214 protein-coding genes, 2 tRNA genes, 4 pseudogenes and 1 riboswitch (2 of these 221 running past the window's edge) are annotated in these 228,689 nt (G+C 66.1%); of the genes and pseudogenes, 74 read left to right on the forward strand and 146 right to left on the reverse strand.

Annotated elements, in window-relative coordinates; genetic code table 11:
- A protein-coding gene (locus tag LFT45_RS11980) for a serine hydrolase domain-containing protein (protein WP_236803410.1) crosses the window boundary here: on the forward strand, positions 1–975 show its 3' portion. The gene continues 189 nt to the left of window position 1, outside the view; the window shows 975 of its 1,164 coding nt (coding positions 190–1,164); its start codon lies off the left edge, out of view; it ends in the stop codon at positions 973–975.
- A gap of 46 nt (positions 976–1,021) precedes the next feature.
- On the opposite strand, the gene LFT45_RS11985 is transcribed toward LFT45_RS11980, so the two are convergent.
- A complete protein-coding gene (locus LFT45_RS11985; protein WP_236803411.1) occupies positions 1,022–1,756 on the reverse strand; it encodes an alpha/beta fold hydrolase in 735 nt (244 codons plus the stop codon).
- A gap of 286 nt (positions 1,757–2,042) precedes the next feature.
- Between LFT45_RS11985 and LFT45_RS11990 the strand changes: the two genes are divergently transcribed.
- On the forward strand, positions 2,043–2,708 hold the full coding sequence (locus LFT45_RS11990; protein ID WP_236803412.1) for an MBL fold metallo-hydrolase: 666 nt from the start codon (positions 2,043–2,045) through the stop codon (positions 2,706–2,708).
- 135 nt (positions 2,709–2,843) lie between these two features.
- The gene (locus LFT45_RS11995; protein WP_236803413.1) at positions 2,844–3,092 is read left to right on the forward strand and encodes a hypothetical protein; all 249 of its coding nucleotides are present in this window, start codon (positions 2,844–2,846) and stop codon (positions 3,090–3,092) included.
- 20 nt (positions 3,093–3,112) lie between these two features.
- Here LFT45_RS11995 and LFT45_RS12000 read toward each other — a convergent pair whose 3' ends face one another.
- Positions 3,113–3,769, reverse strand: a complete 657-nt coding sequence (locus LFT45_RS12000; protein ID WP_236803414.1) for a cyclodeaminase/cyclohydrolase family protein — start codon at positions 3,767–3,769, stop codon at positions 3,113–3,115.
- Between the two features lie 188 nt (positions 3,770–3,957).
- On the opposite strand from LFT45_RS12000, the gene LFT45_RS12005 reads away from it, so the two are divergent.
- From LFT45_RS12005 to LFT45_RS12025, 5 genes are all read left to right on the forward strand, one after another.
- Positions 3,958–5,556 (forward strand): PucR family transcriptional regulator, encoded by a 1,599-nt coding sequence (locus tag LFT45_RS12005; RefSeq protein WP_236803415.1) that lies wholly within the window; start codon positions 3,958–3,960, stop codon positions 5,554–5,556.
- Positions 5,553–6,485 carry a glutaminase gene (locus LFT45_RS12010; RefSeq protein WP_236803416.1) on the forward strand — a complete coding sequence of 311 codons (933 nt, stop codon included), beginning with the start codon at positions 5,553–5,555 and terminating at the stop codon, positions 6,483–6,485. Before LFT45_RS12005 ends, LFT45_RS12010 begins: the two co-directional genes overlap by 4 nt.
- A 100-nt stretch (positions 6,486–6,585) precedes the next feature.
- Positions 6,586–8,103, forward strand: coding sequence for an amino acid permease (locus tag LFT45_RS12015; protein WP_236803417.1), 1,518 nt, complete (start codon positions 6,586–6,588; stop codon positions 8,101–8,103).
- 49 nt (positions 8,104–8,152) lie between these two features.
- Positions 8,153–9,916, forward strand: a complete 1,764-nt coding sequence (locus LFT45_RS12020) for a thiamine pyrophosphate-dependent enzyme (protein ID WP_236803418.1) — start codon at positions 8,153–8,155, stop codon at positions 9,914–9,916.
- Positions 9,917–10,043: 127 nt separating this feature from the next.
- On the forward strand, positions 10,044–10,673 hold the full coding sequence (locus LFT45_RS12025; protein WP_236803419.1) for a LysE family translocator: 630 nt from the start codon (positions 10,044–10,046) through the stop codon (positions 10,671–10,673).
- 4 nt (positions 10,674–10,677) lie between these two features.
- Here the strand turns inward: LFT45_RS12025 and LFT45_RS12030 are convergent, their stop codons facing one another.
- Entirely contained in the window at positions 10,678–11,064 is a 387-nt protein-coding gene (locus tag LFT45_RS12030) for a VOC family protein (RefSeq protein ID WP_236803420.1), read from the reverse strand.
- A gap of 97 nt (positions 11,065–11,161) precedes the next feature.
- Between LFT45_RS12030 and LFT45_RS12035 the strand changes: the two genes are divergently transcribed.
- Together LFT45_RS12035 and LFT45_RS12040 are read left to right on the forward strand one after the other, a co-directional pair.
- The gene (locus LFT45_RS12035; protein WP_236803421.1) at positions 11,162–11,572 is read left to right on the forward strand and encodes a DUF3054 domain-containing protein; all 411 of its coding nucleotides are present in this window, start codon (positions 11,162–11,164) and stop codon (positions 11,570–11,572) included.
- A gap of 109 nt (positions 11,573–11,681) precedes the next feature.
- Complete coding sequence (locus LFT45_RS12040; protein WP_111903442.1) at positions 11,682–11,963, forward strand: Lrp/AsnC family transcriptional regulator; 282 nt, start codon at positions 11,682–11,684, stop codon at positions 11,961–11,963.
- 82 nt (positions 11,964–12,045) lie between these two features.
- On the opposite strand, the gene trpD is transcribed toward LFT45_RS12040, so the two are convergent.
- A complete protein-coding gene (trpD, locus tag LFT45_RS12045; RefSeq protein WP_236803422.1) occupies positions 12,046–13,104 on the reverse strand; it encodes an anthranilate phosphoribosyltransferase in 1,059 nt (352 codons plus the stop codon).
- A gap of 112 nt (positions 13,105–13,216) precedes the next feature.
- Between trpD and ctaE the strand changes: the two genes are divergently transcribed.
- The 4 genes from ctaE (at position 13,217) to qcrB (ending at position 17,587) form a co-directional block, all read left to right on the forward strand.
- A complete protein-coding gene (ctaE, locus tag LFT45_RS12050) occupies positions 13,217–13,891 on the forward strand; it encodes an aa3-type cytochrome oxidase subunit III (protein ID WP_236803423.1) in 675 nt (224 codons plus the stop codon).
- Between the two features lie 88 nt (positions 13,892–13,979).
- Positions 13,980–14,768 (forward strand): cytochrome bc1 complex diheme cytochrome c subunit, encoded by a 789-nt coding sequence (gene qcrC, locus LFT45_RS12055; RefSeq protein ID WP_236803424.1) that lies wholly within the window; start codon positions 13,980–13,982, stop codon positions 14,766–14,768.
- Between the two features lie 100 nt (positions 14,769–14,868).
- Positions 14,869–15,939: a cytochrome bc1 complex Rieske iron-sulfur subunit gene (gene qcrA, locus LFT45_RS12060; protein ID WP_236803425.1), complete on the forward strand. Its 1,071-nt coding sequence runs from the start codon at positions 14,869–14,871 to the stop codon at positions 15,937–15,939.
- A complete protein-coding gene (gene qcrB, locus LFT45_RS12065; RefSeq protein WP_236803426.1) occupies positions 15,917–17,587 on the forward strand; it encodes a cytochrome bc1 complex cytochrome b subunit in 1,671 nt (556 codons plus the stop codon). Before qcrA ends, qcrB begins: the two co-directional genes overlap by 23 nt.
- Positions 17,588–17,762: 175 nt before the next feature.
- Here the strand turns inward: qcrB and LFT45_RS12070 are convergent, their stop codons facing one another.
- The gene (locus LFT45_RS12070; protein WP_102974542.1) at positions 17,763–18,554 is read right to left on the reverse strand and encodes a GntR family transcriptional regulator; all 792 of its coding nucleotides are present in this window, start codon (positions 18,552–18,554) and stop codon (positions 17,763–17,765) included.
- A gap of 183 nt (positions 18,555–18,737) precedes the next feature.
- Between LFT45_RS12070 and LFT45_RS12075 the strand changes: the two genes are divergently transcribed.
- Entirely contained in the window at positions 18,738–19,031 is a 294-nt protein-coding gene (locus tag LFT45_RS12075; RefSeq protein ID WP_236803427.1) for an HPr family phosphocarrier protein, read from the forward strand.
- Between the two features lie 80 nt (positions 19,032–19,111).
- On the opposite strand, the gene LFT45_RS12080 is transcribed toward LFT45_RS12075, so the two are convergent.
- From LFT45_RS12080 to LFT45_RS12100, 5 genes are all read right to left on the reverse strand, one after another.
- Positions 19,112–19,513 carry a cytochrome c oxidase subunit 4 gene (locus LFT45_RS12080; RefSeq protein WP_102974540.1) on the reverse strand — a complete coding sequence of 134 codons (402 nt, stop codon included), beginning with the start codon at positions 19,511–19,513 and terminating at the stop codon, positions 19,112–19,114.
- Positions 19,510–21,231 carry an aa3-type cytochrome oxidase subunit I gene (gene ctaD / locus LFT45_RS12085; protein WP_236803428.1) on the reverse strand — a complete coding sequence of 574 codons (1,722 nt, stop codon included), beginning with the start codon at positions 21,229–21,231 and terminating at the stop codon, positions 19,510–19,512. The genes LFT45_RS12080 and ctaD overlap by 4 nt, the downstream gene beginning before the upstream one ends.
- A gap of 10 nt (positions 21,232–21,241) precedes the next feature.
- Complete coding sequence (gene ctaC, locus LFT45_RS12090) at positions 21,242–22,114, reverse strand: aa3-type cytochrome oxidase subunit II (RefSeq protein ID WP_236803429.1); 873 nt, start codon at positions 22,112–22,114, stop codon at positions 21,242–21,244.
- A 183-nt stretch (positions 22,115–22,297) separates the two neighbouring features.
- Positions 22,298–22,687: a HesB/IscA family protein gene (locus LFT45_RS12095; protein WP_104138470.1), complete on the reverse strand. Its 390-nt coding sequence runs from the start codon at positions 22,685–22,687 to the stop codon at positions 22,298–22,300.
- 162 nt (positions 22,688–22,849) lie between these two features.
- A complete protein-coding gene (locus tag LFT45_RS12100; RefSeq protein WP_236803430.1) occupies positions 22,850–24,292 on the reverse strand; it encodes a dipeptidase in 1,443 nt (480 codons plus the stop codon).
- A 129-nt stretch (positions 24,293–24,421) separates the two neighbouring features.
- On the opposite strand from LFT45_RS12100, the gene LFT45_RS12105 reads away from it, so the two are divergent.
- Positions 24,422–25,012, forward strand: a complete 591-nt coding sequence (locus LFT45_RS12105) for a DUF3043 domain-containing protein (protein ID WP_236809324.1) — start codon at positions 24,422–24,424, stop codon at positions 25,010–25,012.
- A gap of 122 nt (positions 25,013–25,134) precedes the next feature.
- Here LFT45_RS12105 and LFT45_RS12110 read toward each other — a convergent pair whose 3' ends face one another.
- Positions 25,135–26,199, reverse strand: coding sequence for a quinone-dependent dihydroorotate dehydrogenase (locus LFT45_RS12110; protein WP_236803431.1), 1,065 nt, complete (start codon positions 26,197–26,199; stop codon positions 25,135–25,137).
- 147 nt (positions 26,200–26,346) lie between these two features.
- Between LFT45_RS12110 and LFT45_RS12115 the strand changes: the two genes are divergently transcribed.
- A complete protein-coding gene (locus tag LFT45_RS12115; protein ID WP_236803432.1) occupies positions 26,347–27,318 on the forward strand; it encodes an alpha/beta hydrolase in 972 nt (323 codons plus the stop codon).
- 45 nt (positions 27,319–27,363) lie between these two features.
- Here the strand turns inward: LFT45_RS12115 and LFT45_RS12120 are convergent, their stop codons facing one another.
- Genes LFT45_RS12120 through leuA form a run of 3 tightly spaced genes read right to left on the reverse strand, consistent with a single transcriptional unit; the run spans position 27,364 to position 30,750 of the window.
- Positions 27,364–28,185, reverse strand: coding sequence for an isoprenyl transferase (locus LFT45_RS12120; protein ID WP_236803433.1), 822 nt, complete (start codon positions 28,183–28,185; stop codon positions 27,364–27,366).
- Positions 28,186–28,187: 2 nt separating this feature from the next.
- Positions 28,188–28,952, reverse strand: coding sequence for a DNA repair protein RecO (recO, locus tag LFT45_RS12125; protein WP_236803434.1), 765 nt, complete (start codon positions 28,950–28,952; stop codon positions 28,188–28,190).
- Between the two features lie 58 nt (positions 28,953–29,010).
- Entirely contained in the window at positions 29,011–30,750 is a 1,740-nt protein-coding gene (leuA, locus tag LFT45_RS12130; protein ID WP_236803435.1) for a 2-isopropylmalate synthase, read from the reverse strand.
- A 251-nt stretch (positions 30,751–31,001) separates the two neighbouring features.
- Between leuA and LFT45_RS12135 the strand changes: the two genes are divergently transcribed.
- Entirely contained in the window at positions 31,002–32,954 is a 1,953-nt protein-coding gene (locus tag LFT45_RS12135; RefSeq protein ID WP_236803436.1) for a M13 family metallopeptidase, read from the forward strand.
- A 99-nt stretch (positions 32,955–33,053) separates the two neighbouring features.
- Here the strand turns inward: LFT45_RS12135 and LFT45_RS12140 are convergent, their stop codons facing one another.
- The 5 genes from LFT45_RS12140 to LFT45_RS12160 all read right to left on the reverse strand — a co-directional run bounded on the left by LFT45_RS12140 (position 33,054) and on the right by LFT45_RS12160 (position 38,602).
- Complete coding sequence (locus tag LFT45_RS12140; RefSeq protein ID WP_236803437.1) at positions 33,054–34,634, reverse strand: LCP family protein; 1,581 nt, start codon at positions 34,632–34,634, stop codon at positions 33,054–33,056.
- A gap of 127 nt (positions 34,635–34,761) precedes the next feature.
- A complete protein-coding gene (era, locus tag LFT45_RS12145; RefSeq protein WP_236803438.1) occupies positions 34,762–35,721 on the reverse strand; it encodes a GTPase Era in 960 nt (319 codons plus the stop codon).
- Positions 35,705–37,048 (reverse strand): hemolysin family protein, encoded by a 1,344-nt coding sequence (locus LFT45_RS12150; RefSeq protein WP_236803439.1) that lies wholly within the window; start codon positions 37,046–37,048, stop codon positions 35,705–35,707. The genes era and LFT45_RS12150 overlap by 17 nt, the downstream gene beginning before the upstream one ends.
- The gene (gene ybeY / locus LFT45_RS12155) at positions 37,045–37,518 is read right to left on the reverse strand and encodes an rRNA maturation RNase YbeY (protein ID WP_214856870.1); all 474 of its coding nucleotides are present in this window, start codon (positions 37,516–37,518) and stop codon (positions 37,045–37,047) included. The genes LFT45_RS12150 and ybeY overlap by 4 nt, the downstream gene beginning before the upstream one ends.
- Positions 37,502–38,602, reverse strand: coding sequence for a PhoH family protein (locus LFT45_RS12160; protein ID WP_236803440.1), 1,101 nt, complete (start codon positions 38,600–38,602; stop codon positions 37,502–37,504). Before LFT45_RS12160 ends, ybeY begins: the two co-directional genes overlap by 17 nt.
- Before the next feature lie 344 nt (positions 38,603–38,946).
- Here LFT45_RS12160 and LFT45_RS12165 point away from each other — a divergent pair, with 344 nt between their 5' ends.
- Positions 38,947–39,864: a GerMN domain-containing protein gene (locus tag LFT45_RS12165; RefSeq protein ID WP_236809326.1), complete on the forward strand. Its 918-nt coding sequence runs from the start codon at positions 38,947–38,949 to the stop codon at positions 39,862–39,864.
- 97 nt (positions 39,865–39,961) lie between these two features.
- Here the strand turns inward: LFT45_RS12165 and LFT45_RS12170 are convergent, their stop codons facing one another.
- The 3 genes from LFT45_RS12170 to hrcA are packed head-to-tail and all read right to left on the reverse strand — an operon-like array spanning position 39,962 to position 42,934.
- The gene (locus LFT45_RS12170) at positions 39,962–40,732 is read right to left on the reverse strand and encodes a 16S rRNA (uracil(1498)-N(3))-methyltransferase (RefSeq protein WP_236803441.1); all 771 of its coding nucleotides are present in this window, start codon (positions 40,730–40,732) and stop codon (positions 39,962–39,964) included.
- A 2-nt stretch (positions 40,733–40,734) separates the two neighbouring features.
- Positions 40,735–41,862, reverse strand: a complete 1,128-nt coding sequence (dnaJ, locus tag LFT45_RS12175) for a molecular chaperone DnaJ (protein WP_236803442.1) — start codon at positions 41,860–41,862, stop codon at positions 40,735–40,737.
- A gap of 58 nt (positions 41,863–41,920) precedes the next feature.
- A complete protein-coding gene (hrcA, locus tag LFT45_RS12180; protein WP_236803443.1) occupies positions 41,921–42,934 on the reverse strand; it encodes a heat-inducible transcriptional repressor HrcA in 1,014 nt (337 codons plus the stop codon).
- A 212-nt stretch (positions 42,935–43,146) separates the two neighbouring features.
- Between hrcA and LFT45_RS12185 the strand changes: the two genes are divergently transcribed.
- Together LFT45_RS12185 and LFT45_RS12190 are read left to right on the forward strand one after the other, a co-directional pair.
- A complete protein-coding gene (locus LFT45_RS12185) occupies positions 43,147–44,001 on the forward strand; it encodes a DUF3097 domain-containing protein (protein WP_236803444.1) in 855 nt (284 codons plus the stop codon).
- A 138-nt stretch (positions 44,002–44,139) separates the two neighbouring features.
- A complete protein-coding gene (locus tag LFT45_RS12190; RefSeq protein WP_236803445.1) occupies positions 44,140–44,559 on the forward strand; it encodes a DUF4870 domain-containing protein in 420 nt (139 codons plus the stop codon).
- A gap of 96 nt (positions 44,560–44,655) precedes the next feature.
- Here LFT45_RS12190 and hemW read toward each other — a convergent pair whose 3' ends face one another.
- Together hemW and lepA are read right to left on the reverse strand one after the other, a co-directional pair.
- A complete protein-coding gene (gene hemW / locus LFT45_RS12195; RefSeq protein ID WP_236803446.1) occupies positions 44,656–45,885 on the reverse strand; it encodes a radical SAM family heme chaperone HemW in 1,230 nt (409 codons plus the stop codon).
- Between the two features lie 36 nt (positions 45,886–45,921).
- A complete protein-coding gene (lepA, locus tag LFT45_RS12200) occupies positions 45,922–47,775 on the reverse strand; it encodes a translation elongation factor 4 (RefSeq protein ID WP_236803447.1) in 1,854 nt (617 codons plus the stop codon).
- A 179-nt stretch (positions 47,776–47,954) separates the two neighbouring features.
- On the opposite strand from lepA, the gene LFT45_RS12205 reads away from it, so the two are divergent.
- Positions 47,955–48,500 (forward strand): type II toxin-antitoxin system PemK/MazF family toxin, encoded by a 546-nt coding sequence (locus tag LFT45_RS12205; protein ID WP_236803448.1) that lies wholly within the window; start codon positions 47,955–47,957, stop codon positions 48,498–48,500.
- A gap of 185 nt (positions 48,501–48,685) precedes the next feature.
- Positions 48,686–48,946, forward strand: a complete 261-nt coding sequence (gene rpsT, locus LFT45_RS12210) for a 30S ribosomal protein S20 (protein ID WP_111903413.1) — start codon at positions 48,686–48,688, stop codon at positions 48,944–48,946.
- A 207-nt stretch (positions 48,947–49,153) separates the two neighbouring features.
- On the opposite strand, the gene LFT45_RS12215 is transcribed toward rpsT, so the two are convergent.
- From LFT45_RS12215 to LFT45_RS12265, 11 genes and pseudogenes are all read right to left on the reverse strand, one after another.
- Entirely contained in the window at positions 49,154–50,200 is a 1,047-nt protein-coding gene (locus tag LFT45_RS12215; protein WP_236803449.1) for a hypothetical protein, read from the reverse strand.
- Positions 50,201–50,278: 78 nt separating this feature from the next.
- Entirely contained in the window at positions 50,279–51,292 is a 1,014-nt protein-coding gene (holA, locus tag LFT45_RS12220) for a DNA polymerase III subunit delta (RefSeq protein WP_236803450.1), read from the reverse strand.
- Positions 51,229–52,950: a ComEC/Rec2 family competence protein gene (locus LFT45_RS12225; protein ID WP_236803451.1), complete on the reverse strand. Its 1,722-nt coding sequence runs from the start codon at positions 52,948–52,950 to the stop codon at positions 51,229–51,231. The genes holA and LFT45_RS12225 overlap by 64 nt, the downstream gene beginning before the upstream one ends.
- A 226-nt stretch (positions 52,951–53,176) precedes the next feature.
- Positions 53,177–54,214 (reverse strand): ComEA family DNA-binding protein, encoded by a 1,038-nt coding sequence (locus LFT45_RS12230; RefSeq protein ID WP_236803452.1) that lies wholly within the window; start codon positions 54,212–54,214, stop codon positions 53,177–53,179.
- A 173-nt stretch (positions 54,215–54,387) separates the two neighbouring features.
- Positions 54,388–54,573, reverse strand: a complete 186-nt coding sequence (locus LFT45_RS12235; protein WP_102972397.1) for a hypothetical protein — start codon at positions 54,571–54,573, stop codon at positions 54,388–54,390.
- A gap of 117 nt (positions 54,574–54,690) precedes the next feature.
- Positions 54,691–56,363 (reverse strand): annotated as a pseudogene (locus LFT45_RS12240) (DUF222 domain-containing protein).
- A 95-nt stretch (positions 56,364–56,458) separates the two neighbouring features.
- Complete coding sequence (locus tag LFT45_RS12245) at positions 56,459–57,502, reverse strand: DegV family protein (RefSeq protein WP_236803453.1); 1,044 nt, start codon at positions 57,500–57,502, stop codon at positions 56,459–56,461.
- An 89-nt stretch (positions 57,503–57,591) separates the two neighbouring features.
- Positions 57,592–60,117 carry a leucine--tRNA ligase gene (gene leuS / locus LFT45_RS12250; RefSeq protein WP_236809327.1) on the reverse strand — a complete coding sequence of 842 codons (2,526 nt, stop codon included), beginning with the start codon at positions 60,115–60,117 and terminating at the stop codon, positions 57,592–57,594.
- Positions 60,118–60,467: 350 nt separating this feature from the next.
- A complete protein-coding gene (gene glpK / locus LFT45_RS12255) occupies positions 60,468–61,982 on the reverse strand; it encodes a glycerol kinase GlpK (protein WP_236803454.1) in 1,515 nt (504 codons plus the stop codon).
- 86 nt (positions 61,983–62,068) lie between these two features.
- A complete protein-coding gene (locus tag LFT45_RS12260; protein ID WP_236803455.1) occupies positions 62,069–62,815 on the reverse strand; it encodes an MIP/aquaporin family protein in 747 nt (248 codons plus the stop codon).
- A 58-nt stretch (positions 62,816–62,873) separates the two neighbouring features.
- Entirely contained in the window at positions 62,874–64,661 is a 1,788-nt protein-coding gene (locus LFT45_RS12265; protein ID WP_236803456.1) for a glycerol-3-phosphate dehydrogenase/oxidase, read from the reverse strand.
- Positions 64,662–64,802: 141 nt separating this feature from the next.
- Between LFT45_RS12265 and LFT45_RS12270 the strand changes: the two genes are divergently transcribed.
- The 5 genes from LFT45_RS12270 to LFT45_RS12290 all read left to right on the forward strand — a co-directional run bounded on the left by LFT45_RS12270 (position 64,803) and on the right by LFT45_RS12290 (position 69,185).
- A complete protein-coding gene (locus LFT45_RS12270; protein WP_236803457.1) occupies positions 64,803–65,765 on the forward strand; it encodes a sugar-binding transcriptional regulator in 963 nt (320 codons plus the stop codon).
- An 84-nt stretch (positions 65,766–65,849) separates the two neighbouring features.
- Positions 65,850–66,212: a VOC family protein gene (locus LFT45_RS12275; protein WP_236803458.1), complete on the forward strand. Its 363-nt coding sequence runs from the start codon at positions 65,850–65,852 to the stop codon at positions 66,210–66,212.
- Positions 66,213–66,301: 89 nt separating this feature from the next.
- Complete coding sequence (locus LFT45_RS12280; RefSeq protein ID WP_236803459.1) at positions 66,302–67,168, forward strand: aldo/keto reductase; 867 nt, start codon at positions 66,302–66,304, stop codon at positions 67,166–67,168.
- Positions 67,169–67,182: 14 nt separating this feature from the next.
- Entirely contained in the window at positions 67,183–68,112 is a 930-nt protein-coding gene (locus LFT45_RS12285) for an alpha/beta fold hydrolase (RefSeq protein ID WP_236803460.1), read from the forward strand.
- Positions 68,109–69,185, forward strand: a complete 1,077-nt coding sequence (locus LFT45_RS12290) for a glycosyltransferase family 4 protein (RefSeq protein ID WP_236803461.1) — start codon at positions 68,109–68,111, stop codon at positions 69,183–69,185. Before LFT45_RS12285 ends, LFT45_RS12290 begins: the two co-directional genes overlap by 4 nt.
- Before the next feature lie 62 nt (positions 69,186–69,247).
- Here the strand turns inward: LFT45_RS12290 and LFT45_RS12295 are convergent, their stop codons facing one another.
- The 13 genes from LFT45_RS12295 to pyrR all read right to left on the reverse strand — a co-directional run bounded on the left by LFT45_RS12295 (position 69,248) and on the right by pyrR (position 84,471).
- Entirely contained in the window at positions 69,248–71,383 is a 2,136-nt protein-coding gene (locus LFT45_RS12295; protein ID WP_236809328.1) for a primosomal protein N', read from the reverse strand.
- Positions 71,384–71,511: 128 nt separating this feature from the next.
- Positions 71,512–72,747, reverse strand: coding sequence for a methionine adenosyltransferase (gene metK, locus LFT45_RS12300; protein WP_236803462.1), 1,236 nt, complete (start codon positions 72,745–72,747; stop codon positions 71,512–71,514).
- Between the two features lie 76 nt (positions 72,748–72,823).
- Positions 72,824–74,116 (reverse strand): bifunctional phosphopantothenoylcysteine decarboxylase/phosphopantothenate synthase, encoded by a 1,293-nt coding sequence (locus LFT45_RS12305; RefSeq protein WP_236803463.1) that lies wholly within the window; start codon positions 74,114–74,116, stop codon positions 72,824–72,826.
- A 40-nt stretch (positions 74,117–74,156) separates the two neighbouring features.
- Positions 74,157–74,417, reverse strand: coding sequence for a DNA-directed RNA polymerase subunit omega (rpoZ, locus tag LFT45_RS12310; protein ID WP_003800778.1), 261 nt, complete (start codon positions 74,415–74,417; stop codon positions 74,157–74,159).
- Between the two features lie 15 nt (positions 74,418–74,432).
- Complete coding sequence (gmk, locus tag LFT45_RS12315) at positions 74,433–75,029, reverse strand: guanylate kinase (RefSeq protein ID WP_236803464.1); 597 nt, start codon at positions 75,027–75,029, stop codon at positions 74,433–74,435.
- 43 nt (positions 75,030–75,072) lie between these two features.
- Positions 75,073–75,396: an integration host factor, actinobacterial type gene (gene mihF, locus LFT45_RS12320; RefSeq protein WP_043418338.1), complete on the reverse strand. Its 324-nt coding sequence runs from the start codon at positions 75,394–75,396 to the stop codon at positions 75,073–75,075.
- A gap of 98 nt (positions 75,397–75,494) precedes the next feature.
- Positions 75,495–76,355, reverse strand: coding sequence for an orotidine-5'-phosphate decarboxylase (pyrF, locus tag LFT45_RS12325; RefSeq protein WP_236803465.1), 861 nt, complete (start codon positions 76,353–76,355; stop codon positions 75,495–75,497).
- Positions 76,348–79,692, reverse strand: coding sequence for a carbamoyl-phosphate synthase large subunit (gene carB / locus LFT45_RS12330; protein ID WP_236803466.1), 3,345 nt, complete (start codon positions 79,690–79,692; stop codon positions 76,348–76,350). The genes pyrF and carB overlap by 8 nt, the downstream gene beginning before the upstream one ends.
- Positions 79,692–81,023 (reverse strand): glutamine-hydrolyzing carbamoyl-phosphate synthase small subunit, encoded by a 1,332-nt coding sequence (gene carA / locus LFT45_RS12335; protein WP_440156141.1) that lies wholly within the window; start codon positions 81,021–81,023, stop codon positions 79,692–79,694. Before carA ends, carB begins: the two co-directional genes overlap by 1 nt.
- The gene (locus LFT45_RS12340; protein WP_236803468.1) at positions 81,004–81,522 is read right to left on the reverse strand and encodes a PH-like domain-containing protein; all 519 of its coding nucleotides are present in this window, start codon (positions 81,520–81,522) and stop codon (positions 81,004–81,006) included. Before LFT45_RS12340 ends, carA begins: the two co-directional genes overlap by 20 nt.
- Positions 81,522–82,895: a dihydroorotase gene (locus LFT45_RS12345; protein ID WP_236803469.1), complete on the reverse strand. Its 1,374-nt coding sequence runs from the start codon at positions 82,893–82,895 to the stop codon at positions 81,522–81,524. Before LFT45_RS12345 ends, LFT45_RS12340 begins: the two co-directional genes overlap by 1 nt.
- Complete coding sequence (locus LFT45_RS12350) at positions 82,895–83,890, reverse strand: aspartate carbamoyltransferase catalytic subunit (protein ID WP_236803470.1); 996 nt, start codon at positions 83,888–83,890, stop codon at positions 82,895–82,897. Before LFT45_RS12350 ends, LFT45_RS12345 begins: the two co-directional genes overlap by 1 nt.
- The gene (gene pyrR, locus LFT45_RS12355; RefSeq protein WP_236803471.1) at positions 83,887–84,471 is read right to left on the reverse strand and encodes a bifunctional pyr operon transcriptional regulator/uracil phosphoribosyltransferase PyrR; all 585 of its coding nucleotides are present in this window, start codon (positions 84,469–84,471) and stop codon (positions 83,887–83,889) included. The genes LFT45_RS12350 and pyrR overlap by 4 nt, the downstream gene beginning before the upstream one ends.
- A gap of 178 nt (positions 84,472–84,649) precedes the next feature.
- Between pyrR and LFT45_RS12360 the strand changes: the two genes are divergently transcribed.
- Positions 84,650–85,894 carry a PrsW family intramembrane metalloprotease gene (locus LFT45_RS12360; RefSeq protein WP_236803472.1) on the forward strand — a complete coding sequence of 415 codons (1,245 nt, stop codon included), beginning with the start codon at positions 84,650–84,652 and terminating at the stop codon, positions 85,892–85,894.
- A gap of 87 nt (positions 85,895–85,981) precedes the next feature.
- Here the strand turns inward: LFT45_RS12360 and nusB are convergent, their stop codons facing one another.
- From nusB to LFT45_RS12430, 14 genes are all read right to left on the reverse strand, one after another.
- Positions 85,982–86,392: a transcription antitermination factor NusB gene (gene nusB, locus LFT45_RS12365; protein ID WP_236803473.1), complete on the reverse strand. Its 411-nt coding sequence runs from the start codon at positions 86,390–86,392 to the stop codon at positions 85,982–85,984.
- A complete protein-coding gene (efp, locus tag LFT45_RS12370; protein ID WP_102972375.1) occupies positions 86,392–86,955 on the reverse strand; it encodes an elongation factor P in 564 nt (187 codons plus the stop codon). Before efp ends, nusB begins: the two co-directional genes overlap by 1 nt.
- Before the next feature lie 188 nt (positions 86,956–87,143).
- Positions 87,144–87,662 carry a tetratricopeptide repeat protein gene (locus LFT45_RS12375; RefSeq protein WP_236803474.1) on the reverse strand — a complete coding sequence of 173 codons (519 nt, stop codon included), beginning with the start codon at positions 87,660–87,662 and terminating at the stop codon, positions 87,144–87,146.
- Positions 87,662–88,750: a 3-dehydroquinate synthase gene (gene aroB, locus LFT45_RS12380; protein WP_111905429.1), complete on the reverse strand. Its 1,089-nt coding sequence runs from the start codon at positions 88,748–88,750 to the stop codon at positions 87,662–87,664. The genes LFT45_RS12375 and aroB overlap by 1 nt, the downstream gene beginning before the upstream one ends.
- A complete protein-coding gene (locus LFT45_RS12385) occupies positions 88,747–89,328 on the reverse strand; it encodes a shikimate kinase (RefSeq protein WP_236803475.1) in 582 nt (193 codons plus the stop codon). The genes aroB and LFT45_RS12385 overlap by 4 nt, the downstream gene beginning before the upstream one ends.
- A 59-nt stretch (positions 89,329–89,387) precedes the next feature.
- Positions 89,388–90,587: a chorismate synthase gene (aroC, locus tag LFT45_RS12390; RefSeq protein WP_236803476.1), complete on the reverse strand. Its 1,200-nt coding sequence runs from the start codon at positions 90,585–90,587 to the stop codon at positions 89,388–89,390.
- A gap of 26 nt (positions 90,588–90,613) precedes the next feature.
- Complete coding sequence (locus tag LFT45_RS12395) at positions 90,614–91,474, reverse strand: shikimate dehydrogenase (protein WP_236803477.1); 861 nt, start codon at positions 91,472–91,474, stop codon at positions 90,614–90,616.
- The gene (gene mltG, locus LFT45_RS12400; protein ID WP_236803478.1) at positions 91,471–93,168 is read right to left on the reverse strand and encodes an endolytic transglycosylase MltG; all 1,698 of its coding nucleotides are present in this window, start codon (positions 93,166–93,168) and stop codon (positions 91,471–91,473) included. Before mltG ends, LFT45_RS12395 begins: the two co-directional genes overlap by 4 nt.
- On the reverse strand, positions 93,165–93,767 hold the full coding sequence (ruvX, locus tag LFT45_RS12405; RefSeq protein ID WP_236803479.1) for a Holliday junction resolvase RuvX: 603 nt from the start codon (positions 93,765–93,767) through the stop codon (positions 93,165–93,167). Before ruvX ends, mltG begins: the two co-directional genes overlap by 4 nt.
- Before the next feature lie 6 nt (positions 93,768–93,773).
- Positions 93,774–96,452, reverse strand: a complete 2,679-nt coding sequence (alaS, locus tag LFT45_RS12410) for an alanine--tRNA ligase (protein WP_236803480.1) — start codon at positions 96,450–96,452, stop codon at positions 93,774–93,776.
- A gap of 106 nt (positions 96,453–96,558) precedes the next feature.
- Positions 96,559–96,789, reverse strand: a complete 231-nt coding sequence (locus LFT45_RS12415) for a DUF6167 family protein (RefSeq protein ID WP_236803481.1) — start codon at positions 96,787–96,789, stop codon at positions 96,559–96,561.
- A 19-nt stretch (positions 96,790–96,808) separates the two neighbouring features.
- Positions 96,809–97,183, reverse strand: coding sequence for a DUF948 domain-containing protein (locus tag LFT45_RS12420; RefSeq protein ID WP_111905421.1), 375 nt, complete (start codon positions 97,181–97,183; stop codon positions 96,809–96,811).
- Between the two features lie 145 nt (positions 97,184–97,328).
- On the reverse strand, positions 97,329–97,955 hold the full coding sequence (gene rpsD / locus LFT45_RS12425; RefSeq protein WP_190602692.1) for a 30S ribosomal protein S4: 627 nt from the start codon (positions 97,953–97,955) through the stop codon (positions 97,329–97,331).
- A gap of 169 nt (positions 97,956–98,124) precedes the next feature.
- Positions 98,125–99,603, reverse strand: coding sequence for a replication-associated recombination protein A (locus tag LFT45_RS12430; RefSeq protein ID WP_236803482.1), 1,479 nt, complete (start codon positions 99,601–99,603; stop codon positions 98,125–98,127).
- Positions 99,604–99,664: 61 nt separating this feature from the next.
- On the opposite strand from LFT45_RS12430, the gene LFT45_RS12435 reads away from it, so the two are divergent.
- Entirely contained in the window at positions 99,665–100,351 is a 687-nt protein-coding gene (locus LFT45_RS12435) for an acVLRF1 family peptidyl-tRNA hydrolase (RefSeq protein ID WP_236803483.1), read from the forward strand.
- Positions 100,352–100,445: 94 nt separating this feature from the next.
- Here LFT45_RS12435 and LFT45_RS12440 read toward each other — a convergent pair whose 3' ends face one another.
- Genes LFT45_RS12440 through LFT45_RS12450 form a run of 3 tightly spaced genes read right to left on the reverse strand, consistent with a single transcriptional unit; the run spans position 100,446 to position 102,586 of the window.
- Positions 100,446–100,784: a 2Fe-2S iron-sulfur cluster-binding protein gene (locus tag LFT45_RS12440; protein WP_236803484.1), complete on the reverse strand. Its 339-nt coding sequence runs from the start codon at positions 100,782–100,784 to the stop codon at positions 100,446–100,448.
- 10 nt (positions 100,785–100,794) lie between these two features.
- Entirely contained in the window at positions 100,795–102,093 is a 1,299-nt protein-coding gene (locus LFT45_RS12445; protein ID WP_236803485.1) for an NAD(P)/FAD-dependent oxidoreductase, read from the reverse strand.
- Positions 102,086–102,586 (reverse strand): cytochrome P450, encoded by a 501-nt coding sequence (locus tag LFT45_RS12450; protein WP_336885615.1) that lies wholly within the window; start codon positions 102,584–102,586, stop codon positions 102,086–102,088. The genes LFT45_RS12445 and LFT45_RS12450 overlap by 8 nt, the downstream gene beginning before the upstream one ends.
- A gap of 284 nt (positions 102,587–102,870) precedes the next feature.
- On the opposite strand from LFT45_RS12450, the gene LFT45_RS23365 reads away from it, so the two are divergent.
- Complete coding sequence (locus tag LFT45_RS23365) at positions 102,871–103,212, forward strand: hypothetical protein (RefSeq protein WP_336885574.1); 342 nt, start codon at positions 102,871–102,873, stop codon at positions 103,210–103,212.
- Between the two features lie 380 nt (positions 103,213–103,592).
- Here the strand turns inward: LFT45_RS23365 and LFT45_RS12455 are convergent.
- The 3 genes and pseudogenes from LFT45_RS12455 to LFT45_RS12460 all read right to left on the reverse strand — a co-directional run.
- A pseudogene (locus LFT45_RS12455) lies at positions 103,593–104,108 on the reverse strand (IclR family transcriptional regulator); the annotation flags it as partial.
- Positions 104,109–104,192: 84 nt separating this feature from the next.
- Positions 104,193–104,312: pseudogene (locus LFT45_RS23525) on the reverse strand (IclR family transcriptional regulator); the annotation flags it as partial.
- A 20-nt stretch (positions 104,313–104,332) separates the two neighbouring features.
- On the reverse strand, positions 104,333–106,093 hold the full coding sequence (locus tag LFT45_RS12460) for an FAD-dependent oxidoreductase (RefSeq protein WP_236803488.1): 1,761 nt from the start codon (positions 106,091–106,093) through the stop codon (positions 104,333–104,335).
- A 135-nt stretch (positions 106,094–106,228) separates the two neighbouring features.
- Between LFT45_RS12460 and LFT45_RS12465 the strand changes: the two genes are divergently transcribed.
- The 6 genes from LFT45_RS12465 (at position 106,229) to LFT45_RS12490 (ending at position 111,541) form a co-directional block, all read left to right on the forward strand.
- The gene (locus LFT45_RS12465) at positions 106,229–107,014 is read left to right on the forward strand and encodes an IclR family transcriptional regulator (RefSeq protein ID WP_236803489.1); all 786 of its coding nucleotides are present in this window, start codon (positions 106,229–106,231) and stop codon (positions 107,012–107,014) included.
- A gap of 106 nt (positions 107,015–107,120) precedes the next feature.
- Complete coding sequence (locus tag LFT45_RS12470; RefSeq protein WP_236803490.1) at positions 107,121–107,888, forward strand: SDR family NAD(P)-dependent oxidoreductase; 768 nt, start codon at positions 107,121–107,123, stop codon at positions 107,886–107,888.
- Positions 107,889–107,956: 68 nt separating this feature from the next.
- Complete coding sequence (locus LFT45_RS12475) at positions 107,957–109,639, forward strand: FAD-dependent oxidoreductase (RefSeq protein WP_236803491.1); 1,683 nt, start codon at positions 107,957–107,959, stop codon at positions 109,637–109,639.
- A gap of 1 nt (position 109,640) precedes the next feature.
- Positions 109,641–109,970: a Dabb family protein gene (locus tag LFT45_RS12480; protein ID WP_236803492.1), complete on the forward strand. Its 330-nt coding sequence runs from the start codon at positions 109,641–109,643 to the stop codon at positions 109,968–109,970.
- A 10-nt stretch (positions 109,971–109,980) separates the two neighbouring features.
- Positions 109,981–111,393, forward strand: a complete 1,413-nt coding sequence (locus tag LFT45_RS12485) for an MFS transporter (protein WP_236803493.1) — start codon at positions 109,981–109,983, stop codon at positions 111,391–111,393.
- A 10-nt stretch (positions 111,394–111,403) separates the two neighbouring features.
- The gene (locus tag LFT45_RS12490) at positions 111,404–111,541 is read left to right on the forward strand and encodes a hypothetical protein (RefSeq protein WP_236803494.1); all 138 of its coding nucleotides are present in this window, start codon (positions 111,404–111,406) and stop codon (positions 111,539–111,541) included.
- A gap of 102 nt (positions 111,542–111,643) precedes the next feature.
- Here LFT45_RS12490 and LFT45_RS12495 read toward each other — a convergent pair whose 3' ends face one another.
- Positions 111,644–112,426, reverse strand: coding sequence for a GNAT family N-acetyltransferase (locus LFT45_RS12495; RefSeq protein ID WP_442863626.1), 783 nt, complete (start codon positions 112,424–112,426; stop codon positions 111,644–111,646).
- A gap of 145 nt (positions 112,427–112,571) precedes the next feature.
- Positions 112,572–114,359: an aspartate--tRNA ligase gene (aspS, locus tag LFT45_RS12500; protein ID WP_102972354.1), complete on the reverse strand. Its 1,788-nt coding sequence runs from the start codon at positions 114,357–114,359 to the stop codon at positions 112,572–112,574.
- A gap of 99 nt (positions 114,360–114,458) precedes the next feature.
- Here aspS and LFT45_RS12505 point away from each other — a divergent pair, with 99 nt between their 5' ends.
- Complete coding sequence (locus LFT45_RS12505) at positions 114,459–115,757, forward strand: APC family permease (protein ID WP_236803496.1); 1,299 nt, start codon at positions 114,459–114,461, stop codon at positions 115,755–115,757.
- A 39-nt stretch (positions 115,758–115,796) separates the two neighbouring features.
- Here LFT45_RS12505 and hisS read toward each other — a convergent pair whose 3' ends face one another.
- Positions 115,797–117,152, reverse strand: a complete 1,356-nt coding sequence (hisS, locus tag LFT45_RS12510) for a histidine--tRNA ligase (protein WP_236803497.1) — start codon at positions 117,150–117,152, stop codon at positions 115,797–115,799.
- 261 nt (positions 117,153–117,413) lie between these two features.
- Between hisS and LFT45_RS12515 the strand changes: the two genes are divergently transcribed.
- The 3 genes from LFT45_RS12515 to LFT45_RS12525 all read left to right on the forward strand — a co-directional run bounded on the left by LFT45_RS12515 (position 117,414) and on the right by LFT45_RS12525 (position 120,826).
- Positions 117,414–118,232, forward strand: coding sequence for a peptidylprolyl isomerase (locus LFT45_RS12515; protein WP_236803498.1), 819 nt, complete (start codon positions 117,414–117,416; stop codon positions 118,230–118,232).
- Positions 118,233–118,304: 72 nt separating this feature from the next.
- The gene (locus LFT45_RS12520; protein WP_236803499.1) at positions 118,305–120,005 is read left to right on the forward strand and encodes a DUF349 domain-containing protein; all 1,701 of its coding nucleotides are present in this window, start codon (positions 118,305–118,307) and stop codon (positions 120,003–120,005) included.
- An 86-nt stretch (positions 120,006–120,091) separates the two neighbouring features.
- Positions 120,092–120,826, forward strand: coding sequence for a type IV toxin-antitoxin system AbiEi family antitoxin (locus LFT45_RS12525; RefSeq protein ID WP_236803500.1), 735 nt, complete (start codon positions 120,092–120,094; stop codon positions 120,824–120,826).
- Here the strand turns inward: LFT45_RS12525 and LFT45_RS12530 are convergent.
- The 9 genes from LFT45_RS12530 to pdxT form a co-directional block, all read right to left on the reverse strand.
- Entirely contained in the window at positions 120,707–123,100 is a 2,394-nt protein-coding gene (locus LFT45_RS12530; protein WP_272912707.1) for a RelA/SpoT family protein, read from the reverse strand. The genes LFT45_RS12525 and LFT45_RS12530 overlap by 120 nt on opposite strands.
- Before the next feature lie 230 nt (positions 123,101–123,330).
- Entirely contained in the window at positions 123,331–124,347 is a 1,017-nt protein-coding gene (secF, locus tag LFT45_RS12535) for a protein translocase subunit SecF (RefSeq protein ID WP_236803501.1), read from the reverse strand.
- On the reverse strand, positions 124,347–126,104 hold the full coding sequence (gene secD / locus LFT45_RS12540; RefSeq protein ID WP_236803502.1) for a protein translocase subunit SecD: 1,758 nt from the start codon (positions 126,102–126,104) through the stop codon (positions 124,347–124,349). The genes secF and secD overlap by 1 nt, the downstream gene beginning before the upstream one ends.
- A 101-nt stretch (positions 126,105–126,205) precedes the next feature.
- On the reverse strand, positions 126,206–126,601 hold the full coding sequence (gene yajC / locus LFT45_RS12545) for a preprotein translocase subunit YajC (RefSeq protein ID WP_236803503.1): 396 nt from the start codon (positions 126,599–126,601) through the stop codon (positions 126,206–126,208).
- A gap of 187 nt (positions 126,602–126,788) precedes the next feature.
- Positions 126,789–127,877: a Holliday junction branch migration DNA helicase RuvB gene (gene ruvB / locus LFT45_RS12550; protein ID WP_190602651.1), complete on the reverse strand. Its 1,089-nt coding sequence runs from the start codon at positions 127,875–127,877 to the stop codon at positions 126,789–126,791.
- Positions 127,870–128,517, reverse strand: a complete 648-nt coding sequence (gene ruvA, locus LFT45_RS12555) for a Holliday junction branch migration protein RuvA (RefSeq protein WP_190602650.1) — start codon at positions 128,515–128,517, stop codon at positions 127,870–127,872. Before ruvA ends, ruvB begins: the two co-directional genes overlap by 8 nt.
- A gap of 81 nt (positions 128,518–128,598) precedes the next feature.
- Entirely contained in the window at positions 128,599–129,177 is a 579-nt protein-coding gene (gene ruvC, locus LFT45_RS12560; RefSeq protein ID WP_236803505.1) for a crossover junction endodeoxyribonuclease RuvC, read from the reverse strand.
- A 31-nt stretch (positions 129,178–129,208) separates the two neighbouring features.
- The gene (locus LFT45_RS12565) at positions 129,209–129,964 is read right to left on the reverse strand and encodes a YebC/PmpR family DNA-binding transcriptional regulator (protein ID WP_236803508.1); all 756 of its coding nucleotides are present in this window, start codon (positions 129,962–129,964) and stop codon (positions 129,209–129,211) included.
- A gap of 3 nt (positions 129,965–129,967) precedes the next feature.
- Complete coding sequence (gene pdxT, locus LFT45_RS12570; RefSeq protein WP_236803510.1) at positions 129,968–130,699, reverse strand: pyridoxal 5'-phosphate synthase glutaminase subunit PdxT; 732 nt, start codon at positions 130,697–130,699, stop codon at positions 129,968–129,970.
- A 91-nt stretch (positions 130,700–130,790) separates the two neighbouring features.
- On the opposite strand from pdxT, the gene LFT45_RS12575 reads away from it, so the two are divergent.
- Both LFT45_RS12575 and LFT45_RS12580 read left to right on the forward strand, forming a co-directional pair.
- Entirely contained in the window at positions 130,791–132,080 is a 1,290-nt protein-coding gene (locus LFT45_RS12575; RefSeq protein ID WP_236803512.1) for a Mur ligase family protein, read from the forward strand.
- A gap of 71 nt (positions 132,081–132,151) precedes the next feature.
- Positions 132,152–132,829 (forward strand): type 1 glutamine amidotransferase, encoded by a 678-nt coding sequence (locus tag LFT45_RS12580; protein WP_236809330.1) that lies wholly within the window; start codon positions 132,152–132,154, stop codon positions 132,827–132,829.
- A 31-nt stretch (positions 132,830–132,860) separates the two neighbouring features.
- Here the strand turns inward: LFT45_RS12580 and LFT45_RS12585 are convergent, their stop codons facing one another.
- A complete protein-coding gene (locus LFT45_RS12585) occupies positions 132,861–134,177 on the reverse strand; it encodes a CapA family protein (protein ID WP_236803514.1) in 1,317 nt (438 codons plus the stop codon).
- A gap of 100 nt (positions 134,178–134,277) precedes the next feature.
- On the opposite strand from LFT45_RS12585, the gene LFT45_RS12590 reads away from it, so the two are divergent.
- Entirely contained in the window at positions 134,278–136,290 is a 2,013-nt protein-coding gene (locus LFT45_RS12590) for a M3 family metallopeptidase (protein ID WP_236803516.1), read from the forward strand.
- Positions 136,291–136,434: 144 nt separating this feature from the next.
- On the opposite strand, the gene pdxS is transcribed toward LFT45_RS12590, so the two are convergent.
- The 6 genes from pdxS to LFT45_RS12620 all read right to left on the reverse strand — a co-directional run bounded on the left by pdxS (position 136,435) and on the right by LFT45_RS12620 (position 144,862).
- Positions 136,435–137,361 (reverse strand): pyridoxal 5'-phosphate synthase lyase subunit PdxS, encoded by a 927-nt coding sequence (gene pdxS / locus LFT45_RS12595; protein WP_272912708.1) that lies wholly within the window; start codon positions 137,359–137,361, stop codon positions 136,435–136,437.
- A gap of 141 nt (positions 137,362–137,502) precedes the next feature.
- Positions 137,503–138,123, reverse strand: coding sequence for a phosphatidylinositol phosphate synthase (gene pgsA, locus LFT45_RS12600; RefSeq protein ID WP_236803518.1), 621 nt, complete (start codon positions 138,121–138,123; stop codon positions 137,503–137,505).
- A complete protein-coding gene (locus tag LFT45_RS12605) occupies positions 138,113–138,700 on the reverse strand; it encodes an HIT family protein (RefSeq protein WP_236803520.1) in 588 nt (195 codons plus the stop codon). Before LFT45_RS12605 ends, pgsA begins: the two co-directional genes overlap by 11 nt.
- Before the next feature lie 20 nt (positions 138,701–138,720).
- Positions 138,721–140,685 (reverse strand): threonine--tRNA ligase, encoded by a 1,965-nt coding sequence (gene thrS, locus LFT45_RS12610; protein ID WP_442863627.1) that lies wholly within the window; start codon positions 140,683–140,685, stop codon positions 138,721–138,723.
- 203 nt (positions 140,686–140,888) lie between these two features.
- Positions 140,889–144,500, reverse strand: coding sequence for a DNA polymerase III subunit alpha (locus LFT45_RS12615; RefSeq protein WP_236803523.1), 3,612 nt, complete (start codon positions 144,498–144,500; stop codon positions 140,889–140,891).
- Positions 144,497–144,862: a DUF6504 family protein gene (locus LFT45_RS12620; RefSeq protein ID WP_236803525.1), complete on the reverse strand. Its 366-nt coding sequence runs from the start codon at positions 144,860–144,862 to the stop codon at positions 144,497–144,499. Before LFT45_RS12620 ends, LFT45_RS12615 begins: the two co-directional genes overlap by 4 nt.
- A gap of 156 nt (positions 144,863–145,018) precedes the next feature.
- Between LFT45_RS12620 and LFT45_RS12625 the strand changes: the two genes are divergently transcribed.
- Positions 145,019–145,405, forward strand: coding sequence for a hypothetical protein (locus LFT45_RS12625; RefSeq protein WP_102972335.1), 387 nt, complete (start codon positions 145,019–145,021; stop codon positions 145,403–145,405).
- A 110-nt stretch (positions 145,406–145,515) separates the two neighbouring features.
- Here the strand turns inward: LFT45_RS12625 and LFT45_RS12630 are convergent, their stop codons facing one another.
- A complete protein-coding gene (locus LFT45_RS12630) occupies positions 145,516–145,842 on the reverse strand; it encodes a chorismate mutase (RefSeq protein WP_102972334.1) in 327 nt (108 codons plus the stop codon).
- Positions 145,843–145,856: 14 nt separating this feature from the next.
- On the opposite strand from LFT45_RS12630, the gene LFT45_RS12635 reads away from it, so the two are divergent.
- Complete coding sequence (locus tag LFT45_RS12635; RefSeq protein ID WP_236803527.1) at positions 145,857–146,279, forward strand: VOC family protein; 423 nt, start codon at positions 145,857–145,859, stop codon at positions 146,277–146,279.
- Positions 146,280–146,340: 61 nt separating this feature from the next.
- Here LFT45_RS12635 and LFT45_RS12640 read toward each other — a convergent pair whose 3' ends face one another.
- Positions 146,341–147,072, reverse strand: coding sequence for an SOS response-associated peptidase (locus LFT45_RS12640; protein WP_236809333.1), 732 nt, complete (start codon positions 147,070–147,072; stop codon positions 146,341–146,343).
- A 120-nt stretch (positions 147,073–147,192) separates the two neighbouring features.
- Here LFT45_RS12640 and LFT45_RS12645 point away from each other — a divergent pair, with 120 nt between their 5' ends.
- Complete coding sequence (locus LFT45_RS12645) at positions 147,193–147,450, forward strand: mycoredoxin (protein WP_078028863.1); 258 nt, start codon at positions 147,193–147,195, stop codon at positions 147,448–147,450.
- A gap of 64 nt (positions 147,451–147,514) precedes the next feature.
- On the opposite strand, the gene LFT45_RS12650 is transcribed toward LFT45_RS12645, so the two are convergent.
- Positions 147,515–147,760, reverse strand: a complete 246-nt coding sequence (locus LFT45_RS12650) for a hypothetical protein (protein WP_236803529.1) — start codon at positions 147,758–147,760, stop codon at positions 147,515–147,517.
- A gap of 157 nt (positions 147,761–147,917) precedes the next feature.
- On the opposite strand from LFT45_RS12650, the gene LFT45_RS12655 reads away from it, so the two are divergent.
- Positions 147,918–148,280 (forward strand): VOC family protein, encoded by a 363-nt coding sequence (locus LFT45_RS12655; protein WP_236803531.1) that lies wholly within the window; start codon positions 147,918–147,920, stop codon positions 148,278–148,280.
- 41 nt (positions 148,281–148,321) lie between these two features.
- On the opposite strand, the gene LFT45_RS12660 is transcribed toward LFT45_RS12655, so the two are convergent.
- Entirely contained in the window at positions 148,322–149,071 is a 750-nt protein-coding gene (locus LFT45_RS12660) for a lipoate--protein ligase family protein (protein WP_236803533.1), read from the reverse strand.
- 149 nt (positions 149,072–149,220) lie between these two features.
- Here LFT45_RS12660 and LFT45_RS12665 point away from each other — a divergent pair, with 149 nt between their 5' ends.
- Positions 149,221–149,469, forward strand: a complete 249-nt coding sequence (locus LFT45_RS12665) for a DUF2177 family protein (RefSeq protein WP_236803535.1) — start codon at positions 149,221–149,223, stop codon at positions 149,467–149,469.
- An 11-nt stretch (positions 149,470–149,480) separates the two neighbouring features.
- On the opposite strand, the gene LFT45_RS12670 is transcribed toward LFT45_RS12665, so the two are convergent.
- Together LFT45_RS12670 and LFT45_RS12675 are read right to left on the reverse strand one after the other, a co-directional pair.
- On the reverse strand, positions 149,481–150,284 hold the full coding sequence (locus LFT45_RS12670) for a thioesterase family protein (protein WP_236803537.1): 804 nt from the start codon (positions 150,282–150,284) through the stop codon (positions 149,481–149,483).
- A 69-nt stretch (positions 150,285–150,353) separates the two neighbouring features.
- Entirely contained in the window at positions 150,354–150,638 is a 285-nt protein-coding gene (locus LFT45_RS12675; protein ID WP_236803539.1) for a DUF427 domain-containing protein, read from the reverse strand.
- A gap of 156 nt (positions 150,639–150,794) precedes the next feature.
- On the opposite strand from LFT45_RS12675, the gene LFT45_RS12680 reads away from it, so the two are divergent.
- The 6 genes from LFT45_RS12680 (at position 150,795) to LFT45_RS12705 (ending at position 157,002) form a co-directional block, all read left to right on the forward strand.
- Positions 150,795–151,847: a phosphodiester glycosidase family protein gene (locus LFT45_RS12680; RefSeq protein ID WP_236803541.1), complete on the forward strand. Its 1,053-nt coding sequence runs from the start codon at positions 150,795–150,797 to the stop codon at positions 151,845–151,847.
- 9 nt (positions 151,848–151,856) lie between these two features.
- Positions 151,857–152,936: a GtrA family protein gene (locus LFT45_RS12685; protein ID WP_236803542.1), complete on the forward strand. Its 1,080-nt coding sequence runs from the start codon at positions 151,857–151,859 to the stop codon at positions 152,934–152,936.
- Between the two features lie 25 nt (positions 152,937–152,961).
- Positions 152,962–153,702: a DUF4956 domain-containing protein gene (locus tag LFT45_RS12690; RefSeq protein ID WP_236803545.1), complete on the forward strand. Its 741-nt coding sequence runs from the start codon at positions 152,962–152,964 to the stop codon at positions 153,700–153,702.
- Positions 153,699–154,493: a polyphosphate polymerase domain-containing protein gene (locus LFT45_RS12695; RefSeq protein ID WP_236803547.1), complete on the forward strand. Its 795-nt coding sequence runs from the start codon at positions 153,699–153,701 to the stop codon at positions 154,491–154,493. Before LFT45_RS12690 ends, LFT45_RS12695 begins: the two co-directional genes overlap by 4 nt.
- Positions 154,494–154,575: 82 nt before the next feature.
- Positions 154,576–156,141 carry a carbohydrate-binding domain-containing protein gene (locus LFT45_RS12700; protein WP_236803549.1) on the forward strand — a complete coding sequence of 522 codons (1,566 nt, stop codon included), beginning with the start codon at positions 154,576–154,578 and terminating at the stop codon, positions 156,139–156,141.
- Between the two features lie 156 nt (positions 156,142–156,297).
- Positions 156,298–157,002: an endonuclease/exonuclease/phosphatase family protein gene (locus tag LFT45_RS12705; RefSeq protein ID WP_236803551.1), complete on the forward strand. Its 705-nt coding sequence runs from the start codon at positions 156,298–156,300 to the stop codon at positions 157,000–157,002.
- Positions 157,003–157,024: 22 nt separating this feature from the next.
- On the opposite strand, the gene LFT45_RS12710 is transcribed toward LFT45_RS12705, so the two are convergent.
- The 5 genes from LFT45_RS12710 to LFT45_RS12730 all read right to left on the reverse strand — a co-directional run bounded on the left by LFT45_RS12710 (position 157,025) and on the right by LFT45_RS12730 (position 160,463).
- Complete coding sequence (locus LFT45_RS12710) at positions 157,025–158,848, reverse strand: DUF5671 domain-containing protein (protein WP_236803553.1); 1,824 nt, start codon at positions 158,846–158,848, stop codon at positions 157,025–157,027.
- Positions 158,845–159,324 (reverse strand): hypothetical protein, encoded by a 480-nt coding sequence (locus tag LFT45_RS12715; RefSeq protein ID WP_236803555.1) that lies wholly within the window; start codon positions 159,322–159,324, stop codon positions 158,845–158,847. Before LFT45_RS12715 ends, LFT45_RS12710 begins: the two co-directional genes overlap by 4 nt.
- Before the next feature lie 8 nt (positions 159,325–159,332).
- On the reverse strand, positions 159,333–159,521 hold the full coding sequence (locus LFT45_RS12720) for a DUF1918 domain-containing protein (protein WP_102972420.1): 189 nt from the start codon (positions 159,519–159,521) through the stop codon (positions 159,333–159,335).
- An 83-nt stretch (positions 159,522–159,604) separates the two neighbouring features.
- Entirely contained in the window at positions 159,605–159,955 is a 351-nt protein-coding gene (locus tag LFT45_RS12725; protein WP_442863557.1) for a TraR/DksA family transcriptional regulator, read from the reverse strand.
- Entirely contained in the window at positions 159,945–160,463 is a 519-nt protein-coding gene (locus LFT45_RS12730; RefSeq protein WP_102972324.1) for an NUDIX domain-containing protein, read from the reverse strand. Before LFT45_RS12730 ends, LFT45_RS12725 begins: the two co-directional genes overlap by 11 nt.
- A 32-nt stretch (positions 160,464–160,495) precedes the next feature.
- On the opposite strand from LFT45_RS12730, the gene LFT45_RS12735 reads away from it, so the two are divergent.
- Positions 160,496–161,005, forward strand: a complete 510-nt coding sequence (locus tag LFT45_RS12735) for a metallophosphoesterase family protein (protein ID WP_236803559.1) — start codon at positions 160,496–160,498, stop codon at positions 161,003–161,005.
- A 98-nt stretch (positions 161,006–161,103) separates the two neighbouring features.
- Here LFT45_RS12735 and LFT45_RS12740 read toward each other — a convergent pair whose 3' ends face one another.
- The 3 genes from LFT45_RS12740 to LFT45_RS12750 all read right to left on the reverse strand — a co-directional run bounded on the left by LFT45_RS12740 (position 161,104) and on the right by LFT45_RS12750 (position 162,098).
- Entirely contained in the window at positions 161,104–161,280 is a 177-nt protein-coding gene (locus LFT45_RS12740) for a CsbD family protein (RefSeq protein ID WP_102972322.1), read from the reverse strand.
- A gap of 96 nt (positions 161,281–161,376) precedes the next feature.
- Entirely contained in the window at positions 161,377–161,817 is a 441-nt protein-coding gene (locus LFT45_RS12745; RefSeq protein WP_236803561.1) for a DUF1810 domain-containing protein, read from the reverse strand.
- A gap of 8 nt (positions 161,818–161,825) precedes the next feature.
- Positions 161,826–162,098, reverse strand: a complete 273-nt coding sequence (locus LFT45_RS12750) for a hypothetical protein (protein ID WP_236803563.1) — start codon at positions 162,096–162,098, stop codon at positions 161,826–161,828.
- 393 nt (positions 162,099–162,491) lie between these two features.
- Here LFT45_RS12750 and LFT45_RS12755 point away from each other — a divergent pair, with 393 nt between their 5' ends.
- Positions 162,492–163,862, forward strand: a complete 1,371-nt coding sequence (locus LFT45_RS12755) for an ammonium transporter (protein ID WP_236803565.1) — start codon at positions 162,492–162,494, stop codon at positions 163,860–163,862.
- A 39-nt stretch (positions 163,863–163,901) separates the two neighbouring features.
- On the opposite strand, the gene LFT45_RS12760 is transcribed toward LFT45_RS12755, so the two are convergent.
- Positions 163,902–164,555 (reverse strand): DNA alkylation repair protein, encoded by a 654-nt coding sequence (locus LFT45_RS12760; protein WP_236803567.1) that lies wholly within the window; start codon positions 164,553–164,555, stop codon positions 163,902–163,904.
- 194 nt (positions 164,556–164,749) lie between these two features.
- On the opposite strand from LFT45_RS12760, the gene LFT45_RS12765 reads away from it, so the two are divergent.
- Positions 164,750–165,313, forward strand: a complete 564-nt coding sequence (locus LFT45_RS12765) for a dihydrofolate reductase family protein (protein ID WP_236803569.1) — start codon at positions 164,750–164,752, stop codon at positions 165,311–165,313.
- Between the two features lie 349 nt (positions 165,314–165,662).
- On the opposite strand, the gene LFT45_RS12770 is transcribed toward LFT45_RS12765, so the two are convergent.
- On the reverse strand, positions 165,663–166,208 hold the full coding sequence (locus tag LFT45_RS12770) for a hypothetical protein (RefSeq protein ID WP_236803570.1): 546 nt from the start codon (positions 166,206–166,208) through the stop codon (positions 165,663–165,665).
- Between the two features lie 690 nt (positions 166,209–166,898).
- Here LFT45_RS12770 and LFT45_RS12775 point away from each other — a divergent pair.
- From LFT45_RS12775 to LFT45_RS12795, 5 genes are all read left to right on the forward strand, one after another.
- Positions 166,899–168,503, forward strand: a complete 1,605-nt coding sequence (locus LFT45_RS12775; RefSeq protein WP_236803572.1) for an HNH endonuclease — start codon at positions 166,899–166,901, stop codon at positions 168,501–168,503.
- A 117-nt stretch (positions 168,504–168,620) separates the two neighbouring features.
- Positions 168,621–169,514 carry a ribonuclease Z gene (locus LFT45_RS12780; RefSeq protein WP_236803574.1) on the forward strand — a complete coding sequence of 298 codons (894 nt, stop codon included), beginning with the start codon at positions 168,621–168,623 and terminating at the stop codon, positions 169,512–169,514.
- A gap of 45 nt (positions 169,515–169,559) precedes the next feature.
- Positions 169,560–170,684, forward strand: coding sequence for a 23S rRNA (uracil(747)-C(5))-methyltransferase RlmC (rlmC, locus tag LFT45_RS12785; protein ID WP_236803576.1), 1,125 nt, complete (start codon positions 169,560–169,562; stop codon positions 170,682–170,684).
- A gap of 142 nt (positions 170,685–170,826) precedes the next feature.
- Positions 170,827–171,195, forward strand: a complete 369-nt coding sequence (locus tag LFT45_RS12790; protein ID WP_236803578.1) for an Hpt domain-containing protein — start codon at positions 170,827–170,829, stop codon at positions 171,193–171,195.
- 63 nt (positions 171,196–171,258) lie between these two features.
- Complete coding sequence (locus tag LFT45_RS12795) at positions 171,259–171,846, forward strand: DoxX family protein (RefSeq protein WP_236803580.1); 588 nt, start codon at positions 171,259–171,261, stop codon at positions 171,844–171,846.
- Positions 171,847–171,853: 7 nt separating this feature from the next.
- On the opposite strand, the gene LFT45_RS12800 is transcribed toward LFT45_RS12795, so the two are convergent.
- The 3 genes from LFT45_RS12800 to LFT45_RS12810 form a co-directional block, all read right to left on the reverse strand.
- On the reverse strand, positions 171,854–172,825 hold the full coding sequence (locus LFT45_RS12800) for a dienelactone hydrolase family protein (RefSeq protein WP_236803582.1): 972 nt from the start codon (positions 172,823–172,825) through the stop codon (positions 171,854–171,856).
- 80 nt (positions 172,826–172,905) lie between these two features.
- Positions 172,906–173,418 (reverse strand): mycothiol transferase, encoded by a 513-nt coding sequence (locus LFT45_RS12805; RefSeq protein ID WP_236803584.1) that lies wholly within the window; start codon positions 173,416–173,418, stop codon positions 172,906–172,908.
- Between the two features lie 9 nt (positions 173,419–173,427).
- Positions 173,428–174,267: an aldo/keto reductase gene (locus tag LFT45_RS12810; protein WP_236803586.1), complete on the reverse strand. Its 840-nt coding sequence runs from the start codon at positions 174,265–174,267 to the stop codon at positions 173,428–173,430.
- 432 nt (positions 174,268–174,699) lie between these two features.
- Here LFT45_RS12810 and LFT45_RS12815 point away from each other — a divergent pair, with 432 nt between their 5' ends.
- Entirely contained in the window at positions 174,700–175,179 is a 480-nt protein-coding gene (locus tag LFT45_RS12815; RefSeq protein ID WP_236803588.1) for a DUF2087 domain-containing protein, read from the forward strand.
- Positions 175,180–175,181: 2 nt separating this feature from the next.
- On the opposite strand, the gene LFT45_RS12820 is transcribed toward LFT45_RS12815, so the two are convergent.
- The gene (locus LFT45_RS12820; protein ID WP_236803590.1) at positions 175,182–175,607 is read right to left on the reverse strand and encodes a ChaB family protein; all 426 of its coding nucleotides are present in this window, start codon (positions 175,605–175,607) and stop codon (positions 175,182–175,184) included.
- A 188-nt stretch (positions 175,608–175,795) separates the two neighbouring features.
- Here LFT45_RS12820 and LFT45_RS12825 point away from each other — a divergent pair, with 188 nt between their 5' ends.
- Positions 175,796–176,821 carry a GTP pyrophosphokinase gene (locus LFT45_RS12825; RefSeq protein WP_236803592.1) on the forward strand — a complete coding sequence of 342 codons (1,026 nt, stop codon included), beginning with the start codon at positions 175,796–175,798 and terminating at the stop codon, positions 176,819–176,821.
- Here LFT45_RS12825 and LFT45_RS12830 read toward each other — a convergent pair.
- The 6 genes from LFT45_RS12830 to pnuC form a co-directional block, all read right to left on the reverse strand.
- Positions 176,818–178,068 carry a hypothetical protein gene (locus LFT45_RS12830; protein ID WP_236803594.1) on the reverse strand — a complete coding sequence of 417 codons (1,251 nt, stop codon included), beginning with the start codon at positions 178,066–178,068 and terminating at the stop codon, positions 176,818–176,820. The two genes, LFT45_RS12825 and LFT45_RS12830, sit on opposite strands and share 4 nt — an antisense overlap.
- 244 nt (positions 178,069–178,312) lie before the next feature.
- Complete coding sequence (locus tag LFT45_RS23280) at positions 178,313–178,444, reverse strand: hypothetical protein (RefSeq protein WP_272912710.1); 132 nt, start codon at positions 178,442–178,444, stop codon at positions 178,313–178,315.
- Between the two features lie 706 nt (positions 178,445–179,150).
- Entirely contained in the window at positions 179,151–179,615 is a 465-nt protein-coding gene (locus LFT45_RS12835; RefSeq protein WP_236803596.1) for a DUF5956 family protein, read from the reverse strand.
- 42 nt (positions 179,616–179,657) lie between these two features.
- A complete protein-coding gene (locus LFT45_RS12840) occupies positions 179,658–180,404 on the reverse strand; it encodes an NUDIX hydrolase (protein ID WP_236803598.1) in 747 nt (248 codons plus the stop codon).
- Positions 180,401–181,510, reverse strand: a complete 1,110-nt coding sequence (locus tag LFT45_RS12845) for an AAA family ATPase (RefSeq protein WP_236803601.1) — start codon at positions 181,508–181,510, stop codon at positions 180,401–180,403. Before LFT45_RS12845 ends, LFT45_RS12840 begins: the two co-directional genes overlap by 4 nt.
- Before the next feature lies 1 nt (position 181,511).
- On the reverse strand, positions 181,512–182,180 hold the full coding sequence (gene pnuC / locus LFT45_RS12850) for a nicotinamide riboside transporter PnuC (protein WP_236803604.1): 669 nt from the start codon (positions 182,178–182,180) through the stop codon (positions 181,512–181,514).
- A gap of 590 nt (positions 182,181–182,770) precedes the next feature.
- Between pnuC and LFT45_RS12855 the strand changes: the two genes are divergently transcribed.
- A complete protein-coding gene (locus tag LFT45_RS12855) occupies positions 182,771–183,400 on the forward strand; it encodes a DUF1345 domain-containing protein (protein WP_236803606.1) in 630 nt (209 codons plus the stop codon).
- 261 nt (positions 183,401–183,661) lie between these two features.
- On the opposite strand, the gene nrdF is transcribed toward LFT45_RS12855, so the two are convergent.
- The 7 genes from nrdF to LFT45_RS12890 all read right to left on the reverse strand — a co-directional run bounded on the left by nrdF (position 183,662) and on the right by LFT45_RS12890 (position 191,648).
- Entirely contained in the window at positions 183,662–184,636 is a 975-nt protein-coding gene (gene nrdF / locus LFT45_RS12860) for a class 1b ribonucleoside-diphosphate reductase subunit beta (protein ID WP_111905624.1), read from the reverse strand.
- Positions 184,637–184,728: 92 nt separating this feature from the next.
- Entirely contained in the window at positions 184,729–186,885 is a 2,157-nt protein-coding gene (gene nrdE, locus LFT45_RS12865) for a class 1b ribonucleoside-diphosphate reductase subunit alpha (RefSeq protein ID WP_236803608.1), read from the reverse strand.
- 26 nt (positions 186,886–186,911) lie between these two features.
- On the reverse strand, positions 186,912–187,418 hold the full coding sequence (gene nrdI / locus LFT45_RS12870) for a class Ib ribonucleoside-diphosphate reductase assembly flavoprotein NrdI (RefSeq protein WP_236803610.1): 507 nt from the start codon (positions 187,416–187,418) through the stop codon (positions 186,912–186,914).
- A gap of 55 nt (positions 187,419–187,473) precedes the next feature.
- Positions 187,474–187,719 carry a glutaredoxin-like protein NrdH gene (gene nrdH, locus LFT45_RS12875; protein WP_076802586.1) on the reverse strand — a complete coding sequence of 82 codons (246 nt, stop codon included), beginning with the start codon at positions 187,717–187,719 and terminating at the stop codon, positions 187,474–187,476.
- Between the two features lie 475 nt (positions 187,720–188,194).
- The gene (locus LFT45_RS12880) at positions 188,195–189,469 is read right to left on the reverse strand and encodes a class I SAM-dependent methyltransferase (protein ID WP_236809335.1); all 1,275 of its coding nucleotides are present in this window, start codon (positions 189,467–189,469) and stop codon (positions 188,195–188,197) included.
- An 89-nt stretch (positions 189,470–189,558) separates the two neighbouring features.
- Entirely contained in the window at positions 189,559–190,284 is a 726-nt protein-coding gene (locus LFT45_RS12885; RefSeq protein WP_236803612.1) for a DUF1365 domain-containing protein, read from the reverse strand.
- The gene (locus tag LFT45_RS12890) at positions 190,281–191,648 is read right to left on the reverse strand and encodes an NAD(P)/FAD-dependent oxidoreductase (protein WP_236803614.1); all 1,368 of its coding nucleotides are present in this window, start codon (positions 191,646–191,648) and stop codon (positions 190,281–190,283) included. The genes LFT45_RS12885 and LFT45_RS12890 overlap by 4 nt, the downstream gene beginning before the upstream one ends.
- 130 nt (positions 191,649–191,778) lie before the next feature.
- Here LFT45_RS12890 and LFT45_RS12895 point away from each other — a divergent pair, with 130 nt between their 5' ends.
- Positions 191,779–192,696 (forward strand): LysR family transcriptional regulator, encoded by a 918-nt coding sequence (locus LFT45_RS12895; RefSeq protein WP_236803616.1) that lies wholly within the window; start codon positions 191,779–191,781, stop codon positions 192,694–192,696.
- 45 nt (positions 192,697–192,741) lie between these two features.
- Entirely contained in the window at positions 192,742–193,251 is a 510-nt protein-coding gene (locus tag LFT45_RS12900) for a DUF2004 domain-containing protein (protein WP_236803619.1), read from the forward strand.
- Between the two features lie 67 nt (positions 193,252–193,318).
- Here LFT45_RS12900 and metE read toward each other — a convergent pair whose 3' ends face one another.
- Together metE and LFT45_RS12910 are read right to left on the reverse strand one after the other, a co-directional pair.
- Positions 193,319–195,652 (reverse strand): 5-methyltetrahydropteroyltriglutamate--homocysteine S-methyltransferase, encoded by a 2,334-nt coding sequence (gene metE / locus LFT45_RS12905; protein WP_236803621.1) that lies wholly within the window; start codon positions 195,650–195,652, stop codon positions 193,319–193,321.
- Positions 195,653–195,769: 117 nt separating this feature from the next.
- Positions 195,770–196,735 carry a methylenetetrahydrofolate reductase gene (locus LFT45_RS12910; RefSeq protein WP_236803623.1) on the reverse strand — a complete coding sequence of 322 codons (966 nt, stop codon included), beginning with the start codon at positions 196,733–196,735 and terminating at the stop codon, positions 195,770–195,772.
- A 685-nt stretch (positions 196,736–197,420) separates the two neighbouring features.
- Between LFT45_RS12910 and LFT45_RS12915 the strand changes: the two genes are divergently transcribed.
- A complete protein-coding gene (locus tag LFT45_RS12915; protein WP_236803625.1) occupies positions 197,421–198,503 on the forward strand; it encodes a hypothetical protein in 1,083 nt (360 codons plus the stop codon).
- Positions 198,504–198,594: 91 nt separating this feature from the next.
- Entirely contained in the window at positions 198,595–198,792 is a 198-nt protein-coding gene (locus LFT45_RS12920) for a hypothetical protein (RefSeq protein WP_102972413.1), read from the forward strand.
- A 3-nt stretch (positions 198,793–198,795) separates the two neighbouring features.
- Here LFT45_RS12920 and LFT45_RS12925 read toward each other — a convergent pair whose 3' ends face one another.
- The 3 genes and pseudogenes from LFT45_RS12925 to LFT45_RS12935 form a co-directional block, all read right to left on the reverse strand.
- Positions 198,796–200,049, reverse strand: coding sequence for an ROK family protein (locus LFT45_RS12925; RefSeq protein ID WP_236803627.1), 1,254 nt, complete (start codon positions 200,047–200,049; stop codon positions 198,796–198,798).
- 122 nt (positions 200,050–200,171) lie between these two features.
- Positions 200,172–201,320, reverse strand: a complete 1,149-nt coding sequence (locus LFT45_RS12930; RefSeq protein ID WP_236803629.1) for a class I SAM-dependent methyltransferase — start codon at positions 201,318–201,320, stop codon at positions 200,172–200,174.
- 70 nt (positions 201,321–201,390) lie between these two features.
- Positions 201,391–202,472, reverse strand: a pseudogene (locus LFT45_RS12935) (NAD(P)-binding domain-containing protein).
- 77 nt (positions 202,473–202,549) lie between these two features.
- On the opposite strand from LFT45_RS12935, the gene LFT45_RS23285 reads away from it, so the two are divergent.
- Complete coding sequence (locus LFT45_RS23285; protein WP_272912713.1) at positions 202,550–202,678, forward strand: hypothetical protein; 129 nt, start codon at positions 202,550–202,552, stop codon at positions 202,676–202,678.
- A 26-nt stretch (positions 202,679–202,704) separates the two neighbouring features.
- Here LFT45_RS23285 and LFT45_RS12940 read toward each other — a convergent pair whose 3' ends face one another.
- The 15 genes from LFT45_RS12940 to LFT45_RS13010 form a co-directional block, all read right to left on the reverse strand.
- A complete protein-coding gene (locus LFT45_RS12940) occupies positions 202,705–203,307 on the reverse strand; it encodes a hypothetical protein (protein ID WP_236803631.1) in 603 nt (200 codons plus the stop codon).
- Positions 203,308–203,576: 269 nt separating this feature from the next.
- Positions 203,577–204,104, reverse strand: coding sequence for a hypothetical protein (locus tag LFT45_RS12945; protein ID WP_236803633.1), 528 nt, complete (start codon positions 204,102–204,104; stop codon positions 203,577–203,579).
- A gap of 134 nt (positions 204,105–204,238) precedes the next feature.
- A tRNA-Ala gene (locus LFT45_RS12950) sits at positions 204,239–204,314 on the reverse strand.
- Between the two features lie 191 nt (positions 204,315–204,505).
- Positions 204,506–204,578 (reverse strand) — tRNA-Ala (locus LFT45_RS12955).
- Positions 204,579–204,678: 100 nt separating this feature from the next.
- Positions 204,679–205,080: a ribosome silencing factor gene (gene rsfS, locus LFT45_RS12960; protein ID WP_236803635.1), complete on the reverse strand. Its 402-nt coding sequence runs from the start codon at positions 205,078–205,080 to the stop codon at positions 204,679–204,681.
- A gap of 48 nt (positions 205,081–205,128) precedes the next feature.
- The gene (locus LFT45_RS12965; RefSeq protein ID WP_236803638.1) at positions 205,129–206,496 is read right to left on the reverse strand and encodes a hypothetical protein; all 1,368 of its coding nucleotides are present in this window, start codon (positions 206,494–206,496) and stop codon (positions 205,129–205,131) included.
- 7 nt (positions 206,497–206,503) lie between these two features.
- Positions 206,504–207,118, reverse strand: a complete 615-nt coding sequence (gene nadD, locus LFT45_RS12970) for a nicotinate-nucleotide adenylyltransferase (protein WP_236803640.1) — start codon at positions 207,116–207,118, stop codon at positions 206,504–206,506.
- 55 nt (positions 207,119–207,173) lie between these two features.
- Entirely contained in the window at positions 207,174–207,398 is a 225-nt protein-coding gene (locus LFT45_RS12975) for a hypothetical protein (protein ID WP_236803642.1), read from the reverse strand.
- 100 nt (positions 207,399–207,498) lie between these two features.
- A complete protein-coding gene (locus LFT45_RS12980) occupies positions 207,499–208,848 on the reverse strand; it encodes a glutamate-5-semialdehyde dehydrogenase (protein ID WP_236803644.1) in 1,350 nt (449 codons plus the stop codon).
- A gap of 26 nt (positions 208,849–208,874) precedes the next feature.
- A complete protein-coding gene (gene proB, locus LFT45_RS12985; protein ID WP_236809336.1) occupies positions 208,875–209,972 on the reverse strand; it encodes a glutamate 5-kinase in 1,098 nt (365 codons plus the stop codon).
- 64 nt (positions 209,973–210,036) lie between these two features.
- On the reverse strand, positions 210,037–211,626 hold the full coding sequence (gene obgE / locus LFT45_RS12990) for a GTPase ObgE (protein WP_236803645.1): 1,590 nt from the start codon (positions 211,624–211,626) through the stop codon (positions 210,037–210,039).
- A 117-nt stretch (positions 211,627–211,743) separates the two neighbouring features.
- The gene (gene rpmA, locus LFT45_RS12995) at positions 211,744–212,007 is read right to left on the reverse strand and encodes a 50S ribosomal protein L27 (protein WP_003803426.1); all 264 of its coding nucleotides are present in this window, start codon (positions 212,005–212,007) and stop codon (positions 211,744–211,746) included.
- Between the two features lie 57 nt (positions 212,008–212,064).
- The gene (gene rplU, locus LFT45_RS13000) at positions 212,065–212,373 is read right to left on the reverse strand and encodes a 50S ribosomal protein L21 (RefSeq protein ID WP_079596325.1); all 309 of its coding nucleotides are present in this window, start codon (positions 212,371–212,373) and stop codon (positions 212,065–212,067) included.
- A gap of 328 nt (positions 212,374–212,701) precedes the next feature.
- Positions 212,702–214,225: a bifunctional hydroxymethylpyrimidine kinase/phosphomethylpyrimidine kinase gene (locus LFT45_RS13005; RefSeq protein ID WP_236809337.1), complete on the reverse strand. Its 1,524-nt coding sequence runs from the start codon at positions 214,223–214,225 to the stop codon at positions 212,702–212,704.
- A gap of 54 nt (positions 214,226–214,279) precedes the next feature.
- A riboswitch (TPP riboswitch) is annotated at positions 214,280–214,376 on the reverse strand.
- A gap of 188 nt (positions 214,377–214,564) precedes the next feature.
- Positions 214,565–217,984, reverse strand: a complete 3,420-nt coding sequence (locus LFT45_RS13010) for an Rne/Rng family ribonuclease (RefSeq protein WP_236803647.1) — start codon at positions 217,982–217,984, stop codon at positions 214,565–214,567.
- A 458-nt stretch (positions 217,985–218,442) separates the two neighbouring features.
- On the opposite strand from LFT45_RS13010, the gene LFT45_RS13015 reads away from it, so the two are divergent.
- The gene (locus tag LFT45_RS13015) at positions 218,443–219,126 is read left to right on the forward strand and encodes a vitamin K epoxide reductase family protein (RefSeq protein WP_236803649.1); all 684 of its coding nucleotides are present in this window, start codon (positions 218,443–218,445) and stop codon (positions 219,124–219,126) included.
- Between the two features lie 104 nt (positions 219,127–219,230).
- Here LFT45_RS13015 and ndk read toward each other — a convergent pair whose 3' ends face one another.
- The 4 genes from ndk to ileS form a co-directional block, all read right to left on the reverse strand.
- Positions 219,231–219,650, reverse strand: a complete 420-nt coding sequence (gene ndk, locus LFT45_RS13020) for a nucleoside-diphosphate kinase (protein ID WP_003803412.1) — start codon at positions 219,648–219,650, stop codon at positions 219,231–219,233.
- Positions 219,651–219,729: 79 nt separating this feature from the next.
- A complete protein-coding gene (locus tag LFT45_RS13025) occupies positions 219,730–220,188 on the reverse strand; it encodes a DUF4233 domain-containing protein (RefSeq protein WP_236803650.1) in 459 nt (152 codons plus the stop codon).
- On the reverse strand, positions 220,188–221,549 hold the full coding sequence (locus LFT45_RS13030) for a bifunctional folylpolyglutamate synthase/dihydrofolate synthase (RefSeq protein ID WP_236803652.1): 1,362 nt from the start codon (positions 221,547–221,549) through the stop codon (positions 220,188–220,190). Before LFT45_RS13030 ends, LFT45_RS13025 begins: the two co-directional genes overlap by 1 nt.
- 3 nt (positions 221,550–221,552) lie before the next feature.
- Positions 221,553–224,876 (reverse strand): isoleucine--tRNA ligase, encoded by a 3,324-nt coding sequence (gene ileS, locus LFT45_RS13035; protein WP_236803654.1) that lies wholly within the window; start codon positions 224,874–224,876, stop codon positions 221,553–221,555.
- A gap of 327 nt (positions 224,877–225,203) precedes the next feature.
- On the opposite strand from ileS, the gene LFT45_RS13040 reads away from it, so the two are divergent.
- On the forward strand, positions 225,204–226,316 hold the full coding sequence (locus tag LFT45_RS13040) for an endonuclease/exonuclease/phosphatase family protein (protein WP_236803656.1): 1,113 nt from the start codon (positions 225,204–225,206) through the stop codon (positions 226,314–226,316).
- 10 nt (positions 226,317–226,326) lie between these two features.
- On the opposite strand, the gene LFT45_RS13045 is transcribed toward LFT45_RS13040, so the two are convergent.
- A complete protein-coding gene (locus LFT45_RS13045) occupies positions 226,327–227,118 on the reverse strand; it encodes an SDR family oxidoreductase (RefSeq protein ID WP_236803658.1) in 792 nt (263 codons plus the stop codon).
- A 60-nt stretch (positions 227,119–227,178) separates the two neighbouring features.
- Complete coding sequence (locus LFT45_RS13050; protein WP_236803660.1) at positions 227,179–227,553, reverse strand: DUF488 domain-containing protein; 375 nt, start codon at positions 227,551–227,553, stop codon at positions 227,179–227,181.
- A gap of 83 nt (positions 227,554–227,636) precedes the next feature.
- Here LFT45_RS13050 and valS point away from each other — a divergent pair, with 83 nt between their 5' ends.
- Positions 227,637–228,689 carry the start of a valine--tRNA ligase gene (valS, locus tag LFT45_RS13055; RefSeq protein ID WP_236803662.1) on the forward strand. It continues 1,569 nt past the right edge of the window, so only the first 1,053 of its 2,622 coding nucleotides appear in the window; it begins with the start codon at positions 227,637–227,639; its stop codon lies beyond the right edge, outside the window.

Genomic DNA, 228,689 nt, shown 5'->3' on the forward strand with positions numbered 1-228,689 from the left:
CCGGAGGGCGACTGGTCCAAGGCATACGGCGTGCGGGACCTCGAGTCCAGGACGCCAGCCCAGCCGACGGACCGGGTACAGATCGCCAGCGTCACTAAGACCATGACAGCCGTGGCGGTGCTCAAGCTTGTGGACGACCACCTGATCGGCCTCGACGACCCCGTCAATGACGTCATCCCCGGGTTCACGGCCTCGCTAAAGCCTCCGGGTCCGATCACCGTGAGGCAACTGCTCAGCCACACGTCAGGGATGCCCGAGGTCAACGACGCGCTGCCGCACGATGTTGACTTCCGCCCTGTTCTCTCGCAGCGGATGACGATGGAGCGGGGCATTAGGCTGGCCGGAACGCTCCCCTGGCCCGTGTCCAGTGTGGGCTCCTTCAAGTACTCGAACACGAATTACCTCGCTCTCGGTCTCCTGATCCAGGCACTGCGACACAAGCCATTCGTCCAAGTCATGCGTGAGGACGTCTTTGACCCGCTCGGCATGAAGAACACCAGCCTCGACCGTGTCGACCTGCACGAGACCGGCCTTTTGCACGGTTACGTCACCCTGCGAGGTGAACGCGTCGACACAACAGACAACAGCTTCTCCGCCGGTTCTCCGGCAGGCGGGGCCGTGTCGACAGTGAAAGATATGAACCTCTTCATGGCAGGCCTCTTCCAGGGGCGTGCCCTCTCGCCGGGATCGCTGCGGGAGATGAAGACAAGTCCCGGATTCGTGCCGTATGGGCTGGGACTGTGGCAGCACGCGGACGGATGCTCGATCGAGTCACGGCACCAGGGCCGGGGCAGCTTCTGGGACTACCAGACGGTCGCGGTCAGCAGCGACGACGGGCGATACCAGGCCGCGATGACCGTCACCACGCCACCATTGCCCACTGAGTTAGAGGACGAGGCCAGCCAGAATAAGCGTGACCTCCTGAATGGCCAGATCGAGTCCACCCTCAACGAAACCTTGGACAGACTCTGCTAGTCGGCTGGCAGTGGGAGTGGCAGTAACAGGTCGATGGCCGCGAAACTCACAGGTCAGTGCCAAAGCGACGTTCGCGCACGCGGTCGAGCCACTCGGTGATGAGCGCCTTGGTGAGGCCGGGCTGTTCGTGCGGCAACGCATGACCGGCTCCGTCGAGCACGGCGAATGTAGCCCGCGGATAGTGCTCGAGCAGATCCCATGGCGCGGCGTACCCCACCACGGAGTCCTGGCGTCCGGTGACTATGAGGACGGGCCCGGAATACGGCGTGCCCCCTTCGGGACCGGCGCTGAACAGCCAGTGTTGGCCGATCCGCTCGAGACCGTCTTCGTCCACCAGGCCAAGGGCGGGCAGGACGTACTCCTTGTATCGCGCCAGCGTGGCCTGCGTCTGCACGACAAAGTAATCACGGAACACGCTCTCCTCGTCCGGGCCGAGCGTCTCGCGCGGATTGACCAGCGCGCGCAGGACTTGGTGCGTGGGAAGATTCCGGGCGTTCTCGACCAACGGACAGATCAGCGCCAGCCCCGTCACCTGCCCCGGGCGTCTGCCGGCGATGGCTCGGGCGTAGTACGCCCCTGCCGAATAGCCGATAAGCCGGAACTGCCCGTCGCCAATCACCCCATCGATAAACGCGAGCAGGAGGTCAAGAACGTCGTCGGCACTTTCCAGCGCGCCCGCGGGTGTGTGCCCCATGCCCGGCAAGTCAGGGTAAACGCGCCGACAATCAGCTAGCTCGCTGAATATCGGCTCCATGGCACCGACCATCTCGCGGTGGTCCACGCCGGCACCATGTAGTACCAGGATCGGGGCCCCGTTACCGTGCTCGACATAATGTACGGGTATCCCGCGGACTCTGTACTCCACAGCGTCAGCCTAATCTGCGCGCGTGGGTTCGTGCCCGGATTAAATGGTGCCGGGCCCCGCGGCCGATGTCTAGGATGTGCATGTGAAGCAGCAGAACACCAGATGGCAGCCCTCCTCCAGCACATCGGAACTGTGTCCCGGCGTCTTTCTTGTCCAGGGGCCCGCGTCAAACTGGATCGTAGTCCGCGACGACAGCGGATTCATGATTATCGACAGCGGTTATCCCTCCGACCGCCCACTGGTCCTGGAATCCATCCGCCGTATAGGTCTGCGGCCCGCCGACGCCCGGGCCCTGCTCATCACGCACGGCCACGTCGACCACACCGGTTCAGCTGCCTACTTCTCCGAAACCTACGGAACCCCCATCCTGTGTGCGCCGGAAGAGTTGGCTCATGTCCAAGGGAAGGAAAAGCACCAGGTCACGTTCGGCCGAGTCGTCCTGCGCGCCTGGCGTCCCCGCGTATTCCGCTGGATGGCCCACGCCATCAGGGCGGGAGCCCTCAAGGCGAAACCGGCAACCGGCGCCCAAGCCTGGAGCGCCGATACGCTCAGTAGCCTTCCCGGGAAGCCTGAGGCCGTTCTTCTGCCAGGGCATACACCGGGCAATGTCGCGATCCTTCTTTCCGCAACAGGAGCGATAGCGGTGGGCGACTCGTTCGTCAGCGGCCATCCGCTGAGCCGGCAAGAGGGACCGCAGATGCTACACCCCATGTTCCATACAGACGCCGCACAGGCGCTGGCGGCAACACACCGCCTCGACGGAATCGAGGCCGCGGTGGTGCTGCCGGGCCATGGCCCTGCCCTCCGGATGCCTCTGGCGCACGCGCTGGCAGCGTTGCGGAGCCAGGGGCCGGCCTCGAGGCACTGAAGGCAACGGCGCAACCCGGAGCATGCCGTTATGTAAAAGGGCCCAGACCGCATAAAATGAATATCATTCATTTATTGCGTCCGCCCCGGGACAGAGTCGGGCCGACGCCGATCAAAGCCGAAGGAGCCACCGACAATGACGCCGGCGACAGTTGCAGGAACCACACATGATGCGCGAGACCTCGTAGGGACAAAGGTCAGGGTGGAACAGGCGGGAAGCGTCATCCGCGTGGGCTACGTGGACACCGTCGTGCCCTCCGGGGAACTGTTTTGGATCCGGGCATCCGGCTGCGAACCCCGGGAACTCTTCGGCACGGCGCTGGGCCACAGTGTTTTCCCCTTACCGGAAGCCCATGAGGACGAATTCCCACCGCCAGCCGAGTAACGCCTGGGGAGGATGATGCCCTAGCCGGCGGATGGGGCACGGTGGTTGATCTTTGCCGTCAGCCGGTCGATCCGGTCAACCGCGGCGTCAAGGCTTTCAACTGTCGACCACAGGGCGGGCTGCTCTTCCCGAATCTGCTCCAGCGTGCGGCCCGCGGAGGTGAGCGCAGCGAGATCGAAACTCACGTTGGTACGGGCCCCGGTCACCGCTGCCCTCAGGGCCCCGCACGCGACCACGACGTCGGCAACAAGCGCCGGGTTCCCGTTGGACGCCAGCCACTCCAGGTCCCCAATGGCATCGATGGCGCGCTCGCCGAGCACGGCAGAGGCTTTGGCGGCGTCCACGGATGCCCGGCGTATGGCATCCTCCCGTTCCGGCCCCGGATCCAGCCGGAAGGCGGCACCGAAAGACTGGGATGCTGAAGCATCCTCATCGGCCAGCCGAAGGGCGGCTTCCCTGAGCGAGCGGACCCGCGCGTGCACATCGGCCAGGTCCTGCCGCTGGTCCCCGTCAGCTTCCGTGTATCCGGCGACCATCGAAGCTAGTGACGCGGCGATCGCAAGCATCACGCCCGCCCCCGCGCCGCCGCCAGGGGAACCAACGGACTCCGCCAACGCCTGCGTCCAGTCCTCAACTGTCGAACGCTGGGTCGTAACAGCCTTCGCATCATCATTCATGGCACCAGTCTGCCTTAAGCCGGAGCACGATCAGGGCTAGCCGCGTGAACCGGAATCCAAGCGCATTGGGCTGGAACCCTAAAAGCCGCAAACCCGTTTGGATTCCGTCACATATTTCGGGGGAAATCCAGTCGATACCATGAGGTGACCGGACAGAGCCGTCCGGACGGACGACGCAGAAGGAAACCATGGCCGCGGTTACGGTGGACGATATCCTCTCGGACTTCCCCCTGGGTTTCGCCACCCTCATCATGCGGCCCGCCCCCGAGCGTTCGGCAGTCGAAAGGTTCCTGATCGTCGATGCCGACGACGAAACGTCCGACGCCGGTGCAGCCTTTGTCCTGCTGATCGGCGTCCGTGGCCGCTCGGCTTTGCCGGTGCTGCGCCGGCTCCTGAAGAACCCGCCGTCGGTTGTTGCGGTCAAGGGAAGCCGGGAAGAGCTGACTGACGCCGAGGAACTGCTGGGCGCTGCGGGCACGGGGCTGCTGCTGGTGGACCCGGCTGCCGATTGGGACCGGCTCTTGTCGATCGCCAAGGACCGGATCCAGCCGCGCAGTTACCAGAGTGAAGTGCTGACGCTGCTGGAAGAAGACCTGTTTGCCATCGCCCAGACCACCGCACGCCTGACCTCGAGCCATGTGGTTATTGAGGATGCCGCCAACAAGGTCCTGGCCTACTCCACGGTCTCGAACGACATCGACGAACTGCGGACGGCGTCCATCCTGGCCCGGCGCGGCCCGCGGAAATACGAACTGCTGCTTAAGGACCTCGGTGCCTACCGGGAACTGCACAGAACCCGGCTCCCTGTGCGTGTGCCGGCCAGGCCGCAGGACGGCCTGAGGGAACGTGTAGCCATCACGCTGTTCGCCGGTGACCGGATCATGGGCTATATCTGGCTTCAGGAAACCGGGGACGGCTTCACCGCCGATGTTGACTATGTGCTCACGGGATCCGCGGCCCGGGCCTCCGCCGAGCTAATCCGTTACCGCAATCAGCAGTCCGTGCACATGCGCGAGGACCGCATTGCCCGGATTCTGTCCGGCGCCGCCGAGGCCGCTGCGAGTGCCCGGAGCGGGAAAATCCCGGTGGAGCGTCCCGCGGCGCTGATCCTGATAGGAATGTCCCGCGCGGACACCCAGGCCGACGATGCCGCATTGAAGCACGGCGAGCTCGCCAGCCTGGCGTCCATCCACGCGGCCGCTTACAAGGCGTCCGCCGTCGTCGGGCAATACAAGGGCGACACTGCCGTCATCGTTCCAGGTCTGCTGTCCGCTGCGGCGGAACCTGGGCTCCGGAGCCTGGCCGAATCCATCGTCCGGGACGCAACCAGGCACCTGGGCATCAGCCCCTTCGCCGCCGTCGGCCCGGTGGCACCGGATCTGTTGGCTCTCCACTCGGTCACCCCCATCACCGAGGCCCTGCTGGACTGCATCGGCGCCTCCCCTGACACCCCCGTAGCCACGGTGACTGACTTCGAGCCCGAAATTTTATTCCAGGACGCCGTCCGGAGGTTCGGGTCCTCCTCTTTCCGCCACCGGAGCCTGTCCGCTCTTTTGCAGGACGACGTCGAACTCGCGGAAACCCTGCGCGCATATTTCGACTCCTCCCTCGACGTCGCTGAGTGTGCAAAACGCATGGCACTGCATAAGAACACCGTCTACTACCGGATAAGCAAGGCCGCCCGGGTCACGGGCCTGGATTTCGGCAAGCCCCGCGATGCGCTGGTGGCACTGCTGCATGTCCAGGAGTGGGCCTGCACGCACAACGAACTTCAAGGCAGGAAATGACCACAACACTTGACGCTCCGCCCTTGGGCCCGATGCTCGATGACATCGTCCGCTGCCACAGGCCACAGAGGGAAGCCGGCTCTGTCCCGGCAAGTATCCCATCCCTGGCGGAGGTTCCCTTCAACCGGTTCGGAATAGCTGTGGCCACCGCAGCCGGGGAGGTCTTTTTCTCGGGTGACGCGGATGTCCCCTTTTCCATCCAAAGCATTTCCAAGGTGTTCACACTGGCCATGGCGCTCCGCCGGGACAGCCTAGGAACACTGTGGTCCCGGGTATTGCGCGAACCTTCGGGCACCGCCTTCAATTCCCTGGTCCAGCTGGAGGTGGAACACGGCATTCCGCGGAACCCATTCATCAACGCCGGCGCCCTGGTGGTCACCGACCACCTGATGGAGGAGACCCCCGACGCCGCGGGCGCGCTCCTGAGCTTTCTCACCGGACTGACCGGACAGGCAGGGCCCTTCATCGATGCAGCGGCCGCCGCCAGTGAACTCTCCAACAGCAGCCGCAACCTGGCCCTAGCCCACTTCCTCAAGAATTTCGGCAACCTCAGGCAGTCCGCCGAATCCGTGGTGGAAAACTACGTCCGCCAGTGCTCCATCATGATGACCTGTGTGGAACTGGCCAAGGCCGGCCTGTTCCTCGCCCATGACGGACGCGGAGCCTTGGGAACTGTGGTGTCCCAAAGCGAGGCGAAACGCATCGGCTCGATCATGTTGACCTGCGGCATGTACGACGCCGCCGGCGAATTCGCCTACCGCGTGGGATTGCCCGGAAAGAGCGGCGTGGGCGGAGGCATCCTGGTCATCGTTCCCGGTCACTGCGCCATCTGCGTCTGGAGTCCCCGGCTGGACGCCAAAGGCAATTCCCTTGCTGGCAGCGCTGCGCTCGCCGATCTCTCCGACCGCACAGGTTGGTCGGTCTTCTAACGGGCTGCCCAGCCGTCCCCCCGCCGGCCCCAGACCGACAAACATTCCTCCACCTCATTCCCCCTAACCGGCCAGATCTTTCCGGATCGAAAGGAACAACATGCCTCAGGACAACTTCAAGGACGAGGTTGCTTTGCATCAGGCTGTCCCGCACCATTTGCATGCCACCGAGAACCTTCTCCACGCGGAGGACAAGGGCTACCACAAGAGCCTCAAACCGCGGCAGATCCAGATGATCGCCATCGGCGGCGCGATCGGCACCGGCCTGTTCCTCGGCGCCGGCGGCCGGCTCAACGCTGCCGGGCCATCCCTGGTCATCGCCTACGCCGTCTGCGGCTTCTTCGCCTTCCTGATCCTGCGCGCCCTCGGTGAACTGGTGCTGCACCGGCCCTCCTCGGGCTCGTTCGTCTCCTACGCCCGTGAATTCTTCGGCGAGAAGGCAGCCTTCGTCTCGGGCTGGTTCTACTGGATCAACTGGGCCACCACCACCATCGTGGACATCACCGCCGCCGCCCTCTACATGAACTTCTTCGGCAACTACATCCCCTGGATGGCCGACGTCCCCCAGTGGGTCTGGGCACTGACCGCCCTCGTCGTCGTCCTCTGCCTGAACCTCGTTTCCGTCAAGGTCTTCGGCGAAATGGAATTCTGGTTCGCCATCATCAAGGTCGCCGCCCTCGTGGCGTTCCTCCTCATCGGCACCTACTTCGTCATCTTCGGCACCCCCGTCCCCGGCCAGGAAACCGGCTTCAGCCTCATCACCGACAACGGCGGCATCTTCCCCAACGGCCTGCTGCCCATGATCATCCTCATGCAGGGCGTCCTGTTCGCCTACGCCTCCATCGAACTCGTCGGCACCGCAGCCGGCGAAACCGAAAACCCCGAAAAGATCATGCCCAAGGCCATCAACTCCGTGGTGTTCCGCATTGCGGTGTTCTACGTCGGCTCGGTCATCCTGCTGGCCCTGCTGCTGCCCTTCACCTCCTACCAGAAGGGCGTCAGCCCCTTCGTGACGTTCTTCGGCTCGATCGGCATCCAGGGCGTGGACGTCATCATGAACCTCGTGGTCCTCACCGCAGCCCTGTCCTCCCTCAACGCCGGCCTCTACTCCACCGGCCGGATCCTGCGCTCCATGTCCGTAGCGGGCTCCGCCCCCAAGTTCGCCCAGCGCATGAACAAAGCCGGTGTCCCCTACGGCGGCATCGCCATCACCGCCGGCGTCTCCCTGCTCGGCGTCCCGCTGAACTACCTCGTCCCGTCGCAGGCCTTCGAGATCGTCCTGAACATCGCCTCCGTAGGCATCATCGTCACCTGGGCCACCATCGTCCTGTGCCAGATCCAGCTCAAGCGCTGGGCGGACAAGGGCTGGCTCAAACGCCCCTCGTTCCGGATGTTCGGCGCGCCCTACACCGGCTACCTGTCCCTGCTGTTCCTCATCGGCGTACTGGTCATGGTCTTCATCGACTCACCCCTCACGCTCCTGGTCACCCTCACCGCCATCGCCCTCATGGTCGCCGGCTGGTACGCCTGCCGCAAACGGATCCACGAGATCGCCGAAGCCCGCGAAGGCTTCACCGGCATGTCCCCCGTCATCGCCAACCCGATGCCCCTCAGATAGATATCCCCACTTTCACAAACACCCGCCCACCAATAACCAAAGAAAGCTCATGACAACAGAGTCTCAGTCCCCCTTGACCGCAAACGATGTCCCTTCCGATCTTGGGCAGTTCGACGACCATACGCTGCAGCAGACTGGCCGCGAGAGCAGCACCGCACCATCCCGCGCGGCCCTGAAATCCGCCGGGCATGTGATTGTTGATTCGCTCGCAGCCCATGGCGTGAAACGCACCTACGTGGTTCCCGGCGAAAGCTTCCTTGACGTATTGGACGGCCTGCACACCTCGGAGATCGAAACCGTCGTGTGCCGGCACGAGGGCGGGGCAGCGTACATGGCCGAGGCCGGCGGAAAAATGAACCAGGTGCCCGGTGTGGCGATGGTTACCCGGGGACCCGGCGCAGCGAACGCGCACGTGGGACTGCATACTGCCTGGCAGGACTCGACGCCGATGCTCCTGTTCGTGGGCCTGATTCCGTTCGCGCACCGGGACCGTGAGGCGTTCCAGGAGTTCGACATCAAAGCCTGGTTCGATACCGGCGCCAAGCGCGTCATGGTCCTTGACCACGCTGAACGGGCGTCCGAGATCGTGGCCGAGGCCATATTTGCCGCGATGAGCGGCCGACCCGGGCCGGTGGTGGTGGGCCTGCCGGAGGACATCCTCCGGCAATTGGTCGATCCGGCGCTGCACCCGGCGATCCCGGTGGCGGCCGGCGGCATGAGCAGCAGCGACGCCGCGGCCCTGAAGGCTGCGCTGGCCTCGTCCAACAAACCGCTTTTCGTAACGGGCGGCAACGACTGGACCCAGGCGGCAGCTGACCAACTGACCGCGTGGCTGGAACGTCACCAGATTCCAGCAGCAGCGGAATGGCGCACCCAGGGAACCATCTCCTTTGACTCCCCGTCCTATGTGGGCCCCATCGGGTACGGCCGCCCGCGCCCCACCTTCGACCTGCTCGAGGAGACCGACCTCCTGGTGTTTGTGGGCACTGTCCCGGGAGACGTGATTACGGACGGATTTGTCTGCCGCCAGGACTGGAGCAAGAAGAACTTTCTGGTCACCATCGACCCCTCGCTGCGCGGCCGTTCCGGTCCTGTCTCGCGGCAGATCCTGGCGAAACCGGGGGCCTTTGTCCGGGATCTGGCAGACATCGACCTGGAAGTGAAGGAGGAATGGAAGGCGTGGACAGGCCGGATGAGGGCCGAACAGGAGTCCTTTGCCGCGCTGCCCGCTTCCACTCCCACTGCCGGACCGGCAAGGATGGACACCTTGATGGCGAACCTGGTCCCCAGACTGCCGGAGGACGCCCTGGTGACGTTCGGAGCGGGCGAGCACACCAACTGGGCCCACCGGTACTTCCCCACCCGCCGCTACGCTTCCATGGTCAGCGCCAGGAACGGCTCCATGGGCTACTCCATCCCCTCGGCCATCGCGGCGTCGCTGGCGGAGCCACGGAGGCGGGTGGTCACCATCGCCGGAGACGGGGAGTTCCTCATGAACGGCCAGGAACTAGCCACCGCCGCCCAGTACGGCGCCACCCCGCTGGTTATCGTCATGGACAACCAGGAGTACGGCACCATCCGCACCCACCAGGAGCGGCACTATCCCGAACGCGTATCCGGCACCCAGTTGAAGAATCCCGACTTCGGCATGATGGCCACGGCCTTTGGCGGTTTCGGCATCACTGTCACCGAGGACAAGGGCATTCCGGCCGCCTTGGACGCGGCCCTGGCAGCCATCGATGATGCCCAAGTCTTCGCCCTCATCCATCTCGTGGTGGAACAGCGCGTCAAGGCCTACAACTCCGCGCCCTGACAGAAAACGGACGACGGCGGGTCCTCCCGCCGTCGTCCGTCGGAGGCCCTTTCTGATCCGGTGCTGCCTGTAAACGCGCTGCCTGTCGACAGTCACCTGTGAGCCCGGGAACTGCTTATCATCGACCATGAGCATTTCCGATTCCCTCCTTCAGTTCGCCCTCGTGGCCGCCCTGCTTACGGTGATCCCGGGAATGGATACCGTGCTCGTGCTGCGCACGGCCATCAGCGGAGGCCGCGGGTCCGCCTTCGCCACGGCGGCGGGAATCTGTACAGGTACCGTCTTCTGGGGAGTGGCCGCCGCCGTCGGGGCATCGGCCTTGCTGGCCGCCTCGGAAGCAGCCTTTACCGTCCTGAAGGTTGCGGGCGCCTGCTATATGGCGTGGCTGGCTGTGAGCATGATTATCCGAAGCTTCCGGCCGGGGGCGGCTGCTGAGGCCGGCCCCGCGGGCCCGGCCAGCTCCCGCGCCGCGTGGCTTTCGGGCACCACGACCAGCCTGCTGAATCCCAAGGTCGGGGTTTTCTACATGGCCATGATCCCGCAGTTCCTTCCGCCGGAGGCGCCGCCGCTGCTGATGGGCGTGCTGTTGCCGCTGGTCCACAACGTCGAGGGCATGGCGTGGTTTGCGGTCATCATTTTGGCAACCCACCATGCGCGCCGCTGGCTCCAGTCGCCTGCCGTGGCCAAAACCACCGACCGCGTCGCCGGCGTTGTCCTCCTGGGTTTCGCGGCAAAGATCGCCACCAGCAAATCCTGACGCCCTAACCGGCGGGCGCCCCGCCGTCGAACGCGTGGCTCACCAGTCCCACGGTGTTCCCCTCGCTGTCCCTGATGAAAGCCATCCATTCGTCCGCACCCGCAGGGCCGAGCCGTGCATCATCGTGATGGAAGATCACGTGCGGGGCACCAACCACCTCCACTCCCCCAGCCTCAAGCTCAGCAGCGCGCAACCTCACGTCCGGAACGCCAAGGTAAATCACCGCCGAGGGTGCTCCCCGTTCCAGCAGCAGCCGGACGCCGTCGAGGTCGAAGAACAGCAGTCCCGGCGGGTCGAAGACAGCTGCCGGCGCGGTGCCCAGCAGCCTCGAGTAGAACTTTGCCGCCCGGTCAAGATCCTCGGCGTGCTGCGCGATCTGGGTGAGCTTCACTGGGCCTCCTTCAGGAGTGCGTATGCTTCCTGCCTGACATCGTCACGGGATATTCCCGCACGGGCAAGACCTGCCAAAAACGGATAGGCTCGGAAGCATGCCTTCCACAACAGACCGCCCCGGAACGCGGGCGGTTCCGGCCCTCACGGCCGCCGCAGCTGCGGCAGATTTCATCCTCATCCTGACGTTCGCTGCCATCGGCCGGGACGCACACGCACGGGGAGAAACAGTCATTGGAGTCCTGTCCACCGCCTGGCCGTTCCTGGCCGGCGCAGCCGTCACCTGGCTGCTGCTGCGGCTCTGGCGGCGGCCGCTCGCGCTGTGGCCGGCCGGGGTGGCCGTGTGGCTGGGCACCGTGGCCATCGGAATGGCGCTGCGGGCGCTCACCGGACAGACGGTTGTCCTCCCGTTTGTGATCGTGGCGCTGCTGAGCCTGGCGGTGTTCCTCCTCGGCTACCGCCTCATCGTTGCCATAGTTCTCCGCCTGCGCGCACGCCGCCGCGCCTGACCCCTGGGGGCGGCGCCGCCACGGGAACCACCACCGGCGCCCGCCCATGTACTGGACCGCCCATGTAATAGGCTGGCAGCACAGCTCATCAGATCCGGAAGGGTTCACAGTGATCACCGCATTCGTCCTGATCAAGACAGACGCCTCGCGTATCCCCGAAACGGCCGAGGAGATATCCTCCATCGACGGCATCAGCGAGGTCTACTCAGTGACCGGGGAATGGGACCTGATCGCCGTCGCACGCGTGTCCCAGCACGAAGATCTGGCGGACGTCATCGCCGACAAGCTGTCCAAGGTCCCCGCCGTCGTGCACACCACCACCCACATCGCCTTCCGGGCCTACTCGCAGCACGACCTCGATGCCGCCTTCGCGCTGGGGTTCGAGGAGTAGCAGCACGCCAGAACACAACAGAGGGGCCAGGCACCCGCAGGTGCCTGGCCCCTCTGCTGCTGAATTTGGACTGTTCGGAGCTCTAGGCCCGGGAGAGGCTGACCCACTTCTCAAGCACGGCAGCGGCTGCGCCGGAGCCGATGGATTCCGCGGCACGGTCAAGGGCAAGCTTCATGCGGTCAGCGAGCGGACCGTTAGCCTGAAGGTCGTACGCCACCAGGCCCGCCGCCGCGTTCAACAGGACAGCGTCCCGGACCGGCCCGGTTTCCCCGGCCAGGACATTGCGGACGACGGCGGCATTCGCCTGTGCGTCACCGCCGCGCAGCTGATCGACAGTGGCCTGACGGATCCCCAGGTCCCCGGGCGAGAAAGTCTGCTCCGTCACTTCGCCGCCCCGGATCTCCCACACGGTAGACGGCCCGGTGGTGGTCAGTTCGTCCAGGCCGTCGCTGCCCCGGAACACCAGGCCCCGGCTGCCGCGCCGCGCCAGGACGCCGGCCACGAGCGGCGCCATGCGGGCGTTCGCCACGCCTACTGCGGAGGCCTGCACCCGGGCGGGGTTGGTAAGGGGGCCCAGGAAGTTGAAGGCTGTGGGGATCGCGAGTTCGCGCCTGGGAACCGCGGTGTGGCGGAAGGACGGGTGGAAGACCTGTGCGAAGCAGAAGGTGATGCCCGCTTCCTCCGCGTTCCGGGCGACGTCAGCTATGGGAAGGTCGAGCCGTACCCCCAGCGCTTCCAGAACGTCCGCTGACCCCGATGACGACGACGCCGCACGGTTTCCGTGCTTAACCACCTTGGCGCCCGCTCCGGCACAGACCAGCGCGGCCATGGTGGAGATGTTGACAGTGTTGAGTTGATCACCACCAGTGCCCACGATGTCCAGCTTTTCGCCGCTGATGGAGATCGGATTGGCGTGGGACACCATGGCGTCGACCAGGCCGGCGATCTCCTCAACCGTCTCGCCCTTGGCGCGCAGCGCCACCAGGAAACCGGCGATCTGGACGGGCGTGGCGGCCCCCGACATGATGGTGTCCATGGCCCATGCCGTACTGTCCGCGCTCAGGTGTTCGCCGTTCAACAGTGCCGAGATGAGGCGCGGCCAGGTGTTGCCTGCCGCCGGTGCCGATACCTGTGAAGTCACCTCCTGATGCTATCGAGGTGCCCGTCGCAAAGACCAATATGAACGTGTCCGGGAACTTTTCCGCGCGATTTCGCGTCTTTGTAGAAAAAGTCTCCGCAAAAGGCGGTTTGCGTTGGGCAAGCCGAAGTTTTACAGACATAATGTCTATGTGACATCTGCGACCCATGCCCCCAGTACCCCTGCGCACCCCACGCTGAACCGCCCGAATATGGTCTCTGTCGGGACCGTTGTCTGGCTCTCCAGCGAGTTGATGTTCTTCGCCGGTCTCTTCGCCATGTACTTCACACTCCGGTCCACCTCTGGCCAGATGTGGGCGGAAGAGACGGCCAAGCTCAACTTCCCCTTTGCGCTCGTTAACACCATCGTCCTCGTGGCAAGTTCCTTCACTTGCCAGATGGGCGTATTCGCTGCCGAAAGGCTCCAGCCGCGACGCAGCGGCGGGGCCCTCCAGTTCACCCGCTGGGGCATGAACGAATGGTTCACCCTGACCTTCCTCATGGGCGCCTTCTTCGTTGCCGGCCAGACCACGGAATACGCCATGCTGGTCTCGGAGCACGTGTCGCTGTCCTCCAACGCCTACGGCTCTGCCTTCTACATGACCACGGGCTTCCACGGCCTGCACGTCATCGGCGGTCTGGTCGCCTTCCTGCTCATCATGGGCCGCTCCTTCGCCGCGAAGAAGTTTGGTCACTTCGAGGCGACCTCGGCGATTGTCACCTCCTACTACTGGCACTTCGTGGACGTCGTGTGGATTGGCCTCTTCCTGGTCATCTACGTCCTCCAGTAGCCCAGACTTTTCTCCCTCTTTCCCAAGAGAACGAATTCTAAGAAGCGGCTCACGGAGCCGACGCACGATCGAATAAAGGAACCACCACGTGAAGGCACTCTCGCAGAAGCGACGTCACCCACTGGCAGCAATAGCCCTGCTGTTGATGGGCCTCCTCCTCACTGGTGGGCTGTACGCCGTTGCCACCACCGTCAACGAGGCCAAAGCCAGCACTGCAGAGTTCACCGCCACCGATACGCAGGAAGGCGAGAAGCTCTTCGAAGCCAACTGCGCCACCTGTCACGGCATGGGTGCCAGCGGAACGCAGGACGGTCCCTCACTGGTTGGCGTCGGCGCCGCCGCTGTTGACTTCCAGGTCGGCACCGGCCGCATGCCCATGCAGATGAACGGCCCCCAGGCCTACAAGAAGCCTGCCCAGTTCAACGACACCCAGACCCACCAGCTGTCCGCGTACGTCGCGTCGCTGGGTGCGGGTCCGGCCATCCCGGCCGAGGAACTGCTGGATGAGAAGGGCAACGCCGCCGAAGGTGGCGAGCTGTTCCGCGTGAACTGCGCCATGTGCCACAACGCTGCGGCGGCCGGCGGTGCACTCACCCGCGGCAAGTTCGCTCCGGCCCTGGCCGACGTCACGGGCAAGCACATTTACGAAGCAATGGCGACCGGACCGCAGAACATGCCGGTGTTCAACGACTCGAACATCTCCCCCGAAGGCAAGCGCGACATCATCACCTTCCTGAAGCAGATTGAAGCCAACGGCTCGCCGGGCGGCGCAGACCTGGGCGCACTTGGTCCTGTTTCTGAAGGCCTGTTCGTATGGATCGCCGGCCTCGGCGTCATCATCGCTTTCACCATCTGGCTGACGTCCCGCACGTCGTAGCCAAACCAGGCACAACAAGAACGTCCTGCTGATTGCACAGCAGGTTTGGAACTGAACATAACTCGGCAAAGGCCGAGACGAGAGAAGGATGAGGCGAATCATGGGCAACCATAGTGACGGCAGTCCGAACCACTCGGGCACCGTAGCTACGGCTGGTCAGCATGAGGTGGAGAAATTCCAGGATCCTGGACTTCCCCCGCACCGCTTGCGCCTGGCTGACACGGACCCGAAGGCCGCCAAGCGGGCAGAACGGCAGGTTGCCGCTCTCTTCGCAACCTCAGTTGTTGGCACCGTGATCTTCCTGGTGGCGTACTTCGCCATCGATCTGGGAGACGACTCAAGCATTGCCACCATCCGGCTGCAGAATGCGCTGCTTGGCATTGGCACAGCGTTCGCCATGCTCGGCATCGGCACCGGTATCGTGCACTGGGCCAAGGCCCTGATGCCGGACCACGAAGTCTCCGAGGAACGCCACGCGATCCGCACCGAGGATGACCGCCAGGCTGCGGTCCGCATCGTTGACGACATCGTCGAGGAAACGGGCATTAAGCGCCGCCCCCTCATCCGGAACACCCTGCTGGGCGCCGTGGCACTGGCACCACTGCCTGCCCTGGCCGTCTTCGGCGACCTGGGACCGCGCCCGGACGACAAGCTGGCACACACCATGTGGGCCCCGCAGGAGGGCAAGCTTAAGCGCCTCACCCGTGACCCCGATGGAACCCCCATCAAGGCCTCGGACGTCACCATCGGTTCCGCCTTCCACGTCATTCCGGAAGGCCTCAACGAACTCCACGAAGGCAAGCTCAACGAGAAGGCCAAGGCCGTCGTTCTGCTGATGCGCCTCGACCCGGCTTCGCTGAACCCCTCCGCGGGACGCGAAAACTGGGGCTACAACGGCATCGTTGCCTACTCCAAGATCTGCACCCACGTTGGTTGCCCTGTTGCCCTCTACGAGCAGCAGACGCACCACCTGCTGTGCCCGTGCCACCAGTCAACCTTCGACCTGACCCAGGAATGCAAGGTTATCTTCGGCCCGGCCAGCCGCCCGCTCCCCCAGCTGCCCATCGCAGTTGACGATGAGGGCTACCTGGTCGCCACCAGCGACTTCAAAGAACCTGTAGGACCAAGTTACTGGGAGCGTGATGAGCATGAGCGCAGCATCAACAGCTGAAGCCCCCGCCTACGTAGCCAACACCAAAGTCGGACGCTTTACTGACTTCGTCGACGAGCGCGTCGGCGGATCGGGAATCCTCCGCGAATTCGGCCGCAAGGTATTCCCGGACCACTGGTCCTTCATGTTTGGCGAGGTGGCGCTGTATTCCTTCGTCATCCTGCTCATGTCGGGAACGTTCCTGACGTTCTTCTTCGATCCGTCCATGGCTGAGACGCACTACGCCGGCTCCTACACGCCACTGAAGAACGTCGAAATGTCTGTCGCCTACAGCTCCTCGCTGGACATCTCCTTCGACGTCCGCGGCGGTCTGTTCATGCGCCAGGTCCACCACTGGGCAGCGCTGCTGTTCGTGGCCTCCGTGGCCGTGCACATGCTCCGGGTGTTCTTCACCGGCGCGTTCCGCAAGCCCCGTGAAATGAACTGGGTGGTGGGCGGTGTCCTGCTGATCCTGGCCATGGCCGCCGGCTTCACCGGTTACTCCCTTCCCGATGACCTGCTGTCCGGCAACGGCCTGCGCATCATCGACGGCGTGATCAAGTCGATTCCCGTGATCGGCACGTACATCTCCTTCTTCCTGTTCGGTGGCGAGTTCCCCGGCACGGTCATCATCAGCCGCCTCTACACGCTGCACATCCTGCTCGTGCCGGCACTGATCCTGCTGATGATCGTCGTGCACCTCTTCATGGTGGTTGTCCACAAGCACACGCAGTACCCCGGCCCGGGCCGCAACGACCGCAACGTCGTGGGCTACCCGCTGGGCCCGGTCTACGCTGCGAAGGCCGGCGGCTTCTTCTTCATCGTGTTCGGTGTCATCGCCCTCATGGCCGCGTTCTTCACCATCAACCCGATCTGGAACTACGGCCCGTACGATCCCTCCCCCGTGTCCGCAGGCACCCAGCCTGACTGGTACATCGGCTGGGTTGACGGTGCCCTGCGCCTGATGCCCGGTGTGATCAGCGGCTTCCACTTCGAATACATCATCTTCGGTCACGTCCTGACGCTGAACGTCCTGCTCCCGGCACTTGTTCCGGCTGGCCTGGTGTTCACCGTGCTGTTCACCTACCCGTGGATCGAACGCTGGATCACCAAGGACAACCGTGAGCACCACGTCCTGGACCGCCCGCGCAACGCTCCCACGCGGACCGCGATCGGCATGGCCGGCTTCATGTTCTACTGCGTCATGTGGGCAGCTGCCAGCTCCGACCTCATTGCAACGCACTTCCACGTGGCGCTGAACGACGTTACCTATTGGCTGCGCGCACTGTTCTTTATCGGACCGGTCATCGCGTTCGTCGTCACCAAGCGTGTAGCTCTGGCCCTGCAGCGCAAGGACCGCGAAATCGCCCTCCACGGCCGCGAGACCGGACGTATTGTCCGCCTCCCGCACGGTGAGTTCATTGAGGTCCACGCTCCGCTCGACGAGTACAAGCGCTACAAGCTTGTTGGCTTCGAGTCGCCCGGACCGCTTCCGGCCCAGCCGAACGAGCACGGTGTGGTCACCCGCAAGGAAAACCGCCGCGCCAAGCTGTCCCGCTGGTTCTTCGAGGACAGGGTTGCCCCGGCGACCCCCGCAGAGCTGGAAGCAGGCCACGGCCACCACGAAGCTGTTGAAGCCGGCGAGGGACAGAAGACCCTCAGCCACTAAGAAGCCAGGCCACTAGGTAGCAAGGCTTCTCAGCAACAGCGCTTCACCCAAGCAACAGACAGAAAGGGCCCGGTCCATCAGGACCGGGCCCTTTCTGTATGCATGTTCTGCTTGCCAACCGGGCTGCTGTGACAAATGGGCTGCTGTGCGTGAAGCCAGCGGCAACCAGCCGGGTCTACTGCTGCCTGTAACCCGACGCGTAGTTCCGGGTGGGCCGGACGCCGGGCCGCTGCAGCGGCACCCACAGCTTGTACCGGTCGGCGCGGTAGTAGGACACCGAGTAGTCCACCATCGACCTGGCGACGAAGGCGTGCCGCTGGATCTTCAGCAAGGGCGCACCGATTTCCACGTTAAGCAGCCGAGCGGTGGAGGGCGAAGCGGCGGTGGCCTCGATCATGTCCTCGCCCCATTCCATGACCAGCCCGAACTGTTCGCTCAGGACGTTGTACAGCGATGTCGGTGGCTCGCCGTCAAGAAGCCCCGGAACCCGGTGGGCCGGGATAAAGTTCTCATCCACGCTCATTGGCTCGTTATCGGCCAGCAGGAGGCGGCGGAAGCGCACCAGGGGTGTTCCCTCCTCCAGCTGAAGTTCGCGCGCCAGGAAGGCGCTGGCGGCGATCTGCTCAAAGCTCAGCACCTTGGCGGCCGGCACCATGCCTCGGCGCTGCATCTCCTCGCTGTAGGAGGTCAGCTTGACCTGGAGGTCGAGCTTCGGTTTCCGGACGAACGTGCCCAGGCCGACCACCCGCTCGATGACTTCCTCCCCCACCAGGGCGTCGATGGCCTGGCGGACGGTCATTCTGGCCAGGCTGAAACGTTCGGCCAGGTCACGCTCGGAAGGCAGCGCCGAGCCTGGCGGGCAGGACGTTGCGATGTAGGTCCTGAGGATCTCACGGAGCTGGACGTAAATCGGCGTCCCGCTGGTCCTGTCAATTTCACCGGCAATGCCGGCCACGTTAGCAGCCACGGCGGCCGCTCCTGTAGTGCATGCTCACAGTTCAAGGGTAAGCCAAGCTGGCCACAGGTCTAGACCAGGGCCGGCGCCCGGAAGATTGACGGCGCAGGGGCCGATATTCTTAGAGGCGAACCAAATGGAAAGACGGCGGAGGCTTCCCCAATGTGCCATCCCGTCCAAAACGAAGGAGTCCAGTTGCCCGTTCGTAAGGCAATAGTTTCTGCGGCCGTCGGCCTGCATGCCAGGCCCGCAGCGGTGTTCGTCCGCGCGGTCACGGAGACAGGCTTACCCGTGACCATCCGCAAGGCCGGCATTGACGCCGTTGACGCCCGCTCCCTGCTTGAAGTTATGACGGCCGACTTTGACTACGGCTGCGAAGTCGAACTCGCAGTCAAGGAATCAGCCCTGCCAGCCGGCAAAAGCGTGGGTGAAGCGGAGGCGGCCCTGTCGGGTCTGGTCGAGCTGCTGGCGTCGCAGAAGGCCAGCTAGGGCGGGATTAAACACAAGAAGAACGACGGCGGGCCCCACCGAAAAGGTGGGGCCCGCCGTCGTTCTTGGTACTGAAACGCTTAGTGTGCGTGGTCTCCGCGGCTGTACTCGTAGACCCAGCCCACGAGGGCCACCAGCGCCATACCACCGGCGATGAAGACGATCCAGAAGCCTACGGCCAGGCCGAGGAATCCTGCCGCGCAGGACAGGCCCAGGACCAGTGGCCACCAGCTCCAGGGGCTGAAGTGGCCCTGCTCGCCGGCGCCTTCGTGGATTTCCGCGTCAGCACGGTCCTCGGGCCGCATGCCCACGCGCTTGCCGGTGAAGCCGAGGTAGGCGCCGATCATGCCCGCCAGACCGCCAACCAGGAGGATGCCCAGGATGCCGACCCACTCAGACCAGTTGGTGAGGAAGCCGTAGATGATGGAAACCGGAACGAAGAAGAAAACTCCTGCTCCAAAAATCCATGACTCGATTCTCATTGCGCGGTGTCCTTCTGATCGGCGTTACCGAGCACGCTTGCTGCAGGTGCCGGCGACTCAATGGTGTGTGACTGGGAGAGCTCAGGGTGGTGCAGGTCCAGCGCCGGGCGTTCGGAGCGGATGCGCGGCAGGGACGTGAAGTTGTGCCGCGGCGGCGGGCAGGACGTGGCCCACTCCAGTGAGGCGCCGAAGCCCCAGGGATCGTCGACTTCCACCTTTTCCGCGCTGCGTGCGGTGATGTACACGTTCCAGAAGAACGGGATCAGGGACGCACCCAGGACGAACGAGGCAATGGTGGAGAACTGGTTCATCCAGGTGAAGTTGTCCTCCACCAGGTAGTCGGCGTAGCGGCGGGGCATGCCCTCGACGCCGAGCCAGTGCTGGATGAGGAAGGTGCCGTGGAAGCCCAGGAACAGGAGCCAGAAGTGGATCTTGCCGAGGCGTTCGTTGAGCATCTTGCCCGTCCACTTCGGCCACCAGAAGTAGAAGCCGGCGAACATCGCGAACACCACGGTGCCGAAGACCACGTAGTGGAAGTGTGCCACCACGAAGTAGGAGTCGGAGACGTGGAAGTCCAGCGGCGGGGAGGCCAGGATGATGCCGGTCAGGCCGCCGAAGAGGAACGTGATGAGGAAGCCGATGCTCCACAGCATAGGGGTCTCAAAGGTGATGGAACCGCGCCACATGGTGCCGATCCAGTTGAAGAACTTCACACCGGTGGGGACTGCGATGAGCATGGTCATGAAGGAGAAGAACGGCAGCAGCACGGAGCCGGTGACGTACATGTGGTGTGCCCACACGGTTACGGACAGGGCGGCGATGGCGATGGTCGCGTAGACCAGGCCCTTGTAGCCGAAGATCGGCTTGCGGCTGAAGACCGGGAAAATCTCGGACACGATGCCGAAGAACGGCAGCGCGATGATGTAAACCTCGGGGTGGCCGAAGAACCAGAACAGGTGCTGCCACAGGACGGCGCCGCCGTTCTCCGGGTCGAAGATGTGCGCACCGAAGCGGCGGTCCGCGCCGAGGGCGAAGAGTGCTGCGGCAAGCGGCGGGAACGCCATCAGGACCAGGATGGCCGTCACAAGGGTGTTCCAGGTGAAGATCGGCATGCGCCACATGGTCATGCCGGGGGCACGCATGCAGATGATGGTGGTGATGAAGTTGACCGCGCCCAGGATGGTCCCGAAGCCGGAGAGTGCCAGGCCGAAGACCCAGAGGTCACCGCCAACGCCGGGGCTGAAGGTGGTGTTGGAGAGCGGTGCGTAGGCGAACCAGCCGAAGGATGCAGCACCCTGCGGGGTGATGAAGCCGGAAACGGCAATGGTAGAGCCAAACAGGAAGAACCAGAAGGCCAGCGCGTTCAGCCGCGGGAACGCGACATCCGGTGCACCGATCTGCAGGGGCATGATCACGTTCGCAAAGCCGGCAAAGAGCGGGGTGGCGAACATGAGCAGCATGACCGTGCCGTGCATGGTGAACAGCTGGTTGTACTGTTCCTTGGTCTGCAGGATCTGCATGCCGGGTTCGAAGAGCTCGGCGCGGATGAGCAGGGCCATCACGCCGCCGAAGCAGAAGAACACGAAGGACGCGATCAGGTACATGTACCCGATGGTCTTGTGGTCCGTGGAGGTAATCCAGTTGACGACGATGCGACCCTTGGATTTGGGAACTACGGGAGCCTCAAGGATCCCGGGGGTCTGGGTGTAAGTAGCCACTTCGCTTCCCTTACTTCGTAACGTTCAGGTTCGGGTTGCGGTCATACTCTTGGCCGAGCAGGCCCGTGTTGCCGTCCTGGCGCAGCTGGTTCATGTGAGCCTGGAATTCCGACTCGGAAACAACCTTGACGCGGAACAGCATTTCGGAGTGGTACTCACCGCAGAGCTCGGCGCACTTGCCGTCGTAGGTGCCCTCTTTGGTGGGGGTGAACCGGATGTAGTTGGTCTTACCCGGGATCATGTCCCTCTTCTGCAGGAATGCAGGAACCCAGAAGGAGTGGATGACGTCGCGCGAGTTCAGTTCCAGGTCAACAGACTTGTTGACGGGCAGGTAGAGCGTCGGGAGCTTCTCCTTGTCGATCGCTTCACCTGTCAGGTGCGCCTGGACGCCGGCCTCGTGGAGGTCCTCGGTGACGACGTCGCCCTTTTTGTAGTTGAAGTCCCAAGCCCACTGCTTGCCCCGGACGTCCACTACGACGTCGGCGGGCTGCGAGCGGTCATCGATCGCCTGCTGGTCACGGTCGGTGAAGTAGAAGAACACCAGGACCATGAAGAGCGGGATCGTCAGGTAGAAGACCTCAAGGGGCAGGTTGAAGCTGGTCTGCCGAGGGAAACCCACGGTGCCCTTGCGGCGGCGGTAGGCCACGAGGCACCAGACGATCAGGCCCCACGTGATGATGCCCACCACGAGGGCGGCAATCCATGAGTTGACCCAGAGGTCCATGATGCGGTCAGTGTGATTGGTGGTGCCACGCTCGGTGGGCAGCCACCCCTTCTCTACCTCTGGCGAACATCCAGTCAAAACCAACGCGCCGGCAGTTGCCAAGCCAGTGATCGTAGAGATCGTTTTGCGTCGGCTGCCGGTTCGGTTCTGCGAACTCACAGACGGCCCTTCCTACTTGTTGCTGTTGCCAGGGCGGCGAAAGCTTCCCGGGCACACTAAAAGTTTTACTACTCGGTGTAGAGCTTACCGCTCCCCGCAGGTTTTCGCCCACATGTCCCCACCGTGTGGCGGCGCCGGTTTTCACCGGCGCCGCCAAGAGGTTCAGGAAGGGCCACTGACCCTTTAGTGGAACGAATCACCGCAGGCGCATGAGCCGCCCGCATTCGGGTTGTCGATGGTGAAGCCCTGCTTGGAGATGGTGTCCTCAAAGTCGATGCTGGCACCGCTGAGGTACGGGACGCTCATCTTGTCGACGACGACCTCGACACCGTCGTAATCGCGTACGGCGTCGCCTTCAAGGAGGCGCTCGTCAAAGTACAGCTGGTAAATGAGGCCGGAGCAGCCGCCCGGCTGCACGGCTACGCGGAGGCGAAGATCGGTGCGGCCTTCCTGCTCCAGGAGGCTGCGGACCTTGCCTGCTGCAACGTCCGTCAGCTGAACCTCGTGGCTCGCCAGTTCGTCACTGGCAGTGCCGGTGGGTTCGGTGCTGTTTTCATTGGTCGTAGTGCTCATTGGCCTACCTTACTAACGACGGTTGTGGCTGCCCCGCTTGCACGGTGCCTGCCCCTACGGAAACGGTACGGGCTATAGCTACATGCTACGTCGATCCGGCGCGGAGCTCTAACTTCAGGCGTAACCCTGACAGGCCCCGCATTGTTCCCTGCCAGCCGCCTACTAAAGGCCTTCCGCGTTCAGCCGCGCCAGCAGCAGGGCCTCGGCGACCACCGCGTTGCGGAAGTCCCCCAGGTGCAGCGACTCGTTGGCTGAGTGGGCACGGGAATCAGGGTCCTCCACACCCGTCACCAGGATCTGGACTTCGGGGTACAGCTCGGTCAGGTCACTGATGAACGGAATGGAGCCCCCGATGCCCATTTCCACCGCCGGAACGCCCCAGGCTTCGCCGAGTGCCCACATAGCGAGGCCGGCAGCTGAGGACGCTGTGTCCGTTTGGAAGGCGTTGCCGCTCTCCCCCGGCGTGAAGGTCACCCTGGCGCCGAACGGTGCGTGGGTTTCCACGTGCCGGCGCACGGCCTCCATGGCTTCGGCCGGGTCCTGGCCGGGGGCCAGCCGCAGGCTGAACTTGGCCCGGGCGCGGGGCAGCAGGGTGTTGGAGGCAACGCTGACGGCTGGAGCGTCGAAGCCGATGATTGACAGGGCAGGCTTGGTCCACAGCCGTGACGCGATGGTTCCCGTGCCGGCCAGCTGGACGCCGTCGAGCACTGAGGCGTCTGCCCGGTACTCCTCTTCGGTCAAGTCCACGCCGGTTTCATCCCTGCTCACCAGGCCCTCAATGGCGACGCTGCCCTGGTCGTCGTGCAGCGTCGCGATCAGGCGCGAGAGCACCGTAGGGGCATCCAGCACGGCACCGCCGAACATGCCCGAATGCACGGCGTGGTCAAGGACCTGCACCTCGATGGTTCCGTCGACGAGCCCGCGCAGGCTCGTGGTCAGCGCCGGCACGCCCACCTTCCAGTTGCTGGAGTCGGCCACCACAATGACATCGGCGCGGAGCAGTTCGCGGTGGGCTTCCAGGAACGTCCTGAAGGTCGGCGAGCCGGCCTCTTCCTCCCCTTCGAAGAACAGTGTCACGCCAAGCCCGAATTCGTCGCCGAGCACCTTGGTGACGGCGCCATAGGCGGCGATGTGGGCCATGATGCCGGCCTTGTCGTCGGCCGCGCCGCGCCCGTAGAGGCGGCCATTGCGTTCGACGGCGGTAAACGGCTCGGACTCCCACAGTGCCGGATCACCGGGCGGCTGGACGTCGTGGTGGGCGTAGAGAAGAATGGTCGGCTTGCCGGGCGCGGCCTCGCGGCGTGCCACGACGGCGGGCCCGCCGGGGGTGCCGTCTTCCTTGTCGCACCGCAGGATCCGGACATCCCCGATGCCCGCCGCGCGCACCAGGCCGGCGACGGCCTCGGCACTGGCGTCCAGCGGTGCGGGATCAAAGCTGGGCCAGGCAATGCCGGGTATGGCCACCAGCTCCTTCAGCTGTGCAACTGTGGTGTCGAAGTCCGCCTCAACGGCGGTCCGCAGGGCATCGGTGTCGATGCCGGCCGCTGTCCCTTCATAATGCCGGGCGTCGTACTGTTGCGGGGTCGCCGCGGAGAATGTAGTCATGGCCAAACACTACCTGTGTCACACGACACAACATACATCGCCGTCAGCAGGCGCCGGACTCCGCGCCATGGCGTTCAGCGGGCGGCCGGGCATGACCGGGGGCACGGCCCGCCAAGGTATTCTGTTGTGGTGTTCGGACGTAAAAAGGAAGCGCCAGCGGCGCAGGATGTAGTTGACCAGCAGGCTGCCGAGGCAGCCGCGATAGCGGGCAAGGGCGCGCCCACGCCCAAGCGCAAGGCACAGGAAGCGGCCCGCAAGCGCCCCCTCGTCCCGGAGGACCGGAAGGCCTCCAAGGAAGCGGAGCGTGCTGCCGCCCAGGAGCAGCGCCTGAAGATGCGCCGGGCAATGGACACCGGCGACGAAAGGTTCCTGCCGATCCGCGACAAGGGCCCGCAGAAGCGGTTTGCCCGGGACTACGTGGACGCCCGCTTCAATCTTGGCGAGTACCTGATGTTCGGTGCCCTGGTGTTCGTTGTGGTCTCCCTCGTCGTGCCGTCCACCAGTGAGATGATGATTTACGTGCTGGGGGGCTTCTGGGTGATGTTCCTGGCGGTCTTCGTGGACGCGTTCATCCTGTCCCGCAAACTCCGCAAGCGTCTGGCTGAAAAATTCGGCGAAGTTGAGCGCGGCACCGTTTGGTACGGCACCATGCGTTCGCTGCAGTTCCGGAAGCTTCGCCTGCCCAAGCCTTTGGTCAGCCGCGGGCAGTACCCGTCCTGATTCCTCGCTTTCCTCCCGCGGCACAGGCCGCCCGAGGGTCCCGGACCTAAAAACACAGCAGCCCGGCGGTAAAACCGCCGGGCTGCTGTGTTTAAGCCTCAGATCAGCACTTAAGGCACGGATCAGCGGTTCCTGGCCAGTTCCTTGTTGATCCGGGCTGCCCAGAACGGCCCCTCGTACAGGAAGGCGGTGTAGCCCTGAACCAGGGTGGCGCCGGCGTCCAGGCGGTCCTGGACGTCCGCGGCGCTCTCCACCCCACCCACGGAAATCAGCGTCAGCCGGTCCTGGGTGACCGACTTCAGCCGGCGCAGCACCTCCAGCGAACGGCTTTTCAGCGGAGCACCCGACAGGCCGCCGGCACCGCAGGCCTCCACCGTGTCCGCTGAGGAGCTGAGCCCATCGCGGCCGATGGTGGTGTTCGTGGCGATGATGCCGTCGAGCCCCAGGTCCATCGCCAGCCGGGCGACGTCGTCGATATCCTCATCGGTGAGGTCAGGGGCGATCTTGACCAGGAGCGGGACATGCCGGCCTGCGGACTTGTCCGCCTCCTCCCCCACTGCCTTCAGCAGCGGCCGGAGCGTCTCCACGTTCTGCAGGAGCCGGAGCCCCGGCGTGTTCGGCGAGCTGACGTTCACCACGAGATAGTCGGCCGCCGGGGCCAGGCTGCGGGCACTGACAAGGTAGTCCTCCACGGCGTCCTCGAGCTCCACCACCTTGGTCTTGCCGATGTTGACGCCGATCACGGGCCGCACCTTGGCATGGCGCCGCTGCAGCGCAGCCCGGGCGGACTTCAGCCGCGGAGCCACGGCAGAGGCGCCGTCGTTGTTGAATCCCATCCGGTTGATGACGGCCCTGTCCTCGATCAGCCGGAACAGGCGGGGCTTTTCGTTGCCGGGCTGGGCCTGGCCGGTGATGGTACCCACCTCGACGTGGCCGAATCCGAGCTCCATCAGTGCCTCGATTCCGTGGCCCTCCTTGTCAAAGCCGGCGGCCAGCCCGAACGGGGATGGGAAGGTCAGGCCGAGCGCATTCGTCTGCAGGGACGCCGGCGGTGCCGTGAACCTTTCCAGCAGCCGTCCTGCTCCCACGGTATGGACCAGCCGGATTCCCTTGAAACCGATTTTGTGGGCGCGTTCGGCGTCCATCCATGAAAAAGCCAGCCTGAAAAAAGTGGGATATACGCGCATGCCTCTAGTTTTCCGTCTTCGCGGGTGCAGACCAAATTCCCCAGTGCAGACCAAATTCGCGGGTGCAGACCAAATCCCAGGGTGCGAGCCAAACCGGGCTGGCACAACACCGCCCGGGCGGGGACTCGAAAGTCCTACGCTGGTGCCATGAAGTGGCAGAGCGACATTCTGGGGCCGGGCTTCGAGTCCTGCGCCTTCGAAGCCGCGGGCGTGGACGGCGTCCGCCGCCGTGCCACGCTGGTTCGCTTCGCTCCACAGGATGGTCCGGAGGTCCGCATCGCCGGGCCCCGCCGGGCGGTACTCTTCCTGCACGGCTGGAGCGACTACTTCTTCAACATTGAGCTGGCGCGGTTCTGGGACGCACAGGGCTTCGAATTCTTTGCCCTGGACATGCACAACCACGGCCGCAGCCTGCAGCCGGGCACCCATGGCGGCTACGTCGCAGATCTGGGAAACTACGACGCCGAGATCGGCACCGCGGCCGGCATGATTACCGAGTCCGGCGGTGCAGGACCGGTTCAGCTCGCGCTCATGGGGCACTCCACGGGCGGCCTCGTGGCGGCCCTGTGGGCCAGCCGCAACCCCGGCGCCGTCTCGCAGCTGGTCCTGAACAGTCCCTGGCTCGAAATGCACGGCAGCGCCCTGGTCCGGCGGGCGGCCTGGACCATGGTGGAGCCGATCGCCCGCCTGCGGCCGGAGGCGGTGCTCAGGCTGCCGGAGCGCGGCTTCTACTGGCGGAGCATCAGCAGTACTGCTGAAGGCGAGTGGACCCTGGACGCTGCCTACCGTCCGCCCCTGGCCTTTCCGGTGCGTGCAGCCTGGCTCAGTGCCATCCTGGCAGGGCAGGCCAAGGTGGCGCGCGGCCTGGGCATCGACGTTCCCGTTCTGGTGCTGCTGTCGGCCGCGAGCGAGAACGGCATGGTGTGGAACGAGGCAATGCGGCGCACGGACGCGGTGCTGGACGTCAACACGATTGCCGCCCGTGCCATGTCGCTGGGCCGGAGCGTCACCGTGGAGCGCATCGACGGCGCCCTTCACGACGTGTTCCTGTCCCGCGCCGAGGTGCGGGCCGACGCCTACCTGCGCTTGGCCAAATGGATCAGGGGTTACGCCGCCTGATTCGGGTACAGGGTGTCCGGTACCGCGACCCCAGCGCCGCGCAGCCTAAAGGGCCTGGGCGGCGTCCACTGCGCCGCCGTACCGGCGGTCCCGCTGGGCATAGATCTCCACTGCGTCCCAGAGGGTCCGGCGGTCGACGTCGGGCCACAGGGTGTCCAGAAAGACGAACTCCGCGTACGCAGACTGCCACAGCATGAAGTTGGACAGCCGCTGTTCACCGGAACTGCGGAGGAAGAGGTCGACGTCGGGAAGGTCCGGCTCGTCGAGGTACTTTTGGATCGTCTTCTCGGTGATCGCCCCGGGCTTGAGCCTGCCGTCGGCCACGTCACGGGCAATGGCGGACACCGCGTCCGCGATTTCCGCCCGGCCGCCGTAGTTCACGCACATGGTCAGCGTGCAGGTGCTGTTTCCGGCGGTGTACTCCTCCGCCTCCTCCAGTTCGCGGATCACCGAACCCCAGAGCCGGGGACGCCTGCCGGACCAGCGGATCCGCACGCCCCACTCGTCCAGCTGGTTGCGCTGCCTGCGCAGCACCTCCTTGTTGAATCCCATCAGGAAGCGGACTTCCTCGGGAGACCGGCGCCAGTTCTCCGTGGAGAAGGCGTACACACTGACGTACTCGATGCCGAGTTCAATGGCGCCGGCCACGACGTCCAGCAGTGCGGGCTCCCCCGCCTTGTGGCCCTCGATGCGCGGCAGGCCGCGCTGGTTGGCCCACCTGCCGTTGCCGTCCATCACGATGGCCACGTGCCGGGGCACGAACTCGGCCGGAATCGATGGCGGGACCGCGCCCGAGTGGTGCGGGTACGGGGGCACCACCGGGGCGGTGCGGCGCCGGGCAGGGCTGGTCTTCTTTCCCAAGGACACTGTTAGGTACGCTCCACATGTTTGAGGGATTTCAGGACACGCTCAAGGTGCCACTGCAAATAGCTTGCCACCAGCCCCGCCGATTCCCGGCGGTGGACCGGAAGGGAGGCGTCCGCCGTCGTCCAGTTCCCGGTGAGCAGCGCACCCAGCAGGGAGACCGTCTCAGGCGCCGGGGCCGGCGACCCGGGCGGGCGGCATTCGGCGCAGACCATTCCGCCCAGGGGTGCGGAGAAGGCGGTGTGCGGCCCGGGCGCGCCGCAGCGCGCGCAGTCCGTGAAGCTGGGCGCCCAACCGCCGGTTGACAGGGCCCGCAGCAGGTAGGAATCCAGGATCAGCTCCGGCGCGTGGTCCCCGCGGCTTAGCGAGGCCAGGGCGCCGACCAGCAGGTTGTACTGGGCCGTCCCGGCTTCGCCGTCGACGTCGGTCAGTTTCTCGGCGGTTTCGGTCATGGCCGCAGCCACCGTGTAGCGCCCATAGTCGGCGGCGATGTTGCCCCCGTACGCCCCTTTCGCGACGGCCTGCGTCACGATGTCGAGGGTCTTGCCGGACACGAGCTGCAGGTCCGCCACCATGAAGGGCTCCAGGCGGGCACCGAAGCGGCTGGTGGTCCGCCGGATCCCCCTGGCCACCGCCCTGACCTGGCCGTGGTGCTTGGTCAGCAGGGTGATGATGCGGTCCGCCTCGCCCAGCTTGTGGGTGCGCAGCACCACGGCGTCGTCGCGGTAGCTGCGCGCTGCAAATGATTGGACCACGCTTAATCTTCCCATTGACTCAATGAAGCAGCTGAGCCGCCGGTGTGGACCGGCGGCGCAGCTGTCAGGAAGCTCAGGCCTGGGCGTCCCGGATGGCCCGGTTCACGGCAGAGATCACTGCCTTCAGCGCTGACGTGCTGGTGTTGGCGTCGATGCCGACGCCCCACAGGACACGCTCCCCCACGGCGCATTCGACGTAGGCCGCGGCGAGGGCGCTGCCGCCTTCCGACAGGGCGTGCTCGCTGTAGTCCAGGACCCGCACGTCCACGCCGTCCTGGCTGAGGATGTCCAGCAGCGCAGCGATGGGGCCGTTGCCCGTGCCGGTGCGGTTGACGTGGGTGCCGTCCACACCCAGCGAGGCGTGCAGGGTCATGGAGCCGTCCTCATCGGTTTCGGTTTTCACCGAGCCGAGGGAGTACCGGCCCCACTGGCTTTCCGCCTTCGCGGAGGGCAGGTACTCGTCCTGGAACAGCTGCCACAGCTGGGCACCGCTGACCTCGCCGCCTACGGTGTCCGTGCGCTTCTGAATGACGCCGGAGAACTCGATCTGCGCCCGCCGCGGCAAATCCAGGCTGTGCTCGCTCTTCAGCAGGTAAGCCACGCCGCCCTTGCCGGACTGGGAGTTGACGCGGATCACGGCCTCGTAGCTGCGGCCAAGGTCCTTCGGGTCCACCGGCAGGTAGGGCACCTGCCAGGTGACGTCGCTGACGTCCTTGCCCGCGGCTGCCGCATCCTTCTCCAGGGCTTCGAGGCCCTTCTTGATGGCGTCCTGGTGGGACCCGGAGAAGGCGGTGAAGACGAGGTCGCCGCCGTAGGGTGCACGCTCCGCCACAGGCAGCTGGTTACAGTACTCCACGGTGCGCCGGACGTCGTCGATGTCGGAGAAGTCGATCATCGGGTCAACGCCCTGCACGAACATGTTCAGGCCGAGGGTCACCAGGTCCACGTTGCCGGTCCGCTCGCCGTTGCCAAACAGGCAGCCCTCGATGCGGTCGGCGCCGGCCTGGTAGCCCAGCTCGGCCGCGGCCACACCGGTGCCGCGGTCATTGTGCGGGTGCAGGGAGAGAATGATGCCCTCGCGCGGGTGCAGGTGGCGGCTCATCCACTCGATGGAGTCCGCGTAGACGTTCGGGGTGGCCATCTCGACCGTGGCGGGCAGGTTGATGATCACCTGGCGGTCGGCGGACGCCTCAAAGACGTCGGCGACGGCGTTGCAGACGCGGACCGCGTACTCCAGCTCGGTGCCGGTGAAGGACTCCGGCGAGTACTCGTAGGTGATGTGGGTGTCGCCCAGCGTTTCTTCGTACTTCTTGCAGAGGCGGGCGCCCTGCAGGGCGATGTCCATGATGCCGTCCTCGTCCTGGTTGAACACCACGCGGCGCTGCAGGACGGACGTGGAGTTGTACAGGTGCACGATGGCCTGCTTGGCGCCCACCAGAGACTCGTAGGTCCGCTCGATGAGGTGTTCGCGGGCCTGGGTCAGCACCTGGATGGTGACGTCATCAGGGATGTGGTTGCCCTCGATCAGCTGGCGGACGAAGTCGAAGTCGGTCTGGGACGCTGAGGGGAAGCCGACCTCGATCTCCTTGTAGCCCATCCGGACCAGCAGGTCGAACATCTTCATCTTGCGGGCCGGGCTCATGGGGTCGATCAGTGCCTGGTTGCCGTCCCGCAGATCAACTGCGCACCAGCGCGGGGCCGTGGTGATGATCTTGTCCGGCCAGGTGCGGTCCGGCAGATCGACCTTGATCTGGTCCTGGAAGGGGACGTAGCGGTGGATCGGCATTCCCGAGGGCTTCTGTGCGTTTCGCATTAATCTGGCCTTTTCTGTGATTCCTGAGTGAAAGGGTGGCCGGGCAACACAGACTCCGCGACGAGGGTGGGCCTTGCGCTAGATAGCGTCTGAGGCCTCGCCGCGGCAGCTAAGAAGAAGGAGCTCTGCACGCACCATTTCACAGTAACACGGGTGCGTAAGATGAAGGAGCAACACCTCCAGCAACGTCCACCATGCAGACGCTGCACCGGTGAAAGTGCCGGCCGCAGCCCGTCATCGAAGGAGCTCCTGTGCCAATTTCGGGGATCGCCCTGTCAAACATCGACCACAGCGTGAGGCCACAGGACGACCTCTACCAGCATGTGAACGGTGCCTGGCTGAAGGACACCACCATCCCTGACGACCGCGCGCTGGAAGGCACATTCACAGCCCTGCGCGACGGCTCCGAGCTGGCAGTCCGGGAAATCATCGAGGAAGCCGCGGCCAAGGGGTCCGGAGCCAGCGGCATCGAGCAGAAAATCGGCGACCTCTACAGCAGCTTCATGGATGAGGCAGCCGTCGAGGCCAGGGGCCTGGACCCCATCCGCGGACGCCTGGCCGAGGTCTTCGACACTGCGAGCATTTCCGAGCTGCTGGCACTGGCCGGCCGGCTCTTCCGCGCCGACGTGTCCGGACTCTTCTACATCTACCCGGCACCCGACGCCGGCAACCCCGACCGCGTTCTGCTCTACACGGGGCAGGGCGGCCTCGGGCTCCCCGACGAGTCCTATTACCGCGAGGAGAAATTCGCCCCCGTGGTGCAGTCCTACCGGGAGTACGTGGGCACCATGTTCGGCCTCGCCGGCGTCGCCGATCCCGAAGAGGCCGCGGCCCGGGTGGTGACACTGGAGACCGCCCTCGCCTCGCACCACTGGGACAACGTCACGCTCCGTGACCCGCAGAAGACCTACAACCTAAAGTCTGCCGACGACGCACGCGAGCTGTTCCCCCTGCTGGACACGTGGTTTGAGGCCGCGGACATCGCCCCGGAGAAGCGGCAGGAGATCGTGGTCAGCACCCCTGACTTCTTTGCCGGCGCCGCCGCACTGCTGGCCTCGGAATCACTGCCGGTGTGGCAGGAATGGCTTGCCCTGCGCGTCATCAATTCGGCGGCCCCCTACCTGTCGTCCGCCTTCGTGGACACGAACTTCGCCTTCTACGGCACCACCATCAGCGGCACCCCGCGGAACAAGGACCGCTGGAAACGGGGCGTCGCCGTCGTCGAGGCGGCACTGGGCGAGGCCGTTGGCCAGATCTATGTGGCGCGGCACTTTCCGGAGGGCCACAAGGCCCGCATGCAGACACTCGTGGCGAACCTGATCGAGGCCTACCGGCAGAGCATCAGCGGGCTGGAATGGATGGGCGAGGACACCAAGGCCGAGGCGCTCCGGAAACTGGGGGCGTTCCGCGCGAAGATCGGCTTCCCCGACGAGTGGATCGACTACACGGCAGTGGTGATCGACCCCGCCGACCTGCTGGGGAACGTCGAACGGGCCCACAACGCCGACGTCGACCGCCACCTTGATGAGGTGGGCAAGCCGGTGGACCTCAACAAGTGGCTCATGACGCCGCAGACCGTCAACGCGTACTACCACCCGATGCTGAATGAGGTCGTCTTCCCGGCGGCCATCCTCCAGCCGCCGTTCTTCACCGCCGACGCCGACGATGCGGTGAACTACGGCGGCATCGGGGCCGTGATCGGGCACGAGATCGGCCACGGCTTCGATGACCAGGGCTCGCAGTTCGACGGCAAGGGCGAGCTGCGCAACTGGTGGACCGAGGACGACCGGAAGGCCTTCGAAGCCCTGACCGGCCGCCTCGTGGACCAGTTCGACGCGCTGTCCCCGTACGCCGCGCCCGGCCACAACGTTAACGGCAAGCTCACGCTCGGGGAAAACATCGGCGACCTGGGCGGGCTCACCATTGCCCACAAGGCCTACCGCCTCAGCCTTGACGGCCAGGAACCTGAGGTGCTCGACGGGCTGACGGGTGAACAGCGCTTCTTCGCTTCCTGGGCGGCCGGCTGGCGCCAGGTGATCCGCACCGAGGAGGCCGTCCGGCGGCTGGCCACTGACCCGCACTCCCCCAACGAGTTCCGCACCAACGCCATCGCCAAGAACCTGGACTCCTTCCACACCGCGTTCGGCGTCACGGAGGAGGACGGGATGTGGATGCCCCCGGCGGAGCGCGTCAGCATCTGGTGATTACAGAAATGCCGGGCCGCCCCCGTTCGGGGCGGCCCGGCATTTTTTTTGGAGCTAAACCGCAGGCAGCTACGGCACAGTCATCTGGAGCACGATCAGCTACTGCACGATCAGGTCGGGGTTTGCCTGCTGGCAGACGGTGTCGCCGGCTGTCTGGTTGACGATGTCCTTGGGAACAGTGGTCTTGCCGAACTTCGTTCCGGACGGGAAGTCGGAACCGAGGTATAGCTGCACGCCTGCGACGCCGGACGACGGCGCCACCTGGGCGGCCGGAATACCGAACAGGGCAGCAACATCGGCGGCGACGTCCGCGAACTCGGGTCCGTAGTACACCATGGTCTTTGCCGTGGTGTCGGCCTCCAGCTGCCCCACCTGGGTGAAGCCGCCAGCCACCACGGCCTCAACGATTTCCTGGGTCCGGGTGGGCGAACCGGTTCCGTTTGCCACGGTGATGGGCTGCAGCGTCTTGTCATACGGCGCCGCCGTCGCTGTGGGCTTGGGCGTGGCCGACGGCGTGGAGCTCGCCGAAGGCTTGGGCGTGGCCGACGGCGACGGGGTTTCCTTCCCGTCCGGGTCCGTCAGGTCGACGTCCTTCCGCAGGGCGGCGAACAGCTGCGAGGCGGCCGGCTGCGCAGCCTCGAGCCGGTTGGGATCGCTGGCCGCAGGGACGGTCGGTGTCGCCACAAAGGCGACCTTGCCGACGTCGATCGTCTTCAGCCGGTTGCCGATGGTAACCATTGCCGGTACCGAGGCGAGCCCGTCGTCGACGGTGAGGTTCTTGGTGATGACGTCGGCGATATTCAGGAGCTGAGCCGGGTTGGAGAGGGTGCCGTCATCCTTGATCTTGCGGGTCAGGGAGGACAGGAAGCCCTGCTGGGCCTTGATGCGGCCGAGGTCACCGCCGTCGGCGAACGCGTGGCGGGTGCGGAGGAAGGCGAGGGCCTGTTCGCCCTGCACCTGGGAGGTGCCCTTGGGCAGCTTCAGCCGCGAGTCGGGGTCGTAAACGGCGTCGCTGATGCACACCTCGACGCCGCCCACGGCGTTCGACAGTTCCTTGACGGCGTTGAAGTCAGCCATCATGAAGTGGTCAATCTCCATGCCGGTCAGCTTGTTGACGGTGTCCACGGCGCAGCCGATGCCAGCCTCTTTCATGGCTTCGTTGATCATGATGCCGCTGCGGGCCGGGTACTGCTTGCCGGTCTTCTGGTCGGTGCACTTGGGGATGTCCACCAACAGGTCGCGGGGGAAGCTGATCACGTTGACCCGCTTGTTGTCCTCCGAGATGTCCATGAGCATCATGACGTCGGAGTTGCCGTAGCCGGTGGAATCCTCGGTGGTGCCGTAATTCGAGTTCTTGCCGTCGCGGGTGTCGGACCCCAGGATCAGGATCTGCAGCCTCCCGGTGGCATCGTCCGTGGCGTCGGTGCGGCTGCTTCCGGCGCCGAGCGCGGCGGTGGAGATGTTGGACTGCAGCCTGAAGTACCAGTAGCCGGCAAAGGCCAGGCCGCCGACGAGGACCACAGCGACGACGGCGGTGGTCACCTTGAGCCACGTGGGCATGTGGCGCACATTCAGGTGCCGGGCAGCGCCCAGCCGGGCGTCCTCGGCATGCCGGGCAGCTGGCTCGGAACGGGCGGGTGTGCCCGGTCCTTGGGCGCGGTTGTCGCGGCGTCGCACCACAGGGTGTACCTTCCTCGAAAAAATGGGATCCGGCCTATTTTAGTTGCCGTTTCTGGGAAAACGCCGGACATCCGGCGTTCGCGGCCCGGCGCGCAGGCGTTAGCCTTGGCGCGTCGGCGTCAGCGGGTCAGAACCCGAGCTTCACCAGCTGCTTGGGGTCGCGCTGCCAGTCCTTGGCCACTTTGACGTGGAGGTCCAGGTAGACGCGGGTGCCCAGGAGCGCCTCAATGCCCTTCCGGGCGTTGGTGCCCACCTCCCGCAGGCGGCTTCCGCCCTTGCCGATAATGATGGCCTTCTGGGACGGGCGCTCCACGTAGAGGTTGACGCGAACGTCGAGGAGCGGGTTGTCCTCGGTCCGGCCCTCGCGGGGAACGATCTCCTCCACCACCACGGCCAGTGAGTGCGGCAGCTCGTCGCGCACGCCCTCCAGCGCAGCCTCGCGGATGAGTTCGGCCACCATCACGGCCTCCGGCTCATCCGTCAGCTCGCCGTCCGGATAGAGCGGCGGCGACGGCGGCATGTGGCTGATCAGGACGTCCGCCACCGTACCCACCTGGAACCCGTCCGCGGCCGAGACCGGAACGATGTCCTTCCAGCCGTCCTCACCCAGCACTTCCCTGCCGAGCTCGGCGACGGCCAGCAGCTGCTCCGTCAGGGCCTGCCGGTCCACCAGGTCGGCCTTGGTGACGAGGGCAATCACCGGCTTGCGCCCCACGGCGGCGAGCTGGGCCGCAATGAACTTGTCACCGGGGCCGATCTTCTCGTTGGCAGGGATGCAGAACCCGATCGCGTCCACCTCTGAAAGCGTGTCGGCGACGAGGTCGTTCAGGCGCTTGCCCAGCAGAGTGCGGGGCCGGTGCAGGCCGGGGGTGTCCACAAGGATCAGCTGGGCGTCCTCGCGGTGGACGATTCCGCGGATGGTGTGCCGCGTGGTCTGCGGCTTGGCGGACGTGATGGCCACCTTCTTGCCCACCAGCGCGTTGGTGAGGGTGGATTTTCCGGCGTTGGGCCGGCCCACCAGCACCGAGAATCCGGCATGGTACCCGCCGAACGGTTCGCCGCCGTCGGCCTTATTCTGCTTGCTCACGTGGAACTCCCTGTTGCATTGATTCGGCCTCGTCGAGAAGTTCTTCAAGGTCAGTATTTTGTGGAACGGGGCCTTTCGGCGCGGCGCCCGCAATGATGTGGCTGACGCGGTTCCGGCGGCCCTCGAGCCGCTCGGCGCGCAGCGAAACGCCGTCGACATCCACGGCGCTGCCCACGATCGGGACCCGGCCCAGGGCCTTGGCCAGCAGGCCGCCCACGGTATCCACCTCGTCGTCGTCCAGTTCGATGCCGAACAGCTCACCGAGGTCGTCGATCCCCATCCGGGCGCTAACCCGGTACGTGCCGTCGCCGAGGTCAACGACGGCGGCGCTCTCCGAATCGTATTCATCCACGATTTCGCCGACGAGCTCTTCGATAAGGTCCTCCAGCGTCACTAGCCCGGCCGTCCCGCCGTACTCGTCGATGACGATGGCCACGTGCGTGGATTCCTTCTGGAGTTCCCGGAGGAGGTCGCTCACCGGCTTGGAATCCGGCACGTAGCGGACCTCGCGGGCCAGCACATCCACCACGGGCGGTTCGGCCTCCGGATCCATGCCATGGATAGCGGCGGCCACATCCTTGAGGTAGATGATGCCCAGGATCTGGTCGGTGCTCTCGCCGATGACGGGGATCCTGGAATACCCCGACCGCAGGAACAGTGCCATCGCGCTGTGCAGGCTTGAGCCGGCGTCGATGGTCAGGATGTCAGTCCGCGGCACCATGACGGCGCGGACCAGGGTGTCGCCGAACTCGAAGACGGACTGGATGAGTTCCGCCTCATTGTCCTCGATCATGTCCGACTCGGTGGCCCGGTCAACCAGTTCGCGGAACTCCTCCTCGCTGAAGTAGGAGTCGTCGCCGTTGGGCGAACCCGGGGCCACGGCACTGCCCAGCCGGACCAGCCACGCCGGGATCGGGCCGAGTATCCAGGCCAGGAACCGGACCATCGACGCCGAATACTGCGCCACGGCGGCCGGATGCGAGCGGCCCAGCTGGCGCGGCGAGACGCCCACCAGCACAAAACCCAGGACCGCCATGATGCCCGTCGCGGCCAGGCCGGCCAGCCAGACGTTGGCCAGCACGCTGTAGAGGAGCACAGCCACGGCCACCGCGGAGGCCGTCTCGAACCAGATCCGCCAGAAACGCAGGGCACGCATGTGCGTCATCGGCTGATCCAGGATCCTCCGCAACGCCGGCCCCCGGCTCCCCTGCACCGCCTGCTCGGCGTCGTGGCGCGGAAGAAAGCTGAACGCCGCCTCGGCAGCAGTCAGCAGCGCTGCGGCACCGAGAAACGCAAGCGCCATGCAGACAAGGAGCAGGGAGGTCACTGGGTGGTCTCGGCCGGTGCTTCTTTGCCGGTGAATGCCGTCAGCAGTTCGCGCTGCAGGCCGAACATTTCTGCCTTCTCCTCGGGTTCGGCATGGTCATAGCCGAGCAGGTGGAGGATTCCATGCGTGGTCAGCAGCAGCATCTCGTCCTGCGTGGAATGCCCGGCGCTGCGGGCCTGGACCTCGGCCACTTGGGGGCAGATCGCGATGTCGCCAAGCATCCCCTGCGGGGTGGGCTTGTCCGGGGTCCCCGGGGTCAGCTCATCCATGGGGACCGAGAGCACGTCGGTGGCTCCCGGCTCATCCATCAGCTCGATGTGCAGCTTCTCCATGGCCGGCTCGTCCACCAGCAGGATGGACAGTTCCGCCTGCGGATGGATGTACAGCTGCTCGAAGATGAAGCGTGCCAATGCCACCAGCCGGGGTTCGTCCACCTGAATGCCGGATTCGTTGTTAACTTCGATGCTCATGCGTGTTCTCCCGTCGTTCCCGGGGAACTGAATGCTTGACCCGGTTGCGTTGTGCTTCGTCCCAGATGCTGTAGGCGTTGACGATGTCCCCCACCAGCCGGTGGCGGACAACGTCGGCGGCGTCCAGAACGGAGAAGCTGACGTCGTTGATTCCGGTGAGGATCTCCTCGACGATGCGCAGGCCGGAGCGGGTTCCGAACGGAAGGTCCACCTGCGTGACGTCGCCGGTGACCACCATCTTGGAGCCGAAGCCAAGGCGGGTCAGGAACATTTTCATCTGTTCCGGCGTGGTGTTCTGTGCCTCGTCAAGGATGATGAAGGCGTCGTTCAGCGTCCGGCCCCTCATATAGGCCAGCGGAGCGACTTCAATGGTTCCGGCCGCCATCAGCCGGGGAATGGACTCGGGGTCCATCATGTCGTGCAGCGCGTCGTACAGCGGCCGCAGATACGGGTCGATCTTGTCGCTGAGCGTGCCGGGGAGGAAACCCAGCCGTTCGCCAGCTTCGACGGCGGGACGGGTGAGGATGATGCGGCTGACTTCCTTCTGCTGCAGCGCCTGCACCGCCTTGGCCACCGCCAGGTAGGTCTTGCCGGTACCGGCGGGGCCGATCCCGAAGATCACCGTGTTCGCGTCGATGGCGTCCACGTAGTTCTTCTGGTTCAGTGTCTTGGGCCGGATGGTCTTGCCGCGGCTGGACAGGATGTCGTGGGTCAGCACCTCGACCGGGTTCTGCAGGGACTGGCTGCGGAGCAGCAACACCAGTTGCTGGAGGACTGCCGGCGTAATCACCGTGCCGCGGGCCACGAGCCCCCGGACCTCGTGGAGAAGTCGCATGATCCGCGGAACATCGGCCGCGGGTCCGTTGATGGAGAGTTCGTTGCCGCGGACGTGGAAACTGACCGCCGGGAACTGGTCCTCGATGAAGCGGAGGGCCTCGTCGTGGCTGCCCAGCGACTGCACCATCTGATCAGAGTTATCGAAGATGACCACCTCCGTCCGGACGCCGGGGAGAGTATGGGGGAATTCGCCCGTGGTGCGGTCCCCCGTATTGAGGCGGCGCTTTCCGTTTGCTGATTCAGTCATGGTGACGGCCTGGGGCCTTAAGTTCCCTCCAGTTCGGAAAAATAACTCATTTGTGTCTTTACATCTTACGCCAGCGCACGCCCTGGCCTGCCGTCCGGGAAGGTCACGGCAGACCCCATTTCTGTAACGCGTTCCCGCAATTAGATATCAACTTTGTATCGGCCTCATATCGTTCCCGTTGCAGTTCGGCCGCCTGCCCTGAAAGGCACGGTGTGCCCCAAAGTCTCGTGTAATGCTGGAAAAGGAGCCCGCCGGCAACGGTCCGGCGTGCCCGCAAGCACTGCTCATTTGAAGGGACCGTCAGCATCAGTCAGCCAGGAACTCCGGGCCGGAAAGTACCGCGGATTCGCTCCGTGCTGCTGTCCGCGCTGCTTCCGGCTGCCCTGCTGCTGTCCGGATGCATTGCCGATCCCGATCCTGCGGTGACATCCGCCAACTCTCCGACCTCCTCGTCCCGCCGGGCCGCCGGCACGGACGGCGTTCCCACTACCAGCGCTCCGCTGGAAACAACGCAGTCCTCGAACAAGGCGCCCGTTTACTGGATCGGGCGAAGCAACAGCAACGTCTTCCTGTACCGCGAGTTCCGCGACGTTCCTGACGATGAGAACCCGATCACACGGGCCCTGCGGGCCATGATGTCGGAGACGCCGCTGGATCCGGACTTCTTCACGCCGTGGCAGAACCCCAAGAACCTGGCGACGTCGATCTCGGGCACGAATGTCATTACCGTGGACGTCTCCGCGGATGCCTTCAACAGCAACCTCGACGCCGACATGGCCCAGCGGGCCATCCAGCAACTGGTCTACACCGCAACGGCCGCCGGGGCCAGCTCGGGCCTGATCGACTCAGGCCAGCAGATCGAGGTGGTCATCCTGGTGGACGGGCACACCGATTACCTGGCGTTCAAGCACGTGAAGCTCGGTGCGCCCACGTCCCGCAGCGCCGGAATGGTGGCACCGGTGTGGATCATCGATCCGCAGCAGGGCACCGAAGTCAGCGACGGACGGGTCAAGATCGCCGGACGAAGCACCGTCCCCAACGGCAAACTGCACTGGCGAATCCTCAAGGTCCAGGACAACGGCGACAAGGAAAGCTATCTGACCGGGGAAGCCGTGGCCGCAGCGGATCCCGCCAGCTCCGGGGTTTTCGGCATCACGGTCAACCTCGCGCCCGGCAACTACGAGGTTCGCGTCTCCCAGACCGGCCCAGGCAAGCCTGAGGACGAACTCAACGTGGACTCACGGGGTTTCACGGTTCGCTAAGTTCACAGTTCGCTAGCGGTCCCGTCAGCGAAGCGTTCGGCTGAAGTTACCAGCGGTCCGGACTTACCAGCGGTCTGGGCTTACCAGCGGTCTGGACTTACCAGCGGCCGAGGACGTCGCTGGCAACCACGACGCCGGCGGGTCCCGCCGTCGATGACCGCAGGACGTGCGGTCCCAGCAGCGCCGTTACCGCCCCGGCGCTGCACAGCCTGGTGACCTCACGGGGGCTGATGCCCCCTTCGGGACCAACGATGAGGAGGACCTCGCCCGGGTCCGACGCCTCCCGGCGCTCCTCCGACCACTTGCCCAGGACCCGCCGCAGCGGCGTCACCGCGTCCTCGTGCAGAATCACGGCAAGGCCGGCTTCCGCCACTTCCCTGGCCAGCGCCTGGGTGTCGACGGCGGGCCTTACCTCGGGGATCCAGGCGCGGCGTGCCTGCTTGGCGGCGGCCGTGACGGCCGACTGCCACTTGCCGTGCGCCTTGGCCGCCCGCTCACCCTTCCAGCGGACGATGGAGCGTTCCGACTGCCACGGAATCACCGCGTCGATGCCCAGTTCGGTGGCGGTTTCGATCGCCAACTCGTCCCGGTCGCCCTTGGCGAGGGCCTGCACCAGAACGAGGCGGATGCCCGGCCGCGGTTCCACATTGACGGAGGTGCATTCGACCGTCAGCTCGGCGGGGGCGGCTTCCGTCACGGTTCCGGTGATGCGTTTGCCGGCGCCGTCGGCAATGTCAACCTGCTCCCCCACCGCCAGGCGCTTCACGGTGACTGCGTGCCGGGCCTCGGCACCGTCCAGGACGAACACCGAACCGGGAACAGTGCTGTCCAGCGCGCCGGCCGGGGTGAAGAATACGGGGTTGCTCACCGCTACAGGTTACCGAGGCGGTCCCGCAGCTTGGCGAAGACGCCGCCGCCGGCTGCGAGCTTGCCCTCGGAGAACTGCTCGCCGCGGAGCTTGGCCAGCTGCCGCAGCAGGTCCTCCTGGGCGGGGTCGAGCTTGGACGGCGTTTCCACCTGCAGGTGAACCCTGAGGTCACCGCGGCCGTAGCCGCGCAGGTGGGTGACGCCGAGGCCGCGGAGGGTGATGATCTCGCCGGACTGTGTGCCCGCCTTGACGTCGATCTCCTGCTTGCCGTCGAAGGTTTCCAGGCTCAGTTCCGTGCCGAGGGCGGCGGCGGTCATGGGAATGTTGAGCGTCGCGTGGAGATCGTCGCCCTCACGGACATACGTGGGGTCGTTGTTGACGCGGATTTCCACGTAGAGGTCGCCGGACGGCCCGCCCGCCGGGCCGGCCTCGCCCTGGCCGGAGAGCTGGATCCGCGTTCCGGTGGCCACACCGGCCGGGACCTTGATGGTCAGGGAGCGGCGGCTGCGGATGCGGCCCTGGCCGCTGCACTCGTTGCAGGGGTCCTTGATGACCGTGCCGAAGCCCTCGCACGAGCCGCAGGGGGCGGCGGTCATGACCTGGCCGAGGATGGAACGGACCGCCCGCTGCACCTGGCCGCTGCCGCCGCAGATGTCGCAGCGTTCCGGGTGGCTGCCCTCGCGGCAGCAGGACCCTTCGCAGGTGGGACAGGTGACGGCCGTGTCCACTTCCAGCTTCTTGTTGACGCCGAAGACGGCATCACGCAAGTCGATCCGCACGCTGATGAGCGCGTCCTGTCCGCGGCGGACGCGGGACGCGGGGCCGGAGGTGCCACCGGCGCCGAAGAAGGTGTCGAAGATGTCCTGGAACGCGAATCCCTGGCCGGCATAACCGCCGCCGCCAAAGCCATTGTCCGTGCCGTTCTCGTTGCCGGTGGTGTCGTAGACCCTGCGCTTCTGCGGATCGGACAGCACCTCATAGGCGTGGGTGACGGCCTTGAACCGTTCGGCGGCGTCTTCCCCGGGGTTGACGTCCGGGTGAAGCGAACGGGCCAGCTTGCGGTAGGCCTTTTTGATCTCCTCGCCGGTGGCTTCCGCGGAGACTCCAAGAACGTCGTAGTGGCTGCTCAAAGTTCGTATCTCTTCCTCGTTGTACTGCCTGTTGTCAGGGGATGTCCGGGGCGTGCGGTCACGGGCCCAGAATCCTCGAAAGATAGCGGGCCACCGCGCGCACGGCGGCCATGGTGGTGGGATAGTCCATCCGGGTAGGGCCCAGTATGCCCACCTTGGCGGTGGCGTCGGGGCCGTAGCCCGTGGCCACCACTGAGGCCTCGGCCAGCCCGTCGTAGGGGTTTTCGCGGCCAATGCTGACGGCCACGCCGCGCGGGTCCTGTGCCATGTCGCTCAGGAGCCGCAGCATAACCACCTGCTCCTCGAGGGCCTCAAGGACAGGTCCTATGCTGAGCGGGAAGTCCACGTTGGACCGCGCCAGGTTGGCCGTTCCGGCCAGGACCATCCGGTCCTCCCGGCTGTTGTGGGCCAGGCCCTCCAGCCCCTTGCCGAGGGCCATGGCAACGGAACGTTCGGCCGGCGTGCAGCCGGCCACGACGGCGGCCAGATGCTGGGGCAGGATGGCCACCGGCGTTCCGGCCACACCGGTCATGAACCGGGTGCGCAGGGCGGCAAGAGTGTCGTCTGACAGGTCCTGTCCGGCGTCGACGACGCGCTGGTCAACCTTGCCGGAGTCTGCGATCAGCACGATCAGCACCTTCCGCGGGGCCAGCAGCACAAATTCGATGTGCCGGACCACGGCCCGGCTCAGGTGCGGGTACTGCACGACGGCGACCTGGTTGGTCAGCTGGGACAGGAGCCGGGCCGTCCGGTCCAGGACGTCGTCGAGGTCCTCGGACCCCTCGAGCAGGGTCTGGATGGCGCGCTTCTCCGCCGGGGAGAGCGGCTTGACCGCCGAGATCTGGTCGACGAACAGGCGGTAACCCTTGTCCGTGGGAATCCTGCCTGCGCTGGTGTGCGGGGCCGTGATGAGGCCCTCATCCTCCAGTGCCGCCATGTCGTTGCGGATGGTGGCGCTGGAAACGCCCAGATGGTGCCGTTCCACCAGGGCCTTGGAGCCGACAGGTTCGCGGGAATGGACATAGTCCTCCACGATGGCGCGCAGCACCTCAAGCTTCCGTGGTTCGCTCACAGTCCACCTCCTTTTGGCCGTTACCGCGCCGGGCGTTGTTCCTGCCCGTCAACGCTGTGGTTAGCACTCGACATGCCTAAGTGCTAACAAGTCTAATATGAGTCGCCGCGTTGTTAGCATTGGTACCGCTCCGGGCGAAATTCCGGACGCCTGTCCCCCGGCGGCACGCCCGCGGCCGGAGCGGCTCCTTCCGAATACAAAGCGGTGAACGAATGCAGTACCAGACCTGGGGCCCGCAGGAGATCGCAGCGCCTGCCAAGAACAGCCTGCCCGAGGTGCCGGTGGAGCGCGGCATGGTGCTGGAGGACGTCCAGTCCGGCTGGGTGGGCGCAGTGACCCGGGTGGAGAAATCCGGCGGCATGCACGTGGTGGCGCTCGAAGACCGCCGCGGAAAATCCCGGTCCTTCAAGCTTGGCTTCGGATTCCTCCTGGACGGCCAGCCGATCCGCCTGATGCCTCCGGCGCCCAAGGCGAAGCCCGCGGGATCGGGCACGGCCGGACGGACGGCGTCGGGTTCGGTGCGGGTGGAAGGGCAGCGCGCCCAGGTGGCCAAGGCCAGCCGGATCTGGGTTGAAGGCAAGCACGATGCCGAACTCGTGGAAAAAGTCTGGGGCGACGACCTCCGGGTGGAGGGCATCGTCGTTGAACCCCTGCACGGCATCGATGACCTGACGGCGGCCGTTGCGTCCTTCCGCCCCGGCCCCGGCCGCAGGCTGGGCGTTCTGGTGGACCATCTGGTCCCAAATTCCAAGGAGTCCAGGATTGCCGACGCCGTGATGGCGTCCCCCGGCGCCGCCGGAAACGTACTGATCGTCGGCCACCCGTACGTCGACGTCTGGCAGGCGATCCGCCCGTCGGTGCTGGGCATTCCGCAGTGGCCCGTTGTACCGCGCGGCACGGACTGGAAGACCGGTATCCTCACCGCCTTCGGCTGGCCGCACGAGACCAAGGAGGACATCGGCCTCGGCTGGCAGAAACTTCTCGGCGCCGTGCGCACCTACGCCGACCTTGAGCCCGCCCTGCTGGGCCGGGTGGAAGAGGTCATCGATTTTCTAACAGTGCCCTAATTCCTATCGCTACGCTCCCCGGATTCAGCGTTGAGCCCACGATTGCCCCTACGGCCCGGTATCCTTGGTACGGCGGCACCGCACTGCGGCCCCGGCGCCAAGGCACTATCGCACCAACGCAAGCTTAAGGAAGACACCGTGGCACAAGACGCTCGCGACCGCAGGGACACACAGTCCGGCCAGGACCTGCCCCAGTACCATGGCGTTCCGGCCAATGCGCTTCCGCTGACCGCCGGCGAGGACCGGCAGTGGGCCACCCTGGCGCACTTCGGCGGCATTCTCGGCTGTGTTCCGGCCCTGCTGATTTACCTCATCTTCCGCGACCGCGGCCCGTTCACCGCGCAGGAGTCCAAGGAAGCCCTCAACTTCACGCTGCCGGCGACGATTGCGGCCTTCGTGGCCAACCTCCTGGTGCTGCTTCCGGTCGTCGGCAATCTGTTCGCCGTCCTGGCCACACTCATCTGGATTGCGCTGACCTGCTTCGCGGTGTCCGCCGGTGTCCACGTCAACAAGGGCCAGCCGCACCGGTACCCGTACAACCTCCGCTGGATCAAGTAACCGCGCTGGAATAACCAGACAGCAACGCGGGGTCACTTCCAGCCCAATTCCCCAGGGATATTGGGCTGGAACTGACCCCGCGTTGCGGTTTCAGGACTAGTCCGGCAGGATCCTGCGGACCACGGCATCCGCCAGCAGGCGGCCCTTCAGCGTGAGGACCAGGCGGCCCCTGAAGGCGGCCTCGGGCACCACCAGGCCGTCGGCGATCAGCCCGGCCACGGCCTTCCTGCCCGCCGGCGACAGGGCAGCGGTCTCGAGCCCCGAGGAAAGCCGGGCTTCCAGCATGACCTTTTCGACGCCCCGGGTTTCCGGGTCGAGCGTTTCACGTCCTGCCGCCGGCGAGACGCCTGAGCCGAGCCGTCCGGCATAGGCGGTGGGATGCTTGACGTTCCACCAGCGCACCCCGCCCACGTGCGAATGCGCGCCCGGGCCAATGCCCCACCAGTCGTCCCCGCGCCAGTAGGCGAGGTTGTGGCGGCACGCCTGCTCCGGCGTCGCGGACCAGTTGCTGACCTCGTACCAGTTCAGGCCGGCGTCGGTGATCATCCGGTCGGCGAGTTCGTACTTGTCGGCGTGGTCGTCGTCGTCGATTTCCGGAACTTCGCCACGGCGGATCTGGGCGGCGAGCTTGGTGCCGTCCTCAATGATCAGCGCGTAGGCGCTGATGTGGTCCGGCTGGTACGACAGGGCGGTCTCGAGCGAAAAGCGCCAGTCCTCGAGGGACTCCCCCGGTGTTCCGTAGATCAAGTCCAGGCTGACGGCCAGCCCGGCGTCGCGCGCCCACTGCACCACGAGCGGAACACGGCTCGGAGTGTGCGTGCGGTCCAGCACCTTCAGCACGTGGGGCACAGCGGACTGCATGCCGAAGGAGACCCGGGTGAAGCCCGCGTCGGCAAGCAGTTGGAGGGATTCCGGCGTGACGGAGTCCGGGTTGGCCTCCGTGGTCACCTCGGCGCCGGGTTCGATCCCCCAGGTGTCGATGGCGGCACGGAGGATTCTGGCCAGGTCCTCTGCGGGCAGGAGCGTCGGCGTGCCGCCGCCGAAAAACACGGTGCTCAGCTTGCGGGCGGGCAGCCCCGACTGCTCAAGGACCCGCGCGGCAAAGTCCACTTCCGAGATGGCGGTGGAGGCGTACGCGTCCTGGGACGCGCCGCCGCCGAGCTCGGTTGCGGTATAGGTGTTGAAGTCGCAGTAACCGCACCGCACCGCGCAGAACGGGATGTGCACGTAGAGTCCGAAGGCCCGGGCGGCCGCACCGTCCGCCGCCTGTTGCGGCAGCAGGCCGTCCGACGGCGCGGGGTCGCCGAGGGGAAGAACGCTAGGCATGGGTGCGGCCTCCGGAGGTTCCGGCCACGGTCATCACTACTTCTTGGCCTTGTCCTTGGATTCGTCAGTGGTCAGGGCTGCGATGAAGGCTTCCTGCGGCACTTCCACGCGCCCCACCATCTTCATGCGCTTCTTGCCTTCCTTCTGCTTTTCCAGCAGTTTGCGCTTACGGGAGATGTCGCCGCCGTAGCACTTGGCCAGAACGTCCTTGCGGATGGCGCGGATGGACTCACGGGCGATGATCCGGGATCCGATGGCTGCCTGGATCGGCACTTCGAACTGCTGGCGCGGTATGAGTTCGCGCAGCTTGCCGGTCATCATCACACCGTAGGCGTAGGCCTTGTCCTTGTGGGTGATGGCGCTGAAGGCGTCCACCTGTTCGCCCTGGAGCAGGATGTCCACCTTGACCAGGTCGGCGACCTGTTCGCCGTCGGCTTTCCAGTCCAGCGAGGCGTAGCCGCGCGTCTTGGACTTGAGCAGGTCAAAGAAGTCGAAGACGATCTCGGCCAGCGGCATCCAGTACCGCAGTTCCACCCGGTCCTCGGACAGGTAGTCCATGCCGCGCATGACGCCGCGGCGGCCCTGGCAGAGCTCCATGATGGCGCCGACAAACTCGTTGGGGGCGAGGATCGTCGCGGCCACCATGGGTTCGCGGACCTCGTTGATCTTCCCGGAGGGGAATTCACTGGGGTTCGTCACAGTGATCACGTTCTTGTCCTCGAGCGTGACCTCGTAGACCACGTTGGGCGCCGTGGAGATCAGGTCCAGGTTGAATTCGCGTTCGAGGCGCTCACGGACGATCTCCAGGTGCAGCAGTCCGAGGAAGCCCACGCGGAAGCCGAAGCCGAGGGCCGCGGAGGTTTCCGGTTCGTAGATCAGGGCTGCATCGTTCAGCTTGAGCTTGTCCAGCGCGTCACGGAGCACCGGGTAGTCGGTGCCGTCCAGCGGGTAGAGGCCTGAGAATACCATCGGCTTGGGATCCGCGTAGCCGCTCAGTGATTCCGACGCAGGCTTGGCGAGGTTGGTGACGGTGTCGCCCACCTTGGATTGGCGCACGTCCTTCACGCCGGTGATGAGGTAGCCCACCTCGCCGACGCCGAGACCCTTGGAGGGTGTCGGCTCCGGGGAGCTGACGCCGATTTCCAGGAGCTCGTGACTGGCCTTGGTGGACATCATCTGGATTCGTTCACGCGGGTGCAGCATGCCGTCCACCACACGGACGTAGGTGACCACGCCCCGGTAGGTGTCGTAGACGGAGTCGAAGATCATGGCCCGGGCAGGCGCGTCGGGGTTACCGACGGGTGCGGGCAGGTCGCGCACGATCTTGTCCAGCAGCGCTTCTACGCCGACGCCAGTCTTGCCGGAGACCAGCAGCACGTCTTCGGGATCGCCACCGATCAGGCTGGCCAGCTCGGCGGCGTACTTCTCCGGCTGGGCGGCGGGCAGGTCGATCTTGTTCAGGACCGGGATGATGGTGAGGTCGTTTTCCATCGCCAGATACAGGTTGGCCAGCGTCTGGGCCTCGATGCCCTGCGCGGCGTCCACCAGCAGAACGGCACCTTCGCAGGCGGCGAGGGAACGCGACACCTCGTAGGTGAAGTCCACGTGGCCCGGCGTGTCGATCATGTTCAGGGCGTAGCTCACCCCGTCGAGTTCCCAGGGCATCCGGACAGCCTGCGACTTGATGGTGATGCCGCGCTCGCGTTCGATGTCCATGCGGTCCAGGTACTGGGCCTTCATGTCGCGTGCCTGCACCACTCCGGTGGACTGCAGCATGCGGTCGGCCAGGGTGGACTTACCGTGGTCAATGTGCGCGATGATGCAGAAATTCCGAATAATGGCCGGATCTGTCGCGGCGGGCACCGGGGCGGTGCGGGCCATGGGAGACACGCAGGGTCCTTACTGTTGGCATTTCAGCGGCTTTGCTCAGGCTGAACTCTGGCCATCCTGCTGCCTGCCGCATATCTGAACCTCTAGTCTCCCACGTCCCGGGCGCGGGCAGTACATTTTGCGCGGCCTTCGCGCCGGAGATCCGGCCGCTCCGAAGGCCGCGCGGTAGGGTGGCCCGCATGGCTTTGAACTTCTCCTCCATCGGCGGCGCCGTCCGCGCATCGCTCCGCTTCCTCGGCGTACTGAGGCAACCGGCGGTCCGAACTCCGGTGCCCGCCCGGGCCAGGGCAGGAAAAGCGCCCGGGCTCGCGGCCGGTGTCACAGGTACATACCCTGGCGACTTCACCGGTACGGCGACGCTGCAGTACTCCCCCTCCCCCGACGGGCGGCCGGACCCCGGCGAGATCGTGTGGACGTGGGTTCCCTTCGAAGAGGACCATTCGCGGGGCAAGGACCGGCCTGTCCTGCTGGTCGGCAGCCACGGGAGGTATCTGCTGGGTCTGATGCTGACCAGCAAGGACCACGACGGCCACCCCCGCGGCCGCCGCGACTACGTGGATATCGGCACAGGGAGCTGGGACAGGCAGGGCCGCCCCAGCGAGGCCAAGCTCGACCGCGTCCTGCAGATTCATCCGGCCGACATCCGCCGCGAAGGGTCGGTGCTGGACCGGAAGACGTTTAGGCTTGTGGCGGACGAGTTGCGTCGGCTGCACGGCTGGAGATAACTGCGGCGCGCCGTCGGCACCCGGAATGGCCACACGTGGCCCGGGCCTGCTAATATTTATAGCTGTGTGTCCGTGCAGGTCGACGGTCACTGATGGCTGGCCGCCATAGGTATCCCCACGCCGCTCAGTCAAGGCCAGCTTGAAAGCCCTCTAGACCATTTCCGCATTACAAAGAGAGTTCACACGTGGCAAATATCAAGTCCCAGAAGAAGCGCATCCTGACCAACGAAAAGGCTCGCCTGCGCAACAACGCAGTCAAGTCCGAGCTGAAGACGGCCATCCGCGCCGTCAACACCGCTGTTGAGTCCTCCGACAAGGACGCTGCTACTACTGCGCTCGTTTCTGCCAGCCGTAAGCTGGACAAGGCTGTCAGCAAGGGTGTTCTGCACAAGAACAACGCTGCAAACCGCAAGTCGGCGATCTCCAAGAAGGTCAACGCACTCTAAGGTTTTCCAGTTCAACTGAACTGATGCTTGTGGCCGGCACCATTGGTGCCGGCCACTTCTCTTTTAATTCCGACGGCGGGACTCCCGACGGCGCGCTCCAGGCTTCCGACGGCGGTCTCCGGGCTTCCGCCCCCGGGGCCGGCTGCCCCGGCTGCTGAGGCTGACCACCCTGTCCGGACCACTTCTGCGGGATCAAGACTGTCTGGATCATCCCTGTCTCGACCACCGACCGGACCCGTCGCTGCGCCAGTCCGAGGGCGCGGCGCCCGGCGTGAGGACGTCGTTGAGCCAGTAGGTCTCATCGGGATCCCAGCCCGCCAGAACCGTCCGCTCAAGCACTGCAACTGACGGTCCGGCGGATGGCCGCGCGGCCAGCGCGCGCCCGGCGGTCGTAAGGTATCCCCAGAGGGTGAGATGAACGCCGTCGTAGTCGCCAGCAACGGCAGACCAGTCAGGAACCAGCCAACGGCCGGCGATCCCTGTGGTCCGCCACCAGTCGTGGCGTTTGGCAAGGCTGACGTCCATTGGATACCGCGCAGCCAGCCCGGTCCACGCCGCCGGGCCATCGATTTCGTAGACGCGGGCGTCAGGCCGCGGGACGAGCGGCCAGACGGTTGCCTGCTTCCATCCGATGCTGTCCTCGACCAGCAGGAGACCAATGGCGCCGAGATCCGGCAGGCTTCTGGTGGTGGTGAGCAGCTCGGATGGCCTGGGCGTGGACCACCACCAGCCGCCCCAGTTGGCGGCCGGGTTCTTGGGCCGTTCAGCCGCCTGGCGTTCATCGGCGAGGGCGGCCGCTATCCAATCGGCCAGCGTCCTGGCTGCCCCGCCTGGAACCGGCGGCTGGCCTTTTCGTTCGTCTGTCCACTGCACGAAACTCTGGTGGTCCCCGTCCAGGAAGCCGGGACCCCACCACGCGGCAAGGGCATCAGCCAGGGCATGGGCGATCGGGCCCAAAGCCAACCGGATGGCGGGCTGCGCGAGGAGGGCGTCGGTTTCATCAGGCTGCTGCCAGTAGCGCGCGGCGTCGACGGCCCCGGTAAGGCCAGCCATCAGCGCCTGGCCACCAGCTGATTCAGCAGCCGATACGGCCGCCGGGCTGCCGAGCGCCTCGGCCAGTTCGCTGGCAAGCCCGTGATCCTGGGGAGATGACGCCGATCTGGCAGCCACGGTCCAGATTTCCGGTTGCGTTGCCGCGAGAACGCCCAGGCAGAACTGGCGCCCTCGCGGACCGCTCAACAGATCATCAGTCACAACCGCACCCCCTTGACCCCGAGCCTACAAGCTCAGCCCGGTTTACAAGCTGGCCCGGGCTTACAAGCCAGTGAAGCGCTAACGGCCGCGGGCGGCGGAAGCGATGACCGTGACGGCGTGTTCGACGGCGTAAACCGGATCGCGGGAAAGTCCTTTGACCTGCGCATCGGCTTCGGCAGTGACCTGAATGGACCGGGCCAGGCCCTCCGGCGTCCACCGCCGGACGTCCCGCTGCGCCTGCTCCACCAGCCACGGCTGCATGCCCAGCTGCCTGGCGATCTGCGCCGATGATCCTTTGGCGCCGGCGACCTTGGCCACGGTCCGCAGCTTGGCTGCCAACGCCGCCACCAGCGGTACCGGATCGGCGCCCGTTGCCAGCGCGTGCCGGAGTGTGGACAGGGCCAAAGGACCATTGCCTGCCATGGCGGCGTCGGCCACCTTGAACGCCGTGGCCTCCACCCTTCCGCCGTAGTAGCGGTCCACCCTGTCAGCGTCGACGGCAGTGGAGGCGTCGGCTATGAGCTGGCTGCACGCCGCCGCCAGCTCTGACAGGTTGGCGCCGACCGCGTTGACCAGCGACTGGACTGCCTCCGGGGTGATCCGCCTGCCGGCGGCCTTGAACTCGGCCGTGACAAAGGCGGTTTTTTCCGCATCCTTTTTCAGCGGCTGGCAGTCGACAGTCGGCCAGCCCCCGGCCTTCACGGCATCGAGGAGCTTCTTGCCGCGGGTTCCGCCGCCGTGCCGGAGCACGAGGACAGCGTCCTGTTCAACGTGCTTGAGATACGTCAGTGCGTCCGTCAGGAAGGCATCATTCATCGCTTCGAGGCCGTCCACCTCGATCAGCTTGTTCTCGCCGAACAGTGACGGGCTGACATTCATGGCCAGCGCCCCGGCCTCGTACGCGCCGGCGCCGAGCCTGGTGACCTCCACGTCGGGTGAGGCCGCCCGCACCTGCGTCCTGACACGGTCCATCGCCCGGATGCCGAGGTACTCCTCGGGACCCGTGATCAGGACGACCGCCGCAGGCGTCACGTCCCGCCAGGTCGCCGAATTGGCTGCCGGCGTCTTCGGTCGTTGCTGGGCAGCGGCCACTGGTGATTCCTCCCGGAGTTCAGATTGCAGACTCTAAGTCTCCCACGGCGGCCCGGGCCGCCGTGGGAGAACGTGGCCTCGGGCAGTCGGTCAAGGATCTGAACAGTAACGGCGTGCGCCGCCAGGACCAGTTTGATAGTGCCGGCCGGATGGGCGGCCATCCACACGGCGAGCAATGTCACAACGGAGAACAGCAGCATGGTCAGCAATCCGAACACGCCCTCAGGCCAAGGCGGCGCGGAGCCGGGAAGACCGGCGGTGAACCGGGCGATAGCCGCCACACCACCGGCAAAGAACCCGGCGACGCCGATCAGTACCGCCGCCAGCCAGGGCACGAGGGGCAGGAGCGCCACGGCCGCCGTGCCCAGGATGGTGACGGGTGCCACGAGAGGGGCAACAAGCACGTTGGCCAGCAGCGAGTAGGTGGCAAACTGCGGCTGCAGCACCACAATGACGGGGCCGCACAGCACCTGGGCCGACAGGGGAACAGCAACAGCTGCCGCGGCCCAGCGCGGTACGCTCGGCGGGAACCAGCCCATGATGCAACGGCCCAGCACAATGATCCCCAGGGTGGCCAGGACCGAGAGCAGGAACCCAAAGCTGACCCCCAGTTCCGGCTCCACGAGCAGCAGGGCCATCACGGCCAGGCATAGGAAACTCAGCCCGCGGCCGGCCCGTCCACCTGCCAGAGATACCAAAGCAATAGCACCCATCAGCGATGCCCTGAGCACGCTCGCATCGGGACCAACCATGAGGACGAACAGGCCGAGGCCCGCGAGGGCGACGGCTGCGGCCGGAATCCTGGCCAGGCGAAGCGAGCGTGCCGCCAACAGCAGCGCGCCGAGTATCAGGCTGCAGTTGGCCCCGGACACGGCCGTCAGGTGCGTCAGGCCCACGGTTTTCATGGCTGTCTCGAGCTCCTCGCTCAGGCCTCCGGTATCGCCTGTGACCATGCCCGGGAGGATTCCCGCCGCGTCCGGGGCCAGCCAGGCGGCGGCTGAGGCGAACCGCTTGCCCAGAGCGGCCGGCGCCTGCTGCCAATTTAGTGCAGCTGCGAGCTGGACAGGCGGTGATGACGCCGTCAGGATCGCCGCCTCCACCCGGCCCGGATCCGGAGGCCGGAGCTTTCCGGTGACCCGAAACAACTGGCCGGTGCCCGCGTGCTGCCACTCCTGCCCGCCGATGATGACCACCGGCAGATGCGCGTGCATCACCTGGCCGCCCGACGTCAAGGTCCGGACCGCCGCGGCCACTGCCCAGCGTTCTGCACGTCCGGAGGGGCCGGGCGTCTTGAGGGCACGGGGCGCCCCGGTGATCTCGGCTTCAGCCACTGCTGATGCACCCGCGGCGATGATTCCTGACACCTGCTCGTCGTGGCGCTGAGAGGATGACACTGCCGAATGGGCAGTCGATGCCGCGGCAAGCATGAGTGCTGCCGTCAGGGTGGTCAGGAAACTGCGCCGCCAGCGTCCTTCGGCTTTCTTCCTCCGCAGAAGCATGCCGAGCAGCACTCCGGCGCACGCGGCGAGGCTGCCCCACACAAGCAGGAGGATGCCCGGTGTCAGCCACGGCCCGGCGACGGTTGCTGCCCACACCAGCAGTGCGGCCGGGGCAAGGCGAAGGTCGGTCCGGCGCCGATTCGGTTCGGTTGTGGTCACGTCCTGTCCGTCCGGCAGCAGACGACGGCGGATGTCAGCGCGCACCTTCCGGCTGAGGCCACTCGCGGGGCCGGGCCTGTCCGGAGGCTGTGACGGCAAGGAATCAGCCGTGGCGGAATTTCCGGACGCATTTTCACCCTGTGGGGAGTCGGGCCTTGGGAAATCCACGGCCGCCTGGACATAGCGGTGCCATCGGCTGGGCACGCGTTCGTTCCTGCTATCCATGTCAGACGGTCACCAGCGGAAGCAACGTTTCCAGCATTTTTGGGCCGACGCCGTCGACGGCGTCCAGTTCCTCGGGTGACTTGAAGGGGCCCTGCTGCGTGCGCCAGTCGACGATGCGCTGGGCCAACACGGGGCCAACCCTCGGCAGCTCGCCGAGTTCTTCCATGGTTGCGGTGTTGAGGTTGATCTTGCCTCCGGCACCGTCGGATGCAGGCCCACCGGTTCCACCGGCTTCGGCGCCGTCCGCTCCTGACGTGCCGGCCGCGCCGGCCGCACCGGATTTATCCGCTGGCGCGGCACCTGATGTGCCATCGGATGCTGGCTCGCCGCGGCCCGGTACGTAGATTTTCTGGCCGTCTTCCAGTGGGGAGGCGAGGTTAAGCCGGTCGAGATCGCCCTCTGGGCTGGCGCCCCCGGCGGCGGCGATTGCCTCATGTACTCTGCTTCCCCGCGGGAGCTGGACCACTCCGGCCTTCTTCACCGCCCCGGCGACGTGCACCACGACGTTCCCGGCCGCCGAGCCGGTACCCTCTTTGCCGCCAGCGGCCTTCCGGTCACTGTCTGGACCAGTGCTACCTGAGCCGTCATCGTCCGGGCCGCTGCCGTCTGGGTCATTGCCGTCCGGGTCATTGCTGTTCGGGTCGTTGCTGTTGTGGCCTTCTGTACCGGCCGCTGATTTTGCCGCAGAATCGTGCGTGACTGAGCTGAGCGGAAGGACAACAGGACCGTTGGCAGCCACCTGCCACCAGAGGAAGACTCCGGCAATCAGCGACAGCACGCCCACCAATGCCGCGGCACGTATACCCAAGCGCCAGCGGAACCGCGGTTCGGCCATTTCGCCGGACACCGCAGGCCCGGCGGAAGCTGCCTGCCGGCCGTAGGCGAAGTGACCTCCCGTTCCCGTCTCCAGTAGCCCCGAGCGGCCACCGCCCGGCGACGGATCCGTCTCTTCATTGCAGACAACGCCGGGCTTAGCAGGCGGTCCGAGCGTGGCTGCCAGCCGTCTGGCCGCCCGCCCGTCTGTTGCCCTCTCCCCCACGGTGCCACGTCCCGCAGCTCGGCCCGCGCCCGGGCGCCCCTCACCAAGGCGCGCCTGAGCGCTGGCTGAGGCTCCAGCGGTCCGGCGTGACATATCAACCACGGTAGGAAACGGTCAGCCTTCCCGACAGTCCCGTCATTCCCTATGTGGATTGCGCCCTGCGGATGGCGCCACTACCGCTGGTAGGTGATGTAGGCCTCGTATTGCACGCGCCACTTCTCCGGTTCCTTGGGATCAGGGATTGTGGTGGTGAGGAACTGGACGCTGGTCACCTGCCCTTTCAGGTACTTCATCCATTTCGTGACTTCCTCGGCCACATCCCGGTCCAACTGGGCGACGTGGTGGACTTGCATGGACATGGGAGCCTCCTTGCTCGGTGGGGAGACTGTACTACCGGCGGGCAGGCTCTGCTAGCTATGACAAGTGGGCAGCGGGGATTGTGCCCCGACGGCCGCGGGGTGGGGGTAGGCGTGCTCCTACGCTGCTGTGGATGATGCCCAATAGGGCCGGGGATCCAGAGGCAGTGGTGATTCAGCGCCGTCGACGGACATCCAGCTGCCGACTCCGTCGAGGTCCTCACGGGCATCCAAAGGTCCGGGGCCTGAATAGTCGTCAAACCCGTCGAAGCTATCGGGTTCGTCTGGCCAGTTCGGTGGATCCGGTCGATCGGGTGGCTCCGGCCAGTCCTCACCGGATGGTAGGTCTTGCAAGTTCTGGGCGGGTGGCGGTTCTGGCCAGCTGGGTGGTTCCCAGTCCTGGTACTCGGCCGGATAGGACCGGCCCGACGGTGAAATCCAGCCCGGTGGGGCGTCCCGGGTCGCGCCGACCGGTCTCCACGCCGTGGCGTGTTTCAGTCGGTGGTGTTTCGGGCAGGGCTGGCCAAGATTCGCGACGCCGGTCCCGCCGCCGTCGGCCCACGCGAGGATGTGGTCGGCGTCGTTGTCCAGGGAGTGGTTGTTGCAGTTGGGGAACGTGCACTTGGCGTCGCGGAGCCGCAGCCATTGGCGCATCGGCTTCGTCAGCCGGTAGCTGGCGCGTCCGATCTCCAACGGCGCCCCATCCCGCGGGTCGACGAGCACCCGGAGGAATGATGCTGCGCCGTCGGCAACCAGCCGGCGGGCCATCGACGGCGGGATCGGCCCATACCCGTCCAGCGTGGCCGGGTCCTCGGACAGGCCGAGCAGCGAGAACACCGGAACCGTGACCAGAACCTGCGCCGACGGGGACGGTACTTCACGGGCTGGCGCATCACCGGCCCGCGCAGAGTCTGCGGGCAGGACATCCGCGGGCGGGTGTTCACTCGCGCCGCCCACTCCCGGTGCCGGGCCGAGCAGCCACGTGGCGAAGGCGTCGACCCGCAGCTGGGTCAGGGTCCGGGATTCGGTCGGGCCCTGCATGGCGCGGGCGGCGGCGGTGGTGCCGTTCCAGATCCCCGCCGCCTGGTCCGCGGGCAGATACGCCGAGAACCAGGCCATGCCGTCCCGGTCCGGGGCATACTCCAGCCGCCGGTCCTTCACACTCTTGGCGTGCCGTTTTTCGATGCTGACCGGATGGTGTCGTTCCCGCCAATACCGGGCCTTCGCCCGAAACCTGCCCGGGTCAGCTCCCCCGCCGGGCAACCCCGCGCGTACCCCGGCGCATCAGGGTCCAGGAAATGCGCCTCAAACGCCGCGGCAGCTTCCGGATCCAGGCCTTCGGTTTCGTCGCACATGACCCGCCCGTGCTGCCACGACAGAGTCCCTGCCTGAAGGGCGGCCAGCGTTAACGGCAGGTCCCTGGTCAGTTTGGCGGATTCAACCAGCAACCGCTCCGCCGACCCCTCACTCACAGTCAGCGCACCAGCAACCTCCGCAGTCACAGACATCCGCCGGACGGTGCGGTCCTGCACAGACGCGTTGGGCGGAGTCATGGCCTCCTCCACCGCGGAATAACCTGCAGCGAAATTCACCTTCACGGCCGCCAGCCGCGCCTCCATCCCAGCCACCTCCGAAAGCCCGCCCAGACACTCATCCGCCAGATCCCCCAAGGGATCCGCTTCATCGGGCAGCGCAGCCGGGCCCGGATCAGCCGCCCGACGAAGGTCAGCTGCGAGTGAAAGAGCAGAGGCACCGATGGCCTGCAACGTCTTCGCAACTGCCTCGTTATCCATACCCACAGCATGACAGGGGGTACCGACAATATAGCCGAGGCAAAGAAACGCGGCATAGTGCCGAGCAGGCTCGCATCAAATGCTGCCTGCGAGGCCTAAGTGGCGGCCTCGGTACCGCTGGTGCCGGCCGCCTTTGCACTGGGAGCGAGGCAACCGGCAACGGAAGAGCTGCTCTCCCCCACGATCACTGCAAGGACACCGAGCCCGGCGTGGGCCGCCAGCACGGCAGGCAGTGAGCTGATCTGGGCAGGCGGAATGACCGGGAGCTTTGCCGCGAGCCGGGCCGCAAGCAGCTCGGCCTCGGGCCGGTTGCCGAAATGGTGGATGGCCAGCCGGGCCTCCCCCAGCGGCCGGCCCAAGGCCTCCGCCACCACGATCTCCTCAAGCCGGGCAATGGCTCTCGCCGCGGACCGGACTTTTTCCAGCGGAACGATCTTGCCGGCGTCGACCGCGAGAATCGGCTTGATGGACAGCATGGCTCCGACCAGCGAAGCTGCTGCGCCGATGCGTCCGCCTCGCCGCAGCTGCTCCAGGCTGGGCACATAGAAGTAGACCTTGGTCCTTGCCGCACGCTCCTCAGCGAGGCGGCGCACCTCGCCGGCACCGCGGCCGTCCGCGGCCGCCACCACGGCACTCTGCACGGCCAGTCCCTGCGCCATTCCGACCGTGCGGGAGTCCAGCACCTCAACAGGGATCCTGACCCTGCCCGCCGCGAGACGGGCGGCATCAGCGGTGCCGGAGAGGCCACCGGAGATGTGGATGGAGACGACGGACTCGAAGCCCAGCCGTTCGGCGGCCAGATAAGCCTGCTCAAATTGTCCGGGCGACGGGCGGGAGGTCTTGACCGGCGTCGCGGCGGCCATGGCCACGGCGATGGTCCCGGTGATGTCGTCCTCGCCCTCGCCATAGATCTCCTCGCCCACCATGACGGGCATTGGAATGACGGCCAACCGGCCGTTGATGGAGAAGGCCCGCACCCAGTCGGCGGGCAGCGCGGCAGCGGAATCCGTCACCACTGCGGTACGGACGACGACGGCGGGCTCGCCCGTGAGCGGGATATGGCCCGGCCTGGTGGCCTGACGGAGACGGACCAGATGCTCCTTTAACCACAGCCAGGCTGCCGGCTCGCGGTCTATCACGGCACACCCTCCTGCAGTTGTTTCCGGCCGCCGGCAATGCCGGCGGCCGGAGCCCGGTCAGTCGCTCCCGGGCTACTCAAATAACGCTGCTAGGCCGGGACGATGTTCACCAGTTTAGGTGCCCGCACGATCACGGTCCGGATGCCGCGGCCATCGAGCGCACGCTGGACGTTCTCGGAGGCCAGCGCAAGCTCGCGCAGGTCATCCTCGGAGATGGCCGGTGACACCTCGAGCCGGTCCCTGACCTTGCCCTGGACCTGGACCACCGCGGTGATGGTCTCCTGCACCAGCAGGGCCTCGTCGTGGGAAGGCCAGCCGGCGTTGGCCACCGACGCCGGGTGTCCTAGGACGTTCCACAGGTCCTCCGCCGTGTAAGGCGCGAAGAGGCTGAGGATGACGGCCACCGCCTCGGCGGCTTCACGAACGGCCGGATCGGCACCGCCGGCACCCGAGTCGATGGTCTTGCGGGTGGCGTTGACCAGCTCCATCAGCTTGGCCACGACGACGTTGAACTTGTTGTTGTCCAGCAGCTCCGCCGCGTCCGCGATGGTCCTGTGGGTGACCGAGCGCAGCGCGCGGTCGCCGGTGCTGAAGTCAACACCGGGTTGGCTGGACACATCCTGGCCGAGCCGCCAGGCACGGGCCAGGAACTTCGCGGAACCCGACGGCGAAACGTCCGCCCAGTCGACGTCGTCCTCGGGCGGGGAAGCGAAAATCATGGTGAGCCGGACGGCGTCGACGCCGAACTTGTCCAGCTGTTCACCCAGGTCAACACCGTTGCCCAGCGACTTGCTCATGGCCTTGCCGCCGTTCAGCACCTGGCCCTGGTTAAGCAGCGCGCTGAACGGTTCGTTCGCCTCGATCAGGCCCAGGTCATTGATGACTTTGGTGAAGAACCGGGCATACAGCAGGTGCAGGATGGCATGCTCCACACCACCCACGTACTGTCCCACCGGCATCCAGTCGTTGATCTTTTCGGGATCGAACGGGCCTTCGGTGTAGTGGGGCGAGACAAAGCGCAGGAAGTACCAGGACGAATCCACGAAGGTGTCCATGGTGTCCGTGTCCCGGCGCGCCGGTCCGTGGCAGGTCGGGCATTCGACGTTGACCCAGGCTTCGGCGGCGGCCAGCGGCGAGGTGCCCTTCGGCGCCAGGTCCTCGCCGCGCAGGTCTGCCGGCAGTTCGACGGGCAGCTGCTCGTCCGGAACCGGAACCTCGCCACAGGCTGGGCAGTGGATGATCGGGATGGGAGTGCCCCAGAAGCGCTGGCGGCTCAGCAGCCAGTCGCGCAGGCGGAAGTTGACGAACTTTTCGCCCGTGCCCTGCCCTTCGAGGATCCGAATGGCTTCCGGGATGGCCTCGGCCTTGGGCAGGCCGTTCAGCGAACCCGAGTTGATGAGCGTGCCCTCACCGGCCGTCGCCGTGCCGGATACGGCCGGGTCCTCCTCGCCGGTGTCCAGGACCGCGCGCACAGGGAGGCCGAACTCCTTGGCGAAGTCGAGGTCGCGCTGGTCGTGTGCGGGGACGGCCATGATGGCGCCCGTGCCGTAATCGGCCAGGACGTAGTCGGCAGCCCAGACGGGCAGCTTCTCGCCGTTGAGCGGGTTCACCGCGTACCGGCCGGTGAAGACGCCGGTCTTTTCGCGCTCGGTGGACTGGCGTTCGATCTCCGACAGCGCCTTGACCTTGTCCAGGTAGGCGTCCAGGGCGGCGGCGTGCTCCTCGGTGACCAGTTCCAGGGCCAGCGGCGCGTCGGCGGCGACGACGAAGAACGTGGCGCCGTACAGCGTGTCCGGGCGCGTGGTGAAGACGGTGACGTCCTTGGCGGGCTTGCTGCCGTCGGCTTCGATGACGAAGTTGACGTGGGCGCCCTCGGAGCGGCCGATCCAGTTCTTCTGCATGGCCAGCACGCGCTCGGGCCAGTGGCCGCGGAGCTGCTCCATGTCCTCCAGCAGCCGGTCGGCGTACTCGGTGATCTTGAAGTACCACTGGTTCAGCGACTTCTTGGTCACCGCGGTACCGCAGCGTTCGCAGGCGCCGTTAACAACCTGTTCGTTGGCCAGCACCGTCTGGTCCTTAGGGCACCAGTTGACCGGGTGGTCCTTGCGGTAGGCCAGGCCGCGTTCGTAGAAGCGCTTGAACAGCCACTGCGTCCAGCGGTAGTACTCCGGATCCGACGTATGCACGCGGCGGGACCAGTCGGCGGAGATGGCGTAGCGCTTAAAGGATGCGGCTTGGGTCTCGATGTTGGCGTAGGTCCACTCGCTCGGGTGGGCGTTGCGCTTGATCGCCGCGTTTTCCGCGGGCAGCCCGAACGAGTCCCAGCCGATCGGGTGCAGCACGTCGTATCCCTGCTGGCGCAGGTACCGCGCCACCACGTCACCCATGGCGAACGCTTCGGCGTGGCCCATGTGAAGATCGCCGGACGGGTAGGGGAACATGTCCAGGACGTAGCGGCGCTCCTTGGAACCGTCGTCGGCGGGGGTGAAGACCTTCAGGTCTTCCCACACCTGCGGCCACCGGGCCTCCATTGCCGCGAAGCTGTACGCGCCCTCTTCGGGTGTCTCGGCTCCACCTGCTGCTGTTCCGGTTTCGGTCTCCGGCTGAACGCTCACTGCTGCCCTCTTCTGTTCTGTCATGACCTCTGTCCTGTCACAACGGTCTGATCCCCGCCGCCCGCCGGGAAGGTCTCCCCGGACACACAAAAGCCCCTCGACATGGAGGGGCGGCCGCTCGATAATCCGTATTTGTTCGGGATACCAAGCGGCTAGCTAAGCAGAAGGATCGCACGCATGATGCCAGTTTAGCGCACCCCTACCCCCTTCCCGCCCTCGTTACCAGTCCCAACGAGGGGCTGAGTAGCCCGACCCAGCGGAAGAGGGGAGGCCGCACCCCGCCATGGTGTGGTGGGCACCGCGAAGCGGGCGGGCGGGTGCGACCTCCTCTCTGAAGCGGAACGCGAAAGCTACCGAACGTCCTCGTCGACCCAGTCCATGGACTTGGTGACGGCCTTCTTCCAGAGGCGCAGCTGGCGTTCCCGCTCCTCCGTGTCCAGGTTCGGCTCCCAGCGCTTGTCCTCGGACCAGTTCGCGGACAGCTCGCCGAGGTCCTTCCAGAAGCCGACGGCGAGGCCCGCCGCGTAGGCCGCGCCAAGCGCCGTCGTTTCCACCACCTTCGGGCGGATAACCGGAACGCCGAGGATGTCCGCCTGGAACTGCATGAGGGCATCGTTGGCGACCATGCCGCCGTCGACCTTCAGTTCGGTGAGCGGAACGCCCGAGTCGGCGTTGACCGCATCCAGAACCTCGCGGGTCTGGAAGGCGGTGGCCTCAAGCGCGGCCCGGGCAATGTGGCTCTTGTTGACGAACCGGGTCAGGCCCACGATGGCGCCGCGCGCATCCGAGCGCCAGTAGGGCGCGAAGAGTCCGGAGAACGCCGGCACAATGTACACGCCACCGTTGTCCTTCACCGAAGCGGCGAGGGACTCGACCTCGGGGGCGCTGCTGATCATGTTGAGGTTGTCGCGCAGCCACTGGATGAGCGAACCGGTGACAGCGATTGACCCTTCCAGCGCGTAGTGCGGGGCGGCGTCGCCCAGCTTGTAGCCGACCGTGGTCAGCAGCCCGTTCTTCGAGTGGACGATCTCCTCCCCGGTGTTGAAGATCAGGAAGCACCCGGTGCCGTAGGTGTTCTTCGCCTCACCGGTCTCGAAGGCCGCCTGGCCGAAGGTGGCCGCCTGCTGGTCTCCGAGGATGCCCGCCACCGGGACTTCCCGCAGCAGCTGCGAGGTGTGCACCGTGCCGTACACCTCGGAGGAGGATTTGATGGCGGGCATCATGGACGCCGGAACACCGAAAATGCGCAGGATCTCCTCGTCCCACTGCAGCGTGTCGAGGTCCATGAACATGGTCCTGGAAGCGTTGGTGACATCAGTGACGTGCACTCCGCCGTCCACGCCGCCCGTGAGGTTCCACAGCACCCAGCAGTCGGTGTTGCCGAACACCAGGTCCCCGGCCTCGGCCTTCTCCCTGGCGCCGTCGACGTTGTCCAGGATCCACTTGATCTTGGTCCCGGAGAAATACGTTGCCAGCGGCAGCCCGACCTTCTGCTTGAACCGGTCCGCTCCCCCGTCCCGCGCCAGTTCATCCACGATGGGCTGGGTCCGGGTGTCCTGCCACACGATCGCGTTATAGATCGGCTTGCCGGTGGTCTTGTCCCAGACCACCGCTGTTTCGCGCTGGTTGGTGATGCCGACGGCGGCAATGTCGTGCCGCGTCAGGTTCGCCTTGGACAGGGCAGAGCCGATGACCTCGCGGGTGTTGTCCCAGATCTCCGTGGGATTGTGTTCCACCCAGCCGGCCTGCGGGAAGATCTGTTGGTGTTCCATCTGGCCCGAGGACACGATGTTGCCGCTCTGGTCGAAGACGATGGCGCGGGTGCTGGTAGTGCCCTGGTCGACGGCGATTACGTATTGGCTCATGATGACGTCCTTGTCGTTGTGCTTGTGTGTTAACTGATGTGGTTATGGACTTGGTTTTGAAAGTCTTCGAACGCAGATGCCGGGGCTCAGGTGGCTGCCGTGAATACGATGGGAAGCAGCCCCACCAGGCCGGCCAGCGTGCCGCCGATCAGCGGGCCGACCACCGGGATCCACGAGTAGCTCCAGTCGCTGGACCCCTTGCCCTTGATGGGAAGGACGGCGTGCGCGATGCGCGGTCCGAGGTCGCGGGCAGGGTTGATGGCGTAGCCGGTGGGCCCGCCCAGGGACACACCGATGCCGACGACGAGCAGGGCCACCGCCAGCGGGCCAAGACCGGACGGCGTTCCACCAAAGGTCAGGATCACGAAGACCAGCACAAAGGTGCCGATGATTTCCGTGATCAGATTCCAGGGGGTGGAGCGGATCGCCGGGCCGGTGGAGAAGACGCCGAGCTTGTTCGCGGGCTCGGGTTCGGCATCGAAATGCTGCTTATGCGCCAGCCAGGTGACCACGGCGCCAAGGAATGCGCCGGTAAGCTCTCCGCCGAAGTAAGTGAGCGTGGAGGCAAAGTCCACTGGAACGCCCGCCGCATACTCCGGTTTGCCGTTGACAAGAAGGCCCAGCGTGACGGCCGGGTTCAGGTGCGATCCCGATCGGGCGGCGACGTACACGCCGGCGAAGACGGCAATTCCCCACCCCCACGTGACCATCAGGAATCCTCCGTTGTTGCCCTTCGTGCCTTTGAGCGCAACGTTGGCCACCACACCACAACCCAGCAGGGTCAGCATGGCGGTTCCGAAAACTTCGGAAAGAAAAACCAATCCAAGAGACATCTTTGACTCCTCTATTTTCTGTTGTCAGTCCTTCGCGTGTTTGAAGGACGGTTTCCCGCTAAGCGACGAGGCTGTGGACCTCGACGCCGTGGTATCGCTTCAGCACCGCCTGCGCGTGGATGATCTCCGCGGCAACCCTTGCCGTATCCCAGCCGAGCGGCTCGGCCAAGGCCTCGGCCACTTCGTTGAGCAGCTCCCCGGTAACCAGGCCGCGGAAAGCGAGCGAAGTGCGGCGGATCAGCACGTCCACGAGGTGGCCGATCTGTTCGTGAGCGGCCATGAACTGCAGTTCCCGGACGCTCAGCTCCCGGGTGGAGCGCAGCAGGCGGTCGTGGCCGGCGTCGAGATAGCTGATGACTTCACCGGCGCGGGTGCCGTACCTGGTGAGGAGACCGGCCGTCCGGTCGGCGTCGTGCGCGGCAGTCATGTGGGCCTTGATCCACTTCTGGATCCCGGCTTCGCTGTCGGGGAACCCTGCGCCGCCGCCGATGGCGAGCTTCGCCGTCGAAATCTTCCGTTCCGTTCCCAGTTCTGCGAGGACGTCGTCGGCGAGGTGTTCGGCCAGGGCGCGGAAGGTGGTCCATTTGCCGCCCACCAGGCTAAGCACGGCGGCGCCGCCCTCCTCGTGCCCCGCTTCCGGGCCGCCTGTTTCCGAAATATGCCGTTCGATGCGGTAGTCCCGCGACACGAACCCGGGCTGGGTGGCGTCGTGCCGCGGCAACGGACGCACGCCCGAGAACGTGTAGACGATCTGTCCCCGGTCCACGGCGATGTCAGGGAAGACGTGGCCAATGAGATCGAAGAAGTAGTCAATCTCCTCGTCTGAACAGACGGCGTCTTCCGACATGTCGGCGTCGACGTCGGTGGTGCCCACCAGCACGCGGTCACCCATGGGATAGATCAGGACTATCCGGCCGTCGGTGTGTTCGAAGAAGATCTCGCGTCCGCCGCAGGCTGCGAGCAGGCCGGGGTGGTCAAGGACGATGTGCGAGCCCTTGGTCCCGCCCATGAACGTGGTGGGCGTACCCATGGCCTGGTTGGTGAGGTCCACCCACGCGCCGGTGGTGTTGACGATGATTTCTGCGGTGAAGGCGAACTCCTCACCGGTCAGCTCGTCACGGAGAGCCGCCGTGCTGGAACCGTCTGCGTTAGAGCTGATGGACACCAGGGACAGGTAGTTGCTGGCCCGGCCGCCCGCCTTCTCGCCGTCCTGCAGGACGTCCAGGGTGAGGCGCTCGGGGTTGTGCACCGACGCGTCGAAGTAGGTGGCTGTGTACTTGACGCCGGGGTGCAGCATCGGGAGTTCGGCCAGCGCCTTTTGCCGGGTGCGGAACTGGTGGCGCGGGACGCTGCCGCCGTCGCGGGAGAAGGAGTCGTAGAGGCTGAGTCCCAGCTTGATCAGGAACGCGCCGCGCTCCTTGGGCTTGCCCTGCTGCTTATGGGTCAGGAACCGCAGGGGCGCGGCAAGCACACCAGAGAATGTGCTGAAAATCGGGATCGTGGTCTGCAGCGGCTTGACGTAGTGGGGCGCGATCCGCAGGAGCCTGTTGCGCTCAACCACGGATTCCCGGACCAGCCGGAATTCGCCGTTTTCCAGGTAACGGATGCCGCCGTGAATCATGTGCGACGAGGCGCCGCTGGCGCCCTGGCAGTAATCGCCGCGTTCCACGAGTGCCACGTCGACGCCCTGCAGGGCGAGGTCCCGGAATGTTCCGACGCCGTTGATTCCGCCGCCGATGATCAGGACCCGAGCGTTGGGCCGCCGGTGCAATCGGGAGACGGACTCGCGCTCCGCAGCTGGTGCGGCAGCGCTGTTGGTATGGCCGGATGGATCCTTGAGTCCCAAATCTGCTCCTTTGGGTTTGGTTCGAAATAGCGCTTGTTGCAGGCCGCGCACCGGATGGTGCGGGGCCGTTCACCACTATTGTTTGAATTATTGGAAAATAACGTCAAGCACTATGCACAAACGTGCAGAACGGAACCATGCATGCCCCGTCCCCGACATTCCGAAGCGCTGCGCGCCGCCCAGCTGTACTACATGCAGGACCTCACCATGGACGCCATCGCCCGGGAATTGCGGACCTCCCGCTCCACGGTTTCCCGGCTGCTCTCGACGGCGCGGGAGACCGGCCTGGTACAGATCCAGATCCGCAGCCCCCTGGACACAGGGCCGGAACTGGAGCGGCTGATCCGGGCGCAGTACAAGGTGGACGTGCACGTGGTGCCCGTCCTGGACACCCTGAACGAAGCGGAGACGCTGGACCGCGTGGCCATGCAGGCCGCGCGAACCATCGGACCGCTTGTGGACTCCAACGCCATCATCGGGGTGGCGTGGGGCTCCACCCTCAGCGCGGTGAGCCGGCATCTGACGCGCAAAATCACCCACGACAGCGTGGTGGTGCAGCTGAACGGCGCGGGCAACATGCAGACCACCGGCATCACCTACGCCAGCGACATCATGCGGCGCTTCGGCAGCGCCTACGGCGCCCGGGTTGAACAGTTTCCCGTGCCGGCCTTCTTCGACCATGCCGCCACGAAGACCGCGATGTGGAATGAGCGGAGCGTGCAGCGAATCCTCGACCTGCAGTCCCGCATGAGCATTGCGATCTTTGGCGTGGGTTCGGTGGACGCCGACTACCCCAGCCATGTGTACGCCGGCGGCTACCTCGACGAGGACGACCTGGTCACCCTGGCGAAGTCCGACGTCGTCGGTGACGTGGCTACGGTCTTTTTCCGCGGCGACGGCTCCTCTGACGGCATCACGCTGAATGAACGCTCCACCGGACCTTCGCTGGACCAGCTCCGCCAGGTGCGCCGGCGGATCTGCGTGGTGTCCGGCGCGTCCAAGATCAATGGGCTCCGGGGGGCACTGGTGGCCGGGCTGGCCACGGATCTGATCCTCGATGAGGCCTCGGCCCGGCGGCTGGTCAGCTTTAAAAATGGGAACTGAGAGACGCCCTGCCAGCCGGGACCACCCGCCTAAAACTGGTGTGAAGCTCTCGGAATATCATGGGGTCCGTGCAAGGATGGCGGCATGAAAATCACCAGAGAGATCGTTGTGTTCGACGCCGCCGACCTTCCTGCCGAGAGCGCCTTTTGGGCCGGCCTCCTGGGCGGCACCGTGGACGCAGAGGATGACTGGCACACCGTCAGTGTCGACGGAAAACCGCGTCTGGGCTTTCAACTCGCACCCAACCACGTGCCGCCGGAATGGCCCGACGGGAACCCACAGCAGATCCACTTGGACCTGTATGTTGAGGACGTCGCATCCGCCCACGACGAGGCCCTGTCCCTCGGTGCACGCCTGCTGAAGCCCGCCGAGGACATCACCTCCGCCGAGGGCTTCCAGGTCTATGCGGACCCTGCCGGCCACCCGTTCTGCCTCTGCTGGGGCTGACGAACTTCTTCGGGCCGGGCCTGAGCCGGGACTGAAACTGCGCCTGCCGGTCACACGCGGCGCGCCGCGGTATCGGTAGAGTCGTAATCATGACTACCTCACCCCGGCTAAGCCTGAACAACGGCGTGCTGATCGACCAGTTGGGTTTCGGGCTATACAAGGTTCCGGCGAAAGACACCGCCAACCTGGTGGCCACAGCCCTGGAAGCCGGGTACCGGCATTTCGATACAGCGGCCATGTACGGGAATGAATCCGGGGTGGCCCGCGGCCTGGTCGAGGTGTTCGCCGCGGAAGCAACCACCGGCGGTTCCGGAGAGGCCGGCGGCACCTCGCGCGAGGACCTCTTCATCACCACCAAGGTGTGGAACGACGACCACGGCTACGACGCGACGCTGCGGGCCTTCGACAGGTCCATGATCAACCTCGGGCTGGAATATGTGGACATGTACCTGATCCACTGGCCGTGCGCGAAACGGGGACTTTTCCAGGAAACTTACCGGGCCATGGAGACGCTGTACCGCGAGGGCAAAGTCCGGGCCATCGGCGTGTCCAACTTCCAGCCCCAGCACCTGGACCAGCTGCTGGAAACAGCCGAGGTGGTGCCGGCCGTCAACCAGGTCGAGCTGCATCCGTGGCTGCAGCAGGCCGAGCTCCGGGAAAAGCACCGCGGGCTGGGAATCCTCACCGAGGCGTGGAGCCCGCTGGGCCGCGGCCAGGTACTGGAGGATCCCGTCATCGGCGCCCTCGCGGCCGAGCACAAGGTGAGCGCCGCACAAATTATCCTGCGCTGGCAGCTGCAGTTGGGCAACGTCACCATTCCGAAGGCAAGCTCCGCCGCCAGGATCCGCGAGAACCTCGACGTCTTCGGCTTCGAGCTCTCGGCGCTGGACATGGCAGACATCGAAGCCCTGGAGCGCGGCCACCGCACAGGTTCCCACCCCGACAACGTCAACTAGGACTCCCCCAGCACATGAAAACAGCCGACTCCGAGCCCGCTACCGCACCATCCTTCGTCAGCAGCGGACTCGCCGCCCGCACGCGTGCATCCACGGTGCAACTGGCGGGCAGCAACGTTGCCTACTGGGTCTACGAACCGGAAAAGCCCACGGCTGAAACCCGGACCATCCTGGTCATCCACGGCTTCCGCGGCGACCATCACGGGCTGCTGCGGGTTGCCGACCAGCTGCCCGGGATGCGCCTGATCATGCCGGACCTCCCCGGGTTTGGCAGCTCCGGCGCATTCACCGACGGCGCCCACAGCGTGGAGCGCTACGGAAGGTTCATCAGCGACTTCATGGCGGCCCTCGGACTCGGGCCGGAGACCGTACTGTTGGGACACTCCTTCGGATCCATCGTGGCCGCCCATTTCGTAGCGGCCCATCCGGACGCGGTCCGCCCGCTGATCCTGGTCAACCCCATCGCGGCGCCAGCGCTCGAAGGCCCCAAGGGCCTCATGACCCGGCTGGCCGTTCTGTACTACCGCCTCTCCGCGCGCCTCCCCCGCCCTCTTGGCCTGGCCCTGCTCCGCAGCCCGCTCATTGTGCGGGTGATGAGCATGGCCATGGCAAAAACGAAGGACAAGGACCTGCTCCGGTTCATCCACGGGCAGCACCACGCCTACTTCAGTGCGTTCGCCAACCGGGACAGCCTGCTGGAATCGTTCACGGCGTCCGTCAGCAGCAACGTGGCCGAAGTCGCGCCCGCGCTCACCCTGCCCGTGCTGCTCATCGCCGGCGAGAAGGACGAAATCGCCCTGCTGCGGGACCAGCACCGCCTGGCCGGACTGCTCCCCGACGCAACGCTGGACGTCATCCCGGGCGTCGGCCACCTGATCCACTACGAAACGCCAGAACCTGCCGCAGGATTCATCCGCCGCTTCCTTAAGGACCACCCCGCGTGAAGATAGTCATCGATGCCCGTTTCACCCGGACGGACCACCACGACGGGATCAGCCGCTACGGTTCCAGCCTTATTGCCGCCGTCTCAAAGATCGCCGATGTGTCCATGCTCATCAGTGATCTCCGGCAGCTGGCACTGCTTCCCGACGTTCCGTACACGCTGATCAGCAGCCCGCTCTCCCCCGCCGAGCTTTTCGTGGCCCGGAAGGTTAATCGGCTCGGCGCGGACGTGGTGGTCTGCCCGATGCAGACGATGGGCACGTGGGGACGCAAGTACGGCCTGGTGCTCACTCTGCACGACCTCATCTACTACGAACACCCGGCACCTCCCGGCTTCCTGCCGGCCCCCGTCCGGATCCTGTGGCGCCTGTACCACAAGGCGTTCTGGCCCCAGCGCCTCCTGCTGAACCGGGCCGACGTCGTCGCCACCATCAGCAGGACCACGGAGGCGCTGATGGCCAAGTACCGCCTGACCAGCCGTCCGGTGCGCATCGTCAGCAACGCCCCGCAGCCGGCCCAGCAGCCCCGTGATCCGGCGGCGGCGCCGGAGAAGACGCTGCTCTACATGGGTTCGTTCATGCCCTACAAGAACGTCGAAACCATGCTCGCCGGGATGGCCGAACTGCCTGACTACACGCTGCACCTGCTCAGCCGGGTCACACCGCACCGCCGCGCCGAGCTTGAAGCGCAGATCCCCTCCGGAGCCAGCGTGGTGTTCCATAACGGTGTCACCGACGACGAATACACGGCGCTCTTGAACCGCACCACCGCGCTGGTCACCCTGTCCAAGGCCGAGGGCTACGGCCTGCCCCTGGTTGAGGCGATGGCGCTGGGCACACCGGTGATCGCCAGCGACATCCCGATCTTCCGCGAGGTGGGGGCGGACACCGCCACCTACGTCAATCCGGAGTCGGCGACGGAATTCGCCGCCGCCGTCCGCAGCCTCGGCGACGGGCAGCACTGGCAGGACGTCTCGCGGCGGTCCGTGAGGCGGGCAGAGCAGTTCAGCTGGGACGAATCCGCCCGCCAGCTGGTGGACGTGGCGGCAGAGGTCATAGCACTCCGCCGGCGCTAATCGGGCAGCCCGGAACCGGTCAGCCCCGAACCGGCCGGCGCTGACCTGTTAGCCCCGAACTGTCAGAGCACGTCGACGCCGTCGAGCCGCAGCTGCACCGGGTCCTCGGTTCGCTTGGCCGCGCCCGCGGCTTTCGCGGCCCGAAGCACCCTGGTCACGGTGGCGGCCTGCGCGTACGGGATGAACAGCAAAGTGCGCACGTCCACGCTGTCCGGGCCCGGCGCCGGAACGCCCGGTGCCTGGATGCTCGGGGTCGGGATGCTTGCCGTCTGGAGCAGCGGCGCCGGGCCCGCAATACGCAGCTCGACGCCCTCGGCGGCCAGCAGCTTTGTGGCTGAGGCCGTGAAATGCCCGACGGCGGTGCTGCCGCCGGTGACGGCGGCCACCCTCACCGCCGGGGGCAGCTGCAGCTCAGTGCGCAGGCCCAGCTCCCGCTGGGCATAGCCCGAAGGGTCCCACCGCAGCAATGCTCCGACCGCGGCGGTGTCGTCCGCGGTGATGACCACCATCCCGCCCTCGGTGGCCGGCCGGACGAGGGCAGCGGCGTTGAACCAGCGCCGCACGGCGTCTTCGCCCGCGCGGAGGTTCTCCCGGCGCAGCAGTGAATCGCCGTCGAGCAGCAGCGCCGCGGCATATCCGCCCGGCGCGACGGGCTCGGCGCCCACGGTGGCCACCACCAGCGCCCCCGCATCCGGCACCGTGGCTTTGACGTTCTGGCCGGAGGAGGTGACCACGGCTTTGCCGGGAAACGCCCTGCCCAGTTCCTCCGCCGTGCGGAGAACACCCGCCGCGCCGCGGCGCAGCCGGGTGCCCTGGCAGTGCGCGCAGCGCCAGGTAGGTGCCGGCGTCGAACACCAGCGGCATTGGGGCACAGCTGCGCTGCCTGCGATGGCGAGCGGCCCCTGGCAGGACGGGCAGCGCGCGGGTTCCCGGCAGGTTTCGCACGCCAGCGACGGCGCATAGCCGGCACGGGCAACCTGCACCAGGACCGGACCGCGCTCGAGTGCGTCCTTGGCCGTGCGCCACGCCGCCCCCGGCAGCCTCGCCAGCCGGGCGAGCGGGTCCCGCTCCTGTTCAAAGCTGTCCGCCGTGTTGAGGACCCGCGGAACCGTGCGGCGGAGTACCGTGCGTTCGGCGTCGACGGGCATCGCCCAGCCGGCGTCCACCAGCCGCTGCACTTCCGTGCTGCGCGCGTGCCCGGCCAGCAGGCAGGCAGCCCCCTCCTGTTCGGCACGCAGCAGCAGCACCTCGCGGGTGTGGGCATACGGGGAACGCTGCTCCACATGCAGGTCGTCGCCGTCATCCCAGCACACCACAAGACCCAGGTTCGGCACGGGGGCGTAGGCAGCCGAGCGGGTGCCTACGGCGACGCCCGCCGTGCCCTTGAGGATCCTGAGGTAGTTGCGGTACCGGGGTGTTTGGCCGTCGTCCGCCGTCAGCCGGGCAACGTCATCGGCGGGCAGGATGTCCTCGAGGGCAGCCTGGACCCGGTCGAGGTCGCGGTAGTCGGGAACGACGACGACGGCGCCACGTCCGGATTCCCGGACCGCCGCCACAGCGTCCGCAATGAGGCGCGGCCAGCCGTCCGGGCCGAAACCCTGCAGCGCACTAAGGGCGGCCCGGGGTGCGCCTCCCGATGCGAGATGGCGGAGGAAGGCGCCGCCGTTCCGGTACCTGGTCCACGCGGAGCCGGGCAGGTCATGGGCCGCCCCGGGCTGTGTTGCCGGTCCGGAATGAGCGGCCGATTCGGCGCCGGCAAGTTCCTTCTCCACCTTGACCACCCGCGGCGGGATGGCCACGCGGAGCACGTCGCTGACGGTGCCCGCGTAGCGTGCGGCCACGCGCCCGGTGAGTTCCTGCATCGCGGGGGTGAGCACGGCAACCGGCGAGACGACTTTGTGCAGCGGGACGAGGGGCTGGCCGGCGTCGGACTCCTCGACCCGGTCCAGGATGTAGCCGCCCAGTTCCTGGCCACTGAACTTGACCCGGACACGGACGCCCGGCTGGGCGTCATCATCCAGTTCGGCGGGAACGCTGTAGTCGAACGGCCGGTCCAGGTGCGGCAGCGGGGACTCAATGAGCACGCGCGCCACCGGACGGACGGCAGCCAGCGGCGGGCCGCCGGCTGTCCTGACCGTGACCGGGAACCCCTGCAGCAGTGACAGCTGCAGCGGCTCCGGCGTGGGGTGCGAAGACATGGCGTTAGAACACATGGCGTTTGAAGACATGGCGTTTGAAGACATGGCGCCTCACCTCCGTCCTGGGTTAAATATCAGCCAACCACACGGGTCTGACATTGCTCCCGTACGGGTGCGGACGGGCCGGCTTAGGCGTTGAAGTACGCCTTCAGGTCGTCCACGCGGTCCAGGCGCTCCCAGGTGAAGTCCGGATCATCGCGGCCGAAGTGGCCGTGAGCGGCCGTCTTGGCGTAGATGGGGCGCTTGAGGTCCAGGGCGTCGATGATGGCGCGGGGGCGCAGATCGAAAATCTCGGCAATCGCGGCGCTGATCTTCGCCGGGTCCACGGTCTCGGTCCCGAACGTTTCCACGTAGGTTCCCACCGGGCGGGCCTGGCCGATCGCGTAGGCGATCTGGATCTCGGCGCGCTTGGCGAGTCCCGCGGCCACCACGTTCTTGGCAACCCAGCGCATGGCGTACGCCGCGGAGCGGTCCACCTTGGACGGGTCCTTGCCGGAGAAGGCGCCGCCGCCGTGGCGGGCCATGCCGCCGTAGGTGTCCACGATGATCTTGCGGCCGGTGAGTCCGGCGTCGCCCACCGGGCCGCCGATTACGAAGGCGCCAGCGGGGTTGAGGATGTTGTTGGTGCGCGAAATGTCAAGGTCCGCGAGGGCGAGGACGGGGTCAATGACGTGCGTCGCGAGGTCGGCCCGCAGCTGGTCGAGGCTGAAGCCGTCGGCGTGCTGGCTGGAGATCACAATGGTCTCCACGGAAACCGGCCGGTCGCCGTCGTACCCAATGGTGGCCTGGGTCTTGCCGTCCGGGCGGAGGTAGGCAAGTTCACCGTTCTTGCGGACCTCGGTGAGGCGCTCCGACAGTCGGTGCGCGATCCAGATCGGCGTGGGCATGTAGGACGGGGTCTCATCGCTGGCGTAGCCGAACATCAGGCCCTGGTCACCGGCGCCCTGCAGGTCGTAATCGTCCTCCTGGCGGCCTTCGCGGGCCTCCAGAGAGTTGAAGACGCCGCCGGCGATGTCGTTGGACTGCTGCCCGATGGACACGGAAACGCCGCAGCGTGCGCCGTCGAAGCCGTTGGCCGAGGAGTCATAGCCGATGCCCAGGATGGTCTCGCGGACAATCTGTGGAATTTCGACATACGCGTCTGTGGTCACTTCGCCGGCCACGTGGACCAGGCCGGTGGTGGCCATGGTCTCGACGGCGACGCGGGACTCAGGGTCCTTGTCCAGCAAGGCGTCCAGGATCGCATCACTGATCTGGTCGCAGATCTTGTCCGGGTGCCCTTCGGTGACCGACTCCGAGGTGAAGAGCCGAAGCGCGGCGGGTGCGGACCCGTGGGATTCTGGAATGTGCAGCGGTAAAGTCACTCAACTACCTTACTTGTTGGCAAACGGCGGGGCGGCAGCGTGTGTCCCCGTGCTAAGGAGACGTTGCTTACGCCCATCACGTTCGCGGAAAGACCCGGCTTAGTTCGGAGCCGACGCGGTCAATGACAATGGCGGCGACGTCCTGCTTGGAGCCTGACGCCGACTGGGGTTCGGAACCGGCCCGCGAGAGGATGACCACGGAGTTGTTGTCCTGGCCGAACACCTTGTCAGCGCCCACGTGGTTCACTACCAGCAGGTCGCAGCCCTTGCGCTTCAGCTTCGCCTCGGCGTAGGACAGCACATCGCCCTGCTCGTCGCCGGTCTCGGCGGCAAAGCCCACCACGAGCTGGCTGCTGCCCGCGGCGTCACGGACCTCCACGAGCTCGTGCAGGATGTCGGGGTTGCGGACCAGCGTGATGACGGGGTCGGCGGTATCGTCCCGCTTCTTGATTTTGCTTCCGGACACCTCCGCCGGCCGGAAGTCGGCCACCGCCGCCGCCATGATGACGACGTCGGACCCGGCTGCCGCTGCCAGCATGACCTCGCGGAGCTGCAGGGCAGTTTCGACGGCGATCAGTTCGACACCGGCCGGGGCGGGCACCTCCATGTGGGCGGCGACGAGCCGCACTGTGGCTCCGGCGTCGCGGGCCGCGGCGGCCAGCGCCACGCCCTGCTTGCCGGAGGAACGGTTGCCCAGGAACCGGACGGGGTCGAGGGGCTCCCGTGTGCCGCCGGCGCTGATGGTCACGGTGCGGCCGGCCAGCGGGAGGAGCCGCGCGCCGCCGGTTCCGGCAGCGCCTGCGGTTACGTCCGCCGCCGGGGTCAGCGGTGCCTCCGTCTGGAGGCCGTGTGCCAAGGCCATGGCCGCTTCGAAAATGGCTTCAGGCTCGGGCAGCCGTCCTGGGCCGGAGTCGCTGCCGGTCAGCCGCCCGCTGGCGGGTTCCAGGACTGTCACGCCGCGGCTGCGCAGCGTTTCGACGTTGGCCTGGGTGGCCGCATGCTGCCACATTTCAGTGTGCATGGCAGGGGCGAACAGCACCGGGCCGCTCGCCATGAGCAGCGTGTTGGTTAGCAGGTCACTGGCTTGGCCGGTGGCGGCGCGGGCCAAGAGGTCGGCGGTGGCCGGCGCAACCACGATGAGATCTGCCTCGTGGCCCAGCCGGACGTGCTTCACCTGGTCGACGTCGTCGAAGACGCTGTTGGTCACCGGGTTTCCGGACAAGGCCTCCCAAGTGGCAACGCCGACAAAGCGAGTGGCAGCTTCGGTGGGGATGACGGTGACGGCATGGCCGGCTTCAGTAAAAAGCCGGAGGAGCGATGCCACCTTGTAGGCGGCGATCCCTCCCCCGACTCCGAGGACTATGCGCACGTGAACTCCGTCAGCAGGCAGTCTGTTTACTCTGCGGAAGTTACTCTGCAGCTTCGATCGGTGTGGAAACCAGCTTGCCCTCGTTGATCTCGCGCAGGGCGATGGACAGCGACTTCTCGTTCAGCTTGGTGTCGACCAGCGGGCCGACATACTCGAACAGGCCCTCGTGCAGCTGGGCGTAGTACGCGTTGATCTGGCGTGCACGCTTGGCACCGAAGATCACCAGGCCGTACTTGGAATCAGCCGCCTCGAGCAGCGAATCGATCGGCGGGTTGATGATGCCTTCAAGGTTCGTGGACACGAATTCTCCAAATTTCTAACGGGCTGACGGCGTCTGCGTCTGGCGCGGGTGCGGGGTCAGCCCCATGAGTGAAACAAGCTCGTCCGCTGCCCGGCGGACGTCGTCATTGATGACGGTGTGGTCGAACTCCGGTTCAGCAGCAAGTTCTACTTTACCGGTTTCCAGCCGGCGCTGCTGTTCCTCGGCCGATTCGGTGCCCCGGCCCACCAGCCGGCGCACCAGTTCTTCCCAGCTGGGCGGTGCCAGGAACACGAACTGGGCATCCGGAACGGCCTGCTTGACCTGGCGTGCGCCCTGCAGGTCGATCTCCAGCAGCACCGAACGGCCTTCGGCAATGGCCTGGTTGACGGTGCTCTTCAGGGTCCCGTAGGTGTTCTGTCCGTGCACCACTGCCCACTCGAGGAATTCGCCGGCGGCCACGAGGGACTCGAACTCTTCCTTGGACTTGAAGTAGTAGTGCACGCCGTCGACCTCACCGGGCCGCGGAGCCCGGGTGGTGGCCGAAACGGACAGCCAGACCTCGGGATAAGTGTCGCGGATATAGGTGGACACGGTGCCTTTGCCAACAGCCGTAGGACCAGCGAGGACTGTCAGTCCGGGTTTGTTGCTCACGTATTCCTTTGGACGGTCTACAGATGACTCTGTTCGGATGAAGCTATTTCTCGTTCATAAAATCTACCAGCGCCCGGCGCTGGTGGATGCCCAGGCCCCGGACCCTGCGGGAGGCGGCGATGCCCAGGCTGTCCATGATGGCTGCGGCCCGGACCTTCCCGATCCCCGGCAGGGCCTCGAGGAGTTCCGAAACGCGCATGCGCGCTATGGCCTCCTCCGTGCCGCCGGAGTCGAGGATCTGCGCCACGGTCAGCTCTCCGGATTTGAGCCGCTCCTTGGCCGAGGCCCTGGCGGCCCTTGCCGCCGCGGCCTTCCTGAGTGCGTCGGAACGTTCCTGCGGAGACAAGGGTCGCAAGCTCACGGTCATTTCCCCTGGGGTCAGCCAACGGATCCGCGGCCGGCGGCGTTGGAGCAGCCACGGATTTGTCCTGAACCTACTCCCTGCCGGCCGGAGAAATCAATGGACTATTCCGAGCGGAGTCCGGCGAGGGTGCGCTCCGCCGCCTCGGTCAGCTCCCGGACGCCCGGGCCGGCCTTGAGGATGTCCCGGCTGGACGTTCCCAAAACCTGGGGATAGGCGGCGCCGAAGGTCTTCCGCAGGTCTGCGGGTGTCGCCCCCTGCGCGCCCAGGCCCGGGGCCAGGATCGGCCCGCGTACGGTGCCCAGGTCAAGCTGCAGGTCCGCCAGAGCCGTGCCCACCGTGGCTCCCACCACGAGGCCCACCGAGCCCATGGCGCCGGAGTAGCGTTCGTTCTCCCCCGCCGCGGCCTGGACAATCCGGCGTGCCACGGAATCGCTTCCGCCCACGTGCTGCACCGAAGCTCCCTCCGGGTTGGAGGTCAGAGCCAGGACAAACACGCCCCGGCCGTGTTCCGCAGCGAGATCCAGTGCCGGCCGGAGCGACTCGAAACCCAGGTACGGGCTCAGCGTCACGGAATCCGCGGCAAGGGCAGAGCCGTCCCGGAGCCAGGCGTCGGCGTAGGCGGCCATGGTGGAACCGATATCGCCGCGCTTCGCGTCGGCGATGGTCAGCACGCCCTCGTCCCGGGCGGTGGCGAGAACCTCTTCGAGGACTGCCATTCCGGCCGACCCGTGCCGTTCGTACAGTGCCACCTGCGGCTTGACCGCGGCAGCGAGCGAAGCCACCGCCTCCAGGGCGGTGAGCGAAAAGCGCCTCAGGCCGGCGACGTCGTCGTCCAAGCCCCAGCTGGCCAGAAGCGCAGGGTGGGGATCAATCCCGACGCACAGCGGACCGCGGTCCGCCATGGCGCGGCCCAGCCGGGAGCCAAACGACTCCCGGCCGGTACCTGTCGTTGCCTCAGGCATTCTGCGCTGCCGGGCTCTGCGCCGCTGCCTTCTGCAGGGCGGCCTCCTGCGACGCAGCGAGGGCTGCGGCGTGCTCCTGCAGGCTGGTCACGGACCAGGCGTAGGTGCGCAGGGCCTCTATGGCCTGGACGGCCGCGTTGAACTCGGCCACGGTGGTGATGCAGGGGATGCCGATGGACGTGGCGGCCGCACGGAGTTCGTACCCGTCGCTGCGGGCCTCGCCGCCGGACGGGGTGTTGAACACCATGTCGATTTCGCCGGCCACCACGAGGTCGGCGATGGTGCCTTCACCCTCGGCGCTGCTGCCCTCGGCCACCTTGCGCACCGGAGTGGCCTGGATGCCGTTGCGGCGCAGGACGTCGGCGGTGCCGCCGGTGGAGACGATCTCGAAGCCAAGGTCGGAGAGGCGCTTGACGCCCATGATCACCGAGCGTTTGTCCCGGTTGGCCACGGACACGAAGATCTTGCCTTCGGTGGGCAGGGCGTTGTTGGCGCCGGCCTGGCTCTTGGCGAAGGCGGTGTCGAAGTGCTTGTCGATGCCCATGACCTCGCCGGTGGAACGCATCTCCGGGCCGAGCAGTGAGTCCACGACCTTGCCTTCGAGCGTGCGGAAGCGGCTGAACGGCAGGACGGCTTCCTTGACGGAGACAGGAGCATCCAGCGGCAGCGTGGACCCGTCACCGGTCTCGGGCAGCATCTTGTAGGCGCTGCGCAGCTGGTTGATGGTCACGCCGGTGCCGATCAGGGCTGCGGCCTTGGCCATCTGCACGCCGGTGGCCTTGGACACGAACGGCACGGTCCGGGACGCGCGGGGGTTGGCTTCCAGGACGTACAGGACGTCGGAGGCCAGCGCGAACTGGATGTTGATGAGGCCACGGACGCCCACGCCCTCCGCGATGGCCCGAGTGGCGGTGCGGACGCGTTCGAGAACGTTGTTGCCCAGTGTGATGGGCGGCAGGACGCACGCGGAGTCGCCGGAGTGGATGCCGGCTTCCTCGATGTGCTCCATGATGCCGCCCAGGTACATGTCCGTGCCGTCGAAGAGGGCGTCGACGTCGATTTCGACGGCGTCCTCGAGGAAGCGGTCGATCAGCACCGGGTGGTCCGGGGTGATCTCGGTGGCGTTGGCAATGTAGCGGGACAGGTTGGGCTCGTCGTAGACGATTTCCATGCCGCGGCCGCCCAGGACGTAGGACGGGCGGACCAGGACCGGGTAACCGATCTCGTCGGCGATCTTCTTGGCGTCCTCGAAGGAAACGGCGGTGCCGTTTTTCGGGGAGACCAGGCCGGATTCGTCCAGCACCCGGGCGAAGGCGCCGCGGTGCTCGGCGAGGTCGATCGCCTCGGGCGAGGTGCCCAGGATGGGCACGCCGGCGTCGGCCAGCTGCTGGGCCAGCTTCAGCGGGGTCTGGCCGCCGAGCTGGACGAAGACGCCCATCACACCGCCGGTGCGTTCCTCGGCCGCGATGACTTCGAGGACGTCCTCGAGGGTCAGCGGCTCGAAGTACAGCCGGGTGGAGATGTCGTAGTCCGTGGAGACGGTTTCCGGGTTGCAGTTGACCATGACGGTCTCGTAGCCGGCCTTGCGCAGGGCCATGGAGGCGTGGACGCAGGAGTAGTCGAACTCGATGCCCTGGCCGATGCGGTTGGGTCCGGAGCCGAGGATGAGGATGGACGGCTTGGAGTGCAGCGCCACCTCGTCCTCCTCGTCGTAGGCCGAGTAGTGGTACGGCGTGTAGGCCGCGAACTCTGCGGCGCAGGTGTCCACGGTCTTGTAGACCGGGCGGATGCCCAGTGCCTGGCGGACACCGCGGACAACAGCCTCGGAGTTGTGGGTCAGCGCACCGATCTGTTCGTCGGAGAAGCCGTGCCGCTTGGCGTTGCGGAGCATGTCCTCGGTGAGGGCGCCGGAGCGGCGGATCTCCTGGGAGATCTCGTTGAGCAGCTGCAGCTGGTCAAGGAACCACGGGTCGATCTTGGTGGCCTCGAAGAGGTCCTCCACGCTGGCGCCGCCCAGCAGGGCGCGCTGCACCTGGTGCAGGCGTTCCGTCGTGGGGCGCTTGGCCTTCTCGATGAGCTCCGGGACTTCCCATTCGGGGACGGAGCTGAAGTCCAGCTGCGAGCCCTTCTGCTCGAGGGAGCGCAGGGCCTTCTGCAGGGCTTCGGTGAAGTTGCGGCCCATGGCCATGGCCTCGCCCACAGACTTCATGGTGGTGGTGAGGGTGTTGTCGGCAGCGGGGAACTTCTCGAACGCGAACCGCGGGACCTTGACCACCACGTAATCGAGCGTGGGCTCGAAGGAGGCGGGGGTCTTCTGCGTGATGTCGTTCGGGATCTCGTCCAGGGTGTAGCCGAGCGAGAGCTTGGTGGCGATCTTGGCGATGGCAAAGCCCGTGGCCTTGGACGCCAGCGCCGAGGAACGGGACACGCGCGGGTTCATTTCGATGACCACCACGCGCCCGGTCGCGGGATCGATGGCGAACTGGATGTTACAGCCGCCGGTGTCCACGCCGACTTCACGGATGACGGCGATGGAGATGTCGCGGAGCCGCTGGTATTCGCGGTCGGTGAGGGTCAGTGCGGGGGCCACGGTGATGGAGTCGCCGGTGTGCACGCCCACGGGATCGAAGTTCTCGATGGAACAGACGACAACCACGTTGTCGTTCTTGTCCCGCATCATTTCGAGCTCGTATTCCTTCCAGCCCAGGATGCTCTCTTCAAGCAGCACCTCGCTGGTGGGGCTGTACTGCAGGCCCTGGCCGACGATGCGGCGGAGGTCCTCTTCGTTGTACGCCAGGCCGGAACCGAGGCCGCCCATGGTGAAGGAGGGGCGGACCACCATGGGGTAGCCGAGGTCTTCGGCTGCCTTCAGCGCCTCGTCCATGGTGTGGATGATGTGGCTGCGGGCGGATTCCGCGCCGCAGCGCTCCACGACGCCCTTGAACTTCTCGCGGTCCTCGCCGAGCTCGATCGCGGCGATGTTCGCGCCGATCAGTTCCACGTTGTACTTCTCCAGCACACCGTTCTTGTCCAGCGCGATGGCGGTGTTCAGCGCCGTCTGGCCGCCCAGGGTGGGCAGCACTGCATCCGGGCGCTCCTTGGCGATGATCTTTTCCACCACCTCGGGGGTGATGGGCTCGATGTAGGTGGCATCGGCGAACTCCGGGTCGGTCATGATGGTGGCCGGGTTGGAGTTGACGAGGATGACCCGCAGGCCTTCCTCCTTGAGGACGCGAAGGGCCTGCGTGCCGGAGTAGTCGAATTCAGCGGCCTGGCCGATGACGATCGGGCCGGAACCGATGACCAGGACGCTCTTAAGGTCAGTTCTCTTGGGCATTACTTCTTGTCCTCAGTCTTGTTGTCAGTCGTGGTCGGCTCGGCGTCGTTCTGCCGGGCCTCTGCGGGGTGCTGGGCGTCCACCGGTTCCTTGGACAGGTTGGCGGTGCGGCCGTCCCGGGACCCTTCCATCAGCTCGATGAAACGGTCGAAGAGGTAGGCGGCGTCGTGCGGTCCGGCGGCGGCTTCCGGGTGGTACTGGACAGAGAACGCAGGGATGTCCAGGCAGGCCAGGCCTTCAACGACCTCGTCGTTCAGGCTGACGTGGCTGACCTCGACCCGTCCGTAGCGCTCTTCCGGGGCGTTGGTGGGGCCGTCCAGCGGGGCGTCGACGGCGAAACCGTGGTTCTGCGAGGTGATTTCCACCTTGCCCGTGCGGCGGTCCATGACGGGCTGGTTGATGCCGCGGTGGCCGTAACGCAGTTTGTAGGTGCCGAAGCCGAGGGCGCGGCCCAGGATCTGGTTGCCGAAACAGATGCCGAAGTACGGCAGCTTCTCGTCCAGGACGGTGCGGAGCAGTTTGACCTGGTTGTCGGCGGTGGCGGGGTCGCCGGGGCCGTTGGACATGAAGAAACCGTCGGGGCTGACGGCCTTGACGTCGTCGATGGTGGCCGTGGCGGGCAGCACGTGCACGCGGACGCCGCGCTCGGCGAAGCGCACCGGCGTCATGGCCTTGATGCCGAGGTCGATCGCCGCGATGCTGAAGCGCGCGTCGCCGTCCCAGCCGTGGTCCTTCGGCTCCACCACGTAGGCTTCGTCGATGCTGACTTCCTCGGCAAGCCGGGCGCCTTCCATCGGCTCACTGGCGAGCACGGCGTCGACGAGGTCCTTGTCCGTGGCCTTGGCGGCCTCGCCGGAGAAGATGCCCGCGCGCATGGTCTTGTGCTCGCGCAGGTGGCGGGTGATGGCCCGGGTGTCCACGCCCTGGATGCCGACGATGCCCTGCTCGACGAGTTCGGAGTCAAGAGATCGCTCAGAGCGCCAGTTGGACGGGCGGCGGGCGGCGTCCCGGACAATGTAGCCGGCCACCCAGATGCGGCGGGATTCCGCGTCGTCGCTGTTTACACCGGTGTTGCCGATGTGCGGGGCCGTCTGCACCACCAGCTGGCGTGCGTAGGACGGGTCGGTAATGGTCTCCTGGTAGCCGGTCATGCCGGTGGCGAAGACCGCTTCCCCCAGGGCGGTGCCCTGCGCGCCGTAGCTGCGGCCGCGGAAGAGGCGGCCGTCTTCGAGCACCAGGACGGCGGGGGCGGATGCTGCGGCCTGCGGCGCAGTTCCTGCGTTTACTGTCACTTCGGTTTCCGTCACTTTATTACTTTCCACTATGGGCACCTGCCTGGGGGCCTGGGGAGATCATTTCCTGAAGTTGTTGAAGGACGGCCGGCTTGTCCGCGGCGCGGCGGGTGCGGAAGCCGGTGTCCAGGGCGTGGGTTCCGAGCGTCCAGCTGAGGATCAGCAGCCCGTCCTTTTCCACGAATTTACCGGCCATCCCGCTGTCCTGCCGAACACCGGCCAATGAGGACGCCGGGATGAACAGCGGCCCTGCGCCGGAGCGGTCCAGCAGCACGCCCTCCGGGTGGATGGTTATCTGCGCGTTGGTGCGGATGCCGAGGCCGTGCACGGCAATCCTGTCCAGCCAGTCCCCCGCCGTGGTGGAGGCCACGTACTGGCCGTCCGCCGAAACCAGCGGCTCGCCCAGCCCGGCAGGAACCGCCGGCAGCTGTGCGATGTCGGACTGCCGCCGGAGCCGGTTGCGCCAGCCGATCCAGATCAGGACAAAGACGACGGCGACTACCGCCAGCATCGCAAGTCCGGGAAGGACTTTTTCCATCAGTTCGCGCCCGCGGCGCCGGCAACCGGCGCTTCCGAGGGGTAGCGGTAGGGCGTGTTCAGCTTGCCATCCAGGACCGTGGGGTGGCCCTTGAAGAACGTGGCCACTACCTTGCCCGGGAGTTCCATGCCGCGGAACGGCGAGTTGCGTCCCATGGTGGCCATCGCGGAAGGGTCCACGGTCCAGCGCGCGGCCGGGTCCACGAGGACAATGTTGGCGGGTTCGCCCTTCTCGAGCGGCCGGCCCTGGTCCGAGAGGCGACCGATGCCGGCCGGCGCAATGGAGGTGACCCGGGCAAAGTCGGCCCAGGTCATCAGGCCGGTCTCGATCATGGCGTGCTGCACCACGGACAGCGCCGTTTCCAGCCCGGTCATGCCCATGGCCGCCTGTGCCCACTCGCATTCCTTGTGCTCGCTCGGGTGCGGGGCATGGTCGGTGCCGACGACGTCGATGGTGCCGTCGGCAAGGGCCGCGCGCAGCGCCTGGACGTCGTCGTTGGTGCGCAGCGGCGGGTTGACCTTGTAGACGGGGTCGTAGCTGCGGACCAGGTCATCCGTGAGCAGCAGGTGGTGCGGGGTCACTTCGGCAGTGACGTTGATGCCGCGGCTCTTGGCCCAGCGGATGATCTCGACCGAGCCTGCGGTGGACACATGGCAGACGTGGAGCCGGGAGCCCACGTGCTGGGCCAGCAGGACGTCGCGGGCGATGATGCTTTCCTCGGCCACTGCCGGCCAGCCGGTCAGGCCCAGGACCGCGGAGACTTCGCCCTCGTTCATCTGGGCACCGGCGGTGAGGCGCGGTTCCTGCGCGTGCTGGGCCACGACGCCGTCGAACGCCTTGACGTACTCAAGGGCGCGGCGCATCAGGACGGGATCGTGAACGCAGATGCCGTCGTCGGAGAACATGCGGACCTGGGCGCGGGAGTCGGCCATCGCGCCGAGTTCGGCGAGCTGCTCGCCGGCAAGACCCACAGTGACGGCCCCCACCGGGCGGACGTCCACCCAGCCGGCGGCACGGCCCAGGCTGTACACCTGCTCCACCACGCCGGCGGTGTCCGCCACCGGGGTGCTGTTGGCCATGGCGTGCACGGCCGTGAAGCCGCCGAGGGCTGCGGCGCGGGTTCCGGTTTCCACCGTTTCGGCGTCTTCGCGGCCCGGTTCGCGGAGGTGGGTGTGGACGTCCACCATGCCCGGCAGCGCGACGAGTCCGCCGGCGTCGATCACGGTGGCGCCCTCAGCTGCGTCCGCAGCTGTGACTGTCTCTGACAGGTTGGCGCCACGGGCCGTGATCACGCCGCCGCGGATGAGCAGGTCCTCGGCGTCGCCGCCAAGGATCGCTGCACCGCGGATAAGGTACGTGGTTTCTTCAGCCATCAGTTGCTCTCCTTCAGGGTGGCGGCTGGTTCACGGGTATCCCCGGAGAGCAGCAGGTACAGGGCGGCCATGCGGATGGACACACCATTCTTCACCTGCGCGAGCACGGTGGAACGGGGCGAATCGGCGGCGGCCGCGGAAATTTCCAGGCCCCGGTTCATGGGGCCGGGGTGCATGATGATGGTGTCCTTGAGGCCCAGGCTGTCCAGCGCGCGGAGCCTGTTGTCGTCGAAACCCCAGCGGCGGGAGTACTCCCGGGTGGACGGGAAGAAGGAGGCGTTCATCCGCTCGCCCTGGACGCGCAGCATCATGACCGCGTCGACGCCCTTTTCCAAGGTCTCGTCAATGTCGTAGCTGATGCTGCAGGGCCAGCGTTCGACGCCGATGGGCAGCAGTGTGGGTGGCGCCACCAGGGTCACGTCGGCTCCGAGCGTGCGCAGGAGCCAGACGTTGGACCGCGCCACGCGGGAGTGCAGGACGTCGCCGGCGATGGCGACGCGCATGCCACGCAGGTCCGCACCCGTGGACGGCAGGCCGGAGAGCTTGGTCCAGTGCCTCCGCATGGTGAACGCGTCAAGCAGCGCCTGGGTGGGGTGTTCGTGGGTGCCGTCGCCGGCATTGATCACTGCGGCGTCGATCCAGTCGGTGGCTGCCAGCCGGTGCGGTGCACCGGAGGCCCAGTGGCGGATCACGACGGCGTCAGCACCCATGGCGGACAGCGTCTGGGCGGTGTCCTTGAGGGACTCGCCCTTGGAGACCGACGATCCCTTGGCCGCGAAGTTGATGACGTCGGCGGAGAGCCGCTTGGCTGCGGCTTCGAAGGAAATGCGGGTCCTGGTGGAATCCTCGAAGAAGAGGTTCACCACTGTCCGTCCGCGCAGGGCGGGAAGCTTCTTGACCTCGCGCTCCCCCACGGTCGACATCTCTTCGGCGGTGTCGAGGATGCGGACGGCGTTGGACAGGCTGAGGTCTTCAGTGGAGAGCAGGTGCTTCATGCGCCGCCCTCGATTACCACTTCGTTGACTTCCTGGCCGTCGATGGCGTCGGTCTCCTCGAGCCGGACCCGAACCTTCTCGGCGGAGGACGTGGGCAGGTTCTTGCCCACGTGGTCGGCGCGGATGGGAAGTTCGCGGTGGCCCCGGTCAATCAGGACGGCCAGGCGCACAATGCGCGGCCGGCCGAGGTCCACGAGCGCGTCCAGGGCAGCGCGGATGGTCCGGCCGGAGTACAGGACGTCGTCGATCAGCACGACTACCTTATTGTCGATGCCCGTCAGCGGCAGCTGTGTACGGTGCGGCGGCCGCGTGGGCTGGTGGGAAAGGTCGTCCCGGAACATGGTCACGTCCAGCTGGCCGACGATGGCTGCGGCGTCCACGGTGGGATCGGCGGCGGCGATTTTCTGGGCGAGCCGGACGGCGAGCGGGTAGCCGCGGCGGGGAATGCCCAGCAGCACCAGGTCCTGGGAGCCTTTGTTGGCCTCGAGGATTTCATGGGCGATACGAGTGAGGGCACGGTCGATGTCCGCCTGGTTGAGAACAACCCTGGCCGGAACCGGTGCCTGCGTGACAGAAGTCATCGCTCGTCTCCCCTTTCCCCGCCTCACGGGACGGAATTAAAAAAGGAACATTTGCCTTCCAAAATTACCACACGGGCGTCTGTCCCCGACCCCCGGCAGAGAGCGTCGTCCGTCACACCGCGGGGCTTCTCGTAACCCTGTGCTTTGTTGCCCACAGCGGGGCACATAGGCTCTGTCTATGTCGATGAACCCGCAGCAGAGGCAGTTCCCCGGACCTGAGTTCAACGGGCAGCCCACGAATCCCAGCTGGATGGGCCACGTCCAGCCGCAGAACTACCGGCCGGCGCCCGGGCACCGCGGCGGTGCCGTGTACCAGGTCATCCCGGAGGCCGCGTCCACCGTGGCCGCCCGCCCGGGGGCAGGGACGCTGGGGCTCGTGGTGGGTGGCGGGATCCTTGCCTTCGTCAGCCTTTTCCTCGTGGTGCCGTTCCTCCTGTCCAGCACCGGCGTCACCGGCTTCGTCATCGGTTTTGTTGCCTCCCTCATCCCGTTGGCGGCGGTGCTGTTCGCCGTCGCCGTCATTGACCGCTGGGAACCCGAGCCCAAGCGCCTGCTGGTGTTCGCCTTCACCTGGGGCGCAGCCGTGTCCATTGCCGTGACACTGCTCATTCAGCCGGTCTTCGCCCTCGCGGCCCCGGCCACCGATGAGGCGTCATTCCGCGATTTCATGACCACGGTGCAGGCACCGGTAGTGGAGGAATTCGCGAAGTCCCTGGGCTTGCTGCTGCTCCTCCTCTTCGCCCGCCGCAACTTTGACGGCCCCGTGGACGGGGTGGTGTTTGCGTTCACCATCGCGGGCGGCTTCGCCTTCACCGAGAACATCCTGTACTTCGGGCGGGCGATCGCCGAGTCCAGCACGCCCGGCAGCGACCTTGTCCAGATCTTCTTCCTGCGCGGGGTGATGTCGCCGTTTGCGCACGCAATCTTCACCGGGACCACCGGCCTGATCATGGGCCTGGCAGCGCGGCGCTGGCATTCCGGCGTCTCCGTGCTCGCCTTCTTCGTGGGCCTGGTTCCCGCCATGATCCTGCACAACCGGTGGAACAGCATGGGACAGGATTTCCTCGCCCAGTACGTGCTGGTGCAGGTCCCAATCTTCCTGCTGGCCGTGGCCTGCATCGTGGTGCTGCGGGTCGCGGAAACACGCCTCACCCGGCAGCGCCTTCAGGAGTACGCCGCCGCGGGATGGTTCGCGCCGGCCGAGGTGGAGCTGCTGTCCACTCCCGGAGGCCGCCGGCAGGCCGTGCGCTGGGCGGGGTCCTACAACCGGGGCGATCAGATGAAGGAGTTCGTCAAGGCGGCGACGCGCCTGGCGTTCACCCGGCAGCGGATCCTCAGCGGCAGGGATGTACAGTCCCACCAGCAGGACGAGGTGCAGCAGCTGCGCCACCTGACCGAACTTCGGGCCGCCGTCCAGCAGTAAGGAACAGTCCAGCAGTAACTGGGCGTCCAGCAGTAATGCAGAAAGCCCTGCCGGGAACCCGGCAGGGCTTTCTGCGCAATACTCAGCTCAGGCGAGCAGGGACGGCTTCAGCTGCTGAAGGCGCCCCAGGAGGCCGTTGATGAACGACGGCGACTCGTCGGTGGAGAGCGTCTTGGCCAGCGCGACAGCTTCGCTGACCGCGACGCCGTCGGGAACGTCGTCGTTGTAGAGCAGCTCCCAGGTGCCGATCCGCAGGATGATGCGGTCCACGGACGGCATCCGCTCAAGGGTCCAGCCCTGCGAGTAGGTCTCCAGGAATTCGTCGATGGTGGTCTGCATCGACACCACGCCTTCAACGATCTCGAGGGTGTACGGATTGACAATCTGGTCGGTCCTCTCGCGGCGCGCACGCAGCACGTCGAAGGCCGAGACAGAGCGCTGCTCGGCTTCGAAGAGGACCTCAAGAGCCCTGTTGCGGGCCTTACCGCGGGCGCTCACTAGTCGTTGACCCGGCCCAGGTAGCTGCCGTCGCGGGTGTCGACCTTGACCTTGGTGTTGTTCTCGACGAACAGGGGCACCTGGATCTCGTAGCCCGTCTCCAGGGTGGCGGGCTTGGTGCCGGCGGAGGAGCGGTCGCCCTGCAGGCCCGGCTCGGTGTAGGTGATTTCAAGGACAACGCTCGGCGGCAGCTCGATGTACAGCGGGTTGCCTTCGTGGATGGCGATGTTGACCATCTGGTTTTCCAGCATGAAGTTGGTGGCGTCGCCCACCGTGGCGCCGGAAACGGTGATCTGGTCGTAGTCCGAGGTGTCCATGAAGACGAAGTCGGCGCCGTCCTGGTACAGGTACTGGTAGTCGCGGCGGTCCACGGTGGCGGTCTCGATCTTGAGGCCGGCGTTGAAGGTCTTGTCGACGACCTTGCCGGACATGACGTTGCGCATCTTGGTGCGCACGAACGCGCCACCCTTGCCCGGCTTGACGTGCTGGAACTCGATGACGTTCCAGAGCTGGCCCTCAAGCTTCAGGACAGTTCCGTTCTTGATGTCGTTTGTGGTTGCCACTGGTTTCCTCTGGTTGTGTCTGACTGGTTCTGGCTGCCAGCTGTTATTTCAAGCAGGCATGCCGAACGGCGCGCCAGCGTGTAGTTATCAAAAATCCAGAAACTATTCTAGCGGAAAAGGCAGGCACAGTTTTCGGGGCCTCGTGGCGGCACGGCCGGAGGACCAGTCAGGTACAGCGGGAAGACCCGTCAGGAGGCCAGTTCGAGAACGTCCCGGGCCCGCTGCAGCGCCACCGTGGAGGAAAAGATGAGGGCCGCATCGGCGGACTGGGCGACGCGCAGGTCCAGCGCCCGGGCGAAGGATTCCACCGCGGCACCGATGTTCCCTGCGACGAACTGCGTCCGTCCGAGGTACTGGTGGGCGAGGGCCTCGTTGGCCGTGCCGTGCGCCTCTCCGAGGAGTTGCCGGAAGAGTTCAATGGCGCGGTCGTAACGGTGGGCCACGCGCAGGACATCCGCTTCGTAGGCCCGGAGCCGGAAAGATTCGGGGTCCTTGTAGCGGGCCTCGGCCAGCAGTTCGGCCGCGTCACCGGCGTGACCCTCCACCAGCAGCACCAGGACCCGGTCGGCGGGGTCGGTGGACGCCTCGAGCGCGGCGGCACATGCCTCTTCGCTGGTGATCTCAGGAAGCAGTGATGCAGGGTTGATCCGGATTCCCGGGAACCCGCCGTCGGGCCATTCGGTGGTTCCGCCCTGGTCGTCGCGCATCAGGAGGCGATCTCCTGGTAGGCGGCGAAGAGCAGGGAGGTGTCCGGCACGTCCAGGATTCCCGGCTTGGCGATTCCGTCGAGGACCACGAAGCGGAGCAGGTCGCCGCGGGACTTCTTGTCGCGGCGCATGCCGTCGAGGAGCCCCTGCCAGCGGTCGCGCCGGTACGTGACGGGCAGCCCCAGGGATTCGAGGATGCTGCGGTGCCGGTCGGCGTCGGCGTCGCTGAGCCGGCCCACGCTGCGGGACAGCTCGGCCGCGAACATCATGCCCACCGAGACGGCAGCGCCATGCCGCCACGAGTAGCGTTCCACGAGTTCGATGGCGTGGCCCAGGGTGTGGCCGTAGTTGAGGATTTCGCGGAGCCCGGATTCCTTGAGGTCTTCGGAAACGACGCGGGCTTTGACGGCGATGGCCCGTTCGATGAGTTCACGCAGGGCGTCGGAGCCGGGATCCGTGACGGCTTCGGGATCCTTCTCCACGAGGTCCAGGATGGCGGGATCGGCGATGAAGCCGCACTTGATGACCTCGGCCATGCCGGAGATGATCTCGTTCCGGGGCAGTGTCTTCAGGGTGTCGAGGTCGGTGAGGACGGCTGCGGGCGGGTGGAAGGAGCCCACGAGGTTCTTGCCTTCGGCCGTGTTGATCCCGGTCTTGCCGCCCACGGCCGCGTCGACCATGCCGAGGAGGCTGGTGGGCATGTGGATGACCTTGACGCCGCGCAGCCAGGTGGCTGCCACGAAACCGGCGAGGTCGGTGACGGCGCCGCCGCCGACGGAGACCACGGCGTCGGAGCGGGTGAAGTCGTTCTGGCCGAGCACCTGCCAGCAGAACGCGGCCACCTGGATGTGCTTGCCTTCCTCAGCGTCAGGGATTTCCGCGGTGACGGCGGTGAAGCCGGCAGCGGCCAGTTCATCCCGGACCGTGTCGCCGGTGAGCCGGAGGGCCCGCGGGTGGATGACCAGGACGCGGCGGACGCGCTCCCCCAGCAGTCCCGGCAAGGTGCCGAGCAAGCCGCGGCCAACTACGACGTCGTAGTTGTCCCCGGCAGACTGGCCGGTGACCTTGATGACGGTTGATTCGCTCACTTTTCAACTTCCTGTTTCGCGGCGGCGCTTCCGTTGGCTGCCGTCGTCGCGGTTTTGTTGATCTTGCCGGTGGTGGGTCCGGTTGACTTGCCGGTGGCGAAGTCGCACAGCGCCGCCTCCAGCTTCAGGCCCAGTTGCGGCACGGTTCCCTGCCGGACATCCAGCACGATGTCCGCGAGGCGTTCATAGACAGGCTTCCGGGTCGCGAACAGCGCCTTCCAGCGGCGGACGCCGTCACCCGCGAGCAGCGGACGCCCGGAATTCTTGGCGATCCGTGCGGCGACGGTATCGGCATCGCACTCCAGATAGACCACCGTGCACCGATCCAGCAGCTGCTGGGTGCCGGAGTCCAGGACCGAGCCGCCGCCGAGGGAAACCACCGTGGGCGTGCCGGCAGCGGCTTCGATGATGCGGGCAACGGTCCGGGCCTCAATCTCCCGGAAGGCACGCTCGCCGCGGCTGGCGAAGATATCCGCAATGGAACCGTGGCCCTCCACAATGACCGCGTCGGTGTCCACGAACGGGGCGTCCAGCTGTTGCGCCAACTGCTGCCCGATCGCCGACTTGCCGACCGCCATGGGCCCAATGAGCACAATGGGCCGGTCCCCTGCGGCGCAGGGTGTCTTGCTCCGGGGCACTAGAGTCCGATCGTATCCAGCGACGCCGGAATGTTCTCGAGGTAGCCCCTGATGTTGCGGGCGGTCTCGGCCACGGAGTCGCCGCCGAACTTTTCGGTCACGGCCTCAGCCAGGACCAGAGCAACCATGGCCTCGGCCACCACGCCGGCGGCCGGAACCGCACAGACGTCCGAGCGCTGGTGGTGGGCCTTGGCCGCCTCGCCGGTGCTGATGTCGATGGTCTTCAGGGCACGCGGCACGGTGGCGATGGGCTTCATGGCGGCGCGGACCCGCAGGACGTCCCCGATGCTCATGCCGCCTTCGATGCCGCCGGCCCGGTTGCTGGTGCGGATGATCCTGCCGTCGGCTTCCTTGACGATCTCGTCGTGGGCGGCGGACCCGCGGCGTGCGGCGGTGAGGAAACCGTCGCCCACCTCAACGCCCTTGATGGCCTGGATGCCCATCAGGGCGGCGGCAAGGCGCGAATCGAGGCGGCGGTCCCAGTGGACGTAGCTGCCGAGTCCCGGGGGCAGTCCGTAGGCAAGAACCTCCACCACGCCGCCGAGGGTTTCGCCTTCCTTGTGGGCGGCGTCCACCTCCGCCACCATGGCGTCGGACGTTTCCCGGTCGAAGCAGCGCAGCGGATCGGCGTCGAGCGCGATCACGTTGTCCGGCACCGGCAGCGGCCGGCCCTCGGGAACGGTCACGCTGGCGATGGAGACGGTGTGGCTGACAAGCTCAATGCCCAGGTGTTTCAGGAACTGTGCGGCAACGGTGCCCATGGCAACACGCGTGGCGGTTTCACGGGCGCTGGCGCGCTCAAGCACGGGACGGGCCTCGTCGAAGCCGTACTTCTGCATGCCGGTAAAGTCCGCGTGTCCCGGGCGCGGCCGGGTCAGCGGGGCGTTGCGGGCCTGTCCCTCGAGTTCCTCGGGGGCTACAGGATCGGCGGACATGATCTGTTCCCACTTGGGCCATTCGGTGTTGCCCACCTGGATGGCGACGGGGCCGCCCTGGGTGATGCCGTGGCGGACACCGCCGAGGATCGTGACGACGTCCTGCTCAAACTTCATCCGTGCCCCGCGGCCGTAGCCGAGCCGCCGGCGGGCAAGGGCATCGGCGATCTGCCCGCTGGTGAGTTCAACACCTGCGGGGACGCCTTCGATAATTCCGACCAGTGCCGGGCCATGGGACTCACCGGCGGTCAACCAACGCAACATAAAAACCATCCTGCCATGTCTGGCGGTCAGGACACCCGCCGGGGTGCCCCGACTGCGTCGCACATCACATCTATGACGCCGGCGCTGCCGGCCTCTGCCAGGCCGGTGAAATGCCGGACCTGCTCCACCGCCTGGTAGAGCAGCATCTCAAGGCCGGGAACCACTGTTCCGCCGCCGGCGTGCCACGCGGCGGCAATCCGACTGGGCCAGGGATCGTAGGCGACGTCCAGCATGACGCCGTCAGTGCGCCGCCCGAGCGCCTCCAGCTCTGTGGCCATCCCGTCGGCCGCCCGCGGCGGCAGCGTGGAGATTACGACGCCGGCGCCCGCCATCGCGTCGACCGCACCTTCGAGGGAATGGACGGTGATGTCCATGCCGAGCCCGCTGGCTGCGGCCTTGGCCTCTTCGGCCCGGGCGGTGTTCCGGACATACAGGTCCACGGACACCGCGCCAAGCTCCTGCAGGGCAGCCACTGCCGCGGCGGCGGTGCCGCCGCCGCCAAGAATGACGCCCGAGGGTCCGTCGGCGGCGCCGGCGTTGCGGAGGGCGTTGACTATCCCAGCAACGTCGGTGTTGTAGCCGATCCGCCTGGTGGCCTCCCCGGCACCTTCGAACACCACGGTGTTGATGACGCCCAGGACCTGGGCCACTCCCCGGACCTCGTCCACCTCGGAGACCATGGCCTTCTTCAGCGGCATGGTGACGGACAATCCCCGCCAGCCGGCCTCGGCGCGGATGGAGTCCATGAACGCCGGCAGTGACTCTTCAGTCACATCAATGGCGCTGTAGCCGATGTCCGCGCCCAGCCGCGCGTAAGCGGCAAGGTGGAGCGCCGGTGACTTCGAATGGCCGATGGGGTGCCCCAGGACGGCTGCCCGCAGGCTCATACGCAGCGGCCCGGGTTGGCCTCGCACCAGGCGTTGTACTGCTCGACGTAGCCGTTGTGCTCGGCCAGCGTCTTGGAGAACTTCGTCTCCTTGGTGTCGAGGTTGATGGTCACCCAGTACAGGTAATCGTTGTCGTTCGGCTTGGCGGCCGCGTCGATGGCATTCTTGCCCGGCGATCCGATCGGCCCGGCGGGCAGGCCCTGGATGGCGTACGTGTTGTACGGGTTGGACTTGTCTGCCTTCTCGGCCTCGTCGATGTGGAACGTCTTCTTGCCCAGGCCGTACGTCACTGTGGCGTCCGATTGAATCAGGCCATTCGTTTCGGTGTTGGTGGGCTTCAGCCGGTTGTAGATGGCGCCGGCGACGTCCTTGTACTCGGCCTGGCCGCCCTCAGCCTGCACGATGCTGGCAACGGTGACGGCGTCGTACTGCTTGGCGGGATCCGTGACGCCCTGTGCCTTCAGTTCATCCTGGGTGGTCTTCACCAGCTTGGTGAGGATCTCCCTGGCGGTGGTTTCCAGCGGAAAACGGTACTCCCCCGGCGCCAGGAACCCTTCCAGGTTCTTTGCCTTCGCGGGCAGTCCGAACTGCTTGGGCGCGTCACTGAGTGCCTTCAGCTGCGCCAGCGAAAGACCGGACCCCTCCGAGATCGCCTGCAGGGATTCATCAATCCGCAGGCCCGCGTTGAGGGCGAAGTACATGACCTTCGCCTGTCCCTCGTTGAGAAGTACGGAGACGGCGTCGGAGTTCTTCATTTCCTGTTTAAAGTCGTACTCCCCCGGCGACAGGGTACCGCCGGATGCGGTCAGGGCTGCTATGAAGGTTTCGGCGTTGGCCACCACCTTCGCGTCTTCGAGCTTGGCAGCAACAGACACCGGACCTTCGCCCGGATCGACCGACACCTTGACCTGGCCGGTGCCGGGACCTGGGAAGTCGCCCGGCTTGTCGTTCCCCAGCAGCGGCTTCAGGAACTGCGCACCGACAACGGTGGCGGTGACGAACAGCGTGAGCGTCAGCAGCAGCGCCACAAGGCGGCGCCGGCGCCGGACTTTCTTGGATGGCCGGGCCACCGTGGCTACGTCTTGGGCGCCGGCCAAGAGCTGGTGCCCCGCGGCCTGTTGCTCGTAGTGCTCATGCTCCTCGTAAGTTTCGTGGTGCTCGTCGTAGTGGTGGCCATCCTCGTAAAGGTGGCCGGGCTCGAACTCGGCATGGTGGCCCTGCGCGAATTCGGCGAAGTGCGGCGCATCTTCCGACTGGGCGACGTGGACCTCCGACTGGGCGTCGTGGACCTCGGGCCCAGCGTCCGCATCCGCGACGGGATCGTGGATGGTGGGCGGAACCGGCGGAGCGTCTGGAACCTCATCGGGTGAAAGAGGCTCGGCAGCAGGAACCGGCTTCGCCGCCGGAGCAGCCGGCATGGCCGCCGTCCGGGGGGCGTTCGAACCGGAAACCGGGGCCGGAGCGGAGACTGAAGCGGAAGCCCCGGTCCGCTGTGCGGCTCCCGCTCCAGCGTGCACCTCTTCGCCGGACTCGTGGGCCTGCTCGGGCACGGCATCGCCGGACTCGTAGGCCTGCTCGGGCACGGCATCGCCGGTGACGGCCTTCTCGCGGGCGCGGATCTCCTTGCGTGTCAGGGGCAGTCCGGCGTCCGTGAAGGGGTCGCCGGAGGAGTCGTCGCTATTGACCGGGCTCACTGTAGCTTTCCATCCTCTGAAGATCGTGTTTCCTTTTCCGGAGACGGCCGTGCAGCAGTTTCTGTTGCGGCGGCGTGTCCGGGCAGCCCCGTACGGGGAAGCGCGTGCACACGGCTCCCCACATCCGTTCCCCTGGCTTTTTGCATGTCGATGGCGTGCTGCAATATTCCCGCAGCCGCAACCTGATCCACCACTTTACGGTGATTTTTGCTGCTCATGCCAGCTTCGTGAAGGTTGCGGTGGGCCGTGACGGTGCTGAGCCGTTCGTCAACCAGGTGTACCGGGACGTCCGAACCGGATCGCTCCAGCTCTTCAACCAGCAGCTGTGCGTACTCGGTGGCCATCCGGGCTGAGGCGTGTTCCTCGCCTTTCATGGTCCGCGGCAGGCCCACAAATATCTGCACGGCTCCCCGGTCCGCCGCCAGCGCGGCGATGATCCGGACGTCCAAATTCTTCTTGGCATTGCGGTCCAGTGTCTTCAGCGGTGTGGCCAGGATCTCGTCCCGGTCACAGATGGCGACGCCAACGCGGACGGTCCCCACGTCCACCCCCAGTTTGATGCCCCGGGGGTGGACGTGCGGCTCAGCGGAAGAAGTCACGGTTTGTTAGCGCCTGGTGATTGAATCAACGACGGCGGACAGTGCGGCGCCCACCTTGGAGGCGTCGGTGCCGCCGCCCTGCGCCACGTCGTCCTTGCCGCCACCGCCGCCGCCGAGGATCCCGGCAGCGAGCCGGACCAGCGCGCCGGCCTTGACTCCGGCTTCACGGGCGGCTTCGTTGGTGGCCACCAGGATGACCGGGCGGTCGTTGCTGACGCCGGCCACGGCAACCGTGGCGGCGTCGGAGCCGAGCCGGCTGCGCAGGTCCAGGGCCAGACCGCGGATGTCGTCGGCACCGCTGACCTGGCCGGCGTCGTGCGCGATAACCCGGACGCCAGCGGCGTCCACGGCGGTTCCGGCGAGCTGGGCAGCAGCGGCCGCGAGCTGTTCCTTGCGGAGCCGCTCGAGTTCCTTTTCCGTGGCCTTCAGCTTGGTGAGGGTCGCGGAGATGCGGTCCGCCAGCTGCCCGGAGGGCACCTTGAGCATCTCGGTGAGTTCGGTCACGAGGGCGCGTTCGGCGGCCAGATGCCGGAAGGCGTCCATGCCGACGAAGGCCTCGACGCGGCGGTTTCCGGATCCGACGGACTGTTCGCCGAGCAGGGACAGGCTGCCGATCAGGGAAGTGTTGGACACATGGGTGCCGCCGCACAGCTCGCGGGACCACGCGCCGTCGATCTCCACAACCCGGACCTCGCTGCCGTAGTTCTCGCCGAACAGCGCCATGGCACCGAGGGCCTTGGCCTCGGCGAGGCCCATGACCTTGGTCTCCACGTGGAAGTTGTTGCGGATGGCGAGGTTGGAGACTTCCTCGACCTCGGACTTGGTGGCGGCGCTCAGTCCTTCACCCCAGGCGAAGTCGAACCGGAGGTACCCGGCCTTGTTGAACGAACCGCGCTGGGTGGCCTGCGGGCCGAGAATCTGGTGCAGCGCCGCGTGCACAATGTGCGTTCCGGTGTGCGCCTGCTGTGCAGCGTGGCGCCGTTCGCGGTCCACCGCGGCACGGACCAGTGCGTCAGAAGCGATCTCGCCTTCGCGGACGATGGCCTTGTGCACGCTTAGGCCCTTGATCGGACGCTGGACGTCCAGTACCTCGACGACGAATCCGTCACCGGTGATGAGGCCGGTGTCGGCTGCCTGGCCGCCAGCCTCAGCGTAGAACGGAGTCTCGGCGAGCACCAGTTCGATTTCGTCGCCGGTGGCTGCCTGGGACACCTTGCTGCCGGCGCTGAGGATGCCGCGGACCCGGGATTCGCCCTCGAGGTCGGTGTAGCCCGTAAAGACGGTTTCGCCTTCTGCCAGGAGTTCCTGGAAGGCGGAGAGGTCGGCATGGCCGCCCTTCTTGCCCTTGGCGTCGGCCTGGGCGCGCTGGCGCTGCTCGAGCATGAGCTTGCGGAACTCGGGCTCGTCCACCTTCAGGCCGGCTTCCTCGGCCATTTCGAGCGTCAGGTCGATGGGGAAGCCGTAGGTGTCGTGCAGCGCGAACGCGTCGGCGCCGGACAGGGAACGCCCGGCAGCTTTCGATTCCTTGACGGCATCCTCAAGGCGGGCAGTGCCGGAGGCGATGGTGCGCAGGAACGCCTTCTCTTCGGCGTAGGCGATCCGGCTGATGCGGTCGAAGTCCGTGTCCACGATGGGGTACACGCCCTTCATGGCGTCGCGCGAGGCGGGCAGCAGGTCCGGCAGGCAGGCCTGTTCCACGCCCAGCAGGCGCATGGAGCGGACCGCGCGGCGGATGAGGCGCCGCAGCACGTAGCCGCGGCCTTCGTTGGAGGGCGTGACGCCGTCGGCGATGAGCATCAGGGAGGACCGGATGTGGTCGGCAACAACGCGCATGCGGACGTCGTCGGTGTGGTGCGGGTCGTCCTCCGTCTCGGCGGAGGTGTATTCCCTGCCCGAGAGCTTGGCGGCCATGTCGATGACCGGGCGCACCTGGTCGGTCTCGTACATGTTCTCGACGTCCTGCAGGATCATGGCGAGGCGTTCCATGCCCAGGCCCGTGTCGATGTTTTTCTTGGGCAGTTCGCCCATGATGTCGAACTCGACCTTCGAGCGGACGTTGTCGATCTGGTACTGCATGAACACGAGGTTCCAGATCTCCACGTACCGGTTCTCGTCGGCAATGGGTCCGCCCTCGGCGCCGTAGGCGGGGCCGCGGTCGTAGTAGATCTCCGAGCAGGGGCCGGCCGGGCCGGGCTGGCCGGTGGACCAGTAGTTGTCCGACTTGCCCATGCGCTGGATGCGCTCGGCGGGGACTCCGGTGTTCTTGAGCCAGAGTTCCTCGGCCTCATCGTCCTCTTCGTACACGGTCACCCACAGCAGCTCCGGCGGAAGGCCGTATCCGCCGTCGGCGACGCTCGTGGTGAGCAGCTCCCACGCGAACTTGATGGCGTCTTCCTTGAAGTAGTCCCCGAAGGAGAAGTTGCCGCACATCTGGAAGAAGGTGCCGTGGCGGGCGGTTTTGCCCACTTCCTCAATGTCACCGGTGCGGATGCACTTCTGGACGCTGGTGGCCCGGGAGTAGGGCGGTTCCTCGCGTGCGGTCAGGTACGGGATGAACGGAACCATGCCGGCAACCGTGAACAGCAGGGAGGGGTCGCTGGAGACCAGCGATGCGGAGGGAACCGCCGTGTGGCCTTTGCTGACGAAAAAATCCACCCAGCGCTTTGTGATCTCCTGCGACTTCATGAGCTGATTACTTACCCTTCTTGGTTCACGCATGCTGGCGCGTGAGAGTTTGATTCAAAGGCAGTCCCGGTGTCGGACGGCACTGCAGGTTTTAATTCTCGCGCGTTTAGCGGCGGGCGAGGTCCTGGGATTCAACACCCAGCGCGGTGCGAAGGTCCGTTTCCCGTTCGCGCATGCCGGCGCGGACGGCGTCGGCGAAGTCGTACACGCCGTCGGCGAGCCGGCCCACGGCCCGGTTCAGGCCCTCGGGCCCGAGCGCGGACTGCGCCTCGGTGACCTTGCGGAACGCGATGACCCCGATGGCCACGCCGATTCCCATCCAGACAAGTCGTTTCATTTCAGTTCTCCGGGTGGGCTTAGCGGCTGCGGCGGCCGGTGGCGGGCTTCTTGCGGGCGGCGAACGCGGAGCGGACGCCGTAGCTGAACGCGGCCACCTTGATCAGCGGCGAGCCGACGGTTGCGGCCACGAGGGAGGACAGCGCGGAGATGTTCGCTGAGGCGTCCGAAACGTTGGACGCAATGCCGTCCACCTTCTTCAGTTGCTGGTTGGTGGTGGAGACCGTTGCGGTGACCTCGTCCATGAGCGGGGTGGCGCCGTCGCTGATGGAGCGGATGGATGTCCGCACCTCGTCGAACACCCGCCCCAGCTTGAGGATGGGCACAGCAAGCAACAGGACCAGGAGCGCAAATACCCCGGCCGCGATCAGGCCGGCAATATCGCCACCAGACATAGACGTTCATCTCCTTGAAACTCCGTGGAACCGTACGGGGCGCGCGGCGGCAAAAGTAGTGGAGCCGCAAATGTCCCCCAAGTACCTTACATACAAAGAAGCCCGCGGCGCTTGCCACGGGCTTCTTTGGATACGCTGCCGGAATTTAGCGTGCGTAGAATTCGACGACGAGCTGCTCTTCGCAGGTCACGGGGACCTCGGAGCGCTTCGGGCGGCGAACCAGGCGGGCCTGCAGGGCGTCCAGCTTGACGTCCAGGTAAGCCGGCACGGCGGGCAGGACGTCGCGGTGTGCGCCGGCTGCTGCAACCTGGAGCGGGACCATGGTCTCGCTGCGGCTGTGTACGTGGACGAGCTGGCCTTCACCGACGCGGAACGACGGGCGGTCAACGCGGATGCCGTCAACCAGGATGTGGCGGTGCACAACCAGCTGGCGGGCCTGGGCGATGGTGCGGGCGAAGCCTGCACGCAGCACGAGGGCGTCGAGACGCATTTCGAGCAGTTCGATCAGGTTTTCACCGGTCAGGCCCTTGGTGCGGCGTGCTTCTTCGAAGGCACGGGTCATCTGGGCTTCGCGGATGCCGTACTGGGCGCGCAGACGCTGCTTTTCGCGCAGACGTACGGCGTAGTCGGAGTCCTGCTTCTTGCGGGCACGGCCATGCTCGCCGGGGCCGTACGGACGGCGCTCCATGTACTTGGCGGCCTTGGGGGTCAGAGCGATGCCGAGTGCACGCGAGAGGCGTGCGGTACGGCGAGCACGAGTGTTGTTAGCCACTTGTGTCCTTCCAATATCTGCGGTGTGTCAGTGTTACTGGCCTCCAAGATGGAGAGCATCGGCCAACCGCTGCCTTTTGCTACTGGGCGCAGGGCATAACCTCATCAACGTGAATTGGTGGGATTGTGCGTCCGAGCCTTGCCAGACAAGGATCAATCTTACCAGAACCTCACTGGCCCCGGACAATCTTCCGGAGGCGCTCAAGCCGGACGGCGATGTCCCGCTCCGCGCCGTTGGCCGTGGGCTCGTAGTAGTCGCGGCCCACGAGGTCGTCCGGCGGATACTGCTGGGCGGCCACCGAATGCGGCGCATCATGGGCGTACTTGTAGCCCACCCCGTGGCCGAGCTGCTTGGACCCGGGATAATGCGCATCGCGCAGGTGCGCCGGGATGCCGTTGCCCAGTCCTGCCCGCACGTCTGCGATGGCCTTGTTGATGCCCATGTAGGCCGCGTTGGACTTCGGCGCTGTGGCTAGGTGGACCACGGCCTCGGCGAGGACGATGCGGCCCTCTGGCATTCCGATGAGCTGCACGGCCTGCGCCGCGGCCACGGCGGTCTGCAGGGCGGTCGGATCCGCCATGCCCACGTCCTCCGCGGCCGAGATCACGATCCGCCGGGCCACGAAGCGCGGGTCCTCCCCCGCTTCCAGCATCCGCGCCAGGTAGTGCAGTGCTGCGTCAACGTCTGACCCGCGGATGGACTTGATGAACGCGCTGGCCACGTCATAGTGCTGGTCCCCTGCGCGGTCGTAGCGGACTGCTGCGGCGTCCAGGGCACGCTCGGTGTGCCGCAGTTCCACGGTGACCGGCTGGCCCGGCACATCTGCAGCAGTGTCACCTTCCGCCGCAACTGAACTGTCGACGTCGTCCGCGTCACCGAACGCAACGCCGGCGGCGGCTTCCAGCGCCGTCAGCGCCCGGCGGGCGTCCCCGCCGGAAAGCCTGACGAGATGTTCCAGTGCCTCGTCGCTGAGCCGGACGTCGTTGTTCAACCCGCGGGGATCCTCAACGGCCCGCACCAGCAGGCCCTCGATGTCCGCGTCGGTGAGCGGCTTGAGCGTCAGGAGCAGGGAGCGGGAGAGCAGCGGCGACACCACCGAAAACGACGGGTTCTCCGTGGTGGCCGCCACCAGCACCACCCAGCCCTTTTCGACGCCGGGCAGCAACGCATCCTGCTGTGCCTTGTTGAAGCGGTGGATCTCGTCGAGGAACAGGACGGTGGTGGTCTTGTACAGGTCACGGGCGGTCAGGGCGTCGTCCATGACGCGGCGGACATCCTTGACGCCGGCGGTGATGGCGGACAGTTCCACGAATTTGCGCCCGGGACCCCGCGCGATCACGTGGGCCAGCGTGGTCTTCCCGGTGCCCGGCGGCCCCCACAGGATGAGCGAGCTGGGGCCGGCCGGCCCGGCGGCTTCGGCCCCGGCTGCCAGCTGCCGCAGCGGGGAACCCTGGCCCAGCAGATGCTGCTGGCCCACCACCTCGTCCACCGTGCGGGGACGCATCCGGACGGCCAGCGGGCCGCGCGGCTGGGTGGAACGGGCCTGCGCGGAACGGGCCTGGCCGGACCGGGACTGGGCCGATTCGGCGGCGTCGTCGTTGTCGCCGTCGTCGCTGTCCTGTAACGCCGAACCAAAGAGATCATCCACATAGATAGGCTACTTCCAGAATCAGCAGGAAAAATCCGGCCACGAAAGCGGGGAATCGGGAATGCCAGGCAGCCGTCCGGAACAGGGACATGCAGTGCGAGGACGGGCAGCGTCCACGAGGACTGCGTTCGTCCCCGGCCCGCGGCTGGCCGGCTGGGTTGAACGGTTCGCCGCCAGCCACGGTGACCTCGGCTATGAGGACCACGACGACGGCGTACGGCTGGCTGCCGCGGACGGCGCCACCGCGCTGCTGGTGGCGCCGTGGCCCGACGACGGGCGGCCGGGGCGGGGATCCCGCCTCGTGGAACGGCTGGCTTCCCTGGCATCCCAGCCGCGCACGGTGGGCCTGCTGCTGGTCCGCCGCGGAGGGTATGGCGTGGCCGTGGCCAGCGAGGGGGTCATCCTCGCTGCCAAAACCGGTTCCAAGTATGTGCAGTCCCGCACCGCCGCGGGCGGCCAGTCGCAGCAGCGGTTCGCCCGGCGCCGCGGCAACCAGGCGGACGCCATGGTGGAGGCCGTGGCGGAGCAGGCGCGGCTGATCTTTGGCGGCCAGGTCTTCGAATACATCCTCCCGGGCGGCGACCGCGGCCTGGCTGACGAGGTCCTGGCCATGCCTGCCCTGAAGCCCTGGGCAGGCCTGCCGCGCCTGGCCTACCTTGATGTTCCCGATCCCCGGGCCGCCGTCCTGAAGAAGGCCGCGGCGGACGCCTGCGCGGTGCGGGTAACAGTGACGGACCCGCCCGCTTAGTGCAGCTCCCTCTCGCCGTTTCGACGGTTCCCCGCCCGTTAGACGTTGCGGAACGTCGTGTGCGCGGGGAACCGTCGTATCGGCCGGGACGCGGCTACTCTTCGGGTGCCAGCGTCACGGTGACCCCGTTGAGGTCCCGGCTGAAGCCCACCTGGCAGGAGAGCCGCGAGCCGCATTCCCGGTAACCGTCGGCCTCCACGAGCAGCTCGAGTTCGTCCTCGCTGCGTTCCCCCAGGGTGCCGAAGACGTCCTGCTCCAGGAACACGTGGCAGGTGGCACAGGAGGCGGTGCCGCCGCACGATGCCAGCACGGGCAGGTCGTTGTCCCGGAGGGCCTCCATCATGCTCTGGTCCGGCTCCCATTCAAGGTCATGGGTGGCGCCTTCGCGGTCGACGACGGTCAGTGCGTTGTTGCTCATGCTGGTGTTGCTCATGTCGGTTTCCTTAGGATCGTGCTGCTGCAAGGTCAGCATCGGAGTGGTTGGGTGTGCCGGAAATGGCTCCGGCGAGGGGGATGACGGGGTCCGCGGCCAGCACCGGGTCGATGCGGGCTCCTTGGGCGATCAGCCGCTTGGCCGTGCGGAAGTCGGCCAGGTTGGCGATGGTGTCGACGGCGGCGAGCCGGCCGTCGCGGAGGTAGACCACGGAGAATTTGCCGCCGGAGGCTTCGCCGCGGACTATTACCTGGTCCTCGGGATGGCGGACGCCTGCGGTCTGCAGCCGGACACCGTGCTGGACGGTCCAGAACCAAGGGATTTCCAGTTCAGCGGGTGCCTGGCCGGTGATGTGCGCGGCCACCCGGTCCGCCCGTGCCAGCGCGTTCTGGATGCATTCGAGCCGCTGGCTGGCGCCGTCGATGGGACTGGTGAAGCGCGTGACGTCCCCGCTGGCGTAGACCGCGGGATCGGAAGTCCGGCCGTCCCCGTCCACGAGGATGCCGTCCCGGCAGTCGATGCCGGCGTCCTCGGCAAGCTCCTGATTGGGCAGGACGCCGATGCCGGCGAGTACGACGTCGGCAGGAAAGACTGTGCTGTCGGCGACGGTCACGCGTTCGGCCCGTTGTCCGCCGTCGATCGACGTTACCGCGGCGCCGAAGACGAACCGGACCCCGTGCCGCTCGTGGAGCTGTTCGAAGTGGCGCGAGACGGGGACTGAGGTTACCCGGCTCATCACCCGGTTCTGGAATTCGAGCACTGTGACCTCGCAGCCCTTCGCGGCCGCAGCCGCGGCCACTTCCAGGCCGATGTACCCGGCACCGATGATGGCCACGCGGGCTCCCGGAACCAGCAGCCGCTTGAGTTCGAGGGCGTCGTCCCGGGTGCGTAGGGACCTGACTCCCGCAAGACCGGCACCTGGCACGGTGAGGGGCCGCGCCCGCGAACCTGTGGCGATGACCAGCCGGTGGTAGGCCTGCCGCGTCCCGTCGGACAGCAGCACTGTCCGGCCGTCCCTGTCGATGGACTCCGCGGTGACCCCGGAGAGCCGGTCGATGCCCTTGTCCGCGTAGAACTTCTCCTTGCGGAGCACGGCTGAGTCATCCGGGGCGCCGTCCTTCAGGAGTTCCTTGGAGAGCGGCGGCCGCTCGTAGGGCAGTTCGTTCTCCGCGTCGATGAGCAGGATGCTGCCTTCCCAGCCGCGGGTGCGGAGCCCTGCGGCGACAGCGACGCCGGAGTGTCCCGAACCGACGATGACCACCGGGTCCTGGGTCAATGCCGGTGCTATGGTGCCTGTCCCGCTACGCATTGGTCTCCTCCAGCATCACGTGGAGGTGCTCCGGGCCCGAGTTCGTCAGGTTGTTGCCGCGCACGTACTCGATGGGCTTGTCCGGATCCAATGTGAGCGATCCCAGCTTCTCGGCGAGAAGCTTCACCGTCACCAGCACCTCAAGCCTGGCAAGGGGCGCACCGAGGCAGCTGTGGACGCCGTGCCCGAAGCCGAGGTGGCCGTCAGTGTTGCGGTCGATGTCGAAGCGCTCGCCGTCGGGATACTTGCTGCTGTCCCGGTTCGCGGCGGCGGGCAGCAGGCGGACAATGGCGCCGGCGGGAATCGTCACCCCGGCAACCTCCACCTCCTCCGTGGTGATCCGGCTGGCCCGCTGAACGGTGCCTCGGTAGCGGGCCAGCTCCTCGACGAAGAGGGTTCGCGTCATCCGGATTCCGGCGGATCCGGTCCAGCAGGTCCGGCTGCTCGCTGAAGACCCGGAACGCGTTGGCCAGCAGGATGGTGGTGGTGTCATGGCCGGCGACGAAGACAAAGGCGCAGAGCTCTTTGGCTTCCTTCTCGCTGAGCAGGCCTTCCTTCCACATGCGGGCGATGTGCCCGCCGACGGAGTCGCTCTCCTCGCGGTGCAGGCGCTCCATGGTCTCCTTCAAGTAGGCAAAGAACTCGAAGGTGCTCTGCTCGTCGGTGCCTGTCCCCTGGGCGTTGCGGGCCAGCCGGCCGAAGTAGCTAAAGGTTTCGTCGGACCAGAACTTCATCTTCTCGAAGTCCTCGGCCGGAACGTCGAGCAGGGCGCTGATCGTGGACATGCTCAGCGGGATGGCGTACTCATCCACCGCGTCCCCGCCTGCGGCGGCGAGCATCGGTGCCAGGTACTTTTCGGCGTTCTCCCGCACCCGGTCCTCGAAGCGGGCGATGGCCTTGGGGATGAAGGCCTGCGCCACCACCTGGCGGAGCCGGGTGTGGTTGGGGGCGTCGAACAGCGTCAGGAAGGTCAGCGGGACCGGGTCCACAACCTGGGAGGAGAACACTTTCGGTGCCCGCATGGCCCGGCGGACGTCGTCGTACCGGGAGATGAACCAGACATCCGAAACGGGCGAATGGGCACGGAGTATGGGCGCGTTTTCGCGCATCCACTGGTAGTGGCGGTAAGGATCCCCCTGCGTCCCGTCGTCCACCACTTTGAAGGGCGCCATGCCCCCGGGCCAGTCCAGTTCATGCGAATACGGGGGCAGGCCGGCACTTTCGCCTGCGCTGGCGTCCCTGCTTTCGACGGAGGCGACGTGCGTGGAGACCGGGGGTGTTGCTGTCATTGGGCAAGACATCATCGTCCTTCTTTCCGGTTGGCTTCGGCATGATCCGATGTGATCCGCCTCTCACTCCACAGTGCGGGATGCGCCGTGGCCGCCCCCACAGGTCTTCCGTTCATCGGTTGCGAAAGTCTGCCTGCCATTCGGTCTGGGCGGCTTTCAGCTGGGCCGGCCTTCAGGCTGGGCGGATTTCAGCGCGCGGGAGATCCCGTGCGCAGCAGTCAGCAGGGCGGGGACGATCAGCGGAACAGCCGCGTCCTGCCGCGGCACGATGGCGTTGAGCGCCGCAGTTATCGTGTTGCCGGGCCCGAAGACGGGCACGGCGATGCCCGTCCACTCGGTGACGCCAATGCCGGGCAGGGCCACGTAGCCGCGCTGCCTGATCTCGGCCAGGTGCTTGCGGATGAGGGCAGGGTCGGTGATGGTTTCGGAGGTCACGGCCGTTAGGGGCTGTGCGAGCACCTGGGCCTGAACGGTGGGCGGCGAGAACGCCAGGAGTACCAGGCCGGACGAGGCCGCGTGGATGGGCATCCGCTGTGCAATGTGGGCTGCATCCAGGCCGGAGTGCGGCGAGGAGAGGCGCTCCACGTACAGCACGGTGCCGTGGTCCAGCACGGCGAGGGTGGTGTGCTGGTGGACGGCTGCCTGGACGTCCTCCATGAACGGCAGCGCCAGCTCACGAAGGTTCAGTGCACGGGAGCCCCGGGCGGCGAGCTCCCACATCCGCATCCCGGAGCACAGGTTCCCGTCAGGCAGCCGCTCAATCAGGCCGTGGAGGACCAGGTCATCCACGAGCCGGTGCGCGGTGGTCAGCGGGAGGCCGGCGCGGCGGGCGAGGCCGGAGAGCGTCATGGCCGGCAGGTCCCGGTCGAAGGCGCTCATGAGCCGTACCACGCGGCTGATCACGGATTCCCCCGAGGGAGAGTTGGCCATGGCGGTCTCCGGCCCGGCGCCTAGCGGCCCGCCACGTTGGCCGGCCGCGTCGCGTTCCGCGCCCCGGTGCGCGCCACGTTCCGCTCCCCGGCAAGCCTGGCAATGTCCCGTCCGGCACGGTAGCCGAACACCAGGGCCGGGCCGATGTGGGAGCCGTAGCCGGGGTATCCGCCGCCGAAGACGCTCACCGCGGCCGTGCCCACGGCCAGGAGCCCCGGAACTACCGATCCCTCAGCCGTGACCACTTCGGAGTGTTCGTTGACGCCGAGGCCGGCGAAGGTGCCAAGATCGCCCATCTGGATCTTCGCCGCGTAGTACGGGCCCTTGCCCACCGGTGCGAGGTTCGGGTTCGGCTGGTGCTCAAGGTCGCCCCGGAAGTGGTTGTACTGGGTGGAGCCGCGGCCGAAGGCCGGGTCCTCGCCGCGCTCCGCGGCCGGGTTGAATTCAGCGACGGTGGCTTCCAGGCCCGCGGCATCGATGCCGAGCTTGCCGGCCAGCTCAGCAAGCGTGTTCCCCTTGACCAGGTAACCGGTCCGGTAGAAGTAGCCGCGCGGCATCGGCCAGGGCTTGGCATAGCCGATGCCGTATTTATGCATCGTTTTCGCGTCGCCGATCACGTAGCCGAAGGTCCTGTCCTCGTCCTTGTTGTGCTCGATCATGGCCCCGCCGAAGTCGTGGTAGCTCAGGGCCTCGTTGCCGAAGCGCCTGCCGTGTCGGTCGATGGCGATAAGCCCTGGCAGGCCGATGGCCCGCAGATGCGGGAAGAGCCGCTGTTCGCCGCTGAGGTACCTGAACACGGTCACGGGTGCCCAGGAGCCAACGCTGAACACGGAATCGTCGATGTAACCGCCGGCGCCCATCGCCAGGGTGGCGGCGTCACCGCCGTGTCCGACGGTGGGCGTGAAGTGGTCGTCGCCGCCGGCGTCGTGCGGGAAATACCGCTGCCGCAGTTCCCTGTTCCCGGAGAATCCGCCGGCGGCGAGGATGACGCCGGCCCGGGCTGTGACGGTGACGGCGTGCTCTCCCCCGATGACCGCACCGGTGACGGTCCCGGCGTCGTCCCTGGTGAGGGACAGCGCCGGTGAGGACTTCCACAGCCGGACGCCCAAGTCGTCGGCGCTCTTGACCATGCGGGTCATCAGGGCGTTGCCGTTGGAGCGCAGGACCGGACGCTTGTAGCGGGCGGCGTCGGCCCAGGTGCGCAGCAGTTTCTTCGCGACATAGATGAAGGATTTGACCGACTGGTTCACGTGGAAGAACTCGTTGATGTCCGGCCCCACCTGCGGCATGTAGCCGAAGACGGTGTACGAACTCATGTACGGCTGCATCAGGAGCCGCTTGTCGCCGAGCACCCGTGCGTCCACGTCCTGCGGCAGGATGGCCCGGCCGGAGAGCCTCGCCCCGGGCAGGTCCATCTGGTAGTCCGGGGCCTTCTCAGGGTAGGTGAACTTCACGTCGGTTTCGTTTTCGAAGAAGGAGATCGCTTCAGGCACGGTGTCCAGGAAGTTCCGAACTCCTGTCTCGTTGAACGTCTCCGGCGCCAGGTTCAACAGGTAAGTCTCGGCGTCCTCGCGGGTATCACCCTGTGCAAGGCCTTGCTTGTTGCCGGGGACCCAGGCCCAGCCCGCGGAAATGGCGGTGGTTCCGCCAAAGTACTGTTCCTTTTCCGCGACGATAACGCTCAATCCCTGCGAAGCCGCCTTCAAGGCCGCGGCCATCCCGGCCACGCCCGATCCGATGACGAGGACGTCACAGACCGCCGTGTTTACGGTTTCCGTCATGGTTCCTGCTCCGTTCTGCCTGCTGGCCACACCTTTGCGGCGGCAGGCGTTGACTGACAAACCCCCAGTAGAACCGGAAGCACGGCCGCCCGGGAGGAGGATTACCATTGAGCGGGAATCGACACAGGAGGAACAGTGGCCAACTCCGCATCCGGCGAGTCGATCATCGGCCGCTTCGTGAAGATCGTGAGCGCCTTCGATGACCGGCACCCCGCCATGAGCGTTGCCGAGCTCGGGCGCCGCACCGGCCTGCCGGTGACCACCACCTACCGGCTGGTGAGCGACCTGCTGCTCGAGCGGCTGCTGGAACGCGAGCCCGGCGGGGACGTCCACATCGGCACCCGGATGTGGGAACTGGCTTCCCGGGGCTCCAAGATGCTGGGCCTGCGTGAGGCCGCACTGCCGTTCATGGAGGACGTCCAGGCCGTGGTGCAGCACTCCACCACGCTGGGCATCCTCGATTCGGACGAGGTCCTGTACATCGAGCGGCTCGGCTCGGACAAGACCATCGTGGATATCACCAAGATCGCCGGCAGGCTGCCGGTCCACGCCACATCCTCGGGCCTGGTGCTGCTGGCCCACTCCCCCGCCGCGTACCAGGACGCCTTCCTGGCCCGGCCCCTGATGAAGTTCACCGAGACCACCCTGACCGAGCCAGCCGCGCTCCGGCGCCACCTGGCCGAGATCCGGCAGCGCGGCTTCGCTGCCATGCCCGGGGTGATCGTGCCGGAGTCCAGCGGCATCGCCGTGCCGGTATTCGGCCCCGACAATACAGTCCGCGCAGCGCTCAGCGTGGTGGTGCCGCGCAACGAGGAGAACGCCCCTGCCCGGGTGCCCGTCCTGATGGCCGCGGCGCGCGGAATCTCCCGTGCCCTGGGCTGGCGGGGCGAACTGAAGGGGACGCTCAGGCAAAGCCACTGAAAGCAGGTTTTGCCATTCATCGGCAATCGTGTGGTTCTGCTCACAGGTCCCCTGCCACGCTGGCTGGGAAGCAGCGACGAGGCTGCAGGATCACGAGGAGCACCACATGAATCCCATCCAAAACCGCGTGGCCGGAAAGACCGCCATTGTCACCGGAGGCCGCGGAGACCTGGGCAGCGCAACCGCCGCCCTCCTTGCCGAACACGGCGCGAAGGTAGCCAGCCTGGACGTTGCCGGCATCCCCGCCGCCGCCGCCGCTGCACACGACAACATCAGTGAGTACGACGTCGACGTCACCAGCGAGGCCAGCGTCGCCGAGGCCATCCGCCGGGTCCGCGACGAACTGGGCACCCCGGACATCCTGGTCAACGCCGCCGGCATCATCGGCCCGGCAGGAGCCTCCCACACCGCCTCGACGGCCGACTTCGACACGATTTTCAACGTCAACGTCAAGGGCGTCTGGCTGATGACCAAGCACGTGGTCCCCGGCATGATCGAAAAAGGCACCGGCAGCATCGTCAACTTCTCCTCCATCCACGGCCTCACCGGTGGCCGGAACGTTCCGCTGTACCACGCCACCAAGGGGGCAGTGCGGCTTCTGAGCAAGTCGGACGCCGCGGCCTATGGCGGCTACGGCATCCGGGTCAACTCCATCCATCCGGGATCCATGAACACCAGGATGAGCCGACGCTCTGCGGAGCAGTCGGACATCGGTCCCGAGGCCTACTACAAGCAGCTGGTGGGCTCCAACCCGTTGCCCCGCCAGGGCGAACCGGATGAGATCGCGTACGGCGTGCTCTACCTGGCCTCGGACGAGTCGCGCTTCACCACAGGTTCAGAGCTCGTCATCGACGGCGGCTACACGGCCGTCTGACGCCCCCAACTCAGCAGCGCCCCACCTGCAGCAGCACCCATCATCTTCCTTTTGAAAGGCAACACCCCATGAAATTCGTCAACGGCACCTCCGCGGACACGTACGACGTCGTCGTCGTCGGTTCCGGTGCGGGAGCCCTCACCGCAGCGGCCACCGCCGCCCGGGCCGGCAAGTCCGTCGTCGTCCTCGAAAAGAGTGACCTCCTGGGCGGGACCTCCGCCGTGTCCGGGGGCATGCTGTGGGTGGCGGACAACCACCACGCACGGAACGCCGGGATCACCGATTCCAAGGCAGCGGCCGGGGAGTATGTGCGGGCCGTCGCCCGCGGCAGGGGCCGCGAGGAACTGCTGGACGCTGCCCTGAACTACGGCGACCAGATGCTCCGGTTCGTCGAGGCGGAGTGCGGCGTCCGCTTCATCTTCCTCGACAACTTCCCCGATTACCGGCAGGATCTCCCCGGTGCAGTGACGGGCGGCCGGACGGTGGAGCCCGAGCTGTTCAACAGCAAGGAAGCCCTGGGCGACCTCAAGGAACACGTGCGCAGTGACGGCCGCGCCCCGTTCACCATGCAGGAATACGAGGAGTGGGGCGCCTTCACCAAGTTCCCGTGGGACGACCTGGCCGGCCGCCAGGACGACGGTCTCGTGGCCAAGGGACAGGCCCTCGTGTCCATGCTGCTCGCCAGCCTGGTCGGCGACAATGCCACACTCATCACCGGGGCACGCGGGCACCGCCTGCTCACCCACGGCGGCCGGGTGACCGGCGTCGAACTGGAAACCGGCGAGGCCTTCCATGCCCGCGACGGCGTGGTGCTCGCGACGGGCGGCTTCGAATGGGACAAGGCCCTGGCCGACTCGATGCTCGCTTCCCGGCTCTACACCATGTGCTCGCCGCCTTCGAACACCGGCGACGGGCTGCGGATGTCGCAGCGCATCGGCGGCCAGACCCGCGGCACCCGCGAAGCCTGGTGGGCGCCGATGTCCGTCACCGGCGACACCCGCGACGGGCAGGCGATCGGCACCCTGCTGCGGTTCGAACGCCAGGGTCCGGGTTCGATCATGGTGAACCGGCACGGCCGCCGCTTCGCCAACGAGTCGCAGAACTACAACGACCTTGCCCGCAGCCTGCAGTCCTGGGACTCCGCTGCCAACTGCACGCTGAACACCCCGGCGCACGTCATCGTGGACCACCGATACCTTGAGCGCTACGGCATCCTTGCCCACCGCGAGGGCCAGCCGACGCCGGATTACCTGATCGAGGCGCCCACGCTGGCTGAACTCGCCGCGAAGATCAACGTCCCCGCGGAAAACCTGGAAGCCACAGTGGCCCGGTTCAACGGGTTCGCGGCCAACGGCGAGGACCCCGACTTCGGCCGCGGCGAAAGCGCCTACGACAAGTACTGGGGCGACGCAGACTGCCCGTGGCCGAATCCCTCGCTGGGTCCGCTCGAGTCCGGGCCCTTCTACGCGCTGGAGGTGGTGAACGGCGCCTTCGGCACCAATGGCGGCGTGGCCACCGACGGGTCAGCCCGCGTGCTCGACGTCGACAACCGCCCCATCCCGGGCCTGTTCGCCGCCGGCAATACCACGGAAAACGCCTACGCGGCAGGCTACCCCGGAGCCGGCGCCACCCTCGGACCCATCATGACCATGGGCTACCTCGCCGGCCGCACCCTTGCCGGCCAGTCCCTGGAGTACCGGTCCCCCGACGACAGCACTGCCCAGCCGGCAGCGGAACTGGTGGAGGCCTGAGATGATCCGCCACACCGTGCTCTTCCAGTTCAAGCCCGGCTTCCCGCCGGCCGACCGGCAGACCTGGATTGACGGGCTCAACAACATGGCCGGAAAGATCCCCGGCATGCTCAGCCTCAGCCACGGGCCGGACGTCCTCAACACCGAACGCTCCTTCGACTACGCCATCGTGGCCGATTTTGAAAGCGTCGAGGACATCGCCGTCTACAACACGCACCCCCTCCACGAGCCGCTGAAGGCGTACTCGTTCCCCAACAGCCGGCAAATCCTCGCGGTGGACTTCCACCTCCCGGACACCACGCCGGCGCCCGCTGAGACAACGCAGTCTTAAGGAGATTCCTGTGACCACTACCCCATCACCGCAGGTTCCGCGCCAGGTTCCCCAGCAGGCCCCGCGGAAAACGCCGCGCAAGGCTGCCCTTGCGTCGTTCCTCGGCAGCACGCTGGAGTACTACGACTTCTTCATCTACGGCACCGCCGCCGCACTCGTGTTCCCCCACCTGTTCTTCCCCTCCGCGGACCCGGCCATCGGGCTGATCGGCGCCTTCGCCACCTTCGGTGTCGCGTACGTGGCGAGGCCCGTTGGCGGCCTGGTGATGGGCCACTTTGGCGACAAGCTCGGCCGCAAGAAGATCCTGCTGCTGACGCTCGGCATCATGGGCCTGGCGTCGCTCGGCATCGGCTTCCTGCCCACCTATGAACAGTTGGGCGTCTGGGCCCCCATCCTGCTGGTGGCGGGCCGGCTGGCACAGGGCTTCTCCGCCGGCGCGGAATCGGCGGGCGCCTCCACCCTGACGCTGGAACACTCGCCCGAAGGCAGGCGCGGGTTCTTCACCAGCTTCGTGATGACGGGGTACGCCTCCGGCATGGTGCTGGCCACCCTGGTCTTCATCCCGGTTACGTCACTGCCCCGGGAAGCCATGATGAGCTGGGGCTGGCGCGTCCCGTTCTGGCTCTCCATCGTGGTCCTCGCCATCGCCTACTGGGTCCGCACGCACCTGGATGAAACACCGGTCTTCGAGGAGGCCCAGGAACGCCGCCAGGTGGCCCCGATGCCCATCAAGGAAGTGCTCCGCTTCCAGGCCGCGGATGTGCTGCGCGTGGCCGGAATGTCCATCATGTCCGTGATGCAGACCATCTTCACGGTCTTCGGACTGGCCTACGCCACTTCCGGCGCCGGATTTGACCGGGCATCGATCCTCACGGTGAACGCCGTGGCCATCGGCCTGTCCATGTTCGCCATGCCGCTGGCGGCCAGGCTGTCCGATCGGATCGGCCGCCGCCCCCTCCTGCTGACCGCCGCGATCGGCTGCTCCACCACGATCTTCCTGTACTTTCTGGCGCTCTCCTCCGGCAACATCGTGCTGGTCTTCCTTGCCGCATTCCTGAACATGACGGTGCTGTACTCGGGCTTCAACGGAGTCTGGCCGGCGTTCTTCGCCGAACAGTTCGCAGCGCCCGTCCGCTACTCCGGCATGGCGCTGGGCAACCAGTTCGGCCTGGTCCTCGCCGGCTTTGGCCCGATGATCGCCGGGCTGCTGCTGGCCCCCGGAGCCTGGGGCTGGGTGCCCGTGGCCGTGTTCGGCACCGTCTGCATGCTCATTGCCGCCGGATCCGCGTTCTGGTCAAGAGAGACTGCCGCCACACCCATTGCGGAGCTCGGAGGACCATACCTGGAAGGCACCGCTCGCCGGCGGCAGGCCGAGGCAGCAAGGCAAATACCGCCGCGGCAGCCGTCCGTCGATGTGCGCTAACCTGCGCGCCATGAACGCCCACGACAACGAAGGCGCCGACGCGTCCGCTTCCGAGCCGGCGCTTGCGGCACCCACACAAGCGGTCGAGGCCGGAGAGCTGGTCACGGCCCCGTGGATGGGCCTGCACTACCTGCCCGAAGGCCCGTAGCACCCCGCAGCTTCCGCTCCGTTTCGACGGTTCCCTGCCCACACGACGTTGCGCAACGTCGTGTGCACGGGGAACCGTCGTATCGGCGGGTGGAGGCACAGCTCAGCAGCCGATCAGCGATCGCCGCGGCCGCTCCTGCCGGTAGTAATAGCGGGACACTTCACGGAAACCTGCCCGGCTGTAGAGCTCCCGGGCAGCGGTGTTCGACGCCATCACCAGCAGCCAGTAGCCCGCCAGCCCACGCTCCGAACCCGCATGGACCAGGGCCTGCTGGATCCGGGTGGCGTGGCCGCGGCGGCGGGAGTCCGGCTTGGTGGCCATGCAGTACAGGCCACCCCAGCTGCCTGCCGCGCCGGGACCAGCAGCCCCGTTGGGATCAGCAGTCCAGCCGTGAACAACGGCAAGGCGTCCGACGGCGGCCGGCCCGCCGTCGTCGTCCCTCACCAGTGCGTACAGCGCCGGGCAGCCGGTGAGAATCCCACGGGCAATCTCCAGCTCCGCGGCGCCGCCGCGGCCGTCCACGGACCACCACAGGTCCAGCCATTCCGCTGAGGGACGCTCCGAGATTTCGACGCCGAGACTTACCGGAAGACTGCCCTGCGGCTCCGCAGGCCGGGACATGACCAGTGTTTCCGACTGCCTGGTGTAGCCCAGGCTGTCCAGCACGGCATTCAGCGGGGCGGCGCCGTCGTGGTCGAAGATCTGGTAGATCGCCGGTAACCGCCGCTGCCGGTACCAGGAAACGGCGTCCCGGACAGCGGCGGCGTCGTCTGCGGCAGCCACCCGCGGCCAGACTGAGTTCGCCCGCTGCGTTACACCACCGGCGGCTCGGAGAACCCACTGGCCGGTGTCGTGACGTTCGGGCGCGGGCCAGGCGGCATCCATCAGCGCTTCCAGACCGGACAACACTTCCACCCGGGTATCCTCCATCCGCCGCAACCGCGCAGTAAAGAGCAGCTGTGCACTAAAGAGCAAGAGCTCCCCGTTTCCGGGGAGCTCTTGCTGCGTTCAGCCAACCAGCCTGTTGAGGCTAGTCCGCCTTCTTCTCTTCGGGCTTCTTGGCCTCGGGCTTGAAGTCGACGCCGGCCTCCTTGCGCTGCTGCCCGGTGATGGGCGCCGGGGCGTCGGTCAGCGGGTCGTGGCCGCCGCCGGACTTCGGGAAGGCGATGACGTCGCGGATCGAGTCCACGCCTGCCAGCAGCGCCACCACGCGGTCCCAGCCGAAGGCGATGCCGCCGTGCGGCGGGGCGCCGTACTTGAAGCCCTCCAGCAGGAAGCCGAACTTCGTCTGGGCATCGGCCTTGTCCAGGCCCATAAGCTCAAAGACGCGCTCCTGGACTTCGCGTTCGTGGATACGGATGGATCCGCCACCGATCTCGTTGCCGTTGCACACGATGTCGTAGGCGTAGGACAGCGCGGACTCCGGGTCCTGGTCAAAGCTGTCCAGGAACTCCGGCTTCGGCGAGGTGAAGGCGTGGTGCACTGCGGTCCACTTGCCTGTACCGACGGCCACATCACCCGACGCCACCGCGGCAGCGGCGGGTTCGAACATGGGGGCGTCGACCACCCAGCAGAAAGCCCACGCGCTGGGGTCGATCAGGCCGGTGCGGTGCCCGATCTCAACGCGGGCAGCGCCCAGCAGCGCACGGGACGGGGTCTTCTCGCCGGCGGCGAAGAAGATGCAGTCGCCGGGCTTGGCGCCAACGGCGTCGGCCAGGCCGGCGCGTTCGGTCTCCGTGAGGTTCTTGGCGACGGGACCCGCGAGCTCGCCGTCCTCCTTGTAGAGGACGTAGGCCAGGCCCTTGGCGCCGCGCTGCTTGGCCCACTCCTGCCAGGCATCGAGTGCACGGCGGGCCTGTGAGGCACCGCCGGGCATAACGACGGCGCCGACGTAGGGAGCCTTGAAGACGCCGAAGTTGGTGTCCTTGAAGAACTCGGTCAGCTCGGTCAGCTCCTGGCCGAACCGCAGGTCGGGCTTGTCCGACCCGAACCGGGCCATGGCATCGGCGTAGGTGATGCGCTGGATCGGCGTCGGGATCTCGACGTCGATCAGGTTCCAGACGGCCTTAACGATGTTCTCGCCGAGCCGGATGATGTCGTCCTGCTCGACGAAGCTGGCCTCGATGTCGAGCTGGGTGAACTCGGGCTGGCGGTCGGCGCGGAAGTCCTCATCGCGGTAGCAGCGGGCGATCTGGTAGTACTTCTCGAAGCCGCCCACCTGCAGGAGCTGCTTGAACAGCTGCGGCGACTGCGGCAGCGCGTACCAGGAACCCGGCGCCAGGCGGGCCGGGACCAGGAAGTCACGGGCGCCTTCCGGCGTCGAACGCGTCAGGGTCGGCGTCTCGATTTCGACGAAGCCTTCGTCGTGCAGCAGGTCGCGGGCCACGCGGTTGGCCTCGGACCGGAGTCGGATGTTGCGGCTGGGGCCGGGGCGGCGCAGGTCCAGGTAGCGGTGCTTGAGCCGGGCTTCCTCCCCCACTTCCACATGCTCATCGATCTGGAAGGGCAGCGCGTCGGCGGTGTTGAGGATGACCACCTTGTCCGCCATGACCTCCACCTCGCCCGTAGCCAGGGCAGCGTTCTCGTTGCCTTCCGGGCGTTTGGAGACCGTACCGGTCACCTGGAGCACGTATTCGTTGCGCAGCCCGTGGAAGACCTCTTCCTCACGGACCACCACCTGCGCCACGCCGGAGGCGTCACGCAGATCGACGAATGCGACACCACCGTGATCACGACGGCGGCCAACCCAGCCTGCCAGGGTTACGGTTTGTCCAATGTGCTCGGAACGAAGGGATCCGAGGTCATGTGTGCGCAGCACAGCATTCCTTTCAGAAGGAAGACAGAATGAAGTTTAAAGGCGATCGTTGCGGAAACGATCCCGTCCGAGTTTACCCGTTTGAAAGGTTCCTGCCCCGCCATGACCAAGCACCAGCAGCTGCAACGAAGGCTGGGTGTGGCCGACGCAACAGCCATCGGGCTCGGATCCATGCTCGGCGCCGGCGTTTTTGTCGTCTTCGCGCCGGCGGCCCGGCTGGCCGGAGAGCTGCTCCTCGCGGCCATAGCCCTGGCCGGCGCCGTGGCCTACTGCAACGCCGTCGCCTCGGCCCAGCTCGCCGCAAAGTATCCGCAAAGCGGCGGCACCTACATCTACGGCCGCAAACAGCTTGGCGAGTGGCCCGGCTTCCTCGCCGGCTGGGGCTTCGTGACGGGCAAGTCGGCCTCCTGCGCGGCCATGGCCCTGACCTTCGGCCAGTACGTTGCACCGGGTTACGCGATCCCCGTGGCCATCGCAGCGGTGGCCGCACTGACCGGCGTGAACCTGCTGGGCATCACCCGGACCGCCTTCCTGACCCGCATCCTGCTCGCCATCGTCCTGGCCACGCTGGCATTCGTGGCCGCGGCGAGCATCGTGGGACCGCATGTTGCCGACGGCGGGAGCGCTACTTCTGCACAGGCTGGCGCCGCGGTCTCCGGGCAGGCCGGCAACGGCTGGGGCATCCTGCCCGCCGCAGGCCTGGTGTTCTTCGCCTTTGCCGGGTACGCGCGTATCGCCACGCTCGGCGAGGAGGTCAAGGACCCGGAGCGCGCCATTCCGCGTGCCATCCTCGGCGCCCTGGCGGCCGCCCTGGTCATCTACCTGCTGTTGGGTGTCCTGCTCCTGGCACATCTTCCGGTGCAGATACTTGCCGCCTCGACGGCGCCGCTGCTCGACGCCGTGGAACAGTCCCGCCTGGCCGCCGGGGCACCCGTGGTCCAGGCAGGTGCCGCCGCAGCCTCGCTCGGCGCCCTGCTGGCCCTCATCACCGGCGTGGGACGCACGGCCATGGCGATGGCCCGCGAAAGCGACCTCCCCGGTCCCCTGGCCAGGGTCGGCGGACGCCATCCGGTGCCGGCAACCGCCGAACTGGCGGTGGCCGCCGTCGTCGTCGTCCTGTTGTTGACCACCGACGTGCTGACGGTGGTCGGCTTTTCCAGCTTCGGCGTCCTGCTGTACTACGCCGTGACGAATGCCGCCGCATTCACGCTCCGGGACCGGCCCCGGCACGCGCCCAAGTGGCTCAACGCCGCAGGGCTGGCCGGCTGCCTTGTCCTGGCCTTCACCCTGCCGGCGGCCTCGGTGCTCGGCATGGCGGCCGTCATGGCCGCCGGACTGGCCGGGCGCGCCGTCGTGCTTGCGTTCCGGAAGCGAGGATTCCGGAAGCGACGGTTGCGCTGATTGGGGAAACGCTAGCTCAAGAAGCCGGCGCGGCGGTGATCAGCTTGCCGGTGCGGCCGCGACCTGGACGCGGATGTCCTCGTCCGACGGCGTCCACGTCGCGGGATCAGCGTCGACCTGCTCGCCGGACCGGATGTCCTTCACCTGGTGCTTGCCGTCCTCGTCCGTGAACCAGACGAAGGGGATGCCGCGCCGGTCCGCGAACTTGATCTGCCTGCCGAACTTCTCGGCCTTGGCGGCGACCTCGGCGGCGATGCCGCGGCTGCGCAGCTCCGTGGCCACGTCCTGCGCTTCGCCCCAGCTCTCGTCCGAGGTGAGCGCCACGAACACTGCCGTGGGCACGGAACGGGAGGCCTTGGCCAAGTCCTGGCTCAGGATGCGCGAGACGAGCCGGGTCACGCCGATGGACAGCCCGACGCCGGGGAACTTCCGGTTTCCCTTGCTCGCCAGGGCGTCGTAGCGGCCGCCGGAGCAGATCGATCCGAGCTGCTCGTGGCCCACCAGGACGGTCTCCACAACGGTTCCGGTGTAGTAGTCCAGTCCGCGGGCGATGCTCAGGTCCGCGACCACCTTGCCCGGAACCCGCTTCACGGCAGCCTCGATCACCTGTTCGAGTTCGTTCAGGCCTTCCTCGAGGAGGTCGTTGCTGACCCCGAGCGAACGGACCTGCGCCACGAAGGACGTGTCCTCGGTCTTGATGCCGGCAAGATTCAGCGCCGCCTGTGCCTGTTCGTCGGTGGCACCGAGCTCGGACTTGAGCAGCCCGGCCACCTTGTCCGGGCCGATCTTCTCCAGCTTGTCGATGCTGCGCAGCACTCCGGCGGTGTCGGTCAGGCCGATGCCGCGGTAGAAGCCCTCCGCGAGCTTCCTGTTGTTGATGCGCAGCCGGAACTCCGGAATCGGGAGGGCGCCCAGCGCCTCCGCGATGACCAGCGCGATCTCGACGTCGTAGCGGAAGGGCAGCTCGCCGTCGCCCACCACGTCAATGTCAGCTTGGGTGAATTCGCGGGCGCGCCCTTCCTGCGGGCGTTCCCCGCGCCAGACCTTCTGGATCTGGTAGCGGCGGAACGGGAAGGCCAGGTAGCCGGCGTTTTCCACGACGTACCGGGCGAAGGGCACGGTGAGGTCAAAGTGCAGTGCCAGGGCGTGCGGATCGTGCTTGCCCTTCCCCGCTTCCTCCCCCTCGTCGTCCTGGAGCCGGCTCAGCCCATAGACCTCTTTGTCGATCTCGCCCTTGCGGAGCAGCTGGCCCACAGTTTCGACGGCGCGCGTCTCAATGGAAGAAAAGCCGTGCAGTTCAAAGGTGCGGCGCAGCGAGTCCAGGACATGCTGCTCCACCAGCCGCTCCTCGGGAAGCCACTCGGGGAATCCGGACAGGGAGGCGGTGCGTGCCATGGTGGAGTTTCTCCTCAGGTAAACGAAGGCCGGAGCCGCTGCGCCTTGTTCCGCGTCGACATGTGAACCTAACGGCGGCGGCAGCGGCGGGAGTCCAGCCTGTTCTGCATAAACTTATGTGCGGCAGTCAGTTTATGCTTTCGGCGCCTGCATCTCTAATGCGGAGGCCGGGCGCTGGCGGGCTGCCGCAGCCCAATCTGCAGCCGGGGATGCCTTCAGGGGCTAGCCCGGTCCGGCGGTGACGATCAATGAGGAGGACCCGTGGCGGCCAGTCCACGCGAAACACGCGAAGCCAAGAGGCGCATCCAGCAGATGGAGGCCAAACGCGAGCTTCGCCGTGACCAGGAGAAGCGCCGCAAGCGGGACAACCTGGTAGCGGGAGGTGCGGGAGCCGCAGCGGTGATACTCGCCGTCGTGCTTCAACTGACGGTGTTTGCCGGGAACCCAACCGAAGCGGAAGTAGCCGCCGCCGAGGCGGACCTGGCGACGCCCCCCGCTTCCGCATCCGCTTCCCCCGCTGCGTCGGCGTCCCAGACCAATGCTGCGAACATCCCCAAGCCCGCGACGGCGGCCGGCAAGACGTTCACCGGCGAACTGAAGCTGAACAGCGGCACCCTCGGCGTGCAACTGGACGGCACCAAAGCCCCACAGGCAGCCGCGGTGTTCAAGTCCCTGGCCGACCAGGGCTACTACAAGGGCGTCAGCTGCCACCGCCTCACTACTGGCGACAACTTCGGTGTCCTGCAGTGCGGCTCCAAGACCGGCGATGGCCAGGGCGACCCCAACTACACCTGGGGGCCGCTGGAGAACACGCCCGCAGACAACAAGTATCCCGCCGGCACCATAGCGGTGGCCCGCACGGGCAACAACGCCTACGGCAACGGCACGCAGTTCTTCATCGTCTATAAGGACACGGCCATTCCGGCCGACTCCGCCGGCGGCTACACCATCGTGGGCAAGGTGACCTCCGGCCTGGACACCGTCACCAAGATTGCGGCGGCAGGTCTTAAGACGGGCGAAAGTGACACGGACGGCGCACCTGCGGAACCAGTCACGATAGACTCATTTTCTCTGAAGTAGGAACCTTGTGGCGCCAGTGGCCACCGGCGACTTGTGAATGAGTATTTTCCTCCAAGCGAAAGACTTTTAGCGGTGACAGACAGTCAGAAATCCGACGAAACAGCAGCCGAAGTGACCGAGGTCCAGGCTTCCCCCGAGACCGTGGATGGAGCACAGTCCGTGGAAGCGGCCGAGCCCGTGCAGGCGACGCAGCCCGACGAGGCGGTAGAGCCGGACGAGGCAGCACAGCCCGGGGATGCGGCACAGCCCGACGCCACGCAGGAAAGCCCGCAGCCGGAGGCTGTGCAGGAGGACGCCGCTCCGGCGGAGGACGCCGCTCCGGCCGAGGCCACTGCCACGGCGGAGGACGCCGCCAGCCCACAGCCCGAAGCTGTGCAGGAAAATCAGGCAGCCAGCCCGGCACCATCACCGCGTCCGACGCCGGCACCCCGGCCCTCGCCGACGCCCGCCGCGTTTGCTGCGCGGCCCAAAGCAGGTCCGGCCGCCACAGCGGCTCCGGTGCAGGCATCGCCTTCCACGTCGCTGGCCGAAGCTGCCCGCTGGGGCCGGGTGGAGGGCGATGGCCACGTCTTCCTGACCATCGACGGCGAAGAGCACCCGGTCGGTCAGTACCCGGATGTCAGCAACGACGAAGCACTTGCGTACTTCGCGCGGAAGTATGACGACATCGTCGCCCAGGTTGTCCTGCTGGAACAGCGCGTGGCCTCGAAGGCCCCCACCACTGACATGCAGAAGACCGTGACGCACCTGCGGGAGCAGCTCGCTGAACGCAACATGGTGGGCGACATCCGTTCCGCGGAGAGCCGGCTGGACACCCTGTCCACCCAGATCGCCGAGCTGGAGAAGTCGGAAAAGGCGCAGCACGACGCCGTCCGTGCCGCCGAGCTGGCCGCCCGTGAGGCCATCGTGGCCGAGGCCGAGGCCATCTCCGGAACCGATCCGGCCCAGGTTCAGTGGAAGACGTCCAGCGCACGCATGAACGAGCTGTTCGAAAGCTGGAAGACCGCGCAGAAGAGCGGGGTACGGTTGGGCCGCAGCAACGAGGACGCCCTGTGGAAGCGTTTCCGCGCCGCCAGGACCGTCTTCGACCGGCACCGCCGCGCCTACTTCTCCCAGCTGGACAGCAACAACTCGGCGGCGAAGTCTGCCAAGGAGAAGCTGATTGCCGAGGCCGAGGCACTGTCGACCTCCACCGACTGGGGCTTCGCCGCCGGAGAATACCGACGGCTGATGGACGAGTGGAAGGCATCGCCGCGTGCCAGCCGCAAGGATGACGACGCGCTGTGGGCCCGGTTCCGCGCCGCGCAGGACGTCTTCTTCAGCTCCCGCCAGACTGCCAACGACGAGATCGACCAGGAATACGCTGCGAACCTGTTGGTCAAGGAGGCGCTCCTCGAGGAGGCATCCGGCATCGTTCCGGTCAAGGACATCGCCGCCGCCAAGAAGGCCCTGCAGTCCATTCACGACCGCTGGGAAGAAGCAGGCAAAGTCCCGCGTGCGGACATGGGCCGGATCGAAGCCGGGCTGCGCCGGATCGAGGATGCAGTGCGCCAGGCCGAGGACGAGAAGTGGCAGCGCTCCAACCCGGAGACCAAGGCCCGCACCAACAGCGCCTTGAGCCAGCTCGAATCCGCCATCGCCGGCCTGAAGGATGACCTGGCCGAGGCAGAGAAGAAGGGCGACCAGCGCAAGATCAAGGCCGCCCGGGAAGCCCTGGAAGCCCGCCAGGCATGGCTTGACCAGATTCAGCGTTCGGCTAGCGAGCTCTCCTAGCCAGCAACCCTACGGCCCCGTTCCGGTTATCCACATAACCGGGGCGGGGCCTTACCCGTTAAGGCCGCGTCCGGCAGGATGACGGAATGGCACCGTTCTCCCAGCCCCCTGATTCGCAGACACGGGGTGATTCCCCGCCCAGGGACTCCTCCACACAGCTGCTGGAGCTCTATTCGCCGGGGCTGCCGTTCACCTGGCCGGAGCTCCAGTCCATGGCCTCCGACGGCGTGCTCACGCAGCTCTATCAGCACGGCTACACCGTTCCCGGGACTGCGGCCTCACCGCAGCTGCGGGCACGTGCCGCTGCCCACGGGGTGCCCGCGCCGGTGCGGCGGCGTGTGGTGGCGGGGCGGATGACGGCGGCCTGGATTTACGGGTGCGCCCGCGAACCGGACCGGTTGGCCCTACTGGTGGACGCCAAACGCCGCATCTCCAGCCTCCGCTCCACACGCGGCTGCACGCTTCACGAAGTCCGGCTCGGACCGTTCGACGTCGTCAGCCTGGGCGGCCTGATGGTCTCGAGTCCGCTACGGACGGCACTGGACATCGCCTTGCATGTGGAAGCCGAGAGGGCAGTTCCTGCCCTGCGGCTGCTCCTGGAGAAGCCCGAACTTGATGTCAGGCTCCGGCTCCTGGTCCTGGCGGTCGAGGCGATGCCACGGCTGCCGCACAAGAACGCAGCTCTGGAGAAGCTGTCGCTGTTAGCTTCTCCGGTGGTTGCCCGTGGTCCGGTAGACGTCGAACACCCCGTCGATCCTCCGCACAGCACTGAGCACGTGGCTGAGGTACTTGGGGTCGCCCATCTCGAAGGCAAACTTTGAGATGGCCACGCGGTCCGTGGACGTGTGGACACTGGCCGCCAGGATGTTCACGTGATTCTCCGAAAGTATGCGCGTCACGTCGGAGAGGAGCGACTTCCGGTCCAGCGCCTCCACCTGGATCTCCACCAGGAAGACGCTTGACTGCGTCGGCGCCCAGTCCACGTCCACGATCCGGTCAGGCTGGTCCTTGAGGCCGGCCACGTTGGTGCAGTCCGTGCGGTGCACCGAAACGCCCGAGCCGCGCGTGACGAAGCCGAGAATCGGATCCGGAGGCACGGGGGTGCAACAGCGTGCCAGTTTCACCCAGACATCGCCCACGCCGCGGACCACCACACCGGAATCGGAGAACCGGGCCTTGCTGACCTGCGTGGGAATGCTGACTTCGGTGAGGTCGTCATCGGGTGTTTCATTGCCGCCAAGGCTCTCGACGAGCTTTTCCATGACGGACTGTGCGGAGGTGTGGCCGTCGCCCACTCCGGCATACAGCCCGGAAATGTCGACGTACTTGAAGTCCTCGGCCACGGCGGCCAGCGCGTCGTGCGTCATGAGCCGCTGCAGGGGGAGGTTCTGCTTCCGCATGGCGCGGGTCAGCAGCTCCTTGCCGCGGTCGATCGCCTCTTCGCGGCGTTCCTTGCTGAACCACTGCCGGATCTTGTTGCGTGCCCGGGCGCTCTTGACGAAGTGCTGCCAGTCCTGGCTGGGGCCGGCACCCTCGGCCTTCGAGGTGAAGATCTCCACCCAGTCGCCATGGTTCAGCTCACTGTTGAGCGGCACGAGCTTGCCGTTGACCCGGGCTCCGATGGTGCGGTGGCCCACCTCGGTGTGCACGGCATAGGCAAAGTCCACCGGCGTGGACCCGGCGGGCAGCGCCATGACCTCGCCCTTGGGGGTGAACACGAACACTTCGCGGGCGTTGATCTCGAACCGCAGCGAGTCGAGGAATTCGCCGGGGTCGGAGGTCTCCTGCTGCCAGTCCACGAGGGAGCGGAGCCAGCCCATGTCGCCGTCTCGCGGGCTGCCGGGTCCGGTGGCGGTCCGGTTGGGCTGGTCCTTGTACTTCCAGTGCGCGGCCACACCGTACTCGGCGCGGCGGTGCATCTCGTGCGTCCGGATCTGGATTTCGACCGGCTTGCCGCCCGGGCCGATCACCGTGGTGTGGAGGGACTGGTACATGTTGAACTTCGGCATCGCGATGTAGTCCTTGAACCGGCCAGGCAGCGGGTTCCAGCGCGAATGCAGGGTCCCCAGGGCGGCGTAACAGTCGCGGACCGAGTCCACCAGGACCCGGACGCCCATGAGGTCGTTGATGTCGTCGAAGTCCTTGTCCCGGACGATCATCTTTTGGTAGATCGAGTAATAGTGCTTGGGCCGGCCGGTAATCGTGGCCTTGATCCTGGCGGTGCGCAGATCGTCGGCGATCTGGTTCCGGATCACGCTGAGGCTCTTTTCGCGCTCCGGCGTGCGGTCGCCCACCATGCGGACGATTTCCTCGTACACCTTGGGATAAAGCGCCGCGAAGGACAGGTCCTCAAGCTCCCACTTGATCGTGTTCATGCCGAGCCGGTGCGCCAGCGGCGCAAAGATTTCCAGGGTTTCCCGGGCTTTGCGGGCCGACGACTCGGCGGAGACGAACCGCCATGTACGCGCGTTGTGCAGCCTGTCCGCAAGTTTGATCATCAGGACGCGGATGTCCTTGGCCATGGCCACGACCATCTTGCGGACGGTCTCGGACTGGGCTGCTTCGCCGAAGCTGACCTTGTCCAGCTTGGTGACGCCGTCAACCAGTATGGCGACTTCGGGGCCGAAGTCCGCCCGGAGGTCCTCAAGGGTATAGGGCGTGTCCTCCACCGTATCGTGGAGCAGCGCAGCCGCCAGGGTGGTGCCGCTGAGCCCCAGCTCGGCGAGGATCGTCGCGACGGCGACGGGATGGGTGATGTAGGGGTCGCCGCTCTTGCGCTTCTGCCCGCGGTGGCTTTGCTCCGCCACCACGAACGCCCGCTGAATGAGGTCGAAGTCTTCCTTGGGGTTGTTCGCCCTGACGGTCCGCAGCAGCGGTTCCAGGATGGGTGAGTACGTCGCGGTGCTCCGGCCCGTCAGCCGTGCCAGGCGGGACCTCGTGCGCTCACGCCGGCCCGGGAACGTGGGCCGGACGCCAGAGTTGTCCACGGGCACGCCCGGCGCCGGGCGCCCGGCAGCCACCAGACCAGTCTGCTGTCCCTGGCCCGGACCGTTGCCTCCGGCTGCCGTTGGCGCCGACGTCGAACCTTCTTCCAATGAAGTACCCCTCACGACCCGTTTAATTATCCCAGTGTATTCCCGCTCCGGGCCCGACCGATAACCGCGTCCGTCACCAGCGGCCCAGCCGGGTATGCAGCCGTGTACGCAGCCGGCCCGATGTGACTTAGAGAGAGTCGCTTAACGCAAAGACCGGACGCCGTCGCGGTGACGGCATCCGGCCTAAGGGCAGGTACTCCAGGCTGTGGCAGGCGCCCCAGCCTGGAGCCCTAGGCTTTTGCGGGCTCGGCGGCGGCAGCCTTGGCAGCGGCGTCCGCGCGGCGCTGCTTGACACGCTGGGCCTGCTTGACCAGCGGCGCCTCGCCCTGGCGCAGCCAGGCGTACATCGGCGCGGAGATGAAGATCGTCGCGGCGGTGCCGATCAGGATCCCGACGAACAGTGCGAGCGAAAGGTCGCGCAGGGTTCCAGCACCCAGCAGGCCGGCCCCGATGAACAGGATCGCCCCGACCGGGAGGATGGCAACCATCATCGTGTTGATGGAGCGGACCAGGGTCTGGTTGACGGCCAAATTGACTTCCTCGCCGAAGGTCCGGCGCGTGGAGGAATCGATGTCGGCCGTGTTTTCACGGATCTTGTCGAACACCACGACCGTGTCGTACAGCGAATAGCTGAGCACCGTAAGGAACCCGATGATCGCCGACGGCGTGACCTCGAAGTCGCTGAGGGCGTACACACCGGCCGTGATGAACATCGTGACGAGCATGCCCGCGATCGCCGAGAGGGACATCTTCCAGGTCCGGAAGTAAAGGGCCATCAGGACCGTCGCGAGGGCAACGAAGACCACCAGGCCAATCAGGGCCTGCTTGGTGACGTCAGCACCCCAGGTGGGGCCGACGAAGGTGGAAGTCACCTCGTTGTCAGTCACGCCGTAGGCCTTGGTGAGGCCCTCCTTGATCTTCAGGGTCTCGTTGTCGGAGAGTTTGTCCGTCTGGATCCGCATGGTGGTTCCGGCGACGTTCGCGACGCGCGGCACACTGCCGGGAACCACGTCGTGGACAGCCTTCTCGCCTACGGATGCCTCAGTGGTCTTGACGTTGGACACCGTGAACTCAGAACCGCCACGGAACTCGATGCCCAGGTTGAAGCCGCCCTTGGCCACCGGGATAAGGATGGACAGCGCGACAGCCGCGGCGGCCACGAGGAACCAGATCTTCTTGGACCCGACGAAGTCATAGGAACGCTTGCCCGTGTAGAGCTCGTTGCCGAATTTCGCGAAACTGGACATTACTTGCCCTCCTTGGCCGGGCCCTTGGAGGAACCGGCGAGCTGCTCCTGCTGCTCCGCGCGGCGGCGTTCAGCGATGGTCATCCGGCGCTCAGCCTCGGCCGCGGCACCGGTGTTCTTGGCGCGCACCACTGACGGCTTGTCCTCGGGGCTGCGGAGCCTGCCGGCGCCCCGGTAGAGCGGCACCGCGCCGAGGCGCTCGGGGTCAAGACCGGAGAACTTGTGGCCCTCGCCAAAGAACCGGGTCCTGGCCAGCTGCTGGAGCGTCGGATGAGTGAACATGAACACGACGATGAGGTCGGCGATGGCGGTCAGGCCGAGGGTAAAGGCAAAGCCCCGCACGTTGCCGACGGCCACGAAATACAGCACCAGCGCGGCCAGGAGGTTGACCGCCTTGGATGCCAGGACGGTCCGCTTGGCCCGCTTCCAGCCGTTCTCCACAGCCGACACCAGGCCGCGGCCTTCGCGGAGCTCATCACGGATGCGTTCGAAGTAGACGATGAATGAGTCCGCGGTCTGGCCGATAGACACGATGATGCCGGCCACACCGGCGAGGGAGAGCCGGTAATTCTCGGTCCAGCCAAGGATGGCAATGGCGAGGTACGTGAGCGCACCCGCCACCACCAGCGACGCGATGGTGACGAAGCCCAGCGCACGGTACTGGAACAGCGAGTAGACAACCACCAGCAGCAAACCGATCAGGCCAGCAAGGAGGCCCATCCGGAGCTGCTCACCGCCGAGGGTGGCGGAGATCTGCTGCTCGCTTTGGATGTCGAAGCTGATGGGCAGGGCACCGAACCGGAGCTGGTCGGACAGTGCCTTGGCGGACTGCTCGGTAAACCCACCGGTGATCTGCGGGCGACCATCGGTGATCACGGCCTGGGACCGCGGGGCCGATATGACCTGGTCATCCAGGACGATGGCGAACTGCGACTTGGGATCGCTGCCGGTCTCACCGCCCGCGGCAACGTAGAACTGGTTAAGGCGCTCGGTGACCGTCTTGAACTTGGACGTACCCTCGGCGTTGAACTGGATGTTCACAGCCCATTCGTTGGTGACGGCGCCCTGGGCGCCCTGCTGGAGTTGGAACGTCGAGCCCTGGATCTCCACACCCTTGACCTCGACGGGACCCAGGATGTACTTGATAGCAGGTGTCTGGTCCGTGGCAGGCTCACAGGTGACCAGCGGCTTGGCCGGGTCTGAGCGTTCCTGCTTGTCCTGGGCCGGATTGTCACAGTCGAGGGCTTCGAACTGCTTCTGGATGTCGGCGGTGATCCAGTTCGAATCGCTGGCGTTCGTCGGCTTCGCCGTCGGTTTCGGCAGCTCCGCGGCAGGTGTCCGCTGGTCGGCCGGAACCACGGCCCCCGCGCCAGTGACGAGGACGGGGCGGAAGTTCATGTCCGCTGAGGCCTGGATGAGGGCGCGGGTCTGCGAGGACGGAGTGCCGGGCAGGCTCACCACCACATTGCGGCCGGACTGCGTGCTGATCTCAGCCTCGGCAACACCCGAGCCGTCAACACGCTGACGGATGATGGCCACCGCCTGGTTGAGCTGCTCCTCGTTAATGTCCGAGCCACCCTCAACCTTGGGTGCCAGGATCATCTGGGTGCCGCCCTCCAGGTCCAGGGCAAGTTTCGGGCTCCAGCTGGCAACCCCTGACATAGTGCCGCCCGCAAGGACGGCCGTCATGGCAGCCAGGATTACGCCAAGCCAGACCAGCACCCGAAGGGATGGTTTATTGCGGCCAGTTCGTGCCATTGCCTATCTTTCTATTAATTGCGGAGGGCCGCCGGAGCGCGCCTTGTCGCACTCCGGCGGCTCCGCAGCCGTAGACAGCTGTACCGTCCGTAAGCGGCGGACTAGATGTCCTTCTTGCCCTCGTCGTTGAGGCGCTTGAGGGTTTCGTCCGGGGTTTCGTCGGCCGTGCCAGCCTTGGCTTCAGGGGTCAGCGAGTCCTCGGCGGTCAGGGCGGATGCGTCATCGGGAACTGCGTGCGTTTCGGCGGCGGGTTCCACGATCTTGGTCACGGCCTGGCGGTGGACGGTGGCCAGGTTGCCGGGCGACAGTTCCAGGACGACCTTGTTCTCCGCGTCATCAAGCGACACGATGCGGCCAAACAGCCCGAAGCTGGTCATCACCTCGACGCCCGGAGCGAACTCCGACTGCAGCTTGGCTTGCTGCTGCTGGGTCTTCTTGTTGCGGCGGAACATCATGAAGATGAATACGCCGAGCATGACGAACAGCAGAATTGTCATTGGATCCAAGAGGATTTTTCCGTTCTGTACTTGCGTAGCTGGTTGACAGCGACGTCCGCTTTGCACCGGGCTGCCCGCCCGGACGCGGGAGACCGGCGCGGGCGGCCCGCCGAAGCGGGACACGGAAACAAAGCCCGGACGTGCCGAGCGTCTTTCCAGTCTAGAGGGAAAAGCTGGGAGGGCGCTGCTATTGCGTGCTGGAAACCCATTCAGACGACGATTCTTCATCGCCCGGGCCGGCCGCGAAAAGGTCCAGGGTTTCCTGCCCGAAGACCCCTGCCGGTACTGCCAGCCCAAGGTGCGTCCAGGCCGGAGCCATGGCGATGCGGCCCCTCGGCGTCCTGCCCAGCAGCCCTTCCCGGACCAGGTATGGTTCGGCTACCGTCTCCACGGTCTCCGGCTCCTCCCCCACGGCGATGGCCAGGGTGGACAGGCCCACCGGGCCGCCGCCGAATTTGGTGATCAGCGCTTCCAGCACTGACCGGTCCAGCCGATCCAGCCCGCGCTTATCCACTTCATACATGTCCAGTGCCGCAGAGGCGGACCGGGCGTCAATCTGTTCGATCCCGTGGACCAGCGCCCAGTCCCGGACGCGCCGAAGCAGCCGGTTGGCGATGCGGGGCGTGCCGCGCGACCGTCCCGCGATCTCAGTGAATCCGGCCGAGTTCACCTTCAGGTCGAGGAGGCCGGCGGACCTGCGCAGCACCAGCTCCAGCTCCTCCACCGAATAGAACTCCAGGTGGCCGGTGAACCCGAACCGGTCCCGGAGCGGACCCGGAAGAAGTCCGGCGCGTGTGGTGGCACCCACCAGCGTGAAGGGCGGCAACTCCAGCGGAATGGCCGTGGCACCGGCTCCCTTGCCCACCACGATGTCTACCCGGAAGTCTTCCATGGCCATGTAGAGCATTTCCTCGGCCGGACGGGACATCCGGTGGATTTCGTCGAGGAAAAGGACCTCGCCCTCCGACAGTGAGGAAAGGATGGCGGCGAGGTCGCCCGCGTGCTGGATGGCCGGGCCGCTGCTGATGCGCAGCGGGGCGTTCATTTCGGAGGCGACAATCATTGCGAGCGTGGTCTTGCCGAGGCCGGGAGGACCGGAAAAGAGCACATGGTCCGCGCTGCGCCCGCGCATCCGGGATGCCTGCAACACGAGGGAAAGCTGTTTGCGGACCCTGTGCTGGCCCACGAAGTCGTCGAGGTTTTTGGGCCGGAGCGCCGCCTCGATGGCCCGCTCCTCCGGCTCTTCTCCCCCGGCGACCAGGGACGGCTCAGCCACGGCTGCCTACCCTGTTGCCCGCCCGGGCTCCGTCCTGGCCGAGCCAGCGCAGCGTGGTGCGCAGGATCTCGGCGACGTTGCCTTCGCCGGCAAGTTCCGGCGCGTCTGCGAGGGCCTTGTCGATGCTGCCCGTGGCGTCCTTTTCGGACCACCCCAGGCTGGTCATGGCAGCGACGACCTGCGGCTTCCAGACGCCCTCCGATGACGCAGCCGGCGCCCCTGCAGGCGTCGCCGTGCCGTGCGGAACCAGTTTCCCGGCCAGTTCAAGAACGATGCGTCCGCCAACCTTCGGGCCGATGCCCGGGACCTTGGTGAACGTCTTGCTGTCCCCGGTGTGTGCGGCCACACGGATGGCCTCGGGATCGTGCACGGCGAGGACCGCGAGGGCGAGCCGCGGACCTACTCCGCTGACACTGAGCAGAACGTCGAAAACTTCCCGTTCGTCGTCGCTCGCGAAGCCGAACAGGGTCAGGGAATCCTCCCGGACGATCAGGGACGTGAAAAGCTTCCCTTCCTCGCCGGTCCGCAGCTTGCTGAGCGTCTGAGGCGTCGCGTAGACGCTCATGCCCGCGCCGTTGAGGTCAATGACGGCGGTGGACAGTCCGACGTGCGCCACGGTTCCGCGGAGAAAACTAATCAAGGCCGGGGCTCCTGAACTTGCGTCGGCAAGAACCGACTATCCGAACATATCTACGAATACCCTAGCAAGCGCCGGCGGCATTCAGCGTGCACGGCGCGCCTTGGCCTCCGCCTCGGCCCAGGCGCGCTGGGCGGGCGTCAACGACTGGCTGCCGGGGCCGGTGGTGGCTACGCTGGCGCCGCTGCCCGCCCGCCATGCGTGCGTAATGGCGAGGGCCAGGGCGTCGGCCGCGTCCGCGGGACGCGGCGGAGCATCGAGCCGGAGAATCTTGGTGACCAGCTTGGTCACGGCCTCCTTGTTCGAGGATCCGCTCCCGGTCACCGCCGCCTTGACCTCCGACGGAGTGTGCAAAGCCACGGGGATGCCGCGCCGGGCCGCGGCGGCGATGACGACACCGGAGGCCTGGGCCACGCCCATGACCGTGCTGACGTTGAGCTGCGAGAAAACACGCTCCACCGCCAGCACGTGTGGCTCGTAACGGTCGAGCCAGTCGTCAATGGCCAAGGCGATCACCAGCAACCGTTGGTCGAGTGTTTCCCCGGGGGACGTCCCCACCACACCGACGGCCACCATGGTGGCCCGGCGGTTCTTTTCGACGTCCACCACGCCGATGCCGCAGCGGGTCAGCCCGGGGTCGATGCCCAGTACGCGCAGCGTCACGTGTAACCGCCCCGGTCCGCCGCGCGGAAAGTCACTCGGCTTCCAGGGCTGCCTGAACTTCGTCGCTGAGGTCAGCGTTGCTGTAGACGTTCTGGACGTCGTCGAGGTCCTCGAGGGCGTCAACGAGCTTCATGAACTTCTTCGCGGCGTCAAGGTCCAGCGGCACCTCCATGGAGGGCACAAACTCGGCCTCGTCGGTGTCGTAGTCGATCCCGGCGTCCTTCAGCGCGTCGCGGATGGCCTGCAGGTCCTTCGGGTCCGAATGGATTTCGAAGGTCTCGCCGTTGTCCTTGACTTCCTCGGCGCCGGCGTCGAGCACCGCCATCAGGACGTCGTCCTCGCTGAGGCCGTTCTTAGGCAGGGTGACAACGCCCTTGCGGGAGAACAGGTAGCTGACCGAACCGGGGTCGGCGATGGTGCCGCCGTTGCGGGAGATGGCCAGCCGCACCTCGGAGGCCGCGCGGTTCTTGTTGTCCGTGAGGCACTCGATCAGGAGCGCAGAACCCTGCGGGCCACGGCATTCGTACATGATCTCGGTATAGTCCACGACCTCGCCGGTGAGGCCGGCGCCGCGCTTGATGGCACGGTCGATGTTGTCGGCGGGAACCGACGTCTTTTTCGCCTTGGTGACGGCCAGTTCAAGGCCGGGGTTGCCGGAAAGGTCCGGGCCGCCCATGCGGGCGGCAACTTCGATGTTCTTGATCAGCTTGGCGAACGACTTTGCCCGGCGGCTATCAAGGATGGCCTTCTTGTGCTTGGTCGTTGCCCATTTGGAGTGGCCTGACATGCTTTACGCTTCTCCTCTGATCATGCGAATAAAAAGTTCATGCACGCGCTTCTCGCCTGTCACTTCCGGATGGAAGGAGGTGGCCAGCAGCTGGCCTGAACGCACTGCAACAATTCTAGCCGTCCCCTGCAGATCGGCCGCGTGGGAAGCGTGCTCCTGGTCGGCCGGCTCCACCTGCGCCAGAACTTCAACGCCGGGGCCCACGCGCTCCACCCAGGGCCCGCGGATGAACACCGCGTGAACCGGAGCTACGCCGTGCTCGGTGGCGCTGAACTCCAGGCCCTTGAAGTCGAGGTCGGTCTCGAAGGACTCGCGCTGCCGGCCAAATGCGTTGCGGCGCACCGTGATGTCCAGGCCGCCGAACGTCTGCTGGGGGTTTCCGGCCAGGTCTGCGGCGGGGTCGGCGATGTCGTGCGCCAGCAGGATCATGCCCGCGCAGGAGCCGTACACCGGGAGGCCCTCGGCGATCCGCTGGCGCAGCGGCTCGGCGAGGTCGAAGGCGCGGGCCAGCTTGTCGATGGCCGTCGACTCGCCGCCGGGGATGATGAGTCCGTCGAGCCCGTCGAGTTCCGCGGGGCGGCGGACACCGACGCCGGTGGCGCCGGCGGTCTCGACCGCCCGTAGGTGCTCACGGAAGTCGCCCTGCAGCGCCAGGACGCCGATGCGCAAGCCAGATCCCGGCTTTTCGGGCATGCCGGCCGGGCGCGGAAGGGCGCTGGAAAGGGAATTGGTCATCTAAACAGCATAGTGTCCCGGGCACAAACAACCGTTCCGGCCGCCGGGCGCCCGGCACATTGCATGCCGCTGCTGGGATATATTACAGAGCATGTTTTCCCTCAGCGTTCCGCTCGGCAAATTCGTTCGCCGGGTCTCCCGGCTCAGGGGCGGAGGCTCTGCATTCCCCGGCCTGGTCGTCGAAAAAATCGATCCCGGTTTCATGCAGCGGACCCTGTCCACCCTTCCCCACGGCGTGGCCGTAGTAAGCGGCACCAACGGCAAGACCACCACCACCAAGATGGTGGTGGAGCTGCTGGAAAGCCAGGGCCTGAAGGTGTTCACCAACCGCACGGGCAGCAATTTCACCCGGGGCGTGGCGGCGGCCCTGATCGGCGACGTCGACTGGCGCGGACGGCTCGACGCCGATGTTGCCGTGCTGGAGCTGGACGAGGCCCACGCCGTGCACTTCGTCAACCGCGTCCCGCCGCGCTACAGCCTTCTGCTGAACGTGCTCCGCGACCAGCTGGACCGCTTCGGTGAGATTGACAAGACAGCCCAGCTCCTCCAGCACATCGCCTCCAAGACAACGGGGACTGTGGTGCTGAACCGCGAGGATCCGCGGGTGGCCCGGATCGCCGGTACGCTGCAGGGCCCCGAGGTCCTCTACTTCGGCCTGGACGACTCGCTGCTGGGCACCTTCCCCAGCGACGATGAACTTCGCGCCGGGCCGGGCAGCCCCGTACCTGCGGTACCGCCAAGGCCCCAGGCCGACGTCGTTCTCCGCCGCGTGGGTGCCGATGACGCAGACTTTGAGTACGACGGCGTCACGGTCACCACCGGGATGAAGCTCCGCGGCGTCTACAACATCTTTAACGCCGCGGCTGCGCTGGTCCTGGCCCGCAGCATCTGCGGCAGCGGTGCCGCCACGGCGGACCACGGCACCCTGCTGAAGGCTCTGTCCGAGGTCGCCCCGGCCTTTGGACGCGGCGAAAGCCTCACGGTGGACGGGCTCCCGCTGGATCTGGTCCTGGTCAAGAACCCGAGCGGCTTCAGGCTGGGCCTCAAGTCGTTCCCCTCGGGCGGTTACGCCACCATGATCGCGATCAACGACAACTACGCTGACGGCCGCGACATGTCCTGGCTGTGGGACGTCGATTTCGACTCGCTGCGGGCGGAAGGCGTGGACCAGGTCAGCGGCTCCCGGGCGTACGACATGGCCCTGCGCCTGCAGTACGACGAAGTGCAGATCGGGTCGGTGGACACCGACATCCCGGCCGCACTGGCCGACTTCATCCGCAAGGGCAAAGGCAAGCCGAAGCGCGTCTTCTGCACCTACACCGCAATGCTCGCCATCCGCCGTGAGCTGTCCAAAATCACCACAGTGGAGGTGGTCTCTTGACCCCCGAATTGACCGCCGGCACTACCGCGTCAAAGGGAACCATCCGGGTCCTGCAGCTGTACCCGCGGGAGATGAACATCTACGGCGACTGGGGCAATGCCCTGGTGCTGCAGCAGCGCCTGAAGTGGCACGGCTACACCCCGGAGCTGCTGGAGTACAACGTGGGCGACGAGTTCCCGGAGGGCGTGGACATCATCCTTGGCGGCGGCGGGCAGGACAGCGGCCAGCTCGTCATCCAGGACGACCTCCAGTCACGGGCCAGCCTCCTGAAGGGAATGGCCGAGGACGGCACGCCCATGCTGCTCATTTGCGGGCTGTACCAGCTGTTCGGCCGCTTCTTCAAGACCCGCTCAGGCCCGGTCATTCCCGGCATCGGCGTTCTGGACGTGGAGACCCACGGCACGGATGAGCGGCTGATCGGCAACGTCAAGGTCACCACCGCGGAGTTCGGCGAGGTCCTGGGCTACGAGAACCACAGCGGCCAGACCACCCTTGGGCCCGGCGTCGCACCGCTGGGGACGGTGGCGAAGGGCACGGGGAACAACAGCAGCGACGGCCAGGAGGGCGCCCGGTACCGCAACATCGTGGCCAGCTACCTGCACGGTTCCCTGCTGCCCAAGAATCCGGCCATCGCCGACTTCCTGATCCGTACCGCCGTCGAACGCAGGTATGGAACCTTCACTCCCGGCGAAGCGGATGACCGCTACGCCGTCCTGGCCCGCGAACACGCGGTCCGCCGGCCGCGCTAGGAGCAACCGCGCCAAGGACACCGCTCCAGTGTCAGCGTTCCTTGGTGACCAGCAGCTCGCGGGCTCCGGCCTGCGCCGCGCCCATGGACTCCACCACCTGTTTGGTCCGCAGCCGGGTGTCGGCGTCCGCCGCGGGACTGGCGCAGACACCCTGCGGGGCGTCAGCGGCCACAGAGCACCAGCGGTAGGGGGCGCTGACGATAACTGACGGTGCCCAGGCGACGTCGGATGCGGTCCACTTGCCGGCACTGTCCTGGCTGAACTGTGCCCGGAGCAGCAGGCCCTCGTTGTTGACAACGTACGTCGGGGACAGTTCTGTCACACCGTTGCCCAGGCCGTAGGCGATCCAGGTTCCCTTGTACTTTTCGACGGGCAGCACCGAGTGCGTGTGGTGCCCGTAGATCATCGTGAACTGGCCGCTGTCCGCCAGCGCGTGCGCCACGTCCAGCTGCTGGGCGTTTGGGGCACTTGCGTACTCGTCCCCCGCGTGCATGGCGCCCAGGACGATGTCCGCGCCCAGCTTCCTCGCCTCCTTGGCCTTGGCGATCATGGTGGGGGCGTCGAGCATGTCCACCTGCCACGGCTGTTCCGGGACCTGCCCGTTGAGTCCGTAGGTGCCCTCAATGACGGCAATGCGGGCGGCGTCGGTCTGCAGGATGAGGATGCCTTGGGACTCGGCCTGCGTCCGGTAGGAGCCGGTATGCTCCAGCCCGGCTGTGTCCAGCACATCGAGGGTCCTGGCGAGGCCCTCGGTGCCCTGGTCGATGGTGTGGTTGCTGGCCGTGGTGCAGGCGCGGTAGCCGACCGACTTGGCGGCAGCGGCAATCTGTGGCGGAACGTTGAAGGAAGGGTACGCGGAGAAGGGACCCCCGGGCAGCGCCACCGGCGTTTCCTGGTGGCAGATGGCGAGGTCGCTCTGTTCGATATAGCGCCGCTGCCCTTCCAGCAGCGGGCCGAAGTCCAGTCCCTTGACCCCGCCGGCGACGGCATCTTCGTGGGCCTGTTGCCACAGCTGGGTGTGCACCAGCATGTCACCGGTGAGCAGGACGGACGTGCAGCGCACCGATGCGCACGCGGGACCGGCACCCGGGGTTGGGGTGGGTGCTGCGCTCGGGGTGGGGTCCGCCGTCGGCGTTGCAGCGGCAGTGCTGACGGCGCTGGACTGCGCTGCCGGGCTCGAAGGCTGGCCGGCCGCACTGGCAGGCTGGCTGCCGGACGCACTGCCGGACTTGTTACCCGGCTGCGGCCGGGCCTGCTCAGCGGCCACGCCGCAGGACGCCAGCCCCGCCATCAGCAGTGCAGCAGCGGCCGCTTGAAACGCACGGCCAGATACGGTCTTGTTCCCCATGACCCTAGCGTAAGTCCGCGGCACGCCGACGGCGGGCAACCCGCCCAGGGAAGCACGCCAAAACATTGTGCACCGCAGAGCTGCATGAAAGTGTTGCTTCATGACCAACCCCCTCCTCTCCCCCAGCGCCCTGCCCTTCGGGCTGCCGCCGTTTGCCGACATCGGCGACGACCACTACGCCGAGGCGGTTGACGCCGGGCTCACCGACCACCTGGCCGAGATCCAGGCCATCGTGGACAACCCCGAGCCCGCCACGTTCAACAACACGGCGCTGGCCATGGAGAAGTCCGGCCGGTTGCTGGACCGCGCCGCGGCTTCCTTCTTCACCCTGGTTTCGGCCGACGCCTCAGAGGCCATCAGGAAGCTGGAGACGGAACTGTCGCCCCGCTTCGCCGCGCATCAGGATGCCGTGTACCTGAACCGGCCACTCTACGAGCGGTTCGCCGCCGTGGATACCGCCGGCCTAGACGCCGAAGCCGCACGGCTTGTCGAGGAGTACCTCAAGGAGTTCCGCCAGTCCGGGATCCAGCTGGACGACGCCGGCCAGGACCGGCTCCGTTCGCTGAACGCCGAACTGTCCCGGCTGGGTACGGAATTCGGGCAGCGCGTCAAGGAGGCGATGAAGTCCGCCGCCCTCCTGCTGGACAGTGCCGACGACCTCGCTGGACTCCCCCAGGATGAGATCGCCAGCGCCGCGGAAGCAGCCCGGGTTGCCGGCCATGACGGCAAGTTCCTCCTGACGCTGATCCAGCCAAGCAACCAGCCGGCCCTGGCCTCACTGGACAACAGGGACGTGCGCCGGCGGCTCTTCGAAGCATCCGTGGCCCGCGGCAGCACCGGCGGTGACCTCGACGTCCTTAACCTCGTGAAATCCATGGTCCGGCTCCGCGCCGAAAAGGCCGCCCTGCTGGGCTTCGCGAACTACGCCGAGCTGGTGGTGGACCGGCAGACGGCTCCGGATTTCGGAGCTGTCCGGTCCATGCTGAACCGGCTGGCACCCGCGGCCGTCCGGAACGCCGACGCCGAGGCGACCGCCCTGGCCGAGAGCGCCGGCCACCAGCTGGAGGCCTGGGACTGGGCGTACTACTCCGCCAAGGTGCGGCGGGAACGGTACACGGTGGACGAGCAGGCCCTCAGGCCGTACTTCGAGCTGGACCGGGTACTGACGGATGGCGTGTTCTTCGCCGCGACCTCGCTCTTCGGCATCACCTTCCATGAGCGCAAGGACCTCGCGGGTTACCACGAGGACGTCCGGATCTGGGAGGTCCGGGACGCGGACGGAACAGAGCTGGGGCTGTTCCTCGGCGACTACTACACCCGCGAGACCAAGCGGGGCGGCGCGTGGATGAATTCGCTGGTGGACCAGTCGGCGCTTCTGGGCACCAAGCCGGTGGTGATCAACAACCTGAACATTTCCAAGCCGCCCGCGGGTGAGCCCACGCTGCTCACTCTCGATGAGGTGCGCACCGCGTTCCACGAATTCGGCCACGCCCTGCACGGCCTGTTCTCCAACGTCACCTACCCCCGCTTCTCCGGCACGTCAGTACCGCGGGACTTTGTGGAGTACCCGTCCCAGGTCAACGAAATGTGGATCATGTGGCCGGAGGTGCTGTCCAACTACGCCCGCCACCATGCCACCGGGGAGCCGCTGGCCCAGGACGTCGTCGACCGGCTCAACGAGTCCCGCCTGTGGGGCGAAGGGTTTGCCACCACGGAGTACCTCGGTGCGGCGCTGCTGGATCTGGCCTGGCACGTCCTGGACTCCGACAGCGTTCCGGACGCGGCACTGGAGTTCGAGGCGAAAGCCCTGGCAGCCGCGGGAGTGGCTCATCCGCTGATTCCGCCACGCTACCGGACGGGCTATTTCCAGCACATCTTCGCGGGTGACGGCTACTCTGCGGGCTACTACTCCTACATCTGGAGCGAGGTGCTGGATGCCGAGACCGTGGACTGGTTCACCGAGAACGGCGGTCTCAGCAGGGCCAACGGCGACCGGTTCCGCGCCGAGCTGCTCTCCCGCGGCAACAGCCGGGATCCGCTCGAGTCGTTCCGTACCCTGCGCGGACGCGACGCCGCCCTCGAGCCCCTCCTCAAGCGCCGCGGCCTCGAATAATATTGGAGTTTTTGTCCACTTGTCGCGACTTCGAGGGCCTTAAACCCCCAATATGTGGACAAAAACTCCAAGGAATTAAGGCGAACGACGTCGGCCGGTCACCTCGGAAGGTGACCGGCCGACGTCGTCGTTAACTACGTGCTGTTACCAGCCGCGCTCGGACAGGCGGTGCGGCTGCGGAATCTCGTCCACGTTGATGCCGACCATGGCCTCGCCCAGGCCGCGGGAGGCCTTGGCGATAACGTCCGGGTCATCGAAGAACGTGGTGGCCCTCACGACGGCAGCGGCGCGCTGGGCCGGGTTGCCGGACTTGAAGATGCCCGAGCCGACGAACACGCCGTCGGCGCCGAGCTGCATCATCATGGCGGCGTCCGCCGGGGTGGCGATGCCGCCGGCGGTGAACAGCACCACGGGGAGCTTGCCGGTGGCGGCAACTTCCTTAACCAGTTCGTACGGGGCCTGCAGTTCCTTGGCCGCGACGTAGAGCTCGTCCTCGGGCAGCGCCGCGAGCTTGGCGATCTCGGCGCGGATCTGGCGCATGTGCCCGGTGGCGTTGGAGACGTCGCCGGTGCCGGCCTCGCCCTTGGAGCGGATCATGGCGGCGCCCTCGTTGATGCGGCGCAGCGCCTCACCGAGGTTGGTGGAACCGCAGACGAAGGGAACCTTGAAGTTCCACTTGTCGATGTGGTTGACGTAGTCGGCCGGGGTCAGAACCTCGGACTCGTCAATGTAGTCGACACCGAGGGACTGCAGGATCTGGGCCTCGACGAAGTGCCCGATGCGGGCCTTGGCCATGACCGGGATGGAAACGGCGTCGATGATCTGGTCGATCATGTCCGGATCGGACATGCGCGACACGCCGCCTTGGGCGCGGATGTCGGCCGGGACGCGCTCGAGCGCCATGACGGCAACGGCACCGGCGTCTTCGGCGATGCGGGCCTGTTCGACGTTGACGACGTCCATGATGACGCCGCCCTTGAGCATCTCTGCCATGCCGCGCTTGACGCGGTTGCTGCCCGTGACGCTGTTGGCGGACGAGCCGGCTTCGTTGCTTACATCAGGTGTAGACACAAAAACCCCTATGGGTAGCTAGATGACCTTCGCCGGGAGTGCAGGCACGGCACGGACATGCCGTTTTTCGCACACACCGGATTACCGGATCCATTGACCGGGCAGTCCTAATACTAGTCCCACGGCGGCAGCCCGGCTTAATCAGGTTTGTTCGGAGTCTTCCAGCGCCTGAATGCGCACCGCCAGGACACGCTGGACCACCGTGACGAGGCTCGCCGCCGCGAGCAGCACCAGGGTCGCCAGCAACACAACGGGCGGCAGTCCGACGCCGGTGAGGCCGGTGATCACCAGGACGGAGACCAGCCGTTCAGCACGTTCGGCAATGCCCACATTCGCCTGGAAGCCGAGGGATTCGGCCTTCGCCCGGACATAGGAGACCACCATGCCAAGGACAAGGCAGACGACGGCGGCAATGGCTATGGGGGCATTCGCACCGCCGGTGAAAAACCAGATGGCCAGGCCGGCAAAGAGGGCACCGTCAGCCAGCCGGTCCAGGCTGGAGTCCAGGAAGTTGCCCCAGCGCCCGCCAAGGTTCTGCATCCGCGCCATGATGCCGTCGATGACGTCGGAGAAGATGAACAGGGTGATAAAGATCGTTCCCCACCAGAGTTGGCCCAGCGGATAGAACACCAGGGCCCCGACCACCACGCCGGCCGTTCCCACAATTGTGATGGCGTCCGGCGAGACGCCAATTTTCAGAAGCCAGCGCGCAAGCGGGGTAAACAGCGCGGTGAAGAACCCGCGGGCATGCCTATTCAGCATGCGTCTCCCCAGGCCAGGCGTCGGCAACCTGCTGGCGGACTTCGTCGAGGGTCTGCGTGATCGCCTTGGTCTGGGCGATGATGGGGAAGAAGTTTCCGTCCCCGCCCCAGCGCGGAACGATGTGCTGGTGCAGGTGCCCCGCGATGCCGGCCCCGCCCACAACACCCTGGTTCATGCCCAGGTTGAAGCCGCCGGGATTCGCCACCTTCCGCAGCACCCGCATGGCGGTCTGCGTCAGGTCGGCGAATTCGGCGGTCTCCTCCACCGTCAGGTCCGTGTAATCGGGGAGGTGGCGGTAGGGGCACACCAGCAGGTGGCCGGGGTTGTAAGGGAACAGGTTGAGCACCACGTAGCACGTGCGTCCGCGGTACACGATGAGCGACTCCTCGTCGGTGCGCGCGGGCGCGATGCAGAACGGGCAATCGTCCTGGTCCTTGAACTGGTGCTGCCCGCCCTTGATGTAGGCCATGCGGTGCGGAGTCCACAGCCGCTGGAAGGCATCCGGAACGCCGGCGAGGCCAAAATCGTCCGTCACCTCCGCGTCCCCCGGATAGCCCGACCCTGTGTTCTCCTGCACGTGTGCCCCCTCCGCCGCGGCTAGCTTGTCCGGTCGCGGACAGCGTCCACGATCCGCTGGACAGCCTCGGCCACGGGCACGCCGTTGTCCTGACTGCCGTCCCGGAACCGGAAGGAGACAGCGCCAGCCTCGGCGTCCTCACCGCCGGCGATGAGCACGAACGGGATCTTGTCCTTGCTGGCCGTGCGGATCTTCTTCGGGAACCGGTCCGAGGAGATGTCCACCTCGGCGCGGATGCCGGCAGCCTTGAGCTTGTCGACGACGTCGAACATGTAGTCGTTGAAGGCCTCCGCCACCGGGATGCCCACCACCTGCACCGGAGCGAGCCATGCCGGGAAGGCACCTGCATAGTGCTCGGTGAGGACGCCCATGAACCGCTCCACCGATCCGAACAGGGCCCGGTGGATCATGACCGGCCGTTGGCGGGTGCCGTCGGCGGCCTGGAACTCAAGTTCGAAGCGCTCAGGCAGGTTGAAGTCGAGCTGGATCGTGGACATCTGCCAGGTGCGGCCCAGGGCATCCTTCGCCTGAACCGAAATCTTGGGCCCGTAGAACGCAGCTCCACCCGGGTCCGGAACGAGCTCCAGCCCGGACGCCTCGGCCACTTCGGCCAAGGTGCGGGTTGCTTCCTCCCAGGTGGCGTCGTCGCCGACGAACTTGTCCTCGTTCTTGGTGGACAGCTCGAGGTAGAAGTCGTCCAGGCCGTAGTCCTTGAGCAGGCCAAGGACGAAGTTCAGTGTGGTGGTGAGCTCGTCCTTCATCTGCTCGCGGGTGCAGTAGATGTGGGCGTCGTCCTGTGTCATGCCCCGCACGCGGGTCAGGCCGTGGACCACACCGGACTTCTCATAGCGGTAGACGGAGCCGAATTCGAAGAGCCGCAGCGGCAGTTCGCGGTAGGACCGGCCGCGCGAGCGGAAGATGAGGTTGTGCATGGGGCAGTTCATCGGCTTCAGGTAGTAGTCCTGGCCGGGTTTGCGGACGGTGCCGTCCTCGTTGTGCTCGGCGTCGATGTGCATCGCCGGGAACATGCCGTCCCGGTACCAGTCCAGGTGGCCGGAGACCTCGTACAGGTGCCCCTTGGTGATGTGCGGGGTGTAGACGAACTCGTAGCCGGCGTCCACATGGCGCTGCCGGGAGTAGTCCTCCATGGCCTTGCGGATGATGCCGCCCTTGGGGTGGAAGACCGGCAGGCCCGATCCCAGCTCGTCGGGGAAGGAGAACAGGTCCAGCTCGGCGCCAAGCTTCCGGTGGTCGCGGCGCTCGGCCTCCGCGATGCGTTCCTGGTAGGCCTTCAGGGCGTCCTTGGTGGGCCACGCGGTGCCGTAGATTCGCTGCAGCTGCTGGTTGTTCTGGTTGCCCAGCCAGTACGCCGCCGAGGACCGGGTCAGCGCGAAGGCGTTGGAGATGAGCTTGGTGTTGGGCAGGTGGGGGCCGCGGCACAGGTCGCACCAGACGCTGTCCCCGCTCTTGCGGTCGACGTTGTCGTAGATGGTGATGTCACCGGCGCCCACTTCGACGTTGACGCCTTCGCCGGCGTCGGCGGCGTCGTTCTTCTTGCCCAGCAGTTCGAGCTTGTAGGGCTCATTCTTCATGGCCTCACGGGCCTCGTCCTCGGAGACGACGCGGCGGACGAACTTCTGGTTCTGGTTGACGATCTTGAGCATCATCTTTTCCAGCTGGCGCAGGTCCTCCGGGGTGAAGGGCTCCTCGACGTCGAAGTCGAAGTAGAACCCGTCCGCGATGTAGGGACCGATGCCCAGCTTGGCGTCCGGACGCAGCTGCTGCACGGCCTGGGCCATGACGTGGGCGGTGGAGTGGCGCAGCACGTTGAGCCCGTCGGGGGAATCGATGGTGACGCCCTCAACCTGGGCACCCTCGGGAAGGGGCTGGTCCAGGTCCTTGAGCTCGCCGTCGACCCGGGCCACAACGACGTCGCGGCGCTCAAAGAAGAGTTCCGCGCCGGTGGTCCCGGTAGTCACCTTCATTTCTTCGCCATCGACGATGAGGGTGATCTGCTGGGCATCTGACACGGGTGTCTCCTATTCAAAGTTCAGGCTTCGTAGCTTGTGGCGTACGGGGACCACAGCCAGCCTCGTCAATGCTATCTGTTGCGGAAGTGGCGAGCCAAAGCGCCACGGTGGCGGCCAAGTGGAACAAGGCGGCGGAAAAGTGGAAAGGAGGGGCCAGGTCAGCTTCCCAGGCCGGTGATGGCCAGGTTTCTGCCGATGCCTTCCAGGGGCCCCGGCTGCCAGAAGTCCTGTTCAGATGCATCTGGTCCAACGTCCCCTGGTCCTCGATTTCCCGGGGCAGCGCTCCCCCGTTCACCGTTTTCCTGGTCGGGGAACGGCAGGGAGTCCACCTGGCTGAGGTCCCAGGCCATGCTGACGCTGAGGCTGATGCCGCGGGGACCGGTCCGTCGGGTGGTTCCACGGATCAGCAGCAGCCGGGTCCCGAACAGCAGCGGGCCCGCGTGCTCCTGGGCCTCGTGGAAGAACACGGAATCCACGCACCCGGTGCCGTCGTCGATGCTGATGAAGACCACACGCCTGCCACCGCGCATGGGCGGGGTCTGGGTGGCGATCCTCACGCCGGCCACCAGTACCTCCGTGCCATTGCGCAGCCCCAGCAGCTTGTCCGCGGTAATGACACCAAGCTTGTCCAGGAGCGGCCGGTGGCTGGACATCAGGTGTTCGCTGACGTCAACCGCCATCAGGTCGAGTTCCGCCCGGACGTTCTCCACTGTGGTGGGCTCAGGCAGCCCGGGCTTGACGTTCCGCAGCTCTACATCCCCAAGGGGCAGCGCGAGTTGCCCCTCAATGACCTCGGCGCCTTTCTTTACCGGCTTGCTTTGCAGGCTTTGCAGGTGGTGGACAAGGTCTGCCCGGTTGGCTGTCCCGCCGGATTCCCGGTGCAGAGTGTCAAAGGCACCGAGTTGGGCGAGCCGCTTGATGCTGGGCTTGCTCAGCCTGGAGCGTGCCCGCAGATCCGCCAGTGAGTCATAGGGCTGGCCTGCGACGATCCGCTTAAGTTCTGAACCGGACAGTCCGAAGATGCCATTGAGGCTCAGCCGGATGCCCAGCTTTCCCCGGTCAGGGCCCTCAGCGACACGCTCCACCCGGTATTCTGCCCTGCTTCGGTTGATGTCCAGCGGAAGGATGGGGATGCCCATGCGCCGTGCCTCGGCCACAAGGAGACGCTTGGGGTACATGCCGGGATCGTGCTCCCAAAGGCCCGCGAGGAACGCCTCCGGATGGTGGGCCTTCAGCCAGGCGGACTGGTAGGTGGGCACGGCAAAGGCGGCGCCGTGGGCTTTGCAGAACCCGAAGCTGGCGAACGATTTCAGGGTGCCCCAGACCTTGTCCACTACCTCCGGCGAATACTTCCTGGCCTTTGCCTCGCGGCGGAAAAACTCCTCCACCTGGCCTTCCCTGACCTCGTTGCTCAGCGCCCTGCGGAACTCGTCGGCTTTCGCCAGCCCGCAGCCGGTCATCACATCAAAGGTCCTCAGGATCTGCTCATGGAAGACCGTCACTCCATGGGTTTCCTGCAGCACCGGCAACAGGTCCGGGTGCGGGTAGGTCTCCGGGGCGAAGCCGTGCCGGTGTTCAAGGAAGGGCCGGACCATGTCCGATTTCATGGGCCCCGGGCGGAACAGGGAGATGTCGATGATGAGGTCATTGAACTCGCGCGGGGCCATTTTGCCCACCAGCTCCCGCTGGCCGGGTGATTCGATCTGGAAGCACCCCAGCGTGTGGGTGCTTCGGATCAGCTCATACGTCGGCTCATCATCCAGGGGCACGGCATTGAGGTCGATCAGGCCGTCCTCGGCGATGAAGTCCGGCCCGTTGCCCCGAGGTCCAGCGGGATGGGCTCCGGCAGCCACCACTTCAGCCTTTGAGGGGTGGATACGGATGATCTCCCGCACGGCAAAGGCCATGGCACTTTGCATCCTGACGCCCAGGACATCCAGCTTCAGCATGCCCATCGGGTCCATGTCGTGTTTGTCGAACTGGCTCATGGGCAGGCCAAGGCCGCTGGGCTGGACCGGGGTCCGGTCCAGCAGGGTGGCATCACCGAGGATCACCCCGCAGGGGTGCATGGAGATGTGGCGCGGAAGGCGGTCCAGCCGTTCGGTGAGGTCCACCAGCAGGTCCAACTGCTGGTTCTCAGAAAAGTTCCGCTGTTCCACCCGTCCCGCGAACTCGCGAAGTTCCGGTTTTTCCTCCAGGGCCTCCCGGAACTTCCGTGCCGAAAAGCGCCACAGCTGTTTGGCAATTTCGCCGACATCGCCGTCGTCCATCCCCAAAGCCATCCCGGCGTCCCGCACCGCACCGCGAGCGCGGTAGCCGTTCTGCATGCTCATCAGTGTGACGCGCTGTGAGCCGAACCGGTCAAAGATCTTCCGGTAGACGTTGTGCCGCTCCGCGCTTTCCACATCGATGTCGATATCAGGCAGCGTGGACCGGTCGCCGGAAAGGAACCGTTCGAAGATCAGGTCATGCTGAAGGGGGTTCACCTGGCTGATGTCCATCAGGTAGTTGACCAGGCTGGAAGCGCCCGATCCCCGGGCTGCCGCCCGCACATTCATGTCCAGGATCATGCGGGAGACCTCGGCCACGGTGAGGAAGTAGGAGGCAAAGCCGAGGCGGGCGATGATCTTCAGCTCATGCTGCAGCCGGGCGCGCATGTCTGCCTCTGCCTTCCCGGAGATGCCAGGGAATCGCCGCGCAATTCCTGCCTCGCAGCGCTGGGCCAGCTCTGCCAGCGGATCCCCCTCAATGCCGATGACGGCGGCCTCGGGCACCACCGGCTGCTTCCAGCCCATGTCGGACACGCGATCCATGCGGCACCGGTCCGCGAGCGCCTCAGTCTGCGCGAGCAGCACCTGGAGATCGGCTGCCCCGTAGCCGGCGGCATGGATGATTTCCTTGCCCAGCTCCACCATCTGGTCCGGGGTTTTCAGCCAGCCCTGCCCATTGGGCTGGAGCAGCGGCTCGGCGGAGAGTTCGGGAAGCGACTTGAGCGTGCGGGCCGAATCCAGGACGTCGGCGGTGGCCGCCCCGTCCTCCTCGCAGTAACGGACTGCGTTGGTGAGCACGGCCGGCACACCGTACTCCTGCGCCAGCTTGAGCATGCGGACGGCGTGGGCAGTGCTCAAGGGTTCACCCGGTGCGCTGAGGTGGGTGACGATCTCTGCCGCGACGCTTCCGGCGGGCATGGCGTCCAGCCAGCCTTTGAAAAGGGTGCGGGGCCGGAGGTACCGCCTCCCGCCCAGTGCGAGGCCGACGTCGGAATCCGGGCCCAGCAGCACGGTAAGCACCGGCTTCAGGGTTTCCGGGTCCAGGACGCGTGAGGCGAGTTCAGCCCTGGTGACAGCAACGGGCACCGCTCCCCCGGCCTTGCCCGTGGTGCGGGCGTGCGCGTCGGAGATCAGCCGGCACAATGCCTTGTACCCCGCACCGTTGTTATGGCCATGCGCCAGGACCACGACGCGCCCGGTGACGCGGTCCGCCGAAAACCGGGTTTTGGTAACCCGGACGCCAGCCATCCGCTCGCCAGGCACCATGGCATCGTGGTCCCCCTCGTCGTCGAACACTGACAGATCAACGCCGACCACCGGGTCAATCCCTGCAGCCATGCATGCCTTGAGGTGTTTTACGGTGCCGTAGAGGCCGTCCCGGTCAGTGCATCCAAGGGCGGTTGCCCCCTGGGCCGCTGCTGCCTGGGCAAGTTCATCTGGCCAGGAGACACCGTAGTGGGCGCTGAAGGCGGTGGAAACGTGTAGGTGAGTGAAGCTCATGCTGATTTGGGCCGGAGTGCATCTTTAGGCTGGAGGGCGTCGTGGATGCGGAGCAGCCGCCAGCGTCCGCTGCCGGTATGCCGCACCAGGTCAAGGGTGAGTGGTTCAGTGGGTTCTGCAGCCGAAGTTTCAAGTGGGCTGTTTCTGCCGGCAGGCAGGACCTGCACCCGCCAGATCTCATGGTCCACAAGCCCGGGGCCGCTACCCAACGGGGCACGCCGTTCTTCGGCCCACCACTGGCGGCGTTCGTACCAGCGCATGGGTTCGGTGCAGACCCGGTATTCCCTGCCGCCCCAGCGAAGCTCCGCCGGCTCACCGGTAGGTGCGCAGACGACGTCAACAGACTCGCTGAACGTTCCCATGGGTGCCTCCGGATACCAATCTCATCCTGCAGAAAATACGCAGTCATTCGAAGCAGTCATTCGAATATGTATTCGAATAGTTCCAGTCTACGCCGGGCCGGGGACAAAACCTAGATGGGTGTGGACGGACGGCGGCTCACAGGGCAGGATGGTCCCATGAGTTCCAATGACGCGCTCCTGAAGCAGGTAAGCATCGCCGCCAAAGAAAGCACATTGGTGGCCAGGTTCGATATCGACGGCAACATTCCAGCATCGGGCGCCTTTGTTGTGGGGCTCGTGGCTGCCACTCCGGATTATTCACATCAACGGAGGCTGGGAATCGAGTTCATGAACGGCGAGGCGGTCTCGATCTACTCCTTCAGCCATGACGGCACAGAGGAGAACTTCGACCTCAGCAGCGTTGAGCACTCGGGCAACACCATCACGGGCAACTTCCCCATGAGCACGGTACTGGGGCTGGACAAGAGCCACCTCATGTCCGCGTTCAGCGAGGCGGACGGGCGGGAATTCCAGTCCGGCGTGCCTGTCGAGGAGAAGCTTTAGAGGGTCGGCGCCCCCCGCGAACGGCATCGGGCACCAGCCCGGATCAGCCGGCCCGGCGCCTTGACGCGCCTGTTAGCGGACTGAACCTGTCCGCAACCAGAAGCAACAGCTCAGCTGTTGTCGTTGTGGATTTTCATCTCCAGCTCGATGAACTTCGAGATCATGGCCCGGTACGTGCTTTCCACGATGTCCGGGTCTATTTCTTTTTTCTCGGCGGCCGAGCGCACATGCTCGATGACCCGCTCCACGCGTCCCGGCGCCCGCACTTCGGCGTCGTCACCCTTCAGTGTTCCCGCGATGCGGATCAGGCGCTCGCGGCGGGCGATCAGCGTGACGATCTGCTCGTCCACCTCGTCCACCGCAACCCGCACGGCGGCGAGCTGTTCCCGGTCAGCCTGGGCGTTTTTCTCGTCTCCGTGATTTGTGGGCATGATCATGACAGTATCGAACCATGCAGCCCAGAGTCGATTTTATTTCATTGGGAGTGCGCAGCGTGGCCGCCTCCCGGCGCTTCTATGTGGACGGCCTGAGTTGGCCGGTCCACCGTGAGGTTCCCGATGAGGTGGTCTTTATCCAGGCCAATCACGGTCTGATTCTTTCCCTGTGGGATGCCGGGCAAATGCGGGCCGAGGCCGCCGTTGATGCTCCCGCCGCGGTCCCCTGCATTACGCTCAGCCACAACGTCGGCAGCGCCGAGCAGGTAACCCAGGTGATGGCCCAGGCCGAGTCGGCCGGCGCGTCTGTAGTGGCCCCACCCAAGACCCAACCGTGGGGCGGCTACACCGGATACTTCGCGGATCCGGACGGCTTCCGCTGGGAGATTGCCTTCAACCCCACGTGGACAGTGGACGACGGCGGCCAGGTCACCGTCTGATTGCACGCTCGGCTCTGATTCCGGTAAGGGTCCGCTAGTCCGGGACCCTCAGAAGGGCAGCTCAGAAAAGTGCCTCCACGGGCTCGATGAGCTCCGGGGAGTTGTTGCGGACGTTGCCTACCGCCTTGCCCACGGAATCCACCCGCCAGCCCGCGGCGACGTCCTTCACGCCGGACCGGACGAGGTCCACCAGGCCCGCGGCGTCGTCAACCTGCGGGTCAAGCCAGGCCGCCATGGTCTCGCCGCTCATGGGCAGCGGGACGCGATCGTGGAGCGCTGTCAGTTCGGCGAACACCGTGCTTTCAGTTCCCGCCGGCGGCGAGTCCGCCGTCATGATGGACATCGAGAGCATCCACTGGGCGGGTTCCCCCGGGGGCGCGGACGGGTCCTTCCACCACTCGTACAGTCCGGCGAAGGCCATGGCGGACTCGTCACGGGGGTGGACATAATAGGGCTGCTTGCTGCGGCCCTCGCCCTGTTTCCATTCGTAGTAGCCGTCCGCCGGGACGGCGCAGCGCCTTGACTGTACAGCCTTGCGGAAGGCCGGCTTCTCGAGCACCGACTCGCTCCTGGCGTTGATCATCTTTGCGCCGATGGCCGGGCTTTTCGCCCAGGACGGCACAAGCCCCCAGCGGGCGACGTGCAGCTGGCGGACCGTGTCGCCGTCGATAAGCCGTTCGAGGACAATGGGCGCGCCGTCGGTGGGTGCAACGTTCCACGACGGCGGGATTTCGGTTTCGTTTTCAAGTTCGGCGTCGAATTCGGCCAGCAGATCCCCCACTGCCCGGGCCATGACGTAACGTCCACACATGGCACCAGCATGCCATTGCAACAGAGGCTGGGGAATACCGGTGCCCGGGTTACGGTTGTGGGGAAGGAAACCGACAGGACCATATCAATCCGAGGAGAGCCCGTGGACTTTACCCCCGAAGACGGCACCATCACCATGTTCTCGACCACCTGGTGCGGCTACTGCAACCGGCTGAAGAAGCAGCTGGACGCCCAGGGCATCGGCTACACCGAGATCAACATCGAAGAGGTCGACGGCACGGCCGAGCTCGTGGAGCAGATCAACGGCGGCAACCGCACCGTCCCCACCGTCCTCTTCCCGGACGGCACCGCTGCAACGAACCCGTCCGCAGCCGAGGTCAAGAGCAGGCTCGCCGCGTAGGGCTGACGCCACAATCAAGATTCAACAGTAAAGGCACCGGATTCCGGTGCCTTTACTGTTCTATTCAGACCTTTTCGTCGATCCGGTCCTGCATCGGCCTGGGAGCATGGGCTTCCTTCCGGCGCGGCTCCTTGCGGCGGGCCAGGAAGGCCCACAGCCTGGTGTCGTCCGTGTCGGCCCGAGGTTCCGGGCGGTCCACAGGTTTCCCGGGCGCAGCTTGCGGCGGCGCCGGTTCCCGGTGCGCCTCGGGCTTTCGGACGGCATCCTTCCGGGTGTCCCAGCCGAAATCCGCCCGCGATGAATAGCACATCACCGACCTCCTTTTTCAGCGGCTGTTCCTTAATCGTCCTCTCCTGCGCGTTTGAAATCGACAGGTCCGGGTACGAAAAATCCGGGCGAACCCCGCCCCTGGCGGTCACTCCAGCGCACTACAGTTCGAGTTCCTTCCCGCGTTCCAAAGGATTGCTGTGACTCCAGTTTCCCCGCAGATCGGCACCGTCTTCGTCCCCGTCAGCGATATCGAGGAGGCCCGCGACTGGTATTGCGGCATGCTGGGCGTCCCCGCCGATGAGAAGGTCCTGCTGGACCATCTGTACATACTGCCCATGGAGGGGGCCGGCCTCGTCCTGGACAGCAGGATCTACTCTCCGGGCGCCGTCTTCCAGGTTCCTGCGTTCCATTTCAACACCGCCGACATCCATGCGGCCCACGCCTTCATGAAAACCCGGGGCGTGGAACTCACCGAAGTCAACGATGACCAGTGGTTCAACTTCCGGGACCCGGACGGAAACGTCCTCATGATCTGCCAGATCCCCCCGGCCACCGAATAGACTGCGCTGAACAAACCGCGCACCGCGGGCATGGTGCAGCGCTAGGCGCGAAGACTGCTGAAGTCCGCCTGCCCCAGCGTGGCGTACTCCGCGTAGGTGCTGACCACCGCGTCCTCGATGGCCTGCACATCGAGGGCAGGCACAAGGTCGTTAGCCGCGCCGGCGGTCGCGGGATCCCACTCCAGCCCCAGGGCCTCGTAGTTGGCCGTCAGCACCTCGCGGATGGGCGCCGAGTTCTCTACCACGACGACGGAGCTGAACAGCCAGGCGCCGGACACCACGCGCTGGGCTGTGCCTACCAGCTTGATCCGGTGGTCGGGGGCCTCGGGCGCGAAGCCGTGGACGCTGTATTCGCCCGGACAGTACTCCCCCGGAATCTCGCCGACGGCGGCGTGCACGCCAACGCTCTGGAGCGCCCCCGCCAGCATTTCGCCGAAAAATGCGAAACGGCCTTTCGCTCCGGCGATCGCATCGCTGTGCGGCTCCACGTGGTCAATGATCAGGGTGCCTTCGTGATACGCGGCGGCACGGCCTCCCGCCTTGCGGATCAGCGGTTCGAACCCCAGGTCGCGGCAGGCCTGGGCGGCGGCGCCGAAGCCGGCCAGGCGGGTGTCGCGCTGGCCGAAGGCAACCGTCGGTGCTGGCCGGTACAGCCGAAGGGTGGATCCAATGTCCCCGGCCCTGGCCTTGCCGAGAAGTTCGATCCCGAAATCAAGGTCCCGGACGGCGCCCAGGGACTGCTCCTGCCGGACGAGGGTCAGAGTCCGCGAATCAGCCCCGGCCTGCTGCATGTTGCTAAGCTCCCTTATGGTCGTGTTGCAATTTCTGGTCGTCGCCGCTGCCTTCGCCGTGATCGACGCCGTGTGGCTCAAGCTCATGAACCCGTTCTACCGCAGCCATCGGTGAATTGCTGGCCGACAGGCCCCATCTAGGGTACGCCGTGGCGTTCTATGTGATTTACATTGCGGGCATCGTTTTCTTTGCCCTGCGGCCCGCGCTCGACGGCGGCACCTGGCTGACCGCCGTCGGCCATGGGGCGGCGCTGGGCGCCTTCGCCTACGCAACGTACGACCTCACCAACGCCGCCACGCTCAAGACCTGGCCGCTGCAGCTCATTGTTGTGGACATGGGGTGGGGCGCCCTGCTGACCGCCCTCGCCACGCTGGCGGGCTGGCTGGTCTTCCACTAGGAGGCCCGCGGTCAGCTCTTCCGCAGGGTGAGGATCTGTTCCGCCCGGCCGAACGGGCCGGACCGGTCGTGGAGCACCGTCGAGGTGAGGCCGATGCCGTCAGCACCGAAGGACACGGCGTTGTCCAGCCCCAGCCACTCGCCCTCCGGCCGCCGGTACATGTGGATCTGGAGGTCCAGGTTCGGGAAGGCGTAGCTGTCCTTGCCCGGAGGCACCCGTGCGGCGATGCCGTTGGCGGTGTCCACAAGCCCCATCAGCCTTGCCATGTCCGTGCTGTCGTTTCCGTCCGTCAGCGGATGGTCCGTGCGCAGCCAGACCTTCCCGGCGCCGGGCCGGTGACCCTCCGCCACCCTCATTTCGAGGGAGCGGATGTACCCTCCCGGCCACACGCTCGCGCCGTCATAGGGCTTGCATTCCTCCGGTGAGGGAATGGCTCCGTCCTCGACGGCGGCCACGGCACCCGTATCGCTGGTGACCATGCGCCAGGCCGTCGCCCTGATAGCCACACGACCCGCCGCCACCAGTTCAGCCTGCAGCAGCTCGATGGTGCGCCCCGGGCGCAGCGTCGTGGTGACGATTTCAAATTCGCCGCCGGGGATCAGTCCCAGGATTTCGTAGCTGAGCCTGGCCATCCGCATGTCGTCCCGGGGTTGGTGCCGGTCCAGCCGGTCAGCCAGCAGCCCCGACGCCGGGGCCATGTGCTGTTCGTGGGCGTTCCAGGCCCCCTGGGCGTGGATGGTGGAGCGGAAGCGGCCGCCGCCCAGGTCCTGGTAGTAGAAGTCGCCGCCGGCGAGTTCAGGGAGTTCAGCAGTCAACGGTGACTCCTTCAAAGCGTGATCGGTTAATCCCGGTTCACTCTATCGCTTCCGGCATGCCGAGCCGTCTCAGGCCTCGATCCGCACGCCGTGCCAGAAGGCCACATGATCCCTGATCCGGGCAGCTTCCAAGGACGGATCGGCGTAGTACCAGGCGGCATTCTCGTTTCGCAGGCCGTCAACCCGCAGGCTGTAGTAGCTTGCCTCCCCCTTCCAGGGGCAGTACGTGGAGTGGGAGCTGCCCTCCAGGTACTCGGTGCGCACTGACGATGCGGGGAAGTAGTGGTTCCCCTCAACCTTCACGGTGACGTCACTCTCCGCTATCACGGCACCATTCCAGACCGCTTTGACCATATCGCTTCCTCCTCCAGGACAGGTTCGCTTCATCCACAACACGCGGCTGTCCGCAATGATTCCTGTGGCGGAGCCCGTTGGCGGGCCAGGAGCTTTCACAGCCTCCTCAAATGTGCGACTCACGGCCGGCATAAGTCCGGTCCATACAAATGATGCATGACCTCTCAGCAGAACGCCCCCACTGAAGAAATCCAACCCGGCGAAAACCATCAACCCGGTGAGGCGGGCCGCCCCGGTGAGCCCGGCCCGCCCGGCTCAGCCCGCAAGCGCGGCAAGGCCAGGCCGACCCGCCGGGCCGTCCTCGCCGGAGCACTCGCCCTGACACTGTCCGCCGGCGGCGCCAGCGCATGGGCGCTGGACCGGTTCGTGGTCCAGCACGTGGAAATCTCCGATGTGTCAGCCTACGAGACAGCCCAGGGCGTGTCCTCCGGGGCCACGACGGTGGGATCGTCAGCCTCCGTCACCGACACCTCGTACACGGCCGACGGCTCCACCATCAACATCTCCACGGTGGTGACCGGCAGCGGTGACAGCACGGTCACCTACTACGTTGCCGACGTCGTCCTTGACGATGCGACGACGGTCAAGTCGGCGTTCGCCAACGACAGTTTCGGCGAGAACATCACACAGACCACCTCGGAGATCGCGGCAGCCCACAACGCCATCTTCGCCATCAACGGCGACTATTACGGCTTCCGGGATACCGGCATCGTCATCCGCAACGGAGTTGTCTACCGGGACGAGGGCGCCCGCCAGGGGCTGGCGTTCTACCGGGACGGAACCGTGAAGGTCTACGACGAAACTGCCACCACCGCTGCACAGTTGGTCGCCGACGGCGTCTGGAACACCCTGTCCTTTGGACCGGCGATCGTCCAGGACAGCCAGATCGTGGATGGCATCGAGGACGTCGAGGTGGACACCAACTTCGGCAACCACTCCATCCAGGGCGAGCAGCCGCGGACGGCCGTGGGGCTCATCGACACCAACCACCTGGTCTTCGTGGTGGCTGACGGCCGCAGCCCGGGCTACAGCGCAGGCGTGACCATGACGGGAATGGCACAGATCATGAAGGATCTCGGTGCAGAAACGGCGTACAACCTCGACGGCGGCGGCTCCTCCACCATGTATTTCAACGGCGCCCTGGTCAACAACCCGCTGGGTGCCAACCGCGAGCGCGGCACCTCGGACATCCTGTACATCGGCAAGTGAGGTCCCTCCATGATCATCCTGGTCCCCGCCTATGAGCCGGACGCCCAGCTCCTTGAAGTGATCGGCGCGATCCGCGCAGCAGACCCCGCCCTCGGTCTCGTCGTCGTGGATGACGGCAGCGGCCCGGCCTACGGGCATATTTTCGACGGCGCCCGCCGCGCCGGCGCGCACGTCATCAGCCATCCGGCGAACCGGGGCAAGGGCTTCGCACTGAAGACCGGCTTCCGTTTCATTCTGGACCGTTTCCCCGCCCAGGACGTGGTGTGCGCGGACAGCGACGGCCAGCACAGCGTCGTGGACATCCTGCGCGTCGCCGAGCTCGCCGGCACGGAGGCCACCTCCATGGTGCTCGGCGCGCGCACCTTCGCCGGTGACGTTCCCGCACGCAGCCGCTTCGGGAATGCCGCCACCCGGCTGCTGTTCCGACTGGCCACCGGCGAACGCATCTCCGACACACAGACCGGGCTGCGCGGTTATCCGGCATCTATGCTGCCCTGGCTCCTGACAGTCAGTGGCGAGCGCTATGAATACGAACTGAACCTCCTGCTCGAGGCCAAAGCCGCCGGGTACCGCATTGCCAGCGTGGGCATCGCCACCATCTACTTGGACCACAACTCCGGATCCCATTTCCGGCCGCTTGCGGACTCGGTGCGCATCTACGCCCCGCTGCTCAAGTTCCTGCTGTCGTCCTTCGCCGGCTTCCTGATCGACACCGTCGCCTTCCTTGTCCTCAGCGCGGCCACCGACTCGGTCCTGGCGGCAGTCGTCGGCGCCCGCTGCCTGAGCGCCACGGCCAACTTCCTGATCAACCGCCGGCTCGTGTTCAAACACGGCCGCGAGAAGCCTGCCCGCGCCACGGCCGCCCGGTACGTCGCCCTCGCGCTCTCCCTGCTGGCGGCCAACTACGCACTCCTCACGGCGCTCGGAGGCGCCGGCGTCGGAGACCTGCCCGCCAAGCTGCTCACCGAAGCCGCACTGTTCGCCGTGAGCTACGCCATCCAGCAGCGGTTCCTTTTCGCCAAAGGTCACAAACCAGACCTTGTTCCGGCACAGCCCCGGCACAGCTTGGCCGTGAATCGTAACAAGTAGCCCATCACGAGACCCGGAGAACTCCATGAACCACCTGATACTTATCGCCGCAGACGTCATCGCCATCTGCGTGCTCACCTTCGCCCTTTACGTCCGCCGCCACCGGCGCAGGGACCTGGCCGTGTCCTACCTGGGGATGAACATCGGCGTCCTGGCCGTGGCCACAGCGCTCTCCGGTTCCACCGCCGGCCTCGGACTTGGACTGGGCCTCTTCGGGGTTCTCTCGATCATCCGTCTCCGTTCCACCGAACTGGCCCAGCACGAGGTGGCCTACTATTTCTCCGCGCTGGCCCTGGGCCTGATCTCGGGCGTCGGCGTCGAACCGGTCTGGCTGACGCTCTCCCTCATGGGACTGGTGCTGGCCGTGATGTTCGTCGGCGACCACGAGAGGGTCCTTCCCACGTACCGGCACCAGACCGTTGTCCTGGACCGCGCCATCTCCCGCGAGGACGAACTCACGGCCCGCCTTGAGGAACTGCTCGCCGCGAAGGTCCATACCGTCACGGTGCAGGAACTGGACCTGGTGAACGACAAGACCATCGTGGACGTCCGCTATGCCTGCCGCTCGGCCCGGGGAACCCGCCTTGCCGGCCCGGACAGCGCCGGCCTGGACAGCGCCGGCCTGGACAGCGCCGCCGGAAACCTCGGGGCATGGCATGAGTCACTCCCGGCGCAGACTCCCGCGCCTGCCGGTACCGCCCACCAGGCTCCCGCATCGCAGGCTCCCGCACCGCAGGCAGCAACCGCCCCGGCAGGTGCGGCATGAGCTCAATGCCCATAACCGAACAGGCAATGCTCATGAGCCTGGCCGCACTGCCGCCGATCGGCCTCGAGGAACTCAACGCCGAAGCCGCCCTGCAGACCCGGGTGGACCGGAAGTACGTGATCCCCGCCGCGACTGCCCGCCAGGCGCTGGCAACCTTCGCCGGCCAGGCCCGCGTCCTCGAAATGGACGGCCTCCGGTCGTTCGCCTACGACTCCGTCTACTTCGACACCCCGCAGCTGCACAGCTACATGCTGGCGGCCCGCGGCCGTCGCCGCCGCTACAAGATCCGCACCCGGACCTACGCGGACACCGGCACCAGTTTCCTCGAGGTCAAAACCGAGGGGACGCGGGCGGCCACCGTCAAGGAACGCATTCCCTATGACATCGCGGACCGCTCCCGGCTCACAGCGGAGGGCCTGGAGTACGTCAACGAAACCCTGGCCAGGGCCGTTGGCGACATTCCGGCCGGCGCCCTGGGTCCCGTGCTGGAAACCCGCTACCGCCGGACCACCCTCTACCTCCCGGAGTCCGGCAGCCGCGCAACGATCGATTCGAACGTCACCTGGCAGACCGGGGACGGCCAGCCGTGGGTACTGGCGGGCAGCGTTGTGCTCGAGACCAAATCCGGATCGGCCGCCGGACCGCTGGACAGGCACCTCTGGCAACACGGTGTGCGGCCGTCCAGGATCTCCAAGTTCGCCACCGGCATGGCCGCACTGCACCCGCACCTGCCCGCCAACCGCTGGAACCGGACGCTCCGGCACAGCATGCGGCTGGCACCTGGAGCCTGACCCGTCCCCTGCTTTCGACAGACAAGACCTCCAAGACCCCAAGACTCCGGACTCCGGACTCCAAGACCCCAAAGGAACCACCATGCGTAAATTCAGCAAGACCTTCTCCGTGGCCGCCTTCGCCCTGGCCCTCACCCTCGCCGGCTGCTCCGCCTCTGGAAGCACGGCCTCCAACGGAACTGCCGCCGGCAGCCAGTCCGGCACCAACACAGCGTCCACCACGCAGATGGTGACGGCAGCCTCGATCTCCGAGGACAGCCACTACGACGCCGACGACCTCACCTGGGATGCGGCCAAGGAAGTGGCCGTCACGCTCAAGGATGGTGCCTCCACGGTGGCGGGCTCCGCCGCCGGGGTAAAGGTCGACGGCGACACCGTCACCATCACAGCTGCCGGGACGTACCGGCTGTCGGGTTCTCTCAGTGACGGCAAGGTGGTGATCGCTGCCGGCGAAGAGGATGTGGTCCGCGTGGTCCTCGACGGCGTGACCCTCGCCAGCTCAACCGGCTCGCCGTTCGTCGTCCAAAGCGCCAACGAGGCCATCCTGTTCCTCGACGAAGGCAGCACCAACTCCATCAAGGACGCTGCAACGTACGCTGACCAGGGCACCGACGCCCCGAACGCGGCGCTCTACTCCATGGCCGACCTGACCCTGGCCGGGACAGGCTCACTCGAGGTCACCGGCCAGTACAACGACGGCATCGTGTCCAAGGACGGCCTGGTCCTGGCCGCCGGCAACGTCACTGTGAAAGCCGCCGACGACGGCATCCTCGGCAAGGACTACGCAGTGCTGCTGGACGGCGCTTACCAGATCACGGCCGGCGGTGACGGCTTCAAATCGGACAACGACACCGACGACGGCCGCGGCTGGCTCCTGGTCAACGGCGGCAAGCTCAGCGTCAGCGCCGGGGACGACGGCGTCAAGGCGCAGAACCAGCTCGCCATCGCGAACGGCACCGTGACGGTAACGGAGTCCTCCGAAGGCCTTGAAGCCCAGCACATCGCGGTGAGCGGCGGCACGGTATCGGTGACCGCCACGGATGACGGCGTGAACGCCTCCGGCGGCGCCTCCACCGCAACCCAGTCAGGCGGAGGCATGGGCGGCGGGCCCGGCGGCGGCGAATCGGTGGGCGACTACTCCGTGGACATCTTCGGCGGCTCCCTCACCATCAATTCCGAGGGCGACGGCCTGGACTCCAACGGCAACGCCTCCATCTCCGGCGGCGCCGTGGTGGTCAACGGGCCCGAAAGCAACGGCAACGGTGCACTGGATGTCAACGGCGAACTGGCAGTCAGCGGCGGAACGGTGGCGGCGGCAGGAAGCGCCGGCATGGTGGTCACCCCGGGAACAAGCTCCACCCAGTCAGGCGTGCAGGTCGCATTCGCCTCGACCGTGCCGGCGGGCACCACTGTGCAGCTGGCCGACGCCGACGGCAAGCTCGTGGCCACGTTTGTGACCACCAAAGCCACCGGATCGCTGATCTTTTCCGCGGCGGGCATCGAAGCAGGGAAGCAATACACGGTGTACACCGGAGGCACTGCGAAGGTGCAGTCAGGACTGGGCGAGGGCTCGCTCGACGGCGCCACGGAGCTCGGCACGGTCACGGCCGGAGAGTACACGCAGGGACACGGACCCGGCGGAAGGTAATTCAGGCCAGAGGCCACGGCATCAAGTGGAATCCGGCATGCGTCCGGCGGGGCATATTTGCCTCGCCGGACGCGCGCTTAATGTACGGATCTCCATATGATGATCTGGGTAGACTCGGAGACTGGTCCTTCTAGCAGCCCTCGGAAGAGGTGTTCGATGCGAGTTATTAGCTACAACCTCCGCAAGCACAAGGCGAGCGGCGAACTGATGAGTCTGGCCCGCAACTTCGGGATAGACGTCCTCTGCCTTCAAGAGTGTGACTCATCCGATCTGCCTGACACTCTCGGCCCGCTCCATCTGGCCGACTACACAAAAGGCAACAGGCTGGGCCTGGCCATCTACTACCGGACTGACCGGTTCACGGCCCTGGATACCCAGACCTTTGCCCTGAAGAAGTCCATGCACGACCGCGTGATGGCACCGGCCCATGAGCGGCTGATCGGCACCCGGATGGTGGACAACGAAACCGACCATGAGCTGGTGGTGGGTTCGTTCCACGCCGCCCCGCTCACGGCGTCGAACTCGCTGCGGCGCAAGCAGATCCACGCGGCGCATGCCGAGCTGCTGAGCATGGGCACCGGGCTGATGACGCTGATGGTGGGTGACTTCAACTATCCGTTCTTCACCAAGAGCCTTCACGCACACATGCAGGACTCCGGCTATGCCCTGTCCCTGAGCAACCGCAGAACCTACACCCGGTACAAGGTCTTCAAGGGCCACTTCGACTTTGCCACATCACTGGGCCTGGACATCGAAAGCGTGGAAACGCTCCCCCGGGGGAAGTCGGATCACCTGCCCATCCTGGTGACAGCCGAATACGGCGCCGACCGGTCACCGATCAAGGGGCAGCCCATTTCCTGAGGCTTCTGTCAGGAGGCTTCTCTCATGAGGCGGTGTGGTCCTGTACGGGGATGACATCGATCCGGCCGCCGGGCCCGACGACGACCAGCACCCGCTCAGCGCTCACACCTTCCAGCGCGGCCATAAGCATTCCGGCATCCGGCAGTCGCGGATCCGACTGTCCCGGATCCGGCCCTGCCGGTAGGCCGGACCGCAGCCAGACCGTCACGTCGGCACCGGTGGCTTCCCGGATGGCGTGTGACAGCGGAACGTGATCGGAGCCCGTCACCAGGACGACTTGGCCGATCGTCCGTCGCGCGGTCAGTACTGGACCGGCGTCTTGCACCCGACCAGCTTCCTGCAGTGGGCCGGTTTCCTGCAGTGACGGAGCGTCCCCCTGCAGCACCGCACGCTCCCTGCGCCAGACGCTGTAGTGATAGGTGGCCACGAGCGCCGTGGCGGTCAGCAGTCCGAGCGGCGCCCGGATCCGTCCCACCAGGTTTCCCTGGCGCTCCGGATCCAGCAGATACTCAAAGGCCTGGTAACCGACCAGCAGCAGGGCGATCAGGGCCACGACGGCGCTGATCCCAAAGATAGCCACGAGGTAGATGCGCCGCCCGGCAGCGGTGCGGGAAGGCAGCCCGTCTGCACCATCTGCCCCGCCTGCATCATCGGCGCTCGCCGATCCGCGGCGGTCCGCCGGCATCCACGCCCTCCACCAGACCGCACCGCCCACAATCAGGGCACTGATTCCGCCCAGCAGCAGCGTGCGCGTGCCCGTACCCGCCAGCGTTGTCTCGGCAAAGCCCAAGGCCGCGTTGACAACAACTCCCACACCGGAGGCCGCAGCGACCACCGCCACTCCGGATGCCAGCAGCAGCCCCGTCTCCCGCATCTTCTCCGACCGCGGGGCCGTCAGCACTGAGTGGTAGCGCCAGACGAGGCACCCGACAGCTGCCGCGGCCATCGCGGGGCCAAGGGGATCAACGAGCCGGATCATGTCTTCGGAGCGGTCCAGTATCAGCCGCAGCAGGACGAACACCGTCGTGATGGCGCCGGCCATTGCCGTAATGCAGCCGCCAAGCACACCGAAGACAGCCGCAGCCACATTGGCCAGCGGTGAGGACAGGTGCCGTGCTTCGCCGAAGACCCAATGCCACCACCAAACCAGGAATCCGCCCCCGGCCCAGATGAGTGACTGCAGCGCCGAAAACCACCAGGGCGATCCCACGTCATGGGCACCTGCCAGCCCCCGCAGCGCCGCGTCGAGAAGACTGCCGAGCGCAGTCACGGCCCCGCCGGCACCTACCAGCAGGCCGAACACCGAGCCCGCGAGCGCCGGGACGGTGTCCAGCCGGCGCGGGCCCTTGCCACGGTGCTGCCACATCCAGCGGTGCCATGCCCAGACGGCCGCCCACACCACACCCGTGGCCAGGGATGAACGCCATTCCAGGCCCTCAGCCACCGCGCCGGATGCGGCACCGGCCAGCAGCCCAATCAACTGCGATACAGCGCCGAGCACAGCCGTAACCGCGGTGATAAGGGCAACGATATATACACCGATGACGTACAGTCCCCAGGCAACAGACGAGCGCTCCGCTTCCTCCCCCTGCCGGCGCCAGACCAGCCACCACAGAACAGCGGCCAGGCACCCGCCAACCAGGCCGAACGCGAGGGACCGGGCGAGGCTGCCGACGTCATTCCCGGCCAGCCCTGTGCCCGAGACAAACAGCCGCTCAAACAGGCCGCCCACGCCGGAAGCGCCGATCAGCACGAGGACAAAGAGGAGTACAAAGACCACCAGCCGCCGCACCGTGGGCACCGCCGGCGACGATGATTCGCGCGTGCCGGGCCGGACGGTACTCACGGCTTCGCCGCCGGAACCGGACAAATGGTGAGCTGCCACGGGGCGGTCGCAACCAGCCAGTTGCCGTTCACCCGTTCCAGGGCAAACACGGCCTCGGTCTCGTATTCGGGGTTCCCGAACGGACCGCTGCCGGTGGAGGTGGTCAGAACAACGTGCACCTCCGCCGTGTCCGCATGCTCCACGGTGGAGGCCAGCGTGACCCGCAGTGCGCCAAGTGCGGGACGTTCCACCTGAGTGCATGGCCCGTCCGGCTGCCCGGTCCCGTAACGACCGTCAGTCGAGTAGCGCCTAGTAGCCGCCTCGTCACCGTTGAGGACGGCGGCAGCATACCGCTGGACCACACCCGCCGGTGTACTTTCGGCAAGCGGCTCTGGCTCACCGCGAAAAAAGACGACAGCGAGCGCCACGGCGACGAGACCGGCAATGATGGCAAGGACTGAAATCAGGGTCCGGTCGGGCCGTGGCGGTGCGGTCATCCGGGCAGCTAGGTGGTGTGGTGCTCGACGGTGAAGTCGCCGCCCGGGTACAGGATGGTCTCGTGGCCATCATCAAAACGGACGTGGTACGGCGGCGCCCCGTCGGCGCCCCGGACCTCCAGAATCTCACCGTGCCGGTCCGAGGACTCCACTGTCCTGCCCCGGATGATGATTCGGTCTCCCTGGGTTGCCTGCATGGCAATCACCTCCCAGCCCTAGAGTACGGCGCTCTTCCCTTCGGCGGAACAGCTCCGAGGCATCCTCGGCGGCGGAGCCGGGATTAGGCCCGGCCGCCCGTGTGGCGGATGCAGAAGGGGGTCCAGGGCCGGGCCTCCAGCCGCCCTTCGGCGATCTGTTCTCCGCACACCGTGCATATTCCGTAAGTGCCCGCGCCGATCCGCTCGAGGGCAGTGTCCACGTCCGCCAGTCCGGACCTGCTTTGGTCCAGGAGTGCCGACGCCTGCGAAAGTTCGAAGGCGATGGTGGCACCCTCGGGGTCATGTTCGTCGTCGACGTTGGAGTTGTGCCGGGCGGCGTTGGCCGAGGCTATGTCCGCACGCAGGGCCGGCAGGAGGGCGAGCTTCCTCGCCCGTTCCTCTTCCAGCAGCAGCCGGAATTTCTCAGTGTTCAACACCGGAGCCGTCCAGCAGCCTGCCGCGCAGGTCCGGCCAGGAGGCAGCAAAGGCAGGATGCAGGTTGATGCCGGCCACCTCTTCGACGGGAATCCACAGCAGTTCGATGCTTTCGGGATCGTTGATGGCCGGCTCAAAGGGCTCCAGCACCCGCACTGCCACGGTGGTGTAGGACCAGTAGCCGACGTCGAACACGGACGTGAACAGCACTTTGACGCTCTGTTCGGGGACTGCCGCCTCCTCGTGGGCCTCACGCAGTGCGCCGGTCACGGCGTCCTCGCCCTGGTGCAGCGCGCCGCCGGGAAGCCCCCAGGTTCCACCGTGGTCGCTCCAGGTGGCACGGTGCTGCAGCAGGACGCCCTTCTCCGCATCATGGACCAGGAGGCCGGCCGATCCGAAGCGCCCCCAGAACCGCCCGCGGTCGCCCTCCACCCAGGCATCGCCCGGGTCACGGGGGCCAAGGGGACGCCGGGGATCACCGGGCGAAGGCGGAACGATTTTCTCCATCGTCCCAGTCTGCCTCATGGGAAGATGCTTCGATGAGCCTGCGCCTGGTCCTTGTTGCCGACACCCACGTCCCCAAGCGCGCCCGGGCAATGCCCGAGCAGGTGTGGACCGCCGTCGAGGCTGCTGATGTGGTGTTCCACGCGGGTGACTGGATCAGCGCAGGCTTGCTCGACGAGTTCGAACAGCGCAGCAGGCGCCTGGTCGGTGTCTACGGCAACAACGACGGCGACGAGCTTAGGCGGCGATTGCCCGAGACGGCCAGTGTGACGCTCGACGGCGTCCGGTTCAGCATGATCCACGAGACCGGTCAGGCCAGAGGCCGGGAGCAGCGCTGCGAGGCCCTCTTTCCGGATGCCGACGTGCTGGTTTTCGGCCACTCGCACATTCCCTGGAACACGGTGGCGCCCGGCGGCCTGCGCCTGCTTAACCCCGGCTCCCCCACCGACCGCCGCCGGCAACCTGTGTGCACGTACATGACGGCCGTCGTCGTGAATGGCAGTTTAGGTGATGTCCAGCTGGTGGAGCTCAGCACCAGCCCCTGACTGGGCGTACGAAAGGGAGTCCTGCCGCGGTTTCCCGGGCGGGACTCCCTTCGAATCTCCGTTGGAGACGGAGAGCCAGACGTGGTGATCCTGTTTGGTCAGTCCTTCTTGAAGGCGTCCTTGACCTTTTCACCGGCCTGTTTCAGATCCGCCTTGGACTGGTCAGTTTTACCCTCCGCCTCCAGGCCCGGGTCGTCGTTGGCCTTGCCCGCCCCTTCCTTGGCCTTGCCGCCAAGCTTTTCCGCTGCATTGTCGATCTTGTCGTCCAGACCCATGCCACTGTCCTTCCGTCTGCCCAGCCCGCTGGCTGCACGCTGGCTTGTCCCCTCAGTCTAGGTCGGCTAACTAGCCCGGTGAAGGGTAGCTACCACTTACATGCGCGGGCTTGCCAGCAGCCCGTCGGTGGCGGCGTCGGCTTCCCCGCCGAAGTAGTGCTCCAGAACGCTCCGGAACACCGGTTCGTCCGGTGCCGCACGCAGGAACAGCGTCATGGAGGACTGGAGCTTCCGGGCATCGATGCCGCCGAAAATCTCCGCCGCGCCGCGGTTGCCCACGTTATCCACCGCGGTGGCACACTCGATCAGCCGCGGTCCCAGCACGGGATGCTGCAGGTACGCCCGGGCTTCATCAAGGGATGCGATGGCGTACCTTCTGGAGGTGGCGCTTTGCCCCAGGCCGGCAATCTGCGGAAAGACGAACCACATCCAGTGGCTGCGCTTGCTGCCTGCGCGGAGCTCCTGCAGAGCCTGGGCGTAGGTGTCGCCGTCATTCTGCGCGGCGACGAACCGTTCCAGGTTATGTGGGTCGTTCATGGGTTTTCCTAGCTGGAGACGTCCCGCTCGATATCTTCGGCGAGGTCATCCACGTCTTCAGGCCGCATGCTGATGCCGGCTTCGTCCAGCCGTTCCTCAAGCACGTGGCTCACCTCGTCCTCCACATGGCCCAGCCGGATCTCGTCCCGCACGTCCCCGGCGATGTCTTCGACAGTAGCGGAGCCGTCCGCGCCCGCCGCGGCATCACCCGCTTCCGCCGCAACATCCGCGTGCGGATTCTCAGTGAAGTAGTCGTCGCCGGTCGCTGCAGATTCAGTCATATCCCATGGTGGCTGCACAGCTCAGATCCGGTCAACAGGTCCGGCAGGGAATCCATCCGGTGGCCGGCAACGGACCCGGGGATGGATATGTTTCATTCATGTGCTGGTAACGCGGCATAACAGCGGCAGCCCTCACCGCGGCGCCCGCGGTTCTACCCGCAGTTCCGGCCGAAATGACTGCAGAGCCAGCAAAAAAGCACCCCGGCCATCAGGTGCCGTTAACAATTTCGAAACATGGCAGTCACGCGGGCTTTACGTAGGCGGCATTTTTGAAACGCCCGTGTAACTTGCCACGCCCAGACCCGAAACATCAATCCACGAATATCGATGAGGGGCGTGGCGCCGGCTTCAGCGGTCCGCGGAGAGGATGAGTTTCCTGGGAAGGGAAAGCGCGTGGAAATCACTGCGGCAAACGTTTGGATGATGGTGTCAGCGGCACTGGTGCTGCTCATGACCCCGGCACTGGGGCTCTTCTATGGCGGCATGACCCGCGCCAAGGCCTCCCTCAACATGATCATGATGAGCTTTGTGTCAGCCGGCATCGTGGGCGTCGTCTGGGTGTTGTGGGGCTACTCCATGAGCACCGGCGAAGGCGTCCTGGGCCTGTTCGGCAACCCGTTCGCCAGCTTCGGCCTGAGTGGCCTTATGGGCACTCCCGACCTCATCAAGGCAGGCTTCGCCGGAACCTTCGCCATCCTCACCGTGGCCCTCATCAGCGGCGCGATCGCCGACCGCGCCAAATTCACCGCCTGGGTCCTCTTCGTGCCGATCTGGATCACAGCCGTCTACTGCCCGCTCGCTTTCATGATCTGGGGCGGGGGCCTCATGAGCCAGGGCGGAGCAGTAACGGCCATCTTTGGCCAGGTCATCGACTTCGCCGGCGGCGCCGTCGTCGAAATCAGCTCCGGCGCTGCCGCCCTCGTGCTGGCCCTGATCGTCGGCAAGCGCCACGGTTTCGGAAAGGACCCCGGGCACCGCCCGCACAACGTCCCGTTCATCATGCTCGGCGCGGGCCTCCTCTGGTTCGGCTGGTTCGGCTTCAATGCCGGCGCCGCCACCACGGCAGAACAGGCCGGACTGATCTGGGTCAACACCCTGGTTACGCCGTGCGCCGCCATGCTGAGCTGGCTCCTCACGGAGAAGGTCCGCCACGGCCACCCCACCTCCCTGGGCGCTGCGTCCGGTGCCGTCGCCGGCCTCGTGGCCATCACGCCGTCGTGCGCCAACATCAGCCCAGTGGCCGCCATCGGCCTGGGACTCGTTTCGGGCGTGGCGTCTGCACTCTTCGTCGAACTGAAGTTCAAGTATGGCTTTGACGACTCGCTGGACGTTGTCGGCGTGCACCTCGGCTCCGGCCTGGTGGGCACCCTCGCGCTCGGCTTCATTGCCCTCCCCGTCAACGGCGAAGGCGGCGGGCTCTTCTACGGCGGCGGCGTTCAGCAGCTCGTCGCCCAGACCGTTGCCGTACTCATCACGCTCGCGCTCTCCGGCCTGATGACCGCGATTATTGGTATCGCAATTCACAAGACCATCGGGTTCCGCGTCAGCCATGAGGCCGAAGTTGCCGGTGTCGACCGCTCCGAGCACGCCGAGAGCGCCTACGAATTCGGCAGCATGGGGCACAGCCAGTTCCACCCGCTCCGCCAGCACATCGCCGCGGCTCCGGCCGTTCGCCCGGCAGGCACACCGTCTGTACCGGCCGCGGACGACGCCTCCTCCCCGGAGGCGGCGGAGGACCTGCAGCCCGCAGCGGCTTCCGTGTAGTAGTCCGGCTGTTACTTCGGCTTTCCCAGGACCGGTGTCCTAGCGATGGAAGGAGAGCCGGAGCTCCGGCCTTCGCTCCGCCACCGCGTCCAGCACGGCGGCAACGGCTTCCCGGTCGGGGCTGCTGTCCGCCGTCGGACCCGGTAGTACATCAGCGGCGATCCTGGCGCGGCGGACGAATCCGTCCCAGTCGCCCCCACCCGAGCGAAGTGCCCGCAGGGGCGCCATCAGCGACGCGCGGCGGAGCCAGACATCCGGGTCCCCCGCCCATCGGTCCAGCACCGCGTCAGCACGCACACGCGCCTGGCCCCCGAGCCTTTCCACCAGCGGACCAACGACGTCGACGGCGAGCGGGTCCACGAGCGTTGGCATGTGCGTGTTCCGCACAAAGCCCTCCATGCGCGTCAGGTCGGAGTTGGTCAGCAACTCCAGCTTGGACTGGAGGATCACGACGGCGGCCAGGCGCCGCTCGTAAACCGGAACCGCCCACAGTTCTGAACTGAGGGCGGTGATCTCGTCGTGGGTCAGTCCTGCATAGCGGCGAAGGGCATCACGGACCGTTCCGCGCACCGCGCCCACTGACGCGCCGTAGTACTGCATCCCGCTGCCGAACCGGTGGCGCATGTCTTCGGCCCGGTACCACGAAGCCTCGCGCTGCAGGGTGTCATCCACGAACTCGCCGGCAGCACTCATCCGCTTATTCTTTCCGCCGGGTGGCGGGCAGTCCAACTCCGCCCCCTTGCTCCGGCCGTCATCGATCTCTGCATAACGTGGTGCCCGCGGACGCTCACCGCCGGGGCCGGCGGATTCTCCTAATCCGACTCAGGGGATATTTCCGCGCCGTGCTGGTCTGTACAACGGATACTGACTCACGGGAGACTGACGCCATGCGCAAACTGGCCTTCGCCATGAACGTGAGCCTGGACGGCTACATTGCCGCGCCCGGCGACGACCTCGGCTGGAGCGTGCCGAGCGACGAGCTGTTCCAATGGTGGTCCGACCGGGTAGGGGCGACGGGGCTGGCGCTGTACGGGCGCAAACTGTGGGCGACCATGAGCTCCCACTGGCCGACCGCCGACCAGCAGCCTGGCGTCACCCCGGCGCAGGTCGAGTTCGCCCGCCGTTGGCGGGACATGCCGAAGGTGGTGTTCTCCTCGACGACCAGCACGGTCGACTGGAACACTCGCCTGGTCACCGGCGACGCCGTCGCCGAGATCACCCGGCTCAAGGCCGACGACGGGGGCCCCATGGACATCGGCGGTGCCACACTCGCCGCGGCGGCCATGCGGGCCGGGCTGATCGACGAGTACGCGCTTGTCACCCATCCGGTGCTGGTGGGCGGCGGCACGCCCTTCTTCACGGCCCTGGACAACTGGGTGAAGCTGAGCCTGGTGGAGACCCAGACGTTTCCCGACGGAGTGGTCCTCACCAGGTACCAGACCAGGCGCTGAGTCCCCGACGTTTGACAACCAGGTTCTACATCGCTGCGTAGTGCGGCCTCCCGTCGAAGCCATTAGCGCCTCGAACGGAAGCCGTCGAGCACTAGTAATTCGGTGCTACCGACTGGTGCCGGCCGAGTAGCCTGAAGACGTTCCATTGCTGAGGAACAACCAGATGAGGCCGACGCCAAATGGCGCCGGCCTCATCGTTCTGAACATCCACGCCAACCAGCTCGCATGGGAATGCCTTTTTGCCGAGGGACGAAGGTAAGGTCGGCGCCGCCTACGGTGCCAGCCTTACCGCCTCTGATAATCGCCCAGTTCCTCCACGAACCTAACTGAATGTTCCTGCGTGTCTGCTTCACTCGGAGTCGGTCCCAGAAACGGGCCGAGGGGCCTTCCTCAGTCGGTACCCGAGCACTGCTGCGCCTGCCAACAAACCCACGCCCAAGCGGATGAGAAGGTCTTGCCACCACTGATCTATCTGCTGACCCACGGTAAGCCCTGCGGCCAACATCAATCCGCCAACTACGGCCACCAAGATAATCCGTTGTCTTACCTTCCTCCTCCTCGGAGCATCCAAGCGGTCTGGCTCACCCTGCTCTTTGTAGTCCTCCCGATCAAAAAGCATGAGAGGCAGTGACCCGAAAAGGTTCGCGAACATCGTCTGCAGTATGAGGGGCCACCACACTGCATCGTCCTTGACGGACGGCAGGCTCAAGAGAAAGAGCAGCATTCCAACGACCAGCAGGGCGAGGAGAGCTGCGACTAAAAGTCTTTTCCAGTCCCTGGCGAAGACAATTCTCTTGCCTTTGGAGCGTCCCCTGATTAGCCAGATGCCACCCCATGCAAGCCCCAAGCCCCACAGGAAAAAGCCCCATATTGTCACTGCGTCCTGGCCGGTCATTGTGCTCGCGTGCCTGAAGCTCGAAACAACGCAGATGAGGCTGAGCGCCAAAGTTGAGCAGCCACAAAAAATGCGGAATGTTGATCCAAGGAGGCCGCTTTTGGAAGACTCTGTGCCTGTTGCCAAATTGACCGCCTGCCAAGAGAACGAGGTCTAGCACGTTGTGACCTGAACCTACCTGAAGATCCTATCTTTTGCAGTTCCACGTCGTCGTGGGCAGAGGCGCGGCACGATTGGCCTACACGGGCTGACCGCAGGGCTGGTTCAAATCAGTCTTCGTCCTGGGGACGGTCCGAGTTTCGGTGAAAGAGAAGCTCGCCTACGGCTTCGAGAACGCCCTGAACTACGGCCGCGATGACTTCGATGAGGACGGACATGCGACCACCATACGACTGTTCGCATGGCATGACCCAGTCATTCCCGACGTCTGCTTCCGGCAGTTTAGACACGAATGCTGCCATTCAATCCGCAGCTCCTCCAAGGGTGACTACGGGCACCGTACGGCTTTCGTTCGGGCCAGTCGTCATTTGTGCGGACCAGCTCTGACGTTCTGTGCAGCCGACTTCTAAAATCGAGCCCTGTGCTGCTGCCTACTTTCCGATCTCGGTGGATCGAAAGAATCTTTTGCATTCCGTCATTCGGGTGCCGGAACGGCCTTTAATTGTCAGACCCCCTTGGCAGACTGTGTTCATGGAAGCCATCGGGAATTCAGCACTGGCAGCGGCGCCGCACGGCGACGCCCTGCACGTTGCCGCGTTCCAAGATGCCGAACCATACGATGCCGGATTCCCCTTCAATGCCGTCGCGGACCACCGGTCACCCTATGACGATGACCGCAACTTCGTAGACTCGGACGATGTCTCTCCGGAGGACCCTTTCGCCGCGGGCTTTATCGCCGACAGCTCCTTTCCGGAGGACCCGTTTCCCGAGGCCCTCTTTGCCGACGTACTTTTCGCCGAGGCCGGTGCCTCCGGCGCTGGGACGCCGCGGCCCAGTTGGGAGGACAGGATCGCGGCGGCAAGTGTCCTGTTGCGGGCTGACCTTACGGCCGACAATGCCGGGCTGATCGACCAGCTCCGCGCCTCCGAGGACGCGAAGGGCATGCTGGCCGGGCAGCAGGCGAGGCTTGCTGTGACCTTGGAGGCCCGGCTCCGTCAGGAATCCACCGACCGGGCGCCACTGACCACGGAGGACCTGGGCAAAGACCGCACCAAGGAAAACGGCTTGGGCGCGGCCGAGCAGATCGCGCTGGCCCGGGGCGAGTCCCCACACCGCGGGCACCGGCTCCTCGGCACAGCCAAAGCCCTGGTGCAGATGCCGCACACATTGGGCGCGCTGGACACCGGGCAGCTCAACGAAGAGCGCGTCATGCACGTGGTGAAAGAGACCGCCTGCCTCAACCCGGCCGATCGGACCGCCGTCGACGAGGAACTCGCCGCCGACACCGGCACCTTCACCGGCGCCGGGACCAGGACCGTCATCGCCGCGGTACGCACCGCCGCGACCCGGCGGGACCCCCGCTCCGTGGCCCAGCGCGCAAGCCATGCCACCTCGGAGCGAAGGGTGAGCCTGCGCCCGGCACCGGACTGCATGACGTATTTCACGGCGTTGCTGCCCGTTCACGAAGGCGTCGCCGTGTACGCGGCATTGACCCGGAACGCCGACTCCCTCCACGCCGCCGGAGACCCGCGCTCCCGCGACCAGATCAAGGCCGACACCCTCGTTGAGTGGACCACCGGCACGCCCGGCGGGATCACCGGCATCGAGCTCAACCTCGTCATCACCGACCGAACCCTCCTCCGAGGCGACAGCGAACCCGCCCGGATACCCGGCTACGGCATCGTTCCCGGAGACTGGGCCCGGAACCTGGTGAGCCCCCAACAGGCCAAGGGAGTTGAGGAGCTGAAGATCTGGGTCCGGCGGCTCTACACCGCGCCCGGAACCGGCGACCTCGTCGCCATGGACTCGCGGCGGCGTCTATTTCCGGCACCGCTGCGCCGCTTCATCCAAATCCGCGACGACACCTGCCGCACACCCTACTGCGACGCCCCGATCCGCCACCACGACCACATCATCCCTTGGCACAACGACGGTCCAACATTCCTTGCCAACGGCGCGGGACTGTGCGAAGCCTGCAACCACACCAAGGAGCTCCCCGGCTGGAAGGCCCAACCCAGGCCGGGCCCTAGGCACACCGTCGAACTGACAACACCCACGGGCCACACATACAGTTCGATGGCACCCCCATTACCGGGCACCTCCATGGGGACCCGGGAGGTGCTGGGACCGGAATAATTCCGCGAGCGCGGCCGCCGGCAAGGGCTTACTCCTGCGGGCACGGCGGCCTGCGAGCGCTACCGCTTCACAGGCTGATCGTCTGTCATTCTCTGTGCTTGTGAGACACTCGGTGACATGCGCGAACTCGTCGTCCTTGGCACCGCATCGCAGGTCCCGACGCGGACGCGCAACCACAACGGGTACCTGCTGCGGTGGGACGGCGAGGGCCTCCTCTTCGATCCCGGCGAGGGCACGCAGCGGCAGATGATTCATGCCGGTGTTTCTGCCAACCGGATCACCCGGATCTGCCTGACCCATGTTCATGGTGACCATTGCTACGGGCTTCCCGGCGTGCTGTCCCGCATGGCCCTGGACGGCGTGAAGCACCCGGTGCACCTGCACTATCCCGCTTCCGGAGAAGACGTTGTCCGGGCACTCGTCTCCGTGGCCTCGCCCAGCATCGACCTCCGCCTGCGACCCCACTCGGATGCCGGGGAAATCGCCCCCGGGCTCGAAGTGCGGCCCTTGCGCCACCGCATTGAAACCTATGGCTATCGGCTGACCGAGCCGGATGGCAGGACCATGCTGCCGGAGCGGCTGGCGGCGGCAGGCATCACAGGCCCGGACGCGGGCCGTCTGCAGCGGGAAGGGGTCCTGCGGGGTGTGCGGCTTGAGGATGTCAGCATTCCAAGGTCCGGCCAGGGCTTCGCCTTCATCATGGATACCGCCCCGTGCGAGGGAGCCGAGGGCTTGGCCGACGGCGTCGACCTCCTTGTCGCGGAATCAACGTTCAGCGACGACGACGCCGCGTTGGCGGCGCAGTACGCGCACCTCACGGCCGGGCAGGCCGGGGATTTGGCCGCCAACGGCGGCGCCGGAACTCTCGTTCTCACGCACTTTTCCTCCCGGTACGGCGACGTGGGTGTCCTGGCCGAGCAGGCCCGCGCACGGTCCGGGAGGACCGCCGTCGTACCTGCGACTGATCTGGACCGGATCAGCCTTCCCAAGCGGCAGCGGCCGCCATCCTGACCGGCGGCCAGAAGTAGCCTGCAGAAAAAGTAGAATTAACGAGACATGCAATGTTCCTACTTCGATGCCGCCCGATGCCTTTCCTGCACCCACATGGGCCGGCCCTATGACGAGCAGCTGGCCGGCAAGCAGCTGCACTGCCAGACACTTCTCTCCGACCACAGGTCCGTGGAGTGGTTGCCGCCTGTCGGGAGCCGTGAGTCCGGCTTCCGCAACAAGGCCAAGATGGTGGTGGCCGGAACGGCCAAGAACCCCACCATCGGGATCCTTGACGCCGAGGGCCGCGGTGTGGACCTGCGCGAGTGCGGCGTCTGCTCGCCCGGACTGCTGGCCTGCTTTCCGGTCCTGGCGGCCTTTATCAGCCGGGCCCACCTGACGCCCTACGATGTCCCCCGGCGCAGCGGCGAGCTCAAGCACCTGATCATCACCGAGTCCCCCGACGGCGAGATTATGCTGCGCCTGGTCCTGCGTTCGGAAAAGCTGGTGCCGCGCATCCGGGAGCACCTCCCCACCCTCCTGGCCTCCCTGCCGCAGGTAAAGGTTGTCTCCGTCAACCTGCACCCGGAGCACAAGGCGGTCCTGGAAGGCGACCGCGAGATCCTGCTCACCCAGCAGTCCACACTGCGGATGCGCGTCAATGACCTCGACCTCCACCTCCGGCCGCAGAGTTTCTTTCAAACGAACAGCGACATGGCGGCAGCCCTGTACCGGCAGGGCCGCGAATGGGTCAACGCACTGGCACCGTCGTCGGTCTGGGACCTGTACTGCGGCGTGGGCGGCTTTGCCCTGCACTGCGCTGATCCTTCCCGCGAGGTGACCGGCATTGAAACCAGCCGCGAAGCCATAGTTTCGGCCAATCTCAGCAGCGACGAGGCAGGGCTGGAGCGCATGAACTTCCAGGCGGGCGATGCCACGGCCTTTGCCTTCGCCGCTGCCCAGGCGCCCGACCTGGTTATTGTCAATCCGCCACGGCGCGGCATCGGCAAGGAACTGTGCGGCTGGCTGGAATCGTCCTCCGTGCAGCACGTGGTCTACTCCAGCTGCAATGCCCAGTCACTGGCCCGCGACCTGGCGGCGCTCCCCTCGTTCACCGCACGACGGGCCAGGGTGCTCGACATGTTTCCGCAAACCACGCACTACGAAGTGATGGTCCTGCTCGAGCGTGCCTAGCCGGCCCATATTCTTGATCCGAACATCGGCAAAAGTTTCTCCTGTCTTGAGGTCACCGCGGAAAAGTATCCGGTAAGCCGCGCAGCAAGGTCGCGGCATGAACCGATGGGCACAACATGCGACGGACAGCTGGCGGTGCGAAGTGACCGGCACAGAAGACGTCCCCGTCCTGGACGCCGGCCCGCTGCAGGTCCTTGCCGCCGAGGTGGGTCCGGCATTCGCCGAGGCCTTCATTGATGACTACCTGCAGATGTTGCCGGACCGGGCCTCGAAGATCCTCCGCGCCCTGGCCGGCGGCGACGCGCGGTTGGCGGCTGACGCCGTCGTCAGCCTGAGGGCGACGTCCGCCATGGCGGGAGCCCTGCGACTGGAACGCTGCTGCAAGGAACTCGAGTCACGCATCCGGCGCGGGCAGCGGCTGGAGCCCGACGCGGTGAGGGCAGTGCTGTACGCAAACATTCGGCTGCTGGTGCGTGAAGCCGCACGCCAGGGGCACCTCCCCCGGACGTAGAATCGTCGGACAAGATCGCCTGAAAAGTAGCCGAACGGCTGAAACGTTTACAGGAGGATTCACATGAGCCGCACGAGCATCAGTCCAGTCGCCCCCGCCGCTGCCACTGCCGCACAGACCATTTTCCGCGTGGGCCTGGGCGGCGTCCTTTTTGCCCACGGCACCCAAAAGCTCTTCGGCTGGTTCGGCGGCGGAGGGATCGAGGGCACCAGCAAGGGGATGCACGCCATGGGGTTCCGGCCGGCGAAGCCAAGCGCGGTGCTGGCAGGCCTCGGCGAAGCGGGTGCCGGCCTGGCACTCGCGCTGGGCTTCGGCACTCCGGCCGCCGGGGCGGCTGCTGCCACTACCATGGGCGTTGCCGCCAGCGTGCACGCCCCCAACGGCTTCTTCGCCACCGAGGGCGGCCTGGAATACCCGGCGGTCCTGGGACTTGCGGCAGCATCCTTCACGATTGGCGGGCCTGGCAGCATCTCCCTCGACTCCGTCACCGGCCACGTCCTGGACCGCCCCTGGATGCGGGCCGTCGCCCTCGCCGTCATTCCGACGGCCATCGCGATCCAGGTCTACCGCCGCCAGAAGGCCCTGGCCCACGACGCGTCCGGCCCCGATGCCGGAGAGATTGCCGCAGAGATCCCGGGCGCCACCAGCTGATGACCAGTTAGACGTATTTCTTGAACCACGCCAGCGTGTCGTTCCAGGCGGCCGTCGCCTGCTGCTCGTTGTAGCGGTCGCCTGTGTCGTTGTGGAAAGCGTGGTCGACGCCGGGATAGACCTTGAGCTGGTTGCGCACGGTCGTGGCCGCCAGGGCATCCCGAAGTTGCGGCATGGGTCCGGTGATCCGGTCGTCCTGCTCAGCGTAGACGCCGAACACCGCGGGCTTGATGGACGGCACCTTGTCCAGGTCGGGCGCCGGACCGTAGAAGGCCGACGTCGCCTTGAGTCCCGTAATCTCGACCGCGGACTGCCAGGTGATGCCCCCGCCGAAGCAGTAGCCGGTCATGGCGATCCGGCCCTGCTCCACGAAGGGCTGCTTCTGCAGGTAGTCGAATCCCGCCGAAAAGTCCGCCACGTGCCGCTGCGCGCCGGCCTGCGTCAATGCTCCCGGGACGGCATCCCGGTCCAGGCTCACCGTGCCGCCTTCCCTGCTCAGCAGGTCAATCGCCAGGGCCGCATACCCCTCCTTGGCAAAGCGCCGGGCCACGTCCTGGATGTGGGGGGTCAGCCCGCGGTTCTCGTGGCAGACCAGGACGGCGGGGCCGGGTTTTCCGGATTCGGGCCGGGCGAGGTAACCACTGATCTCGGTGCCGCCCGACGGGAACTTGACTGTCGACGTCGTAATTCCGGCTGTTCCCTCGGGAACGGACAGCGGGCTCTTCGCCCCGGGAACGGCGCCTCCGGAGGCAGCGCCTGTGGCGGAGCCGGACGGGTTGGGAGTGGGCATGGGGTCGGTGCTGCGCGGAACTTCCTGCGGTGTGCAGCCGACCAGGAGCATCGCGGCGGAAGCGGCAGCCATGCTGCCGGTGATGAACGCCACCCGGCGGGTGAAGGTGTGCTGGCTCATGGCCCCGGCACGGTAGTCGTCGAAGAATTCCTCGATCAGGTACTTCTCAAACTTGCCAAGCTGGGTCATCACGGCCTCCTGGAGTTTTTGCCGCTTATCCTCCCCCATACCCCATGGCCAGGCAAGGGGACCGCGTGGACGCCGGACTGCTAGGCCCGTGCGTCGCCTTTGAGGCCCCTGGCGTACGCGGCCTGCCCCACGTGCTGCAGGCAGTCGGCCACGGTGCTGACCAGCCGGACGCCGAAGGTGACCGGCGGGTCCCAGCGGGTGTCGACGACCCGGTCAAGGTCGTCGTCGCCCAGGCTGTTAAGTACCTCGACGGTCTGCCGGTGGACCGCCTCGTAGTAATCGGCGAGCAGCTCCGCCGGGGCCCGAACGGCGTCCACGTTGTCTGACGAATGGCCGTAGCCGGTGTCATGTTCAGGAAGCGGCAGGCCAAAACGGCCGGCAAAGCCCTGCGAGGTCCAAACCTGCGGCAGACCGGCGGCGGAAGCAACCTGCGTATCCTCTACCCGGCTGAGGTGCCAGATCAGCCACGCGATGGAGTTGCCGTTGCCGGCGGGCCGGCGGGCCAGGGTTTCGTCGTCGAGCCCGTCGAGTGTGGCGTCGACGATTTCCCGAACACGGCCAAAGGCGTCCAGCAGCAGTTCATTGGCTTTCATAGTGTCCCCTTACATCTGGCTGTGGGCGGCGACGGCGGGATCAGAACCGATGCGTGCACCGGCTTCGAGGGTGGTGATGTGGGCCATCTCTTCAGGCGTCAGTGCCACGCCGACGGCGGCAAGGTTGTCCCGCATGCGGCCGCTGTTGGCTGACTTGGGAATGACGATGGTGCCCTGGGCGAGGTGCCACGCCAGCACCACCTGCGCGGGGGTGACGCCGTACTTGCCGGCAACGGATGTCACAGCCCCCGCGTCCAGATCAGCGCCCTGGCCCAGCGGGCTGTACGCCTCCACGGCTATGCCCAGGGAGCGGCTCTTCGCGGCCAGTTCGGACTGCTGGAACGTCGGGTGCAGCTCAATCTGGTTGACCGCCGGAATCACGTCCGCGCTTCGAAGGAGTGCTTCCAGGTGGTCCGCCAGGAAGTTGGACACGCCGATCGCGCGGATCTGGCCGCTGGCATGCAGCTTCTCCATCGCCTTCCACGCCTCGCTAAAGAGGTTCCGGGACGGCACCGGCCAGTGGATCAGGTACAGGTCGACGTAGTCGACGCCCAAGGCCTGGCGGCTGTTCTGGAAGGCTTCCTGGGCCACGCCCTGCTCGCCGTTGCGCAGCTTGGTGGTGAGGAAAATGTCCGCACGCGGAATCCCCGAGGCAGCGATGGCGGCGCCCACGGCGGCCTCGTTCCGGTACGCCGCGGCCGTGTCGATGTGGCGGTAGCCGGCTTCGAGTGCGTCCTCGACAATGCGCTGGGTCTGTTCAGGCGGAACCTGGAAGACGCCGAAGCCGAGCTGCGGGACCTGGACCCCGTTCTTCAGGGTGACGTTCGGTATGGCTAAGGGTGTCGTCATCAGAATCTTCCGTTGGCGTGGCAGGCCCTCCCAAGTATGCCTCGCACCGGGCGGCGGAGCACCCCCTCAGGGTGAGCGGGCCACCTGGACCATTGGTATGACTTTCAATAAAGCCATGCGCCCAACACGGCCAGCGCAATAGCCCAGGTTGTTCTCTGCCGTTTCAGGCCCGCTCACAGAGATTTATCCTCACGGTGCTCTCCCAGCACCATTTCACATCACGACGACGGCCCGGCGCCAGAGCAGCCAGCATGACCAGGTGTGGCCCTTTCGGCCTGCCCGGCCCGGGACTACGATTTTTGCTGTTAAACCGCCAACGCTGACGGGCGCCGTTCCGGCAGCGCCACAGCAAAATCTGCAAGCACCAGAGCAAAGGGGGGAAGTTCCGTGAACAGAGAGACCAGGCAGAGCGGGCCACACTGGCGGCGGGTCATGGCAGCCCTCGGCAACCGCGACGCGCGGACCGTTTACGCCCAAATTGTCCTTGGGGCCACTCGCAATGATGTGTCTTCCGGCCCTGCTGGACAACGGCGGGACCGGGCCATCGCCGCCTTGCTCGACGCTGGACTGGTCGAACGGAGCGCCGGCGATGAGCTGGAGGCCTCCGAGTCCATCTTTCACGCCCTCCTCACACAGCAGCCCAAACGCCAGGCGCAGACGGGAGTGGCGCGCTTCATGCGTCTTGGCCGCATCGACAGGTATCCGGCCAATCAGGAGGAACGGCGGGAGCTCCTGGCCTGGATCGCCGGCGAGACCTTCGAACCGGGCGAGGAACTCTCCGAACGAAAAGTCAATGAACGGCTCCTGGGCTACACCGACGATGTGGTGCTGCTGCGCCGCTACATGATCGATTACGGCGTGCTGGAGCGCACGCCGTCGGGATCCTCCTACTGCCGCCCCAGGGAAGGGTAGGTTCAGTCCCCGCGGGCCTTCCGGGTGGCGGCATCGTTGGCTTTCTGGATCGCCTCGACAAGTTCGTCCTTGCCCATCTTCGAACGTCCCCCGATGTTCAGCTCCCGGGCTCGCTTGTAAAGGTGATTCTTGGAAGCGTTTGCGTCCACGCCTCCGGCGGTGGGGGCCGCTGAATCCAGTCCCTCCTCCGCGTGCTGGTCAGACGGGCCGCGCTTCTCCTTGGGTTCCCAGTGGTCGCCTACCTTCTCATAGCTGTGCTTGAGAGATGCGAAGGCTGTCCGGGCGGCCCGGCTCTCGTCGTTGTCGTAGGACTCAAGGGCTGAATCGTAGGTCTTGGCGAAGGTGTCCTGGGCTTTCTGCTCAGACCGCTGCAGGGTCGACGGAAGCTCGTCCTTGCGCGCGTGATCGTTTTTGCCGGTCTTGGGCATGACACCAGCGCTCCTTATCAACTGCCGATTCAGGCGGATGCAACCAGCTTGGCACCGATGCTGAGCTTTTGCATGGGCCAGTGGCAACGAAAGGCCTATTCGGGAATTTTTCCGTATACCCGATAGTGCGCGGGAAGCCCGTTGGATAGGCTGTCGCCTAACGGGTTTGGGGGAACATGGGGGCGGGCATGAGTGACGAGGAACGTATTTCCCGAATTGGTGTCGCCATCGACGCCCAAGTTGCGAGGCTGACGGAACAGCATGCTCACTTATCCGCTTCGCTCACGGCAATTCAAGCGGCTATCGAAGCCCGCTTACGGGACGACGGCCTCAACTATCACCTCGTTAAAGGTCGTGTAAAGAGCTCCGAATCGGTCAAAGGAAAGCTCAGTAAGATCGGGTCCGAAGGCACACTGAAATACCCCAACGGGTTGGACGACCTGGACGATATTTTGGCCGTTCGCGTGATCACTTACATTGAGCCCGACGTAGCCAATGTTGTTTCCGCCCTGACAGGCCAGTTCCGGGTCTTGGAGAATACAGACAAAAAGGCACAGCAGGTCAACAAGGGCGTTCTTGGGTACGCGGCCCACCATCTGGTTCTTGAAGTAGGGGCGGACAGCACGCCCACTGGATGTGCCGGCTGCATAGGCCAGCGCTTCGAGGTCCAGGTGAAGACTGTTCTGCAGCACGCTTGGGCAGAATTCGAGCACGATATCCGCTACAAGGCTGTTGGTGCCATACCGCCCGCAATCGACCGCGCGTTTACGCTGGCTTCTGGCCTCCTTGAATTGGCAGACAACGAATTCGTGAAAATCCATCAGGCTGTTGCCCGGGAAGACGCGAGCATTCCTGGCGACGCACGCAGCCGCGCCGAGCCCATAACCTCGGACGCGCTGGCAGAGGTTCTAGTGGCCGAACTCCCGGACCATCCGCGCAGTAAAAAAGAACAATATGACTGGCTGGTGAATTTGCTCAATGCGGTGAATATCACAACCGTGGAGGAAGCCGTGGACCTGATCGGCAGCGCGGACTGGAATTTCGTCCGCGAAAGAATGGACTACAAGTTTCCTGCCGGACACGTGCGGATTGTCGATGATTTTCTTCTCAAGGAATTTGGGCACCAGTACATAGAGGAAACGAAAGCCCTCGGCGATGACCCCGCTCGCGCATCAAAGCTCCGCTTCCGCCTCAAAAAGCTTGGGTCTTCCTAGGCATCCTCGGAATCCAGATCGAGGTCCGGGATGTCCAGCAGGCCCAGGTCCTCCAGGACCGCTGCGTCCTCATAGGTGTTCGCTATGCACCGGACCAGTGCAGGCGGTACCCGGAAATGCGTGTCGATCGTCAGGATGCCCTGCTCGGCGAGTGCTTCCAGTTGGCCCATGGCCGCGGCCTTCAGCGCCTCGACCGTCGCCCTTTCCTCTGGTGACGCACCGGTCCTGGGGTCCAGCACAGTGTCCCTTCGCGGGGGATCCGCCGAGGCCGCCGCCAGCAGGATCGATGCCACCGTCGCGGCAACGAGGACTTCCCACGGCTGTTCAGGGTCGTAGCCGAGTACGGAGGCCGAGAGGAACTGGTCAACGAAGAACACCAGCTCCTCCAGCCGGTCCGGGGTGTCGCCGGCCAGGAAGACGGCGGTGGCCGGTGACGGCGCCGCCTTCGTTGAGCCGACCTTGATCAGCTCAGTGCGGGACAGCGCCTCCCACACCTGCGTCAGCAGCGGCACCTCGTACATGCTGCGGACTGTCGGCACGGGCCTCTCCGAACCGCCATTTCCGGCCTGCGGGACTCCAGCCTGTTTGGGGCCGCCCCTGGCTTTCAGTCCGACGCACGCAGCCGCTGCTTCGATGTCCTTGGTCCGGAGTGCACCGGTTCCGGTCACCGGCTTCGCATCGCCTATCCACTGAAGCAGTGCCGTGGTCCGCTGGATCAGAGGGAGCTCCGAGAAGACCTTCAGCGCGTCGTCGTCGGAAATGACGGGCACGTCGACGAGCCGCCAATCGTCCGTCTCCCCCAGAAGGGCGTTGAGTAGCTCAACGACGTCGGCGAGCTGTTCCGCTGGCCCTGACCACCGGTCGGTGTCCGCGAGAAAGTCAACGAACCCGTGCACAGCGGCGATGACAAACTCACCTCGGTCGTCGTCGTCTGCCTCTGTGACGGCGAGATCGGCAGCGAGAGCGTCGGCCAGGATTACAGGATCAAGGCGTGTCAGGTCAGCAGCGGCCACCCGGTCCATGTACCGGCCCATGACGCTTTCTATGGCTGCCAAGCAATCCAGGGCGGTGGCAGCAGCGCCCGGAGCACCGTCGTCGAACCACCGGACAAACGCCGGCGCGAGCGAGTCCACGGCCCGCCCGGCCCGGAACGAGCTCAGGGAAGCGGGCGAAGAGCCGCGTGCGGGGGAACCGCCGGTGCCAGCGGGACCCTTGCGCTTGTTCCGGTTCCTGCTGCTCTTGCTCATGCTGCCCCTGACTGATTGCGCGTTGGTTCTTACGACGACGGTACTTACCATCCGCGCACTGTGCCACCCGGCGCGCTGCACTCAGGGGCGTGCTCCTGGCCACTACGCCTCCCGCCCGCCTTCTCGGTGGGGGCCACAACTATCCGCCAGGTGCAGGGTTGGCAGCGCTGGGCGATCCTGACCACCGACACGCCCGGAGCGTGCTGAGACTGCCGGTTCGGTCCTCTCGCCGTCCCGCGAATGCCTAGGACTTTTCGCCCCCTGCAGCGGCGGCGTCTTCACGCTCGAGCAGGTAGCGCAGGAACGCGGCCTGGTTGTCGATTTCCCGCTGCTTGCGGGGAGACAGCCAGTCCAGCAGTTCTTTGTCGTCAGCCATGATGTTCACCCCCTTAGGCTCGAGATAATGCTCACTCCGCTAGGGCAAGATCGGCGAAAGTTTCAGGCAAGATAGGCGAAGGTCTTATCGCGAGGAGGCTTCGGCCCTGCGCAGGTGACACCGCCGGAGCCCCGACGGGTAGCCGGGCCGGGCACCTGCTGGGGAGTGCGCCAAGCCCGGCTATCCTGACCCGGACGGACGCCGGCAGACCGTCCGGAGGGCTTCAACACTGATATCCGCCCGCCTCATAGTTAACACCCCGTCAGAAAATAGAGCAGCAGTGGCAGTTACCTGTTTTTCGGCCAATACGGCTACGCGTTTGCGCAGGCACAGGGGCGGGGGCAGGGGCAGGGGCAGGCGCAGTATCTGGCATTAGAGGCTCTCACCGCTCCCCTGCGTCCCCGGTGCATGGACGTTAGGCTAGCCTCAATCTCGGGCGACACGCCGGATGTAGCCGTAGCCGACGGGCCCCTTCGTTATGGTCGGAACGCCGGCCACTGTAGCTTGGGAAAACCTTGGAGGCCTCCCCCAGCCCCCTCAAACAGGGGGTCAAAGTGGGCGGCGGCTCTCAGGTGGACCACGCATTTCACAATGTGCCGGGTACACACTGGTCTTGTCACTGAAGCTCAGGTAGCCGCGAACCTGAGCTTCAGATCGCCGGGTCCGGAACGCATTCCCCCCTTGCATCCGGACCCGGCGGACAATTTCAGCGCGGCCTGGAGTCCCCGTCCTGCTGGCCGGCGTACAGCCGCTGAATGGACCGCTTCATCACGGGTGCGATCTCGGACGGGTGGACCGGCTGGGGCTCCTGGGCGTAGACAGATCGGGTGACGGCCGCCGAGAACTCATCCCAACTGAAGAACTGGGCGGGGAGCCTGACGAACCAGCGGAAACCCGGAGGACGCTGCTCCACACCGGCGTCGGTCAGATACGCATTGGCTTCCTCCTCGACGATTCGTCGGTCCTCAGCGGTAAAGGCTTCGACGGACTCCACAACGCTTCCGTCCGTACCAGTCCTCGCCACGGCCACCGTTCTGGCGCTGTCGTCCTGCCGGGGTCCCCGGCGGAGGTTCTCCGGACCGGCAGCCCAGCCGATCAGGGCACCCCAGCCGTTCTCATCAAGCTCGCCCCAACCCTGGGCCGGTAGGCCCTCAGGCACAGACTCCCACATGCTGCTCCCTCCTAAAATACGAGAAACCTGCGCCAGCTGCCCCTACTTGCTGGCCGGCTTCGCCAAGGGCGGATGAATATACCGGTCGGTGGCGGTGAACAGCGCCGCGGGTGCCCCGATCGAAGCCTTGGATTTCCGGCCGGTATCTTGGAGCTGGGGCAGCATCTTTCGGGTGAAGTTCCCGGCCGCGAGTGTGGTGTTCCAGACGGCCTCGTACACGGTGCGAAGCTGCGTCATGGTGAACTCTTCGGGCAGCATTCGGGCGGCGACGGTCGTGTACTCTATTTTTCCGGCCAGCCGGTCCAAGCCGTTCCTCAGGATGGTGGTGTGGTCGAAGGCCAGGTCCGTGCCGTGGAGAACATCGTGAACAGGATGCCAGGCGGCGGCCGCGGCGTCCGAGCCGGCCGAGAGATCCGGCAGGGACTGGCCGTCGGTGGCGAGCAGGCTCAGGTGGGCTACAGAGACCACCCTCATCCGCGGATCCCGGCCCGGGTCGCTGTACGTGGCCAGCTGTTCGACGTGAACCGGCAAGCCCCCCAGGTCCAGGCCTGTTTCCTCGGCGAGCTCCCGGTAGGCGGCCTGCTCCGCCGACTCGTGAGGGCCGACGAAGCCGCCGGGCAGGGCAAGCGCATCCTTGAAGGGGTGGCCGCCGCGACGGACCATGGCGGCGTGCAGCACTCCCCCGGCCACGGCGAAGACCACCAGGTCCGCGGTCAGCGCGATCGAGGGGTAATCCTTCGGTTTATAGGCTTCGAGGAATTCCCGCTCGTCTCCCGGTTCGCGGTTCAAGCCTGGGCTCCGTCCAGGACGGTGCGCGTGGCCCAGGGCGGGGAGGCGAAGCCGCTCCGCTGGGCCAGGATCAGGTCGATGATCTCGGTCGCGGTCTGCATGCGCCGGGAGTGGTCGCCGTTGAGCAAGATCCAGGAGTGCCGTTCCTCGGTCAGGGTCTCTTTGAACCATTCGGTCATTTCGGCCCGGCGGTGTTCCCCTTCACGCCAGCCGTCGTCTTCGAAGTCCACTCCTTCATGATCGGTGATCAGGTAAAGGTCCCGGTGGGGCAGCTGTTCGGCGGCATGGTAGGAGCCGTAGCTGTGTTCGCCGATGTAGAACCTCTCCCAGAGGGTGGTGGCCAGGGAGTCGGTGTCGGCGATGACCAGCGGGCAGAGGTCGGCGGCGGCGTTTTCCATCTCGTTCTGCCGTGCACCGATGCGGCCGAAGTCCTGTTCGGTCCAGACCATCTCCTCCAGTACAGCGTCCGGTTTCTGGGTGCGCAGGGCGTCGAACTTCTCGTACGTGTACTTGCGGCCGTATTCAGGCACATCCGCGAGCCGGGGGAAGCGGGGCCGGTAGTGCTCGCTGAGCGCCCGGGCCAAGGTGGTGGTGCCGGTGGATTCAGCGCCGACGATGATGATGCGTGTGGCCAGTTCCTGCCGGGCCGGGGCAATGATGTAGGGCCATGCGGCGCCGAGGTCTTCCCGGCACAAAGTCCCGCTGATGGGGTAGGTGGAGCGCGACAGGTCCACAAGAACGTGCTCCGCACCGAAGGCCTCCGCCAGCCGGACGCCATACTCCTCGGAGCTGAAGACCGCGTCGACGGCCGTGACCCCGTTGGACTTCAGTGCCAGGCGCATCAGTTCGTTCTGCGCCTTCCAGATCTCGTCCGACTGGTAGTCCTCGGGACAGTCGTTGCGCATTCCGATGATCTGCACTCCGGCAGTGTCTGCAAACTCTTCTGACAGCCAGCTGGTCCGTTCGGCAACAGTGACGGATTCGAAGCGGTTGCCCTGGACGAGGACGGAGACGTTCTCGGACCGTGCGGCTGCCGTGGCGATGAGGTGGGCGTGGCCGGTGTGGGACGGGTAGAACTTGCCGATGACCATGGAGTTCTTGTACATCTCAGGCTCCTGCGGTGACGGTTTCGGGAGTGCTGGCCGGCGCTTGGAAGCCGCGGGTGCGCTTCCAGCCAATAAGTCCGTAGACACACAGGACGAGAAATCCGACGTAGAGGACGGCGGTGAGTGTCAGTCCCCGGCTGAAGTACAGCGGGATGGACACGATATCGATGAGGATCCAGACGTGCCAGTGCTGGAAGATCTTCTTAGCCTGCGCGTAGGTGGCGACGAGGGAGGCAGTCAAGACGAAGGCGTCGGGCCACGGGACCTGGGAGTCAGTTTCGTGCGTGAGGATCATGGCGACGGCGGCGGTCCCCACGGCGCTGGCGCCGAGGCCGAGGAGAATTTCCTTGCGGGAGGCGTCGCGGATGAGAAGGTCGTTCCTGCCCTCGGTGGCGACGCTGCCGCGCATCCAGTTGTACCAGCCGTAGACAGCAACGGCGGCGAAGATGACCTGCAGCACGGTTTCACCGTAGAGACCGGCCCCCAGGAACAGAATGATAAACGCCAGGTTGTTCAAAATCCCGACCGGCCAGTTCCAAAGCTTTTGGCGGGCGACTCCGTACACGCAGGCAGCGCCGGTGACGAAGCCAATCATCTCGATCCAGCTCACCGGATTGCCGAGAAGGTTAGGGATTGCTGCGGAGTTCATCCAGTCGAGCAAGGCGTTCATCGGGACTCCATTCGTTGTTATCAACCTGATAACAAGTACAGTAGCACCCTTATTATCGACCTGACAACAACGCACGCTTCTCTCCGAGTTGACACCACCGCGGGACTGTCGAAGCGCAAATCAAGAACGGCCCCGCATCCGAATGGGCGCAGGGCCGTATGTGAGATTCCGCGCTAGTAGGTACACGCCGCATAGTCACCCCCACTGCCCTCCTGGATTCTCGACCACGAATCGGGGGACGGACGAAGTCTTCAACAGCGCATAGGTGCGCCATGTGCAGGCTACAGAGATCGGGACACGACCGGGACGTCCGCTTCCGGCTTCCCGAGTGTTGCGTGAGTAGCCCGGACACAGGGTTGAACGATGTGCCACCAAGTACACCTCTCCAGGCGGACGGTAACGCCGGCCGCAACGAAGCCCGGCGGTGGGGGCGACCGCGTACAATTGGGGCTCTGAACCCCCGGTTCCTTGTGAACCCAAAGGAATCCGTAGGTCCTGTGATATTCCGTGATGTTGAGATGCGCTCTGACCAAGGCGGCGGGCCATCGGACCCCTTCACGGTCAATCGAGGCTGGAAGGCAACTTCTTCGATGTCGCACATTGATCGCAAGGCTCTAGTCTCGGCCGTCATCGGTCTCGTTATCGCACTCGTTCCGGCGTTGCTCGGTGCTCCCGAACTCGCGCCCTTGATCGGATGGTCTGTCGCCGGCTGCGTCTTCCTGATCTGGGCGTGGGCTAAGGCGTGGCCCGCTGGTCCGGAGGCCACGGGTGAACTAGCCCGCCAGGAAGGTCGGTCTCGACGGCTCGTTGACTCCCTCATCACAGGCGCGACATTCGTCAGTCTCGTGGCGGTCGTCTTTGCATTGATCCGCAGCCAGCAGAAGGACCCCATCGGTGTGGCCGCGGCGATCCTGGCGGCTCTCGGCGTGGTGCTCGCGTGGGCTCTCGTCAACACTGTCTACGCGTTCAAGTACGCTCGGATGTACTACCACGACGACCGCCATCGCTTCCGCTTCAACCAGGACGAAGACCCGTCATACAGCGACTTCGCCTACGCAGCATTCTCTATCGGCATGGCATACAACGCGAGCAATGTGAACGAGTCATCCACTCCCTCCCGCAGGATCGCCCTGGGGCACGCTTTGCTCTCCTACTTCTTCGCCACCTTCGTGGTCGCAGTGGCGATCAACCTCGTCGTCAGCCTCGGCCAGTCCAGTTGACTACGACACGGCGTGGGTGATGTGTAGCGGACCTAGACCAGCATCCCGCCCTGCGAGTCGAGTTTGGCTGCCGTCTTACGCTGCCGGCGGGCGTCAATCGTCCCGCCGTGGCAGGTAGTAGTTGGTGTCCAACTACTACCAAGGAACATGCCCATCTGTAACTGTGATTCGGCCATGCTGCACGAAACATAGCCATCTAAATTGGGAAATGGCCATGTCCCGTGGAACCTCACACCGTACTCAAATACGCAGGCTGCTGAACTAGAAGTCCCAGTCCTCATCCTCGGTGTTGACTGCCTTACCAATGACGTAGGACGAGCCCGAACCCGAGAAGAAGTCGTGGTTCTCGTCAGCGTTCGGCGACAGGGCCGAGAGGATCGCCGGGTTCACGTCGGTGACGGAGGCCGGGAACATGGCCTCGTAGCCCAGGTTCATCAGCGCCTTGTTGGCGTTGTAGTGCAGGAACTTCTTGACGTCCTCGGCCAGGCCGACGCCGTCGTAAAGGTCATGCGTGTACTGGACTTCGTTCTCGTACAGCTCGAAGAGCAGTTCGAAGGTGTAGTCCTTGATTTCCTGCCGGCGGGCCTCGGAGACCTTCTCGAGTCCCTTCTGGAACTTGTAGCCGATGTAGTAGCCGTGCACTGCCTCGTCGCGGATGATCAGGCGGATCAGGTCTGCGGTGTTCGTCAGCTTGGCGCGCGAGGACCAGTACATCGGCAGGTAGAAGCCGGAGTAGAACAGGAAGCTTTCCAGCAGCGTGGAGGCGACCTTGCGCTTCAGCGGATCATCGCCCTGGTAGTAGTCCATGACGATCTGGGCCTTCTTCTGAAGGTTCTCGTTCTCAGTGGACCAGCGGAAGGCCTCGTCGATCTCCTTGGTGGAGGCCAGCGTGGAGAAGATGGAGGAGTAGCTCTTGGCGTGCACGGACTCCATAAACGCGATGTTCGTGTAGACAGCTTCCTCGTGCGGGGTCAGTGCATCCGGAATCAGGGAGACAGCGCCAACGGTGCCCTGGATGGTGTCCAGCAGGGTCAGGCCGGTGAAAACACGCATGGTGAGCTGCTGCTCGGCCGGCGTCAGCGTGTTCCAGGACTGAACGTCGTTGGACAGCGGCACCTTCTCCGGCAGCCAGAAGTTGTTGACCAGGCGGTTCCAGACGTCAACGTCCTTATCGTCCTGGATCCGGTTCCAGTTGATCGCCTCGACGTGGCTCAGCAGCTTGACCTTCTCGGTCATGTCATCCCCTAAAAAGTTGGGTTGGTTCTTACTTAAAGCGTACGACGGCGGGCGGGCACCCGCCGTCGTACCGGTTACGATTTAGTTGAAGATTAAAGCATGCATGAAACGCAGCCCTCAACCTCCGTCCCTTCCAGCGCGAGCTGGCGGAGACGGATGTAGTAGATGGTCTTGATGCCCTTCTTCCAGGCATAGATCTGGGCCTTGTTGATGTCGCGGGTGGTGGCGGTGTCCTTGAAGAACAGGGTCAGCGACAGGCCCTGGTCCACGTGCTGAGTGGCGGCGGCGTACGTGTCGATGACTTTCTCGTAGCCGATCTCGTACGCGTCCTGGTAGTACTCCAGGTTGTCGTTCGTCAGGTACGGCGCCGGGTAGTACACGCGGCCCAGCTTGCCTTCCTTGCGGATCTCAATCTTGGACGCCACCGGGTGGATCGAGGAGGTGGAGTTGTTGATGTAGGAGATCGAGCCGGTGGGCGGGACGGCCTGCAGGTTCTGGTTGTAGATGCCGTGCTCCATGACGGAGGCCTTCAGCGCGCGCCAGTCCTCCTGCGTGGGGATGTGCACGTCCTTGAAGAGCTCCCTGACCGTCTCGGTCTGCGGCACCCACTCCTGCTCGGTGTACTTGTCGAAGAACTCACCCGAAGCGTACTTGGACTTCTCGAAGCCGCCGAACGTCTGGCCGGTCTCGATGGAGAGCAGGTTCGACGCCCGCACCGCGTGGTACACCACGGAGTAGAAGTAGATGTTGGTGAAGTCCAGGCCCTCCTCGGAGCCGTAGTGGACCCGCTCACGCGCCAGGTAGCCGTGCAGGTTCATCTGGCCCAGACCGATGGCGTGGCTCTGGTCGTTGCCGCGGGCGATGGACGGCACCGAGGTGATGTTGGACATGTCCGAGACAGCCGAGAGCGAACGGATGGCCGTCTCGATGGTCAGGCCGAAGTCCGGCGAGTCCATGGTCTTCGCGATGTTCAGCGAGCCCAGGTTGCAGGAAATATCCTTGCCGGTTTCGTCGTAGGACAGGTCATCGTGGTAGGTCGTGGGCTGCGAGACCTGGAGGATCTCCGAGCACAGGTTGGACATGATGATCTTGCCGTCGATCGGGTTCTCCCGGTTAACGGTGTCCTCGAACATGATGTACGGGTAGCCGGACTCAAACTGGATCTCGGCGAGGGTCTGGAAGAACTCGCGCGCCTTGATCTTGGTCTTCTTGATCCGGGAATCGTCCACCATCTCGTAGTACTTCTCGGTGACCGAGACGTCGGAGAACGGCATCCCGTAGACGCGTTCGACGTCGTACGGCGAGAACAGGTACATGTCCTCGTCCTTCTTAGCCAGCTCGAAGGTGATGTCCGGGATCACGACGCCGAGTGAAAGGGTCTTGATGCGGATCTTCTCGTCCGCGTTCTCCCGCTTGGTGTCCAGGAACCGGTAGATGTCCGGGTGGTGGGCGTGCAGGTACACGGCACCGGCACCCTGGCGGGCACCGAGCTGGTTGGCGTAGGAGAAGCTGTCTTCGAGGAGCTTCATCACGGGAATGACGCCGGAGGACTGGTTCTCGATCTGCTTGATCGGCGCACCGACCTCGCGGATGTTGGTCAGCGCGAACGCCACGCCGCCGCCGCGCTTGGACAGCTGCAGCGCGGAGTTGATGGAGCGGCCGATCGACTCCATGTTGTCCTCGATGCGGAGCAGGAAGCAGGAGACCAGCTCGCCGCGCTGCTTCTTGCCGGCGTTCAGGAACGTCGGGGTGGCAGGCTGGAAGCGGCCCTCGATGATCTCGTCCACCATCTGGGTGGCGAGCTGCTCGTTGCCGCGGGCCAGGTGCAGGGCAACCATGCACACGCGGTCCTCGTAGCGCTCCAGGAAACGCTTGCCGTCGAACGTCTTCAGCGTGTAGGACGTGTAGAACTTGAAGGCGCCCAGGAAGGTCTCGAACCGGAACTTCTTCTTGTAGGCGCGGTTGAACAGGTCACGGATGAAGTTCATCGTGTACTGGTCGAGGGTTTCGCGCTCGTAGTAGTCGTTCTTGACCAGGTATTCGAGCTTCTCCTCCAGGTCATGGAAGAAGACCGTGTTGTTGTTCACGTGCTGCAGGAAGTACTGGTGGGCCGCCTCGCGGTCAGCCTCGAACTGGATCTCGCCGTTCGGACCGTACAGGTTCAGCATCGCGTTCAGCTCGTGGTAGCCCAGGCCCTTGTAGGCAGCCGGGAGCGCCGGCTTCTCCTGCTTTTCGACAGCCGTGTCCATAGAGGCGTCCTTTCCTTCGGGCCTGGTTACTTCTGTGTCTGCGACAGTCGTGTCCAAAACTCTTCCAATCCTTCTTGTACACGGGAGACGTCTTCCGGCGTACCCATGAGTTCAAACCTGTATAGGTGGGGGACCTTGCATTTGGCGGCGATGATGTCGCCCGCCATGCAGTAGTTGTCCCCGAAATTCGTATTTCCGGCCCCGATGACGCCGCGGAGCAGGCGCCGGTTGTCCGGGTTGTTCAGGAACCTGATGACCTGCTTGGGCACTGATCCCTCGCCGCCTGTCCCGCCGTAGGTGGGGACCACGAGCACGAACGGTTCACAGGCAACAAGGGGTTCATCCTTGGCGTGCAGGGGGATCCTGGCCGCGTCAGCACCGAGCTTCGCGATGAAGCGGCTGGTGTTCTCGGAGGCCGAGGAAAAGTAGATGAGGCGGCTGTGAGTCTGGTTCACGGGCGGTGTCTGGTTGACGGGCGTCGTGTCCGCAGCACGGGCTGCGGCCGGCGCATCGGCAAGTGCCGGCGCAGCCATGGGAGTCACCTCATCTACGTGCGAATTCTCTGCCGGAAACGGCGTGGGCGTAGCCTCAGGCCACAGAAGCGGAGGCGCTCAGCGCCAGCTCTTCGATCTTGTCCGGGCGGAAACCGGACCAGTGGTCCTGGTCCGTAACGACGACCGGAGCCTGCATGTAGCCGAGCGACTTCAGGCGCTCAAGGGCGTCCGCGTCCTGGGAGATGTCCACGCTCTGGTAGGCAATACCCTTCTTGTCCAGTGCACGGTAGGTGGCGTTGCACTGTACGCAGGCCGGCTTGGTGTAAACCGTAACGGTCATGGTTCCTGTCCCCTTTGTTGAAGTCACTGCTGCTGCACTCTTCTGAGACCTTGCTGGTGTCTCGGTATTAAAATCTCTGGCATCGTAGCGGTGGACTCTGCCCGGACCTTACTGTCCAGTACTGGCTGCGCCGGTCTCCCGCTCAATCTGTATGTCGATACTACATGTAGTGCGCGGCCCCGGATGGGACCCCAAGATGATGTATTACAAGTATGTCATTTAATGCACTTTTAATCCACAGGCCGGTGCCCTCAAAATGTCCGGATTTCCGGGTTTTTGATGGACGGAATCCACACCCTGTGGAGTAGTTCCCCACATTTAAACCACAGCGTGTCGGCCCGAAGACGGCGTGTCGCGGCACCTCCGGGGGCACCTTTTGGGTGGGCCGGAACACAGCAGTGGGGGTCCCGAAGCAAGCCTCGGGACCCCCACTGTGATTAAGCAGACGGCAGACTGGAGCTGAGCCTCCCGGCGGCTAGAGCTGAGCCTCCCGGCGGTCCAGGACGATCTGCTGCACGTCCAGGTATCCGGACTGGAAGCCGGCCCGGGAGTAGCAAAGGTAGAACAGCCACATCCGCTGGAAGACCTCGTCGAATCCGAGCCCGCGCACCTCCTGCGCACGCTGCAGGAACCGCTCCTCCCACAGCCTCAGCGTGGCGGCGTAGTGGTCGCCCATCCCCCGGCGCTCACGCACGCGGAGTGTGGTGTGCTGCTCCGTGACGCTCTCGATCGCCCGCACGGAGGGCAGGAACCCGCCGGGGAAGATGTACTTGTGCACCCAGGTGTAGGCGTTGCGGGTGGCGAGCATCCGGCCGTGCGGCATGGTGATCGCCTGGATGGCCACCTTGCCGCCGGGCGCCAGTACCCGGTCGATGGTCTGGAAGTAAACGGGCCAGTATTCGTAGCCCACCGCTTCGATCATCTCCACGGAGACGACGGCGTCGTACTCGCCTTCCACGGCGCGGTAGTCCTGCAGGCCCACAGTGACCTGACCGGAGAAGCCGGCTTCCTCAATCCGGTGCTGCGCGAGCGCCTGCTGCTCACTGGAGAGCGTCACCGTGTACACGGTGGCCCCCCGGGCTGCGGCACGCAGGGCCAGCTCGCCCCAGCCGGTGCCGATTTCCAGCAGCCGCGTGCCCTTCCCCACCCCGGCCTTGTCCAGCAGCCTGTCGATCTTGGCGTGCTGCGCTGCCGCCAGGGCGTCCCAGCCCACCTCAGCCAGCTGGCCCGCCGAGGCCGGAAACAGGGCCGACGAGTAGCTCATGGTCCGGTCCAGGAAGCTGCCGAACAGCTCGTTGGAAAGGTCGTAGTGGCGGGAGATGTTGCCGCGGGTATTCTGCTCGGTGTTGCGTTCCTGCCGGGGCGCCCGCGGCAGGTACAGGCTCCGGAGTCTCTGCAGCGGGGCGGGGATGAGCGTGTCCACGGAGGAGGCAAAGACCTCAAGGACGGCGGCGAGGTCGGACGCCTCCCAGTCCCCCGCCATGAAGGACTCCCCCAGCCCGATCAGCCCGTTGTCGCCGATCCGGACCGCGAAGTCCACCGGACGCACCACGGTCATCACCGGCGCGCCTGCACCGCCGGTGCCCAGGACCGTGCCGTCGGGGTATTCCACCCGCAGCGGCAGGCGGCGGACCGCCGCGCGGAACAGCGAATCCGCAGCCTTGCCGGCCACCTGCGCCTTCAGCCCCGCGGGCGGACGGGCGACGCCGGGCCACACCGCCGCGTCGACGGTCTCCGGCGCCGGCGGCACCCGGAAGGCCTCGCCTGGTGTGTTGTGTGAATGCTCCCTGTCAGAGGGGTCAGAGTATGACGGATCTGTGTATGACGGATCTGTGAGAGTCACGAGACGGCCTCCTGTGCTCGATGGTCGGGACGGTTGGTGATGGGCAACCCGCGGGCCCAGAGTTTGATTCCTTGCCAGCGGATCTGCAGACCCAGGCGGAGCGGCGCAAGCGGAACCGCGGCCGCTGCAGCCAGGATGCTGCCGGCTGTGGCGGGCCGCCGGAGCCCGGTCATGGTGGCAGTGAAAGGCTTCCGCCCGGCGCGCTCCAGCACCACTGCCACCGAGAGCTCTCCCGCCGGTTCGGGCAGGCTCATCCGGTAGCTGCCGTCCACCTCGTTGAACGGGGACACGAAGAATTCCTTGTCGGTGCGCGCACGGCCGGCGCCGTCCGGGTGCAGAAGGTAGCAGTGCCGTTCGCCGTAGGTGTTGTGGACCTCGGCGATGACAGCACGGAGCGCACCGTCGGCACGGTGGCACCAGAAGATGGTGATCGGGTTGAAGACGTGTCCCAGCACCCTGGCGTTGGCCAGCATGGTGACCACGCCGCCGTCGGGCTCTTCACCGTTTACGGCGAGGAAGCGGTCCACGTTCTCGCGGATGCTCGCCGCGGGATCCCCCAGATGATCCCTCGCATGGAATCCTGCAAGCGGCCGCAACCACCAGGGCAGTTCTGGCAGGTCATCGACGTCGACGTACCAGCTGTAGCTGCGGTAGGTGAAGGCGTTCTTCAATGGATCCCGCCGCACATGGCGGATCCTGGTCCGGTAGATGGCCGCGCTCATTGGACCAGCTCCGAGTCCTGCCCGGCGTCCGTAGCCGCTGGCTCCGAATCAGGAGCGAATGGGTCCTCCCAGGCGCGGCCAAGCTGGGCCGCCGCGCGCACCCCGGAGGCGGCGCCGTCCTCGTGGAATCCCCAGCCGTGATAGGCCCCCGCGAAAGCCAGCCGGTGGTCGCCGAGCTCCCCGAGGCGCTCCTGGGCCGCCATGGATTCGGGCGTGTACTGGGGGTGCTCGTACACAAGGTCCTGCAGCACGGACTCCGGCTCGATCAGTTCCGATTCGCCGAGGCTCACGATGTAACTGCCGCCGTCGCCGGGGGTAAGACGCTGCAGCCGGGTGAGGTCGTAGCTGACCAGCACGTGTCCGGGACGGGCAGCGCAGGACGGCAGCCGGTAGTTCCACGACGCACGGGCAGCGCCGCTGCGCGGCAGGACCGCCGGATCGCGGTGGAACTTGATGCGGTTCACGGAATACGGGATGTGCCCCAGAATCTGGACCTCCGCCGGCGTCGGTTCCCTCATCATGGCAAGTGCTTCGCGGGGGTGGGCGGCGATCACCGCGGCAGCGAAGTGCTCGGTTCCGGCCGCCGTCGTAATCTCCACTCCTGTTGGCTTCCGGCGCACGGCAAGGACCGGACTGGACAGGCGGACATCCTGTAGACCGTCGACCACACGGTCAACATAGCGCCGGGATCCTCCCTTCACCGTCTTCCACTGCGGTGATCCTTTGACGCCGAGCATGCCGTGGTGTTCGAGGAAGGTAAAGAGATACCGTGCGGGATAGGCCAGCGCCGTGGTGGGATCGCAGGACCAGACCGCGCTGACCACCGGCGCCATGAAGTGCGAGGTGAAGTAGTCGCTGAAGCGTTCGCGGGCAAGGAACTCGCCCAGCGTTTCCTCCTGTCCCTCACCGTCCGCGCCGGCGGCCAGCAGCGCCCGCGCCTTCCGCCAGAACCGCAGGATCTCGGCAAGCATCAGCAGGAACCGGGGCCGTGCGAGGTTGGCGGGCCTGGCAAAGACACCGGAAGCGCCCTTGGCCCCGGCGTACTCCAAACCGCAGCCGTCGCAGCGGATGCTCATGGTCATGTCCGAATCCTGCGTCTCGACGCCGAGCTCCGCGAACAGCCGGATGAGGTTCGGGTAGGTGCGGTTGTTGTGCACAATGAAGCCGGTGTCCACGAACAGGCTCCCCGAGTCCTGCCGGACGTCGTGCGTGTGGGCATGCCCGCCCGGCCGGGAATCCGCCTCAAACAGGGTCACGTGGTCCCGGCGGCTGAGGATATGCGCGGCCGTCAGGCCCGCCACTCCGCTTCCGACGACGGCGACCCGCCGCCTTTCGTCTGCACTCCATGCTGGGCTCGGTGACAATCTTTGCTCCTCTGCTGAACAGTTGCCGGGGAATTGGTAGTTACGGGCAATTCGGAGCCGTACTGCGCGCCGGATGGGTGGCCTTTTTCCAGCGCTTTTTCTGCCACTGAGCACCCGGTAAGGTTGGCTGGTGGTCAACCCCGTGCATTTGAGGACGCTCCTTGAGGTGACGCGGCTGGGCTCCTTCGCGGCCGCCGCGAGCAGGCTTGGCTACACCGCCTCAGCCGTGTCCCAGCAGATGTCTGCCCTGGAGCGTGACACGGGCGTCCGCCTGTTCCAGCGTTCCGCCCGGAGCGTGGTTCCTACGGACGCCGCGATGGTGATGGCGCGCCACGCAGCCAAGGTCCTGACGGACATCGAGGCGCTGATGGCTGCAGCGTCCAAAACGCAGGACGCCACGAGCCAGGAGCTCCGGCTGGGCATCTTCCCGAGCCTCGCCACCTACGTGCTGCCGCGGATCCTGCGCAGTCCCGCGTGGAAGGACCTGGGCATCGACCTGCGGGTGTCGGTGGCCGAACCCGCCCAGACCATCCAGGGGCTGCGCACCGGCGGCGACACCGATGTGGCGCTGGTGTACCAGGTGGGACAGTCCGGGCTGGCCTGGCCCCACACCATCAACCGGCAGTGGATCGGTGACGACAACTTCCGCGTTGTCCTCCCGGCCGGCTGGGGATTCCGCACCGAGGCGAGGGTGGCCGCGGACCATCTGTCGGACATGCCGTGGATCATGCACCACCCGGGCACAAGCGATGCCACCGTCATTGAGCGGCTCTTCGCGGGCTGCAACCTCCACCCGCGCGTGGTGGCCTACAGCGACGACTTCCATGCCAGCCTTGAAATGGCGGCCGCCGGGCTGGGGGCAGCACTGGTGCCGGAACTTGCGCTGCTGCACCGGCCGGCCGGCGTCGTGGTGCTGGACGTCCCGGAAATCCGGCTGGCCCGCAACGTCTTCGCGCTGCTCATCAACGACAAGAAGACGGCCCGGGTACAGCTGTTCGTTGACCTGCTGGCGGAAACGATGGGCGGCCTGGGGCAGTCAGTTAAATGATCCCCGATGCTGGAATGCTCTGCTTTTCGGGTCTATGTTGAAGATATGACCACCAAGGTAGCGAGCCAGCACTTCGGAGTAATCGAGCTGAACCACGGCAGGGACCATAACGTTGCCGCGGAGCACGAGCTGGCCGGACAACGCCTTGAGCTGGACCTGAACATCAACGCCCATGACCACTTCGACGAGGCGGCCATGCACAAGGTGGACTACCGGCTGCGGTACCTCCCCGAACTCGTGGACGAGGTCAGGGAGATGATCGCCGAGGAGCTCGAGCAGGAGGGCACCAGCCCGCAGGAATACCTCCGCTTCCACTGCAACGCCATCAAGGACGAGCACCTGCAGAAGGTCTTCGGCGTGAAGGAGAAAAGCCAGCTCACCCATGCGGTGTTCCTCAAGGCCCTGAAACTCGGCCACGTGGGAATCTACCCCGGCCAGCCCGAACGCTACTTCGTCCTGGACTTCACCCTGGGCGAGCACTTCACCGACGAGGTCCTGGTGGCGTCCGCGGACGAGGACGGCGTCGTGGACGACGAAATCGTCTGGGAGTCCTGAACACTCTTTAAAGAACGACGCCGGCTGGTCACCCAAGGTGACCAGCCGACGTCGTACGTGTTGCTATTTACTTCTTGGCGCCTTCGAGCAGTCCGGCGCGGACCGTCTTGGTGGCCTCGACCAGGTTGCGCAGGGACGCTTCGGTCTCGGCGTAGCCGCGGGTCTTCAGTCCGCAGTCCGGGTTGACCCAGAGCTGGCGGGACGGAACGTGCTTCACGGCGGTGCTCAGCAGTTCGGTGACTTCCTGCTCGCCCGGGACGCGCGGCGAGTGGATGTCGTAAACACCAGGTCCAACGCCGCGGCCGAAGCCGTGGGACTCGAGGTCGTGGACGACCTCCATGCGGGAACGGGCGGCTTCGATCGAGGTCACGTCGGCGTCCAGGCCGTCGATGGCGTCGATGATCACGCCGAACTCGGAGTAGCACAGGTGGGTGTGGATCTGCGTGGCGTCTGCAGCGCCGGCAGTGGCCAGGCGGAAGGAGTTGACGGACCAGTCCAGGTAGGCGGGCTGGTCGGCCTTGCGCAGCGGGAGCAGCTCACGCAGGGCTGGCTCGTCGACCTGGATGATCTTGATGCCGGCAGCTTCGAGGTCGGCGATCTCGTCGCGCAGGGCCAGGCCCACCTGGTTGGCGGTCTCGCCCAGCGGCTGGTCGTCGCGGACGAAGGACCAGGCCAGGATGGTGACGGGACCGGTGAGCATGCCCTTCATCGGCTTGTTGGTCAGGGACTGGGCGTATTCCGCCCAGGCCACGGTGATGGGGGCGCTGCGGGTGACGTCGCCCCAGAGGATGGACGGGCGGGTGCAGCGGGAGCCGTAGGACTGGACCCAGCCGTGGACCGTGACGTCGAAGCCTTCAAGGTTTTCGGCGAAGTACTGGACCATGTCGTTGCGCTCGGGCTCGCCGTGCACCAGAACGTCGTAGCCGAGCTCTTCCTGCAGCTCCACAACGCGCTTGATCTCGTCCTTCATGAGCTGTTCGTACTGCTCGTTGGTCAGGTCACCCTTGTTGTTACGGGCACGGGCCGAACGGATTTCCGAGGTCTGCGGGAAGGAGCCGATGGTGGTGGTGGGCAGCGGCGGCAGGTGCAGGGCTGCTTCCTGGGCGGCTTCACGGACCGCGTACTCGGAGCGGTTGAAGTCGGCCGGGGTCAGGGCCTCGGTGCGGGCACGGACGTCGGCGCGGCGTACGCCCTCGGCTTCGGCGCGGGAGGCGATGACGCGGGTGGCCTCGTCGATAGCCGGCTGGACTGCCGCAGCGTCGGTCAGCAGGCCGGCGAGGGTCACAACCTCAACGGCCTTCTGGTCGGCGAAAGCCAGCCAGCTGCGCAGCTGCTCCGACAGCTGGGTCTCTTCTGCGACGTCGTGCGGGACGTGCTGGGTGGAAGTGGAGGTGCTGATGGCCAGCTTGGCGACGCTCTTCTGCAGCTCGGCGATCTTGTTGGCCGAGGCGGCAAGATCGTTGCGCCAGATGTTGTGGCCGTCCACGACGCCGGCAACCAGGGTCTTGGTGCCCAGCGCAGCCAGGGCTGCGGCGGAGGGAACCTCGCCCTTGAAGACGTCGATGTGCAGGGCGTCAATGTTGGTGGCGGCAAGGGTGGCGAGCTGGCCGTTCAGCCCGCCGTATGGAGTGGAGACGAACAGCTGCGGCCGGCTGGCGGCAGCGGCGAGGACCTCGTAGGCACGGGCTACGGCGGCCTGGATCTCCTGCTCAGGGGTGTCCTGGTCCACAACCAGGGCGGGCTCGTCCAGCTGCACCCAGCTGGCGCCGGCAGCTGCCAGCTTCCCGAGCAGCGCGGTGTAGACCGGCAGGACGTCCTCGAGGCGGGACAGCGGGCTGAAGCCGGCGGGGGCGTCGTCGGAAGCCTTGCTCAGCAGCAGGAAGGTGACGGGGCCGACGATGTAAGGGCGGGTCTCCACGCCGTTGGCGAGGGCGTATTCGAACTCTTCAACGATCCGGTTGGAGGTCAGGGAGAAGTTGGTCTCCGGGCCGATTTCGGGCACGAGGTAGTGGTAGTTGGTGTCGAACCACTTGGTCATTTCCAGCGGCTGCTGTTCCTTGTTGCCGCGGGCCAGGGTGAAGTAACCGTCGATGTCCAGCTGTCCCTCGGCGTTGAGGAGGTTGCCGAAACGGGCGGGAACGGCGCCGACGTGGGCAGCGGCGTCGAGCACCTGGTCGTAGAAGGAGAACGTGCCCGGAACTGCTGCGGCTTCGGTAAGCCCGAGGCCCTGGAGGCGCTTGGCGGTGCCCAGCTGGATCTCCTTGGCGGCGGCGTCCAGGGCAGCGGCGTCGATCTTGCCTGCCCAGTAGGCTTCAACGGCCTTCTTCAGCTCGCGGCGGCGGCCGATGCGGGGGTAGCCGAGGATGGAGGCGGACGGGAACGCGGTGTTCTGTTCAGTCATGTCAGTTCCTTGAATGGTTGCGAAAAGCTGGCAATGTCGGGGGGAGGAAGCGGTCAGCTGGCAGGCTGACGGCAGGCGAATCTGGTCGGCTCGCGAGCCGACGGCAGGCGATTCCGCTCAGCTGGCGAGCTGGCGGCGGGCGAGTGCGTTCAGACGGCTCGACGGGCGTGCCGGCCGGGCAAGCGACAGCTTGTCCAGCACCTCCAGCGCGCTCTGGTGCTCATTGAACGTGTAGATGTGGAGTCCGGGTGCGCCGGCGTCCAGGGCCGCGTTGGCCAGGTCCACCGTCGCGCTGACTCCGATGCGGAGCCGCTGGGCGTCGGTATCCGCGGCAGCCATCCGCTCGATGAGCTCCGGTGCGGGTTCGACGCCCGTCAGCTCGCCGAGGCGCTTGAGCCTCCGCAGGCTCGTGAGCGGCATGACGCCGGGAATGATGGGGATGGTAACGCCGGCCCTGCGTGCCCTGGTCACGAGGTCCGCATATTGCTCCGTGCGGAAGAACACCTGGGTGATCGCGAAGTCGGCACCCGACCGCTGCTTGGCCAGCAGCACCTCCACGTCGTGGGCCTCGCTCGGCGATTCAGGATGCCGCGTGGGGTAGGCTGCCACACCGACGGCGACCTTTCCGGCGCACAGCAGTGCCGAGCGCCGCTGCTCCACCCGGCGGATGAGCTCAATCAAGTCCTGGGCGTAGCGCAGCGAGCCGCTGACCGGTTCGCCGCTGTCCTTGGGCAGGTCGCCGCGAAGGGCAAGGATTCCGCGGACGCCGGCGTCGAGCAGTTCACCGATGATTTCGGCGAGCTCAGCTGGCGTGTTGCCCACACAGGTCAGGTGGGCAAGCGGGCGGAGTGTGGTCTCCAGCACCAGGCGGTTAATGAGTTCGACGGCGGTGTCCCGGTTGGAGCCGCTGGCACCGTAGGTGACCGATACGTAGTCGGGATCGGTGGCTTCCAGTTCCCGGATGGTGTTCCACAGGGTCTCGGCGGCAGCCGGCGAACGGGGCGGAAACAGCTCATAGGAGAGGGCCACCGGCGCGGTGTCGGAGAGATTTTGATGTGTTTCAATAAGGCTTGGTGGTGACATTTGCGTCCTTGGCTTTGGGCCATTGAAGGCTGCGCTGCCGTGGCGGTCAGCCGGGGCAGCAAGCGGTCAATGAATTGAGTTTGGGGAACACGGGACGAACTTCGGCAGGGCGCAGCCGCGACTGTTACGCCTGTAAAGAAGTCCACCGTGAGCAAATGTCAGGCCCACATGGGGGCACCCACACCCTCCTTGGCGGCCGGCGGGCGGCACATCCGCAGCGGAGGATCGCTGACACGTTACCTAGGTAACTTGTATAGAACTCTAGAAGCCCTCCGGGGACGCCTTCAAGTTGACGCCGAATTAAGACGCTGCTTTACGCCGGATTGGATGCCCGTCCAAAATTATCTTCGCCGAAATGGACTCTTGCGTTTCTTGGACCCCGGGAGCCGCGCGAGAAGCCAGCCCGCGCGCGCCCTGTTCAAACCGGGGAAATTAGTCCATTCTTTTGTCACGTCGTATCGGATTCAGCAAGGTCTCAGGTTGAGGGGGCTGGATGCTTCTTCTGGTTCTTCCTCGGTGACTCGTCCCGAGAGAACATTATCCGCGCCCACGAGAGCCCGCACCGTCCCATGATTCGCCTGCCGGCAGGGCGCGGTTAGCCAGCGTTCTGCTGCGGCCGGGCACGGCTCTGACGCCGCGGTGGAGGTGCTGGAAACCAGAATCCCCACGGCGAAAGGCCCCCGAGATGTTCCAGCTCAAGAAACCACCGCTTTACAAAGCACCGTCCGCCCCGGGCTTCTCCCTTGTGCTCCTCGTCGCGCTGGCCACAGTTACGTCCTGCTCCGCTCAGCAAAATGCCGCCCCGCAGGCCACCTCCGGTTCCGCCGCACCGACAGAGACGTCGGCCGCAGCCTCCCCAACCGGATCTGCCGCTTCGGGATCCGCCACCCCCGGCTCAACCGGCACAGCCGGTGCGGACGAGCTTTGCGGTCCCGGCTCCGCGATCAAATTTGACATCTCACAATTCCAGTCATCGCCCAACGTGGACAACAAATGGTTCCCGCTCAAGCCGGGTATGCAGTACACCACCACGGGCGACGTCAAGAGTGCCGAGGGAGACATCAAACGGACGGTGGTGCACTCAATAACGGGACTGACCAAGGTCATCGACGGCGTGAAGACCCAGGTCATGTGGGACCGCGACTACGCCGACGGTGAGCTCGTGGAATCCGAATTGGCGTTCCTCGCCCAGACCAACAGCGGCGACGTCTGGCTGTTCGGTGAATACCCGGAGGAATATGAAGGCGGGAAGTTCACCGGTGCGCCTGCCACCTTCATCCATAGCCTGGACGGGGCCCAGGCTGGAATCGCCATGCAGACGGACCCCCGGACCAACACGCCCAGTTATGTCCAGGCCCACGCGGCGAGCGTCGACTTCCTGGACTGCGGGCAGGTCTTCAAACAGAACGAGCATGTGTGCGTCGCCACGGGCTGCTACGACGATGTGCTGGTGATTGACGAACGCAACCCGCTGGAGCCTGCGGCAGGCCACCAGCGGAAGTTCTACTCGGCCGGAACGGGCTTGGTGAAGGTGACAGCTGTGGGCGGAACTAACCAGGAGACGCTGGAGCTCGCCAAGATCGAACAGCTCACCGACGCCAAGCTGAAGGAAATCAACCAGGAGGCGCTCAAGCTCGACCAGCATGCCTACCAGGTCAGCAAGAACGTCTATGCCAAGACGGACAAGGCTGAGGTTGCCACTGAAACGTCTGCCCCTGCCAGCGGCCCGGCTACGAGCGACAGCCCGACGGTTCAGCCCGGCTACTAGTCGGTACTAGTGTCCAACACAGGAAGGGGTACCCGGCGGGAGGTCACCGGGTACCCTCCCCTTAGCCCACGATCAGGTCTATTCTGATGCCATGATCCAGCTACCAGCCAGCTACGAGGAATATCTCGTTGGCAAGGACCCAAGCTTCGTCGACATGGTCCGTCCGATCCTCCTCCAGTCGGCAGCGGACCAGTTGCACGGCGTCCGGGTGCTCTATATCCCCCGCGGGCACCAGGCACACCTCGACGATACGATTCCCTACGGGACAATCGTCGAGGACATCGACTAGGGCTCAGCCCTCCAGCAGCAGCCGCTGGGCCCGGGGCGCAAGGGTGTGCTCAAGGACCAGGCATGCAGCGCCCACCGCACCCACGTCCTCCCCCACGCCCGTGCCCACGACTTCGACGGCGTGGATGTTGCCGGCGTCGCTGTTCTGCTGGATCAGGCCGGGGACCTTCGCTAGGTAGCGCGCGGACAGCAGCGGCCAGAAGGGGCCGCCAAACACCACCCGGTCCACGTCCAGCGTGTTGGCCACCGCTGACGCAGCCCTGGCCACGAGTTCTGCTGATTTGTCGATGATGGCCGCCGCTTCGCTGTTGCCGGCGTCGGCTGCTGCGCAGAGCATGGCGAACCTTTCCTGGACGGCAGAGTTGCTGGTGGCAGTTCCGGGCCCATCCAGAATGCCCGCAGCCTGGGCCTGCGCGACGAGGACCTGGGGTATGCAGGTGGACTTGACGCAGCCGCGCAGCCCGCAGTCGCAGGGGGCTCCGTCAGGGTCGACGATGATGTGGCCGATTTCGCCGGCGTTGCCTGACGTGCCGCGGACCACCTCGTCATTGAGGACAATGCCGCAGCCGATACCGGTGCCCATGTACATGAAGACAAAGCTGCCGGCGCCGCTGGCTCCGCCCGCCCAGGTTTCCGCGACCGCCGCGCTGGTGACGTCCTTGTCCATCAGCACAGACAGTCCTGTCGCCTCAGCCAGCGCATCCCGGAGCGGAACACTGTCCCAGCCGTCCATGAGCGGCGGCTCCACCACCGTGCCGTTGTCGTGGTCGATGGGGCCTGGTGCGGCGACGCCCAGGCCGGCAATCTTGGCGCGAGCCACCCCGGAGGCCTCGATCAGCTTGTCGATTTCGGCGGCAATGGCCGTAATGACCGCCTCGGGCCGGGAGCTGTCCGGCGTTTTCACGCTCGAATGCAGGACCACTGCACCCAACAGATCAAGGACGACGAACGTTGCCACGGCGGGGTCCAGATGCACCCCGACGGCATACATGCCGGCGGGATTCAGGCGAAGGATGGTTCGCGGCTTGCCGGGACCGCTGCCCTCTTTGCCCGCCTCGACAATAAGGTTCTGGTCCAGCAGCCGGCGGGAAATGTTCGAAATGGTTTGCGGGGACAGACCGACGATCTGGGCAAGCTCAACGCGGCTGAGCCCTCCGGCGGCACGGCGGATGGCATCGAGAATGACAGTCAGGTTGAAGTCGCCCATCCGCGGCAGGTTGGTTCCGCGCCTCGGCGAGGGCTGGCGGATCTCGGTCAAGAATTCCCCTTAACATCTTTTGTTGGCCACTACCAATGTCTGAATCGTACGTTACGCCCCGGGGAACGGGTACGCCCCACGCTCAGTGCGGTGCAGTCGCGTCCGACGACGGCTAGCGGGGCTCAGTCGACCGCCCGCCTGACGCTGACGGCCATCGTGAATTTGGGATTCCGGCCCCGCACCGTGGTGGGACCAACCAATCGCTCCAAGGCCGTCACGTAGCGCAGGTGACTGTTGAATACCGTCCAGAGTTCGCCGCCGGGTGCCAGTACCCGGCCAGCTGCTTCGAAGAGCTTCAGCCCCGCCCCGGCGTGGACGCTGGAACCGAGGTGGAACGGGGGATTCAGCAGGATGAGGTCCGCGCTCCCGGCCGGAAGGGTGCTCATTGCGTCATCCTGGACAGCCGCGATGCTGGCCGCGAGGCCGTTGGCCCGGGCAGTTGCCACTGCCGACGCCACTGCGGCCGCGGACCGGTCCGTGGCGATGACCTCGGCTTCGGGGTGCCGGCGGGCATACATTGCGGCCAGGATCCCGGTGCCGCAGCCCAGGTCCACGGCCTTGGCGGCGGCCGGGATCTCCGGCAGGAATGACAGCAGGAAGCGGGTTCCAATGTCCAAACGTGTGCCGGCGAAGACGGCGCCGTGCGCGCAGATGTCCAAGCCGAGTTCGGCGTTGTGTTCCGTCACGGGGTAGGGCGGTTCGCACTCCGCACGCTTCGGGTCGGTGGCCAGGAGCAGCCGTGATTTTTGCCGGGCCAGCTGCGGCTGCACCGTTCCGAAGTATTTGCCCAGCACGGCGTTCATGCCCAGGGACATGTGCTTGACCCGGCCGCCGGCAAGCAAGACAGCGCCGGCGGGCGCGTGCCGGGCAACGGCGTCGGAAATTTCCTCGAGTTCGGCGAGGGTCCGGGGAAGCTGCAACAGCACCAGGTCCGCGCCGGCCAGCAGTTCAGCGCCGAGCGGCAGCTGCGCAAAGCCTCCGGAAACTCCCAGGGCCTCAGCATTGTTGCGGAGCGCCCGCTCCCCCGTGACCAGGTCCTGGTGCACCTTCACCTCGGCCGGCACCGGGCCGGCACCGCCGGCCAGCAGCCCGAGCGTGAGCGCCCCGTAGTTGTCCCCGATGACGGCTACCGTGCTGTCCGGGGTGAGCAGATCCCCGGCGGCGTCCAGCAGGAGGGAGTCCGTGGCGTCCCACGCCTGGAGGTTGGCGGCCTCGACATCGGGGTGCCTTCGGAGCAAGCCAAGGACCTGCCCAAGACCATTTTCTGTCACGTGGTGCCGCCGCCTCTTCCTTGCTGATGACCCGGCGGAATTCCGCCGGTGCAAATCTACCGCGGATCCGTCACGGCTGCGGTGGGGCCAGAAGTTTGAGGATAGCGGTCACCGCGGCCCGGCCGGCGCGGTTGGCGCCGATGGTGGACGACGACGGGCCGTAGCCCACCAGGTGCACCCGGGGTTCCGCCGCCACCTGCGTTCCCTCCATGGCAATCCCGCCCCCTGGTCCCCGCAGGTGCAGCGGCGCAAGGTGCTCCAGCTCGGCGCGGAACCCGGTGGCCCACAGGATCACATCCGCCGCGAGGAACCCGCCGTCAGCGAGCCGGACGCCGCCGGGTTCTATCGCCGTGAACATCGGCCGGCGGTACAGTACGCCGCGCGCGGCAGCCGCCCGGAGAGCCGGAGTCCAGATGAGGCCTGTGGCGGCGACGACGCTTTGCGGCGGCAGCCCCTGCCGCACCCGTTCTTCCACCAGGGCGACGGCGTCGTGGCCGGACTGCCGGTCGAACGCGTCCCGCCATACGGGCTCGCGGCGGGTGAACCAGCTTGTCGTCGTGACGGTGGAGATTTCGTCCAGCAGCCCGACGGCGGAGATTCCGCCGCCCACCACGATGACGTGCAGCCCGCGGAACTCCTCGGCGGACACGTAGTCGGCCACATGCAGCTGGCGGCCCCCGAACGTGAACTGGCCCGGATAGATCGGCCAAAAGGGCCTGGTCCAGGTTCCGGTGGCGTTGATGACTGCCCGGGCCGTCCAGCCGCCGTCGGACGTGGTGATCCTTAACCGCCCCGCCGGATCAGCGTCCGCACGTTCGACGGCGAGTACCTTGACGGGCCGCTCGACGGCCAGCCCGACCTGCCGCTCGTAGGCGGCGAAGTAGCGGCTGAGGAACGCCGAGCTTGGTTCCGCCGGGTCGACATTCCGGGAAGGTCACTGATGCCGTTTACGGTGGCCATGAGCAGGGTTTTCCAGCGGTGCCGCCAGGCTCCGCCCGGCCCGTCCTCGGCGTCCAGCACCGCGTACGACCGCCCTGGACCGTCCGCCATGGCAGTACCTTTTTGCTGTTCTCCGTCCGGGGCTGGCGTGAAGCCGCGGCGGGCCAGGTGGAAGGCCGCGGAGAGGCCGGCCTGCCCGGCTCCGATCACCACGACGTCGGCATTGCGGTTGGATCCACCGCTTACGGTGCCGCCGTTCTGGGTGCCGCCGTTCTGGATGCTGCTGCTCAATGGCGCCGCTCCCCTGGCTCGCTGATCCGCTTCATGTCTTCATCCTAGGCGCCGTCCCGGCCCGGCTGCCGCTCATCCTTGGCACACAGAAGGCCCTCCTGGACACCGAGGTTCAGGAGGGCCTTTAGGGCTATTAGTCGGTTGCTTTGCTTGTTCAGTCGTCGCTGCCGTGGCCGCCGCTGCCTCCGCTGTCATCGCCCGGCTCAACGGCCTTGCGGTCACCGCCCTTGTCGTCGCCGGGCTCGGCAGACGTCCGAAGTCCGCCGTGGTCATCGCCGGGTTCAGCAACGCGCGGCGCCTGGCCTGAGCGGAGACCGCCGTTGTCGTCGCCGGGCTCCGGGGTGGTCCGGAGGCCTCCCTTGTCATCACCGGGTTCAACCGAGAGGGAGCCGCTGCCAACGAAGTTTTCTGCAGGCGCTGCCACGGTTCCGCCCTTGTCGTCGCCGGGCTCAGGGGTGGTCCGGAGCCCTCCCTTGTCGTCACCCGGCTCGGCAGGCTTGGACGCCTTCTTGGCGGCTGATGCCTTCTTGTCGTCGGCGTGCGTGTCATCACTGGACTTCACGGCCGACTTGGGGGTTGCCTTGGCGGAGTTGACGGCGGGGGTTCTGGTGTCAGAGTCGTCCGTAACAAGGACGTTCCTGGTGTCGTCACTGGTACCCGTGCCGGTGTTGCTCAGCGACTGGGTGGTGGCGAAGGCGGCACCTCCGGTGAGGAGAACGCCGGCGACGGATAATGCGAGGGCTGCTCTTGTTTTCATGGCTCCACACTAGGAACTCGCTGTCGAGGATAGATGCAAAGAAAATCCAAGAGTTGTCCAAGATTGCCTGCGGGGTTCTCCCCAAGTTGCACCGCCCTCCGGGGCCTTGCGGCGGCTGACCGCCGCGGCACAGGACGGAGTTCCCCGGTCAGGTGCGACGGGTCGGGCAGGGAGAGCGCAAGGCAAGACAGCGGTCAGGAAACGGTGCGCCGGCAGGAACGCAGGCGGCAGGGTCAGTTGCGCCCCGTGGGTCAGTCGTGCACTGCGGGTCAGTCGTCGGCGCCGTGGCCGCCGCTGTCGTCGCCGGGCTCCGGCGCCTTCCGCAGGCCGCCCTTGTCATCCCCCGGCTCAACGGAGACCACGCCGCCCGGCACAGGTACGGGCTGAACTGTCACCGCTCCACCGGCCGGCCCGCCACCGGGGCCGGACGTCGACGGTACCGCCGCGGAACCGCCGGCATTACCGGGCGCGGCCGGGACAGATTTTGCCGGATTGGCTTTCGCTGTGTTTGATGCCGCTGCACCGGACTTCGCGGGGCCTGGCTTCGCGGGGCTGGGTTTTGCCGGGGTGGCATCCTTCTGTGCGCCCGCCGGCGTCGCTGTTGTCTGCGGGGTGGCCTTTGGTCCGGCGCTGGTGTCAGGAACGGGCGGCACTGCGGCATGTGGAAGGAGGACAATGTTGGCATTTCCGGTGCCGGGGGGCGAGACGTTCAGGACCTGCGTGTTGACGGCAAGGGCCGCCGAGCCCGCTGCGAGGATACCTGCAACGGACAGCACCAGGGCCGCTCCCGTCTTCATGGCTCCACTTTAGGGGCAAAGCGGGAAAGACAGTCCCAAGGAATATCCAAGATTCGTCAAAGATCGCGGTCTCGGCAGCGGGATTAACGAAAAAGCCGCCCGATCACGGTCAGTTCCGTGATCAGGCGGCTACTTGGTGGAGCTGAGGGGACTCGAACCCCTGACCCCCTGCATGCCATGCAGGTGCGCTACCAGCTGCGCCACAGCCCCAAGCTGTTCCCTCCGGGATCTTTGCGTTTTCCCGAAGCAACCCGACCAGCGTAGTCCAGAAATGGCCAGGATGCGAATTGGTGCCATGTGGCTTCCGTCACGTTCTCCACAGCACCCGCGAGCGGGATCAGCACTACTTTCCGGCAAAGAAAAAATCCGCCGGAATCTTTCGATTCCGGCGGATCGTCCGGTGGAGCTGAGGGGACTCGAACCCCTGACCCCCTGCATGCCATGCAGGTGCGCTACCAGCTGCGCCACAGCCCCATATTCTTGCTGCTTCAGTTTCCGATCTCTCCGAAGCAACTCAAATATCTTAGACCAGCGTTTCTGAAAATTCCAAATCGGGCATATTCAGTCGCGCGGGCTACTCCTGCTCGGCGGCAGCAGCGGCCTTGGCCGATGCGTCGTCTCCCAGCTGCAGGTCCACCACCGGGCAGTCCTTCCACAGACGCTCCAGGGCGTAGAAGACACGGTCTTCCTCGTGCTGAACGTGGATGACGACATCTGCGTAATCCAGCAGGACCCAGCGGCCGGCCGAACGGCCTTCGCGGCGGACCGGGCGGAGATCCTGCTTGATGAGTTCCTCTTCAATGCCGTCGACTATGGCGTTGACCTGGCGTTCGCTGGGTGCTGAAGCGATCAGGAACACGTCCGCCAAAGCCAGGCGTTCGCTGACGTCGAGGGCGACGATGTTTTGGGCGATCTTGTCCGCCGCGGCCCTGGCTGCGTGCCGGGCTATGGTGACGGATGATTCGGATGCGGTCACGGGACTCCTTGTGGTGATGAAAAGCGTAGGTGGTGGTACTGGCTGAAGTCAGCGTGAAAGGCCGCTGATGATCATGATGATGCCGGCAACGAGGGCGATTGCGCCGAGCGCCAGGACGCCAAGCTGGATCATCCTCAACCGGTTGGCCCGGGCCAGCCCGGCGGTGGCTGCGTCCAGGGGCTCCAGCCCGTAGGCGGATTTCGCGGACACGGGCGGCAGCACCGCGACGTCTTCGCCGGACCCGTCGGTCCAGGCCTCATTCTGGCGGGCCACGGCCGGAGGCGCTGCTGCCGACCGCGCCGCCGCTTCCGCCCGGGCAATGACCCGCGACCGTCCGGTGGACGGCGCGCTGGGGCGGGACGCCTTGGCTGTCCGGTTGCCACGCGCCGGAACCCGCGGACCAGGGTTGGTCACCACGGGAACATGAGAGGTGGCCGGCCGCTTCATGACGGGACGGTCCACACCGGGCACCTGTTCGAATTCCAGCGGTGTCACCATAGCGAGGTTGCTGGCGGTGGACGGACCGTTTTGTCCGCTCTGCTGGGGCGTGTTCTGTTCGGCAAGCTTCTGCTTGGCCATGGCCCGCTTGTTGAGCACAGCGGCCCGTTCGGCCAGGGCAATCTGCTGGGCCAGGATGTCCGGATCCACGGCTTCAGGGTCTGTCGCCGCGATGTGTTCCATCTTGGCGATCTGGTTCTTGGCCTGTTCGGCGAGGAGGGTACGCGCTTCAAGGGCCTGCTCAACGGTCATGCCCTCGGGCAATTCGTTCCCCGCCGGCGTCGCGGGCCGCGGGCCCGGACCGCCGGAGGGCTGGCCTGCAGGCTTCGACCCGGTGGCAGGAGAGGGTTTGCCGGCCGTACCGGAGGAAGGGTCTGGCGAGGAAGCGGGCGCTTTCCCGGTGGAGGCGCCGCCGTCGGCCGGGGGCACCACGGGCATCGCCGAAGTAACCGCCTGCTCCTTGAGCTGCATCAGCCGCAGCTGGCGGCGCGTCGGCGGGCCGCCGCCCGAAAGCTGCTCTTCCTTTTCGGACAGCTCCTTGATGGTCCGCAGGGCGGCCCTGTCGCGGGCACGGATCTGGGACGAGCGTTCGGCGGCTGAGCCGGCTGGCGCGGAATCCGCGGGGCCCGGTGCCACCCGGCGCACGCGTTCAGCGGCATTTTCCTGCCTGGCATCTCCGGCGGCACGTGAAGAGCCAGGCTTTTCCGGGCCGGCGGGAGCTGGCGTGCCCGTGCCTGCCGGCGCCGGGCGCTTCGAGGCAGCCGGGTTCGGGGCGGGAGCCTTTGAAGCGGGCGGTTTGGAGGCAGGGACTGACTCACCGGCACCCGGGGGCGCGGCGTTCCGGTTCTGGGCCAGGGCTTCGTCCCGGGCCTTGCGCAGTTCTCGGCGACTGCGGATCGGTTGCTGTTCCTGACTCATCTCAAACTCATTCAGTGCTGGCTGGATCGTTTGTCTCGGTAGTTTCGGAGCTGCTGTTCCCGGCCGGTGCGGCATAGAGTCCGTATTTCGCGATGTACTGCACCACTCCGTCCGGCACCAGGTACCAGACGGGGTTATGGGCAGCAACGCGGGCGCGGCAGTCTGTTGACGAGATCGCCATGGCGGGGACCTCGAGCAGGCTGACGTCCTTCCGGCCCATGCCGTCGAGCTCATGGCCTGGCCGGGTTACTCCCACGAAGTGGGCCAGCGACCAGAGCTCGTCGATGTCCTTCCACGACAGGATTTGCGCCAGGGCGTCGGCGCCGGTGATGAAGAACAGGTCGGCGTCGGGCCGCTGCGTCCGCAGATCGCGGAGGGTGTCGATGGTGTACGTGGGACCGGGCCGGTCAACGTCGACCCGGCTTACAGTGAAACGCGGGTTCGACGCCGTCGCGATCACCGTCATCAGATAACGGTGTTCGGGTTCGCTGACCTTCTTGCTGGACTTCTGCCACGGTTGGCCGGTGGGGACGAACACGACTTCATCGAGGCCGAATTTGTCGGCCACCTCGCTGGCGGCCACAAGGTGGCCGTGATGGATGGGATCGAAAGTCCCACCCATCACGCCCAGCCGCAGCCGGCGCTGCGTATCCTTGTGGTGCAGTGCGGCGGAAATGTTAGTGGCCCTGGCCGTGGTCGTGCTTGTTGGGGTGCTGGCGGTGCGGGTCCGCGTGCTCGTCAACCGGAGAGTGACGGTTGCCCAAGTTGACGTAGGAGAGGGTAACGAGCATCAGCACCACCAGGATGGCAAACATCGAGATGCCGAAGACCCATGGCTCGGCCCACAGGGGCGCTCTCTCCTCGTGTTCGGCAACTGACGCGGCAATCTGCTGGAGCAGCATTTTCTCCCCTAGGAATGATAAGGATGACAACGGCGGAGATTCCCGCCGGTCCGGACTTCTTTACTATGTTACCGCTATGTCAGGAGCGGTTTCCGCGACGTTAAGCGCGGACCTGGCCCTCGCCCTGGACAATCCACTTGGTGGTTGTCAGCTCGGTCAGGCCCATAGGGCCACGGGCGTGAAGCTTTTGGGTGGAAATGCCGACCTCGGCACCCAGGCCCAGCTCGCCGCCGTCGGTAAACCGCGTGGACGCGTTCACTATGACCGCAGCGGAATCGATTTCCGCGATGAAGCGCTCCGCGTTTCGCAGGTCATTCGTCAGGATGGCTTCCGTGTGTCCAGTGGACCACGTGCGGATGTGCTTCACGGCGTCATCCAGGCTGTCCACCATGGCCACGGCCAAGTCCAGGTCCATGTACTCGGTGGCCCAGTCGTCGTCCGTAGCCGGCAGGGACTCCACCGACGCGGGAAGCGCAGCCCGGACGCGGTCATCGGCGTGCAACCGGACACCCGCCTTGCTCAGGGCTGCGGCGACCGCGGGCAGGACCGTGGAGCCGGAGTGCACAAGGAGTGTCTCCACTGTGTTGCAGACGCTGGGGCGCTGCGTCTTGGCGTTGAGGAGGATCTCCACCGCCATGTCTTCACTGGCCGACTCGTCGATGAAGATGTGGACGTTCCCCTCGCCGGTCTCAATGACCGGCACGGAGGAGTTGTTGACGACGGTCTGGATCAGCTCACGGCCGCCGCGCGGAATCAGCACGTCGACGCGCCCGCGGGCACGCATGAGCACGTTGGCGCCCTCACGGCCGAACTGGTCCACGGTCTGAACGGCATCCGCCGGCAGGCCAACGGACTCCAGGGCGTCGCGCAGCACGCGGATGAGGGCTTCGTTGGTGAAGCCTGCTGCCGAACCGCCGCGGAGGATCACGGCGTTGCCGCTCTTGAGCGCCAGGCCGGCGATGTCCACGGTCACGTTCGGCCGAGCCTCGTAAATCGCGGCAACCACGCCCATGGGGACGTTGACCTGGCGCAGGCGCAGGCCATTGGGCAGGGTCTGGCCCCGCACCACATTGCCCACGGGATCGGGCAGGCCGGCCAGGTTTTCCAGGGCGGCCGCGAGGGCGGCAATGCGGGTTTCGTTGAGGGTCAGCCGGTCCAGGAGGGCGGCGGACGTGCCGTTGGCGCGGCCTGCTTCCACGTCCTTGGCGTTCGCGGCCAGGATCTGCTGCTTGTTCGCGACCAGGGCGCCGCCGATGGCGCGCAGGGCCTTGTCTTTCCAGGCCCGGTTGGCGCGGCCCATGCTGCGGGCGGCCTGGCGGGACCGGTCGGCGATCGCGTACACGGCGGACTCGGTCTCAGCGGGTGTGGGCTGCCTGTCTTCCGGCAGGCTGGGGACCGTCGTAGCGTCGTTGGATGTCTCGGCTGCTTGGTTCATCAGTGCCTCAGTCATCATTCAAGTCTAGGCGAGTCCGGCGCCTAGACCAGAACCAGGTCGTCAACGTGAACAACTTCACGGTCGAAGCCGCGGCCCAAAGCCTCGCCCAGCTCCACAGTGGACCGTCCGAGCATCTGCGGCAGTTCCGCCGCGGAGTAGTTCACCAGGCCGCGGGCGATCACCGTGCCGTCCAGCGAAACCATTTCGACGGCGTCTCCGCTTTCAAAATTGCCCTCAACAGCCTTGATGCCGGCGGGCAGCAGCGAGGTGCGGTTGTCCCGCACGGCCCGGACGGCGCCGTCGTCAATGATCAGCCGTCCCTGCACATGGGCGAGGTGCGCGAGCCACATCATCCGGACGGACTTGCGTCCGCCATTGACGGTAAACCAGGTTCCGACGTCCTCGCCGGCCAGCGCGGACGCGGCGTTGGCGGTGGACGTGACGAGGGCAGGGATGCCCGAATCGGCCGCCATCAGGGCGGCCTCCACCTTGGTCTGCATGCCGCCGGTTCCCACGCCGGCCTTGCCGGTCTTGCCGATGGAGACGCCGTCGAGGTCCTCAGGACCGTCCACCTGGGGAATCCGTTTTGCGCCCTGGGCGGGCGGGCCGTCATACAGGGAGTCGACGTCGGACAGCAGCACCAGTGCATCCGCGCGCACCAGGTGCGCAACCAGGGCTGACAGCCGGTCGTTGTCGCCGAAACGGATCTTGTGGGTGGCCACGGTGTCGTTCTCGTTGACGACGGGCACGACGCCGAGGTTCAGGAGCCGGTTGAGGGCACGGAAGGCATTCTGGTGGTGGCTGCGCCGCATGAGGTCATCGGCGGTGAGGAGCACCTGGCTCACGGTGACGCCGTGGGCGGCGAACGCGTGGGTATACCGGGCCATGAGCAGTCCCTGGCCCACGCTGGCCGCCGCCTGCTGGGTGGCGAGGTCGCGCGGACGCTTCGCCAGGCCGAGCGGCGCAAGGCCGGCCGAGATGGCGCCGGAAGACACGAGGATAATCTCGGTGCCCGCATTACATTTGGCGGCCAGCGCGTCCGAAAGCTCGGTCAGCGCCTCCTCCGATATTCCGCCCTTGATGCTGGTAAGGGACGACGATCCTACTTTGACCACAATGCGGCGCGCCCTGGCGAGCATGCTGCGGTCGTCGGTCTTGGGTTCCTCGATGACAATTGCGGAAGTATCAGTCACGTGTGCGGGTTCACTCCTCATGTTCGGTGTTCAGTCCACTCTCCTTGAGGGGCCGGGCCGCCCGGCGCGCGCTGACGGACTCGGTCCAGATGCCGGCCTTGCGCTCGGCTTCCAGCTCGGCCCGTGCCGCTGCCTTCGCGTCGCGGCGCTCGATCTGCTCCTCACGCTTCTGGCTGCGGGTGGGACGGTCGCCGATGTCTGCGAAGCGGACGTCCGTGCCGCGCGGCGAAGCCAGCAGCTCGGCGCCAGCCATCATGGTCGGCTCCCAGTCGAACACCACGCCGTCGTCCTCACCGATCACTACGGTGTCGCCGGGCTTGGCGCCCTGCTTGAACAGCTCGGTTTCGACGCCGAGCTTGGCCAGGCGGTCGGCAAGGTAGCCAATGGCTTCCTCGTTGGTGAAGTCCGTCTGCTTGACCCAGCGCACGGGCTTTTCACCCAGCACGCGGAACAGCGGCTCCAGGTTTTTCTCCTCGCGGCGGATCCGGAAGCCGGTCTCGTTGACGGCGCGGGGCCGCAGTACCGGTGCGTGCACCTTCGGCGGCGTGGCTGCCACGCTGTCGCGGGCGGCCTGGACGATCTCTGCCATGGCGAAGCCAAGCTGGCGCAGGCCCTCATGGCTCGTGGCCGAAACCTCGAACACACGGTAGCCGCGGGATTCAAGCTCGGGCCGGACAAACTCGGCCATGTCCTTGCCGTCCGGCAGGTCCACCTTGTTCAGTGCCACCAGCCGGGGGCGGTGGTTGAGCGGGACAACTTCGCCGTTCGAGCCGGCGTAGCTCATGTCCACCGCGTACTTTTCGAGCTCGGTTTCGATAATTGCGAGGTCGGAGAGTGGATCTCGGTCAGATTCCAGCGTACCGCAGTCCAAAACGTGCACCAAGGCGGCACAGCGTTCGACGTGCCGGAGGAAGTTGTGGCCCAGGCCCTTGCCTTCGCTGGCACCCTCAATGAGGCCCGGCACGTCGGCGATGGTGAAGCGGACGTCGCCGGCCTGGACCACGCCAAGGTTGGGGATGAGGGTGGTGAAGGGGTAGTCGGCGATCTTCGGGCGGGCGGCCGACATGGCCGCGATCAGGCTGGACTTGCCGGCGGAGGGGAACCCGACCAGGGCGATGTCGGCGATCGACTTCAGCTCCAGGACGATGTCGGCGGCGTCACCCTCGATGCCGAGCAGGGCGAATCCGGGCGCCCGCCGCTTCTGCGAGGACAGCGCGGCGTTACCCAGACCGCCGATCCCGCCGGACGCTGCGACAAATTCGGTGCCCTCCCCCACGAGGTCAGCAAGCACCTTGCCGTCCTTGGTCTTGACGACGGTCCCCTCGGGGACGGGCAGGACCAGGGTTTCGCCGTTCTTGCCGCCGCGCCAGTCGCCCATGCCGGGGCCGCCGTTGGTGGCATGCCGGTGGGGTGCGTGGTGGTAGTCCAGCAGCGTGGTGGTCTGCGAGTCGACGCGCAGGATGACGTCGCCGCCGTTGCCGCCGTTGCCGCCGTCAGGTCCGCCCAGCGGCTTGAACTTCTCACGGTGAACGGAGACACAGCCGTGGCCGCCGGTACCGCCGGATACGTGCAGTACTACCCGGTCTACAAAGCTCGCCACGTTGAATCTCCTCTGTTGCTGATCAGGCCGTCATGGACGTCCAAATCGATTGTAATGCGGTTAAAAGAACAGTGGAGCGAGCCATCATGGCCCGCTCCACCGGTTCAGAACTTGTTGTTACTCTGCAGCTGCAGCAGCAACGATGTTGACGACCCGACGGCCGCGGCGCGTGCCGAATTCAACGGCACCTGCCTGCAGCGCGAAGAGGGTGTCGTCGCCGCCACGGCCAACGCCCGCACCGGGGTGGAAGTGGGTGCCGCGCTGGCGGACGATGATCTCGCCAGCGGAAACTACCTGGCCGCCGAAGCGCTTGACGCCGAGGTACTGGGCGTTGGAGTCACGACCGTTGCGAGTGGAGCTCGCGCCTTTTTTGTGTGCCATTTGGAATGCCTGCCTTTAATTCTTGAGACTGCGGGAAACCTGTCCAGTAACCGGTGGTTACTGGATACCGGTGATCTTGACCTTGGTCAGTTCCTGGCGGTGACCCTGGCGCTTCTTGTAACCGGTCTTGTTCTTGAACTTCTGGATGACGATCTTCGGACCACGGAGGTCCTGGAGGATCTCAGCCGTAACAGTTACCTTGGCCAGGTCCGCAGCTGCGGAGGTGACCTTGTCACCGTCCACCAAAAGCAGCGCGGGCAGCTCAATGGTGCTGCCAGCTCCACCGGCGACGCGGTTCAGGGTAACGAAGTCTCCAACGGAAACCTTCTCTTGGCGGCCGCCTGCGCGGACAATCGCGTACACCACTTGGGAACTCACTTCTCTCGACGTCTATTACTAAATTTGCGTGCGGAAGCCGGGTCCGGAAATTGGCCTGGTTCTCGCTGTGCCTCAACGCCGTGGATTCCCCGGGGGAACCCGTGAGCTATCCCAGGAACCTGTCCGAGTGGACGATCCCGGGTCATAACCCAAGTGTTGGCGTAAGCACCGAAGATCTAGAATACGCTAATTCCGTCGTCGGCCGCAAATGAGGCTGGCAGCGGCGGGTTGTCCGTGATAAGCGCCACAGGGGCAGCTTTCCCGCACATCCGATGCCGTGCGCGACTATCCTACCGGGTAGCGGGCCCGGTTCCGCTCAGCTGTGGCGGCTCGGCGCGTCGAAAAATTCCACCTCGTACCGGCAGGACTGCCGGAAAGCAGTGATCATCGCCGCGCGCTCCCCCGCTGACGCGGCCCGGCCGGCGTCGTCGGCGATTTCGATGGCCCGCAGGGTGGCGGCAGCGAAGTCCTCGTCGGCGTACGTCCGCAGCCACTCCGCGTACGGGTGCCCGGCCTGCGCTCCGGCGGCCACATATTCGGCGTGCAGGGTCTCCCCCACCTCGGCGTACAGCCAGAAGCACGGCAGCACAGCGGCAACCAGCACTGCGTAACTGCCGCCCGCCGAAGCCGCGAGCAGATGATCGACGTAAGCCTTCGTGACCGGGCCCAACACCGGCTGCACGGTTCGCGTGCTGAGCCAGTTGCGGTGCAGTTCCGATTCAACTTCCAGGCACTGCTGGGCGGAGCGCGCCCAGAACAGCTGCTCGGACTCGGTTGGCGCCAGCGCGCTGGCCCTGGCCAGGACCCGGGAGTAGCCGTTGAGGTAGATGGCATCCTGTGCCAGGTAGTACGCGAATTCCTTCTCCGCCAGGGTGCCGTCGGCAAGCCCACGGATGAAGCCCAGGCCATAAATCTCTTCGAGGTCGGCAGCGGTCTCGGCGCGCAGCAGCTCCGCGAAGGCGCCCCTGAACCCGGGCTGGGCTGTCGTTTCAGTCTGGCGGACGTGGTGGAAATGGTTGACCGGTCCGTTGCCGGCGCCGACTTCCAGCAATCCGGAGGTCCTCAGGGCCCCGGCCAGCCAGGGTTTGACCGCCCGCAGTGACGCTTCCCAGTCATCCAACCGCGCCTGAGCCGTGGCCATGGCCGAGGAGAGCGAGCATCCGGTACCGTGGCTATTCCGCGTGCTGATCCGTTCACCCGCAACCTCCACCACCTCCCCCGAGAGCAGCCCGGCAGTGTTCACGAGGGCGTCCGGGCAGGTTGAGCCGTTCAGGTGCCCGCCTTTGACGAGGACCGTTGCACCGGTCTGGTCCGCGAGCCGCCTGCCCTGGTCAAGCGCGGCGGCCCAGTCCGCGGCCTCCGGTTCCCCCAGCAGCATGGCCAGTTCGGGAAGGTTCGGTGTAATCAGGTGCGCCAGAGGCAGCAGTTTGCGGAGTGCGGCCTCTGCAGACTCCTGGAGGAGGCGGTCGCCGCTGGTAGCCACCATCACCGGATCGAGAACCACGACGCCGGGCCTTACCTTTTCGAGCCAGCCGCGGACGGCTGCGATGACACGGTCATCGCCAAGCATGCCGATCTTCACGGCGTCCACGTGGATGTCGTCGCTGACAGCGTCCAGTTGCGCTGACAGGAAGGAGGCTGGCGGAACGTGCACGCCGAGCACGCCCGTGGTGTTCTGCGCAGTAAGGGCTGTTATTGCGGCCATTCCGTAGCCGCCGTGGGCCGCGATGCTTTTCAGATCGGCCTGGATGCCTGCACCGCCAGAAGGGTCCGAGCCTGCGATGGCCAGGACGCGGGGAACGTCGCGGGCCCTCTGAATGCCCGGCACATCGGTTTCCAGGAGTGACTTGTCGGCGGCCGAGGGTGCCGGCAGGAGTGACGCGGATGACAGTGTTGATGACAAAGAAGACATCCCTTCGCCGGTGCTAACCGGACAGGTTCAACGGGTTTGGATCTCAGCCGGCCCTTGCGCGGCACCCCGTGTCAGTTCTCCAGCCTAGCGGTTGGTTAAGTGCGCGGCGCCAAGTTTGACGATTGCGACAGGCTTCCGCGTGCGCTGTTGTCCCCTGCCCTTGCCTGCTGCCATTTGTCTACTGCCCTTTGCCGGCGGACGAATGTCCGGAACCAGAAAGGTCCGGCACCGCAACCGCGGTGCCGGACCTTTCAGTGGCGCTTGTTCCTACAGTTCTGAGGCGGGTACGCCGACCCCCAGAATGATCGGCTCGCTGGCCGGCCGTGGAGCCGCCTTGGCCGTCTGCGCATTGCCTGCCTCAGGCGCCTTGGCCTCGTGCGAGTGCCCGGCGGCTGCAGCCGGAGCGACCTCGTGGTGTTCCACGGATGTCTCGTTGGCTGCACCCTGGGGGCGGCTGGCACTGCGGTTGCGGCGCGGACGGCGGCTGCGGGACGGTGCCGCGGGGCTTTCCACCGGCTGCCGTGCAGCAGGCTGAGCCGCGGGCTGGCTTGCGGCCTGCTGGCCCTCCGGCTGCTGGCTTTCCGGGCGCTGGCTTTCCGGGCGCACCGGCGCGGGAGCCTCGTCCTTGGCCTCCTCCTCTTCGGCGGGGGCAATCGGAGCGCCGAGGTGCGCGAAGGCTTCCTCCAGGCGGTCCAGCGTCAGTGCCGGCGCTTCCTGGACCGGTTCATCGCTGTGATCGACAAACGGAAGCACCACTTTCTCGCCGCCAAAGGTGAGCACCGCGCCGGGCCGTCCGGAGACGCTTTCCGTTTCCGGAGCGCGGTGCACCACGGGGCTTTCCGGTGCGGCGGCGGCGGGGCGGGGGGCCTCACCGGACGCTGCGGCACCGTGCGCAGCTTCTTCCTCATGCAGGTGTGCGGCATGGGCTGCGGCGGCGATGTTGGCGAGGGCAGCGCGGGTCGCTTCAGCCTTGGCGTGGCGCTCCGCGTCTGACGGTTCGGGGTGGTGCGGCACGGCGGGGGCGGCCGGAGCTGCCTCGGAGGACGGCTGTCCGCCCTTGCCGCGGCGGCGCTTCCGCTCTGTCCGGGCAGGGGGCTGGACCTCGGCACGGTGCACGTGGTGCTCCGCGGCCACGGTGTTGGCGCGGCGGTGCTCCACCGGCTCGTCATGGGTGACGACTCCCCGGCCCGCACATGCCTCGCACTGCTCGCCGAAGACTTCCAGGAGGCCGGTGCCCATGCGCTTGCGCGTCATCTGCACGAGTCCCAGGGAGGTCACTTCGGCCACCTGGTGCTTGGTCCGGTCACGGCCCAGGCATTCCACCAGACGGCGCAGGACCAGGTCGCGGTTGGACTCGAGCACCATGTCGATGAAGTCGATGACGATGATGCCGCCGATGTCGCGGAGCCGCAGCTGGCGGACAACTTCCTCGGCAGCCTCAAGGTTGTTCTTGGTGACGGTCTCTTCAAGGTTGCCGCCGCTGCCGGTGAACTTCCCGGTGTTGACGTCAACCACCGTCATGGCCTCTGTCCGGTCAATGACCAGTGAGCCGCCGGACGGCAGGAAAACCTTGCGGTCAAGAGCCTTGTGGATCTGCTCGTCGATGCGCCAGGCGGAGAAAATGTCCTCGTCCTTGGTCCATTTTTCGAGCCGGCCCACCAGGTCCGGGGCAACGTAGGTGACGTAGGCCTCGATGGTGTCCCACGCTTCGTCGCCGGAGACGATCAGCTTGGAGAAGTCCTCGTTGAAGACGTCGCGCACAACCTTGATGGTCAGGTCCGGTTCGCCGTAGAGGAGTTCGGGGGCGAGGACCTTGGTGGACTTCGCCTGGCTCTCGATGCCCTCCCACTGGGCACGGAGGCGGTTGATGTCGTGGGTCAGTTCCTCCTCGGAGGCCCCCTCGGCGGCCGTGCGCACAATGACGCCGGCGTCCTCGGGGAGGCGGTCCTTGAGGATTCGCTTCAGCCGGTTGCGTTCGACGTCGGGCAGCTTGCGGGAAATGCCGGTCATGGACCCGCCGGGAACGTACACGAGGTAACGGCCGGGCAGGGAGATCTGGCTGGTCAGCCGCGCACCCTTGTGGCCCACCGGATCCTTGGTGACCTGGACCAGGACGGAATCGCCGGACTTGAGCGCGTTCTCGATGCGGCGCTGCTTGCCTTCGAGGTTGACGGCTTCCCAGTTCACCTCACCGGCGTACAGCACGGCGTTGCGGCCGCGCCCGATGTCCACGAAGGCAGCTTCCATGGACGGCAGGACGTTCTGGACCTTGCCCAGGTAGACGTTGCCGATCAGGGAGTCCTGCTGCGTCTTGGAGACGAAATGTTCGGCCAGGACGCCGTCTTCCAGGACACCGATCTGAATTCTGTCGTCGCGCTGGCGCACGATCATCTGGCGGTCCACGGATTCGCGGCGGGCGAGGAACTCAGCCTCGGTGATCACGGTGCGGCGGCGGCCGGTGTCCCGCGATTCGCGGCGGCGCTGCTTCTTGGCTTCCAGGCGGGTGGAGCCCTTGACGCTGGTGACCCGGTTGCTCGCCGGTGCCTCGCTGATGGTCCGCGGGGCGCGGACGCGGGTGACCGTGTTGGGGGGATCGTCTTCTCCGCCGCCGGTCAGTTCCAGGTCCTGGTCGCCGCGGCGGCGGCGACGGCGACGGCGGGACGTCACGCCATCTTCGAGTGGCTCGCCTTCGTCTTCGCCGGCCTCGTCAGAAACTTCGGTGCCTTCATCGCCGTCGGTGATCTCACGGTCGGTCCGGCTGCGGCCTCGGCGGCCGCGGCTGCGCCGCCGGCGCCGCCCGCCGTCGTCCTCCAGCTCGTCCTCGCCGTCCTCGGCTGCGGCTTCCTCTTTCGCGGCGGAGGCGGCAGGGCGGACCACCGTGTTCAGGTCAGGGGCCTGGAAGATAATCGACGTCACTGACGACGGTTCCAGGAAAAGCGAGCCCAGGGGCGACTGCCCTGCGGCCTCGTCTTCGGCCTCTTCCTCGACAGCGGACTCCTGTGCAGCCACGGGTGCAGCAGGGGCTGCAGTGGCCGGCGCTGCCTGGGTATCAGGGGCGCCGGCGGCCGGGGCGGGCTCATCAGCCTGTCCGGCTGAAGGCGCCTCAGTGGCTGTTCCCGGAGCGGCCGGAGCGGGCGACTCGGCAGATTCGGCTGACTCCGCGGGGCTTTCGGCCAGCTCCGCGGCCTTGGGCTTTGTTGCCCGGCGGCGGCGTACAGGCTTGGACTCGGCGGCCGGCTCTGCAGCCGCCCGCTCGGTGGCGACCTGCTCAGTGGCGGCCGGAAGGGCCGCAGCCTCGACGGCCGGCTCCTTGGCGGCTACCTGCGCGCCACCTTCCTGCACATCAACTTCGGCCCCGGCAGCTTCCGCAAACGCGGGCAGCGGTTCTTCGGCGACCTTCTTCCGGGCGCGGGTCCGGCGGACCGGGGTTTTGGCAGGGGCTGCTGCGGCATCTCCGACAACCGACTGCAGCACTGCCGCTTCTGGTGCTGCCGTTTCTGGTGCTGCGCCTTCAGACGTCAGCGTTTCCGGAGCGGGCAGCTCCGACGCCGCAGTCTCCGTGTCCGCTGCTGCGGCCTTGGGCGTGGCCTTGCGGCGGGTCCGGGTGGCTTTCTTGGGGGCCTCAGCGGCGGCTTCGCCGGTGGCAGCCGGTTCTTCGTTGACGGCTATAACCTGGTCATTATCCATATGTGGCAACACTCCTGCCCCTGACCTGCCGCCACATTCGGCACCCATTGGGGCACATATTGTCAAAACCCGCAGGCATTGACAGAAGTCAATTGGATACCAGCAGGCTCGCACCGGCAGTGGGGTGCGGCAGGCCTGACAGGCCGGCGGGATTGTTACTGGAACCCGTTGTTTCTGACAACCACAACCAGGTGCCGTCCAATGGAAGGTGGGAGGCTGGATCTTCTTTCCAAAGCCTGCACCACTGCTCATTGGCGGTCTTGGGAACAAGCCACCGGACTGGAGTTCGAATGTGGTTCGCGCTCCAGCCACGTTTATTCTCTCATATTGCCGTTCAAATACGCCGTAATTGTGTGACAAAGCCGGTCAAGGGCGCGATTGGCTACGAGCACAGCCCGCGTCAAGGTGGCGGCGATAGAATCTGGGCAGGAGCACCCGAGACAAAAGGACGCAATCCCATGCCACGCACTTCGCCTTCCACAGGCACGGACTACGAACAGGACCAGCGGGACGGTGCCCGGGCTGCTGCGGCTTCGGCCGGTGCCGCCGTGCCGGCCATGACGCGCGACCGCCCCTTCGGCTGGCTGCTGGTCATCACCGGCGTTGTGGGCTGGCTGGCATCCGGCATTCTGGTGCTGGAAAAGCTTGAGGTCCTCAAGGATCCCAACCATGCCACCGTGTGCGACGTGAACCCCTGGATTTCCTGCGGGCAGGTCATGCAGACGTGGCAGAGCTCGGTCTTCGGTTTCCCGAACATGTTCATCGGGATAGTCGCCTTCGCAATCACGACCACAGTCGGAATGGCACTGCTTGCCGGCGCCCGGTTCGCCAGCTGGTACTGGCTCGGGCTGCAGGCCGGCATCACCCTCGGCTTCATCTTCGTGGTGTGGCTGTGGTCGCAAGCGCTGTACTCCATCCACATCCTGTGCCCGTTCTGCATGGTGGTCTGGGCGGCGATGATCCCGCTCTTCGTCTGGGTGACCGTGCGGAACGTGGTCCACGGCGTGATTCCGGCGCCGGCAGGCCTGGCCCGCATCCTGGGCGACTCCGGCTGGATCATCACGGCGCTGCTCTACGTAGCCGTGATTGCGACCATCTTCTTTGCGTTCATCCAGGTGTTCGCCGGCACGTCGGGCTTCTAGCAGCACAGTCTTCCGAACGAAAAAGCGCGAACTGGCAGCTAACGCCCTCAAAACCAGCTTTTCGGGGCATTAGCTGCCAGTTCGCGCTTAACCTGCGGTGAAGCTTAGGCCTGGAACCAGATCTTGATTTCGCGCTCAGCCGAGTCCACCGAGTCGGAACCGTGGACCAGGTTCTGCTGGACCTTCAGGCCCCAGTCGCGGCCGAAGTCGCCGCGGATGGTGCCGGGGGCCGCCGTCGTCGGGTCCGTGGTGCCGGCCAGAGACCGGAAGCCCTCGATCACGCGGTGGCCTTCAAAGATCGCTGCAACCACCGGGCCGCTGAGCATGAACTCCACGAGCGGCTCGTAGAACGGCTTGCCCACGTGCTCCTCGTAGTGCTGCTCGAGCAGTTCGCGGCTGGCGTTGGTCTTCTTGAGTTCGGCCAGGGTGTAGCCCTTGGCTTCGATCCTTTTGAGGATTTCACCGGTCAGGTTGCGGGTGACGCCGTCCGGCTTGATCAGGACAAGGGTGCGCTCAATGCTCACAGTTGCTCCAATGGGGTTGGTTGTGGGTTTCGACGGTAAGTCTACGGGGTCCGGCCGGATCCTTTAGGTGCCGGATCCTTTAGGTGCCAGCGCCTTCAGTGCCGGCGGCCTCAGGGTGCGCGGCATCCCACTCAGCCTGCGCCTGGTCCCGCTGGGCGGACTCGCGGTCGATTCGGATGCCCGCCCGGATGCCGTACCACCAGGCGAGGGCAAACAGCGCGCCGACGAGGAACATCAGGGGTTCCGCGAAACCGCTCAGGATGAGCACCAGCTGCAGGATCCAGCCCAGCGCCACGCCCCACGGTTTGGACAGCACCGCGCAGGCCAGGATCAGCACCACGCTCAGTCCGATGCCCACCGAGAGGATCAGCGCCGGGGAGATCTCGGCGCGGCGCAGGCCGAACACCGCCAGCGTTGCGAAAAAGACCACGAAGGCCTCCAGCAGCAGCACCGTCGAGGCGAACATGACCTTGGTGGACCGCCGCTTCTTGGGCATGCCCGGGCGCCATTCACGCTGGGCCTTGGTCAGCCGGGCCATCAGCCGGCCGCCTTTCCAAGCAGGATGCGGGCGTCCGCCACCAGCGTGATGGAGCCGGTCACCAGCACGCCGCCGGCGAGGTCGTCGTTGGCTTCGGCGCGTTCAACGGCCCACTCCAGTGCGTCGTCCAGCTTTTCGGCGATGTGCACGTTTTCCTCGCCAAAGCCGAGGTCGACGGCGAGCTCCGCCAGTTCCGCTGCAGGCACTGCCCGCGGGGAGTTGGACTGGGTGAAGCAGAATTCCTCCGCGAGGTCACCCAGGGATTCCTTGAGCTGGCGCAGGATCTCCTCGGCGTCCTTTTCCTTGAGCACGCCCACCACGACCACCAGCTTGCTGAAGCTGAAGGCCTCCTGGATCGCCTCGGCGGACGCCCGGATGCCATCCGGGTTGTGGGCAGCGTCCACGATGATGGTGGGGGCTGTCCGCACGACTTCCAGCCGGCCCGGGGACGACACGGTGCCGAAGGCTTCCTGCAGGACCTCCAGGGACAGCTCCTTCTCGCCGCCGCCAAGGAACGCCTCCAGCGCTGCCACTGCCACGGCGGCGTTCTCGGCCTGGTGGGCGCCGTGCAGCGGGACCATGAGGTCCGGATAGCGGCCGGCGAGGCCCTGGACGGTCACCACCTGTCCGCCGACGGCGACCTGCCGGGATTCGACGCCGAATTCCACTCCTTCGAAGCGGAACGGCACCTGCACCTCCTTGGCCTTCTCCAGCAGGACCTGTGCGGCATCCAGCGGCTGGGCCGCGCTGATAAGGAAGCCGCCGGGCTTGATGATGCCGGCTTTCTCGTAGGCGATGTCCTCGGTGGTGTCACCCAGCAGGTCGGTGTGGTCGAGGGAGATGGGTGTCACCACGGACACCTGGCCGTCGCCCACGTTGGTGGCGTCGGTGATGCCGCCGAGGCCCACCTCCATGATGGCCACGTTGACCGGCTGGTCGGCGAACACGGCGAAGGCCAGAATGGTGAGGCATTCGAAGTACGTCAGCCGGGGCTGGCCCTCGGCGGTGAGTTCGTCGTCGACGATCTGCAGGTACGGCCGGATCTCGTCCCAGATGCGCACGAACGTCTCGTCGGAGACGGGCTCACCGTCCAGGCTGATCCGCTCCGTGACCTTGGACAGGTGCGGGCTGGTGTAGCGCCCGGTGCTGAGGCCGTGGGCGCGCAGGCCGGCCTCGATCATCCGGGCCGTGGACGTTTTTCCGTTGGTCCCGGTGATGTGGATGATCGGGTAGGCCTTGTTCGGCTCCCCCAGCACATCCATGGCGCGGAACAGCGGGGCCAGCCGGGGCTCCATCTTGTTTTCCGGTGCGCGGCCCAGCAGCTCGGCGTAGACGCTCTCCACGGAGAATTCGTCGGTCATGGCTTAGTTGGCCTTTACTTTTTCGACAGTGATCTGCAGCTCGGTGTCAGGACCCGAGGAACCGAGATCGAGTTCAACAGTCAGCGTTTCGGTGGTCAGGAGCTGTTCGTATGCCCGGACGGCGTCAAAGACATCCTTCGGAGCCTGAATGATGGTGCGGATCCGGTCGCTGACATTCAGCCCGGCGTCCTTGCGGGCCTGCTGGATGGCACGGACCATGTCCCGGGCCAGACCTTCAGCCTCGAGCTCGGGGGTGACTTCCGTGTTGAGGACGACGAAGCCGCCGCCGGGCAGCACTGCGACCGAGGCCGAACCGCCGTCGGACTCTGCCACCACCGTTTCCAGCGTGTATTCCTGCGGTTCCAGCTCAAGGCCGCCGGCGGTGACCACGCCGGCGTCGGAGACAGACCAGTCGCCGGACTTGGAACCCTTGATGGCCAGCTGCACGTTCTTGCCGAGGCGCGGACCTGCGGCACGGGCGTTGACCACGAGCTTCTGCTCGATGCCGAACTCCTCCGGGGAGGCGCTGGCGGCGTCCAGCAGGCGGACCGAGCGCAGGTTCAGTTCGTCCGCGACGACGGCGGCAAAGCCTTCCAGCGCATCTGCACCGGGTGCCACGACTGTGAGTTCCTGCAGCGGCAGGCGCACGCGCAGGTTGGCGGCCTTCCGCAGCGAGGAGCCGGTGGAGCAGATCTGCTGCACGCGGTCCATCGCCTCCACCAGCGCGGCGTTGGCCGGGAACAGCTCCGGGTCCGGCCAGTCGGCGAGGTGCACGGAGCGCCCGCCGGTCAGGCCGCGCCAGATCTCCTCGGAGACCAGCGGCAGCAGCGGGGCGGCCACGCGGCACACGGCCTCCAGAGCTGTGTACAGGGCGTCGAACGCGTCGGCGTTCTCGTCGAAAAAGCGCTGCCGGCTGCGGCGGACGTACCAGTTGGTGAGCATGTCCAGGTAGCTGCGGAGTTCGTCGCAGGCGCCGGAGATGTCGTACGTGTCCAGCTGGGCAGTCATGTTCCGGACGAGGTCACCGGTGTTGGCCAGCAGGTACTGGTCCAGCGTGTCGGTGTAGCCGTCGTACCGCAGCTGCGCGTCATAGCCAGAACCACCAGCAGCGGCGTTCGTGTACAGCGTGAAGAAGCTGTACACGTTCCACAGCGGCAGGATGACCTGGCGGACGCCGTCGCGGATGCCCTGTTCGGTGACCACGAGGTTGCCGCCGCGCAGGATGGGACTGGACATGAGGAACCAGCGCATGGCGTCGGAGCCGTCGCGGTCCAGCACCTCGGAGACGTCCGGGTAGTTGCGCAGGCTCTTGGACATCTTCTGCCCGTCGGAACCCAACACGATGCCGTGGCTGATGACGTTCCGGAAGGCCGGGCGGTCAAACAGCGCGGTGGACAGGATGTGCAGCATGTAGAACCAACCGCGGGTCTGTCCGATGTATTCCACGATGAAGTCGGCCGGGTTGTGGGTGTCGAACCAGGCCTCGTTTTGGAACGGGTAGTGCACCTGGCCGTAGGGCATGGAGCCGGAGTCGAACCAGACGTCCAGCACGTCCTCCACGCGGCGCATGACCGACTGGCCCTCTTCAGGGGTGCGGGGATCGTCCGGGTTGGGCCGGGTCAGTTCGTCGATGAACGGCCGGTGCAGGTCCACCTCGCCGTCCTTGTTCAGCGGCAGCCGGCCGAAGTCGGCCTCGATGTCCGCGAGCGACCCATACACGTCGGTGCGCGGGTATTCCGGGTCGCTGGACTGCCACACCGGAATGGGGCTGCCCCAGTAGCGGTTGCGGCTGATGGACCAGTCGCGGGCGTTGGCGAGCCACTTGCCGAACTGGCCGTCCTTGACGTTGCCGGGGATCCAGTTGATTTCCTGGTTCAGCTCGGACATCCGGTCGCGGAACTTGGTGACCTCCACGTACCAGGAGGAGACGGCGCGGTAGATCAGGGGGTTGCGGCAGCGCCAGCAGTGCGGGTAGCTGTGCTCGTAGCTGGCCTGGCGGACCAGGCGGCCCTGGGCGCGGAGCACCTGGGTGATGGGTTTGTTGGCGTCGAAGACCTGCAGGCCGACGATGTCGTGCAGGTCGCCGTGGGCGAACAGGTGCAGGAACTTGGCGCCCTCGTCCACGGAGAGCACCACAGGGATGCCGGCTTCCTCGCAGACCTTCTGGTCGTCCTCACCGTAGGCCGGGGCCTGGTGGACGATGCCGGTGCCGTCGGTGGTGGTGACGTAGTCGGCCACGAGGAACACCCAGGCGTTCTGGGTGCCGTACTTTTCCGTGTCGGCGAAGTCATGCCAGAGAGGCTCGTAGCTGAGCCCTTCCAGCTCGGCGCCGGTGTGGGTGGACGTGACGGCGGCGGCCGCGGCAGCGGCGTCGTCGTACCCCAGGTCCTTGGCATAGGTCCCCAGCAGGTCTTCAGCGAGCAGGAAGCTGCCGGTGACCGGCGCCTCGGCCGCGGCGGCCTTGATGCCGTTCGGCCCGGCGGGCAGCACTGCGTAGCTGATGGAGGGTCCGACGGCGAGCGCCAGGTTGGTGGGCAGCGTCCAGGGCGTGGTGGTCCAGGCGAGCGCCTGCACACCGGCCAGCTGCTTGGACAGTTCCGACTCCCCCGCCTTGACGGGGAAGGTCACCGTGACGGTCTGGTCCTGGCGGTTCTTGTAGACGTCGTCGTCCATGCGCAGCTCATGGTTGGACAGCGGCGTCTCGTCCTTCCAGCAGTACGGCAGCACGCGGTAGCCGTTGTAGGTCAGCCCCTTCTCGTGCAGCTGCTTGAACGCCCAGAGCACGGACTCCATGTACTCGACGTTGAGCGTCTTGTAGTCGTTGTCGAAGTCCACCCAGCGGGCCTGGCGGGTGACGTAGGCCTGCCACTCGTTGGCGTACTTCATCACCGAGGCGCGGCAGGCGTCGTTGAACTTGTCGATGCCCATGGCCTCGATCTGGGTCTTGTCCGTCATGCCCAGCTGCTTCATGGCTTCCAGCTCGGCGGGCAGGCCGTGGGTGTCCCAGCCGAAGCGGCGCTCCACGCGCTTGCCGCGCTGGGTCTGGTAGCGGCCCACCAGGTCCTTGGCGTAGCCGGTCAGCAGGTGGCCGTAGTGCGGCAGGCCGTTGGCGAAGGGCGGGCCGTCGTAGAAGACGAATTCATTGCTGCCGGGGGTGCCGCCTGGAAGGTCGGCGCTGCGCTGGTCGATGCTGGCCTGGAAGGTGCCGTCCTCGTCCCAGTACTTGAGGATCCGCTCCTCGATCTCCGGGAACTTCACGGAGGCGGACACTCCTGCAGAGGAGCCCGGACCGGACGGGGCTGCTGAGGCCTTGGGGTAATACGTCATCTCGAACATCCTGGGTTGAGCTGGTGAACAAATTCAGGATGCGAGGACGGCGCACGCACAGTCCTGCGACTGCACCGGCACCGCGGTACCACCTCACTTACCGCTGCCAACTCCAAGGAGTTCGACGACGGCCGCTCATTGCTGCTGTGACGGGCTTACCCGTCCGGTTCTACTGGCCTGGTCCCCGCGATCGGTTGTGCGCACCGCGGGCCGGGTTTTCTTCCGGAAGCTCACCGGTGATGGCCGGGTCAAAGCTGCTGGCTCCAGTCTAACTGCTGAGGCCGGGGCGGCCACAACCATCCGGCGGCCGGAGCCTAGACTCGATCCATGACTGCTTCGGCCCGCCGCGGGCAAACCGTCTGGCTGGTGCTGGCACTGTGCGTCCTCCTGCCGGTCGCTTCGCTTTCGGTGTTCCGGGCCATCCCTGCCGAGTGGCCCACGCCGCTGGTCCAGCTGCTGTCCTTCACCCCGTGGCTGGTGATTCCTGCCGCCCTTGCGCTGGCCCTGGCGCTGCCGGGCCGGCGGCATCTGGTCACGGCCGCTGCCGTGCTGCTCCTGGGAGCCCAGCTTTTCTGGCTCTGGGCGCCGGATGCCGGGCGCGCGGATGAAGAGGTAGCAGACGCAGGACAGGCGGGTGCAGGCCGGGCAGACTCCGGAGCCTCCGGTACCGGCGGCACCGTTCCGCTGACGGTGATGAGCATCAATTCCCGCTTCGGCAGGGCCGACGCCGCCGAAATCGTCCGGCTGGTCCGGGACAACGGGGTGGAACTTCTCGCCATTCAGGAGTACACCCAGGCGCTGGAGGACCGGCTGGCGGCGGAAGGCCTGGGAAGCCTCCTGCCCAACAGGATCAGCAGTCCCACCGAGAACGGCTCGGGCAGCGCAACGTACTCACGGCACGCCATCCGAGCCACCGGGCTGATTCCCGACACCCCGTTCCAGATGCCGACTTTCCGGATGACGGTGCCCGTTGCTGGCGGCGCCGTTGCGGGTGCTGGCAAGACGGATGCTGCGCCCGCCACGCTTGAGGTCACGAACGTGCACACGCTCCCGCCTGTGGATGTCCGTGTGGGCCAGTGGCGCAGCGACCTGGAGTCACTGGGCCGTCTGGTGGCACGCAACGGAGCCGTGGGCCGGGGCAACCAACTGACGGGCAACCAGCTGCTGCTTGGTGACTTCAACGCCACTTACGACCACGCGGAGTTCCGGAGGCTGCTCGACGGCGGCCCGGGCGGCCGGAAGCTGGTGGACGTCGGCATGGCGTCGGGGGCGCGGTTCATGCCCACGTGGCCGATGGACGGCCAGCCGCTGCCCGGCATCACCATCGACCACCTGGTCACCAGCCCGCGCATTCCGGCCTCGGGCTACGCGGTGCACCGCGTCCCCGGGACGGACCACGCTGCCGTACTGGCCACGCTGTACGTCCCGGTGAACGGATAGCGAAGCCTGCTCAGGCCTGCTTGCGGATCAGCTTGAAGGTGGAAGCCTGCGCCACCGGGCGGATGACGATCTGGTCGAGGTTAACGTGGTGTGGTGCGCTTACGGCGTAGCGCACCACGTCGGCCACGTCCTCGGCGGTCAGCGGCTTCTCCACGCCCTGGTAGACCTTCCCGGCCGCCTGTGCGTCACCAAGCCGGTTGAGGGCAAACTCCTCGGTCTGGACCAGGCCGGGGGCGACCTCGATGACCCGGACGTTGTGATCGGCCTCTTCCAGCCGCAGCGCCCCGGTCAGGCCATGCTGGGCGAATTTGGCGGCGTTGTAGCCGCCCCCGCCCTCGTAGGCATCCAGCCCGGCCGTGGATGTCAGGTTCAGGACGGTGCCCTCGCCGTTCTCACGCAGCATTGGCAGGAAAGCGCGGGTGATCTTCATGGTGCCGAGGACGTTCACGCGGTACATCCACTCCCAGTCCTCGGTCACGGCCTGCCCTACACGGTCCGCTCCGCGGGCGCCGCCGGCGATGTTGACCAGCGTGTCGATCCCGCCAGCGGAGGTCACCTCTGCCAGCAGGCGGGCCACGTCCCCGTCCTCGGAAATGTCGCCAGCGAGGGCGACGGCGCCGGTCTCGGCTTCGAGCGCGGCCAGCCGTTCCTGGCGGCGGGCGACGGCGTACACGGTCCAGCCGTCTGCACGGAGCGCGCGGACGGTGGCCTCGCCAATGCCGGAGCTGGCGCCGGTAACGAGGGCTGCCTTCCTGGGGGACTTGTTGGTGGACACGTCAGTGCTTGCGGAAACCTCAGTCATGGCACCACCCTAGCGCCAACCACAGGATGGGCCAGCCCAATGTTTACTTCCGCGAACCGCTTACTTTCCTGAACCCCGGGCTGCCAGGAACTCCAACAGAACCCTGGCATGGTTCACCTCCGGATCCCGGGCCGCGTACAGCAGCGTTACCTTCCGGTGCCTCGCCGCCAGGTCCCGGAGCTGGTCCACCGCGGGATTGGCCGCCAGCTCGTCCTCATACTGGGCACGGAAGTCCTCGAACCGCTCCTGCATGTGGGCGAATTCCTGCCGCAGCGGCGGCGACGGCGCCACTTCCTTGAGCCACAGCTCCAGCTGGGCCCTTTCCTTACTGACCCCGCGTGGCCAGAGCCTGTCCACCAGAACCCGGCAGCCGTCGTCGTCCGCGGGTTCCTCATAGATGCGTTTGATCGCAAAGGAAGCGTCTGCTGTGCCCATAGGCGGCATGCTACTCCCGGCATCCGGCAGCAGGCACGCACCTCCCGGCAGGAAACAAATGCCCGGCATGAAACAATTGGCCCATGGCTGAATCAACGCAGGGTACAGACACGCCCGCCACCGCCCCCATCAACGTTCCCGACAAGCCGGCCCTCGAGGGCCTGGAAGCTGCCCTTACGCAGCGCTGGCTCGAGGAAGGAACCTACCGGTTCGACCCCGACACCACCCGGGAGCAGGTCTACTCGATCGACACTCCCCCGCCCACCGCTTCCGGTTCCCTCCACGTGGGCCACATGTTCTCCTTCACGCAGACCGACGTGCAGGCCCGCTACATGCGCATGACCGGCAAGAACGTCTTCTACCCGATGGGCTGGGACGACAACGGCCTGCCCACCGAGCGCCGCGTCCAGAACTACTACGGTGTCCGCTGCGATCCCGCCATTCCGTACAACCCGGACTACCAGCCGCCGGCACAGCCGGCGAAGAACCAGCGGGACTTCGACGTCGTCTCCCGTCAGAACTTCATCGAACTCTGCGAGGAACTCGCGGTCGAGGACGAGAAGGTCTTCGAGAACCTGTTCCAGACCCTTGGCCTGTCCGTTGACTGGAACCTCACCTACCGCACCATCGACGACACGTCCCGCGCTGTGTCCCAGCGCGCCTTCCTCGCGAACCTGTCCGCCGGCGACGCCTACATGGCCGAGGCCCCCACGCTCTGGGACGTCACCTTCCGCACCGCCGTGGCCCAGGCCGAACTCGAGGACCGCGAGGTGCCGGGCGCGTACTACCGCTACCCGTTCTTCACCGCCGACGGCGAGAAGATCTTCATCGAGACCACCCGCCCCGAACTGCTCGCGGCCTGCGCCGCCCTGGTGGCAAACCCCGACGACGAGCGGTACCAGCCGCTGTTCGGCAAGACCGTGAAGTCCCCGCTGTTCGACGTCGAATTGGAGGTCAAGGCCCACCCGCTGGCCAAGGCGGACAAGGGCTCGGGCATCGCGATGGTCTGCACCTTCGGCGACCTTACCGACGTGACCTGGTGGCGCGAACTCCAGCTTCCCACCCGTGCGATCGTGGGCCGCGACGGCCGCATCCTCGCCGAGACCCCGGAGTGGATCACCACGGATGCCGGCCGC

It is taken from the genome of Arthrobacter sp. FW305-BF8 (genome assembly GCF_021789315.1).
In the GTDB taxonomy this organism is placed as follows: domain Bacteria; phylum Actinomycetota; class Actinomycetes; order Actinomycetales; family Micrococcaceae; genus Arthrobacter.

Bases quoted from the DNA above. Each gene is read 5' to 3' on its own strand.
- LFT45_RS12680 (WP_236803541.1), top strand. From the start codon at position 150,795: ATGACCTCTCAGCAGAACGCCCCCACTGAAGAAATCCAACCCGGCGAA.
- pnuC (WP_236803604.1), bottom strand. From the start codon at position 182,180: ATGAACGCCTTGCTCGACTGGATGAACTCCGCAGCAATCCCTAACCTT.
- LFT45_RS12495 (WP_442863626.1), bottom strand. From the start codon at position 112,426: ATGGATGCCGCCTGGCCCGCGCCCGAACGTCACGACACCGGCCAGTGG.
- LFT45_RS12835 (WP_236803596.1), bottom strand. From the start codon at position 179,615: ATGTGGGAGTCTGTGCCTGAGGGCCTACCGGCCCAGGGTTGGGGCGAG.
- LFT45_RS12480 (WP_236803492.1), top strand. From the start codon at position 109,641: ATGATCCGCCACACCGTGCTCTTCCAGTTCAAGCCCGGCTTCCCGCCG.
- LFT45_RS12440 (WP_236803484.1), bottom strand. From the start codon at position 100,784: ATGAGCAACACCAGCATGAGCAACAACGCACTGACCGTCGTCGACCGC.
- LFT45_RS13040 (WP_236803656.1), top strand. From the start codon at position 225,204: ATGACTGCTTCGGCCCGCCGCGGGCAAACCGTCTGGCTGGTGCTGGCA.
- LFT45_RS12015 (WP_236803417.1), top strand. From the start codon at position 6,586: ATGCCTCAGGACAACTTCAAGGACGAGGTTGCTTTGCATCAGGCTGTC.
- LFT45_RS12765 (WP_236803569.1), top strand. From the start codon at position 164,750: ATGCGCAAACTGGCCTTCGCCATGAACGTGAGCCTGGACGGCTACATT.
- LFT45_RS12700 (WP_236803549.1), top strand. From the start codon at position 154,576: ATGCGTAAATTCAGCAAGACCTTCTCCGTGGCCGCCTTCGCCCTGGCC.
- LFT45_RS12625 (WP_102972335.1), top strand. From the start codon at position 145,019: ATGAGTTCCAATGACGCGCTCCTGAAGCAGGTAAGCATCGCCGCCAAA.
- ybeY (WP_214856870.1), bottom strand. From the start codon at position 37,518: ATGAGCATCGAAGTTAACAACGAATCCGGCATTCAGGTGGACGAACCC.
- LFT45_RS12845 (WP_236803601.1), bottom strand. From the start codon at position 181,510: ATGTACAAGAACTCCATGGTCATCGGCAAGTTCTACCCGTCCCACACC.
- secF (WP_236803501.1), bottom strand. From the start codon at position 124,347: ATGTCCAGTTTCGCGAAATTCGGCAACGAGCTCTACACGGGCAAGCGT.
- LFT45_RS12475 (WP_236803491.1), top strand. From the start codon at position 107,957: ATGAAATTCGTCAACGGCACCTCCGCGGACACGTACGACGTCGTCGTC.
- LFT45_RS12975 (WP_236803642.1), bottom strand. From the start codon at position 207,398: ATGCTGCTCCAGCAGATTGCCGCGTCAGTTGCCGAACACGAGGAGAGA.
- LFT45_RS12585 (WP_236803514.1), bottom strand. From the start codon at position 134,177: ATGGGGAACAAGACCGTATCTGGCCGTGCGTTTCAAGCGGCCGCTGCT.
- LFT45_RS12205 (WP_236803448.1), top strand. From the start codon at position 47,955: ATGGCTTTGAACTTCTCCTCCATCGGCGGCGCCGTCCGCGCATCGCTC.
- LFT45_RS12450 (WP_336885615.1), bottom strand. From the start codon at position 102,586: ATGACACCACCACCATCCTGCTGGCCAACGCGTTCCGGGTCTTCAGCG.
- LFT45_RS12395 (WP_236803477.1), bottom strand. From the start codon at position 91,474: ATGAGCCTGCGGGCAGCCGTCCTGGGGCACCCCATCGGCCATTCGAAG.
- glpK (WP_236803454.1), bottom strand. From the start codon at position 61,982: ATGAGCCAATACGTAATCGCCGTCGACCAGGGCACTACCAGCACCCGC.
- LFT45_RS12675 (WP_236803539.1), bottom strand. From the start codon at position 150,638: ATGGTCAAAGCGGTCTGGAATGGTGCCGTGATAGCGGAGAGTGACGTC.
- LFT45_RS13050 (WP_236803660.1), bottom strand. From the start codon at position 227,553: ATGGGCACAGCAGACGCTTCCTTTGCGATCAAACGCATCTATGAGGAA.
- LFT45_RS12780 (WP_236803574.1), top strand. From the start codon at position 168,621: ATGCGCGAACTCGTCGTCCTTGGCACCGCATCGCAGGTCCCGACGCGG.
- LFT45_RS12855 (WP_236803606.1), top strand. From the start codon at position 182,771: ATGTCGCACATTGATCGCAAGGCTCTAGTCTCGGCCGTCATCGGTCTC.
- nrdE (WP_236803608.1), bottom strand. From the start codon at position 186,885: ATGGACACGGCTGTCGAAAAGCAGGAGAAGCCGGCGCTCCCGGCTGCC.
- rlmC (WP_236803576.1), top strand. From the start codon at position 169,560: ATGCAATGTTCCTACTTCGATGCCGCCCGATGCCTTTCCTGCACCCAC.
- LFT45_RS23285 (WP_272912713.1), top strand. From the start codon at position 202,550: ATGGCGCCGCTCCCCTGGCTCGCTGATCCGCTTCATGTCTTCATCCTA.
- pdxT (WP_236803510.1), bottom strand. From the start codon at position 130,699: ATGACCAATTCCCTTTCCAGCGCCCTTCCGCGCCCGGCCGGCATGCCC.
- LFT45_RS12010 (WP_236803416.1), top strand. From the start codon at position 5,553: ATGACCACAACACTTGACGCTCCGCCCTTGGGCCCGATGCTCGATGAC.
- LFT45_RS12810 (WP_236803586.1), bottom strand. From the start codon at position 174,267: ATGACGACACCCTTAGCCATACCGAACGTCACCCTGAAGAACGGGGTC.
- ileS (WP_236803654.1), bottom strand. From the start codon at position 224,876: ATGACGTATTACCCCAAGGCCTCAGCAGCCCCGTCCGGTCCGGGCTCC.
- LFT45_RS12295 (WP_236809328.1), bottom strand. From the start codon at position 71,383: ATGTCTTCGCACCCCACGCCGGAGCCGCTGCAGCTGTCACTGCTGCAG.
- LFT45_RS12695 (WP_236803547.1), top strand. From the start codon at position 153,699: ATGAGCTCAATGCCCATAACCGAACAGGCAATGCTCATGAGCCTGGCC.
- qcrB (WP_236803426.1), top strand. From the start codon at position 15,917: ATGAGCGCAGCATCAACAGCTGAAGCCCCCGCCTACGTAGCCAACACC.
- pyrF (WP_236803465.1), bottom strand. From the start codon at position 76,355: ATGCCTGAGGCAACGACAGGTACCGGCCGGGAGTCGTTTGGCTCCCGG.
- LFT45_RS12505 (WP_236803496.1), top strand. From the start codon at position 114,459: ATGACCAAGCACCAGCAGCTGCAACGAAGGCTGGGTGTGGCCGACGCA.
- LFT45_RS12445 (WP_236803485.1), bottom strand. From the start codon at position 102,093: ATGCGTAGCGGGACAGGCACCATAGCACCGGCATTGACCCAGGACCCG.
- LFT45_RS12735 (WP_236803559.1), top strand. From the start codon at position 160,496: ATGAGCCTGCGCCTGGTCCTTGTTGCCGACACCCACGTCCCCAAGCGC.
- LFT45_RS12820 (WP_236803590.1), bottom strand. From the start codon at position 175,607: ATGCCCAAGACCGGCAAAAACGATCACGCGCGCAAGGACGAGCTTCCG.
- LFT45_RS12270 (WP_236803457.1), top strand. From the start codon at position 64,803: ATGCCCCGTCCCCGACATTCCGAAGCGCTGCGCGCCGCCCAGCTGTAC.
- LFT45_RS12260 (WP_236803455.1), bottom strand. From the start codon at position 62,815: ATGTCTCTTGGATTGGTTTTTCTTTCCGAAGTTTTCGGAACCGCCATG.
- recO (WP_236803434.1), bottom strand. From the start codon at position 28,952: ATGGGAAGATTAAGCGTGGTCCAATCATTTGCAGCGCGCAGCTACCGC.
- LFT45_RS12350 (WP_236803470.1), bottom strand. From the start codon at position 83,890: ATGAAGCACCTGCTCTCCACTGAAGACCTCAGCCTGTCCAACGCCGTC.
- LFT45_RS12285 (WP_236803460.1), top strand. From the start codon at position 67,183: ATGAAAACAGCCGACTCCGAGCCCGCTACCGCACCATCCTTCGTCAGC.
- LFT45_RS12420 (WP_111905421.1), bottom strand. From the start codon at position 97,183: ATGTCTGGTGGCGATATTGCCGGCCTGATCGCGGCCGGGGTATTTGCG.
- LFT45_RS13045 (WP_236803658.1), bottom strand. From the start codon at position 227,118: ATGACTGAGGTTTCCGCAAGCACTGACGTGTCCACCAACAAGTCCCCC.
- qcrA (WP_236803425.1), top strand. From the start codon at position 14,869: ATGGGCAACCATAGTGACGGCAGTCCGAACCACTCGGGCACCGTAGCT.
- LFT45_RS13015 (WP_236803649.1), top strand. From the start codon at position 218,443: ATGCCACGCACTTCGCCTTCCACAGGCACGGACTACGAACAGGACCAG.
- LFT45_RS12360 (WP_236803472.1), top strand. From the start codon at position 84,650: ATGTCGATGAACCCGCAGCAGAGGCAGTTCCCCGGACCTGAGTTCAAC.
- LFT45_RS12630 (WP_102972334.1), bottom strand. From the start codon at position 145,842: ATGATCATGCCCACAAATCACGGAGACGAGAAAAACGCCCAGGCTGAC.
- LFT45_RS12775 (WP_236803572.1), top strand. From the start codon at position 166,899: ATGGAAGCCATCGGGAATTCAGCACTGGCAGCGGCGCCGCACGGCGAC.
- nrdF (WP_111905624.1), bottom strand. From the start codon at position 184,636: ATGACCGAGAAGGTCAAGCTGCTGAGCCACGTCGAGGCGATCAACTGG.
- LFT45_RS12435 (WP_236803483.1), top strand. From the start codon at position 99,665: ATGCCAGGCAGCCGTCCGGAACAGGGACATGCAGTGCGAGGACGGGCA.
- LFT45_RS12110 (WP_236803431.1), bottom strand. From the start codon at position 26,199: ATGCGCGTATATCCCACTTTTTTCAGGCTGGCTTTTTCATGGATGGAC.
- LFT45_RS12815 (WP_236803588.1), top strand. From the start codon at position 174,700: ATGGCAGCCCTCGGCAACCGCGACGCGCGGACCGTTTACGCCCAAATT.
- hisS (WP_236803497.1), bottom strand. From the start codon at position 117,152: ATGGCACGCACCGCCTCCCTGTCCGGATTCCCCGAGTGGCTTCCCGAG.
- pyrR (WP_236803471.1), bottom strand. From the start codon at position 84,471: ATGACTTCTGTCACGCAGGCACCGGTTCCGGCCAGGGTTGTTCTCAAC.
- LFT45_RS11990 (WP_236803412.1), top strand. From the start codon at position 2,043: ATGATTATCGACAGCGGTTATCCCTCCGACCGCCCACTGGTCCTGGAA.
- LFT45_RS12940 (WP_236803631.1), bottom strand. From the start codon at position 203,307: ATGAAAACAAGAGCAGCCCTCGCATTATCCGTCGCCGGCGTTCTCCTC.
- LFT45_RS12460 (WP_236803488.1), bottom strand. From the start codon at position 106,093: ATGACGGAAACCGTAAACACGGCGGTCTGTGACGTCCTCGTCATCGGA.
- alaS (WP_236803480.1), bottom strand. From the start codon at position 96,452: ATGAAGTCGCAGGAGATCACAAAGCGCTGGGTGGATTTTTTCGTCAGC.
- LFT45_RS23280 (WP_272912710.1), bottom strand. From the start codon at position 178,444: ATGGCTGACGACAAAGAACTGCTGGACTGGCTGTCTCCCCGCAAGCAG.
- LFT45_RS13025 (WP_236803650.1), bottom strand. From the start codon at position 220,188: ATGGCCCGGCTGACCAAGGCCCAGCGTGAATGGCGCCCGGGCATGCCC.
- LFT45_RS12000 (WP_236803414.1), bottom strand. From the start codon at position 3,769: ATGAATGATGATGCGAAGGCTGTTACGACCCAGCGTTCGACAGTTGAG.
- leuA (WP_236803435.1), bottom strand. From the start codon at position 30,750: ATGCGAAACGCACAGAAGCCCTCGGGAATGCCGATCCACCGCTACGTC.
- LFT45_RS12020 (WP_236803418.1), top strand. From the start codon at position 8,153: ATGACAACAGAGTCTCAGTCCCCCTTGACCGCAAACGATGTCCCTTCC.
- LFT45_RS12730 (WP_102972324.1), bottom strand. From the start codon at position 160,463: ATGGAGAAAATCGTTCCGCCTTCGCCCGGTGATCCCCGGCGTCCCCTT.
- LFT45_RS12620 (WP_236803525.1), bottom strand. From the start codon at position 144,862: ATGGGAACGTTCAGCGAGTCTGTTGACGTCGTCTGCGCACCTACCGGT.
- LFT45_RS12580 (WP_236809330.1), top strand. From the start codon at position 132,152: ATGAACATCTACGGCGACTGGGGCAATGCCCTGGTGCTGCAGCAGCGC.
- LFT45_RS12095 (WP_104138470.1), bottom strand. From the start codon at position 22,687: ATGAGCACTACGACCAATGAAAACAGCACCGAACCCACCGGCACTGCC.
- LFT45_RS12635 (WP_236803527.1), top strand. From the start codon at position 145,857: ATGCAGCCCAGAGTCGATTTTATTTCATTGGGAGTGCGCAGCGTGGCC.
- LFT45_RS12690 (WP_236803545.1), top strand. From the start codon at position 152,962: ATGAACCACCTGATACTTATCGCCGCAGACGTCATCGCCATCTGCGTG.
- LFT45_RS12590 (WP_236803516.1), top strand. From the start codon at position 134,278: ATGACCAACCCCCTCCTCTCCCCCAGCGCCCTGCCCTTCGGGCTGCCG.
- LFT45_RS12980 (WP_236803644.1), bottom strand. From the start codon at position 208,848: ATGACTGAGGCACTGATGAACCAAGCAGCCGAGACATCCAACGACGCT.
- LFT45_RS12740 (WP_102972322.1), bottom strand. From the start codon at position 161,280: ATGGGTCTGGACGACAAGATCGACAATGCAGCGGAAAAGCTTGGCGGC.
- nadD (WP_236803640.1), bottom strand. From the start codon at position 207,118: ATGGGTGGGACTTTCGATCCCATCCATCACGGCCACCTTGTGGCCGCC.
- LFT45_RS12005 (WP_236803415.1), top strand. From the start codon at position 3,958: ATGGCCGCGGTTACGGTGGACGATATCCTCTCGGACTTCCCCCTGGGT.
- LFT45_RS12910 (WP_236803623.1), bottom strand. From the start codon at position 196,735: ATGTCACCACCAAGCCTTATTGAAACACATCAAAATCTCTCCGACACC.
- LFT45_RS12185 (WP_236803444.1), top strand. From the start codon at position 43,147: ATGCAGTACCAGACCTGGGGCCCGCAGGAGATCGCAGCGCCTGCCAAG.
- LFT45_RS12525 (WP_236803500.1), top strand. From the start codon at position 120,092: ATGGCACCGTTCTCCCAGCCCCCTGATTCGCAGACACGGGGTGATTCC.
- metE (WP_236803621.1), bottom strand. From the start codon at position 195,652: ATGACTGAACAGAACACCGCGTTCCCGTCCGCCTCCATCCTCGGCTAC.
- LFT45_RS12280 (WP_236803459.1), top strand. From the start codon at position 66,302: ATGACTACCTCACCCCGGCTAAGCCTGAACAACGGCGTGCTGATCGAC.
- LFT45_RS12945 (WP_236803633.1), bottom strand. From the start codon at position 204,104: ATGAAGACGGGAGCGGCCCTGGTGCTGTCCGTTGCAGGTATCCTCGCA.
- LFT45_RS12750 (WP_236803563.1), bottom strand. From the start codon at position 162,098: ATGACTGAATCTGCAGCGACCGGCGACGACTACTTCACTGAGAATCCG.
- LFT45_RS12415 (WP_236803481.1), bottom strand. From the start codon at position 96,789: ATGAAACGACTTGTCTGGATGGGAATCGGCGTGGCCATCGGGGTCATC.
- LFT45_RS12615 (WP_236803523.1), bottom strand. From the start codon at position 144,500: ATGAGCTTCACTCACCTACACGTTTCCACCGCCTTCAGCGCCCACTAC.
- LFT45_RS12080 (WP_102974540.1), bottom strand. From the start codon at position 19,513: ATGAGAATCGAGTCATGGATTTTTGGAGCAGGAGTTTTCTTCTTCGTT.
- LFT45_RS12685 (WP_236803542.1), top strand. From the start codon at position 151,857: ATGATCATCCTGGTCCCCGCCTATGAGCCGGACGCCCAGCTCCTTGAA.
- LFT45_RS12705 (WP_236803551.1), top strand. From the start codon at position 156,298: ATGCGAGTTATTAGCTACAACCTCCGCAAGCACAAGGCGAGCGGCGAA.
- secD (WP_236803502.1), bottom strand. From the start codon at position 126,104: ATGGCACGAACTGGCCGCAATAAACCATCCCTTCGGGTGCTGGTCTGG.
- hemW (WP_236803446.1), bottom strand. From the start codon at position 45,885: ATGCCTAGCGTTCTTCCCCTCGGCGACCCCGCGCCGTCGGACGGCCTG.
- nrdH (WP_076802586.1), bottom strand. From the start codon at position 187,719: ATGACCGTTACGGTTTACACCAAGCCGGCCTGCGTACAGTGCAACGCC.
- nrdI (WP_236803610.1), bottom strand. From the start codon at position 187,418: ATGGCTGCGCCGGCACTTGCCGATGCGCCGGCCGCAGCCCGTGCTGCG.
- LFT45_RS12375 (WP_236803474.1), bottom strand. From the start codon at position 87,662: ATGCGCGACGACCAGGGCGGAACCACCGAATGGCCCGACGGCGGGTTC.
- LFT45_RS12115 (WP_236803432.1), top strand. From the start codon at position 26,347: ATGAAGTGGCAGAGCGACATTCTGGGGCCGGGCTTCGAGTCCTGCGCC.
- LFT45_RS12575 (WP_236803512.1), top strand. From the start codon at position 130,791: ATGTTTTCCCTCAGCGTTCCGCTCGGCAAATTCGTTCGCCGGGTCTCC.
- LFT45_RS12720 (WP_102972420.1), bottom strand. From the start codon at position 159,521: ATGCAGGCAACCCAGGGAGACCGAATCATCATCCGGGGCAGGACAGTG.
- pgsA (WP_236803518.1), bottom strand. From the start codon at position 138,123: ATGCTGAATAGGCATGCCCGCGGGTTCTTCACCGCGCTGTTTACCCCG.
- LFT45_RS12920 (WP_102972413.1), top strand. From the start codon at position 198,595: ATGATCCAGCTACCAGCCAGCTACGAGGAATATCTCGTTGGCAAGGAC.
- LFT45_RS12715 (WP_236803555.1), bottom strand. From the start codon at position 159,324: ATGACCGCACCGCCACGGCCCGACCGGACCCTGATTTCAGTCCTTGCC.
- LFT45_RS12160 (WP_236803440.1), bottom strand. From the start codon at position 38,602: ATGACTGAATCAGCAAACGGAAAGCGCCGCCTCAATACGGGGGACCGC.
- LFT45_RS12025 (WP_236803419.1), top strand. From the start codon at position 10,044: ATGAGCATTTCCGATTCCCTCCTTCAGTTCGCCCTCGTGGCCGCCCTG.
- LFT45_RS12915 (WP_236803625.1), top strand. From the start codon at position 197,421: ATGTTCCAGCTCAAGAAACCACCGCTTTACAAAGCACCGTCCGCCCCG.
- LFT45_RS12340 (WP_236803468.1), bottom strand. From the start codon at position 81,522: ATGGAAAAAGTCCTTCCCGGACTTGCGATGCTGGCGGTAGTCGCCGTC.
- LFT45_RS12565 (WP_236803508.1), bottom strand. From the start codon at position 129,964: ATGTCAGGCCACTCCAAATGGGCAACGACCAAGCACAAGAAGGCCATC.
- thrS (WP_442863627.1), bottom strand. From the start codon at position 140,685: ATGAAGGTGACTACCGGGACCACCGGCGCGGAACTCTTCTTTGAGCGC.
- LFT45_RS12965 (WP_236803638.1), bottom strand. From the start codon at position 206,496: ATGAGTCAGGAACAGCAACCGATCCGCAGTCGCCGAGAACTGCGCAAG.
- LFT45_RS12490 (WP_236803494.1), top strand. From the start codon at position 111,404: ATGAACGCCCACGACAACGAAGGCGCCGACGCGTCCGCTTCCGAGCCG.
- mihF (WP_043418338.1), bottom strand. From the start codon at position 75,396: ATGACCGTGAGCTTGCGACCCTTGTCTCCGCAGGAACGTTCCGACGCA.
- LFT45_RS12795 (WP_236803580.1), top strand. From the start codon at position 171,259: ATGAGCCGCACGAGCATCAGTCCAGTCGCCCCCGCCGCTGCCACTGCC.
- LFT45_RS12035 (WP_236803421.1), top strand. From the start codon at position 11,162: ATGCCTTCCACAACAGACCGCCCCGGAACGCGGGCGGTTCCGGCCCTC.
- LFT45_RS12650 (WP_236803529.1), bottom strand. From the start codon at position 147,760: ATGTGCTATTCATCGCGGGCGGATTTCGGCTGGGACACCCGGAAGGAT.
- LFT45_RS12745 (WP_236803561.1), bottom strand. From the start codon at position 161,817: ATGAACGACCCACATAACCTGGAACGGTTCGTCGCCGCGCAGAATGAC.
- rpmA (WP_003803426.1), bottom strand. From the start codon at position 212,007: ATGGCACACAAAAAAGGCGCGAGCTCCACTCGCAACGGTCGTGACTCC.
- LFT45_RS12345 (WP_236803469.1), bottom strand. From the start codon at position 82,895: ATGGCTGAAGAAACCACGTACCTTATCCGCGGTGCAGCGATCCTTGGC.
- LFT45_RS12770 (WP_236803570.1), bottom strand. From the start codon at position 166,208: ATGACCGGCCAGGACGCAGTGACAATATGGGGCTTTTTCCTGTGGGGC.
- LFT45_RS12640 (WP_236809333.1), bottom strand. From the start codon at position 147,072: ATGGCCCGGGCAGTGGGGGATCTGCTGGCCGAATTCGACGCCGAACTT.
- LFT45_RS12660 (WP_236803533.1), bottom strand. From the start codon at position 149,071: ATGCAGCAGGCCGGGGCTGATTCGCGGACTCTGACCCTCGTCCGGCAG.
- LFT45_RS12275 (WP_236803458.1), top strand. From the start codon at position 65,850: ATGAAAATCACCAGAGAGATCGTTGTGTTCGACGCCGCCGACCTTCCT.
- LFT45_RS12900 (WP_236803619.1), top strand. From the start codon at position 192,742: ATGACCACCAAGGTAGCGAGCCAGCACTTCGGAGTAATCGAGCTGAAC.
- LFT45_RS13010 (WP_236803647.1), bottom strand. From the start codon at position 217,984: ATGGATAATGACCAGGTTATAGCCGTCAACGAAGAACCGGCTGCCACC.
- LFT45_RS12800 (WP_236803582.1), bottom strand. From the start codon at position 172,825: ATGACCCAGCTTGGCAAGTTTGAGAAGTACCTGATCGAGGAATTCTTC.
- LFT45_RS12100 (WP_236803430.1), bottom strand. From the start codon at position 24,292: ATGACTACATTCTCCGCGGCGACCCCGCAACAGTACGACGCCCGGCAT.
- LFT45_RS11995 (WP_236803413.1), top strand. From the start codon at position 2,844: ATGACGCCGGCGACAGTTGCAGGAACCACACATGATGCGCGAGACCTC.
- LFT45_RS13030 (WP_236803652.1), bottom strand. From the start codon at position 221,549: ATGACCGACGAATTCTCCGTGGAGAGCGTCTACGCCGAGCTGCTGGGC.
- aroC (WP_236803476.1), bottom strand. From the start codon at position 90,587: ATGTTGCGTTGGTTGACCGCCGGTGAGTCCCATGGCCCGGCACTGGTC.
- LFT45_RS12805 (WP_236803584.1), bottom strand. From the start codon at position 173,418: ATGAAAGCCAATGAACTGCTGCTGGACGCCTTTGGCCGTGTTCGGGAA.
- yajC (WP_236803503.1), bottom strand. From the start codon at position 126,601: ATGACAATTCTGCTGTTCGTCATGCTCGGCGTATTCATCTTCATGATG.
- LFT45_RS12385 (WP_236803475.1), bottom strand. From the start codon at position 89,328: ATGGCGGTCGGCAAGTCGGCGATCGGGCAGCAGTTGGCGCAACAGCTG.
- LFT45_RS12760 (WP_236803567.1), bottom strand. From the start codon at position 164,555: ATGAGTGCTGCCGGCGAGTTCGTGGATGACACCCTGCAGCGCGAGGCT.
- carB (WP_236803466.1), bottom strand. From the start codon at position 79,692: ATGCCCAAGAGAACTGACCTTAAGAGCGTCCTGGTCATCGGTTCCGGC.
- LFT45_RS12825 (WP_236803592.1), top strand. From the start codon at position 175,796: ATGAGTGACGAGGAACGTATTTCCCGAATTGGTGTCGCCATCGACGCC.
- LFT45_RS12470 (WP_236803490.1), top strand. From the start codon at position 107,121: ATGAATCCCATCCAAAACCGCGTGGCCGGAAAGACCGCCATTGTCACC.
- proB (WP_236809336.1), bottom strand. From the start codon at position 209,972: ATGCTCGCCAGGGCGCGCCGCATTGTGGTCAAAGTAGGATCGTCGTCC.
- LFT45_RS12235 (WP_102972397.1), bottom strand. From the start codon at position 54,573: ATGTCCATGCAAGTCCACCACGTCGCCCAGTTGGACCGGGATGTGGCC.
- LFT45_RS12885 (WP_236803612.1), bottom strand. From the start codon at position 190,284: ATGAGCGCGGCCATCTACCGGACCAGGATCCGCCATGTGCGGCGGGAT.
- LFT45_RS12830 (WP_236803594.1), bottom strand. From the start codon at position 178,068: ATGAGCAAGAGCAGCAGGAACCGGAACAAGCGCAAGGGTCCCGCTGGC.